This is a genomic window from Streptomyces sp. NPDC036764, from assembly GCF_055609385.1.
Genome location: NZ_JBVJPT010000013.1, coordinates 1 through 230,686, shown reverse-complemented (window position 1 = coordinate 230,686; position 230,686 = coordinate 1). Strand labels below are relative to the sequence as shown.

Below are 230,686 nucleotides of genomic sequence, written 5' to 3'. Positions count from 1 at the left end.
CATCTCCGGATCCTGCTGCAGCCGCACCCACTGGTCGTGGTGTTCCGCGAGTGCGACCAGCCCGCCCGCGACGGTGTAACGGGTCGTCTCGTTGGCCCCGATGAGGATGCCGGCCAGGTTCACCACGAGGTCGACATCGGAGAAGGGGGGCGCGCCGGACCCTTCAGCCTCGGCTGCGGCACTGATGAGGATGCTGATCAGATCCGACCCCGGATGCTGCCGCCGCTCCTCGATGACTTCGGTGAAGTACAGGAACAGCTCGGAATTGGCGTTCAGCCGGACGTCATCGTCCTCGGAGTCGATGCCGTCGGTGGTCAGCCGGCCGATCCACTCCCAGTCGGTTCGCGGCAACCCCATGAAGGCGCATATGACGTGGGTCGGAAGAGGGCGCGCGACGGCTGAGACGAACTCGCGCGGTCCATCGGCGACGACTGAGGCCATCAGCTCCCTCACCACACTCTTGACGTGCGTCTCGAGGGTGCGGATCACAGGTGGAGTGAAGGCTGATCCCACCAGGCGGCGTACACGCATGTGTTCGGGATTGTCGGTGACAATCAGCATCCGGTCGGCCACGGCTTTGACAGCGTCGGGGTTGGCTCCGAGGCGCATCCCGAGTCGTGAACTGAACAGATCGCCGTTCGCGTATACATGGGACACGTCCGCGTGACGCGTGACGACCCAGAATCCCGGGCCGTTCCCCTCCGTGTGAAAGTGAACGGGATCTTCCGCACGCAGGTGTGCCAGCACATCGATGAATCGATCGTCGGTGAATAACGCCGGATCGGTCAGATCGAAATGCCCAACGTGTGTCCTGTCCCCTCCCAGGTACATGACGCTCCCCCCTCCGGCGTGGTCGCGGCAGAATTTTCGGCACGCGTGAGATGCAAAGAGACGTGTGAGGTAGAACACGCAGATAGCGGTCCACGAGCACACACCACGGTTGTGGTAAGTGGTTGACAGTGCCGGGTATTGCTATCAGGTGACCCCCGTCGCCGGTGATCATTCCTATCAGAGATTCGTCGCTTCGGTACAGAGTGATCTGCTCGTGCTGCATCACTCTTGAGCGCCCGAATCGCCCCGCCGCAGTTCCGATCATGCCCAAGAGGGTGGCGTTCGGGGAAGTCTGTGCCGCTACGCCTCGTGTGGCCCGGCCTGCCGCGCCGATGACGCCTCTGTGTCACAACGATGCTGCATAGATTGGCTGTTGACACTTGCCGAGTCCAGGTGTGTATCTTTCAGCAGTCTTCCCTCAAGATCACCTGCGGAGGGAAGCAATGACCAAGGGTGTGACCACGGGGGGCAGGTTTGCACAGCCACGCTCTGCGCCAAACGCATGCAGAGACAACGGCTCCGGCGACTCCGGCTCAGCGCCGGATATGGCTGGAGAGCCGAGTTCGCGAGGACTCCGGAGCCGACGGCGCGGGATTCCACTCGGTTCTCGTACTCCGGCTACCGCCGGAGGTGTGCTTCGATTCGCTGCTACGCGCGTTGACTGCGCTGGTGCAACGGCACGAGGCGTTGCGGACGACTTTTCAGTTCGCTTCGGACGAACTGTTCCAGGTGGTCCGACCGCCCTACTCTCCCGAACTTGTCGTCGAGGAGAACGGCAACGGGGATTCGGCGTCGACATCCGTGAGCGACCGCCACATGGAGTTCTTTCGGAAGCCCTTCGACCTGGAGGCCGGTCCGGTCTTTCGGGCTCGTGTCTTCACCGCCTCATCGGGCGAGCGGACGTTGATGGTGGTGATGCACCACATCAGTACGGACGGCTGGTCCCTCGGTCTTCTCCACAGCGATCTGGCGGAGCTGTACCGGGCAGAGACGGAACATCTGACACCGGATCTGCCGGAGATCTCCCTGCGGCTCACCGACATCGGGGCGCAGGCAGGCAGCGACATGGCTCTCGCTGCCCGCAAGGACAGCCTTGCCCACTGGGAGCAGCGGCTCTCCGGGGCGCCGTCAGTGCTGGAACTTCCACTGTCCCGGCCAAGACCCGGTGTGCGCTCTCATCAGGGCGATCGCATGGAACTGGAGCTGGCGGACTCCCTCTGCCGCAGCGTTCGCCGCCTGGCGGGCGAGCTGGACAGTTCCGACTTCGTCGTCTACCTGAGTGCTCTTCAGATCGCGCTGAGCCGCTGGTGCGATCAGGACGATGTCGTGGTGGGCACGGTGATGGCCGATCGCTTCGAACCGGGCTCCGAAAGCGTCATCGGCCCCCTGGTCAACATGCTGCCGCTGCGGGCCCGTATCGACGAGGCGATGACCTTCCGCCAACTGATCGACGCCAACCGCGAGATGGTGCTGGAGTCGCTGGAGCACATCGGCCTCGGCTTCGACGAGCTGGTCCAGCATCTGGCCCCCGAACGGCTTCGCGGCTGCGCCCCGCTGGTCCAGGCGGTGTTCAACGACGTCCGCGAGGTCGATGCCTCGGGTGACTCCCCGCTGGGACGTCCCGTGCCGTTCGCCTATGGGGAGAGCACCCACTACGACTTCGTCGCCGAGCTGGAAGAGCATGCGGGGACGGTGTATCTGGCGCTGTCGTTCGCCATCGATGTGCTGGACCGCCCTGCTGTGGCTGCATTCGGGGCCCGGTATCTGGACCTGCTCCACGAACTCTGCCGCCAACCCGACCTGCCCTTGCTCACCCATCCGCTGGTCAGCGCCGCAGAGCAGGCCACCCTCCTGTCCATGGGAGCGGGGCCCGCGGCATCGCCTGCCCAGGGGTTCGTGCAACGGGTGCGTGAGACCGCGGCCCGCCACCCCGATCGGCTGGCCGTGATCGCGGGTGACGAGACCCTCACCTACCGGGAACTGCTCGACCGGGCCGCGTCATTGGCGCAGACGTTGCGAGAGGCCGGAGTCGGTCCCGAGACTCCGGTGGGAGTCCATCTCCCACGGTCGGCAGAGCTGGCCGTGGCCTTGACCGCCGTCATGGGGGTCGGCGCCTCGTACGTGCCGCTCGACCCGCACTACCCCGTGGACCGGCTGCGGTTCATGGTGCAGGACTCCGGTGTCACGGTGCTGATCACCTCTGTCCCACAGGAGGCAGCCGCATGGGCCGGGCCGTGCACCGTACTCGCGCCCGACGCCCGTACGACCGACACGGCGCTCTCCGCCCTCGCCGATCCGCTCCCGGACGGCGTGGCGTACACGATCTACACCTCGGGAACCACAGGGCGCCCCAAGGGAGTTCAGGTTCCGCACCGTGGACTGAGCAACCTCGTCGACTGGTACGTCCGCGTGTACGGACTGACGTGTCAGGACCGGATCCCGCAGATGGCCGGGGTCAGTTTCGACGCCGGCATCCTGGAGATGGCCCCGGCCCTCGCCGCCGGTGCCTGTCTGGTCGTCGTACCGGACGACGCCAGGGTCGATCCGGCGGCGCTGTGCCGCTTCCTCGACGCAGCCGGTGTCACCGTGGCCTTCCTGGTGACACCGGTGCTCACCGCCATCGAGGCCGCGGGCATCGAACTGCCCGCCCGGATCCGCAGGGTCCAGGTCGGCGGCGACGAACTGACCGCCGTCCCCGCGGGAAAGCCGTACCGGCTCGCCAACCTCTACGGACCCACCGAGGCGTCCGTGGTCAGCAGTGCCGGGGAACAGTACGACGGGTCAGCGGTCACACTCGGTGGACCGCTGCCCGGCGGACGGCTCTACTTGCTCGACAGCCTGCTGCGCCTGGTGCCGGACGGAACTCCGGGAGAGCTCTACATCGGCGGCATCGGCGTTGCCCGCGGCTACGCGGGCCGGCCGGGGCTGACCGCCTCCCGGTTCCTCGCCGACCCATTCGCTGCCGACGGATCCCGGATGTACCGGACCGGCGATCGCATGCAGTGGGACGGCGGCAGGCTGGTCTTCCGGGGCCGCACCGACGCGCAGGTCAAGATCCGCGGATTCAGGATCGAGCCCGCCGAAGTGGAGCGGGTGCTCCTGGAGGCCGAGGGGGTCGGCGCCGCCTGCGTGGTGGTGCGTGACGTCCCAGCCGCGGGAAAGCAGTTGGCCGCCTACTTCGTCCCTGCCGCGGCAACGGGCGGTGCGCCGGATCCGGAAGAGATCCGTGCCCATCTCACACGTACGCTGCCGCAGCACATGGTGCCGCCGTCCCTGGTCCAGCTTTCCGAACTTCCGCTGACGCCGAACGGAAAGGTCGACCGGACCGCGCTGTCGCAGCGCGAGGTGCCGGTTACCGGTGAAGCCGACTTCACGGCTCCCGAGGGACCGGTCGCCGAAATCCTGGCGGACGTCTGGGGCGTGGTGCTGGGCGTGTCCCGCGTGTCGTCGCGCGACGACTTCTTCGTCCTCGGCGGTCACTCCCTGCTGGCCACCCAGGTGGCCGCACGCCTGGGCGATCGCCTGGGACTGCAGATCCCTCTGAGCGTGTACTTCGAGCACACGGTGCTCCAGGACCTCGCCGACGAGATCGAGCAGCGACTCTTCGCCGCCATCGGCGACACCCCCTGAGACAACCCTCAACGACTCTTTTCACCTTGCCAGGAGAGGACACATGGCGACCTCTGGCGCCCAGTTCCAGGTGCTTGTGAACAACGAACGGCAGTACGCGATCCACCCCGCACGGCTGAGCCCACCGGCCGGCTGGCGGGCGGCGGGATTCACCGGCACGGAGACAGCGTGCATGGAATTCGTCGACGAGGTGTGGACAGACATGCGTCCCCAGAGCCTCATCGACCAGATGTCCGGGAGCAGTCAGTGAACCAGACGGACGAACGCAGAGCAGCGATCGCGAAATGGCTCGCCCAGCGAGCCGAAGCCACCGCGCAGGATCCGACCGTGACGCCTGCGAACACGGGGCGCATATCCATGGGCCAGCGCGGACTGTGGTTCCAGAGCGGCCTCGGCGAGAGCGAGAACACGGGCTCGGCCTTCTGCTACCGGCTGCGTGGGCCGTTGCACCACGAGAGCCTCGCCCGCGCGTTCGAGGCGGTCATCGCCCGTCATGAGCCCCTGCGCACCCGCTATGTCTACGAGCGGGACGAGCCTGTCATGGTGATCGACCCTCCGACGCCCGTCGCGCTCGACGTCGTCGAGGCCGAGGCCCCGGCCGACGAGGACGGTATCGACTGGCTGATCCCCTCGATCCAGAACTACGTCAGCGAACCGTTCGACCTGGGCGCCGACGCGGCCTTGCGCCTGCGGCTCTGGAAGATCGGGGAGGACGATCACGCCCTGGCCTTCGTCGTCCACCACATCGCCTTCGACGGCTGGTCACTGGGGATCTTCCAGAACGAGATCTCGCACTTCTACGACCACTTCCTGAACGGCACTGCGGCCACCCTCCCCGAACTGACGACCGCCTACAGCACGTTCGCGGAGGAACAACGCAGGTCCGTGGACGAGGGGCGGTTCGCCGAGCACGCGGCGTACTGGAAGGAGCATCTGCGCTCCGCTCCGCCACTGCTGGACCTGCCGACCGACCACCCCCGTCCGGTGGTGCAGTCCTTCAAGGGCGATCTGCACTCCTCCGCAGTGTCACCGGAGGTGTGCCGCGGCCTGACCGCGGTCGCCGAGCAGGAGGGGGCCTCGCCGGCCATGGCCCTCGTCGCCGGCTACGCACTGTTCCTCGGCTGTTGGGCACGCAAGGACGAGGTCGTCGTCGGTCTGCCCGTGGCGAACCGCACAAGAGCGGAACTCGAGTCGCTGATCGGCATGTTCGTCAACCTGCTGCCGATCCGTGTGCGGCTCGACCGTGACCTGACCTTCCGCGAGCTGCTCCGGCAGGTCCGCGCGACCATGCTCGCGGCTTTCGACCATCAGGCGCTGCCGTTCGACCAGATGCTCCACGACCACCGTCGGGCGGACGAGGACCAGTGGTCCACACCGATCGTCAACGTGGCCCTCGCACTGCAGACGGCGGATCGCGGCAGGCTGGTGTTCGGCGAGGCCTTCGTCGAACCGCTCATGGTCCACGAACGCACCAGCATCTTCGACCTGACACTGACCATGGCCCCGGCCGACGACGGGTTCGCCGGATACATGGAGTACAACCGGGAACTGTTCGACGCCGAGACGATCCAGCGGATGAACGACGCGCTGAGCGTGGTGTTCGCTCACTGCGGCGGCCGCCCCGACGCGCCCCTCACGGACCTGTCCCTGGCCGGGGACGAGCCTGCCGCACAGGCTGCCGGGGTGCCGGTGTCCGCACCCGCGCCAGGAGAGCAGGACACCCGCAGCCTGTTCGACCGCTTCCTGTCCACCGCGCGCGACGAACCGCAGCGCGCCGCTGTGCTGGACCGGCGCGGGACGGCAACGTACGCCGAGTTGCGGACCTCCGTCGAAGCGCTCGCGGCCCAGCTCAAGGACGCCGGAGTCGTACAGGGTTCGGTGGTGGGCGTGCACCTGCCACGGGGCAGGGACCTCCTCACCGCGTTCCTCGCCGTTCTGTGGGCAGGAGGCGTCTACCTGCCTCTGGATCCGGTCCATCCCGCGCAGCGGCTTCGTGACATCGTCGAAGACAGCGCGGCCGGCCACATCGTGACGGACGCCGTCGGTGACGTCCCCTGGAAGGCCGGGCCGGTCATAGTCGCGCCCCGCCCGGACCTCCAAGGCAGCCTCGCTCCCACTGAGGTCGAGGACTCGGCACCCGCGTACCTCATCTACACCTCCGGGTCGACCGGACGGCCCAAGGGCGTGACGGTCAGCCGGGCGAGCCTGGATCACCTGGTCGTGGCACAGGATGCGCTGCCGGTGGAGGGCATGGAGCGCTTCGCGGCCGTCGCCACGCCATCCTTCGACGCGTCGATCTGGGAAATGGTGCTGCCGCTGGGCCGGCGTGGCCGCCTCGATTTCTGCGCGCCCGAAGAACTCGTCGAAGAGCTCCGGGAGTTCGGAACCCAGGTGCTCACCGCTACCCCCTCGCTGCTGGGGACGGTCGACCGTCTGCCGCCGTCGCTGCGGGTCGTCGTCTCGGCCGGTGAGGCGCTGCCGCAAGCACTGGCGCGGAAACTGGAGCAGTCCGTCTGCCTGGTCAACGCCTATGGTCCGACCGAGGTGACCGTATGCGCCTCGTTCTCGACCACCGCTCGCGGCCAGGACACGCGGAGCATCGGTGTGGCGCTGCCCGGCGTCGACCTCCATGTCCTCGACGAGAACCTCCGCGAGGTGCCTCACGGGGCCGTGGGCGAAATCTGCGTCGGTGGAGCGGGCGTCGCACTCGGGTACCACGGCGACGAGGCCCTGACCAAGGACCGCTTCGTGTCGTCCGTGGTCCGGTCGGGCGACCGTGTCTACCGCACGGGCGACCTCGGCCGATGGGGAGCGGATGGCTGCCTCTATTACCTGGGCCGCGTGGACGACCAGGTCAAGCTCAACGGGCAGCGCGTGCAACTGGCGGACATCGAGGCCGCCGCGTCCCGGGCGGACGGCGTGGTCTCGGCAGCCGCCTACGTGGCCCAGTCGGCAGCGGGAATCCATCTGGGGCTGGCCGTCACCGCGGACCGCGCGATCGACTCCGGCGCTCTCGTCACGGCCGTGGAGCGGACGTGCGCCGAGTGGCTGCCGTCCGGCGTCGTCCCGACCCGCGTCTGGGTGGCCGCGGACCTGCCGCTGACCACGAGCGGCAAGGTCGACCGAACAGCGCTGGCCGCCGCGGAACCGGCAGGGCCGCAGACGCAGACGGACGTGGCTCAGCCGCGCACCGAACTCGAAGCGGCCATCGCGGACATCTGGCAGACCGTGCTCGGCGCGCCGGTGAACGACCTGAACAGCACCCTCTACGCCCTGGGCGGGCAGTCGCTGCAGGCGGTCCGGATCATCTCCGAGATCCGCAAGAAGTACGGCATCAGGATCGCCGTACGCGACTTCCTCTCGGCCCCGACTGTCATGGCCCTGGCCGAGCGGCTCGGCAAGGAGCTGGGCCAGTGACGGCGACATCGCACCCCGCCCCCGTACTCGTCGGTCTCCGCGAGGGTGCCGCCGCCGCACCGATGGTCGTTCTGCTGCCGCACTCCGGCTGCAACAGCGGAGTGTTCCTGCCCGTGGCCGATGCCATGACCGGCCCCTCACCGGTGATGGGCGTCGACTACCCCGGGCACGGCGGACGCTTCACCGAGCCGCTGGCACCGGATGTCTTCGGCCTCGCCGCCGAGATCGCCGACGCCGTGGCGACGCTCGCGCCGCCGGAGGTCGTTCTCTTCGGCCACAGCTTCGGTTCGATCGTCGGCTTCGAAGTGGCACAGGCGCTGGCCGTGCGGGGCGTACGCGTGCGCAGACTCATCGCGTCGAGCTGCGTCAGCCCGCACGCGATGGCCGCGGAGACACGGACGGTCCACCAGGAACCCGATGAGGTCCTGCTCGACCTGCTGGTGGGCCACGGCGGCCTCGACGCGGAACTGCTCGACGAGCCCGAACTGCTGGAGGTGATGCTGCCTGTCATCCGCCACGACACCCGGCTCGGCGAGGTTCACCAGCCCTTGCCGGCAGCGGTGGTCGACGCTCCGGTGACCGCGGTCGGCGGTTCCGAGGACTCCACGGTGAGCAGGGCGGACCTCGCCGGCTGGGGTGAGTGCACGACGGCCGGGTGCACGGTCGAGTTCGTGCCCGGGGGCCACTTCCACGTCATGGAGCATCCGCGGAACATCGCCGCTCTGCTCACCGCCGCAACAGGCTGCGACACCGGACAGCCACTGGAGACCACCGAAGGACGGACCACGTGAGGCCGCTCTCGCCCAGCTTCTGGGAACTGACCCCCAACGCCGCGCCGGAGCTCCCGGCCGCGCTCGTCTTCCCCTTCTCGGGCGGGAGCGCCCACTCCGTCAGGGAGTGGGGCGACCGGCTAAGGGGGTACCGGACGATCGCCGTGCAGTACCCCGGGCGGGGCACCCGCACGGACGAGCCCTTTGCCGCATCCGTTGAGGAGTTGGCCGCCGCGCTGGCCGACGAGTACACCGACCTGTTCACCGAACCGCCGGCGCTGCTCCTCGGACACAGCATGGGCAGCCTGGTCGCCCTCGAGACGGCCTTGGTGTTCGAGAAGCGCGGCACCCCGGCCGGTGCCCTGGTGGTGTCGGCCGCCGGACCGCCCGGCACCCGCTCCGGCGGTGACGGACCGCTCTCGGAGAGCCGGCACGGTGGACCGCTGCACCTCCTCGACGACGAGGAGCTCGCCGCGTCGCTGGTCGCGGCGGGTGGATTGCCCGCGGAGACGCTGCACGAGCCGGAACTGCTCGCTCTGGCACTGCCGGTGGTGCGTCACGACTTCCGGCTGGGATGGAACTACCCCTATCCAGCGGCGGGGCGGACGGTCTCGTGCCCGCTCGTGGCCGTCGGAGGTGCGGACGACCAGGCTGTACCGGACGACGCACTCCGTGCCTGGGAGTCCCTGACGACAGGCCCGTTCACGACTCGGACCTGGCCGGGCGGCCACTTCTACTACCGTTCGGACCTGCCGGGCTTCGAAGACCTGGTTCGCCGGGAACAGTTCCCCGCGGCCGGTGGGGCCGTCGGGCCTTCCGGTTCGCCGCCCGCTCCCGTGCAGGGGGCGTCGAACGAGGTGCTGCAAGCGGTCATCGACGTATGGGGCCAACTGCTTCCCGGCGCCACCGTCGACGGGCAGACACGGTTCTTCGAGGCCGGAGGCACCTCCATCGCGGCGATGCGGGGCTGCGCGAAGCTGAGCTCCAAGCTCGGCGTACGCGTGCCCGTGAAGATCCTCCTCAACCACGGGCGTCTGGAGGACTTCGCCGCCCAGGTCTCCGAGATCCAGCGTGCCGCGCGATGAAGCGGCTACTGGTGCCCTACGACAAGGGGGCTGTGCATCCCGCGGAGATCGCGCGGGCGCTGGGGGATGTCGCGGAGATCATCTTCGCCGTTCCGGACTCCGAACACGCCCAGCGTCTCGAACCGGTGATGGCCGCACTCGGCCGCACCATGCCGCTCACCCGGCACCGCGAGTCGGACCGGCGAGCAGCCGAGGCGCAGAGAGTCGACGGAGTCGTCACCTTCAGCGAACTGATGATCAGGTCGGCGGGGTGGATCGCCGCGGATCTCGGGTTGCCGGGCCCCGGCGCGGAGGCGGCCGAGGCGGTCACCGACAAGAGCCGCCAGCGTGATCTGCTGCGGGCCTGCGGCGTCGACACGACCCGATCGGCCGTGGTCGCCGACGGCTCCGACTGGGACGCCGCAGTGGCGGCCGTCGGCCTTCCCGCGGTGCTCAAGCCGGCCCGGGGCGGCGGCAGCCGGGAGACGCATCCGATCGCAGATGCCGAGGAAGGACGGCGTCTGCTGGGCCGAATCCAGGGCTCCCATGAGGTCTTCGTGCTTGAGGAGCTGCTGCGCGGCGCCGATCGCCGACCCTTCGGGGACTACGTCTCGGTGGAGACCCTGGTACTGGCCGGAACACCCCACCATGTCGCGGTGACGGGGAAGTTCCCGCTCGCGGCACCCTTCCGCGAAGTGGGCCAGTTCTGGCCCGCCCCACTGGAGCCGGCCGATACCGACGCCGTGCTCGATCTGACGACAGCCGCCCTGCACGCGCTCGGTTTCGAAACCGGAGTGACGCACACGGAGTTGAAGTTGACCTCCAGCGGCCCTCGCATCATCGAGGTGAACGGTCGTCTCGGCGGGCACATCAGTGAACTCGCCAGACGGGCGGCGGGGATGGACGCGGTACGGATGGCAGGCCTCGCCGCCCTGGGAGAGGCATCGCCACCTGGGCCGGTCCCGGCCTCCGGCCGCGTGCACTGGCAGTACAACAACCCGGCACCACGCGACGCGTGTGAGCTCGGTGCCAACAACGGGTGGCGTGAGGCACTGCAGGTCAAGGGCGTCAGTGTCTATACGCCGTACCTGCGGCCGGGGGCCCGGCTGCCGGGCGGGGTCATGACGGATCCGCTGGATCTCGTGGGCGGGGACGCCGCCGACTACGACGAGATGTTCGCCCAACTCGCCGAAGTGGGACGTCGTTTGTCGTATTCCTTCAAGTTCGCCGATCGCGAGCGGACCATATCCATGGGGTTCCTGCCTGATGCCTAGTCCAGCGGACGCACCGACGCGCCCTGCCACCGAGCCGGATCTCACCGACCCGGCCCTGCACGCCGAGCAGGACCTCTCCGGCTACTTCCGCGATCTGCGCGCCCATGAGCCGGTGGTCTGGCGCCAGTCGGCAGGTGGGCGGGGATTCTGGCTGGTGAGCAGATATGCCGACGTGCTCACCGTGTACCGGGACTCCGACTCGTTCGTGTCCACCGGCGGCAACGTGATGGACACCTTGCTCAACGGCGGCGACACGGGGGCCGGCCGCATGCTGGCGGTGACGGACGGCCCCAAGCACGCCAGTATGCGCAAGTTGCTGTGGCGGTCGTTCACCCCGGGCGCGCTCAAGACCTACGCGGAGCGGATCAGGGCGGCGACGCTCGAACTCGTCCGGACCGCCGTACAAACGGGCACCTGCGACTTCGCACGTGACGTCGCGGCCCACATCCCCCTGATGGCGATCTGCGACCTTCTGGGCGTACCCGCCGAGGATCGGCAGTTCATCCTGCAACGGACCAGCAACGCGCTCGGTTCCGAAGGGGCCGCCCACGCCCCGGGGGCCTCCCGGCTGGCCAAGGTCGAACTGCTCCTCTATTTCGCCAAGCTGGCCCGGGCCCGACGGGACGAGCCCGCCGACGACCTGATCACCCTGTTGTCCACCGGCCTGGTCGAGGGGGACAGGCTCACGGACGACGAGGTCGTGCTCAACTGCTACAGCCTCATCCTCGGCGGCGACGAGACGACGCGGCTGACCATGATCGGCGGTGTCCAGGCCCTGATCGACCACCCCGAGCAGTGGCAGGCGCTGAAGAACGGCGAAGTCAGCACCGCCTCGGCCACCGAGGAGATCCTCCGGTGGACCTCGCCCGCCCTGCACGTCGGCCGGACCGCGGTACGAGACGTGGAACTGGGTGGACAGAAGATCCTCAGCGGTGACGCGGTGGTGGCGTGGACCGCGTCGGCCAACTTCGACAAGGCCGAATTCGACGAGCCGGAACGATTCGACCTGGCCCGACAGCCCAACCGGCACTTGTCCTTCGCCCATGGGCCGCACTACTGCCTCGGCGTCCATCTCGCACGGATCGAGATCGCGGCGCTGCTCGACGGCCTGCGCGAGACCGTGAGCGTCATCGAGTCGGCGGGCCCGACTGAACGCGTCCATTCCAATTTCCTGAGCGGCCTGAGCAGTCTGCCGCTGCGGCTGCGAGCATAGAGAGTTGACGATGCAGGAACCGGCGACCATTCCCGAGCTCTTCGACGATGTGGCACGGCGGCACGCCGACCGCATTGCCCTGGCGCATCGGGGAACCACGCTGACGTATCAGGAACTGCAGCACCGATCCGATGACCTCGCCGATCTGCTGAACCGCAGCGGCGTCACCACCGAGACTGTCGTCGGCGTGTACGCGGAGCGCTCGATCGAACTCGTCGTGGCACTTCTGGGCGTGCTCAAGGCGGGTGGAACCTACGTCTGCCTCGCCCCCGATCACCCCAGGGAGCGACTGGCTCAGATCCTGGCCGACGCGGGAGCGGTCTCCTTGGTCACCACGAGCCGGCACCGGCAGGCGGCGCAGGAGTTCGGCCTGCCTGTGCTCGACATCTCGCAGACCACCGACCCGAGCCGGCCCTCCGCGGGCACCGCAGTGACCCGTCCGACGACGGCTCCGGACGCACTCGCCTACATCATCTTCACTTCCGGGTCGACCGGGAGGCCGAAGGGTGTCGGCATCACGCACCGCAACCTGCTCGGGCTGGTCCGTGGCCAGACGTATGCCGCTTTCGGCCCCGAGGAGACGTATCTCCAGCTCTCCCCCACATCCTTCGACGCCTCGGCCTTCGAGATCTGGGGTGCGCTGCTCTCGGGCGCACGGCTCGTGGTCCCAGCAGCCTCCTACCACGCCCTGGACGAGCTGCCCGACGTACTGCGCACCGAGCAGGTAACGATGCTGCTGCTGACACCTCCGCTCTTCCACGAGCTGGTCCGACGGCAGATCGACTCCCTCGGCACGGTACGACGTCTCGTCGTCGGGGCCGAGGCGATGTCGTTGACGGCTGCGCGGACCTATCTGGAGCACGCCCGCAGCCGCGGTGCGAGCTTCGCCAACGTCTACGGCCCCACCGAGGCGACCACCCTGGCAAGCTGCTACGAGATCACCGACCTGGAGGGTCCCGAGGCGATCATCCCGATCGGTTCGGCGATCGACGGAGCGGCCGTCCATCTGCTCGACGACGATCTGAACCCTGTCGGCCCGGGCGCCACGGGCCAGATCTACATCGGCGGTCCCGGAGTCGCACGTGGCTACGTCGGACAGCCCGGCCTGACGGCGAAGAGCTTCGTCGCGGACCCGTACTCCGCTGTCCCCGGGGCACGGATGTACGCCACGGGAGACCTCGGGCGACGGCGTGCCGATGGCGAGATCGAGTTCCTCGGGCGCGGGGACGACCAGGTGAAGATCCGCGGGCACCGGGTTGAGCTGGGCGAGGTCGAAGCGGTCCTGGCGCAGTGTCCGGGGGTCCACGCCGTCGCCGTGACGGCCCGCAGCACCAGCGTCGGCAGCCACCAGCTCGTCGCCCACCTGGTGGCCGAGGACACCCGGCACGAGCGACTGGACCACGACCTGGCGGAGTTCGCCGCCACCCGGCTTCCGGCCTATCTGAGGCCCTCCGCGATCCACCTGCTGCCACTCTTTCCTCTCACACCTTCCGGCAAGATCGACCGGAAGGCCCTCGGCGCCCGGCTCGACGAACCGGCCTCCGCGGCGGCACCGATGCCGGCCCCCGGCGACGGGCAGTCCGTTCTCACCGGCATCTGGCAGCAAGTCCTGGGGATCGACCGCATTGAGCCGGACGACGACTTCTTCGCGCTGGGGGGTGACTCGCTGCTGGCCATTCGTGTCATCGCGGATGCGGAAGCTGCGGGGATCGAGATCGCCCTGGCAGACCTGTTCGCCACGCCGACGATTCGCGCGTTGACCGGCGAGGACGTGTCGGGCGCCTCGGGGACGGCTGCGGAGGTCGTAACCGGTGATGACGAGGGTTCGTCGCCTGCTCAGCTTCGGCTTCGGGACGTGTGGGCCGAGGTGTTGGGCGTGGTGCCCGGGCTGGATGACGACTTCTTCGCCTTGGGGGGCGACTCGCTGCTCGCCATTCGCGTCATCGCGGATGCGGAGGCGGCCGGGATCGACATCGCCCTGGCAGACCTGTTCGCCACGCCCACGATCCGCGCGCTCGCCCCTGACGGCACGGGAACCCACCCGCCCGCCGAGCAGAGCGAGAGCCCTGCCGGCCTCTCCGAAGACGATGACCTGGCACGGCACTTCGGCCCGGACGTCGAGGCGGTGTATCCGGCGACCCTGATGCAGCTCGGTCTCCTCTTCGAGGCGGAGGCAGACCCGGACAGCGGGCTGTACATCGACGTCATCAGCCGCCGGATCGCAGGCCGTTTCGACGAGGCGCTGTTCACGGAGGCGCTGCGGCTGACCCTGAAGCGGCACCCGGCCCTGCGCACGGGCTTCGACCTGCACACACTCGACATGCCCGGGCAACTGGTGCACTCCGAGCCGGCCATCAGCCTGGAGATCACCGACGTGCGAGGCGAGAGCCCCGAGACGACCGCCGCGGCCGTGCAGGAGGACCTGCGGGCGGCAGCGCTGCCCTTCGCCCCGGACGACCGCTCGCTCATCCGTTTCCGGGTCACCCGCACAGCCGGCGCGGAATACTCCCTGACCTACGGCTTCCACCATGCCGTGATGGACGGCTGGAGCGAATCGGTCTTCGCCGCGGAGCTGCTGCGCCGCTACGACGCACTGCTGCGCGGGGCAGCCCTCGAGCCCACCCGGCCGTCGCAGGGCTACGCCGACTTCGTGGCCCTTGAACAGCAGTCCCTGCAGTCGGAGGCGACCCGCCAGTACTGGAAGGAACGCTGCGCGGCCCTTAACCCGACGCTCACCAGCTCCCGGGAGGGCAGGCCGGGCTCCGACCGGCGGACCCTGGTGGCAGCGGTGCCGCAGGACGTCGTGCAAGGTCTCAGACACGGCTCGCGACAGTGGCGGCTGCCGTACAAGAGCCTGGTCGTGGCAGGTCACTTGGCGGCTCTCGGCCGACACCTCGGCACGGCTGAGCCGGTGACCGGCCTGATCGTGAACGGCCGCCCGGAAACCGCCGAGAGCGATCAACTGGTCGGCCTCTTCCTGAACGTGGTCCCGGTGTCGGCACCCGTCACCGGCTCCTGGAAGGAAATGGCCGGCAACGTCTTCGAGGAAGAGAAGGCCCTGCTTCCGCACCGCCGATTCCCCTACCCGGCACTGCGCGAGGTCATGGGCACGCAGTTGTTCGACGTGGCGTTCAACTACGTCCAGTTCCACCGCAGCGCCCAGCTCCTCGAACTGGAGGAGACCCGCGTGGTCGACACCCGCATCGAGGACAAGACGAGCTTCCCGCTCGCCTTCGACGTGGTGCAGTCCCCGGACGGCGAGCAGCTCACCATCGAGGCGGCAGCCGCGGCCGATACGTTCTCGGCAGCCGACCTGGACGCCGTCGTGACCGCCCACTTGGACGTCTATCGGGAGATGGCGGCCGACGCGCTGACGGGCGAGGTGGGCCGCAGTGTATGACGTCATCGTCGTGGGGGCCCGCTGCGCGGGTGCCTCCACCGCCCTGCTGCTCGCCCGCCAGGGCCACCGTGTGCTGCTGATCGAGCGCGCCCGGTTCCCGAAGGACACCCTGTCCACCCTGTACATCCACCAACCGGGCGTGGCCAGGCTCGCCGCGTGGGGAGTGCTGGATGACGTCGCCTCCACCGGATGCCCGCCCGTCGACACCGTCACGTACCGGGTCGGCGACGTACGGCTGACGGGGTCGAGCCGCCCCGTGGAGGGGCAGCGAGCCTCCTACGCTCCGCGCCGGCACCTGCTCGACCAGATCCTGGTCGATGCGGCCGTGGCAGCGGGCGTCGAGTTCCGGGACGAGACCACGGCCGGCGACCTGCTGTTCGACGACGGCCGTGTCGTCGGACTCCGGTGTCGGACGGCCGGCTCGGCCTGGATGGATGAACGCGCGAGACTGGTCGTCGGCGCGGACGGAATGCGCTCCCAAGTGGCGGGCCAGGTCGAGGCAAAGGTCCTTCAGAGCGCCGAGCCCAGGACCTGCGCCTACTACACGTACTGGGACCTGCCGGGCCCGAGGATGGCCCTGCACGAGGCTCCCGGCCGGTGGGTGGGCGCCGTATCGACGAACGACGGTGCCACGCTGGTGGGGTGCTACTTCCCGCAGAGCGACTTCCAGCGCATTCGAGGGACCGCTCTCGACGCGTACCTCGGCTGTTTCCGTGAGCACGCGCCGGAGCTGTACGAGCAGGTCGCGGCAGACGGACCCGTCGACAGGCTCTACGGCACCGGTGACCAGCGGAACTTCATCCGCCGGGCGTCCGGCCCCGGATGGGCCCTGGTGGGCGACGCGGCCCACCACAAGGACTCCATCACCGCACGCGGCATCACCGACGCCTTCCTCCAGGCACAACTGCTCGCCGACACCCTGCCGGGCTCCCTGGGGAGTGACGAGGAGCTGGACACGGTACTGAGCCAGTACGCCGCCGCCCACTACACCCTGGTCGTCGAGGGCTATCACAGCACCTTGTTCGTCGCGGAACTGACGGTGGCGGAGGAGCGGCTCGCCATGCTGCGCGCCGTCGCGGAGAGCAAGGAGATGACGGAGCTGTACTTCTCCATGCTGTCCGGCGCATGCGGCTCCGACGAGTTCTTCAGCGACGAGTTCATGGCTTCCCTGTGACGGTTTCGCCCGGCTTCGCCGCCCGGTGACCGCATCCGGCGTCCTGCCCCACGGCAGGACGCCGGATCTGTTTCAGCTCTCGCCCAGCACCAACCGCACCGCGGCCCGGTCGACCTTTCCGTTCGGTGTCAGCGGAAGCACGTCCGCAGAGACCAGGTGTCCGGGAACGGCATAGGGGGGAAGGACCTTGCGGATCTCTTCCAGGACCTGGGCATGGTCCAGGCCGTCGCCGCCGACCACCAAGGCGCTCAGAATTCGGCCCCCGCCGGCGGCTTCGATCATTTCGACGGCGGCCTGCCGAACTCCGGCGACCGACGCCAACACCCCTTCGACCTCCGAGAGTTCCACTCGGAAGCCGTTGACCTTGACCTGCCGGTCGATCCGCCCCAGATAGTCCAGGGCCCCGTCACCGCGCCAGCGTACGAGGTCTCCGGTGCGATACACACGCGTCCCCGGGACCTGCGGCAGCTCGACGAACGCGGCAGCCGTCCGGACGGGGTCGTTGAGGTAACCGGTTGCCAGGGACGGGCCGGCGATGCAGAGCTCCCCGACGGCGCCCCGGGGCCGGAGCATCAGCGCGTCGTCCACGACGAACGCGGTGCAGCCAGGTAGGGGACGACCGATCGGCGGCGAAGCGGTCCACTCGCCGGTGAGTCGCTGCAGCGTGACCGCCACGGTGGTCTCGGTGGGGCCGTATCCGTTCCACAGCTCCCGCTCGGAGGAGGCCCATTCACCCACGAGCGCTCCGGGCACCGCCTCGCCTCCGACCGACACCAGCCGCAGGGACGGCAGCTCGGCCGGATCCAGCAACGGCAGCAGGGCCGGGGGAAGTTCGGCCACGGTGACGCCCTCCGCTTGGAGGAAGTCGGTGAGCAGCATCGGGTCCATCCGGGTGTCCGGATCGGCGATCACCACCCGGGCGCCGGCCGCGAGGGTGGCGAACACCTCGAACACGGAGACGTCGAACACCGGGCGGGCGAAGGCGAGCACCCGGTCTTCGGGAGTGATGGCGTACGCGGCGTTGATCTCCCGGCAGAAGTGGCCGAGGCTGCCTTGGGCTACCTCGATGCCCTTGGGAACGCCAGTACTCCCTGACGAGAACAGGAGGTACGCGGCCGCCGAGGGCTCCGGCAGGGAAGAGGTTGCGGGCTGCGCCGAGAGGTCGCGCAGTATCCGGACGACAGGCATCTCGCCCGGCAGGAAGCCGGCTCCCCGGGCTGTCGGCCCGGCCTCGTCGGCCGCCTCGTCAGCCCACAGGCAGGCAGCGGCCTTGGTGCTGGTGGCAACCTGCCTCAGACGCGCGACGGGTGACTCGACGTCCAGGGGAACGTAGCTCGCGCCCAGCAGATGGCAGGCGAGCATGCCGGCCACGGTCAGGTCGGACTGTGCGCCGTACAGCAGGACGCGTGCGCCGTGGCCGACTCCGGCGGACCGCAGTTCCGCTGCAGTGGCCGCGGCCTGCCGGACCAGGTCCCGGTAGGTGACCGTCCTGCCCGCGAAGCGGACCGCAGGAGCCAGGGGGTGTCGCTCTGCCCAGTCGAGAATCGCCTCGGGGGCGGTGCGGTACCGGACCTCGGACGGTGTTCCTCCGTCCCCCAGGGAGAGCAGATGGTCGACGGCGGCGTGGGAGACCAGCGGAAGGCCTGCCAGGTCTGTTGCGGGATCGGCGAGCCAGCCGGTGACCAGCGCGCGCAGGGAGTCGAGGAACGCCGCCACTGTCCGCTGGTCCAAGGTGCTCTCGTCCCAGGAGACGGTGAGGGCCACCGTGCCGCCCGTCGCGGTGTCCGGGACGGCGTCCAGAGCCATGGAGAGGGATCCCGGGGAGTCCGGAGGTGTCCCACCGGCCTGGGCCAGGACGTCTCGAGCGCTGTCCCCGGCGACTTCCCGGGCTGTCACACCGGGCTCCGGGCACGTGTACCGACCCCAGCGTTCGGCCAGGTACTCCGCCAACCGCTGAATTGCCAGCGTCGCCGGAACCGCGTGCCGACGGCACCAGACGAACAGCGTGCGGGCCTCTTCCCCGGCGAGCAGCACGGTGTACGTTTCACGCGTTCCCCGAGCCTCTCGATCGCTCTCCGAGAGATGGTCCGGAGGAAGGACCAGATGCCATACGGCCTGTGACGGCTCTTCGACGTTGCCCAGGTGTTCCGCGTCCGGGTAGGAGCTCTTCACGCCGCATCCTCTTGCTGCATGGTGGCGCTCCGCAGCGGAGCGGACGCCAGGGCCAGCAGACCCGCGCCGGCCAGTACGACCGCGCACACCACTGCCGTGGTGAAAGCGTCGATGGCGTCGGCCAGTTGCCCGAGCAGGTTCAGGGTGACCACCAGGACCAGGCTCTGCACCAAAGTGATGAGCGACTGGACCCGGGCGAGGTGACTGTCCGGGCTGGCTCCCAGCATCAGCGGGCCGAGATGAGTGACGAACAGACCCAGGCCGAGGCCGAACACGGTGGCCGCTGCAACGGCGATCGCGGCATGCTCCGTCAGGGCGAGCACCCAGATGCCAAGGCCCATGGGGACGACGCTCAGGGCTGCGACGAAGCCCGGCAGACGAAGGGCTCCCCGACGCGCCACGATCAGGGCCACGACGAGGGCGCCGAGTGCCTGCCCGCCCAGCATCACGCCGGCGGCCTGCGCGCCCCAGTGGTTCTCCCGTGCGAGGAGAGGAACGAGGAGCGATCCGACGGGGATGGCGAAGCCGGCGACCGCGCCGGTAAGGATCAGGGCCGGTCGGAGCACCGGGTGGCGCAGAGAGAACGTCACCCCCTGGCCCGCCTCGCGCAGCAGGCTCGCACGTTGCGCAGGCGGGGAAACCTCGAAGCGGGGGCGGATGAGCACGGCCACGATCACGGCGAACGCGAACGTCAGGCCGTCGAAGAGGGCTGCGCCGACCAGACCGCCGGCCGTGACCAAGGCGCCGCCCAGCGAACCGCCGACCAGCGAGATGAGCTGGCTGCCGGTCTGACTGAGACCGACCGCACGGTCGAGACGGTCCGCGTCCACCAGTCGGCGAGGCATCGAACCCGACACCGGGAGGTAGAAGGCGTCGATGGTCCCCATGACCACTCCGCCCCCCAGCAGCAGCCACAGGGAGGATCCTTGCGTGGCCGCGGTGACGCCCACGACGAGGGTCATGGCGAGCATCAGCGAGTCACCGATGATCAGGATGCGCCTAGGGGAGAACCGGTCTGCGACTGCTCCTCCGATGAGAAGGAACAGGGTCCTCGGAAGGGCAACGGCGGTGAGCACGAGCCCCGCGGCGCCGCCCCCGTGGGCCGTGGCCGCCCAGCCCAGGGCGAAATACATGGCGGCATCCCCGAGCTGGGACGTGAACGCTCCACTGAGCCAGAGGAGATACGTTCTCGGCAGCTTTGCGCGCGCCGTTATGTGGTCATCGGCAATGGTCATGAAAGATCACAGTAATGGTGCCTACACCCCTGTGTCTGCGAGATGATCTTCACCCTCCTCGCGGGTGGCACGACCACTGTCCTCGGTCAGGCCGAGGCGTGTGAAAACGCGGCGGCGCAGCAACTCGTACTGCTCACGGCAGTGATTGGGCGGCCCCGACGGCCGCACCGCCGTCACGCCGGGGGCGACCACCTCGCTCGGGTCGAACTGCTCCCTCGTCAGGTCGATGTCGATGCCGTGGAACCGGTTCCACCAGTGGTAATCGGTGAACTCCCCCTTGACGCGCACTTCCGCGTACGCCAGATCGCCGCCGAGGAGATCGTTCACGACCAACGCGGTCACTCCGCACTGACCACGTGCCGGATTGTCCGGGCGCCAACTGCTCCTGTCCTCGGGGGCGCACGTGTCGACGCCCCAACTGGACCGCAGGGCCTTCTCGATGTCGGACAGTGTGAACGTGGTCATGATCAAGAGTGTGCCAGACGTTACATGTGTTCACTGATCTTTCTCTCGTGGGCCGCTCTCGCGGGACATCGCCTCCGCCTTGCGGGGCGCACGGGGAAACCCCACCGAACAGTTGGCTCTACGAGCCGATTTCGCCGACGTCAAGGCCGATGGCCTCTCCACCCTTTTCGACTGAGTCAGCACGAACGGTGGCTTCGACCGAGCCGGAGCGAATCGCGCGGGCTCGGACCGCTGCCACATAGCCGCGGACCTCCTTGACGGACGCCTCGCTGGTGACATCGACGGCGCCTTCTCCCCTCGACTCACCCTTGAAGACGATCGGTTGGCCGTAGACGGCTTGCAGCGTACGGCGCAGGGCGTCGACCTGTTCGATGGTCGGCACGTCCTGCTGGTCGATCTCGTCCACGCCTTGGCCGTACTCGCTGAGTGACCGGCGGAGCTCTCGCAATTCCGTTTCCAGCCCGTCGGCGCGCGTCAGGTCGAGCTGGAGCGTCCCCGATGGGGTCTCGAACAACTCTGCGGGGAGTTCGACGGTTTCCGCCTTGCGTTCCCTGCGCTGCCTCAGCACCTCACCAGCCTGGTCGTAGAGGAACTTCACACCCTCGCTCAGCACGACCGCTCCGATAAGCGTCAACGTGATCGGATCCGGCAAGATTCCGCCCCTTTCATCATTGGATCCATGCATTCTCCCCCGCCCAGGACAAGTCCGGGGGTTTTCCACGCAAATGCGTCATCCGAACCTCGGGGAAACCCTTGGTGCTGCCGTCAGGATTCCTCGCGGTATGCGTTCCAGCGCACGACGAGGCCGATGAACCCACGTGAGGCGACCACGAAGATGTGTCGCCCGGACCAGAAAGCCTGCCGGACCTCGCCGCCGCAGTCGATTCTGAGCCGAACGCCGCTGCTGCTGTCCCACACGACCAGCGTGTGACCGACACCAAGCAAGATCCACGGCCGACCCTCCACGAGCAGCATGTCCAACGCGTCGCCCTCGACACCTGTGTCGATCTCGGCGGCGTCCTCGCCGCCGGTCAGCCGGAGCGCCTGAACGGTGGATCCCTCATGGCGAGACGTCACCCAGACTTCAGCGTCCAGCACATGGAGTCGCACGGAGTGCGGCCGCATTTCGATGAACGTCGACGTCCGCTCCTTGCTGAACGGGTGCTCGACCATGGCCGCCACGATCCGGATCACGTCAAGGCGGCCGTCCGCCGCCGTCACCGCCAGCCATAACCCGCTGTGCTGCAGGAGTTGCAGCTCCATAACGGCAGCCGTCGTGGTCATGACGGTGTCATCGAGGTACGCGTCGGCGCCTTCGCCGATCTCTTCCTCTTCGTAGTCGGAGATCGACCAGACAACAAGGTGCACCTCCCGATCAGCGCCGCCATAGGCCATCAATAGCTGATCGCCCTGCAGCAGGAGGGCGATGGCGTTCTGCTCCGGCCATCGAAGGCCACTGTCCCGCGATGCGACCGTCTCGCCGAGGGTGTCGACGATGGCGAGGTTGCGGCTGCTGTCCGCGATCGCGACGGCGCCAGAACCCCCAAGGTCGGCGGTGGCCGCCCACACGGGACGGTCCCAGGAGATGATCACATGGTCCTCGCCGGTGTCCGTGTCGATCATCAAGACCTCACTGCCAGAGCATCCGAGCAGTCGCGCGCCGCCGACCCAACTTGTGTGCCTTAGATCCGCAGGCGCTTGCGGGCACTCGTCAAGGGCAACCTCGACCTCCGTCTGCGGAACCGACCACAGCCTTACCTGTTCGGTTTCGACCGATGCCAAGAGCAACGCGTTCGGGTACTGATGGATACCGAGGTGAGACACCGACTTCGGCATGCCCTCCAGCGTGGCGACGATCTTGCGATCGGGCAGCGAATAGACGGTGGCACGGCCGTGCCGGAGATGCACGCAGAGGCGCTCATCCCTGTCGAGTACCGTCAGTGCCCCGTCGAGGCTCGAACTGTGCTCCGGGTACTCGAACAGCACTGTGTCGCTGCCGGACAACAGGTCGTGCCAGGCCAGTCGGCGAGCTGATAGGTCGTTCGAGTCGAACTCACTCAGCAAGTGCGGCCGGCCCTCGATGAACGACATGCTGATGTAATCGCGGTTTGGCATGTCGTCGTCGACGGACACGCGCTCCGCATCGGCCGAGAGGCGGGGCCAATAGAGAACTGTCCTCGTGGATTCCAGCCTCATCAGCGCGTTGGGCTCGGACTCGTCGCCCAGGAATGACATGTCGGCCACCGCGACAACCGCAAGGTCGTCGCCCTGGAGAACGCAATAGAGAGCGCCGACGCTCTCCTCATGACCGGGCAGCAGCTCGCGCAGCAGCTCATGCTCAAGGCCGCATGTGGGGTCGACGCGCCATACCTGCAACGTGCCCGCCGAGCCTGTAGGGCGCCTGAGATGAGCGGTCGCCGTGGTCAGGTCCACGTATCCACTGACGCCTTCCGCGCCAACCACCAACAGTGGTAACCCTGCGTCGTTCGAAACGAACCGGACCGCGTTCACTCTCCCGTCGCCGGCCTCCCGGAAACTGGCGATCTTGCTGCGGGTGACGAGGTTCCACACCTGCACCGTCCCCTCGTCCGTGCCGATCGCGATCAGCGTGTCATCGTCGGGCTGGAGCAGGTCGATGGCGGTCACTGCCACGTCCGGCAGTTCGAGGGCCCACTGAACCGCGCCGTTCGAACCGACGTCGACAACGGCGATACAGTGCTGACGCGGCACGACCAGTGCGTCGCTCCCGGCGATTGAGCAGAATCTCGGCATGCCGGTGGCATCGCCGTCCACCGCAGCGACGACTGCGTGCTCAGGCTCCACCTGCCACTTGCTCCAGCGCGGCCACCAACCTGACCGCTGCGCGGCGGCCAGCAGCCTGTCAGCCACGTCGGTGCACCCCGACTGCATCGCGGCCAAACGCAGCAGCGAGGCCCGCGTCGCGAGATCGGTGTCGGACAACTGATGAAACGAGCGGCGCATCACCGTGACGAACGCGGAGGCCAGCGGCGTGAGTGCGAGGTCGGCAGCATGCCTCAGCAGCAGATCCTGAATGTGCTGGCGTGACGCGGAGAGCAGAAGACTGCTGTCGCTGACGAAGTCTGAGAACTCCCTCACCACGCCCCTGCCCAGGCCGGTCTCGGGCCTCAGCGCGTCGATGGACGCCCTGAAATGGGATGCCGTATGCGTTCTCGCGTACCGGTTGACGCAATCGCCCCACGCACCGTGCCATTCCCTGGCGAAAGCGCGCGCGACTCGGGCGTGTGCCTCGCCCGCGAGGATAGGAGCCTCGTCCGAGGTGGTGAGGAATTCGGAGAACGACGGGTGAAAGATCTTCCAGGGCCGATGACGGTCAGTGCTCGTCACGAAGCTTCCAAGGTCCTCGAGGACGTCGAGAACGACCGACTGCTCCAAATCGGTGACCGTGGCCAACTGATCGGTGTCCAGGCCTTCTTCTCGTGCGACCGCCAACGCCGCCAGCACCGGTCGTACCTCACGCCGCCATCGTTCGGTGTCGGACGGAGAACCCGAACGCCGCAGGGTATCCAGCATCCTGCGGTACATTTCGACGAGACCAGCCGGGAGGCTTTCCCCTGAGTGCCCTGCCGCCGACGCATGGCGGGCATACAAGAAGTTGCCGTAGCTGGCCCTGGCGATGCTCCGCACATCCGTGACGGTCGCGCCGTCCACCAACCGCGGCGCTCGCGCGCGCAGATACTGCTCGACGTCGGCCACGCCCTCCGCGAGGTGATCCGACAAGTTGATCAGGGCCTCGTTCGCCCGGAGATCACGGGGCGTGTCCCTACTCGTCACGACGAGCCGAAGTGGACTGCCCCGCAATGGCCCGCGCAGCACGAGATCCTCGATGCTCAGTCCGGGACTCAGGTGGCGTGACTCGTCCAGTGCGTCGACCAGCAAGACCGGCTGCGTCCGCAAAGGCAGGTTCAGCAGTGGCCCGACCACGAGATCCCGAACGAGCTGGCGGCACGCGCCGGCGTCGAAGTCCCGGCCCATCAGCGACAGACGTTCGATGTACACCCCGACCGACAGGCCGGCGTTGTGGCCCGTGTACGCGTTTCCCGACAGGCTCACCCTGCGCTCGCGGAGAGCCGCCTGCGCGAGGTGTTCTGCCTGCCCCTCGGCGAACCCCGGGACGGCGTCGCAGAGTTGGTCGCTCAGCCGGAGAACGAAGGAGGTCGGGTCGAGGGTGGCGTCGTCGGTGGACTCACAGAAATGTGCGGCGCTCAAGCGTGGCGGGCCTGGCTCGCCTTCAGCGCGATCGGGGTTGAAGCGGGCCCAGTGCCGCGCCAACGCGCTCTTGCCGACACCCGGCTGACCACAGATGAACAGCACCGCACTGTCACTGTCGTACCACCGTTGGATCAGCGGCCAGATCCACTGCCGCCCGACGAAGGACGCCGCTTCAGATCCCGCCCCTGGAGGCGTGTCTCCCCGGCCAGCCACCGCGTCGTCAGCCATGCATCATCTTCCACGACACGACAGCGTTCTGGATACACCTGCTGGATTCGCGTTGCTGAACCTATTTGAAAAATTGGCGATCAGTGGCGGTTCTGTACCCGCCTCCTCCATTCATGCAGGGCGATTTCAAGATTCGTTGATCGTGCGCTGGTGGCTCCGTACCCCGCCCATGGCAACCCGGCGCAACCTCGCCATCGGCACCCTTCGCCTCGCCGGGAAAAGCAGCATCGCCGCCCAGGAGAAGCTGATGGGCTACCCGACTCAGAAGCCCTCCCCGAGAACCCGCTCGACCAGCTCGAGCTGACCCTCGGTCAGTCCGGGGTCGGTGAACTCGAGCGGGGGCTGGTCGTCCACGGTCAGCGTGTAGTGGTAGGCGTCGGGCACGCCCGGCCCGGCCGGGGGCCGGTTGTCCGGCTCGGCGAGAACCTCGTGCGCGAGCCGTTCCAGCTCCGCGCGGTCGGGCCGTCCGAAGGTGTCCACGTCGGCCCGACGGGGCATGCCGAGCAGACCACCGCTTCTGACCAGCCTGATACGCATGGCGTGGGGGCTCACCGGACGCCGACGGCCCTCCATGCGTCTTCCACCGCCGTCAGCTCACTCCCCGAGTTGTAGAGCCGCTTCGCTGTGTTCACTGTGACGTCCGCGAACTCCCGGAAGGTGCAGTTCTGGGAGAGCTGCCCTGAGGTCATCGTCTCGTACCAGATGCGTCCCGCCTTCAGCCAGGCGAAGCCGCCGATGGCGCTCGCGGTCAGGTAGAAGGCTTGGTTGGGGATACCGGAGTTGTCGTGGACGCCGCCGTTGTCGCGCGTGGTGCGGATATAGCCGCTCATGTGCTTCGGCTGGTTGTCCTTGCCGCCCAACTGTGGGTCGTCGAACGCCGAACCCGGGTCCTTCATGGACCGCAGGGCCTGGCCGCGCACGGCCGGGGTGAACAGGCCCGCCCCGATCAGCCAGTCGGCCTGATCGGCGTTCTGCTGCCGCGCGTACTGTTTCACGAGCGAGCCGAAGACATCCGAGACCGACTCGTTGAGGGCTCCCGACTCGTCCTGGTAGACCAAGCCGGCGGTGTACTGCGTGACCCCGTGCGCGAGTTCGTGGGCGATGATGTCGTGGGAGAGGGTGAAGTCGTTGAAGACGCGACCGTCACCATCTCCGAAAATCATTTGGCTGCTGTTCCAGAGAGCGTTGTTGAACCGGCGACGATAATGGACCGTCGCGTCCAGCGGCAGGTTGGCATCGTCGATGGAGTGGCGCCCGTAGACGTTCTCAAAGAACGCGAAGGTGAGACCGAGGCTTTCGTAAGCACGGTTGACGGTGCCGTCGAGCGTGGGGGCGTCGCCTTCTCCTCTGACCGCGTCGCCGGGCAGGGCCATGCTGTTCTTGGTGTCGTAGATTGTCCGCGTCAGGACGAACTGCGTAGGCGGGGCGGGCGCCGCCAGGCTAGGCGTGTCGATCCGGCTCTGCCGGAAGTCGGCGGCAACAGCGAGCGTTTCCCGGGCGGCCTCGCGAGCGTGGGGATTTTCTGCCGCTTCGGCCAACTTTTCGAGGATGTTCGGCGGGAGGATGCCGCAGACGGGGCGCATAGGGGGTCCCTCCTTCATAGAGGGCTGTTCGAGGAGAGTCACGAGTCCCCTGCGCCGGGGACTCGGAGCGGTGGCCGGGCGTTCACGCGGGCCGGACAAGTCCCATGCTTCTTATTCTGCGCCGGTGGGCGGAGTTGCGCATGCGGAGCGTGGCTTCGCGGGGTCAGTACCGCACCGACCGCGCCACCTTGATGCTGGGCCGCACGGAGGCGCATCTGCCCGGCATCTGGGGTCGACCGTGCCACCATTGCTGTTCGGCACCTTTGAGCACGAACAGGCGGTTGAGGGGCCCTGCGCCAATGTGCCTCGGGCCACCTTCCCTCTTATTGTTCAGCGACCATCCCCACATCTTGGTGTACGGGCGGTCGCCCGTGACGCGCCCCTCGAAGGCGGCTGCGTTGGCGCCCGCGCGGTCATCGAGGGCTGGGGGCTCACGCGTGCCCGGCCCTCGATGACCGCCGTAGCAGGGCCGGCGGTCCCGTGACGACCCACGATGCACGTGACGCCCTGACGGCAGATCCAATGCTGTGCTCACGATCGGAAGGAGCGATCAGAGCCGATCTCTCTCATTGCGTCAGACGCTGTTTCGTAAGAAGCTTTCGAGCTGCATTCACCTGACGATCCAACTGCTTCTTCGCAGCCGAGAGTTCTTTCTTGTTCTTCTCGACGGCACGCTCTTGGTACTCGTAGTCAACCGCGAACCAGACACCTACGACATTGTGTCGGGCGCGACATTTCTGGTCGGCGATAGCTACGTCTATTTCTGCGGGTGTTGGCTTGCTCGATTTCGTCCAGCGCGGGTCCCCCGAAGCGTCTAGAGGGCTGCCGTAGGCGTAGCTGTATTCGCGCATGCAGCGTGACCAGAGAGAGAATACCTGGAGCGTGCGAGGGTCCTTTTGGGCCTTGACCAGGGTTTCAAACTTGAGGTCCGTCGCAATGCTGGCGTCACCGACTTGCCCATCGCGGGATCCTGTTATCTCCAGGAGCGCGGAGCCCACACATCCGTGGCTGGGCACTGCGCTGCCGTTCTGGAGGAGACCACCAGGGCCAGACATTTCATTAATATCTCGGGAGCCGGTCAATGCAAACCAGTTGCCAGGATCTGGGTCCGGGCTTGCATCCGGTTTCCCGGGTTCAGGCAGGCCACCAGTGGGATGGTATCCCCACTTCTTCGCGTGAGTCATGCTCTGGTACCCAAAGCGACCATCTATGCGAGTCCTCGGGCCGTCCGTTTTTGCGGCGGAAGAGCCGGTTGATTCCGGGACTCCGAAGGTCATCCCGTACGACTGCATACACTTTGCGATGCCCTGAGAGTACGCCGATTTGACACTCTCCAATTGAGGAGAGTTCAGGAGGTACTTATCCAGCGGCATTTCCTTGTCGGCAGCATTGGTCAAGCGAGGCGCCTGCGAGCTGGCGCTTGCATCTGCGCCACGCTCGTCATCTTCGGCGCCACACCCGACGACCGTGACCGCTACGGCAAGGATCACTGAACTTGCCATACATCCCATGCCCAGCCGCCCCGCGGGGAATTTAGACATTCTGACTCCAGGCCACATTCGCTATCGGCACAGCCGATGAGCCACTAGAGCGAGCCAGACGCATTATTGTTCTTCATGGTTGCATTGAGGTTCTTCGCCGTGAGGGACAGGATTTGCTGACAGGCTATCTCACAGTTGTAGCCACTGTTATAGAAAATAGCGGCATGATGACTTGACCGGTTTTCCACGTAGGCGGCGTTATTCTTCACGTGCATGCCTGCACCCAATGAACCCTTATTCGAGGCCACGAAACGATACGGCTGCCCGAGGTTGTTGTCGTAATCGGCGATACTCGCGGTCTGCACGAAGATCGCGTTGAGGTTATTCTCGATCGAGTTGTAGTAAAGGCACAGTTCCCCGGAGGTGCATGACTCCACGGCATGCGCTTGACTTGCGGTCATCAAACCAAAACCGAACGCACTCAGCGTCGCCAGGCCGACGCTCAGCAGCTTCCGCTTCATTCTGTTCTTCCTCCGGATGGAAATGCCGCCAATGAATGGAGCATTTGTTCGAGTCAGGGCGTTTTAACTTATCATGCACGCGACGATGCGCCTAGAGTTCGACTGCATTCCAATACCGCCGCACAATGGAGCGTAAATGATGCTAATTGCCCGTTTAGCGGGAAGGCTGTGAGGCGACGAGGACGCTCTCAGGCAGTCACTCTGCTGCTGTTTGTGTCACCGTGGGCCGCTGCCGCGCCTAACCTCGGGCTTTCGCGAGGGGTGCTGTCCGGTAGCTGGTCGAGAAGGCAGAATGCGCCTTGAGCTGCAACGATAGGACTTGCTGAGGGTCCTGTACGTGGTAGCGAAAGAGACACCTCCCAGGTGAAGAGGACAGGAGCAACTCGATGTCGGGTTCTCAGACCTGGGCGTGCAGATCAACCTGTGGATGCATACCGTGGGAAGCACGGTGGTATCGCCAGTGCTCGCGTCCGCAGCCCACGACTGGGGCACGAATCGCCTGGGACGCAGCGCCCAGCGTGATCGCGCTCGGACGGGTTGGTCGCTTCTAGGCCGCGACCCCCTGGGCGAGGGAGGAGTGCCCGCTGGGACCGAACCGAATGCGGAACCCTCCACAGAGTCCGGCATGCGGTATTGCGGGCGTATAGGGGACCCAGCATGAGGGCACGGATCGTTTTGATGAAGGCGGCCCGCCTCCCAGACTTCGCCACCGCGTCGCGGTGGCGCTCGCATCGAGCGCATTCCTCGTAACCGTTGGCCGCGCCGCTGCGAGGCTCGGCGGACGAGAAGTGTGATGGATGTGGTGGGAGTAGGGCCATGGAGACGTTCGTTATCCCTAACCCCAGACGCGTCGCGGTGATCGAGAGTGATGCCGTCATCGCGAGGTCACCCGAGGATGTCTTCGATTACTGCAGCGACCCCATGAACGAGCCCCAATGGAACGTCAGGAAGAAGGGCGTCGAGAAGGTCACGGATGGACCGTTCGGCATCGGAACTCGGTATCGGATGAAGTTCGTCTCCGGTCCTCCCGTGATGAGCGAGTGCGTGCGCCTCGAGCGCCCGAGCGTCTGGGAGATGTTCGGCGGGTCGCGGGTGATGCGGTCGGGCTGGCGAGGCCGTGTGCTGGCGGGCCCTGCCGGTGCCCACCTCGTTCTCAGGATGGAGATCGAGCTCCGCGCCGGCTGCTCGCGCCTGCGACGCCCCTTGTACGCCGCCGCATGCGCCCAGAACTCGAACGCGACATCGCCACCATCAAGGCGACGCTGGAAGGAGCCGGGAGGCCTCCGGAGCGTTCCCCTTGGAGCGGAGGCCAACTGAGTCGTTCGGCTTCCGCGTTCGAGGTGGACGGCGCCTGATCGCGATGCTTGCGCCGGAGTTCGGGCTGCCAGCCAGCTCAACCTTCAAACCATGGTGGCGGCGCTGTGGTGATGTCCGCCCTCGAAGCCGCCTCCGCTGCAGCGCAGCAGTCCGATGGCGCCACCGAGCCGGATGAGTAACTCTCGAAGTGTGCGCGAACACCGAGCCACGCTCGGGCCGGCCGCCGTCGCTTCCGCCGCGGTCGCCTTGGCGCTGCACGGCCTGGTTTTGCGGCCGAGGATGCTGACCTGGGGCGCGACTCGCGAAGAGGCTGCGCGTTCCTATCCCGGGGATGAGCTCATCCCCGGTGCCGACAGCAGCTCGACGATGGCCACGACCCTGCACGCGCCGTCTTCGGAGGTCTGGCGCTGGCTGGCGCAGATGGGCTGCGACCGCGGCGGCTGGTACAGCTGGGACCGGCTGGACAACGGTGGACGGCCGAGCGCGGATCGCATCGTCCCCCATTGGCAGGGTCTGGAGCCGGGACAGCGGCTTGCCTCGATGCCCAGCGGCCGCGCCTGGTTCACCGTCGCGGCACTCGTACCGGAACGGACCCTGGTGCTGCGGGCCGACACTCGGCTGCCGTCCGGCCGCCCGTTCGACCCGTTCCAGGGACCGGCGCCTGTGGCGTTCGTCAGCTCGGTCTGGGGCTTCCACCTCGAACCGGTCGGTGCGGACACCCGCCTTGTCGTCCGCACGCACGGTCGAAGCCGCCCGCGCGTGCTCACGAGGCCGATGGACCTGGTGTTCTGGGAACCCGCCCACTGCATCATGCAGACCCGCCAGTTCCACAACCTGCGCGTGCGGCTCGCCCGTGCTGCGTGACCACGTGCTCCCGGGAGGTTCCGATGAGTGCCGACTCGACGGTCGATCCTGCCGGTGAACCGCTGCTGCTGGACGGTGCGCTGCCCGAGTTCGGGTTCTCCCGTCTCGAATGCGTGGCGCTCGCCGCGGCACCGCCCGTCGCCTATGAGGCAGCGCGCGGTCTGGACCTGCTCACCATCCACTCCCCGCTCGTCAACGCGGCCGTGTCGGCGCGCGGACTGCCTGAACGGCTCCGCGGGCGGTCCATGCCGACCCCGCCGTCCTTGCGGGTGGCAGACCTGTTCGACACCGTCGGTGAAGCCTGGGAGGGTCAGCCCTGGGTGGCGCTGGGCGAGAATCCAGGGCGTGAGCTTGTCTTCGGGGCGGTCGGGAAGCCGTGGCGGGCGTCCATCGAGTGGCGGCGGGTCGAATCGGAGCACTTCACGTCGTTCGACGAGGCCGGCTGGGCGAAAATGGCTGCCGCCTTCGTGGTCCATCCCTACGGCGCCCAGCGGTCCCTGCTCACCTACGAGGCGCGCACCGCCTGCACCGACCCGGCATCCACGGCCCGCTTCGGCCGCTATTGGACGCTCGTTTCCCCCGGCGTCGGAGTCGTTCTGCGCGGGGCGCTCCGCGCAGTCAAGGCGGCCACGGAACAGGGTTCTCGGCCCGCGGGGGCCCGGGACGGTGACGCGTGACGATAGACCGCTGCCCGGGCTACGGCTCCGGGAGGTGGCGACGGAACCGACTGCAAGGAGCCGTTCGATGCGCAAGCACGGCATGACACCTGACGGCAGCCGCCGGGCGACGTCCCCCGCTGCTGCGGACCGGCCACGCGGGGTCGACGTCGGGCCCTTCCCGCCGAGTCGGCGGCTGGTGATCGCGGCTGTGCGGGCCGGTCGGCATATGGCGACCATGCACAGCCTCGTCGATCTCGACGTCACGAGGGCGCGGAACCTGCTCGCGCGGTCCGCGGAACCGGTGTCGTTCACCGCGTTCGTCGTGGCGTCGGTCGCACGGGCATCTGCGGCGCACCCGCAGGTGCATGCTTACCGGAACTGGCGCGGCCGGCTGGTCCGGCACCGCCATGTCGACGTGAACACGCTCGTGGAGGTCACGACACGGCAAGGCCTCTTCACTCTCCCGCATGTGCTGCATGATGCCGACATCCGCGGTGTACAGGACCTCACGGCAGAACTGCGGGCCGCCAAGCGCGACTACGCCACGACGGGCACGGGGCGCCTCCTTGATCGCTTCGGCACCACCATGACCCGCCTCCCCGGCCTCGTTCCGACGATGTACGCAGTGCTGGCCAGGTCTGTCCGGCTCCGACATCTGACCGGGACGGTCGCGGTCACAGCGGTGGGAATGTTCGGCGCCGGCGGCGGGTTCGGCATTGCCCCGCCGAGTCTGATGCCTCTCCAGGTGGTCATCGGCGGTGCGACCCAGCGGCCTCGTGTCGTGGACGGACGGATCGAGGTCCGTGACGTGCTCGACCTGACGATCACCTTCGACCACAACGTGATCGACGGCGCACCCGCCGCCCGCTTCGTCGCGGAGCTGCGCCACCTCATCGAGGACGCCGAGGCGGTACGCGCACCAGCCGTCGGCACGAGTGATGGACACACGACTGGTACAGCTGAGTAGGGTCAAACGAAGCCACGGAACCACGCGGGGCCCCACCTCCTCTGTGACTGCCGCGATGCCAGCCCGCCCGACGATCCTCGGCGAACACTTGGCCTCGGGCCTTTGCGAGGGTGCTGTCCGGTAGGTGGTCGAGAAAGCATAAAGTGCCCCTGAGCTGCAACGACAGGACTTGCTGAGGGCCCTGTTCCTGGTAGCGAAAGAAGGCACTTCCCAGTGACGAAGAGTGGCGGGTTGTACCGGCGTGTCCGTGTCAAGGGTGGGGGCCGCGGGGTGGTTGCCCAGGCCGGCTCGGTCCTGCTGCTCGAGACGGTCCGCAAGTCCGGCCTGGACACCGCGACATCAGCGGCAATGGCACCGTGGCGCAAGCCGCGTACCGTGCACGATCCGGGCAAGACCCTGCTGGATGTGGCCCTGGCCGTCGCGCTAGGCGGGGACTGTCTGGCCGACGTTGGCATGCTGCGGGCCGAGCCGGGTGTGTTCGGCCCGGTGGCCTCTGATCCGACGGTCTCCCGTCTCCTCGACGCTCTCGCAGCGTCCGGCCCGAAAGCTCTTGCAGCGATCCGGGGCGCACGTTCCGAAGTGCGGACGCGTGTCTGGGAGCTGGCCGGGGCAAGCAGCCCGACCGCCGACGGCCAGGTGATTGTGGACATCGACGGATTGCTGGTGCTCTCACACTCCGAGAAGCAGGACGCCGCCCCGACCTGGAAGAAGACCTTCGGCCATCACCCGCTCGTCGCGTTCTTCGACCACGGCCAAGCCGGGTCCGGGGAGCCGGTGGCCGAGCTGCTGCGGCCCGGCAACGCCAGCTCCAACACCGCCTCCGACCACATCGAAACCACCCGGCTCGCCCTGGCACAACTGCCCAAGCTTCTGCGGCGGGGACGAGAGACGCTGATCCGGACCGACTCCGGCGGCGGCACCCACACCTTCCTCGACTGGCTCTCCAGGCGCGGCCGGTGGCTGTCGTATTCCGTCGGAATGGCCATCACCGACACCATCCACCAGGCCGTGCTGAAGATCCCGAAGAAGGCGTGGACGCCGGCCTACGACACCGGCGGCACCGAACGGCGCTGCGCCTGGGTCGCAGAGATCGCCGACATTTCCGACCTGAGCACCTGGCCGAAGGGCATGCAGCTGATCGTCCGCAAGGAATGACCACACCCCGGCGCCCAGTTGCGCTTCACCGACCTCGACGGCAACCGGCTCACCTGCTTCGCCACCAACACCAAAGGCGGTCAACTCGCCGGCCTGGAACTGCGCCACCGCCGACGGGCCCGCTGCGAAGACCGCATCCGCACCGCCCGCGACACCGGCCTGCGCAACCGGCCCCTGGACGACACCGCACAAAACCAGATCTGGCTGGAGATCGTCTCCCTCCCACTCGACCTCCTCGCCTGGCTGCCGATGCTCGCCCTGACCGGCGACACCCGCCGCTGGGAGCCCAAGAAGCTCCGCTTGCGGCTGTTCTCCGCCGCGGCCCAGCTCGTGCACTCCGGCCGCCGCCGCTGGCTCCGCATGCCTGCCCGATGGCCCTGGACCGGCGTCATCACCCAGGCAATCGACAGGCTCCACTCCCTGTCGAACCCCGGCTGACCTGCCAACAGCCGTCCCGACAACCCGCACCACCACACCGGTGAAGTGGAACCCGGCGCCCACCCGACGCGACAGCCGGGCTCTCAACCTGGTCACAGCACCGAAAAGACCGCACCACACAAACACAGAGCCCCCGTCAGCGAACCAGCGGAGACTCATGAACGATCGAGGCTAAGCTCTGTCCCGTAAGTGATCTTGATGTGCGATGGTCTTGGACTGTGGCTGGTGTAATCACGGCGTCAGAGCCGTCTTGGATGGCCCCGTTCACCGGGCTGAGCCCACGCACCTTCGGCAGGTTGGTGATACTCAACTGCACCGGGAGGGCGCCGGCGCGCCGGGACGTGGCCGGCCTTGGAAGTTCCCGCTTCAGGACCGGGTGCTGCTGGTGGCCGCGTACGGGCGTACCAACCTGACGCTGAGTCAACTGGCGCCCCTGTTCGGGGTGTCGAAGTCGGCGGCGGACCGGGTCATCGACCACCTCGGACCGAAGCTCGCGCTCCCGCCGCGGCGCCGCTTCCGCAAGGACGCCGTGCTGATCGTGGACGGCACCCTGGTGCCGACCCGCGATCACACCTTGGCTGAGCAGTGGAAGAACTATCGGTACTCGACGAACCATCAGGTGGTCGTCGACGCCGACACCCGGCTGGTGGTCGTGCTCGGCCGGCCAATGCCGGGCAACCGCAGTGACTGCCGGGCCTGGGCCGAGTCCGGCGCGAAGGACGCCGTCGGGAAGACCGTAACGATCGCCGACGGCGGCTACCGCGGAACGGGACTGGTCATCCCTCACCGCCGTCGCAGCGCGGACGAAGAACTCCCCGACTGGAAGCAGGCGCACAACAAGAGCCACAGGCAGGTCCGGGCCCGCGTCGAGCACGTCTTTGCCCGCATGAAGACCTGGAAGATCTTGCGCGACTGCCGCCTCCGCGGCGACGGTGTGCACCACGCGATGCGCGGCATAGCCCGCCTGCACAACCTCAACCTCGCCGGATAGGCGCCGGCCACCTGGCGGCCGCTGACATGAGCTGCTGGTGAACGAGCCGACCCACGCCGGTCCCGAGGTCATTTCGTCTGCCGGCGGGCCTGCTTCACCTCGCGGTCGATAGCCCAAGCGTCAGCGACCGGCCCGAGGTGACCGAGCTTGTCGGGGTTGATCACCGAGCGGATGGTCTGGATCTGCCCATCGAGCACCTCGAGGGCCAAGGTGTGGAGGACCTTGCCGTCCCGGTCGCGGAAGATCGCTCCGGGCTGGCCGTTGACCTCGTGCGGCTCGAAGGTCACATCGATCTGGGCCATCCGGGGGAAGACGGAGGCGAGCAGCCGGGCCACGTTCTCGGCGCCGATGACGGCCCTGGCCAGCTGCGGGGCCTTGCCGCCGCCGTCCCCGACCATCGACACGTCGGCGGCGAGTAGATCCCGCAGGCCGACGACATCGCCTTCGCGGAGGGCGTCGAAGAATCGCGTCGCCAGTTCCTGCCGCTCCTGACGGTCCGCTTCGAACCGTGGCCGTCCGGCCTGCATGTGCCGCCGCGCCCGTACCAGCAGCTGCCGGCACGCCGCTTCCGACCGCTCCACCGCCGCGGCGACCTCGTCGAAGCCGAAGCCGAACACCTCCCGCAGCACGAACACCGACCGCTCCAGCGGGCTGAGCCGCTCCAGGAGCAGCAGCGCCGCCATCGACACAGAGTCGGCCAGTTCCGCTGAGCGTGCCGGATCCTGATAGGGATCGGTGAGCAGCGGCTCGGGGAACCAAGGCCCGACGTACTCCTCCCGCCTCACCCGTGCGGAGCGCAGCACGTCGATCGAGATCCGCGTCACCGTGGCGGACAAGAAGGCCTTGGTCGACGTGGGCCGGGTCGCCGAGCCGTCGAAGCGCAGCCAGGTCTCCTGTACCGCGTCCTCGGCCTCTCCCACGCTGCCCAGAATCCGGTAGGCGATCGAGAACAGCAGCGGTCGCAGCTCCTCGAACTCCTCGACCTTGCTCACGCCGACTCCCCCTTGCAGTCCTCCCGCCCGGCCGTATTCGTCGGCGCGGGCATCTTCTGTTGATCATCCGGTCCACCGGCGGCGCAGAGCAAGGCCCCCACCGGCCGGGAGCCCGGAGCCCGCGGCCCGGGCCCGGGCCACCCGCCGACGACCGTTCAGTGGAACTGCCCGACCTCGTAGTCGCCGGCCGGCTGCTGGGTGATGATGTTCAGCCGGTTTACCGTGTTCATGAAGGACACCAACATCACCAGGGCGGTGAGCTGCTCCTCGTCGTAGTGCTCGGCGGCACGCGCCCAGACCTCGTCGCTGACCCCGCCGGCCGCGTCCGCGACCCGGGTCCCCTGCTCCGCCAGCTCCAGCGCGACGCGTTCGGCCTCGGTGAAGACCGTGGCCTCCCGCCACGCCGCCACCAGGTTCAGCCGCACCGGGGCCTCCCCGGCGGCGGCGGCCTCCTTTGTGTGCATGTCGATGCAGACGGCGCATCCGTTGATCTGGCTCACGCGCAGCGCCACCAACTCCTGCGTCGCGGCCGGCAGCGGGGATTCCTTGAGCGCCCGGCCCGCCGACATGAAGTACTTGAGGGCCTTGCCGGCGGCCGGGTTGGCGAAGTAGTTCAGTCGCGCGTCCATCGTGTGCTCCTCCGTGGTCGTCAGTGGCTACACCCCCTGAGACGAGGTAGCCCCACGCCCTGTGACACGGACGCGTGTGACCCACGTCTCTCTGCTGCCGGGGTGTTCGGAGATGCACAGGCGGGGTTGCTGTCTCGTCACAGGGGTGCGGGCAATCCTCGATCAAGGAGCCGATGATGAACCTCACGCTGTGGATCACTGCTGGCCGCTGTCCGACTGGCGAGCGGTGCCAAGATGTTCGTGCCCAAGGAGAGACGGCCGGCATGGGCACCGCCACCCGATGGGTCGAGGACTTCAGCCCCGGCGCTCTCCAGGCCATCGGCGCCCTTGAACTCCTGGCCACGGCGGGCCTGGTCCTCCCCGCCATGCCAGACATCGCACCGGTTCTGGTGCCGCTGGCCGCCACCGGCCTGGTGTTGCTGTTCGTCGGCGCGGTGATCACGCGCCTCCGCCATGGCGAGAAGCTGACGATCGTGGGCGACGCGGCCTGTCTCGCCCTGGCCGCCTTCGTGGCATGGGGCCGCTTCGGCCCCCAGTCCTTCACCGGCTGACCACTCAGCTCAGGGCGAGCCGGTTGCCGAAGGCGCCCGGGCTCAGCCCGGTGTATGGACTCCGGAACGGCTCCGGCGCCGTAATCACGCCAGCCACCATCCATGTTCACCGCACCTCAAGATCACTTGCGGGACAGCCCTCAGCCGGAAGTCGCGATTTGGGCAGGACGTCCGCTTCATACAAGCGGTGCTCGCCGCTGGGATGATGCCTGCGCCAGCCCGGCTCCCACTCTGACTCGACGGACATGGCCCGGCATCGGAACGGTCTGCGCCACCAGCCGGCCCGCGCCGCTTGGCACGACTCCACGGTGCCCGCACCTCCCCCTCCACTCCCCCAGGCAGCGCGTTTGGGTAGCCGCCCTCGGCGTACGCGGTTTCAAAGCCATCAAGACGGTCGCGTACGCAGCCGCAGCCGCAGCGCAGGAGACCGGTGAGAACGAGAGGTCCGCACCGCCCTACTGCCAGCAGATGGCGTGCGGTTGCGGCGCCTCCCTTGTGGTTCGCTTCGACCGCCTTCCGCGATCCGCGCTGCTTGAACGCGTCAACCAGGCCCGAAAGCTGAGGCACGTGTCATGGCTTCGAGGCCAACGGTGCCGTGCCGTCGACGGACGGGATTGGTGACGCCCCCCCACACACACACGAAACGCCCCTCAATTGCCTGGAGGTTGGGCGCGCTCTCTGCCAGGAGGCGGGGTCGCTGGGCCGAAGGCTGCGCTCCAGCCGCGCAGCGTGGCGCGGACCGTTGATCGGAATGCGCTCTCTGCCGTGGAGGCGTCGAATGCCCCGGCGAGTTCGAGTGCCACAACCCCATGCAGGGTCACCCAGAGTGAGACGGCGATGTCCGTCGCGTCGCCGTCAAGGACAGACTCTGCCACGGCACGATCGATCGCTGCGATGAGCGGCCGGACGGGGTCACTGGTGCCGACCGCATCTGACGGCTTGAAGGATTGCACTCCACCGAACAGCACCGAGTACAGGTGGCTGTGTTCGCGTCCCCATCGCCGGTACGCGGCGGCCAGTGCGTAGATGTCGGCGAGGGGATCCTCCGAGGTCGGCACCACCGTCACGGCCTGGAAGAGGCCCGCGACGGCTCTGTCGCGTACCGCTCCGACCAGCCCTTCCTTGTCGCCGAACAGGGAGTACACCGCCGCCGTTGACGTCTCCGCGGCCGCGGCCACGGCGCGGACTGAGACCAACTCCTGCGGACGAGTGGCGAGCAGCTCGGTCGCGCACTCCACGAGGCGCAGCTTGACGGTCGCGTCGTTGGTTCTCGGCCTACCCATGACACGAAGCCTACCTCCTTTGATAACGTCGTTTTGAAACAGTGTTCTGAAACGACGTTGCGCAACCGTCGGAGGTCTGCCATGCCCAAAATCGCCATACGCCTTGCTCGCCTCACCGGCCGCTTACTTCTGGCCCTGGCCGCCGTCGCGACGCTGGTCGTCGTCTTTCTGACTGCCATCGTCCTCACGGACGGGGCCGGTTCGGGACTCGCGGCATGGCTGACGGCCCTTGGAATCGGGACCGTCGCCGCACTGTGGCGGGGCCGGCGTCGCCAAGGTGCGGCGCGGCTCGCGCCGTTCCTGCCGGTGGTCGTCGCGGCAGCGTTGACGGCGTCGGTCTGCATCCCGACCGCGCCCACGGCACGGCAGTACCCACCCGCCCTGCCGTTCGTGACCACGCAGCACTGGAGCCTGACCACAGGCAGCCGCGTCGCGGTGTACCACTACCCGCCCGCGAACACCGGCACCCGACACCCCGTACCGTTCGTGTACCTCAACGGCGGCCCGGTCCGTGGCATTTCGATGCTCGACCACCGGTTCCTGCAGCTCCTGGCGCGACAGGGCTACGACGTCTACGCCTACGAGCAGGCCGGCGGCGGACGTAGCCACCTGCTTCCCATGGACCGGTACACGATCTCCAGGTCGGTGCGTGACCTCGCCGCCTTCATCGACCGCTTGGACAGGGGCAGGGTCGACATCCTCGGATTCTCCGCAGGCGGGGTCGTACTCACCCGGGCCCTGGCGGACCCGCGTGTCGCCGCACGCCTGCACCGGGCGATCATCGCCGAACCGGGCCCGATGGACGGCCCGACCTCGCGGATCACCGGGCACAAGGGTCAACCCTCCGCGCGCGGCCTCGCGCCGGCGATGACCGGACCGCGATCCGCGCACATCCCCCGGTACGCCGCTGCATTCGGCCTCATGCGGCTCGGGCTCCTCAGCCCCGAAACCGGGCTGATCGGACAGGCCGAAGGGGCCAACGCATTCACCGCCGCCGATCTCGGCAGCGACACCGCATCCGCCTACTGCGCCCGCGACGCACACCGCATCCCGACCGAGGACACCGCACAGAACTTCTCCTTCAGCCCCGCCGCCAGCCTCCGCATCCAGCAGACGGTCAAGGACTCCCCCTCCATCTCCCGGGAACTGAGCCGCTCCCGGACCCCCTCGATGCTGATGATCGCCGAGTGTTCCTCCCAGGTACGTCAATGGGCGACCGCAATCCTTGCCCGTGACCCCGCCGTCCAGCGCACGCAGTACATGCCCGGAGTCGGGCACCACATGTGGAACGGCCTGAACGACAACAACGCCCGTGCCGCCGCCGTCATCACCGCGTTCCTCAAGGACAGGCCGGCACCCCTGCCGAACTATCCGGCCCGCGACGACATCCCCACCTTCTTGCGCGCCCGCAAGTGAAGAGCCCTCTGGCCCGACAGCAACTGGCGGTCACCGACATCGTCAGGCACACGTACGAGCTGGCGCGTTCTTGTGATGGGGATTCGCGCGAAGCGTCAGGCGGCAGACACGCTGACCACTGGCAGTGGCCTCAACAATCGCATACATCAACGCCCTTGGCCGGAGCCCGCTCGGTTGAAGCAGCGAAACGAGTGCACGGCCACGCCGCCGCCCGGATCCCGAAGGACCCGAACGGCGGCGCTGTGCCGCCGATGTGTCAGGGGGTCAACGTCCAGCGGTTGATGTATCCGACGTCGATGGATGCCCGGTCCTGCACGCGCAGCGTCCACGTGCCGTTGAGCGGCTGTGCGGAGGCGTCGACCGTGAAGGTCTGGTCGACGTTCTCGGCGGAGCCGCCGCTGCGGTTGAGCAGCGAGTAGACGGTGCCGTTCGGGCCGACGAGGTCGACGGTCAGGTCACCGCGGTAGGTGTGGACGATGTTGACGTAGATCGTGGTGGTCGCGGAGGCGTTGCCGTCGCGGCCGGTGATGGTCACCGGTGATTCGACGGCCGCCCCGTTGTCGGGGATGTCCACGCGGGTGGCGTTGGCGTAGACGTAGGCGATCTGCCAGTTGAAGGTGTCGGACGCGGTCGCCCCGGTGCTGTCGGTGACCTTGATGGTGACGTCGCCGGTGCCGAGGGTGGTCGGGGTGCCGCTGATCAGTCCGCTCGGGCTGATGCTCAGGCCGTCGGGCAGCCCGTCGGCCTCGTAGGTGAGGGACGCTCCGGAGTTGGTGGTGTAGGCGTCCAGTTGGAGGCTGACCTCCTGGTTGACGCCGCTGATCTGGTCGGCGATCGGGGCGAGGTTGACGCCGAGGGCGATGCGGTTGCCGACGTTGATCGCGGCCCAGGCGTCGGCGACGGCGAGGTAGGTCGGGCTGTAGGCGCCGAACAGGTCGGCGGCTGCCGACAGGGTGGCGGTACGGGCACCCGCGTAGTTGGTCGTGGAGGTCATGTACGTCGTCAGCGCGCGGTACCAGATCGCGGCGGCGTTCTGGATGCCGATGCCGGTGACGGGCTGCCCGTCGTACGTCGGGCTGTCGTAGGACACGCCGTTGACGGTCTTTGCGCCGCTGCCCTCGGAGAGCAGGTAGAAGAAGTGGTTCGCGGGGCCCGAGGAGTAGTGGACGTCGATGCCGCCCAAGGAGGAGCTCCAACTGTCCTTGGAGGCACCGTCCTTGGAGGGCTTGTCCATGTAGCGCAGCGGGGTGCCGTTGCCGTTGATGTCGATCTTCTCGCCGACGAGGTAGTCCGCGGGGTCGGCGGGCAGGTCCTCGTGGAACTCGACTGCGGCGGCGAAGATGTCGGAGGTGGCCTCGTTGAGCCCGCCGGACTCGCCGGAGTACACCAGGCCCGCGGTGGCGGCGGTGACGCCGTGGCTCATCTCGTGGGCGGCCACGTCGAGCGCGGTCAGCGGGTGGGTGTTGCCCGAGCCGTCGCCGTACGTCATGCAGAAGCAGGAGTCCTGCCAGAAGGCGTTGACGTAGTTGTTGCCGTAGTGGGCGCGGCTGTAGGCGGCGACGCCGTCGTTGCGGATGCCGTTACGGCCGTGGGTCTCCTTGTAGTAGTCCCAGGTTGCCGCGGCGCCGAAGGCCACGTCGACGCCGGCGGTCTGACGGTTGGAAGGCTGACCGTCGCCCCAGACATCGTTGTCGTCCGTGAACAGGGTCCCGGTGCCCGAGGTGCCCTGGTTGAGGTCGTACGTCTTCTGCCCGGCGCGGTCCGGGTCGACGAGCTGGTACGTCGATCCGGACAGGGTGGTGCCGAGCGGGACCTCGCCGGCGTACTGGCCCGTACCGGAGCCGGTGTGCACCTTCTCGGCGGTCAGGAGCTGCTTGCCCGTTGCGGCGTCGGTGACGACCTGAAGCTCGCTGGGGGTGCCGTCCTTCTGGGTGCCCTCGACGAGGGTCTGCCAGGCCAGGACGGGCTTGCCGGTGCCGGCCCACACCACGAGCCGTGGCGCCTGCTCCGTCTCGGAGCCCTTGACCTTGGCCTTCTTGGACACACCGAGCGCCTTGCCGGCGGCCTCGGCAGCCGTGATCTTCGGACTGAGGGAGGACAGCGAGAGCTTGGCCTTGTTCGCCTTGGTGACCGTCGTACGACCGCTCTTGTCATGGACGACGAGGTCGCCGCCGAGGACGGGTATCCCGGCATAGGTGCGCTCGTAACGGGTGTGCGTGGTGCCGTCGGCGTCCTTGACGACGTCCTTGACGACGAGCATCTCCTTCGCGCCCAGGCCGATCCGCTCTGCGGTACCGGCCGCCGCGGACTGCGCGGACTTGATCAGGGCGGTTCGGCGAGCGGGTGACAGGGACGTCTGGGATGCGCCTGCTCGGGGTGTGGCGGTGATCTTCGCAGGGCCCGGGTCGGCCGGTACCGCAGTAGCCAGGCCGGGGGCGGCCAAGGCCAGCATGGCCCCAACCGCCGTGAGGGCGACGGCGGTGGCGCGTCTGCGCCGGATGAGGGCGCGGTGTCGCAGGGACAACGGGTTCTCCTTCAGTACGACGGCCGGCCCGTGGTGGGGGCCGTGGACGAGATGGAGCGGCGGGGTATGCCGGTCCGTAGCGCTGCACGGCATGCGGGTGGAAGGAGGTGGGGGGTGGAGGTAGATCGGTTGCACCGCGTGGTGAACATGTCAAGGAACGGTGAACTTCCGCAGAAGGGTGGCATCACACAGAGAGGCTTGTCATGCAGATGCCAAGGTGACGGCTTGAATTGACCATTCAAGTCAGGCAAATCGGCCCGGAGACCGCAGATTTTCGGCCTCACCACACTGTTCAACCGAGCGCCGCAGGTTGGGACCGAGCAGGAAGCGGCGGTGCTCCGCCGCCGGGTGGTCGGCTGAGGCGGCTGTGGGGTGGCCAATCAGGGCAAGATCACGCCGCTCGACGCACACGTCGGCATGGCCGCACCGGAGCGTCGCAATTCTCCGCACTCTTGGAGCCAGCCGTCCATTCTCCTTCTGGGCGGCCGTACCCGTCCCGGAGAAATCGGATTGCCTTGGATACGGCGCTCACGTTGGCCTTCGGCTTCGAAACGCTTGAACTCCCCGAGATCTTTGCAGTGACGACTGCTACCAACTTCCGTTCCCAAGCAGTGAGCTTCTTCAGCGGTGCCGCTCCAGGGTGAGGATGGCTTTGGCGATTGACGCCATGCGGTTCGGGCTGCAACGAGCGTGGCGGAAGATCTGCCAGGTCTTCAGGCGGGCGACACCGCGCTCGACCGGAGCACGGGTGCGGGCCAACGCCCGGTTGACGGTCTGCTCGGTGGGCGTGAGGTTTTGGTGGGGCCGGCGTTTGATGCCGGTGGTCACCCAGGGACCCGATGGCCCGCCGCCTCACCGGCGAGATCACCATCTCCTGGCGTGACCCGACATCACATGATGAAGTCCGCTTTCCGGGATTGAACAACGGGAGAAAACGACCTCTGAGGTTCGTCCGTGGAGTCACGTCTGTGGCCGTCCGGCGACTTCGTCTTGTCTCGGGCGGCGGTCACCAGTCGGGGGGTAGGTAGTAGTTCGTTGTTGAGCCCGGGCCTTCAACTGTCTGGCGGGTGCATAGTTCGGCGAGTGGATGGCTGTCCGGCAGCACGGAGAGGAGCCTCGTGAAGGCGGCCTGTGCGGTGTCGGTGTCTCCGGAGAGAGCGGTCCACAGGGCGAGCTGGTAGGCGGCGCAGTGGGTGAGTTCGTGGTTCTGCCCCATGACGCGAGCGCAGTCGTCGTGGGCGGCGGTGGCTGTGTCCAGGGCCTCTTCAATGCGGTCAGCGTGTCCGAGCATGGCGGCGAGCTGGATGGTGCGCGTCAGGGTACGCGGGTGGTCGGCACCGTAGAGGGCCGCGCAGCCCTCGAAGACTTCTCTCTGCAGGCGAAGTCCGGTCTCTCGGTCACCGTTTCGGGTCACCCAGTCGGCCAGGTTCCAGCGGGCGTCGTTGGTGAGGGCGTGATGGTCACCGAGTTGACGGGTGGCATCGTTGTTGAGTTCGCGCCAGGCGCGCTCGGCGGCCTGCGGCCCGTCGGCCTCTGCCCAGCAGGCCACTTCGAATCGCAGACCCAACACTTGAAGGTGCTCCGGTCCCCAGAGGGTCTGTCCGGTATCGAGGAGCTCCATGGCCATCGCGAGGGCATCGGCTGCCGGGCCGATGTGTCCGGTCCAGCGAATCAGGTTCCGTCTGGCTCGGATCGTGGCCGGGTGGATCCTTCCGTGGAGCTCCAGGAAACCTTCGTATGCTTCGGCGGCGAGGGAAACCGCCCGGTTGAGGTTCCCGGACTGCCCCGTCCACCAGGCCAGTTGAAGGGTGAGTTCGAAGAGGTCGTCCGGAGCGGTGTCCGGCGGCGCGGACCGCAGCACCGTTCTGAGGACGTCGACGGCCTCGGGACGCCGGTCGGCGTTGCCGGATATCTCCGCCAGGCCGATCGCGCCCATGAGGGCACCTCCGTCGACTGCCTTGCGGAAGGCGGATGTCGCGGCGTCCCATTGGGTCCGTTGCTGGGCAGCCCAGCCCAGGTCGACACAGGTCGCCGCGTCGGCGTGAACGATGAGCGTGTCCCAGATCGGCTTGGCGATCCCGCTGGTCCCGCGTTCGGAGTCGATCGCTTCGGGCAGGTAGTCGAAAACCCGGTAGCCGGTGCAGTCGTGGTTGGGGAGCAGGAGACTGCTGGTGGCGAAGATCGGTTTCGTCGCCCAGGTCAGAGCGGATTCCCAAGACTCAGGACGGGCACGGGCGCCCCCGAGGTCGAGCAGGTGGTGTTCATGGAGGTCGCGCAGGATCGGAGCCGGGACATAAGTGGTCCAGCCCGCGCAGAAGGCGTCGGCTGCGGCGGCCACCAGCGCCGCCCCACGGGAGTGATTCCCTTCGGGGGAACGGACGTCCCTCCACGTCGCGAGGAGCTGCGGTCCGGCTGCCAGAAACTCGGCGATTCCGTAGGTGCCGGATGACTCGATCGCTCTGGCGATGCGCTCGTCCTCCGTGTGTTCGGACGCCCGGCGCAGCTCTGCGGCGCTCCACCGGCGGTCGAGCCGTATCTCGTGGGCGAGGCCGAACACCGCCGCCTCGGGAACGGGGGAAGCATCGATCCCACGGAAGCGGGCCCGCTCGTGGGTGCGGATCGTGGCCACCAACAGCACCCCCGGCCTCCCGACGATCACGTTCCCGATCAGGTTGGAGAGGGCGCTTCCCGAGTTCAGGTAGCGTTCGAGATCGTCCAGCCAGATCACCGACGGCCGCATGGACTCGGCCGTCTCGAAGGCGGCCGCCAGGCTTTCCCCACTCTCCGGATCTGGGATGAGCAGGCGGTGACTCGGGCATTTCTCACGCAGCGCCTCGAACGCTGCACGTGACTTTCCCGCGGTCGAGTCCCCGACCAGCAGGACGAAACGATGCGAGGCCAGGGCCGACTCGATCTCGCCGCTTTTGTCCCTCGGGATGAACGCGGGGAACGCATCACCACCCGCACCATGGACGCGTACGACTGACAGATCATCGATATCGCGGACGCGGGGAACCCTGCCGCGCCGAGCCACCACCAGCCCGCGCTCACGCGCCGTCGGTGCCTCCACCAGTCGGCTGCCCCGCCAGGACGCCACGCCGGCCCCGGCCCCCACCACAGCGACCAAGACTGCGCCCACCCCGGCGGGAAGCTCCGACTCGGCGAACGCCGCCACCGACGTCGCCACAGCCGCGCCGACGATCAGCCACCAGCCCTTGACGTATCCTCTCCGCCACACCATGACATAAGACCAAACCGCGTCGTCTCCGCGATAGGGCTGTCCCTTGTCATCCAATCGAGTCGTTTGACAGCGAACCCAGTCGTTTCGGCTTCTTTGACAGTGAACTTAGTCGTGTGAGGTGAGCGATCCAGTAGCCGTCAATGAGACGGGGGTTGCTGGTGACGGGCCGGTGTTCCGAGTCTGCGCTATTGGGGGGTGGTGACCAGGATGCGGCCGTGGTCACCGCCGGCGTCGACGTGGTGGTGTGCCTTGGCGATGTCGTCCAGCGGGTAGCGGTCGCGGACGTCGACGGTGAGGGCGCCGACGGCGGCTATGGAAGTCCTCGGGATGATGCACGGCGCCTTCCCCGACGTCCAGTGGACGCTGGAGGAGGCGGTCGCCGAAGGCGGCACCGTGGCCGCGCGGTTCACCATGCGGGGAACCCACGACGGTGAATTCTTCGGGATCCCGGCGAGCGGCAACAAGATCTCGGTGCAGGCCATGAACTTCTACTACCTGGCCGGCGGCCGGATCGTCGGCGAACGCGGCCAGCCCGATCTCCTCGGGGTGATGCAGCAGATCGGTGCCCTACCGGCGCCGTGAACCTCGTAGCGCCGCGTGAGCCTGCTATCGCGCGGAACTACCGCTGCCGGGAGGTACGTCGCCCCGGCAAAGGGGGAAGGCCCACACCGGCCCGCGGGCGGCCGACGCAGGTTCACTGCAAGAGGCTGGCCTTCCACATGACGTTCCTTGCCATCCAACCCAGTCGGCGCAGGCGGCCAGGGGATCCGGGCCGAAGGAAGCGTCACGCGACGGCGTTGACAGCAAAGTTAGTCCGCGCAGGTCAGCGACTTCGGCCCGACTAACTTCGCTGTCGAAGGACATGTCCTTCGACAGCGAAGTTAGTCGTGCGCAGCGCGCTGACCTGCGTCGACTGGATTGGATGTCAACACGGCGGTCGATAGCGTGGATCATTGTGTCGGAGGGGATGCTGGATGCGGATGGTGCACGACATCTGCCGTGTGCTGACTCTGGGCGCTGCTCTCGTGCCGCGTCAGCCGCTGCGCCTGTGAGCACGCAGGGCTGCCCAGTGGAGTAGGCGTTCGGTGATCTGGGCTTCGTAGCCGTTGCGGGTGGGCTGGTAGTACGTCTCGCGGTCCATGTCGTCGGGGAAGTAGTCGGCGCCGGAGAAGCCGTCGCTGGTGTCGGGGTCGTACTGGTAGTCCTTGCCGTACCCGAGGTCCTTCATCAGCCGGGTCGGGGCGTTGAGGATGTGGGCGGGCGGCATGAGTGATCCGGTGCGGCGGGCAGATCGGTGGGCCGTGTTGAAGCCGCGATAGACGGCGATGGACTTGGGGGCCGTGGCGAGGTAGACAACGGCCTGGGCGATCGCCAACTCGCCCTCGGGGGAGCCGAGTCGCTCGTACACGTCCCAGGCGGCGAGGGCCTGCTGGATGGCCTGCGGGTCGGCGATGCCGATGTCTTCGTTCGCGAAGCGGACCAGCCGGCGGGCCACGAACAGGGGGTCCTCGCCGCCGTCGAGCATGCGGGCGAGCCAGTACAGGGCCGCGTCCGGGTCGGAGCCGCGCATCGACTTGTGGAGCGCGGAGATCAGGTTGTAGTGGCCCTCCTGCGCCTTGTCGTACAGCGGGGCCCGCTGCTGGATGTGGTGGGCGAGCGCGGCCGTGTCCAGGGCGGTCTCGGTGCCGGGGAGGGCCTGGAGCTGTTCGGCCATGTTGAGGAGGTAGCGGCCGTCGCCGTCGGCCATGGCGATCAGGGCGCGGCGGGTGTCGTCGTCCAGGGGCAGATGGTGGCCGGTGAGCTGTTCGGCGCGGTCGATGAGTGTGGACAGTGCGGTTTCGTCGAGGCGTTTGAGGACGAGGACCTGGGTGCGGGAGAGGAGGGCGCCGTTGAGTGCGCATGCACCGAGCGGCGCGTGGTCGCCGAATCGGTCGCGTGTGTGCCGGCGGCCAGCAGCTTTTCGAAGAGCCGGTAGAGCGTGCGCTCCGTAGGCAGTTCGATGTCGTCGGCATCCTCGCGGGACGCCAGGATCTGCTTCGTCCGCCAGATGATGAATCGGACCGTCCTTGAGGAGGCATCCGCCGTCTCGGCGATAGCCTGCCGCATTGCATCGACCACCGCTGGCGCGATCCGGCCGAACGTCGGCAGTTGCTTGGCCGACCGGCCGTCGGCCAGCCCGACAAGCCCGTCGCGGTGATATCGCTGGCGCCGCTGCTTGATGCCGCTGGCCATCATCGGATGGCCCGCTGCCGTCAGCTCGGCCGCTTTCGCTCGCTCGCGTTCGGCCAGCGAATGCCGCCTGGGGTCGAACTCCGGTCGTGGCACTGCCCCTTGGGGAGCGTCCGGCGGCAGACCGTGCAGCACCTCCAGGATGTGGTCCTCCCACCAACGAGCCTGTTCAGCGGCCGTCTTGGGGAACTCTGCGATCCGGGCAGTCGGCGGAACCCGTCGCCGCTTCTCCTTCATCCGGCACCCCCACCGGACAGGCACTCGACCGTGCGAGGACCCAGCAGTTCGACCGCCATCCCCTCAGCGGTCAATTCCTGCCTCCACAGCAGGTGGAACAACACGGGCAGCGTCGCGAGCCGGTCGCCAGCCGCATCGGCCCCGGGCATCAGCGGCCCCGGTTGCGAGAAGACGTCCATCAGTCGGGCAGCGACCGGACCCTGCGTGCAGCGGGAGTGACGGTAGCGCGACCACCACCGCACGTTCGCGAGCAGCACTGCCTCCGGCGTCCCCACCCGCTCGAAGCCCCACCCGGCCTCGGCGCAGGCCCGGCGCGTCACTTCGAACGCTTCGGCATCGCTCGGCGCGATCCAATCGTCGGCACGGACATCGACGACCACGGCCGAGCCATCCGCGCGGCGCACAAAGAAGTCCGGGGCATGCCGACGTTCACGCGAACCGTCGTGCCAGTGCAGCCAGAACGGCTGGGAGGCGACCCCCACCACGGCGGGATCGAAGTCCATGAGCACGAGGTGGTCCCGCTCCAGCCACGACTCGAAGCCGACATGCTGCCCGGTCGTCGCCGCCCAGTACCAGCCCGGGAAATGGCGCCCACCCGGCGGCCACCGAAACGGCCGTACTGGAACCGCCTCCTCGAACCTGACCGACACGCAGTCCAACAGCGGACGCCGTCGACGCTCGCGCCGGCCTTCCATGCACGACACCTCGACGTACGGCACGACCCCGTCCGCCCCAGCCGGTACGGCCATCCAACACCCCCAGCGTGCTCACCCCACACGACTAGGTTCACTGTCAAAAAAGCTGAAACGACTGGGGTCGTTGTCAAACGCCTCGATTGGATGACAAAGGACACCGGCGAACTGGTGTCCTTCGACAGCGAAGTTAGTCGTGTGCGGCCCGCTGACCTGGGCCGACTAGGTTGGATGTCAATGGGTCTGCTCGTGCTGACGCTGTTCGGTGGCCAGGGCGTCCCTTTTCGAGGTCTGGCACAAGTCCCGTGAGATGCCTACGGGTTGGAGTTGTTGATCTTGGGTTAGGGGTGTTGGAAGTCGCCGTAATCTCCCTCCTCGTTCGACTGGCAGGCCCAACATTCGATAGCCGTGAACGAGGTGCCGTGTCAGTTGCAAGAGCTGCTGTTCCCGTCGGTCTCCGAAATCGCGGTCGTGTCCCTCGACGCGGGCGGCGGGGCGATACACATCGGGGTCCGGTGTACGACGGACGGTGATACTTGTCCGGTCTACGTCGACATGGGTCGCGCAGTGGGCCAGGAGCTGTTCCTCGTTCTTTCGACGGCCTCTGCGACCGCCGGGGGCGCGGGTCGCCGGTGTGCCGGAGTCTCTCAGCCCAGTCAACGTCCGCTCAGAGTTCGGTGGCTCGTAGTCTTCGCCGGTTCGGGTGTCGAACTGGGGAATCCGTGACTCGGGTGAGGGGCGTCGGTTGTCCCGGTGAGGGCGTTGCGGGTGTGGCGATGGAAGGTGAAGAGGGCGAGGAGCACGGCAGCGGTGAACCAGAGGAGCTGGACCCCAAGCAGAGCGAGGGCAGTGCGGCCGGAGAAGCTGGCGGCGGCTGCGACCTGAAGGGCGCCGTAGGACGGCAGCAGGCGCACGACGAGGCTGTCGGCGGTGGAGCTGGAGATGGGGTTCTGCAGGGCGACGTCCAGGACGCTGGTCATCACCATCGCGAACATGCCCTCGACCTCGCGATGCAGCAGGCTGCCGTAGATCACGCCGAGTGCGCCGTACGTCATGGCTGCGCAGAACAGCGCGGTGGCGAGCAGGAAGGGGTGGCGGGGACTCCAGGCCACGCAGATGACGGCGGTGGCATAGGCCGCGACGAGGGCGGAGGCGAGGGTGAGGGAGGCGGCCTTGGCGAGCACAAGGTGGGTGCGTGGGTAGCCGGCCATCGTGAGACGGCGGTCGAAGCGTCCGCCGGCGAAGGTGGCGGCGAACATCGTGAAGCCGGTGATGAGGGTGACGGCGTTGATGGCGCCCGTGATCTGGGTGAGTTCGTTGCCGGCGGGTGTCAGGAGCTCGCCCGTGGCCCTGAGGTGGAAGGGGGCGGGCTGGGCTGGGACGACGGCGTGGGCGAGGGTGATCCAGGTGGGGACGTAGAGGACGACCAGCAGCATGGCGAAGCGGTTGCGGGCGTGCTCGGTCAGGTCGTACCGGGCGGCGGTTGCGAGGAGCGTGAGGTGCCGCTTCATGCCGCCGCCTTGGCCTGCGAGTGCAGGAGCCCGGCTTCCAGTTGCCAGACTTCGTCGAGGCGTTCGGCGTCGTAGGCGAGGTGGGAGACGACGAGGACCGAGCGCCCGGCGTCACGCAGTCGGGCGGCGAGGTCCCAGAAGCGTTGGTAGGTGTCCCAGTCGAAGCCCTGGTAAGGCTCGTCCAGCAGCAGGACCTGGGGGTCGTGCATGAGAGCGAGGGTGAGGTTGAGTTTCTGGCGGGTGCCGCCGCTCAGTACGCCGGCCCGCTCGTCGGCGTACTCCGAGAAGTGCAGCGTTTCCATGATCTCCTCGGCATGGCGCAGGTCGGGCAGGTCGAAGGCGGTCTTGAAGTAGTGCAGGTGCTGGCGCACGGTGAGGGCGTTGTTGAGGACGACATCCTGTGGGCAATAGCCGAAGCGCCCATGGTGGCGAACGTTGCCACGGTCGGGCCGGAGTTCGCCGGAGAGGATCTTCAGAAGCGTCGACTTGCCCGTGCCGTTCTCGCCGACGACTCCGGCCAGTGTGCCGGGCGTCAGGTCCAGGTCGATGCCGCGCAGGACGGCGCGTCGCCGGTAGGCGTGATGCAGGTTTCTGACCTTCACTGTTCCTCCATTCAGCGCAGTGGCCACCGGCTCCCAACGATCGGTCCCACGCTCAGGACACGGTCGGCGCTATGGCACCGGATGGGGCGGTGGTTCTGCGCGGCGCGCCCTCACCCGCTGTCGGACGCGGATTCACCAGAGCGGTCTCGACCACCGCCGGCAGACGGTGAACAAGAGCAGTGGCGGCCACGACGTCCTGCCGCCGGGCTGGCGGATCGTGCCGCCACGCCCGGGTCGCCTCCGCGATGACGGCTGGCGCTGTGACGATCACTTCGTGACCCTTCAGGGCCTCGCTCGTTGTGGCCGAGTAGATCATCCGAAAACCAGGAAGCGAGAAGCCAGAGTGGTCTTCCACGCGGTCGGCCGTGCCGCCGCCTCAACCGAAGCGGCGTTACCGCGCCTACGGCCCTGGTGCACGGGGGGAGGTCGGCCATGACCGCTCTGCACTCGGAGGGTTCGAACCGTCAAGTCGTGTGTCTGCCACCAGGCCGGTTCGAGCTCGATGCGGAGATGCGCCGCCTGGCCGGGACCCGGGACGGGATGTCGCGGGTCATCGTCGAGGACGCGCTCTTCCCTCCGGGCAAGCTGCTGCGTCCGATGCTCTGCCTGGAGGCCGCCACGGCCGTCGGCGGTGATGCCGAGACCGTGCTCTCTTTCGCCGCCGCGCTGGAGTGCCTGCACGTCGGCTCCCTGGTCCACGACGACATCGTCGACCAGGACCCCGTGCGCCGCAGCCGCGCCTCGACGCACGCTCACTACGGTGTCTGCGAAGCGCTGCTGGCCGGCGACGATCTGTTCATGATGGGCATCTCCGTGCTGCTCGACTCAGCGGCCGGCACGGTGGCGCCCGACGCACGGTTGCGCGCGGTCCGGGTGGTGATCGACGCCCTGGCGAAGATGTGCCAGGCCGCGCAATGGGAGATCATGCTGCGCGGCGACCCCACCGCGGACGTGGCCGAGAGCCTGAAGGTGGTCGAGGGCAAGACCGCAGCCTTGATCGGCGCCTCGTGCGCGGCTGGCGCGATCCTGGCCGGAGCCCGCGATGACCAGGTGACGGCCCTGCACCGCTACGGCCTGGAGCTGGGCATGGCGTTTCAGGTCCGCGACGACCTGCTGCCCTATACCAGCAGCGATGACCTGGTCGGCAAGCAGGCCGTCAGCGACGTGGCCAACCGCCAGCCCACCGTACCGGTGCTCCTCGCCTTCGTCCGAGCGGAACCGTCCGACCAACAGCGGTTGGTGGAGATCTTCGCCGCGCCCGACTCGCGCACCGCCCACAAGGACCTGGCCGCTCTCCTCGCCCGCACCGGAGCCTTCGACGAAGCCGCCGACCTTGCCGACGCCTACGCCGAGCGCGCTCTGGCCGCACTCACCGACCTGCCGGCCACCGCGGCCCGCGACCGGCTGGCCGACCTCGCCCGTGGCGCAGCACACCGCGACCACTAAAAGCGCCCGCCCGGGCCAATGGATACCCGCCCGTTCAAGGGAGTCGATCATGCTGGTACGCCGGTGGCTGGACGAGGCTGGCATCACCGATCCGGTACACCGCGCGGGCTACATCGCCTGCGTCCGCCACGTGCACGACCGCGAGGGATCCGCCAGTCGGCTCCTCGTGATGGCCGGTCCGCCGGCCTTGCGCCCGCACGCTTACGCCCTGGCCGCCGTGCTCGCGATTGCCGATACCCGCTCCGAGAGCGGAGACTCGGAAACCGGCGGCCGCGCACTGGACGCCTGGATGGACTCCGTGCGCCAGGCTGTGGCGGGCACCGCCGAGGAGCCCATGCCCAGCGCCATCGGTCACACCCTCCGCAGCCGGGGTATCAGCACGGCGCCACTGGCCGATTTCGCCGCGGCCCTCCGCCAGGACGTCTCCTCGACGGGCTTCGCAACCCATGACGAACTGATGTCCTGGGCACGCGCGGTCGGGAGCGCGCAGATGCGCATGTTGTGGCCCCTGTTCCGCTCCGCAGACGCACCGGACTGGCTAGCCGACCCCCTGCTCGACGATCTCGGCACGGCCTGGCAGCTCACGGACGTCCTGCGAGACCTGGCCGACGACCTGGACCAGGGCCTGCTGTACCTGCCCGTCGAGGATCTCGACCGGTTCGGCGTCACGGCGGACGACCTGTGGCACCGTCACTGGTCTCCGGGTGTTCAAGCACTGATTGCCTTTGAGGTCGAGAGCACGCGTAGTCTGCTGGAACGCGTGGCCGCCGGCCTTCCGCCGCTGGCCGCGGCCGAGACACGCGACTGGATGCGGGCCGCCATCATGTGCGCCGCGCTGGCGCTGACCGAAGTGCTGGAGCGCGGCGCCACCGTGCTGACCTGCCCGGTGACCTCGCTGAACGGCCGTCGGGCCCAAGCCTGGCTGCCCTACGTCTGGCGCGCGCCGACCCACTCCCGGCAGACCCTCCGGGCGGGATCCGACCGTCCAGCCAGGGGCCCTCGGAGCGAGGGCATCCCACGATGCCGAGAGCCGAACGAGCCGGCCACCTCGCAGCCGTCGGCTCCGCGCCCATCCGGTGACTCGTCAAGCCGACCGTCTCAACCATGATCGTGGAAAGGCCGTCCTCCCCGTGTATGACGTCATCGTCGTCGGCGCGCGTTGCGCCGGATCCCCCACCGCGATGCTGTTCGCGCGATCCGGACTGCGCGTGCTGCTGCTCGACCGGGTGGAGTTCCCACGCGACACACTGTCCACCCACCGCCTGAACCCCCGGGGCGTGGCAGCCCTGGCGGACTGGGGACTGCTGGAAGTGCTGCTGCGCACAGGCTGTCCGCCGATCACCCAGGAGACGGTCGACCTCGCGCCGGACGTAGTACTGCGCTATGTCGGCTCGACGGAGATCGCCCTGGCGCCGCGCCGGACCGTGCTGGACGAGCTACTGGTTCGCAGCGCCGTCGAGGCGGGCGCCGAGTTCCGGGCCCGTGCCGCATTCCTCACCCCGCTGTGGGACCACGGCCGGGTGACCGGAGTCCGGTATGCCTCCGGCGGGCGCGAATACACCGAGCACGCCCGCCTCGTGGTGGGTGCGGACGGGACGAACTCGACGGTCGCGCGGACAGTGGGCGCGCGGTTCTACTGGGATCTGGGTGTGATCAACTGCAGCTTCTACGGCTACTACTCGGGCCTACCGGATCGGGGCGGCCGGCTACTCATGCGGGAAACCAGCGGGGCGCTTGTCACGCCTACGCACGGCGGCCAGCACTGCATCGCCCTCTCCCTGCCGCACCGGCGGTTCCGCAAGATCAGGCCCGATGCCGACCGGCTCTTCACCAGCACGATCGCCGAACTCGCCCCAGACCTGTCCGACGAAATCGCTGCCGGACGCCGCCATGGGCCACTGCGCGGCTGCCCAGGCGTACCGAACCGCTATCGGGAGTCCGCAGGCCCGGGGTGGGCGCTGCTCGGCGACGCCGGGCTGACGAAGGACCCGATCACCGGGCAGGGCATGGACGACGCATTCAGCCAGGCCGCCTCCCTGGCTGGACGCGTGCGTGCGGTCTGGGACGACGGCCCCGACGCGGTGGACACTGCCGTCGCCGATTACGCGGAGGACCGCGACACCGTGTCCGCCGAGTCGTTCGCGACGACCGCGACGCTCGCCCGGTCAGGGCTCTCCGGTCCGATCCTTGACGCGCTTCGCAAGGTGCAGCACGACCCGGAGGCGGGCAGCAGGTTCCACAGCATGCTCGCCGGGCGGGCCAGCCCGGCAGAGTCCATGACGTGGTGTCTGCTGACCGGCCTCAAGCACGACACTGGCCGGCTGTCGGCCATGCCGGCATGACGCTGACCGGCGACGTTGCGATGACATGGGGTGGCTAGGACAGGGCGACTTCCAACACCCCTAACTCAAGATCAACAACTCCAACCCGTAGGCATCTCACGGGACTTGTGCCAGACCCTGAAAAGGGACGCCCTGGCCACCGAACAGCGTCAGCATGGGCAGACCCATTGACATCCAACCTAGTCGGCCCAGGTCAGCGGGCTGCACACGACTAACTTCGCTGTCGAAGGACAAGGGCCGATCCACACCCATGCGACCATCACTGAGCTTCTTCGGGCTGGCCATCGATCGGGTGACCATCCCAGGTGCGTAACAGGCGAGGCCCTCGGGCTGTTGATCGAGATGTCTGACGTCTCAACCGATCAGCCTGGGGGCCTCGTTGGTCGTCTATCCTGCCAGCCTCGGCCTGCCGCAGGCGCTCGTGGAGTGGGTGACCATGCTTATCGTCACCCGTGATCGGGATTGGCGCTGCAAGCTGCGCCCGTCGCAGCGCGCGATGGTGGCATTGGTGTATCTGCGTGAGCACCTGACCCTGGCGAAGATCGCTGCTGGGTTCGGGATCAGCGAGTCCACCGCCCACGCCTACACCACCGCGGTCATCAGCCTGCTCGCCGAGCGCGCGCCGGGCCTGCTGAAGGTCCTACGCGAGGCCGATCCGGACCTCGTCCTGCTGGACGGCACCCTCGCGGAGTGCGACCGCGTCGGCGACGGCCGCGCGGACTACTCGGCCAAGCACCGCCGACACGGCGTGAACGTGCAGTTGGTGACCGACCCGGACGGCCGTGTGGCTCTCGCCCGCCCTGCCGGGCCGCAGCCACGACCTGACCGCGGCCCGAACCCACCGGATCATCCGCATCTGCGCACGTCAGGGCGTCCCGATCCTGGCCGACCAGGGCGGCGGCCCCTGGGTGACCACCGGCATCAAACGCGGCCCCACCAAGACCTCACGCCCACCGAGCAGACCGTCAACCGGGCGTTGGCCCGCACCCGTGCTCCGGTCGAGCGCGGTGTCGCCCGCCTGAGGACCTGGCAGATCTTCCGTCACGCCCGTTGCAGCCCGAACCGCATGACGTCAATCGCCAAAGCCATCCTCACCCTGGAGCGGCACCGCTGAAGAAGCTCAGTGATGCGCCGGATCGGCATGACCCGAGACCCGGCTGACGATTTCGACGACCCCACCGCGCCCGAAGGGCCACTGCGTCCGAACGTGCTGTACCGAGTCGCGCGTGGTGTGAGGGTCTGACGCTCTCGGCTCGGCCGCTTGGTAGGCCGCGGCGGGGAGCGGGCGTCCGGAAGGGTGCATGTTCTGGCAACAGATCTTCACAGCGCTCCAGGGCCCGACGGACGGGAGAGACCGCTGAGTAGGAGGCCCGGTCCGGGATAAGGGGGCGGGGTCAACCTGGCAGGCCCGGTCGGCGACTGCGAGCGGCGCGTGCCCGATCAACGACACTGACTGCACGCATCCGAGCAAGACGAACCCGTATTCGGCCGCATGCCCCAGTCGGCCACTGCTCGATCTGATCGGGGCCAAGTGGACGATCCTTGTCGTGGGTTGCCTGACCCGGGGCGCGCAACGGTTCAGTGAACTGGCCGCCGAGCTCGAGGGAGTTACGCCGAGGGCGCTCACTCAGACGCTGCGGCAGCTCGAACGCAACGGCCTGGTCCTGCGCACGGGGCACCCCGTGATTCCGCCGCATGTCGAGTACGAGCTGACCCCTCTGGGACACACCCTCCGTGAGCCCGTCGAGGCGCTGCTCGGCTGGACCGATGCCCACATCGAGGAGTGTTCTGCGGCACAACGTGTCTATGACACCGACGCCTGAGCTGCACGCTTCACTCGGATACAGCATAGAGAAAGTGCACACTTCAACTACTTTCCGTACGCCCCTAGCGTGACCGAGGTGCCGACAACGACATCCGACTTACAGGGAGTACGTGATGTGCGAAGCGCAGCACGATCATCAGTCACCGTCCCGCCGCGGAACCCTGCGCTGGGGCGCGATGGCCATCCCCGCAACCGCGGGCGTGTCGGCTCTGACCTGGCCGACGCAGGCCAGTGGCTCAACGCCCGCCGCGGCAGGCAGCGATGCGTCTCACCAGGCCGCCCGCGGAGACACCCTGCGCAGCATCGCCGGCCGCTTCCTCGGCTCCGAACAACGCTGGACGGAGCTCTACCACTTGAACCAGAAGGTCCTGGCCAAGAGCGGTGAGCCGCGCCCCGGCCAGCGCCTTGAGCTCCCCGAGTCCCGGGACGGCGCCGCGACCCGGAACTTCGCGCCGCTGCCCGCCACCGCCAAGCCCCTGCCCGTCCCACCTGAGGGCTATCGGCTCGACCGCATCGGCGACGCGTTCTACGCCGTTACCGCCGGTGGCACGCATACTGCGGGCCCATGACGAGCTCGCCCGTATGGACCTGGACACATGCATCGGCGGCCATGTCCACCGGCTCGGGACCAGGGAGGACATCAAGGTCTCCCGCGAGTTCGTGCAAGACCTGTGGAACGCCACCAGTAAGGCCATCGCCGCCACCCACATGGCCCCCTACTTCGGCAAGGCCGAACCGGGCAACAACTGGGCCGGCTTCAACCTCTACCTGCAGGCTGTCGCCGACAAGGTGGGGCCGGTAATTCTCCGGAAATGGCTGGGCCGCCTCGGAGCGGTGGACGTGTTCACCCGCGAGAACGCCCTCACCGTGGCGCTCTCCCAGATCGTCGACGCCCCACGCGACCTCTGACTCCCATACGGGTAACAGCGGGACGCGCCCCAGTCCAGACGCCGTCACGGACGTCGATCCACTGCTGGTCCACGGAGCCGCGAACACGGTCGGCTCCGTCGGCGTACGGCTCGCCATGGCCCGCGGCGTCACTACACCTTGCTGGTCGACCTGACGGTCCGTGGTCTCGCGCGTCGACCAGTAGGGTGCGCCGAATGAAAAATGAACCCCGCCGCGCCAACGCATTCCGCCTCATCGTCACGGGCGGTGGCACCGGCGGTCACACCTACCCAGCGCTCACCGCGATCCGCGCGTTGCAGAACCGCCTGGCGGCCGAGGGCAGGGCCCTCGATGTGCTGTGGATCGGGACCGCCGAGGGCCTGGAGGCACGTGTTGCGCCTTCCGAGGGGATCGCGTTCGCCACGGTGGCCACGGGGAAGATCCGTCGTTCGAGCAATCCGCTGAAGATGATGTCGGCGGCGAACATGCGGGATATGGCACGGGTGCCGCTCGGCGTGGCCCAGGCACGCAAGCTGGTCGCGGACTTCCGGCCGCACGTGGTCCTCGCCACCGGCGGCTACGTCGCCGTCCCCGCGGGGCTGGCCGCGCGTATGTGCCGGGTGCCGCTGGTGCTGCACGAGCAGACGGTGCGTCTGGGCCTGGCCAACCGGAAGCTGGCCGGTTCGGCGACGCGGATCGCCGTGTCTTCCGAGTCGACGGTGCCTCTTCTGCCGCAGGAGGTACGCGGCGCTGCGGTGGTCACCGGCAACCCGATCCGGCCGGAGGTGCTTGCCGGGCACCCGGACAAGGCGGTGCAGGCCCTGGGACTTCACGGCTTCGACCCTCGGCTGCCGACGGTGTACGTCACCGGCGGCGCCCAGGGGTCTCAGCAGATCAACGGCGTCGTACGGGATGCCTTGCCCTGGCTGCTGGAGAGGGCGAACGTGATCCACCAGTGCGGCCCGGACAACGTCGGGGAGCCGCGGCAGTATGCGGAGACCCTGCCGGCCGCGTCGGTCGGCCGGTACTACCTCGCCGGGTTCGTGGGCCCGGAGCTGCCCGACGTCCTCGCACTCGCGGACGTCGTCGTGTCGAGAAGTGGGGCCGGGACCTTGGCCGAGCTCACTGCACTGGGCAAGCCGGCCCTGTTCATCCCGCTTGCTTCCTCGGCGGGGAACGAGCAGGCGCACAACGCCCGCCACTTGGAGGAGGCCGGGGCCGCCGTGGCTCTGCTCGGCGGCGTCACCGCAGACCAGCTCCGAGACGCAGTGGGCCCGCTCCTCGCCGATCCCGCACGGCGGGAGGAGATGGCGCGGCGGGCCCGGGCGCACGGGAGGCCGGATGCTGCGGACCGGCTCGTGGACGTGATCCTGTCCGCCGCATCCGGCTGACCAGCCTGGGGCTATGGGGGGGCGGCGGCCGATGTGCAGCGCCGTGCGCGCCTCGATGACCTTCGGGGTCCGGATCGCACAGGAAGTCGAGCAGTTCGCGCAGGGGCAGGTGAGTGGGACACAGCCGGTCGAGGGCGACAGCGACGACTTCCGGGGGGGCGTGGGCGGCCCTCTCTCGGATCCGATCCACTCACCCTGCCTGAGCAAGGGTGCTGTCGGGCAGGGCTACAACCCTCGGTGTGGTGAAGGGATTTGAGCCCCGTCAGCCGTTGGTCAGGCTGACGGGGTGTTGGCGGTTGCGTCGCCCGGGGTTGCAGTGGGCTGTTGCGGGTGACGCGGCTCAGAGGGTTCCGGAGAGGCGTTCGGCGGTGGGTGTTATGGCGTTGTCGGTCCTGGCTGCTGCCACCAGGCGGCGGAGGCGTCACGCAGGGTGTTTGTGCCGCAGTGCACCTCGCCCATGCCGAGGTGATAGGTATACCAGTCGTCGATGTAGGACACCTTCAGGCCCGCCCGAACGTAGGCGGCGGTGACGGCTTGGGTGAAGATGTCCTTGCCGTTGATGACGGGTCCCCATTGGCGTGGGGCGAGGTAGCGGTCGCGGCTGAGGAGGATTCCGTTGACCGCTCCGGGCACGTACGCGCTCGTCGCGACGGTCGCGCGTGCGGCCGCGGCGGAGTCGTTCGTGTCCCCGGCCAGCCACCGTTGCTGGCCCTGCTCCTTCATTGCGTCCGGCAGGGCCGTGTTGCCGCCCATGCGTGTCAGTCGCGGCACGTGGACGTCCTCCCCGCCCTGCGTGCGGGCCATCGAGCCGCGGGTGTAGAGGGCCGGCACGCGCACGATCTCGTCCTCGGTGACACCGGTCTCGCGTTTGAGGATCTGAAGGTTGGCCGCGATCCGCTTGGCCGCCATGGTGTTGTCGGCAACCAGGTGGGGAGAGGCGAGAGCCTTGTCGATGGTCTCCTGCAACGGCGGGGAGCCCCCGAGGCCCGGGACGGAGAACATCTTGGTATTTCCATGGCCCGCGCGCTGGGCCTCGCGCAGCATGCGCAGCCCCGCTTCGGGGTCGGCGACGCCGATCCGCCAGCCGCGCGGGGTGTCTGCGGGCAGGAACTGCACGAACTCGTCGACGTGGCCGACTTCCAGCCAGGAGGTGTCCAGGAGCAACGGGTCTTGCAGTCCTTGGGACTTCAGCAGCGTGCGCATCGTCGCCGAGGGCCGCTGGCCGCTGTCCTTGCGCCACCCCATGATGATCCGTCCGGCCGGGAACGAGCGGCCACCCTGGGCGTACGGCGGGATGGTCTCCAGGTTCCCCATGGAGTTGAGCGACCAGTCCGCCGGTGCCGACCTGTCGAAGGCCTGGACGACTCCGATGTCCCGTCCTCGCACCTTCTCGAACAGCTCGCGGCCGGCCTCACGGTCCGGTTGCGCAGAGCGCAGCATCACACGGATCACGTGCCGGCGCCCGTTGGCTGCGGTCATGCTGACATAAGCCGGCTCGACGAAGTCCTGCGCCCAGGAGTCCTGGTACTTGGCGAACGTCACCAGCGGCCGGGTGACGCCGGCCTTCTCCGCTTCCCTCTTCAGATCGGTGACGAACTTGCCCTGAAGCCCGCTCCAGTCGGCGTCGGGGCCCAGTTTGGTGACCATCAGTTGCTGGGTCTTCTGAAGATGGTGATGAGTGAGGAGTGGGGCGACGCGCAAGGTGATGGAGTCGGATGTGCTCCGGCCGCCCGCCGTCACGGTCAGGCGGATGACCGTCCTGCCGTCCCACTTGCTCGTGTCCCGGATGACGTCGGTGGCCTCGACGCCGAACTCCACGCCGGAGCGCAACTCGGCGGCCGACAGGCTGGTCTGCGGCGTGATCATGACCCAACCGCCCCCACGCTTGAGGTAGACGCGGGTCTGCTTGGCTCCTGTCGTGACCTTGACGCTGCCCTTGGCGCCCGATGGCAGGCCCTCCATCGGCACCGAGCGGATACGGGCCAGGTCCGCGGCGTCGGCCGAACCGTTGACCCGGGTGTCGGAGGCGTCGTTGCACGCGGCCAGCTTGGCGTCGGACAGCGGTCTGCCGCCGGGTGCGGTGACCGGGCAGCGTTTGGTGTCATCGTCGATGTTGGGCAGGTAGACCGCTCCGCGGGCTATGGACCAGGTGTCCTCACCAGTGGTGTCGGTGGTGCCAGTGACGTCGACCTGTCCGTCGCGGTTCACATCGGCACGGAGATCGGCTTGTGTGGTCGGCTCCGCGGCCGAGGCTGGTGAGAGCGGTACGGCCAGTGCGGTTCCGACCGCGGCCAGCGCGAGGACCACGGGCCCGGCAGGGTTCGTACGTATACGTCTGTGTGAACGCACAGCGCGTTCCTCCTCAGTTGGGGGGGTGCACCGTGCAAGAGGTGAAAGTGGCGTCTGTGCGTTCACTGTGCCGGCAGAAAGGCGAACCGAGGTCGGCGGCAGGATCCCGCCGGTCGGGGGACGGACCGGGCTGCATGGAGCGCTCTGAGCCCAGGACCTCCGCGTGGTGCGCATGTGCGCCCGCATGGATCAGCGGCGCCGGAACCTCAGGCTTCCGGCGCCGCCCTCGTGCACTTCCATGGCGATTCGGATGTCGCGCCCTCCCTGCCCGAACAGCCGGCGAAGGCATTGGCGTCCGTGGGGCGACGCCTCCGGCTTGCCCTGCACCGTCTTCGACTCCCCGCAGTCGAGCAGGGCCGCGAGTACCGCGCCCGGACCATGCGCCAAGGCGAAGTTCATCTCGAAAGCGGCAAGGTCGACGAGGACGGCCGGCGGGCCGACGGCCTCTCCCGTTCGCGCAACCCGGCTCGATGTACCAGCGTCCAACTCCACGACAGACCTCTGTCGATCACCAGGAGAGCACGTGGCGAAGAAGGACCGGACGACGGACGCGGCGAAGGAAAAGGATTACGAGAAGTGGATGGCGCGTTTTCAGGTACGGCTGGCAATGCAGCCGGGCGTGGACCGGGCCGTCGTGCTCCAGGCGGTCAAGGAGGTCACGGCGCACTGCGCGGAGACGGGAGAGCACCCACGGACCGTCTTCGGCGACCCGGACGCCTACGCCGTGCAGGCCGCCGCACGGCTGGTGCCGGAAGAACGGGCGACGCGCGCGAGGCGGCACAACGCCGTCTTGGACGTGCTCGACTCCGTACGGAACGCGGCCGGAAAGATCGGCGGACTCTGAGCAGTCGAAGCGACCTCTACCGCCATGAGACGGCCCACCGTTTACGGCGCGGCTCCTGAGCGGGTCGCCGCTGGGCTGGCCGGCGCTCCGCGCTGAGAAAACCTAACGGAAGTCAGCCGTGGCCTTGGGGTTACTGTCGACCCGGTCCGGCCGCGTATGCCAGCGGTGGTGCGATTGCTTGCGCGTCCGCTCCTTCGCCGACCCAAAGCGCGATGAACAGCGCGGCGGTCGCCTCCAGGAGTCCCGCCCGCTCGAGACCGCCGCCGGCCACGGGTTCACAGCCCACGTCCTGCACCAACTCGCGTACACGCTCAAGGGCCGTCTCGTCGTCCCCGCAGACCGGCACCACCAGTCGCCGTCCGTCGAAGACGGGCGGCGACATGCGCCACACGTCCTCGTGGCAGAGGTTGAAAGCCTTGACCATGTGGGCGCCCGGTGCCGCCGCAGCCAGTTGCTGCGCGGCTGACGGGCCTCCTTCCGTGAGCAGCCGGAAGCCCGGCCCGACCGGGTTGGAGCAGTCGAGCAACACCTTGTCCTCCAGGGCCGTGCGCAGGTCCCGTACCACGTCCGCTCCCGCCCCGAAGGGCAGCGCGGCCAGCACCACCTCCTGACCTGACTCGGCCGCCGCGCGCAGACCGGCAGGCTTCGCGCCGCCTCCGATGCGCCTCGCGAGCCGCTCCGCCTTGGCGGCGTCCCGTCCGCCGATGGTCACCTCGTGCCCGGCCCGCACCCAGTGGGTGGCGAGCGCGTCGGCCATGTTGCCCGTTCCCAGTACGCCGATTCTCATCACGCGTTGACCTCTCCGTGCTGCTTCGAGCCTTCACACCGACGCTAGTGGGCGGTTCGGGCACCATTTGGTACGTGACCGACGCCTTCCTCGCCGACTGCCGCGCCCGCCTCGCCTTCGACCTGCTCTCCAACACGTGGAACGCCGTGGTGCTCTGGGCGCTGCGTGACGGTCCCAAGCGGCCCGTCGAACTGCGGGAGCGGATCGGGGGCATCAGCTCAAAGGTCCTCACTGAGACTCTGCGGCGGCTGCAGTTCAACGGACTGGTCGACCGGCAGCCTCACCCCGAGGCACCATCAGGGGTCGCATACCAACTCACCGCTTTGGGCCGGACCTTGCTCGCACCCATCGACGCCGTGGGGGCATGGGCCTTCGAGTACGGCGATGAGGTTATGGCAGCCCAGGAGGCAGCATGCCCTTCCGCTCCTCAGTCCCCGCCTTCTACTCGGTGAATGCCGACGCCGTGAGCTCGGACGTCGTCACCGGATCGGCGTGGCTGGTTGGGAGTGCGGTCCGGCCCTCTGTCACGATGCCGAGGGCTCGTATTGACAGGTGATCAGGCGGTCAGGTGGTCCCTCCTGGAGTTCGGGCCGGGCCAGGGCGGCGGTCGGTCTTCGGGCCCTCTCAGCCGGTGCGAAGGATCCGGAAACGGTCGAGTTCCGCCGGGTCCCGGTCGACGACTTGAACAGGCGGCCAGGCCCATTGCCAGACGCTGATGCCCGGCGTGCGGGAGAACCGGATCTGCCCGCGGGTGCCTTCGACTGCGACGTCCGGCCAGGATTCGGCGGTGCGCGCCCGGTTGACGCCGTGGGAGCGCAGTATGTCGGCGAGGACGGCGATCGTGTCGTAGCCCTCGAAGGCGACAAAGGAAGGTGCTTGGGCCAGCCGTTCGCGCACGGCCTTCTCGACGCGGGTGCCGAGGGGGGTGAGGTGTTCGGGCAGGTAGCGCAGGAACGGGATCGCGGCGCCGTCGTCGCCCAGCAGCGTCGCCCATTGGGTGAACTCCGGCTGCCCGGCCGGAGCCCCGATCATGACGTCGGCGAGGCGCTTGTCCGAGCGGACGGACCTGACGATCGGCACGGCCGGTTCCGGGTGGCCGACCAGGAGGAGGAGAGCGCTCGCCCGACTGTCGACGAGGGCGTCGCAAACGGCCGTTGGGGTGAGCGTACGCATGTCGAGTTCGATGACGGTGCCGCCGCGTGGCGTGAGGTGGTCGCGCAGGATGCGGGTTCCGGACGCCCAGTAGACGCTCGGCTGGGCTGCTACGGCGATGCGGCTGTGGCCGGCACCGAGGAGGAAGTCCGCGTAGATCCGCCAGCCGTGGGACTGCGCCGGGCACAGCCGCGCGACCCAATGCGTCGGCTCGTCGGTGAGTGCGTCGAGAACCGCCGACGAGCAGAGGAACGGCAGGCCCAGAGCTTCGGCCCTGGCGGCAGCCGCGCGGGCGACGACGCTGTGGTACTCCCCTGCCAGGGCGGCCACACCCAGGTGAGCCAGTTCATCCACGGCCGCCGCTGCCCGATCCGGATCGGCCGCGGTATCCCGGACCACCAACTCCAGGGGCTTTCCGGCGATCCCGCCGGTTTCATTGACGTCGCGAACGGCCAACTCGAGTCCGGCGAGCAGGTGCTGGCCTGCCTCGGTCCAGCCGGGGCGGGTGAGCGGGACGAGAGCGCCGATCCGCACGGATGGTCCGTCGGCCGGGCCCGCTGCGGGTGGCGAGGGCGGCGTGCTCATGCGCGGGCGCCTTCCGTGCGGCGGTTCGCGTGCGGTGTGCCCGGATCGCGGAAGGGCGAGGCCCGGTGGTATGCGTTCGTCTCGTCTCGCCGTCGCGGGCGCGCTGTGGTGATCATGCCAGTCATTGCAACCACAGTCGTCGTCGACGGGCAACCGGTTATGTGTTCGCCGAGGGTTGGAGGTCACGGCGTGGCTGTGGGGCGGGCGGCCCCTCGGCAGTCGTGTCGGCGCGGTGGGCGAGGAGGAGGTGTGTGTGATGACACGGCCAGGGCACGGGCTGTCGACCGGCACCATGCCGGTCCGCCTTTTTGAGCGGCCGGAGCAGTGGTCGGCTTCGGCATGGGGTTCACATCGTCGTGCGAGGTGTCGTGTCCAGTCCCCCGGGGGCCTGCGTGTGGGTTGCAGGCCCGCCCAAGATGGTGTTTCGGGCGGGCCTGTCGACGGCGGTCCGGCCGGGTGCAAGTGGCCGTGGCGGTCCGGCCGGACGGGGCCGGATCTGGCGCTGCCGCACTGCCCGGGTCAGAGGCTGCGGGCGGTGATGTCGCCGTGGGAGGTGGTGGCGCGGATGTCGAGTTCGGCGGCGCCGTCGTTCTTCAGGGCGTTGCTGACACGACCGTAGCCGGTACCGGCGTCCAGAGCGGCCGAGACGCCGGCCGCGGCACCGACGGTGATGTCGCCGGTCTGGGTGCTCAGCTCGAGCTTGCCGCGCACGGCCTCGGTGATCCGGATGTCACCACGCTGGGTACTGATCTGCGCGGGGCCGGTGAGGCGGCCGATCTCGACGTCGCCGTCGGTCGCGGTGAGCCGGACACTCGCGGCCTCGTCGATCTTGATGTGGCGGTAGGCGCCCTCGAAGGCGATGTCGCCGAGCCGGCCCACGCCGCGCAGTTCGGCACCAGCGGTGCGGGCCTCGATACGGGAGCCGGCAGGCACCTGGAGGGTGATCTCCACGGATCCGGAGGGGCCCAGGAGCTGGTTACCAGGGGCAGGGGCGTGGATGCGCAAGACGCCGTCGGTGCAAGTGGCTTCCATCTGCTCGGCAATCTTGACGTCGCGGCTCTTGGAGGGGTCGGCGGGCAGGACCTCGACGACGGTGTCGGCGCGGTCGGCGCCGATGACCTGGATACGTCCGGCGGGGATGTTCAGGACGGCGGAGATCGGGGCGGGGGTGTCGAACTTCTGCATGGTGTTCTCCTGCGCTCAATCGCGGTTTCTGACATCGGAAACGCTACGTTGCTTTCCATTGAGCGGCAACGCGCTCGTTGCATGAAATCAACATCCGCGCAGGTAGATAGCGAGTAAATGTTGCAACGGCCCTGAATGTAACGCAACGACGACGGCTACTGTCATTGCAATGAGAAGAAAGTGAACGCTATAGTGGACGGGTCACCACCACGAGGAACCATCAGGGAGACCGCGATGCCCGGAGGCAGGCTCACCCAGTCCGAACGTCGGCAGATCGCACTGGGGCTGGCCGACAACCTCCCCTACGCCGAGATCGCCCGGCGCCTGGAGCGTCCGACCTCCACCGTCACCCGCGAAGTGATGCGCAACGGCGGCCCCACCAACTACCGCGCCGACCTCGCCCACCGCGCCACCGAACAGCGCGCCCGTCGCCGCAAAGCCACAACCCCCCAAGGACCACCGTCACTCCCCCAGCCGCACGGACGCGACGCCAAGGCAGTGCACGAGTACGAGGAAGCGTTCACCACGGTCATGGTGGCCTCGGGCATGCCCACCATGATGGCCCGGGTGATGGCCTGCCTCACCCTCACCGACACCGGCAGCCTCACCGCGGCCCAACTCGCCCAGCACCTCACCGTCAGCCCGGCATCCGTCTCCAAAGCCATCGCGTTTCTCGAGAGCCAGGGCATGGTCCGCCGGGAACAGGGCGAAAACCGCCGCGAGCGCTACACCGTCGACGACGACGTCTGGTACCAGTCGATGATCACCAGCGCCAAGGCCATCACCCACCTCGTCACCACCGCACGCCAGGGCGTCCACGTCCTCGTCCCAGGCACGCCCGCCGCCAACCGCCTGGAAAACATCGCCCGTTTCCTCGACTACGTATCAGAAAGCACCACCCGCGCCGCCGAACAAGCCCGCCAACTCCTCCACACCACAGCCCAAACGCCCCCCACCAACACCGCCTCCTCCCACCCGGATCACTGACACACACCCCGCCAAGACGAAGCGGCGCAGACAGCCGCGCCACACCCCGCCGCGGGACACCTTCATCCGGGGCGACGGGCTGGCCTGTCGGTCGGCCGCAGGCGGAAGGGCAACGGCGTCCCGCCAGAATTCCCGGCCCCGGGCCGGCCACCACCCCCTCTAGGCGCCGGACGCCTCGGCCTTCTCTTCCGGATCACATCCACAGGCCCGCGATAGGTTGCCAACCATGACCCAACCCGGACTCGCCGCCTGGCCACCCGCCCCGATAAGGACGCAACGGCTCGTGCTCCGCCAGTCCGAGGCCCGCGACCGAGCGGCGTTCATCGACCTGTTCGCATCGCCGGACGTGGGCACTTTCCTCGGTGGCCCCCGACCACTGGACGAGCTCCAACGAACCGTGCCTGCGGTGCCCGGGCGACGCCCCGGCCTCTTCGTGATCGACCTCGACGGAACGATGATCGGCATGATCACGCTCGACCGGCGCGACGCAGAACGCCCCGGTCGCATCCGCCCCGACGCCGGGGAAACCGAACTCGGCTACATGCTCCTGCCGCAGTCCTGGGGACGCGGATACGCCACCGAGGCATGCACAGCAGCACTCACCTGGTTCGCCGACGCCCATCCCAACGAGCCCGTCGTCCTCAGCACCCAGACCGCCAACCACCGCTCCATACGCCTCGCGACAAAGCTGGGGTTCACCGAGGTAGAGCGGTTCGAAGAGTACGGCGCCGAGCAGTGGTTCGGCGTCCGGCCCACCAACACGCCTGCCCCTTGAGCCGACCGCTCCTCAGGGCCTGGGCGAGTGCACTCACGGCGCCCTGCCGCCCTCCAGCATCCGCTCAATGCGATCGAAGCGCTCGTGCACCGTGTGGGCCACCTCCGCGTACGCCTGCTCCACCGCCTGCTCTGCATGCTGCATTCGGCGGTGTCGGCGCTCCTCGTCCCGTCCCACGAACCAAGTCGCCAGCGCCGCGGTGACCAGACCGTAAGCCGTGATCCCCACAACCATCACCACCACGGCGACCAGCCGCCCCCACAACGTCACCGGATAGAAGTCGCCATACCCCACCGTCGTCGCAGTCTCCACCGACCACCACAACGCACGCGGATACGAAGTCAGCCGCGCCCCGGGCGCCCCCCGCTCCGCAGACACCACCAGGCTCGAACCCACCAGGATCACAACCGCGAGGACGAGCGTCGCGACTCCCGCCGCCTTCACATGCAGCGAGCGCCCCTGACGGCCCAACAGCAGCTCGACCAATCGGGCAAGGAAACCGGCAGACATACCCCGCATCCTGCTCCACACCCAAAACGGCCTCACGAAAACGCGCCGCATGGGAAAGAACCCCGACCCGAACAGCCGCTCCCGCACCACGCACAGAGGGCCCCAGCTCGATGCTCCAACTCAAGGGCGAGGCCACCACCCGTTGCAGCGCCTGCCCCCCGGCCGCCGACTCGGCGAACAACAACCCAGGGAGCCCACGCCGGATCGCCCTCTTCCCGCCCACAGCACAGCAGTTGAGCGTGCACAGGGTGCCCAGATCCGTGACGTAGCCACGTTCCTGGCCCGTCCGGCGCAGCCATGTGTCGACGTGACCCCCGACCGGGCGAAGGCCGGCAGGTCGGTCAAGCCTGCCGGCCCGGTGGTCGGGGCGAAAGGGTCGTCTAGGGCCTGTCGGTTCCGAGGGCGTTGCGCAGGAACAGCGTGGCCTGGTCGATGGCTCCACGGGCGGCTTCGGACTGACTGAGCGAGTTGAGCATCATGAAGTCGTGGACCGTGCCGTCGTAGCGCACCGTCGTCACCGGAACTTCGGCGGCTCGCAGCTTGGCGGCGTACGCCTCACCTTCGTCGCGCAGCACGTCGGCCTCGTCGACGATCAACAGGGCGGGCGGCAGGCCGGTGAGCTGCTCGGCGGTGGCCTGGTTGGGAGACGCGGTGATCTCCGCGCGCTGGTTCGGGTCGGTCGTGTAGGCGTCCCAGAACCACTCCATCAGCTTGCGGCTCAGGTAGTAGCCCGTGGCGAACTGGTCGTAGGAGCCGGTGTTCATGGCCGCGTCCGTGACCGGGTAGTACATCGACTGCTGCAGGAAGTTGACGTCACCGCGTTCCTTGGCCATGAGGGAGAGCGCAGCGGTCATGTTCCCGCCGACCGATTCCCCGGCCACCACCAGGCGCTCCGCATCAAGCCCCTTGGACGCCCCCTCGCGGACGATCCATTGCGCGGTCGCGTAACCCTGCTCGATGGCCACGGGATAGTGAGCCTCGGGTGATGGCGTGTACTCAACGAAAACCACTGCCGCACGCGCGCCGACCGCCAGCTCCCGCACCAGACGGTCGTGGGTGCCGGCGTTGCCCAGCACCCAGCCACCGCCGTGCATGTACAACACGACGGGCAGCATTCCGGTGGCACCCTGCGGTTTGACGATGCGTACCCGCACATCACCGACCGTGGCCGGTACGGTGACCCACTCCTCGTCGACCGGCAGCTTGTCGACCGGCGCGGCCTGGAGGTCGTCGAGGACCTTGCGCGCCGCGGGCGGATCCAGCTCGTACAGGAACGGATGGTGCGAGGTGGCTTCGGCGAGCTCCTGTGCCTCGGGCTCAAGAACGATTGAGGCCTTCTGAGCAGCCATGGGAATACTCCCTGGGAGGTCGGAGAAACGCTTGGTGACGAGCGCACCGCGTTCAAGGGCGTGACAGTGCGCTCAGGGGCGGCCGCCGGAACATGCCACCCCGGCTCAAAGCACCTAATGGGCTAATTCCAGAATAATCACGCATCTTCCGTCGCTGCATTCCAAGAAACCGGCGTCCGCCGCCTCGCTCCCTGTGCGCGCGGCTACCCCGCCGGCCTCAATGAATCAGGTCCGGCAGCGGCATGGTGTCGAGGAAGAGCAGCCGCTCGGTGGTGGTGGCCGTGTTGTCGTCGGACAGCGTGACGAGGGGCTGGAACTCCTCGACGGTCAGGCGCCAGGCGTCGGGGTGGAAGCCCTCAGCGGCCGGCAGGGGGACCGAACCGGTCCAGGTGGTGGGGCCGGTGCCGTTCGGAGCCGCGGTGAGGGCGATCGGTGCTGTGCCGTGCGCCGGGGCGCGCCAGCCGGACGCGCCCGGGACCGACGGGTCGTGCGCCTCCGCGGTGACCAGCATCCGTGTGGGGTGCGGGCCCGTGTAGCTCGCGCGCTGGGTGAAACCGGTGACCTCCACCGTGCAGCGGTCATCGGCAGTGCGGCGGGCGCGGACGGTGCGGTCGGGCAGCAGCGGGGTGAAGTCCAGGACGGCGGGTGCGGAGAGCTGCAGTTCCGTCGGGGCGTACGGCTGGTACCGGGCCAGGCCGAGGCGAAGGAGTGGGGCGGTGACGGCTCCCGGGGCGAGGGTGATGTCCGCGTACCAGCGGTCGCGTTCGGCGTCGAAGTGAACCGGGAAGGTGACCGCCCTGATGATCGCGCCCGGCTCACCGGGCAGTTGCAGATTCTGGACCGGGACGCCGCCGACGAAAGCGTCGGGCGTCAAGTGAGACGGCAGGGTCCCGGCGGAGCGGTGGACGGGGTCCTCGCCGAGCCGGCTGAGCACGCGGTCGGCCAGCGTGGTGGGGGTGGACCCGTCGCCCGACTCCAGGAGAACCGCGAGGAGTTCGCCGGCTCCGGACACGTACCAGGGGCGTTCCAGCGCAACGCGCAGGGTGTTGCCCGCGCGGTGGCTGACGGTCCACGGACCGTCCTGCGCACGGCTCCAGGCGAACACAGGCAGCGCCGGGTGCGGGCGCGGCGCCGGAGGCGGAGCGCTCGCGTGAACGTGGCGGACGGCAGGTGCAGGGCTGGTTCGGGTCACCGGGCGGGCGAGCCAGGCGATGCGGACCGGGGCGCCCTCGGCGATGCCGGACGGGTCCGTGCGCACCACGGTCCCGGCCTCCGTGTCGACGGTGAAGTCACGGCCTTCGGCGTACTCGCCGCTCCCGTCCGGCGCGGTGACCCGTACGGAGCCCGGGACCATGCCGTCCGCGGCGAGCACGCGTGGTGTGCCGGCCGCCAGCGGTGCGGTGAGGTGCTGGGTGAAGTGGGCGCTGAAGCGTGTGGTGGCGGTGGCACGGTAGGAGACCTCGTGGTGGCGGGTGTCGCCGAACTCGTGCAGGCCGTCCAGGGGCAGGGTGTCTCCGGGGACGGTGCTGTCGACGGCGGCGGTGAACGCGGTCGCGGCGACCTCGGTGGTGGAGGGGGGTGGCGTGCCCGGGCCGCCGTCGACCGGGTCGGTCCAGGTGGCGGTCACGTCGATCTGGCCGGTGCCCGCCCGGTCGAGGAGCAGGTAGTCCTTGCAGCGTGCCGAGGTGCTGTTGGCTCCGCGTTGGACGTCGAAGTTCCGGAAGGAGGGTTCGATGAGGGGGCGGCGGACGGCGTGGACGAGGGTGATCTCCTGGTAGGGGGTGATCATCCAGTGGCGTCCGCCGGTCACCAGTACCTGGTACTTCTCCTTGTCCACCCCTTCGTGACGTTCGATCAGGGACCAGATGCCCAGACCCGTGAGGTCGGGGTCGTCGATGTAGGCGCTCAACCGCACGGTGGCCACGGCAGCCTTCGGCAGGGCGACGTGGACGACGTGCTGGGCCGGGTCGTAGGAGGAGGCGGGTGTCGGGCCTTCGGTGAGGACCAGGCGGACCGGCCGCAGATCGCACCAGGGTGCGCCGGGTTGCGGTGTGAAGGGCACCTTGAGCGGGGTGGCGCGGCCCGGCAGACCGTCCAGGACGACGCCTCGGCACAGTGGGTCGGGCAGGTACGGAAGAGTGAGCCGGTCGGTGTCGTAGTAGTGGCAGCCCGGCCTGCCGGGGTCGGGTTTCGCCACCGGGTGGTCGGCGAGCCTGAGCCCCTCACGGGCCGTGATGAGGTCCCAGGCGGCGGGGTCGAGGCGGCCGTCGGGCAGGTCGAAGCATCCGTGCTGCTCGGCCAGGAGTTGGGTGCCGGCCGGGGGCACGATGTGCCTCTCGGCAGTCGCGGCGGCCGGCCGGTCGTAGTCGGAGCGGATCACCAGACGCCCGTCGTCCTCGTCGTCGGGCAGCGGGGTACGGGCCGCGAGAAGAGGGTGCCCTACCGGTTCCCAGCGCAGCAGCTTCACCGGTTCGGTGACGGTGGGGCCGTGCGCGGCGGCGGGTTCGGCCACGAACGGTGCCGAGGTGCCGCCGAGGTCGGCGCACCGCATCCGGAACCGGTAGGCGCGCCCGAACCGCAGTGCGGGCAGGGAGCCGCGCGGCACCTTGTAGCGGGTGTCGAGCAGGGTGCCTGGGGTGCCGGCCGGGTCGTTGCTGACCTGGTCGTCCGGGTCGAGGGCGGCACCCGGCCGGGGTAGCGCCAGGCTCCAGCCGTACCACTGGAACAGGGTCTCCTGCAGATACAGGTCGGGGGAGGACTCGTCGGCGGCGGTGGTCGGCGCGGTGATCAGCACGCTCTCCTCGCGCGGGATACGGACGGTGGCGCCGGTCGCGGGGAGGACGGCCTGCCCGGTCCGTTGGTGCAGCGGGTACCAGCGGCCCGCTCGTTCGTCGAGGACGTCGACCCGGTAGCCGCGGACCAGGTCCTCGGCCTCCAGCGTCACCGGCGCCCCGGCCTCGGCGTCCTGGTAGAGCCCTTGGGCGCGGCGCATGGTGGTGACGAGAGAGGCGGCCCGCCCGCGGGCGGCCAGGGCGAAGCCGGCCGAGCGCAGCGAGGGCAGGGCATGCCGGTCCGGTGTGGAAGGTGTGCGGTGTTCGGCGGCGTGCTGGATATTGGCCAGCAGGTCCAGGGTCTTCACGGCGGCACCGTCCTGGTCGACCTGGAGCACGGTGAAGTCCTCACCCCCGACGACCAGTTGACCGTCCCGGTGTATCTGTTCACGGGACCGTGCGACGAGCCCGTACTCGGCGGAGACCTCGCAGATGGTGCCGGGCAGCACGTCCCGGCTGTCGGGCAGGTCCGGTTGCCAGGCAGGCCTCAGGGAAAGTTCCGTCAGCGGCGGCAGCGCGGCCACAGCGTGCCTCGGTACGTCCAGGTCGACGACCAGGCCGGTCATGCGCAGCAGCGTGGGGTGGTCGGCGAGCATCGCCACGAGGGCGTGGAAGTCGTACGAGGGCGGCTCGAGGTCGACGAGTGTCGCGCCGCGCGGCTGGAGGAAGCGGCGGACCTGGTACAGGTTCTCGCCCGGGCCGGTCAGGCCCGGCGGGATGGCCTGATGCTGCTCCAGAAGGCCTTCGACGGCCTCGGCCGCGTGCCGCAGGCCCGCATCCGGGTCGTAGCCGACGGGACCGAAGAGTTCCGGGCCGGTGAGTTCATCGTCGGGCGGGTACGTGGTCGGCCAGTCGACGGCGATCTGCCGGTAGCGGTCCAGGAGGAAGGAGGTCACTTCGGCGGCCGGGTAGGAGCGGACGCGGCGCTCGGGCAGATCGGAGAAGGACTCCGGGCGGACCCGGGTGGCGCCGGTGAACAGGGCGCTCCACACGGCGGGGTCGGGGCGGGAGACCACCCTCGAGGCCAGCGGGGTGCCGTCGGCCAACAGGTCGAAGGAGATTCGACGCAGGGTCGTGGGCCAGTTCAGAAAGTCCCGGTAGAGGTCGAGGTTCGGGGTCTCGGCCGGGTCGTCGCAGCGCAGCCGCGGCGCGATGTGCACGGACAGGCGCAGGGGACGGCGGCTCGCTGCGGCGGGGGCCGGAGGCAGTACGGTCCAGACGATGCGCTGGCTCAGCACGGGAATCACGCTCCGATCGGGGCGAAGGCCGACAGGTATTCGTGCCAGAGCTGCCGCGTGGGCAGTTGGTCCAGGAAGGAGGGATCGGCGGCGTCGCCGCTGATCTTCCGCTCGACGGAGGCCTCCACGGAGACGCTGAAGAACAGCACGGAAACGGTCAGCGCGACCCTGGCCTGACCCACGAGCTTTCCGTTGCCTCCGGACACGGCGCGGTAGCTCAGCCCGAGGTACAGCTCCAGGGAGATGTCGACGATCCGCAGGATGGAGAGCCGGCCGCGGGCCCTGAGGTACGCGGTCAGTTCGATGTGCTGCCGGTTGTCGACGGGGCTGCGCTCCAGCCGGAAGTAGATCCCGGCCATCACCTCGACGCTGCCGGTGGCGACGGCGGCGATGGAGAACTCCGCGTGGTAGCCGAACTCCAGGGCCACTTCGAGGAGTTCGAGTCCGGCCGGGCTCAGGGTGATGCCGAAGAATCCGCCGCCACCCCAGGCGAACACGGCGATGGTGAACGGGCTCTGCCGCTCGCTCAGCGAGAACCCGAACCGCATCGGGCTCAGCCCGCCGCCGCTCAGCGCGCTGTAGGGCAGGCGTGCCCAGGCGTCCAGCCGGAGGTTCTTCAGGAGCAGTGCCCCGAACTCCAGCGGTGGCAACCCGAGGGTGAGGCCCACTTCGAGGAACTGCGTGCCCGGCACGGCACGGAACTTCCACGACGGGGAGGTCTGCTTGCGGGGGTCGGCGAGGAGTGACTGCCCCGCGCCGCCGCCTGTGAAGGTGTCGGCGAGCTTCTGCACGAACCTCAGGGGGCCGTCGAAGCGGACGTCGGCCACCGCCACGTCCACCTCGGGTTTGCGCCGGGATCCGGCCGTGAACGACAGCCGCGAGAAGTCGATCTCGACGAAACGGTACTTCTTGCCGAGCAGCCGCACCGTGAGGGCCGGTGTGTTGTCGAAGTACGGTCCGGAGCCGGGAAACGGGATCGGGGGAGTCTTGCCGGGGGCCGCCCACAGTTTCTGGTTGAGGATCAGCACCCGGCAGAGGAACTCGTCGGGTATCGGGCCGCGTCGCACGTCCGAGTGGGCCAGGCCCAGTTCGATGCGGGCGTAGGTGTTCGGGTGGAACTCGATCAGACCCGCGATGTCGCCGGTGAGCTTCGGCTCGTAGACCATCTTCAGTGCGAACCGCTCGTCCTCCAGCGGGTTGGTGCCGTCGTTCTGCGGCCTTGTCCCCGCGGTGTGCCCGGTGAGAGGCGCGCGTGTGGCCCGTAGGTACAGGGCGCCTACCGGCGGCTCGTCCCCTTCCGGCACCGGTACGGGCAGGACCAGATCGGACAGCGGCACCACCCCGAACAGGCGGGGTGTGGCGGGCGCGTCCTCGAGCACCTTGCGCATGTCGATGAATCCGTCGGCGAGGGTGTCCAGGAGACCGCCGACCGGGCCGAGCCGCCGGGACAGGCCGGTGACGTTCATGCCGGGGTCCATCAGGCCCGCCCGGTCTCCGGGCAGCGCGAACGGCACGGGCTCGTCCATCGCGAGGATCACCTCGCCGGTGTTGCCCGGCCTGAACCCGCCGTCTAGATAGCGCTTGTACCAGGTCGCACCGACTGGTTCGGTGGACTGACCGGACAGTGTCTCCAGATCGGTGAGCCGCACTTCGGCCCGCTCCATCGCCGGGTAGCAGCTCGGCTGCCCGTGGCTTGCTAGGACGCCCGGGCTCACCGTGCCGTCGGGCGCGTCCATCGCGAGGACGAGCGCATGGGTCTCCGCCCCGCTGTCGCCGGGTGCACGGTGCGGCGCGAAAGCCAGGAAGTGCCCAGGAAGGAGTACCCGGCGCAACGTGTCGGTGGTCGCGAGCCGATTGTAGGCGTCCCTGATCAGGGCCATCGGTTTGCCGGGGCCGTCACTGTGCGCGAGGTCGCCGCGGACGAACAGGGCCGGACACTGTAGATCGACTCGCTCACCGGATTGGTCCTCGGCGGTGTAGGAGAACAGGACCCGGGAGCCGTGCGACGTCGGGACGAACGCGCCTGTGTCGAGCATCCGCACGGACGACTGGGAGGGGTCGTCGAGGTCGGCGGCGACCCGGGTGTTGAGCACGATCCGCCGGAACGGGAAGCGGCGGCCCTGGTGCGGCTGCCCCAACGCCGGATACGTCCGCTCCGGCTCGCTCACCGTCAGCAGCATCCGGACGCGGAGAAAGGCGGTGGGTGAGTCGTCGACCGGCCGCACGATCCGTTCCGTGACCTCGGTGAGCGTCACAGGGTGGCCGAACGGCAGAAGATAGCCGCGCTCGGTCACCCGCGCGTACTGGTCGCGCCCCAGCGCGACCCGGTTGTCCCAGCCGGTCATCGTCAGGTGGGACAGGTCGGGCGGTGGCGTCCAGTCACCGTGGGCGGACAGCCAGGCGCCGAGGCTGCTCAGCCGCAGCCGCTCCAGCTTCACGGGTTCCGGGAGAGGCTCCGGAAGCGTGAAGTCCGACGTCAACTGCACCAGTTGGCGCCGTTGCCGGGAATCGAGCGGCGGGCCCGCCGAGGGGTGAGCCTCCGGATCAGGGTCGGTGTTCCACAGGGCACGCGCCGTGTCGGCCTCGCACTCGGTATGCCACAGCTCGGTACGGCCGTCCCGTGTGACGGGTCCCGCCGCATGCCGGAACCGGCTGCCCGCGGGAGGGCTGAGCAGTAGTCGCCAGGGCAGTTCGATCGCGGTCTGGTCGCCGGTCGGCTCGGTTGGTGGCGACGCCGGCGAGGGCCGCTCCCCCGGTGGGCGCGCGCCCGGCGCGACCGACAGTGCCAGCGCGCTCCAGCGCAGCAGCGCCTCTTCGGTGAACGGCACCGGCTCGGCCGCCTCGGGCACCGCGAACGCCAGTCGGCTCGGCCCGGCCACCCATGTGCGGACGGGCACCTCAGGCACCGCGTTGTCGTCCCCGCTCGTCGACTTCTCCGCGAGGTGCTGGGTGGGGAAGTGCACCACCAGGTGAGCGGGTCCCGGCGCGCTGCGCCGCAGCACCGGCGCACCCGCTTCAGAGGTGTCCACCGTCAGATTGCGCAGCTCGAATTCGAGCCTGAGCTGATCCTCTCGCCTGCGCAGCACGAAACGCTGCCACACCGGCCCGTCCGCCGTTCCGGTACCCCGTCGGGTCATCGCACCTCAGCCCTCCTGCCCTGGGCCGCGGCTGCTCACCGACACGGGTGTGCCGGGCCGGCCGCGGCTCGAAGACGCCGAACCTATGTCCGGGGACGGTCGGGCACATCGGGTGGTCCACCGGGAAGAACCCCTGGGCCGTCCCTGGGCCATGCCGCCCCGCGCGGCGTCCGCGCCACGGGATGCGCCCTGGAGCGGCGCCGTCTCGGGCCCCGGGGCTGTCGATCCCAGGGTTGTCCCCGGCTTCGCCACTGGGGCGGCGGGTGCCGGCGCTCTTTAGAGTCCGGTGGCGTACGGCGGCTCGGGCGCCCGTCCACGGGCCATCCGCGCGAAGACACCGGAGGCGGCATGGGACCGAACGACGTGGAAGTGGTGAGGGTGTTCACGCGCGGGCCGAAAGGCACCGTCGCCGATGTGACGTTGCCGGCCGACAGCCCCTTCGAAGTGGTTCTGGACGCCGAGTGCGGCACGGCCCTGTTCGGGACCGGCGGCCGGTACCGGGCGGAGATCGTCGTCCACGACATCTCCGCCAACGACAACATCCCGTCCCGGGCGGTGGCAGCGACGACCGGTTCGTTCCGCGACGCCGCCTGGCCGCGCGAGGACCGGCGGTTCGTGTACCAGGTGGACCCGGCCTCGCTGCGGGGTCGCGGCGGCCATCTCTGCCAGGTGCACGCCTATCTGCTGGTCGGCATGCGGGCCTACGACGTCGCTCACGCCGTCAGCCCGGTCTTCGTGATCGAACCATGAGGCGCTCACGGTCTCAGCTTGCCCTTATGGTCTGACCTGGTCACGCCCGGCGAGGGTCACCGACGAACGAGAGGCGCTGCGAGGTTCAGAGCGCCGCTTCCTCGCCGAGCCGGGCGCGGTGTTCGGTCAGTTCGGCGGAGAAGCCGCGGACCAGCGCGGCCAGTCCGGCCTCGAAGGCCAGTTCACGTTGTTCAGGCCCTGAAGGGAGCAACGGTTCCAGGCCGGAGGGCGGTTCGTTGCCCTCCGCGGTGGCGGCGTCGTGGTCTTTCGGTGGCCCCGGGGCCAGGACCGAACCGATGACGAAGTACTCGACGGCCCACACCAACGGCAGCAGGCGGTCCTCCGGCCATCCGGCGCCCCGCAGCCGGGCGAACGCAGCGGCGTACGCGCCCAGCGCCGCCGGTGACCGAATGGTTCGGGTGGCGAGGAGGGGGAGGGCCCGGGGGTGGGCGGCGAAGGCGTCGCGATAGGAACGGGCCCAGGCTTCCAGCATGGCCGTCCAGGAGCCGATGGCGAAGTCCAGCCGCATCTCGGCCACGATCAGTTCGCGTATGCCTTCGACAAGGTCGTCGCGCCCAGTGATGTAGCTGTAGAGCGAGGGTCCTTTGACTCCGAGTGCGGTGGCGACCCGGTTGACCGAGAGGGCCTCGGCTCCGTGCTCGTCCACCAGGTCGAGGCCGGCGCGGATGATGGTTTCGCGGTCCAGCAGCCGACGCGGCGGCCTGCCCATCGGGCGTCCTCCTCTTTGACTTGTCCTGCGGTCCAGCGACTTGCTCGTCCATGCCGCTTCGGCTGCGGCTCGCGAGCCCTGCCGCGACGTTCTCGCCCTCCTGCCCCTTGGCGGACAGGTGCTCTCAGAGTAGTCTCCCGACCCTTAAAACTACGAACTCTAGTTTTACGGAGGAGGGCGCATGGACTACGCGGAGTACCGGGCCCACGACGCGGTCGGGCTGGCCAACCTGGTCGCGACAGGACAGGCGACGGCGGCCGAACTGCTGGAGAGCGCCATCGCGCGGGCCGAGGCCGTGAACCCGGCTCTGAACGCGATCGTCACCTCGATGCACGAGGCGGCGCGCCGGCAAGCCACGCGGACGCTGTCGGGCCCTTTCGCCGGAGTGCCCTTCCTCATCAAGGACCTGCTGCAGGACTACGCCGGGCTGCCGACCGGCAGCGGAAACCGGGCGCTTCGCTCCCTGCCCGCCGCCGAGCACGCCGAAGTGGTGCGCCGCTGGCTGGACGCCGGACTCGTGATCTTCGGCAAGACCAACACGCCGGAGTTCGGTGCCAAGGGCATCACCGAGCCCGAGGCCGGCGGTCCCACACGTAATCCCTGGGACCGCTCCCGTACCCCGGGCGGTTCCTCGGGAGGCTCGGCGGCCGCGGTCGCCGCCGGCATCGTCCCGGCCGCGGGCGCCAACGACGGCGGCGGCTCCATCCGCATTCCGGCGGCCTGCTGCGGACTGCTCGGCCTCAAGCCGGGCCGCGGCATCGTCCCCGCCGGCCCGCAAGCCGCCGAATACCTGCACGGAGCGGCGGTCGACGGGGTCGTCTCACGCAGCGTGCGGGACACGGCGGCGCTGCTCGACGTGCTCACCGCCGCCCCCGATCCCGGGGGACCGTATCCTGCCCCGGCCAGGCCCGAAGCCGGTTACGCGGAGCTGGCCCGGCAGGCACCGCGGCGCCTGCGGATCGGCTTCGCCACCGACTCCCCTCTTGGCACTCCCGTATCGCCGCACGCCGTGGCCGCCGTCGAAGAGACCGCCAAACTCCTCGAAGAGCTCGGCCATACGGTCGAACCCGCCCGCACCGGTATCGACGAGCGCCAACTCGCCTTCGACTTCCTGGCCATGTGGTCCGCCTCGCTCGCCACCACCATCGACGAGGTCCGAGCCGCGACCGGGGCCAGGCGCTCCGACTTCGAACTCGACACCCACCTGGTCGCCGCCGCCGGCCGCATCCAGCGTGCGAGCGACTACATCACCACGCACAACCGCTGGAACACCTACAACCGCCAACTCGCCTCCTTCCACCAGGACTACGACCTGCTGCTCACCCCCACCCTGGCCCGCCCGCCGATCCGTATCGGAGAGCTCGACACCCCGCCCCTGCTGCGCGTGCTCGGCCGCGTGTCCCTCTCCCTCGGACTGGCCGGGCGACTGAGCACTACCAAGCAGTGGAAGGAGGCCGTCATCGCCAACCTCGAACCGGTGCCCTTCACCCAGCTCGCGAACATCACCGGGCGCCCCGCGATCAGCGTGCCCACCTACCGCACCCCCGAGGGCCTGCCGCTCGGCGTCCAGTTCGTCGGCCCGCTCGGCAGCGAGCCACTGCTGCTGTCACTGGCCGCGCAACTCGAAGACGCACATCCCTGGGCACATCTGGAACCGCCGCTCGACGACGACCGGTAACCCGCCCCGTGTCCGGGGCCGATGGGATGCGACTCGGACCGTAGCTGGGGCCCGTCGCGTTCTCGGCCGCGCTGTCCCTGGCGCCGGGGTCAGCGCGCGATGACGCGGTTCAGCCAGGAAAGAAAAAGCTCAGGAGTGTTCTCCGAGTGCGGTGACGAGGCCGACCCGGGAGGCCAGGCCCAGCTTGGCGTAGACATGTCCCAAGTGGTACTCGATGGTCTTGACGCTCAAGGTCAGTTCCCGGGCGATCTGCCGGTTGCTCAGGCCCTGTGCCGCGAGCTGGGCGACGGTGAGTTCCTGCGGGGTGAGCATGGTGCGGTCCGGTCCGCCGGGGCGGGCCGAGGCGCGTCCGCACGCGGCCAGTTCCAGCCTGCACTGCTCCTGATAGGGCTCGGCACCGAGCCGGGCGAACAGGTCCCAGGCGGCGTCGAGTTGGGTGGCCGCCGCGCTCTTGTGGGCGGCGCGGCGAAGGAACGCTCCGTAGGCGAGGTGCGCCAGCGCCCCTTCCCAGCAGTGCGGTTCAGCCGCGCACAGCCGCAGGCTCAGACGGAAGGCCCGGTCGGCGCGTTCGGGCTCGGACCGGGCGGCCGCCAGCAGGCCGCGGCAGCGGGCGGCGGCGGCCTGGTCGGGGCAGCGGCCGCGCGCCGCGGCCAGCTCCTCGTACGGGCCGAGCACCGCTTCGGCCTCGGCGGTACGGCCGACACGGACGAGCGCTTCGATCAGGAGCTGACGCCAGGGGAAGACGCCGGGCTCGTCGACGGCTGCCCGGCGTCGGACGGGTTTGCCGGCCAGTGGGAGCAGCGCCTCGATCACGCCCGAGTGGTCGCCCTGCGCGGCCTTGAGCTGGGCGAGTGCGGTGCGCGCGTAGCCCGCGTCGCTGGCGTCCGTGAGGCGCTCGGCTTGCCGCAGGGCGGTCCGTACGTGAGCCGCGGCGGTCTCGAAGTCGCCCCGGCCCGCCAGCGGGGCGGCCGCGACGGCATGCGCCATCGCCAGCATGGAGCGGTGGTCGGTGTCCTCGGCCAGCGAGACCGCCCGGGCGCTGTCGGCGACGGCGTCGTTCCAGCGCCCCGCGCGGTACGCGGTGTCGGCCAGGTAGCACAACGCGGGTGCGACCAGGCTCCGTACGCCGTGCGCGCGGTGGGCGACGACGGCGTCCTGAAGGTCACGGCGCGCCGCGTCGTACTCCCCGTTCCACATCCGCAGCGCACCGCGGGCGAACAGTCCGTCCAGTTCCTCGGGCCGGGTGTACGGGCCGTGCGCGGGCAGGCCGGAGACGACGTCGGCGGCCTCCTTCGGGCTGCCGCTGAGGGCGAGTCCGAGGGTGAGTTCGTCGCGCAGCAGGGAGACGCGCCCGCCGGGACCGGCATCAAGGCCGCGACGGGCCCAGGCGACCGCCTCGGCCGCGTCGCTCTGGATGAGGCCGAGCCACGCCATCCGTTCGCAGATGTGGCGTACGGTGTCCGGCTCCGTGCCGGTGCGGTGCCCGCGCCAGGCCTCAACGAGTTCGTCGCGGGCTTCCTCCTGACGCCCTGATTCGAGTGCGAGATGCCCGAGGACGTAGTGCAGCCGGACCGTCTTCCGCATCGCACGGACCGTGTCGGCGAGTTCCTCGGCGCGGCCGACATCCCCGGCAAGCAGCAGGTACTCGACTGCCCGGACCGTGCGCTCCTCCCGACTGACGGGGTCGGCGGCGATCCGCGCTGCGGCCAGCAACTGTGAGGCCGCGGCGGACCAGGCACCCTCCTCGGCGTGCCGCGCGGCGTGCTCGACCAGTTCACCGGCGAGATCCTCGTCCGGCGTGACGGCGGCCTGCACCCGGTGGCGCAGTGCTTCGCCCGGATCGGTGACCATGCGTGCGGCCTGAGCATGCAGGGAAAGTCGGCGGCGGGTGCCCAGTCCCTGGCGTACGGCGGCACGTTGCAGGGGGTGGGCGAAGGCCGCGGTCGGCAGCCCGTCGCCCGTGTCCGGTTCGGTCAGCAGACCCGCACCGACGGCTTCTTCGAGCGCCTCCAGCGCGGCTGTGACACCGCCGACCCGGGCGGCGAGATGGAGCGGGCTGCACATCCCCAGGACCGCGGCGGCGGCGACCAGTTGGCGGGTGTCCGGTCCGCACCCGGCGAGCCGGTCGTTGATGAGCTGGGCGTAGTTGTGCGGCACGGGGAGCGGGTCGCTGCCCCTGACCAGCGAGTCCGGGCACTGCTCCAGCAGTGCCCGGATATGGAGCGGGTTGCCGTGCGTGTGCGCCCACAGCCGGCCGGCCGTCCGCCTCGACATCCGGGGCGCCTCCCCCGCTTGCGAGAGTCCCGTGTCAGCCGGTTCAGCGCCGAGTCCGGCGAGGTCGTCGATGCTGAGGCCGTCAAGCGCGATCCGGAGAGTGGCGCCCTCCTCCAGCACCTTGCGCAGTCCGGCCGGGATCCTCGCCTGACTCGCCGCGCGGGCGGTGAACACCGTCAGCACTTGATCCACCCGCAGCCGCCGCAGGACGAAGGCCAGCGCGTGCAGGGAGGGTGTGTCCGACCAGTCCATGTCGTCGACGATCATGACGATGAAGCTGCGGTCCTGCTCCTGGAGCCGCCCGAGCCCGTCGAGGAGCGCGGACCCGGCACCGATCGGATCGGGCAGCGGTGACGGCGCCTGCCTTCCCGGACAGCCGAGCAGCCGCAACTCGCTCAGCCCGCCGCCCGCTTCCTCCGCGCCACCGCCCGGCCCGGCCGCCAACTGTGCGAGCACTCCGTAGGGAAGATCCGCCTCTGCCTCCGCGCCACTGGCCCACAGCACCTGGCAGGCCGGCTCGGTCTCCTTGGCGAACTGCCGCACCAGTGACGTCTTCCCGATCCCCGCCGGGCCCTCCACCAGGACCACCTGCGGCTCCCCGTGCCCGGTACGTCGTAACCGGGCCTGCATCTGCGACAGTTCGTCCCGCCGCCCGAGAAACTGTTCATGTGACGCCCACTCCGTCATACGGTCCCCCCGAACCAGGCCGACGGCCGCCTACCACCATGGCCCGGCGCCAGGGCTCGTTCAAGTCGGAACACGGGCTGGGAATGCCGACCGCTTACCCCTGTCGATGGGTCCTGCCCCGTCGGCCACCACCTTGCTCAGGACTGTCAGCAGGAGGCCGTCCGGCCCACCGATGGAACAAAGAGCAGCGTGCCGCGAGTTGCGGGCGGACCGGTCGGACGGGAGCAGAGATCTGTTGCTGGAGTGACTTGTGATGCGTGTCATATCGAACATGGGTGCAGAGTGAACGGAGTCGGGGCACGCTGCTTGAGGCAACGACGATCTTGAACGTCCACGGGGGGCAAGTTGAGTGCGTCAGCCGGCGCCGGGCCGATGACTTTTGCCCAGGAACGCCTGTACTTCACGCGTGAGGCGGAGGGGTACGACGCCTACCTGGTGACGGTGGCGATGCTCATCGACGGCGACCTGGACGTCGAGGCGCTGAGGTGGGCCGTCGCCCAGGTGACGGCCCGTCATGACTCGCTGCGGGCCACGTTCGTCTTCGAGGACGGTGCGCTGACACAGCGGATCCCCGACCGTACGACCGAGCCCTCGTGGACGGTCACCGACGCCGATCCGGCGGCCGAGCCGGCGGACGCGGTGCGCGAACTGGTGCAGCACCTCGGCGCGAGGCCGTTCGACCTGGTGGCGGGACCGCCGGTCCGCTGGGGACTGACCCGGATCGGGCCGGGGCGGCACGGCCTCGTTCTGATGGCCCACCACATCGTGTGCGACGGCTGGTCGCTCGGAGTGATCTTCCGCGACCTCGAGGCCGCCTACGCGGCTCGTCTGGCCGACCGAGGCGAGCCCTTCGCCGACGAGGCGCCCAGCCCACTCGTCGGGGCCGCGCGCGAGCGGGAACGCTGGGCGGACGGCGATGCCTCGTCGGCCGAACTGGACTTCTGGCGCGGTTACTTGGGGGGAATGACTCCCTTGGAGCTGCCCACCGACCTTCCCCGCCCGGCGATTCCCAGTGGTGCCGGCGGGTCCCTGCTGGTGCCACTCGACGAGGAGCTGCTCACCCGGCTCCGCGAGACGGCACAGCGGGCCGGGGCCACCGTCTTCATGGCCCTCGCCGCGATCTACGCGACCGTCCTCGGCCGGTACGCCCGCCAGGACGACGTCGTGATCAGCAGCCCGGTCGCCGGCCGCAATTCCGAAGAGGAACAGGCCCTCGTCGGATGCCTGGTCAACATGGTCCCGCTGCGTCTGGACGTCTCCGGCCGTCCAAGCTTCACCCAACTGCTTCGCCGGACGCGAGGCGCCGTGCTCCCGGCCATGGCCCGGCAGGACGTGCCCGTCGACGTACTGGTCAGGGAACTCTCCCTGCGGGGGGCGGCCGGACGGTCGCCGCTGATGCAGTGCTCGCTGGCCGTGCAGAACTTCGATGCGGGACTGCCCCAGCTCGCCGGAGTGACGGTCACCGATGTCGAGTTGCACAGCGACCGGGCGAAGTGGGACCTGGCCCTGACCGTCGATCTCTCGGGTGTGCATCCCTCCCTGAGACTCGAATACGACGCCGACATCCTGACCGCGAGCAGTGCCGAGACCCTGGTCCGCCACCTTCGTTCGGCGCTGCGACACGCGGTGCAGTCGCCCGACGAGCCGTTACGGCTGGTGGACGCCGAGGAGGCCGAGTACCTCACAGCCGGGGTGAACCCGCCGCCGGCTCCGGCCGAGTCCGAGACCGTGCTCACCCGGTTCCTGCGGGCCCGCACAGCCCGCCCCGACCACCCGGCGCTGACCGACGGGGCGACCGCACTGACCTACGCGGAACTCGACCGCCACGCCGACCGCGTGTGCGGGGAGCTGCGCAGCGCCGGAGTGGGACGGGGCTCGCGGGTGGGTGTCTGCGGACAGCGCACCCCGTGGACCGTGGTCGCGATGCTCGCCGCTTGGAAGGCGGGTGCGACCTACGTCCCCCTCGACCCCGTCGGCCCGAGCGAACGCCTGCGCACCATCACGCAGCGAGCGGGGATCGACCTGGTCATGACCGACCGGGCCAGTCGACCGGTGCTCCAGGAGTGGCTGCCCGCCGTGGACTGCCTCGTCGTCGACGCGCAGGAGTCCGCCGCATCCCCCACATCCCCCGCTGCCCCCACGTCCGCTGCATCCCCTGCGGAACTTGACGACGCCTCACCCCTGGCGGAGAGCGACCCGGAACAGACGGCGTACGTCATCTTCACCTCCGGCTCGACCGGGGAGCCCAAGGGCGTGGAGGTGCCGCACTCCTGCCTCGCCCAGCTCTTCGCCGACCGGCCCGCCGGGCTGGAGACGGACCGGACGGACGTGTGGCTGTGTACGCACTCGTTCGCGTTCGACTTCTCGGTCTGGGAGATCTGGGGCCCACTGACCACCGGCGGCACCTGCGTCATCGCGAGCAACGACCAGGTACGCGACCCCGCGGCGCTCGCCGCCCTGGTCGCCGCACGCGGGGTGACGGTCCTCAGCCAGACTCCCGGGGCGCTCTACCGTCTGGCCCCGGCACTGACCGCGACGGCCCGGACCGACGACCTGTCGCTGCGGTACATCGCCCTCGGCGGCGAGGCTCTCGACTGGGACCGGCTGTCCGCGCTGCTCGGTGACGGCGGTCTCGACGCCACCGTCGTGAACATGTACGGGATCACCGAGGGGACCGTCCACATCACCGCACGGCCGGCCCATTCCACCGAACTCGGCTCGGTACGGCCGAACTCGATCGGTGTTCCGCTGCCGCAGGCCCGATGCTATGTGCTGGACGGAGACGGCGAGCTCGCCGGACTCGATGTGCCCGGCGAGCTGTACATCGGCGGCGGACACGTCGCCCGCGGCTACCTCAACGACGCCGCGCAGACCGCGGAACGCTTCACGACCGACCCGTTCCACGTCGGCGGAACGATGTACCGCACGGGCGACGTCGCCCGCTGGCGCACGGGCGGCGAGCTGGAGTATCTGGGACGCATCGACGACCAGGTGAAGGTGCGGGGCTACCGTGTCGAACCGGCAGAGGTCGAACGGGCGGTGCTGCGGCTGCCCGGGCGCCGCGTGACGGCCTGCGCCGTCCTCGCTCACGACGACACCTTGATCGCTTTCGTGGCCCTCAACGGACCGCTTCCGGAGAGCGAACTGCGCGAGCACCTGCGCTCGGCGCTGCCGTCCTACCTCCGCCCCAGCCGCTTCGTCGGGGTCGACGGCATTCCCCTGACACCGAACGGCAAGGTGGACCGCGGCCGGCTGCTCGGCCTGCTGTCCCTTGACGAGCCCGAAGCCGAGGCGTCCACCCTCACCGAACCGCCGGAATCCGAACCCGTACCCGCTGCGGGCGGCTCTGGGGGGCGAGACCTGGCCGACCTCACCAGGACCGTGCTCGACATATGGCAGGCGGTGCTCGACCAGTCAGGCATCGGCCTGGACGACAACTTCTTCGACGTCGGCGGGCACAGCTTCGCGCTGCTGAGAGTGCACGAGGCACTGGGCAGGGCCGGTCTGGAGATCAGCGTCACCGATCTCTTCCACCACACCACCGTCCGGGCCTGCGCCCGGTTCCTGCACGACAAGTACGGCACTTCACCGGCCCACGGGACACAGCCGGTGCCGTCGGACCGCCCCTCCGGTAACCGGCGCCCCGACGACGGACGTATCGCCGTGGTCGGCATGGCGGCCCGACTGCCCGGAACCGGCGAGGACCTCGACGCCTTCTGGCAGTTGGTGCTGGCGGGTGAGCATGCCGCCGCCCGCTTCGGCGAGGAAGAGCTGCTGGCCGCAGGCGTGCCGAGAAGCGCCCTTGACACCGCGGGCTACGTCCCGGTGCGAGCCGTGCTCGACGACATCCCGGGATTCGACCGGAAGCTGTTCGGCTACTCGCCGTTGGAGGCATCGCTGCTCGACCCGCAGCAGCGAATCCTGCTGGAATGCGCCTGGCGCGCGCTGGAGGACGCCGGATACGCCCCGGCAGGGCCCGAGGACAACCGCACCGGTGTCTTCACCGGCACCGGGGGCAACGCCTACCTCCAGGAGGTGCTCGCCGACGCGAAACTCGCGCAGAGCGCGGGCCCGCTTCAGGTGGTCATCGCCACGGACAAGGACTTCGCCTCCACCCGCATCTCCTACAAGCTCAACCTCCAGGGTCCGAGCCTCACGGTCCAGACCGCTTGCTCGACCTCCCTGGTCGCCACGCACATGGCCGTCCAGAGCCTGCTGTCCTTCGAAAGCGACCTCGCCCTCGCGGGCGGCTGCTCGGTGGCCCCGCCCTCCCGGCACGGATATGTCCACGAGCCCGGCGGGATCTACTCCCCGGACGGTCTGTGCCGGCCGTTCGACGAGCACGCGCAGGGCACCATCCCCGGCGACGGGGCGGGTGTGGTCGTACTGAAGCGGCTTGCGGACGCGCTCGCCGACGGGGACGTCATCCACGGCGTGATCCTCGGGTCCGCCGTCAACAACGACGGCTCCCGCAAGGTCGGTTACACCGCGCCCGGTCCGTCCGCGCAGGCCGGCGTCATCCGCGCCGCCCTCGACAGGGCGGGCGTGCCGGCGGAGTCGATCGGACTGGTGGAGGCGCACGGCACCGCGACCAGGCTCGGCGACCCGGTCGAGGCCTCGGCGCTGCGCGACGTCTTCCGCACCGAGGCACGCGACGCCGAACGCTCTCCGCTGTACGTGAGCGCCGTGAAGTCGAACCTCGGTCATCTCGATGCCGCGGCCGGAGTGGTCGGCCTGATCAAGGCCGTCCTCGCCGTACGCCACGGCACGGTGCCCCCGATCGCGAACTTCACCCGCCCCGCCGGACGGCTCGCCGCCGAGGAAAGCGCCCTGTGCTTCCCCGCCGCGGCTCTGCCGTGGCCGCAGGGGCAGACGCTCCGGCGCGCGGGGATCAGCTCTTTCGGCATCGGCGGGACCAACGCCCATGTCATCGTGGAGGAACCGCCCGCCGCGCCCGCCACGGTGCCGGCGACCGCCGAGCCCCAGCTCCTGACCGTCTCGGCCGCCGACGAGGCAGCGCTGAGCAGCGCCGTCCACCGGCTGGCCGACCACCTGGAGGCGAACCCGGGCCTCTCCCTGGCCGACGTGGCGCACACCCTCCGGGTCGGCCGCGCCCGGCTCCCCTGGCGCGCGGCGGTCGTCGCCCCGGACACCGTCCGGGCACCGTCCCTGCTGCGCCGATCCGAGCTCGGCCGGATTCGTGTCCCGGCCGGATCGGGCGCCGTGCTGATGTTCCCCGGACAGGGCACGCAGCGCCCCGGGATGGGGCGCGACCGCTACGACGCCGACCCGGTCTACCGCGCCTGCGTCGACGAGGGCCTGGAGGCCGTCGACCCCGCTCTCCGCCAGGAGGTGGCCGATGCGCTGCTCACCGATTCGGCCTCAGCGCAGCACATCGCTCCGGACGGTTCGTCGAGCACGTTGCTCGCACAGCCGTGCCTCTTCCTGCACCAGGTCGCCACGGCCCGGAGCCTGATCGTTCGGGGACTTGAGCCTCGGGCGCTCATCGGGCACAGCGTGGGCGAGCTGTCCGCCGCCTGCGTCGGCGGGGTCCTCACCCTCGCGGACGGGATGACCGCGGTGACCGGGCGGGCACGGCTGATGCAGGGCGCGCCGCCGGGCGCGATGGCGGCTGTCGTCGCGCCGGCCGAGGAGGTGGCTGCGATGCTCCCGGACGGTCTGGTCATCGCGGCCTACAACGGGCCGCATTCAGTGGTCGTCGCCGGCGACCCGGAGTCCGTGGCCGCCTTCGTGGAGCGCTGCAGGGGCGTCGGGGTGGCCACCGTGCCGCTGCGGACCTCGCACGCGTTCCACTCGCCGAGCATGGACGCGGCAGCGACCGAGTTCGCCGAAGTCATGGCGCAAGTCGGCCTGCGCGCGCCGCGGATACCGCTGTTCTCGGGTGCGACGGGGCGCCGGCTCGGCGACGGTGACGCCGTCGACCCGCGCTCCTGGGCCTCGCAGATCCGGCTGCCCGTGCGCTTCTCCGAGGCAGTGCGCGCCGCATCGGAGGAGTTCTCACCCGCCGTCTGGTTCGAGACGGGGCCGGGCGCCACGCTCCAGGGCCTGGTGAGCGACATCCTGCGGGATCAAAAGCCGCTGCTCGGCGGATTCGACCGGCCACGAAGCGGCGGGTCACTCGCCTCGGGGCTGGAAGCCGTCGGGGAGCTGTGGCGCTGGGGACTCGGCGACCTGTGGCGGGACGAGAGCGAGAGCGTGCGGCGCGTGTCGCTGCCGACGTACGCCTTCACCCGGGAGCGGTGCTGGATCGGGCCGGAGGTTCCCCGGCCCGCCCCGGCCGATACGGCCGCGTCCCGGCAGATCGAGATCGACGAACCGAACGACGTGACGGAAAAGGAAGGGAAGGCGGCCGTGAGCGAGGTGACGACGGACACCGACTCGGTGCTGAGCGCCCTGTGGTGCGAGGTCCTGGGCGTCGATGCGGTGAGCGACGAGGACGACTTCTTCGACCAGGGCGGGCACTCCCTCGCCGCGCTGCGGCTGAGCGCCCGTATCCGCGACGCGCTGGGCCTGGAGGTCAGCCTGGACTCGTTCTTCGACGAGTCCACCTTCGGCGGGCTGTCCCGGGTCGTCCGGGAAGGGCTGGGAGCGACGGCACCGACCGCACCCCCTCGCGCAGCGGCTCCGACCGCACCCCCTCGCGCAGCGGCTCCGACTGCACAGCCCCGCGCGTCGACTCCCACCGCACCGGTCGCGGTCGGGCCGGCGCCGGTCACCGAAGGGCCCCGTACCGCGGCGCCGGCCGGCGAACTCTCCACCAGCGTCTACTTCTTCTCCTCCGCACACGGCGACCTCGGATCCGACTACGACCTGATCGTGGCCGCCGCCCGGGAGGCGGACGCCCTCGGCTACGAGGCGATCTGGACGCCGGAACGGCACTTCCACGAGTTCGGGGCGCAATACCCCAACCCGGTGGTGCTGAGCGCGGCACTGGCGACGGCGACCGAGCGGATCCACATCCGGGCGGGCAGCGTCATCCCGGCGCTGCACAACCCCCTGCGCCTGGTCGAGGACTGGCGGGTCGTCGACCGGCTCTCGGGCGGCCGCATCGGGGTGTCGTTCGCCCCCGGTTTCCATCCCAGCGACTATGTGCTGGCCCCCGACCGGTTCGCGGGCCGCCGCGACACGTTCGAGGCCGACGTCCGCCGGATCCGCGAGCTCTGGGCCGATGGCGTCGTGCCGGACGCCGTCGACGGCACCGGCGGCCGGGTCCAGGTGTCGCTGTATCCGAGGCCCGTCCAGCCGGAACTGCCGACCTGGCTGACCGCGACCTCGAACGACGAGAGCTTCCGCCGGGCCGGAGCGCTGGGCGCCAACCTGCTCACCGCTCTGCTGGAGCTGAAGGTCGACGAGCTCGCCGACAAGGTCCGGATCTATCGCAAGGCCCGTGAGGAGGCCGGGTACGACCCCGACACCGGTCGCGTCACGCTGATGGTCCACTGCTACGTCGGCGAGTCCGAGGAGATGGTGGAGGAGGTCTGCCACGACCCCTTCCTGCGCTACCTGCGCAGTCACACCCAGCTCCTCGGCACCCTCACCGCTGCCCTGCCGGAGGAGCAGATCGACCTGGACCGGGCCGGCCCGAGGGACGTCGACGCCATTCTGCGGCGCGCCTACCGCAAGTTCCGCGGCGAGCGTGCCCTGCTCGGCGATCCGGTAACGGTGCGGCAGCGGTGCGAGCTCCTGCGGGAGGCAGGGGTGAACGAGATCGGTGCCCTGGTCGACTTCGGCCTGACACAGCGCCAGGTGGTCGGCAGCCTGCGGCGGCTGGCCCGACTGCGGGACGAGATGGCGGCCGGCACCGGAACCGCCACCCGATGAGCGGGGTGTTCCGCAGGTTCCTGACCGCCACCGCCGTCTCGGACACCGCCAACGGCGTCTTTGCCGTGGCAGCGACGATCACGGTGGCCGCGGCGGCGCACTCGGCTCTGGCGGTGGCCGCGGTCACGGTCGCGGCGACCCTGCCGTGGCTGATCGCGGCCGTGCCGGCCGGTGTCCTGGTGGACCGGATCGGCGCGGTCCGCGCCGTTACCCTCGCCAACCTCGGACGCAGCGCCGCGATGGTCGCCCTGGCCGGGCTGATCTGGGCCGACGTGGCACTCGCGGTCACCGTGCCGGTGCTGGTCTTCGTGGTGTCCTGCCTGCAGACCGTGGTCGACACCGCGGCGGAGGTCGTGACGGCGAACGCGGTCGACGACTCGCGCCGCACCCGGGCGAACGGACTGCTGGCCGTGTCGACCCGGCTGTTCTACCAGTTCCTGGGCCCTGCCCTGGCGGGTGTGCTGGTGGACGTCGACCATGTGCTGCCCAGCGTGCTGTCGGGTCTGGCATGCCTGGCCGCCGCGCTGGTCGCCGCCCAACTGCCGCGCACCGAGACCAAAGCGCGCCCGGAGGAAGCCTCTACCGGTTTCTGGGACGGGACACGGCTCGTCTTCTCGCAGCCGATCCTCGCGACCATCGTCGCCGTGGGCGGCCTGACGACGATCGCCAACAGCATCTTCTTCACCCTTCTCGTGGTGTACGCGATCGCGCCAGGCCCGCTCGGACTGTCCGCGTCGCAGTACGGCTTCCTCGTCGGGGCCATTGGAGTGGGCGCGGCCGCAGGCGCTCTGATCACCCATCGAGTGGAGGCGTGGCTGGGCCGGAGTATGACCCTCACCCTCACCCGGGTGGGCTGGGCCCTGGTCTTCGCGGGACCCCTGTTCGCCCAGGGCGTCCTGCTGACGGCCGTCATGGCGGTCGGCAGCGCGCTCGGCGGAATGTGGTCGGTGGAGTCGATGTCGGTTCGGCAACTCACCGTGAGCCGGGCGGATCTGGGCCGCGTCAGCGGTGCCTCGCGCATGCTGACCTACGGGATGACGCCGGTCGGTTCGGCGATCGGCGGCACCGTCGCGCTCGCAGTCGATGCCCAGGTCCTGTTCGCCGTGTCCACCGTCCTGACCCTGCTGACCATCATCCCGATCCGGGCCTACCTGTCCGATCGGTCGATCGAGGCGGCGACGCGCCGCGTCGATCCCGAGACCGAGAAGGTACCGGCGTCCGAGAGCGAGGGGGAGAACGCCCAGTGACCAGCGACGCACCGCGTCCCATGCCTGCCGCCGAGACACCACGCCCCATACCCACCGCCGAGGCACCGCGTCCCGCACCGACCGCCGACGCACCGCGCCCCAAGCCCACCGCCGAGGCCCTGGCCCCGCCGACCGAGACCTGGGAGCCGCTGCTCGACGAGGCGCTGCGCCACACGTCCCGGCTGCCCAGCACCTGGGCGGACGCCACCTTCGGTGAGCTGGGCGGCTCCTCGCTCCAGGCGTACCACCTGGTGGCGCTCGGCGAGCGGCGGCTCGGCCGGGCACTGGACCTGAAGCGGCTGCTGGGCCATACCCCGCTGCGCGAGGTCCTCGCCGACACGCGGCCGTCGGCCGACCGCCCGGTGGCGTCACCCCCGCCCGGTGACCGGCCCCTGCTGCCCGGTCAGGCGCCGATGCTGACGGCTCACCTCGCCGGCCGTGACACGGCGTACCGGCTGATGTTCTCCGTCGTCGCCCCGGACCTCGACCGCGATCGGGTCGCCGCGGCCCTGCAGACGCTCGCCGCACGGCACGAGTCCCTGCGGACACGATTCACCACCGACGGCGACGCGTTCGCGCGGCGGGTCCTTCCGCAGTGGCGGGTCCCGCTGCGCCAACTGGAACTCACGCCCGACGCCGAGCGCCCCGCCGAGCGCATGGAGGCACTGGTCGGCCCCACGGCGGGGAGGTTCCTGCGGCCCTTCGAACAGCCGCCCTGGAGTGCCTTCCTCGGCCGCTCCCCCGGCGACGACGTCCTCACCCTGGTGTTCCACCACGCGATCGTCGACGGATGGAGCATCGGCACCGTCTTGCGCGAGTTCGCGGAGCTCTACGGCAAGGGCGGCACCGACCACCCGGGCACCGCCGTACCGGACACCTCACTGTCCCGGTACCGCGCCAGGGCCGACTCGGGCCGACTCTCCGAGGACCTCGGCAGGGTGGCGGAGCGGCTGGCGGGAGCGCCGACCGAGCTACGGCTGCCCGGGGCGCCCGCGGGAGCGGAGGGGCTGTTCCATCCGGATGGCAGCCGGCTGTGCTTCGGTCTGCCTCCCGGCGTGCGGGACGCGGTCGAGAGCGTGGCGCGGCGGGCCGGTGTGCGCCGCCCGGTCGTCCTGCTCGCCGCCTGGGCCCTGGTGCTGGGGCGACGTGCGGGTGTCGACGACCTCGTCCTGGGGATGCCGACGAGCGGGCGTTTTCGCGCGGACCAGTTCGACACCGTAGGTCTGCTGACCCGGGTGGCACCCCTCCGGCTCCGGCTGGAGCCGCAGCTCACGGTGGAGAGCTATCTCCGCCTGACGGCCGCTGACTACGACGCGGCGATAAGGGACTCGGAGGCCCCCTCCGAGGACATCGTGCGCCACCTCGGCGCGCAGCCGGTCCGCGGCTCCAACGCGCTGACCCAGTTCGCCTTCGCAGCGCACGACGAGCTCGTCCCGGCCGGCCTGGATCTGGCCGGAACGCCGGCCGAAGTGGTCGAAGGCCACTGCGGCGGCTCGGTGTTCGACGCGATCCTCTATCTGCGGCGCTGGGGAAGCGAACCGGCCTTCGCCCTGGAGTACTCGTTCTCCCAGGTCGGCCCGCAGACCGCCACCGCGCTGGCCGGTGCGCTGCTCGCGACGCTGCTCGAGTTCGAGCGGACCCCGACCGCACCGCTCCGCGGGCTCGCCGGACTGTCGGCCGTCGAACGAGCCCGGATCCGCGAACTTGCCCAATACACCCACGACGCGACGGACAGCACCGAAGGTCTTTGGGAGCGCTTCGCGGCGACGGCCCACAGGCACCCCGACGCCGTCGCCGTCACCTCCGACGGCCACACACTGACCTACCGTCAACTCGAACAGGCCGCCGAGCGCTACGCGTCCGTCCTGCACCAAGCCGGTGTCCGAGCCGGGGACCGAGTGATCATCCAGGTCGACCGCTCGGCCGCCGAGGTCGTCGCGGTGCTGGCGATCCTGCGGACGGGTGCCTGCTATGTCCCCGTGCCGCAGGACGCGGTCGGCGCCTGGCGCGCCGAGGTGCTCCGCGCCACCGGGGCAGCGGTGGCCGTGGCCTCTGCGGACCTGCGTCCCCACTGGCCCGAAGACGTACGGCTGGTGCCGCCGTGGTCCCCCGACGCGGCGCCCTTCGAGGAAGCCGCGGCGACGGTGGAACCGCACCCGCGCGCAGCACACAGCACGGCCTACGTCTCCTTCACCTCCGGGACCACGGGTACGCCCAAGGGAGTCGAGATACCCGACCGCGCGGTGATCCGCCTGGCAGCGGACCCCGGACTGCTGCGCCCGGCCGACGACGAGGACCCCGGTCGCCGGCGCTCGATGCTCCGGATGGCACCCCTGGCCTTCGACGCCTCGACCCTGGAGCTCTTCCACCCGCTGCTCAACGGGGACCGGATCGCGGTCCTGCCCGCGGGCCCCGCCTCCCCCCAGGCGATCCGCACCTTCCTCCGGGAGGAAGCGGTCACCCACGCCTGGCTGACCTCGGGAATCTTCCGCCTGGTCGCCCAGTACGATCCCGCCTCGCTCGGCTCGCTGCGGCAGTTGCTGACCGGTGGGGACGTGGTCGCACCGGACCATGTCCGCACCGTCCTCGAGGCCTGTCCCGGGCTGTGGGTCACCAACGGGTACGGCCCGAGCGAGAACACCACGTTCACGACCGTCCACCATGTGACCTCGCCGGACGAGGTCGGCGACAGCGTTCCGATCGGACGTCCGATCGCCGGCACCGGGGTTCTCGTGCTCGACCGGGCGGGCCGGCCGGTCCCGCCCGGGACCGACGGCGAGCTGTACGCCACCGGTCTGGGCCTGGCCGACGGTTATGCCCGGGACGCGGAGCGGACCGCCGCGGCCTTCGTCACCGCGCCCTGGCTCGACGGTGAACGTGCCTACGCCACCGGAGACATCGTCTGCTGGAACGACGCCGGAGAGCTGCTGTTCCGCGGCCGCCGGGACCGGCAGATCAAGGTCCGCGGACACCGGGTCGAGCTCGCCGCGATCGAGTCGCACATCAGGTCCTGGCCGGGTGTCGTCGACGCGGATGTCAGCGCCGTCGGCGACGACCACACCGACCGCGCCGTCCTCGCCTCCGTGGTGGGCCCGGAGCTGTCCGCCCTGCGACGGCTCATCCCCTCGCTGGCGGACGCACTCCCCTCGTACGCGCTGCCCGGCCTGTGGTGCCTCTTGCCGTCCCTGCCCGTGAACCGCAACGGCAAGGTGGACACCGACGCGTTGGCGGCCCGGGCACTGCCGACCGAACGCTTCCTGGCCGAGGCCCCCGCGCCGGCCGGCCTGTCGGCACCCCCATCTCCAGCCCCCGCGGCACGCCCCTCCCCCACGGCTGCCGAGGACGACTTCGTCGAGCAGGTCGCCGACGTGTGGCAGGACCTGCTGGGCGGCGACGACTTCCACTACGACGAGGCGTTCTTCGACGCGGGCGGCGACTCCCTGCAACTGACCGAGATGCGTAACGCGCTGCGCAAGCGGTTCCCGGGAGTCCGGATCACCTCGGTCGACATCTACCGGGCCCCGACGGTCAACAAGCTGGCGGCGCACATCAGGAAGGGCATGCACGGTGCGTGAAGCGGAAACCGACCCGATCGCGGTCATCGGCGTCTACGCCCGGACCCCGGGCGTGGGCGACGACCTCGACGCCTTCTGGCGCATGGTCGCCGAGGGCCGCGAGGTGACGACGACCGTGCCCTACGCCCCGTCGGCCACCGGCGGCCGGTCCGACCACGTCGCCCGGCGGGGAGTTCTCGCGGACATCGACCAGTTCGACGCCGAGGCCTTCGGGATACTGCCGCGGGAGGCCGAGCTGACCGACCCTCAGCACCGACTGCTGCTGGAAGCCGCGTGGACGCTGCTGGAGCGGGCCGGGCACGGCAGTGGTGGTGAGCGGGTCGGTGTCTTCGCCGGCGCGGGGATGAACCACTACCTGCTGCGCCACATCCTCGCCGACCCCTCGATCGAGCAGGCGGAGGGACTGCTGCCGCTCGTCCTGTCGAACGACAGGGACCATCTCGCCGCCAAGGTCGCCTACCGGCTCGGCCTGACCGGCCCTGCGATGACCGTACAGACCGCCTGCTCGACCTCCCTGGCCGCCGTGCACCTGGGTGTTCGGGCGTTGCGTGGCCGGGACGCCGACCTGGTGCTGGCCGGTGGGGTGAGCGTCGAGCTGCCGCAGGACGAGAGTTACGCGGTCACCTCCGGCAGCGTGCTCTCGCCCAGCGGCCGCTGCCGCCCGTTCCAGACCGGCCGGGACGGCTCCGTGCCGGGCAACGGCCTCGGCCTGGTCGCCCTGCGGCGGCTCGACGACGCGCTCGCCGACCACGACACCGTCCTGGCCGTGATCCGTGGCTCGGCAGTGAACAACGACGGCGGCGACAAGGCCGGGTACACCGCCCCCGGGTTCGCGGGTCAGGTCGACGTGTTGCACATGGCCTACCGGGACGCCGGGATCGACCCCGCGACGGTGGGCTACCTGGAGGGACACGGCACCGGCACCGAGGTCGGCGACGACATCGAACTCGCCGCGCTGGCCGAGGTGTTCACCCGCGGCCGGGCGGACGAGCCGCTGTCGCTCGGCTCGGTCAAGGCCAACATCGGCAACCCTGGTGCGGCCGCCGGCGTGATCGGTCTGGTCAAGACGGTCCTGGCTCTTCACCACGGTGTCCTGCCGCCGCTGGTGGGTGCCGGGGACGACGGTGCCGCTGACGATCTCCCTGACGGCTTCGTGCTCGACGCCGCGGCCCGGCCGTGGGCCGCCTCGCCCGGGGTGCCGAGGAGGGCGGGGGTCAGTTCGTACGGCATGGGCGGAACCAACAGCCATGTGGTGGTCGAGGAATACGGGCCCTCCCGGCCGGCCCCCGACGAGGACCTGGCGGCTGCCGTGCTCCCGCTGTCGGCGAGGTCTCCGGAGGTGGCCCTGCGTTACCGGGACGCTGTGGCGGAGCACCTGTCGGCCCGCCCCGGATGGCGAGTGGGCGATGTCGCCCGCACCTTCACCTCGGGTCGGCGCGGCTTCCCGGTGCGCCTGGGCGCCGTGATCACCCCGGACGGCCTGGTCCGCGAGTCCTTCCAGGACGCCCCCCGCCGGACACCGCGCAAGGCACCCCCGATCGTGTGGGCCTTCGGCGGACAACAGGCCCCGCGCGGCATGCTGGCGGGCCTGTACACCCGTTATGCCGTGGTACGCGAGCGGGTGGAGGAGATCCTCGCCCCGCTGGAGGCGGACGGTGCGAGGATCCGCGCCGTCCTGCTCGACGAGTCGGACAGTACGGCTCCGCCGGGCGAACTCACCCGGGTCTGCCTGTACGTCGCTCAGGTGGCCGTCGCCGAGCTCCTGACGTTCCTGGGCCTCGCGCCCGTCGCCGTACTGGGCCAGGGCACCGGGGAGTTCGCCGCGGCCTGCCTCGCCGGGGAGTTCTCGCCGCTTCAGGGGGCCGAACTGCTGACGAAGTCCCTCGCGGATGCAGCAGACAGTGCCGCCCTCAAGCCGCCTTCGCTGCCCGTCGTCTCCGCGTGCACCGGTCGGACGGTGGACCCGCGGACCGGTCGTGATGCCCGCTTCTGGGCCGCGCAGCCCGAGCAGCCGACACGCTTCCCCGATGCCGCGCGCACGCTCATCGACCTGGTTCCGGGCGCACTCGTCGTCGAGGTGGGGCCCGGGCGGCCGCTGAGCGATCTGCTACGCCCGTATGTCCGGGACGACGGCCTGTACGAAGCGGTGCCGGTGCTGCCCGGCACCGGCGTGGTGCCATTCCTCACCCAGCTCGGCAAGCTGTGGTCGGCGGGAGCCGGGGTTGATCTGGCACGGGCGAACGGGGCCGACGGCTACCGCCGGGTGCCCCTGCCCACCTACCCGTTCGACCGGCGGCGGTACTGGATCGACGCACCCGGCTCCGATCCCGTCGGTGCGTCCCCTGCGCAGGGTGAGCCCGACGCCCCCGCACCGCCCACGGACGAGGGCGGGACGCTGTCGATGGTGCTGCGCGCCTGGGAGGAGACGCTCGGTTTCACCGACATCGAGCCCGACGCCGACCTGTACATGCTCGGCGGGGACTCCTTCACGCTGGTCCGGCTGGCCGTACGGCTTTCGCGGGCCTGCGGCATGGAGATCAAGGCGACCGATCTGTTCGGCGTCGATCTGACACCCCGCGCCATGGCCGAGCTGATCGACGGGATGACCACCAGCACACAGGGGGAACCGAGTTGACCGTGCCGCGGCAAGAGGTGACCGAGGAACAGCGCGTGGCGGTCAGGGCCCCTGACCGGGCCTCGGCGGCCCTGGCGGCCGCTGTCGTGGCGGCAGGGGTCTGCCACACCGGGCACGTCACCGTCCGGATAGGGCAGGAAACAACTACTCCCCCGGGCGTGAGCGTTGCGCTGGCGGACGGCGAGCGCGAGGCGGTCACCCGGCTCGCCGAGGTGATCGAGGAGGGGTGCGGGCGTGGCCCGGTCCGCCTTCAAGTGGACTGTGACGGCTGCCGGGACGGCCGCGGAGACCACCGGCCTTGCCTGCTCGAACTGCCGGAAGGCGGCGAGGACGGGCTGCAGACGTTGACGCACGCATGCGGTGAGACCTTCACCCGGTGGGCGCCCGAGCGCACCGCGACCGTTCTGGCGCGACTCGAAGCGCTGCCCGACGCCGGTCTCGGCCGTCTGCTGGTCGCCGGCGAGCAGGAGCGCCGGATGCTGCTGTCGCTCGGCGGAGCACGTGTGCCCCGTCCGCCGACACCGTTGCACGAGCTCATCGCCCGGACCGCCGAGCTCCACCCCGCGCGGGTGGCGGTCACCGCCGGGGACGACTCGCTCACCTACGCCGAACTCCTCGCCCGCGCAGGTGCGTTCGCGGACCTGCTGAAGGCGCAGGGCGTCCGCCGAGGCGACGTGGTCGGGGTGAGCGGTCGGCGCTCGGTGGAACTTCCCGGCGTGCTGCTGGGCATCCTGCTGGCCGGCGGGGCGTATCTGCCGCTGAGCCCCGAGGCCCCGCCCGCCCGGCTCCGGACCATGATCGACACCGCCGGTGCGCGGATCGTCGTATGCGCCGAGGACACCGCGGAGACGGTACGGCGGGCCGCACCCGACGTGACCCTGCTGGACCTCTCCGGCATTCGGCGGTCGGGACCGCCCACCGCCGAGCCTGCACCCGTTGCCGTGGCCGGGCTCCCAACCCGGTCCGAGGATCCGGCGTACGTCCTGTTCACGTCCGGCTCGACCGGGCGCCCGAAGGGGGTCGTCGTTCCGCACGGCGCCATCGTCAACCGCCTGTTGTGGATGCAGGACCACTTCCGGCTCGACGGCTCGGACATCGTCCTTCAGAAGACACCGTTCGACTTCGACGTGTCCGTGTGGGAGTTCTTCTGGCCGCTGCTGGCCGGGGCCCGCCTCGCGCTGGCCCCGCCACTGGCGCACCTGGATCCCGAGGAGATGGCGGAGACCGTGATCCGGGAGGAGGCCACGATCGCCCACTTCGTACCCTGCGTACTGGAGCAGTTCCTGCAAGAACCCCGGGCCGCGGAATGCACGCGGCTGCGCCGGGTGGTGTGCAGCGGTGAGGTGCTCCCACCCGCGCTGGCGAACCGGGCGGCTTCGACGCTGGGCGCCACCGTGCACAACCTCTACGGCCCCACCGAGGCGGCGGTGGACGTCACCGTCTGGGACTGCCGCGCACCCGAGCCGGGCCCCGCGGTGCCGATCGGGCGGCCCATCGACAACGTCAGCGCCTATGTGCTCACGCCGAACGCGGAACTCGCGCCCTTCGGAGCCGTCGGCGAACTCCATCTGGCCGGGGTGTGCCTCGCCTCGGGATACGCCAATGCCCCGGACCTCACCAGGGAGCGGTTCGTGCCCGACCCCTTCGACGGGACCGGCGCGAGGATGTACCGCACGGGCGACCTCGTCCGATGGTCCCCCTCATCACCGGCCGGCGACGGCGGCGCGGTCCTCGACTACCGAGGGCGTATGGACCAGCAGATCAAGATCCACGGTGTGCGCATCGAGGCGGCGGAGGTCGAGCACGTTCTGGACCAGCACCCGAAGGTCCGCGCCAGCGCGGTGCTGAAGGTCGAAACGCCAGGCGGGGACAGGCTGGTCGCCTTCCTCGTCGCCGACCCCGAGAACCCGCCCGTCCGGGCGGAACTGCGCCGCCACGCCCTGGCACATCTCACCCCGGCTATGGTCCCGACCCGGTTCACGGTCGTCGACCGGTTCCCGACGACCGGCAGCGGCAAGATCGACCGCGTGAGGTTGCGTGAGATCGGTCAGCAGGACGGTGCCGAGCCACGACAGGAGGCGCTCCCGGCATGAGTTCCGTTCTCTTCCCGCTCGGCCCCGATCGCGGGCCGCAGGAGCCGCCCGCCGGGCTACCGCTCGTGGCGGTGCCGCACGCGGGCGGCACTGCCCACGCATTCCGCCGGTGGACGACACCAGCCCGGACCCGTGGGTTCTCGTTGTTCGGCGTGCGCACGGCGATGCCCTCCGCAGGATCCCCGGCACCGACCGTCAGGGATCGGGCCCGCACGCTGGCCGGCGCCCTGGCCGGTCTCGGTGAGCCCTACGTCCTGGTGGGCCACAGCCTCGGCGGCCTCATCGCCGCCGAAGCGGTCCTGGACCTGGAGCAGCACCATCCGCAGGCAGTCCCGGCGCTGCTCGTCGTCTGCGCGACCCACCCGCCCCACCTGCGCCGGGAGACGCCCGTGCCGAACGGCACCGAGGAAGAAGCCCTGGACTTCCTGCGCACGGCGGGCGGTACCCCGGCGGAAGTGCTCGAAGACCCCGCCGTACGGGAGTTGGCCGTCGCGATGCTCCTGAGCGACCTCGCGTCGCTGCGCGGCTTCGAGTGGGGCGGCCGCCGTATCACCACCCCCACCGCCGTGTACGCGGGCCGGACCGACCGGCTCGCCCCACCCGAGACCCTCGCCCGATGGCCGGATGCGGCCGAGTCGGCGGCAACCCAGGTCTTCGACAGCGGTCACTTCTTCCCGCACGAGCGGACGGCCGAGGTGCTGGACGCGATCCGGCTCGATCTCGACAGCCACACGTCCCAGGTCACCGACCGCGCCCCCCACGCCCTTCGCCCCTGAGTTCTGGAGCTCTGGTATGTCCCGCATAGAGACGCCGCTGTCCTTCGGCCAGCAGCGCATCTGGTTCGTCGAGCAGGTCGCGCCGGGCAACGTCGCCTACATCAACACCGATGTGCGCATTCTGCGCGGCGCGCTCGTGGTCGACGCGCTCGACGCCGCCATGCGCACGGTCGTCGACCGGCACGACGCCCTGCGCACCAGGATCACCCCCGCGACCGGCGGCCAGGAGCCCATGCAGTGGGTCGAGCCGCAGGCCGGGCAGCCGCTGGAAGTCGTGGACATGTCCGCGCGGGACCTGTCCGCCGACAGCCTGCGGCAGGACATCGAGGCCTTTGTACGGGAGGCCGCCGAGCAGCCGTTCGACCTGGGTTCCGCGGCACCGATGCGCACCTACCTGCTGCGCTGGAACCCCACGCTGCACGCGCTGATCATCATCGGACACCACATCGCGCTCGACGGCTGGTCCCTGGCCAACGTCATCGAGGAGGTCGCCCTCTTCTACAACCGCGAGGTCGGCGCGACCGACCAGAAGCCCCGGGAAGTGACGGTCCAGTACCCCGAGTTCGCCGCCTGGCAACGCGATCAGCTCGACGAGGACCGGATCCGGGAGGAGGTCGAGTTCTGGCGGGGCTACCTGGAGGGAGTCCCCGCGCAGACCGAACTGCCCTGGGACCGCCCGCGTCCGGAGCGTCGGGACATGACCGGCGCCATGCTCAACCTCATGCTGCCGGACGAAGTCCACGACGCGGCCCGCCGGCTCGCGTCGACGGGCCGCTGCACCCTGTACATGGTGCTCGCGGCGGCGCTCTCGGTGGTGCTCACCAGGTACTCCGACCAGCGGGACGTCGTGCTGGGCACGCCGGTCGCCGGACGCACGAGGACGGAGTTCGAATCCACCGTCGGACTCTTCCTCAACCTCATCTCGGTGCGGGTCTCGGTCGATGACGACGCCTCCTTCCTGGATCTGCTGAAGTCCACCCGCAGCTCCAGCCTGAAGGCGCTGCAACACCAGGAACTCCCCTTCGACCAGGTCCTCCAGGGCCTGTCGGTACCGCGGCAGGGCAATGTCTCGCCGATCTTCCAGGTCTCGCTGTCCGTCGCCAACCTGCCCGACGTGCCGTTCGAGCTGGCGGGTCTGGAGCCGGCCGAGCACCTCTGGGTCGAGCTGAGCGGCGCCCGGTACGACCTGACGACCACCTTCGTACCCGAGGGCGGCGGTCTGCGGCTGCGGCTCCAGTACGACACGGCCCGCTTCGACGAGAGCACCATGCTCACCCTGATCTCCCATCTCGGCCAGGTGCTGCGACAGGCGGCCGCGACGCCGTCGCTGCGGGTGGCGGACCTCGATCTCGCCTCCGAGGAGGAGGCGAACCGGGTGCGGGGCTTCTCCGGGCTCGGCACCGTCGAGTCCGCCGCACGGCCCGTCCCTGACGTCCTCGCGCGGTTCGGCCAGGCGGTGGAGACCTGGCCCGACCGGATCGCCGCCCGCTCCGGCGGCGATGACCTGACGTTCCGCCAACTGTCACAGGAGGCCGATCAGTTCGCCGACGCGCTGGCCGCCGAGGGCATCTGCCGTGGCGACGTGGTCGCTGTCCGTCTGCCACGCAACCTCGACTTCCTGGCCACCGTCCTCGGCGTGTGGAAACTGGGTGCGGTCTTCCTCCCCCTCGATGCCGCGCACCCGCCTCAGCGGGTCGAGTTCATGCTCGACAACGCCGGTGCCCGGCTCGTGGTGAGCGACGAGGACACGGAGGTGGGTGCGAGTGTCCGTACAGTGAGCCCGGCCGCTCTACGGGGTCGTACCGCCGAGCCGGCCGCCCGCCCGCAGGCCGACGCGGAGATGACCGCGTACATCATGTACACCTCGGGTTCGACGGGTGACCCGAAGGGCGTGGCCGTCGCCCGTTCGGCGCTCTCCACCTTCTGCGCGTCCGCGGTCGACCTCCTCGGGATCACTCACGACGACGTCTCGCTCGCTCTGACCACCACCTCGTTCGACATCTCCCTGCTGGAGTACCTGGTCCCGCTGCTCGCCGGCGCCTCGGTCCACCTGCTCCCCGAGGGTGCGATCAGTCCCGCGGCGGTCGGGCGGGCGCTGGCAGCGACACCGCCGGTGACGTACGTCGGTGGCACGCCCACCGTGTGGAAGTCCCTGCGTGAGGCGGGAGTCGAGGTCGCGGACGGCACCAAGCTGATGCTCGGTGGCGAGCCGCTGCCCGGCGAGTTCGCCGCCTACCTCGACGGGCGGGGACTCGAGTACTGGAACTTCTACGGTCCGACCGAGGCCACCGTCTACTGCACCGTCCAGAAGTTCGGCGGAGCCGGGAAGGTACCTGCCGATCGGGTGGAGACGACATCTTGCGTCGGCGCCCCGTTCGGCCTGAACCGCGCCTACGTCCTGGACGCGTCCTACCGTCCCTGCCCGGTCAACGTACCCGGCGAGATCTTCCTGGCCGGTCCCCAAGTGGCTCAAGGCTATGTCGGACAGCCGGAGCTGACCGCCAGTCGTTTCCCGCTCGACCGGATCGCGGCGGACGGGTACCGCCGGTACCGCACCGGGGACGCCGGGCGCTGGGACGCCCAGGGACGGCTGCGGTTCCTGGGGCGGCTCGACACCCAGGTCAAGGTGCGCGGCTTCCGGGTCGAGCTGGAGGAGATTGAGAAACGGCTGACGGAGTGCCCCGGCGTCACCCACGCCGTCGTCGGCGTCGACCCGGAGACCGCGGACCGGCTGATCGCCGGCATCATCCCCGAGGGCGACACCATGCCCGACGCGGGCGAACTGCGCGAGCAGCTCTCCCGGACACTGCCGGAGTACATGATCCCGTCCCTCTTCGTCAGGCTGGACACCCTGCCGATGTCGGCCGCCGGCAAGCTCGACCGCCGGATCCTCGCCGACACCACCAGGCCGGCGCCCGCGCCGGACCTCGACGGCGGCTCGCCCCACGAGCAGTTCATCCGCGGGGTGTTCCGCGACCTGCTGGGCCGCGACGACATCGGGCGCGACTCCAACTTCTTCGAGCTGGGCGGTCATTCACTGCTCGCGGTGCAGATGGTGCTGCGCATGACGGACATGTTCGGGGTCAGTCTGGAGACCGCCGAGGTCTTCCGCTTCCCGACTCCGCGGACCTTCGCCGAGCGGCTCGGGCGCCCGGACTTCGTTCCGCAGCCCTCCGTTCCGTTGCGGACCGTGGGCGGCGAACCGACGGTGGTCTGCCTCCCTCCGCTCAGCGGTACGGCGTGGAGCTTCGTCCAGTTGCTTCCGTATCTGCCCAAGCACATGCCGGTGCACGGTGTCCTGTCCCCGATCCTCGAGGCGGACGGGCGATCCGCCGATCCGGCCGCCGTACTGGACGAGTTCGTCTCGGCCGTGGAGGACATCGATGTGCTCGGGCCGATCGTGCTGGTCGGCTGGTCCATCGGCGCGGCGCTGGCTCCGAGCGTCGCGGCGGAGCTCCAGGACCGTGGATATGAGGTCGCCCACGTGGTGATGTTCGACGCTGCCGACGTGGACCTCGACGGGCCCGCCGCCCAGGTGCCCTGCGGGCTCACGCACTTCCTGGCCTCGGACCGTGCGTCGGACCTCGACGGGCCGTACTGGGAGGGCCTGTTCGCGGGCGAGACGGAGACCGTCGCGACGACCGCCCCGCACCTTCGCATGCTGGACCCGGACCAACTGGCTGAGACCGGCCCCCTTCTGAGGGACCGGCTCATGGACTTCGGCGGCTAGAACCCCCCTACGTACGGAAGACGTCATGACTGAAGACCTGAACGACAACCCGGACGACTTGACCCTGCGCGAACGGGTCGCCGCCGTCGCAGCCGTGGCCCGCGCCCACGCCACCGACGTCGACGCCGCGGGCCGCTTCCCCTCCGAGGCCGTCGCCGCGCTCAAACGGCACCGGTTGCTCGCCCCCGAACCCCACCCGGGCCAGGGCCTGTGGACCGCCCCGCAGATCGTCGCGGTGACCCACGCGCTCGGCCAGGCATGCGCCTCCACCGCCATGATCTGGGCGATGCACCAGGGACAGATCCAGGCGGTCGCACGCCAGCCGAAGACCAGCACGGCCGTGCAGGAGTTCCTCGACTCCGCGTGGGAGACCCAGCCGCTGGTGGCGAGCCTGATGTCGGAGACCGGGGCGGCGAGCCCTCGGGAGAGCCGAGCCCACTGCCGTGAGCAGCCGGACGGCAACGGCGACGACGCCATCGTCATCGACAAGAACGTCTCCGTCTCCTCCTACCTCCAACAGGCCGACGCCGGTCTGCTGGTGGCCCGGCGCTCGGCCGACGACCCCGTCACCGAGCAGGCCGTGGTACTGGTGCACCGCGACGAACTGGTCATCTCCCAATGGCGCGAATGGCAGGCGCTCGGCATGCGCGGGACGGGCAGCGGCGGCGGCCGGGTCCGGGCCCGCACATATCGTGACCGGATCCTGGAGGAGTCGTTCAGCGAGGCCTCGGCCCGCGTCATCATGCCGCTGTCGAACCTGGGCTGGGCCGCGTGCTGGCTGGGCATCGCCGAATCCGCGTTCGCCGTCGCGCAGGACGCCTTCCGGCGGCAGCAGAGCAGGGCGGCGCCCGACGTTCTCACCGCCAAAACGATGCGGCTCGGACGGGCGTCGGACACCATCGACGAACTCACGGAGCAGATCCGGTCGATCGCCGGCCAGTACGAGGAGCTGCAGGGCATCGCGAGCGACGCCATGGTGCGCCGTTCGAACGCGCTGCGCCTGACGGCCGCCGCCCTGGCGAACGAGAGCGTGCTCGACTCGTTCCAAATCATCGGGGTGGATGCCTACCGGGAGCCCTCGGCGAGCAAATGGAGCCTGAGCCGCCAGATACGCGATGTGCTCTCGGCCCGGGTCATGATCAGTGAGGACCGGATCCGTCTCGGCAGCGGCGGACTCGCCCAACTCCCGCGCAGGAGCAGCCTCCAGGACGCGATCGGCTGATACAGCGGGAGGGGGACGGCTCGATGGGGTGCGCTGCCGGGCAGAACGGCCGGTGGCCCAGTGGACGACAGGTGTACCGATGGGCGGCGGAGGTTTGGCGTGGATGCGGTGACATCGCGGTACGACGGTGAGGTCCTGGAGGAGGCGGAGCGGACCGTCGACCCCTGGGAGGGTGTGGACGAGGCGGCACTCGCGCGGGCCGTGCGGGCCCAGGCGGAGCGGCCGGTGTCCGGCATCGGCGACATGGCGTCGTACCTCGCGCGCCAGGTGTCCGACACCTCCCACCGCGAGGTCATGGGCCCGCTCCTCGACGGGCAGGGGGCCTCGGGGGTCGTCGTGCGGCGCGGCACCGTCCTCGCCTCCTGGGGCGATCCGACCCGGGCCGAGATGGCGTTCAGCGCCACGAAGAGCGTGCTGTCGCTGGTGGCGGGCGTCGCCTTCGACGACGGGGTGTTGCGCCTGGACGAGCCCGTGTCGGAGTCGGTGGACCTGCCCGAGTTCGGCACGGCCCACGGGCGTGCGATCACCTGGCGCCACCTGCTGGACCAGACCAGCCAGTGGGAGGGGGAACTGTGGTCCAAGCCGACGTGGGTGGACGCGCAGAGCACCCGTGAGGGCACGGAGTCGGCCGGCGGACCGCCCGGTGCCGGCTGGGCCTACAACGACGTCCGTGTGAACCTGACCGCGCTGGCGCTCACGGTCCTGTTCGGCCGTGCCCTGCCGGACGTGCTGCGCGAGCGGGTCATGACGCTGATCGGCGCCTCCGCCAACTGGTCCTGGCACGGCTACGAGAACTCGGTGGTCGAGAGCGGCGGCACCAAGACGCAGGTCGTCTCCGGAGGCGCGCACTGGGGCGGCGGCCTGTGGATCAGCGCCCTGGACCTGGCCCGCGTCGGCCGGCTGTGTCTGCGCGGCGGGACATGGGGCGGGCGTCAGGTCCTGTCGCGTCGCTGGATCGAGGAGCTGTGGACGCCCTGCCGGGTCAAGCCCGAGTACGGTCTGTCGTGGTGGCTCAACGACGGGGGCACGGTATGGCCCCGCGCCCCGCGCACGGGCCGCTGCGCCCGCGGCAACGGCGGCAACCACCTGCTGTGGGTGGACCCGGCACGCGACCTGGTGATCGCCTCACGCTGGGGCGCCGACGTGCAGCGGCTCCTGACCGAGGTGTCATCGGCGGTCCCGCCTCATGAATGACAGGCATGAGGCGGTTTCCGAGTCGTCTTGCGCGGCCTGACACGCCGATCGACCGACCCGCACGACAGACCTCACCGCGTGGGCGGCCTTCACTTCCCTGGACGGGCAGGGCGGATGAGCTCTTCGGTGTGCTCGGTCAGGACAGGATCTCGATGTACCCATCGGTTCCGTGTACGCGAATCCGCTGCCCGTCCCGGATCAGCCTGGTGGCCTGCTCCACGCCCACGACGGCGGGCAAGCCGTACTCTCGGGCGATCACCGCGCCATGGGTCATCAGGCCGCCGACCTCCGTCACCAGGCCCGCGATTCCGACGAACAGCGGCGACCAACTGGGGTCCGTGAAGGCCGTGACCAGGATGTCGCCCGCCTCGAGATCGGCCTCCGCCATGTCAAGGATGACGCGGGCCCGCCCCTCGACGGTCCCGGCGGAAACCGGCAGGCCGATCAGGGCACCGGCCGGCACGTCGTCGCGCCGGTACGCCCCGGTGACGGCCTCACCGTCCGACGTGAGCACCCGTGGCGGTGTGAGCGCGTGGTACGACCGGAACGCCTCCTTGCGCTGCTGGATGAGCCCGTCGTGCACCTGGTTCGAGCGCACGACATCACGAAACTCGTCGAACGTGAGATAGAAGACGTCTTCCTTGTCAGCAAGAACGTCGGCCTGCACGAGCCGCTCGGCCTCCTCGAGCAGAGCCTGCTTGTAGACGAAGTAGCGGCTGATGATGCCGTACTTCGGATACTCCCTGTACCCGATGAAGGTGCGGACCCGGTCGATCATCCGCTTGGTCTCGTCGGCTTTCCGGTCCCCGTCCGGCAGGGCACGCAGGCGTGACAGCACGTCCTGTTCCTTCTGCTGCGCCCTGTGTCGCCCTTGCTCGAAGCGCCGCTCGGCTGCGCCCGGTTCGAAGTTCCTGACGTTGTCGAGGATCACGGGCACGAGCGTGGTGGGGCGCTCGCGCCAGCGTGGCCTGGTGATGTCGATCTCGCCGACGCAGCGCATGCCGTACCGGTCGAGATAGGCCTCGATGGCGTCGCGCGCTTCGGTCCCGCCGGAGAGCTTCGCCAACTCGTCCAGAAAGCCATCCCCCTGGGCGCCCTCGGCCTGGACTCCCTGTAGGAACGCCACCACCTCCGGATGTCGGCGGATCACGTCCGCGACGTCGAGGAGCTCAAGTCCCATCTCCGACGTGACGTTGTCGGGGGCGGACAGTGTGAGCGTGTCAGCCGCGTTCTTCTCGCCCAGCCACTCCTGCAGCTTGTCGTTGAGCCACCACGTGGCCTCCATCCCCGCCATGATCGCCTGCATGCTCAGCGGATCGCTGAGGACTCTCTTGTGCTCCTCGAAGGCCTCCAGCAGGAAGTCGAACAGCGCCGGTCCGGTCTTCTTCCGGATGTCGCGCTCCAGGGCGGCGATGGACACCTGGCTGCGCTCGATCAGTTCGGTGACGACGGCCGGATCGGTCTCGATCGGGGCGGGCGGGCCGCCGACCGGCGGCCCGCCAGGGCCCGCGTCCGGGAGAGACGGGACGAAATCGTCTCGTTCGAGGACGGTCTCCAGGGCGTCCTTGGTCAGCGGATCGCCTCTCCCGATGACATCCAGGAGGCCGGCGCGGCTCGTGGGCGAGGCCAGCCGCCGGGTGACATCGACGAACAGCCTCCCGCCGGCTTCGTGCATCGGCACCATGGCGGTCAGTTGCCACATGGAGAGCCCCAGGGGCTTCATGGGGTCGGTCATCATCTGCCCATGGCCGACGGAGACGTAGACGTGATTCTCCTGATCGCCGCCGTCGGGGATGGGGAAGAGCGTCGTGATCGGCCGACTCTGAACGATCCGGAAGCCATCGTCGACCAAGCACCACTCGATGTCCTGCGGGCAGCCGAAGTGCGCTTCGATCCGCCGCCCGAGCTGTACGAGCCGCACGACCTGAGCATCCGTCAGCGCCGGCTGCTCCTGCCGCTGCGAGTCGATCGCCACTTCCTGCGTACCGCCGGCCGGCAAGGCGTGCACGGCACGCTGTTTGGCGGCGATCGTCTTGGCGACGACTTCGCCGTGTCGCACCTTGAAGACGTCCGGATTCACCAGGCCTGAGACCAGGGCCTCGCCGAGCCCGAAGCCGGCATCCACGGTGGCGACCTTCCGGTTGCCCGTGACGGGGTCGGCCGTGAACAGGATGCCGGCCGCCTGCGGGAAGACCATCTGCTGTACGACCACGGCCATGTGGACCGTACGGTGGTCGATGCCATTGCGCTGGCGGTATGTGACGGCCCGCTCGGTGAACAGCGATGCCCAGCACCGGCTGACGTGCTGGAGGATCGCCGTCGGTCCAACGATGTTCAGGTACGTGTCCTGCTGGCCGGCGAAGGATGCCGTCGGCAGGTCCTCCGCCGTCCCGCTCGATCGGACGGCATAGGCGGCTTGCTCGCCGAGTTGGACGAGCGCGCGGGTGATCGCCGCCGCGAGATCGCCCGGGATGGCGATCCCTTCGATGGCCCGGCGAATCTGCGCGCTGAGCGTGCGGATCGCCTCCCGGTCGTCCGGGTCCAAGCGCGACAACTGGTCGAGTTGATCGTCGATCGACGGCGCTTCCGCCATGATCCGCCGGAAGGCGTCCGTCGTCACGCAGAAGCCACCCGGCACGCGGATGCCCTCGATCCGCGACAGCCCGCCCAGGTGCGCGCCCTTGCCGCCGACGATCGCGACCTGCGTCTCGTCGACCTCCTGAAGATCCAGCACGTACCGCTCAATCATTGCGTCCTACCTCCACGGCAGCCGTGCTGCGTTGCACTGCGGTGGCCGATCGAATCACCGGCGCCTCCGACGTTGCCGAACCTCTTGTCGAGCACGTCCTCATCCCTGGTCGTCCTCTTTCTGACGCGCCAGCCGGCCGCGCCCCATTCGTCGACGACAACCCACGCACGTCGCCCCCCATTTCCGCAGGTTGTTGGCATCGGCCGACGATTCTGCACCGTGACCCGGGTCTTGCGGCAAGCCCCCCAGCGCGCTATAACTTGAGAGTGGCAAGGAGAGAGTTCTCCTTGCCTTTCCTGTTTTTCCGTCCTTTGGAACTGCCCAGCTTCTCGGGCAGCTCGTGGACAAGGCGACAAGGCCCTAGCGCTGTGTCTGGTCCTTCAGGGTGCCCCTGGCGCTGTTGCGGATCCGCTTGGTACGGCCGCCTTCGGCGAGAACCTCCAGGGCTCGGGTGTTCGCCTCGACGGCGGCCTTGAGTTGGAGCCAGTTGGACGACGCGAGCAGGTCGTCCCGGTGCCAGGGCAGATTGAGCGTGATGGCACGGAAGAGGGACCATTCCTGGAGCCGTCGGGTCAGAAAGGGATGGCCGGTCACGGTCTGGGCCATCACCTGCGCCCATCCCTGATAAGCGAGATCGAGACAGAGGTCAGCGGCTCGGCGGTCCAAGTGACGCAGCACGGCGGACCGGGCCATCGTCTGGTCCGGATCGTTGAGAACCCGGCTGACCCTGTCGGACTCATCTGCGTCAGTGACATGCCGCAGCTCGTCGAGGTAGGACGCGAAGCGTACGTGCTCGTCCGGCTCCTGCACGATGTCGTGAAAGTTCATGCGGGCTGCTCCTGGCGCCCGACCAGGAGACCTCGGACGGTCTGGTCAATCAGGGAGCCGGACCGGGTCACGCATTTGCCGGTGACTGCGTTGAGCACGCACGCGCCTTCCTGACCCGCGATGCAACGTGGGCCTGCTTGGAGAGGATCAAGTGATCCTTGGGGAAGGTACGCCGTCCGCGTGCCCTCCGGAACCACGAAAGCGTACGACTCGCCGCGGGGCGTGGCCTGGGCTTGTCGTGTGGCTGACAGTGGCTTTTTCGGGTGGTCGGCGGCGTTCGGGATATCGGTTTCCTTCGACCCATTGACGCCGCCTCTGAGCCGCCTTTACTTTTCGTCCGCAGTTCCGCACACCGTTCGTAGTGTCGAACATCGTTCGGCCTGGTCTACCTCGGCGGCGACTACGCCCGCATCGTCAACGCCTCATCGGCAAGGTCGTGGACGTCGCCGACCGCGGCACGCCAACGGTACCGACATACGCCGGTGGAGCTGGCTCAGCACCACCTGCCAGCAGTGGCGGCTCGTCCCCACGGCCGCCTGATCCCGAAGGGCCGCAACAGAAACATGAGACATCTCGCCAGACGGGTTCTGGTGGCCTCGGCGGCCGCGCTCGCCGTGCTCACCACCGTGACCACCCCTGCCCAGGCCGCCGTGCCCGCGTCCCCCGCCGTCACCTTCACCAACCCGATAGCCGAGCAGCGCGCCGACCCGCACATCTTCAAGCACACCGACGGCTTCTACTACTTCACCGCCACGGTCCCCGCGTACGACAGGATCGTCATGCGCCGGGCCACCACCCTCCAGGGCCTCGCCACGGCCCCGGAGACCACGATCTGGACCAAGCACCCCACCGGTGAGATGGGCGCCCACATCTGGGCCCCGGAGATCCACTTCATCGACGGCAAGTGGTACATCTACTTCACGGCCGGCTGGTCCAACGACATCTGGCGGATCCGCCCGTACGTCCTGGAGAGCAGCGCCGCCAACCCGCTCACCGGCACCTGGACCGAGAAGGGCAGGATCAGCCTGCCCCTGGACACCTTCTCGCTGGACGCCACCACCTTCACGCACAACGGCACCCGCTACCTGAGCTGGGCCCAGGAGGACCCGGCGCTCGGCCGCGGCACCAACCTGTATCTGGCGAAGATGGCCAACCCCTGGACCATCGAGGGCAGCCCGGTCATGGTCTCCAAGCCCCAGTACGCCTGGGAGACCGCCGGCCACCGCGTCAACGAAGGCCCGGCCGTCATCCAGAAGAACGGCAAGGTCTTCATGACCTACTCGGCCAGCGCCACCGACGCCAACTACTGCCTCGGGCTGCTGACCGCCGACGCCACCGCCGACCTGATGAACCCGGCCGCCTGGAGCAAGACTCCCACGCCGGTCTTCAAGAGCAACGACAAGACCGGCCAGTACGGCCCCGGCCACAACACCTTTACGGTCTCCGAGGACGGCAAGTCGGACATCCTCGTCTACCACGACCGCAACTACAAGAACATCACCGGCGACCCGCTCAACGACCCCAACCGCCGCACCCGCTACCAGAAGATCTACTGGAACGCCGACGGCACACCCAACTTCGGCATCCCCGTCGCCGACGGTGTCACCCCCGTCCGCTTCTCTTCCTACAACTACCCGGACAACTTCATCCGGCACTGGGAGTTCCGGGCCAAGACCGAGTCCAACGTCACCGAACTCGCCGACTCGCAGTTCCGCGTCGTCCCCGGCCTGGCCGGCAACGGCACCGTCTCCCTCGAATCGGCCAACTTCCCCGGCTACTACCTGCGCCACAAGAACAACGAGGTGTGGGTGGAGAAGGACGACGGCACCACCCTGTTCGACAATGACGCCTCGTTCCACGAGCGGGCCGGTCTCGCCGACCCCGCGGCTGTGTCGTACGAGTCGTACAACTTCCCCGGCCGGTACATCCGGCACTACAACAACCTGCTCTACACCCAGCCGGTGACTACCACCGTCGGCCGGCAGGACGCCACCTTCTACAAGGAGTAGGACCGGCCGGCCGCACCGATCGGGTTTCTGCGAGGGACCGGAACCGGGCCGGGGCGACCGGACTACGCGAAGAGCGATGTGATCAGTGAGCCATCGGCGCGTCACCTCAGAGCGGCACGCGGGTGGCTCACTGTCATGAATCGGCGCCCCTTTCGCAACAGACCCTCATCAGGAGCGTGGGAGGTACCCCCAGGCCGCCCGCTTTCGCTCCGCGTCCGGGCGGCACGCATCTGGTGCGTGGTCCAGGAATGCGGGGGCGGCCCGCGGCCGGAGGCCGCTGATGGGCAGAGCCTCACGCCCCTGGGGTGTCCGGTCGGGCCTGGACAGTCCGATGCCCGTACCCCCCTTCCGAGATTCCGTGACCTCCGCGTGCCCGTAAGAACGGAAAACCACGGTCAGCAGCGGTTCGAGCCAGCCCACACGACCACCCCCAAGGTCCACGTAGCCGTGCCGGTCAGAGCCGTGGAGCCTGTGCAAGCGCCGCCGCTTCCCAAGCTGAGAGCGCGAGTTCGATTCTCGTCACCCGCTCCATGATGAAACCCCAGGTCAGCGACCTGGGGTTGGTTGGCTATCCAGTCCAATTTTAGGGGAGTGCCCGCCGCGTGAACCGGCCGGGCTACTGCCCGTCGGCGACGACGTCCCAATGCTCGATGCTCTTTCCGTCGACCACCCGGAAGAGGTCCACGACGACGTAGTCGGAGCTGAAGACCCACACCAGGTCCCCGTCGGCGAGGGTGTTGCCGAACCGGGTCCCGCCGCCTCCGGTACTGCTGGGCGAGGGGGAGTTCTGCGTGTTCTGCTGGAAGAACCGCTTCAGCGGGGCCGTTCCGTTCGGGGCGATCGGGTTGTGCTGGTAGTACCGGGGATCCCAGCTCTTGTCGATCACGGTCGCGTCACCGTCGGAGAGCTTGCGGTACGCGTCGACGGCGAACTTCCGGTTCTTCTCCTCCTGTTCCTCGGACAGGGTCGGTTCCCCGTTCGGGTACCGGTACACGTCGCTGAACAGCGAGTTCCCGCTGGCTGCCTTCTTCGGCACGGTCTGCGTGATGCCCCAGTGCTCGACCAGCTTGCCGTTGTCGACCCGGAACAGGTCGGCCTTGGCCTGGCCGGTCGCCTCGTTCTTCGGGGTGGCCGACGCGTGCCAGTGCACGGCCACCAGGTCACCCTCGGCGGCCACGTGCTTGACGGTCGCCACCGCACCGGGAATCTTCGCCTTGACGACCTTGAACTCCTTGACCTGCCCGTCGGACCCGCCGGGAACCGACTTGTCGTGCTGCACGTAGTCGGTGCCGACGAGTTCCTTCACCACGTCGGTCTTGTCCTTGTCGAACGCCTCCGAGTACAGGCGCAGAACGAGCGCCTTGTTCCGCTCCTCGGAGGCCGACGCCGAGCGGGCCGCGGCGGACGTCGTCGACGGGGTGGCAGGGGCGTTGCCGGACGTGCTGCTGCAGGCGGTCGAGAAGCAGGCCACGGCAGCGAGCCAGGGCAGGGTCTTGCGGTATCTCACTTGAGTCTCCTGTGTACGGTCAGTCCGGTTCTACTTCGGGGAGTTCCACCAGGGGGTGCCGGCGGCGCGGATCGTGCGGGTGCCGCAGTGCACCTCGCCGCCGAAGGCGTGGTGGGTATGCCAGTCGTCCAGGTCGACTGCCAGGTCGCGGTCAGTGCCGTCGGGGCCGGACGTACGGGTGATCGTGACGTCGTACGTCTTCTTCTGACCGGCCTTCAGGCCGCCCTCGCGGTCGTAGACGCCGGTGCCCAAGCCCGGCGTCTTCAGCGCCTAGTCCAGCACTGTGTCGACCGGGGCCTTCACCGTGTAGTCGTGCGCGGTCGCGCCCGCCTTGATCGCCTTCCAGGCGGCGACGACGTCGATGAGGCCGACACCCTCCTCGTACGCCTGAACTCCCTTGATGTGCCGGGCGGTCGAGGTCAGCGCCGTGCGCAGCTTCACGGACGTCAGCTCGACGCCCTGCTGCTTCGCGGCGCTCAGCAGCAGCACGCTCGCGCCCGCCGCCTGCGGGGACGCCAGCGAGGTGCCGTTGTACATGGCGTAGCCGGCCGGCAGCTTCCAGCCCGACTCGGCGAGGGACGAGCCGGGCATCCAGGCCGGGATCGTGGTGACCGCGGAGCCGGGGGCCACGAGGGTCGGCGCGAAGCCGCCGTCCTCACGGGGGCCGCGCCCGGAGGTGGTGAACATCTGGTACTCGTCGGCCACGGCGGCGCCGTAGTTGGCGGCGAAGGTCTCCTTGGAGACGCCCGCGCCGACCGAGACGACCTTGTCGGCGAGGCCGAGCTCCGCGACCGTGTTGGCGCCGGGACCGGAGTTGCCGGTGGGCATGACGAAGGCCTGGCTCTCGGCGATGCCGGTGGCCGGGTCGTCAGTGCCGAAGCGGCCGACCTGGAAGCCGTCCTTGTACGGCTTCATCGGGGTGTCGTCGGTGAAGTCGCCGTTGTCGTCGACGTCGACGGTGACCGTGCCGGTGGCCGGGTCGTACAGGACACCCCAGTCGTCGGTGGTGTCGCCGTCGCGGTTGACGTCACCGTCGGAGCGGCCTGGCCTGTCCGTGACCTTGCCCTGCACGGTGACGGACTCACGGAAGACGCTGACCCGGTACGCGCCCTCGGGGGCCTTCCAGCTCGTGCCGCTGAAGGTGAAGGCCGGCCCGGAGACCGAGGTGGTCATCGGGCGCCAGGTGCCGTCGCCGTCGGTGACCGGGTCCGTGACGGTCACCCAGTCGACGATCTTGCGCTCACCGGTCGTCGTCTTCTGGAACGCGGGAGTGGCGAGGTCGACACCCGTGTCGAGGGCACCGATGGTGATGCCCCGGCCGTCCGCCTTCGGGTTCTTCCTCACGAAGTCGACGGCACCCGTCTCGAAGGACGGGTTGTAGGGGTTCCTCGCGGGGGTGTCGGCGCCCGGGCCGGGGTAAGTGGCCGCGGAGGCGCTCGACTTGCCCTGTTCGAGACTCGGCTCCTCCATGGGGATTTCGTCGCGCAGGTCGATGGCCTGCACGGAGGACAGCCTCGCGGCGGCGGCGATGGCCGACTCCGCCTTGCCGGTGGGAACCGTGGCCCGTACGTAACCGAGCTTGTCGTACGTACGGCCCACGGAGCCGCCCTTGACCGCGTCGAGCTCCCGGGCGACCTTCTCGGTCTGCCCCGGCGCTGTGGCGATCATCATCGTGATGTTCTTCTCGCGGTGTGCGTTGGCCTGCGCGAGGAGATCAGCGTCGTCCGAACCGAGCTTGTCACGGGCGGACTTGATGCCGGGGTCGGTCGTGACGGCGGGGCCGTCCGTGGCGAAGGCCGCGGGTATGGGGCCGGTCGCGGCGAGCGCGGCGACGAGACCCGCGGCCACGGCGATACGGGCGACGCGTCTCGCGCCCGACATCGGGGCCGGGTGGGGGGTGGGGGGGCATGCCTGATCCCTGGTGCTGAAGGAACGTAGCCATGGGCGGCCGGATCGAGGCATTCCGAGCCACTTCGACCGCCGCGGTCCGGGCATGAACCCGGATGATCGCCAGCCTTGCACAAGAGACCGATTTTGTTGAGAGTTCACGTATCGCGATCGCGACCCTGACACAAACATTCCACACACCATCGGGTTGCCCCAGGCGGCTGCGTCGCCAGAGCGAGTCTCCGAGAGCGGGGCCGCGCAGATGGGGCTGCCACGGTCTGGGGTGGGTCGCTCGTGTACCCGCGGGGCGTGCGGAGAGGAGGGCAGTGTCGGGGGTGTGAGCTTGAGGGCTTCTCGAAACCGAGTGTGGTTTCGAGAAGCCCTCCCAGTCCTGGGCGTTGGTGTCAGCCGAGGCGCCACTGCTGGTTACTGCCGCCGTTGCAGTCCCACAGTCCGACCGCTGCGCCGTTGGCGGTGGAGGCACCGGTCACGTCCAGGCACAGGCCCGACTGGACGCTGGTGATGGTGCCGTTGGCGTTGAGGTTCCACTGCTGGTTGGTGCCGCCGTTGCAGTCCCATATCACGACTTTGGCGCCGGCCGCGTCGAGGCACTTCGCACCGCCGTAGACGGTGAGCTGCTTGGCCGACGTCCTGGTCCAGGTCTGGTTCGTGCCGCCGTTGCAGTCCCAGATCTGCGTCTGGGTGCCGTTGGTCTGCGAAAGGCCGGGCACGTCAAGGCACTTGCCGGAACCGGTGGCGTGGACCGGACCCGTGGTGGTCCCGCCGGAGCCGTCGAGTCCGAAGAAGGCGATGGCCCGGGCCGCCATGCCGCTTTCGGGCAGGGAGTGCCCGACACCCTGGAAGCTGTTCGCCTCGACCGGTGCCTGCGCGCCGGCGGAGCCGTAGCGGGTGCGGGTCCAGTTGGACTGCGGGGAGTCGGTGTAGACCGGGGTCTGGCTCACCCCGAGCACATTGGTCCACTGCTTGATCTCTTCACGGAAGTTCGCGTAGTACAGCGCTTCGTCCTCGGTGCCGTGCCACAGCTGCATCCGCGGCCGGGGGCCGGTGTACCCCGGGTAGGCGTTCCGGACGAGGTCGCCCCACTCCTGCGGGGTCTTGCTGATCTGGCCGGTGGCGCAGGCAGTGTTCCAGCCGGAGCCGTCGGTGGTGGCGAAGCAGCCGAACGGCACGCCCATGAACGCCGCACCGGCCTTGAACAGGTCGGGGTACGCGCCGAGCATGACATTGGTCGTCATCGCGCCGGACGAGGCGCCGGTGACGTAGACCCGGCCGGCGTCGGCGTTCATGTTCTGCACGGTGTACCGGACCATCTGGGCGATGCTCGTGGGGTCACTGCCCCCGTCGTGCTTGAGCGCCTGGGGCGAGGAGACGTCGAAGCACTGCCCGCTGACGTTCGCGTCCGGGTAGACGACGATGAACCCGTGCTGGTCGGCCAGGCGGGCGAACTCCGTGTTGGAGTAGAAGGCGGGCCCCGTGCCGGTGCAGTAGTGCACTGCCACCACCACCGCCGGACGTGCCGGAGCGCTGTCGGGCTTGTAGACGTACATCCGCAGGTTTCCGGGGTTGCTGCCGAAGTTGGTCACCTCGGTCAGTGACGCCGCCGACGCGGTGGTGGCCGAGGCGCCGGTCAGTCCGAGCGCCGCGATCAGCGGCGAGATCGCCATCAGCAGGGCTACCAGTACATCTCTGACGCTTCTCTTCTTGGACTTCCGGGACATTGACGGCGTCCTTTCTGGATCCGGTGCGGCCGGGGGGAAGTGACCGGTTGGTGAAGCGCTTCGACGCTCCCATTGGCCCGGATGTGGTGTCAATGCCCGTGGGAGAAGCAAGGTCACGTTGTCTTCATGCCTTTGTTTCGCCAGAGACTTCTCATTGGCGTGAGCCGACAGGTGAAGCGCTTCGACACCTTCGGCCTGTTCCACGGAGCGCGAGACGCTGACCGCCGCAGGGCGGGCGGGCTTTGTCGCGCGCGGCATCGTGTACGTACTGATCGGGCTGCTGTCCATCCGGATCGCCGTCGGGAGCGGCGGGGGCCAGGCGGACCGGCAGGGCGCACTGCACGAGATCGCGACGCAGCCCTTCGGGAAAGCGATGCTCTGGGCGCTGGTCGTCGGTTTCGCGGCCATGGCGCTCTGGCGGGGAGCCCGCGCCGTGCTCACCACGGTGCCCCGGCGGAAGGCGGGTTCGCGACTCCTCGACGGCGGGCGGGCGGTCTTCTACGCCGCCGTCTGCTGGGCCACAGCGGTGTATGCGGCCGGTGGCGGCCAGGGCTCCAGCGGCAACGAGCAGTCGCAGGATCGGACGGCATCGGCGCTCAAACTGTCGTACGGCCAGGTATTGGTGGGAGCCGCGGGCTGCCTCTTGATCGGTATCGGCGCGGTACTCGCCGTCCGGGCGGCCATGCGGCGCTTCCTGCGGCATCTGGACACCACCGCCATGAGCCGTCGTACGAAGCAGGTCGTCACCGCTCTGGGCGTGGGTGGCGGCGTCGCGCGTGGCGTGGTGTTCGCCACGGCCGGGGTCTTCGTCCTGGTGGCGGCCGTCCGCTTCGATCCGGACGAGGCCAAGGGCGTGGACGCGACGCTCCGGAGCTTCGCGCAGACACCGGCGGGACCGTGGCTCCTGGTCGCCGTCGCGATCGGGCTGATCCTCTTCGGTGTCTTCTCCTTTGCCTCGGCTCGCTGGCGTCGGCTGTGAACGCTGCCCCGAGCCACTGCCAGCGCCGCTTCGGCAGCGTCTGCGGGAGGCGACAGCCCGCGCCAGGGTGGTCAGGCCACCAGCCCGGGGAGGGGTTCGGAGTCGTCGATGAAGGCGCGGGCCACATCGGACAGTCGCCGGTTGTGGGCGCGGGCGTAGCCGCGCAGGGCGGTGAAGGCCCGTTCCATGTCGATGCTCTGGCGTTCGGCGAGTTTGCCCTTGGCCTGTTCGATCAGTACCCGGCTGTTCAGCGCGGTCTGTAGCTGTTCGTTGAGCACGGTGCTGCGGTGGGCGGACCGTTGCTGTAGGAGGCTGATGGTGGCGACGTCGGCCAGGGCCTGGGCGATGAGTGTGGCGGGCGGGTCGAAGGGGCCGGGGGCGGCGCGGAAGAGGTTCAGGGCGCCGACGACCTCGTCCCGCAGACGCATGGGCAGGGCCTGGACGGCGCCGAACCCGCTGCGGTGGGCCGCCGTGACGAAGCGCGGCCAGCGGTCGGCCTCCCGGGTCAGGTCGGGGACGATCACCGGTGCGCCGGTGCTGAAGCACTCAAGGCAGGGGCCCTCGTCGTTCTGGAGCTGGAAGAGCTCCAGCAGGCGCACCTGTTCGTCGGAGGCGGCCATCACGCGCAGTTTGCCGTCCCGGTCGGCGAGCAGCACCCCGGCGGCGCTCGCGTCGAGCATGCTCACGCAGCGGTCGGTCAGCAGGCGCAGGAAGTCGATGAGGTCGAAGTCGGCGACCAGGTTGTCGGCCAACTCGACGAAGGTCTTTGCCAGGAGCTGCTGATTCATCGTGAACACCCTCGATTGAGACTAGTCCCGCCGGGAGGGGGCGGGAAGTGCAGCACGTTCGTCGGCCTGAACCGATGGGGTCAGTTGCCGTTGTCGGTTCATTTCGGTTCGCTGTCCGGGGAGAAGCGGAGCCGGTGGGCCACCACGTCGGCAGCCACGTCGGCGAGCCGGCGCCCTTGCGTATAGGCGTAGGCGCGGAGCCGGACGAAGGCTTCGTCGATGCCGACGCCGAGTTGGACGGTGAGGATGCCGGCGGCCTGGTCGATCTCTGCCCGGTATCCGCCCAGGTCCTCGAAGCCGTGGTTCGGTGACGGTGCGCCGGCCTGCGCGCCCGTCTCGTCGATCCGCCCGTCGAGCAGGAGCAGCGTCGCGAGATCGGCGAACGCCAGCGCGTCGGCCAGCTCCTCCGCGTCCAGCACGGTCGGCACGTCGGCGTACAGGTCGAGGACTCCCGGGCTGATCGCCCCGATCTGCAGGGGGAGTGCGAAGACGGCGCGTGCTCCGGCTTCCAAGGCCGCGTCGGCGAACACGGGCCAGCGGTCCTGCAGGCCGCCGGTCAGCAGATCGGGGGACAGGACGGCCGAGCCGTGGGTGAAGGCGTCCACGCAGGGGCCCTCGCCCAGGGTGAGCTGGAGCTCCTCCAACTGCTCGCTGATGTCGTCGGTGCTGCACAGCGGATGGCTTGCGGTGGTCTTGGACATCGCCGATACCCCGGCTCCGCCGACCGGCAATGCGGCCACGGCCGCGGTGCACACGTCCACCACACCGACCGGGCCGCCCCGTCGGGCCGCCTGCTCGGCGACCGCCACCTGGATGCGGGCCGACCGGCTGTCGGCCCTCATCCGGGCCACCGCGTCCAGGCATCGTGGGCCAGGCCCTCCAGCCGCGCCGTGGTTCGCTCTCCGAGGGGGAATACCAGCGCACGGAACACTGTCGGGCCCGCCGGCCGCCACACCTCTCCCATGTCCAGCCATCCCCAGGAGCGGAGGGACGCGAGGGTCGGGTGATCGTCCTGATCCACCAAGGTGGCGCCGAGGGATGCCTGGTGGCCGCTCAGCAGCCGCTCCTGCAAACGGCGGGCCACGTCCTGGTCCTGTGGGTGTGGCTGGACCAGGATGCTGGTGATCGCGAAGACGCCGCCGGACGCAGTGAGCTGCTCGACGCTCTGCGGCAGTGCTCCGTCGAACCCGAGCCACCAGATGCCGTCACTGGCCACCGGGAATCCGAAGACGCACCCCACCAGGTGGTCCGTCTCTGCGATCACCATGGCGAACCCCGGCCGTCGGATGTCGCCGGTGAGACGGTTCAGGAAGTCCTGGCGGCTGCGGCTGCGGTACGCCCCAGCGACGGACGTCTCTCGGGAGTCGACGTACAGATCCGCCAGCTCTCCGCCCAGGTCCTGCGCCAGCCAGCGGTTCACGCGGCGCAACCGCACCGCGTCCATGGTGGACGACTCGCCTGCATGCGGCTCTTGCGGCTGCCCCTGCCTGGGCTGGGCCTTCACCGCAGATCGCCCGAGAGGACAGCCACCAGCGGAACACTCCGGTCCGGCAGGGCTGGAGCGACCGGGTCAGGGATGTCCCCGAGAGACGGTGGCAGATGCCCGAGCGGAAGGCCGAGAAGCAGGAATCCGCTGCCGGTGAGGTCGAGGATCCGCCCCAGTGACTGTGGCGGGTTGTGCAGTCGCAGGATCCCGTGGGCCTCCTTGGTCCGCTGCGCGGCGTAGAGGAAGGCGTTGAGGCCGCTGCAGTCGCAGAAGGTCACAGGGGTGAGGTCGACATCGACGATGCGGATGCCGTCGCTCAGGCATCGCGCCAGCGCTGCGCACACCAGCGGTGCCGATTCCAGGTCGATCTCACCAGCCAGGGTGATCAGAGCCCGTTTCCGTCGGTCATGACGATAGATGGTGAGCCGTGGGAGGGGCATGACGCCTCGGTTCAGAAGACCATCCGGCAGCGAGATGGGGACGCCGGGAGTCCCGGCTCATCTTGGCGCGCTGCCGGCAGGGGATACGTGCGGCGGAGTCGGAACGACGGCCGGTCCGAGGACCTGCGCAACAGGACATAGGACCCGCCCGGTTCTCTCCAGGGATGCGTCGGGTGACGGACGAGAGGTCCGCTCCACGCAGCCATCTGTGTCGCGAAACGACAAGCCGCCGGGGTCTGGGACGCTTGTACGGCACGATAGTCCTACCCCAGTGCGACGGACGGCCCGAAGCCGCCCCATCTCAGGATGTGGACGATGTCGAAGTATTGGCGCGCTCATACCCGGTGCCCTGCACCGTACTTGGACCCATGACCGAAAGGCCGCTGCTCGTGTCGGATCCGGGTCCGGTCCACAGCACCCGTTGGAGGGCCAAGCTGCTGGATCTGGCGATCCTTGTTCTAGCTGCGGGGGTGCCCTTCGCTGTCGCGGTCAAAAGTCGACAACTGGGTTGTTGCACTTCTAGGGTCCCTCACCTCGCTCCTGACAGGCATGCGCCACGTCTTCGACCCGCAGGGAGATTGGATCTCCTTTCAGCCGGGCGAACATGCAGATCGAAACCGAGGTCGTCCGCTACAAGCAGGCCTTGGATGAGTACGGGGACCCGGCTGCCGCTCCAGGGATTCTTGCCGCACGCGTAGAAGAGATCTGTACAGAGGAGACGGGTACCTGGGCTCAGCGCCTCCCCCGTCCCGCCACCACCCTTGCCGCCTTCTCGTTGCTCGACTCAGCCGGCTGCATAGCGGCACGATCGAGAGGGGCAGCCCGTCTCAGTTTCCGTCGCATTCAGCGCCGTTCACGGCCGTTCAGGCGAGACCCGGAGCCGTCCCCGCAGCGAGGGTCAGCCGCCCATGAACCCCGGTGAACGCCCCTGCACAGACCTCGACAGCGCGCCACCACAGTTGTAAGAAGCCGTTGTCCTATCGATCTTGAGTGCGGTGTGATCGAAAGTGGCTCTCAGGGCGGGTGATTCTGCCGTGGCCGTGCATGAGGACAGGGGCCTCTGGTGCGGTTCGGAGGTGCTGGGGCAACGAGCGTTCCGGGAGGCCCTGTTGTCACTGTTGTACGCGGTCGACGGCGAGGAGTTCAACTCATCCTGCGGGGCGTGGAATTGCCCCGCCCACCGGTTCGGGAACGCGGCCGACCGGCCCGCCTGGGCCCGTTCCTACGACACGGATCTGACTGACGATCAGTGGCAGGAGATCCGGCCGCTGCTGCCGGTGCCGACCTGGCTGGAGGGCAAAGGCGGCAGGTCGGAGGAGTACTGCCACCGCGTGATGCTGGACGCGGTCTTCTACGTGGTCGACGGCGGCATCAAGTGGCGGGCCCCGGCCGACTTCCCGCCCTGGGACCGGGTCTACGCCTTCTGGCGGCGGTGGCGGGACAACGGGCTGATCGCCGAGCTCCGTGACAGGCTGCGCGGGAGGGTCCGCGAACGGGCGGGACGGGAGCCGGAGCCGAGTGCGGCGGTCATCGACTCGCAGTCCGTCAGGGCCGACGCGGTGGTCGGGGCCGCAAGCCGCGACTACGCCGGCGGCAAGAAGATCAACGGCAGGCGCCGGCTCGTCCAGACCAGCGTGAAGAAACTCGTCAATAACAATGCGAAGTGGCGCAATCAGGATCACGAGACACTAGCTCGCGCAATCAACCCAAATCGGGAGTTCGACAAGACCGTTCATGACCGCAGTATCGTGGAAACGCAGCTCTGACGGCTCCACGGTCAGGCCGAAACTCGTTGTTCCCGAGAGAAACGCGCGCAAGGCCTGCGCCGCAATGAGTCGTGTGACTGGAATGCCCAGGCATGAATGCCGCCCGTGACCAAACGTCAGATATTCGAAATCCCGACCGCGAGTGGGGTCAAACCTGTGGGCATCGGGAAGCACTGACGTGTCCCTGTTGCAAACGTCCACCCCGATGACGAGCAAAGTACCTGCGGGAACTGCGTACTTGCCTATCACGGATGGCTCCTTCGTCATCCGATAGATCCCCCGCGCAATCGGGCTCGCGTACCGCTGCACCTCATGGACGAGGCCAGGCAGCAGCGTCTCGTCATCGCGTACGAGACTCTGAGCCCTCGGATCTTGCGCCAGGCAGAGGATTCCATTCGTAATCAGTGCCGCCAACACCTCGACACCCGACAGCGCGAGCAGTCGAGTGTTCGCCGCAACCTGTCGATCGTCGAGAGAAGGTAGTTCCGCCATCAGGTCCGACACGAGGTCATCGGCGGCGTGAGCACGCCTGTCGCGTACCCAGTCGACGAGCGTGGCGTCAAGTTCGCGCACCGGGTACCCCTGGTAAACCGCGGTCCTCAGGGCCGAGACGAGGTTTTCGTCCAGTCCAAGCAATCGCGACATTACGCTGTCGGCGATGGGCACGCCGATAGACGCGACCGCGTCGAGCCTTCCCAGGGTGAGAGCGCTCTCGATCGAGAGTTGGACATCCTGAATCAGTTGGTCCGAGACATCGCGCACGCGAGTATCGATGACCCTCCGAAGTGCGCGCCGTACGCGACGATGCTCTTCCCCATCGGTTTGGTTGACCGCGAAGACCATCTCGGACATCGAATCCGGATGCGACTCGATCGAATCCGGATGCGACTCGGCCGGCTCGTCGAAAACGCTGGCCATGAGTTCGCCCGCACTGCCGTAGGTTTCGACGTCGGACAAGATGCGGGTGGCTTCGCGATGATCGTTGACGAGCAGTCCCACTCCTGCCGTTCCCATGCGCATCGGAACGATGGTGGCGGCTGGATCCGCCGACCCTCGCAACACAGTCCGCTCATCGAGTGTCTTGCGGAAGAGAATGTTGCCTTCAGACACACCAGACTCCTTGCCTTACGGCAATACCCACACAGTGGTCGCCGGAACGAAAGACGAGGTCGTGCAATTCAAGAGCGTGCAGACTGGCCGCCTCTACGGGGGTGATCGTGTGCCCCCAACGGCTTTCGTCAAGAACGGCTGCCGCCGGTTCCGAGCGGTCGATATCGAAGCGGCGTCGCTCCCCGTAGCGTGTGTCCTCAACGGCTAGGAACGTCGGACCGCGTCGAACGACAAGGGATCCTCCCTGCTGCGCCGACCACGCAAAGGTGCCGTCCGACTGCCGTGGCGGGTCGAGGTGGCGAAGGCACCCGACCTCGAGGGCGCCACAGTCGCCGCTCCACGAAACCCGCAAACCAACGCCGCGCGCGTCGCGGAGCAGCGCGATCAAGGAGACGAGTTCGCGATCGCCCATCTCCGACATGGCAAAATGACCGACCAGTCGAACCCCGGCGTATCCCGACCGGGTCAGGGTGACGAGATTCTCCCTGCTCTGCACCGAGTGGAGATTCACTGGCGCGAAGAGCCTTCGTCGGTTCGACCGCCGCTGTGCTGTCTGCTTCGTCACCAACGCAATCCTGTCGCGAGCGCCAAATAGGTGGAATCCTCATGAAAAACGATTCCGAGCTCTGTCCAGTTCTCAACGAGCTCTTCGAGCTGGCCTTCCCGCACTGCAATCCCGAGCGAGCGCATCGCGGAAGCGAGTGCAGGAAGCGTTTTACCCTTGGCCAGTGCACGGTAGGCCTCGGCCTCGAGACCCGGTTGAAGCACCACCTCACGGGAGGGCCAGGCGGGCCGGTCGTCGACGACGACGAGCGAGTCGTCCGGCGCCGGCAGAGCGACCAGCCGAGAAGTCGATGCGGTGGACTTCCAGTTCGCGACCGCTTCGCGCAACATCTCACCCGTCTCAGGTGATATGCCGGCGGGCTCGGACTCGAACACGTAAACGAGGTCATCGAGGGCGTCCACTACCCCCTCGTAAGCGCTCACCAGGTTGCGCGAGGGACCGAGAGCCCGGAGACCGAGTTCTGGATCGTCGAAGTAGGGGCTGAAGCGTTCCAGTTTGATCGGGAACGCCCCGGCGGGCGGCGTCAGATGATGGAGGGATGGGAGCGAGTCGATCAACGCCGTGTAGTCGCGGTCATCCTCACCGGGGAAACCCACCAGGATGTTCCACGACGGATAGATCCTGCAGGTGGCACAGTCTCGTAGGAATCGCACGTTCTGCCACCCGGTCACACCCTTGCGCATGATGCGTAGGATGGGTGTGCAGAGGCTCTCGACACCCGGTTGTAGTTGCGTGAAACCGGCGCGCGCAAGGGACTCGAGTTGACTGAAATTGAGGTTCGACTTCACCTCGGCGAACAACCGGACGTCCCATTCAGCGGGCAGTGCCATATCCGTGGTCAGTTGAATGACATGTTCGGGCGCCAAGATGTTGTCAGCAAACACCAGGTCAAGCACGTTGTGCCGATGGATAGCCCGGCTGGCCTCCGCTTGCACGCGCTCGGCGGGCTTTGCGCGATGGGCCATGGCCGACCCGTTCAAGCCGCAAAATGTGCAATGGTGCTTCGCACCCCACCAGCATCCGCGGCTGGCCTCCAGAGGAATCTTGACATCGACGAATGGACCGGCCGGAGACTTCCGCAAATCGCGGAAATAGTGATCGTAGACAGGCTCCGGCACCGCGTTCATGGAGACGGGTGTCGGTCCGATGGGGTTGCTTACCGAGGCTCCATCGATGTCGGATCGCCAGCACAGGCCAGGCACGGCACGCAGCAGTTCGTCATGCCTTTTCTCGTCACCGCTACGAAATCCTGCGATGTGGGCGATGAGTGGCGCGATCGAGCGCTCCGCCTCGCCCCGGATCACGTAGTCGAACTCCGTGCGAGCGCGGTGGACTGCCGTACCTTGAACGCCGTCGCAGTTCGCCCCGCCGAGAATCGTGACGATGCTTGTCTGCAACTCCTTGACACGGTGCGCGAGCGCGAACGAGGCAATGTTCTGATCGAACGTCGTCGTCAACCCCACGACATCGACACCTGACGTTACGAGATCTCGGGCCAACTCGTCGATGAAGGCAGGCGCCGCGCGGAACATCGCACAATAGGCATCAGCGTGCTCACTGTCGCTCACGAGGTCATAGAAACTCGTGTGGCGTGGGTCGATACCGGGGCGGAAATAGCTGGAGAAGACCCATTCGCCGACCCCGAACACTTCAGCATCGACGATCAGTTCGTAGTGCTCACGTTCGAGGCCCGCCTCCCGGACCAAGAAGTCAAGCCACCGAATATTGGCATAGACGACGTCGAGCTTCTCAACTTCTCCGCGCTGCTCGAACAACGGAGCGATCGTGCTCAGCGCCAGTGAGGGCATGTCAACCACGGCCCAGGGCATGCAGACCAACGCAACCGAAAGGGCATCCTCGTGGACGACCGGCGGGGTTAGATCCAGCACCGGTCGTTTGTGCCCGATCTGCATCAATTCCACTTCGGCTCCTCATCGATTAGGGGCGTTGCTCGAGATGGTCCGTTTCAGGATGCCTCTTGGTCGGCGGGCTTCTCGATCTTGGTGGTCACCCGTGCCCCTCGGAAGAGCACCGGCATCCACAGGAGGCATGCCAGCAGGGGGACCGCCGCGTAGGTGGCCATGCCCACACTGGAGCCCAACCCGTCCATGAGAACGCCGAGGACGAGATAGCCGGTGCCGATGAGCGCCGACTCCACGAATGCGATCATCGACAGCAGGCTCGCCCGATGGCGCGACGGCACCGCCTCGTTGAACACGTTGTCCACGAGCACGGCGGTGATCTCGGGAATTCCGACCAGGACCAGGAACGCGGCGATGGTGACCCAGACAAGGCCGAGGCCGCTCAGGCCGAGCGCCACGGCGAGCGTCAGGAGAGACACCGGGGCGATGACCCGATACCCGATGCGCCGGTTCGCGCGGTCCGAGAGCAAGGGAGTGAGTCCGCCGACGAAGAATCCCGCCGATATGACCACGCTGACCAATGCGGTGCTTGCTCCCTGATCGGAGAGGGTCTTCTGCGTGAAAATGATGTACGGCGTCAAAGTCGCATGCATCAATCCGGACACCACGACAAGCGTCACGAGCGCCGGCGTGGCGACTCGAAGCATCGCCCGCCAAGCCGTGGCGTCGCTGTGCGCCTCCTCGGCTCCGTCCTGTTCGTCCACCGCGTCCACGCCGCGGATCTCGGGCACCCGTGACATCAGCACCACCACGGCCATGACGAGGCACGCCGCCGAACCGACGTAGACGACTCCCCAGGAAATCTGCTGCAGTTGGCCGCCGATGACGATGGCGACTCCCGAGGTGACCGTCCCGAGCATGGTGAACCGGGACTTGATCTTGACGTAGCTGGCCGTTGCACCACGACGCACGAGCAGGTCGTACAGCAGGGCGGTGTCCGAACCGGACACACATGCCATGCCCACGCCCTGCCCGATGAACAGCGCGAGGAACACCCAGTAGTTGGAGAACGTCCCCTGACCGAGCAGACATCCAGCAATCAGCACCTGGCCGATCACGATGCTGGCGCGCCTGCCGATTCGGTCGGCGATGATTCCTGTCGGCATCTCTGCAAGTCCGCTGACCAGGAAGATCAGGGTCTGCAGTAGGGCCACTTGCCCGACGGAGAAGCCTCGCTCATAGAGGAAGAGGACGAATACGCCGCGCTGGAACATCGTGTTGGCGAGCACGGCGTATACGTAGAACGGGCGCGTGACGCTTCGTGCTGCATCGTCGACTGCAGCCGATCCGCCAAGGGCCTCCGTGGTGCCGGTCATGCTGCGGGCTCCCCCTGGTGACTCCGGTGATCATTGGTGTTGGGCCTCCGCCGTCGACTGGAACCTCCAGCCGTAATTCGCGCAGGACATGGGGCCGACCCTCCGGGAACCGTTGCCGGCGCCGCGGCCATCTTCGGTGGAACACGTTCTCAGACACACCAGATCCCCTGGCGTACGGGTAGGCCCACACAGTAGTCACCGGAAGAGAAAGCCAAGCCGTCCAGTGTGAGGCTGTGAAGGCCGGTCCGCTCCATGGTCGTGATCTCGCGTTCCCAGTCGACGGCCTCGAGAACGTTCGCCTCGGGTGTGGAGCGGTCGATGACGATGCGTCGGCGGGAACCCAGACGCGTGTCGTCGACGGAGATGACCGTCGGACCGCGCCGTGCGAAAAGCTGCGCATCAGCTCGTGGCGACCATACGAAAGTGCCGTCAGGCCGACGCGGCGGATCGAGGTGCTGGAGGCATCGGACGTCGAGGTCGCCGCATTCGCCACTCCACAAGACCCGCAGGCCGACGCCGCGCGCGTCGCGCAGCAGTGCGATCAGGGCGACGAGATCGCGATCGGGCATGGAGGGCATCACGTGATGTCCGGACAACCGCAATCCGGCGTAACCCCTTCGCGCCAGGGAGACGAGGTCCGACCGATTGCCGACGGAACGGAATTCCATCGTCGCGAACAGGTGCCGACGGCTCGTCCGCGGGCGTGCTGCCGGCGGGGTCACCAACGCGGTCCCGTCGCGAGTGCCGGGTAGGTCGAACCCTCGCGGAACGTGAGCCCGAGCGTGGTCCACTCCTCGACGAGCGCTTCGAGTCGGCCATCGCGTGCCGCTTCGTCCTGTGGATCGGTCCGACCACTCCGAGACGTCGCGCTGTGCTCGACGAGCGGTCCGATCGAGTGCTCCGCCTCGCCCCGGACGACATAGTCGATCTCGGTGCGGGCCTGGTGGATCGCCGTGCCCTGGACGCCGTCACAGTTCGCCCCGCCGAGAACCGTGACGGTGGTCGGGGACAGTTCCTTCACCCGCCGCGCAAGCGCGAACGAGGCGATGTTCTGATCGAAGGTCGTCGTCAGGCCGACCACGTCCGCACGGGACTCGACGATCTCTGCGAGATGCTCCGCGCCGCCCCCTGCTTTGTCGACGAGCTGGGCCAGGAGCCACCGGATGTTGGCGTAGAGGGCATCCAGCCGTCCGACTTCGCCCCGCCCTGCGAAGAGCGGGGCGATCGTGCTGATGGCCAGGGACGGCATGTCGACCGGAGCCCAGGGCATGCACACCAGCGTGACCGAGAGCGCGCCCTCCTCCACCACCGGCAGACTCGGCTCCGGCCGGTCGTGCCCGATCTGCAACAACTCCACTCCGGCTCCTGTCACCGGCTCAACCTCATTCACCTACCAGCTCACGGGCATCTTCTTGACGCCGTACCCGAGCCCGTCGTCCATGAACGGGAGGTCGCCGAGGTCGGCGGCCAGGGCCAGTGTCGGAATGCGCCGGAACAAGGCGGCGAACACGACCTGGAGCTCCAGGCGGGCCAGCGGTTGGCCGGTGCACTTGTGCACACCGAACCCGAAGGCGAGCTGCTGGCTGGCATCGCGGCGCAGGTCCAGCACCCCGGCATCGGGGAACACGCTTTCGTCGCGGTTGCCGATCTCCTCCGGGAGGATCAGACCCTCGCCGGCGCGGATCACCTCCCCGGCGATCTCGATGTCCTCCACGGCCACGCGGCGACGGCCGGGCTGAACGGTGGTCAGGTACCGCAGCAGCTCGTCGACGGCCGCGGCGACCTCGGGGCCGTCGGAGTCCTTCAGCACAGTGATTTGGTCGGGATGTTGCAACAGGGCCAGCGTGCCCAGCGCAATCATGCTGGCCGTGGTCTCGTGCCCCGAGATCAGCAGGAACAGCACCAGCATCACCATCTGGTGCCGGTTCAACTGGCCGGTGGCCAGCCGTTCGGTGGCCAGTTGGGACAGCAGGTCGTCCTTGGGGTCAGCGAGCTTACGGCCGATCAGCTTGGCCAGGTAGTAATACAGCTCGCGCTGGGACTTGTTCACGGCGTCGTCCGGGACGTCGCTGCCGGTCATTGTCCTGATGGCGTGGTGGAAGAAGTCGTGGTCCTCGTAAGGGACGCCGAGCACGTGGCAGATGGTGATGGACGGAATCGGCAGGGCGAAATCCGCCACGAAATCCGCCGGCTTCGGGCCGGCCAGCAGAGCATCGATGTGGTCGTCGACGACTTGCTGGACTGTGGGCCGCAGTTGCTCGACCTTGCGGGGGGTGAACGGCCGGGCGATCATCCGGCGCAGCCGGAGGTGCTCGGGGCCTTCCATGGCGGTCAGGAACTGGCCTTCTTCATGGTGGTCCTGCAGAAACTGACTGTGGAACGGGTAGCCCGGCTGCATCCAGTCCGCGCTGACCCGGCGGTCCGACAGCAGCGCGCACTGCTCCGCATGCCTCGTCACCAGCCACGGAGTGCTGCCGTCCCAAAGCCGAACTCGGACCAGCGGCGCCCGTTCCTGTAGCTCGGCGAGCTCCGGTGCCGGATCCAGCGGACAACCAGGCGCCCTGGGAATCGGAAAGAACGGGACTGCCGTGGATTCCAGATCAGGAACGTTGGCCTGCGAAGACGTCACAATCCTAGCTCCGTCCCGAATGTCACATAACGGAAGACACATCGAAAGCGGGGGCCGATGGCACCGACACCCTCCAGACAGATGCACGAACCATGGGCCGAGTGTTCGTCGGGAGACGATTCCTCAGCTCAAGACACCTCATGGCCGCCGGCAGGAAGGCCCTGCCGAATGCCCTGAATGACTGGGCTGGTTGAATGGAGTGATCGCCGAATCGGCTTCCGCGACCTGCGGATTCCGGTGCCTTGACCTTTTGCGCCACATGGCGGGAAACCATCCATGTTCAGCCCTTGTCCGCTGAAGGTGAGCAGCATCAAACGGCGACCTCTCCGCTTGGCACTGTTCCGAACCGGCAGCAGCCTACCCAGAATCGATCAAGCCCTACAAGGGGCGGGAATGCCCCGGCATCCGTCAGTCAGCGGACATCGGGGCAAGTACGCGATGCGGAGTTTGCGCACGCGAGCCTCTGCCGGAACCGCACGGGTCGTCAGCAGTTCCTTCCTCACGAAATGCCCCCATCCGAAGTGGTGAAGTACTGCTTCCCCCTCTGGCGCGACGAGGGCCCCGACTCCAATCGTCGCAGGCCACAGGGCACTTCCTCATTCCCGGCGACATCACTGCCGCACATCGGCCGACGGATCCGGGATCAGGTGTGGCACCGGGAAACGCGTGCACACCCCATTGACGAGACGCCAAAGACTGTATGAGATAAGGATGTTGGAGCCAGTCAAGGCAAAGAGGGGTCAAAGATGGCGCAGGCAGTGCAGGAACGCTCGGTGACCGTGACGGACGAGGCGGAGCCGGACATGGTGCTCTTCTCCGACGAGGAAGGTCTTGACCTTGCCGATGACGTCGAGTTGATCACCCTGTCATCGGCTACTTTGGGTGCCATCGTTGCGCGGCGCTGCTGATCGCACCTGATGCCGACTCAGAAGCGACTGGCCCTCTCGTTTGCTGGGGAGGGCCAGGTGTCGGTTCGATCGTCCACGCGGCATGCTCGCGTGACGCTCGGCCGGCCCTTGATCAATTCCGATGTCAATTCTCCGTTCTTCGTTCCTCTCGGACTGCTCTGCATCGCCTCACCACTGATGGCGCATGCTCATCCCACCGTCGTCGTCGACCTGGAGTACGAGCACCGGATCGGTGCCTTCGAGCCCGGTGATGCCGACTGGCTCGACCAGACCTGCGCTCGATTCCTCGCCGCCGATCCCGACATTCTCGGCCTCACCTGTCTCGCGGACACCCTCCCGGCATGCCTTCTCATCGGGCGTGAGGTCAAGCGGCTCCGGCCCGATGTCACGGTGGTTCTCGGTGGACCCGGGACGTTCGGTGTCTTCCCCGATGCCCTCCCGCGCTTCGCCGACTGCGTCGACTTCGTGTGCCGCGGCGAGGGAGAGCTCGCGATCACCGCCCTCGCGGATGCCATTGCCGACGGGGCCGATCCCGCCGGGGTACGCGGCTTCTGGTCGTGCAAGAACGGTCAGGCCGTGTCCAGCGGGCCGCAGCCGACCACGAACCTGAACCTCGTGCCGATGCCCGCGTATGACGCCGTCCCGATGGGCGACTACATCCGGCTGTCGACCCCGCACATCTTCGACGTGCACATCGGCTCCGGGTGTACCTACTCGTGCAAGTTCTGCATGACGTCGACGTTTTGGGACCGCGACTTCCGCATCAAGGATCCTGCGGTCATCCTCGATGAGCTTCGCTTCCTGCACCGCACGTACGGGGTGACCCAGTTCAACTTCCTGCACGACAACTTCGCCAACAAGCGCACGTATCTTGACGAGTTCGTCTCCTACTTCTCCGAGCACAACGACATGTTCGAGTGGGGCTGCGCGGTCCGACCGGACAATGTCAACCCGTCCCTTCTGCGGCGCATGGCCGACGCGGGATGCTTTAACATCTTCTGCGGCACGGACGCGGGGTCGGAGAAGATCCTCAAGGCCATGCTGAAGATGCCATCGACGAAGCGGACCTACGAGTTCTTCCGGTCCGCCCAGGAAGTCGGTATCCAGTTCGAGACGAACACGATCGTGGGATACCCGGACGAGAGCCCTGAAGACCTCGAGAAGGCACTGGAGGTCGTCTTCGACGCGATCGCCTACGGTGCCGTCAACAGTGACCTCAGTGTGCTTCAGCCGCTTCCCGGCGCTGAGATCACGGATGAGTACCGGGCTGAACTCGAACCGCTCGAAAGCGGACTCGACGTCATGGGCACCTTCCTCCCGTCGGACGACCGCGCGCTCATCAAGGACAATCTGGCGACCTTCACCGGATTCAGCTTCATTCGCAGCGGGAATCGGGACTACGAGTACTACCAGGACGTGTTGCGTCTTTCACGGTATTTCACGCGCCGCTATTACCACCTGCTGCGATTCCTCAAGCAGGGTGCGGGACACACGTACGTTGATTTCATCGACGCACTGCTCGAACGGGCTGCTATGCCCATCGAGGATGCGCTCGCTGAGATTCTGGCGCACATGGAGGGCGTGCATGCGCAAGCCGCCGGGGCGCTGTTCGCATACGACTCGATGCTTGCGGAGTTCCGGGGGGACGAGGTCGAGGAAGAGCTCGTCAACGTATACCGGCGGCCCGCCACCGTGGAGGAAAAGCCGCACTTCCTGATCGCTGACTTCGATGTCGACGTCGTCACGATGATCTCCGACCCGCGCGAAATCACCTGGAAGCCGGAGCTGAGCCGCCCGACGGTCGTGGTCGTGTATCGCGCAAGTGAGGCAGAGGTGTCGACTCTCCGCCTGACGCCGGCGCAGGCCAAGGTGTTCAAGGCCCTCATGCCGCGCGGGCGGGAAGAACGCGAAGCTCTCCTCGCGAACATCGCCCCTGGCCGGCCGCGCGAGGTCGCGACGGCGGTGGCAGGGTTGTGTGCGCAGATCGACGCCTCGCCGGACGCCCCCGAACGGACTCCTCCGGTGGTCGACAGCCCCCTCGTGACCACGTGAACGTGACGCGCCCCGTCATTGTCGAGGTGGACGACGACCCGATTCGATGGCACGGGCCCACGGGAGGCGACTACCTGAGCAGTTGGTTCGCCGCGGCGAGCCAACGCAGCCGGCTCGATCTCATGTGGGTCGCGGACGACGGGCTGAGCCAGCACTACCGCGTCCAGCAGGGCGCGTCCTTCTCCGACGGGAGCCCGGTGCGTGCGCGCGATCACGCCCGGGCGATTCGGACCGCGCTCACGGTTCCGTCGCTCCAGCGGTTCCTGCGCGACATCCGCGCGGTCCGCACATCGAAGGATGCGCTCGTCGTCGAGCTCCGCCGCCGGGCGCCGCACCTTCCCAGCCTGCTCCGCAGCGTCGATCTCGCTCCGATCTCGTCCTGCGGGCAACTGTCCTCCGGGACGTACGAGCGTGCCGTGCGCACCGCCGATGACGAGTACTGGCTCGAACCCGTCAAGGCCGGCACGCCACCTGTTCGGGTGCTCGTCCGCCGCGATCCGCACGACGCCCCGGAGAGGTTCCGGCGGGGCGAGGTCGATGTGACGTGCGCGACGGCGTTTCCGCTCGACCGTGTCCCGGACTTCGCGGACAGCCAGGTGTTCCACACGGCACCGACCGCGATCGAGATGCGTCTGGAGATCAACCCCGACAGCCCGTCGGCGGTGGGCGACGCGGAGTTCCGTCGCCGGCTCCTCGGCGCGATTCGCTACGACCGCCTTGTCGCACGGTGCTGGAACGGTGCGGAGTCGGCAGCACCCGACCACCACGTCGAGGCACCGCCCAGCACCGTCGGCTCCGGCGTACGGCTGCGCCTGGGGTACTGGGACTACTACCCCAACCGGGACGTGGCCGAAGAGGTCGCGGCCCAACTGACCGAGAACCTCGGTGTCGAGGTCGAGCTGGCACCCGCCGACTTCGTCTCGGGTTCGGCGCAGTCCTGCGACGTGCTCCTCGCGTTGCGAGGCCCGCTCTTCGAGGATCCGATCTGTGCTCTGGACCTGCTCGACCCGGCGCGCCGTGACCCCGTCCTCGCGCCGCTGCTGCACCGGCTGTCCGAAGTCCCGGACGACGATGCGGCGTACGACGAGCTGCGTCGGGCGGTCCGCGAGCAGTGTCCGGACCTGCCGCTCCTGCGTCTCCGAGGCCACTGGCTGCAGCGCGAGGCGCTGGCCGGTCGGCCCTGGCCACCGATGGGCGCCGTGCGCTTCCCCCGGTTCATCTGGAACGCCGATTCTTCATGACCGTCGCCAAACGGTGATCTCGCTACAAAGGAAGGCCAGGGATGGCTGACGGAATCGACCGCTACGTTCTCTCGCCCGCGGCGACCTGGTCCCGCGACGGCGACGAGCTGCGCGTTTTTTCCGACCAGGTACTGCTGGTCCGACGCTGCCCTGAATCGATGTTCGAATGGCTCAAAGCGATCTCCGACGAGCCGGCCGGCCTCCCAGCGCCGAGCGGAAGCCAAGTGGACGCCATCGTGCGTACGCTTCTTCGGCTTCGCCTCGTAGTCGCACCGTTCGACCGTTCGTGGCACTCGTCCGCTTGGAGGAACCAGGTCGAATACTTCGCGGCCTTGGGTCTGGATGCCGGCGCGGCACAGGATCGGCTGCGCGCGGCGCACGTGACCGTTCTCGGCGTCGGCGGCATCGGCGGCGCGGTGCTGGCTGAGATCGTGGGCGCGGGCGTGGGCGGGCTCACGCTCGTGGACGGCGACCGGGTCGCGCTGGAGAACTTGAACCGCCAATATCTCTACCGGCGTTGTGACGTCGGACGGGCAAAGGTCGATGTGGCCCGCGAGTGGGTGCTTGAACGCTTCCCTGAAGCGGAGCCGACCGCCGTCATGGAAACCATCACGACCAGCGAGGCGTTGGTGCCGTACCTGCGCGAAGGTGGGTTCCTCGTTGTCGCGGCCGACCGTCCTGCATCGCTGCCGGAACTGTGCGCTCGAGCCTGTCTTGAACGCGGGGCGTCGATGATCACGGGAGGTTGCGGCCTGCGAGTAGGGTCGAGTGGCCCGCTGATCCGGCCCGCCGATGTCCCGGCCTTCATCGCGTCACGCCAAGAGGCAAAGGCCACGGCCGGAGCCGCGGTCACACCGATGGCGGCCTCGTTCGGCCCGGTCAATACGCTGGTGGGCGCGACGATGGGCCGTGATCTCATCTTCGGCATACTCGGTGTGAGCGCCCGAACGACTTCGCATCGCGTCGAGCTGCTGGGGACGGCTTTGACCTGAGAGTGCGGAAGGTGAGCTCTGGCCTCGATCTTTCGTGAGGGTCCGTCAGCTTTTCGGCGGACCTTTCGGTTTGCTCGGGTGGGGTTCTTGGTGTGTGCGGATTGAGGGCCCGGCTGTCGCGTCGAGTGGGTGCCGGGTTCCACTGCTCCGGGCTGGGTCATCTTGTCGTAGGGGCAGGTGAACCTGCTGTTCAGCCGGGGTTCGGTAGGAGTGCGAGTTGTTCCAGGGCGCTGGTGATCTCGCAACTCCAGGGCACGTGGTCGGCGAGGCGGAGGATGCGGCGTCGGCCGGCCGTGGTGAAGAGGCGTAGTCACAGGCGGCGGGGTTCCCAGAGGCGGGCCGCCCTGCCCCTCAGGGCGAACATCGGCATCCAGGCCGGCAGGTCGAGAGCGATCTGCACGATCTCCAGCCAGACGCGCTCTGCGTTCGTGTTCTGCTCCCTCGTCGGCTATCACGAGGGATGCGATGGGGAATTGGACCGGGGCCGCCTGTGTCGGTTCCTGCCGCTCGTCGAAGTCCGGGAGAGGACCGGACCGCGCGTGCTCTTCAGCGGCCTGCGTCGTTGGACGGATCATGCAGACCAAATGGGTGACGCGGCCGGCCAACGGCCCCGGTTGCCGTCAGAGCACCACTACAGGACGCAGCTACCGCGTGCCCCCCTTCGTACCCATGGGGGCGCACCCTGCCCGGCTGGTAGGGGTGAATCGGTGACTTCGGGAGTGGTCGACGCGCAAGCGATCGATCTGCGTGCGGTGCAGCGTCAGGTCGAGGCAGTACTTGAGGACTTCCTGGCCGAGAAGGCTCGGGCGGCAGCCGACAGGGGTCATCCGTCGGAGGTGGTGCAGACCGTGCGGGACTTCCTGGCAGCCGGCGGGAAGCGGATCCGGGCGCTGCTATGTGTGGTGGGCTGGCACGCCGCCGGCGGGCAGGGGGATGCGACGTCGGCGGTGCGGGTGGCGGCGTCGCTGGAGCTGTTCGTGGCCTTCGCGCTCATCCACGACGACATCATCGACGACTCGGCAAGCCGCCGCGGCCGACCCGCGGTCCACCGCGTGATGCGTGCGCGGCTGGGAGCGGACGAGCGGGCCGAGCGGCTGGGTGCGGGCGGTGCGCTGCTGGTGGGCAACCTCGCACTGATGTGGGCGCAGGAACTACTGCACACCGCACGGCTGGATCCCGGGCAACAACGGTGGGTTCACCATCTGTACGACGCGATGCTGGAAGAGGTGATGTACGGGCAGTACCAGGATGTGATGGGTACCGGTCGTGGTGCCGACGATGTCGCAGCAGCTTTGCACATCATCCGCTATAAGACTGCCACCGCGACCATCGAGCGGCCTCTTCAGCTAGGGGCTGCCGTCGCCGGGGCTCGTGAGACCGTGATGGATGTCTTCACCGGGGTGGGGTTGCCGCTGGGGGAAGCTTTCCAACTACGGGATGACCTGTTGGACGTCTTCGGCAGCTCGGACGGATCATGCGCGCCGGGTCTGAGCGATCTGCGGGAGGGCAAGCGGACCGTTCTGCTGGCGCTGGGTCTGCAGCGTGCCGACCAGGTCCAGCGTGAACGGCTCCACCGACTGGTGGGCCGGGCCGACCTGGGCGAGCGTGAAGCAGCGGAGATCCGGAGCATCCTGCAGGCAACCGGGGCGCAGGAACAGACCGAGCAGATGATCGCTTCCCGATACCGACAGGTGCTGCGGGTCCTGGACGCGGCCGATCTTCCGCTGGCTGCGGACTGTGCCCTGCGCGGCCTGGCGGTCACCGCAACCCAGTACACCTCATGACCGCGCTGCGGCCGCGTGCCCGGAGCACCGGACACCGCTGTGGCGCGCCATGAGCGGTGTACCCGAGCTCTAGCAGGAGGAACTCACGATGAATGAGCAGATACTGGATCGCATCGCTGCCTACGAGCGCTGGTTCAACACGCTCTTCGAGGAGTACTTCGACACGTTGAGCGCCGGGCTGGATGCACCGCCGTTCAGCCGGTTCACCCCTCAGTGCCTGCGGCTGCTGAGGGAGTTGTCCTTGCGGGGCGGGAAGCGGATGCGGCCCGTCCTGTTGCGTGAGGCGGCACGCCTGGTCACGGATCAGCCGGTCGAAGGACTGGACGCCGCGGCGCTGAGCATCGAGCTGCTGCAGACCCATGGCCTCGTGCACGACGATCTCATCGACGACAGTCCCATCCGCCGTGGCGGCCCGTCCACCTACTACGCCTACCGTGAGCGGTTCCCCGAGCATGCACAGAAAGCCCTGGGTCTGACCGTGATCGCGGGCGACCTCGCCCTCGCCCTGTCCCTGCAGGTGCTGCTCGACGCGAAGGTGCCCGTGGCGCTGCGACAGGCCATGGTCGAGGTGCAGACACGGGCGGCAGCCGACACGCACATGGGCCAGATCATCGACCTGGAACGCGACTTCACGGCCACTCCCGACGAGGAGATCCTGCATTGCGTGGCCGACTACAAGTCCGCCCGCTACTCGATCCTCGCGCCCATGCAGCTCGGGCTCCTGGCCGCGGGCGAGCAGCCGGCGCTGTATGAGCGGGAGTTGCGCGAGTATGCGCGGCTGGTGGGAATGTGCGGGCAGATGCGCGATGACTACCTGGACCTCTTTGGAGACGCGGCCACCATGGGCAAGCCGACCGGTACCGACATCCGCGACGGGAAGCACAGCTACGTTGTTCACGCCCTGCTGGCTTCCGTAGACGAGGCCGAGCGCCGCGTGGTGGAAGCGGCGCTCGGTGACCCGTCCTGCACACCGGAGACCATCACCGCCCTTCGGGAGATCGGCGAACGCCGCGGTGTGGCGGTCAAGATGCGGGCGGAGATGGGCCGTTGTGCGGAGCAGGCGTCCGCGGTGGCCGCCGGCTGGCGGTCACGGTGGAAAGAGGAGGCGGTCATCTTCTTCGAACGCGTGCCCCTGTTGAGCGTCGAGCGAGCCATGTGAACAGAGAACCGAGAACGGATGGGGCCGGCCTGAGGAGTGTGCCCCCGGCGGGCGCGGGATCAACGGCCGCGGCCGACGACGCCTCGGTCGCCAGGTCTGCGAGGGCCTGCCGCCAGCGTTCGGGCAGGCTGTCGGCGCCGGGGAGAGCGGTGTCGATGCGGAAGGACGCACTGGTGGTGTGGCCGTAGGTCACGGCCGCGACGGCCATGGGCACGCCGGGCGGGCAGCACATGATGGGGTCGATGCGGTGGACGGCCGCCATGCCGTAACGCAGACTCTGGCGCACCACGAGATAGGACGCGCAGACGGTGAGTCGGCCTGGGGCTGTGCTCGCGGCAATGAGGCACTGGACCAGCCGCCAGGGCAGGCGGGTGAGGGCGGCGCGGAGCACCGCCCTGTGTCCGGCGGACTTCAGGTCAGGGGTGAGGTCCCGCACGCGTGCCAGCCGCTGGCCCACCGGCATGGTGCCGCCGGGAAGAGTGATCCAGGTCAGGCTCAGGCGATTGCCGGGCGCTGCCACTTCGTCGGGCGTGCGCAGGTTGACCGGAACCATCACGGGGAACGCCGGGCCGGCGGCGCGAGGCCAGGCGCCTTCGGCCCATTGGGTGATCGCGTGGATCAGGGCGGTGAGGTAGACGTCGTTGGTGCTGGCTCCGCTTGCTCGGGCCGCGCTGCGCAGGCAGGCGGAGGGCGCCTGGGCCCACAGCGTGTGACGGCGGCTGGACAGCGGATGGGACGCTGACTGCCACAGGTGGTGGCTGCGCGCGTGGCGCAGCAGCGTCACGGTGCTGCGCGCGGCTTGGCGCAGACTCGGCCGGGCAGTTGGGGGAAGGGCCCGGGCGAGTGCGGAGAACTGTTCTGACAGCAGCCGCGGCCCGAACAGCGCTTCCAAGACGCTGGCGATGTTGGCGCCGTCCTGGACGGCGTGGTGGGTGAGATACAGCAGAGCGAACCCGTCGGGCACGTGACCGTGCAGCAAGACCATGCGCCAGGCCGGAGCCTGCCTCGGCCACGGTTCCCTCAGCAGGCCCCGCACAGCCGCCTCGGCAGATGCCGGCCCGCCGCCGACCTGCTGGGAGCGGATGTGCCCGGTCATGTCCGGGACGGCAGCCACCCAGCGGGCTCCCGGTCCGTCACCGCTCAGGACGTGGGTCAGACAGGGCAGGCCGTCAAGGCGGGCGGCGACGTGGCCTCGCAGGCCGGCGAGGTCCGGTACCGCGCCGGTCAGGTGCAGCAACGCCCCGACCGTCGCATTGGCATCCGGGTGCTGCGCGAGTTGTTCGGCCTTGACCATGACGAGATCGGCAGGGCTCGGATCGGGAAACCGGATCATGTCCATCACCCCAGAAGCATGTAGAGGGGCGCGCCGACTGCCGCACCGATCAGAGCCCCGACGGTGACCTGGCCGGCGGTGTGGCAGCACAGCCGGACACGGGACCAGCCGATCAGCATCACCAAGGAAGCCAGTACGAGCATCCATAGGCCGAAGACCGTTACGAGGATGGCGGTGGCGCCGGAGGCGACGGCGGAGTGCACCGACACCTTCCAGAAGAAGGTGATCACCAGCAGGACGAGCAGGACGGCGAGCATCGCCGTCACCAGGGCCGTCACCTCGGCGGGAGCGCCCAGGCCGTACAACAGTGCGGCGCCGGTGGTCACCGAGGCCATCACCCCCGGGGCGGCCACGATGCGGTCCTGCCGTCGCCGCACATGCCGGTCGCCCCAGTACTGGCGGCGCTCACCGAACCGAAGGATCAGCGTGGGCAGCACCACGGTGAACACCGCCGCGACCAGCCCCCAGCCGATGCCGGCCCATCCGTCGCCGTGCCAGCCCAGCAACGGGGCCAGGACCGCAATCCAGTTCCGCGGCTCGCCGCCGTCGCTGAGCAGCCACGCCCAACGCGCCTCAGCACGCGGCACGACGTCCCCCGCTGCCAGGTGTGTACGGCCAGGCCGAGCGGCTGATACGACCGTTGAAATGGCCGAAGCCGAGGTGCTCTGTTCCGACGCCACTGAAAGCCCGCGCCCTTCACCGGTAGTGCTGCCGCCATACGCGGCCGTCATGATCGAAACGACGTCTTCACCGAGCCGGTCACGGGACCGGCGCGGTGTGTGCGCTGCCCGCTGCCGATCCCTGGACCATGCCCGAGCGGTGGGTGCGAGTCCGGACGGCGAATGCAGCCATGCCCAGCGCCGCCATGCCCACGGCCCACCCCGCGCCCAGCAGCACGCTGCTCCACGGCACCAACCGCAGTCCACCGGCGGCCACCGAGGTCTGCACCGCCCCGTAGGCCGGCAGGAAACCCACCACGGGGCTGTCCGCATTGGGGTTGATCAGGGGGTTCTGCAGCAGCAGATCGATGGAGCTGATCATGATGGCGAGGAACATGCCGGCCAGCTCACTGCGCAGCACGGCCGCCAGCACAATGCCGACGCCGCCGTAGGTCAGTGCGCCGGTGAACATGCCCGCGGCGATCACCAGCGGCTGCTCAGGGCTCCAGAACAGGCACATCCAGACGGTGGTGTAGGCGGCGACCACCGCCGCGACCAGAAGAAGCGCGGTGCACTTGGCGAGCGCGAGGCAGGAGCGGGGGTATCCGGCGCGCACCAGGCGCTGGTCGAAGTGTGCGGAGCGGGCTGTGGCGACGAACATCATGAAAGCGATGACGAGGGACAGCGCCTGCAGCGCGCCGATGATCTGGAGAAGGGTGTTGCCGTCCATGACCACCGTGCGGCCGACCGACCGGATCCTGAACCGCAAGGGGGTACGGGCCACCACCGTGAACGCCAGCGTGGTCCACAGCGGAACGAACAGCAGCACGAGGAGCAGCGCCAGCCTGTTACGGGCCTGCTCGATCAGCGCGAACCGCAAGGCCGTACGGAAACAGGACCTTCGCGTCATACCGGCACCGCCTCCGGTCCGGCCTGGTCCGTCTGCCGGAGCACGCCCGCCTGAAGCCGATACAGGGCGTCCAGGCGGGAGGCGTCGTAGGCGAGGTGGGAGACGACCAGCACGGCGCAGCCCCGGTCCCGCAGAGCCGCGGCCAGGTCCCAGAACCGCAGGTACGTCTCCCAGTCGAAGCCCTGGTACGGCTCATCCAGGAGCAGCACCGTCGGGTCGTGCATCAAAGCGAGGGTCAGGTTGAGTTTCTGGCGTGTGCCACCGCTGAGTGCCTCCACCCGTTCGTGCCGGTAGTCGCTGAAGTTCAACTGCTCCAGCAACTCGAAGGCCCTGGTCAGACTGCTGATCCCGTAGGCGGTGCGGAAGAACTGCAGGTGCTGCTCAACGGAGAGGGCTGGGTGAAGGATGGCTTCCTGGGGGCAACAACCCATCAGCCCTGTCCGCTCCACCACGCCGTTGTCAGCGGCGAGATCCCCGGACAGAATGCGCAGCAAGGTGCTCTTGCCCGCACCGTTCTCGCCGACGATTCCCACCAACTGGTCCGGACAGAGCTCCAACGACACCCCCCGCAGGACCGGACGATGCCGGTAGCCCTTGCGCACATCTTGGACACGAAGCACTGGACCCAGCGCGCTCACCTCACCACCGTCCACACACACCCCGGAAACCCCGCCTGAGCAATCACAGACTCCCCTCCTCCGGGCCGGCACCTCCCTCCTTGACGGAAGTGGTGCAGGTGCCCGGGCCGCAGGGACAGCGGCCCAGTCAGGCAACGACCGCAGCAGGCCACAGGACACGAACGCGTCTGTGGCAACGCCGCCTTGAGGCTCACAGCTCGTCCGTCGCGTTCCCCAGGCAGGATCTGCGTCAGCGCCTCGCCAGTTTCTCCAGCCAGGGATGTCCGGGATGAACACGCGTCAGCCACCCGCCAAGAACGTCGCGCCGCGCCGGGCTCAGTAGGGGCAGAACCCCGTCGAAGTCCGCGTGATCCTTGGGCCGTGCCGCCTTCGCCTTGAACAGCAGCACCAGCTCCGGCACCAGATAAGGGATGCCGACTGCCGTCCGCTCGATGATCGCGTCGTACGGCAGCCGCAAGCTCTCATCCCGCCGACAGATCCAGGTCCCGCCCTCGTGCGGCTCGCGGAAGACATCGAACAGGAACTGACCACTCACCGGATCCCGCAGCCAGGTCTGGTGCGTGGCAGCGAGCACCTCAGCTCCCGCACCGGCCCAGACCCGTCCCGAGCCCACCGCGTCGAACACGTACTCCGGGAAGCGGTCGCGAATCTCCGCGAACCCCGAAGCGGGCACCGCAATCTCCAGATCACCATGGGGTCGCGACTGCCCTCCGCGGAACAAGTCCAGCGCCCACCCTGCCGCGACGCACCAAGGCACACTGACCCCAGCCAACCGGTCCGCAACCTGTTCCGGCCCCCAGGCGCCCTCCCACCGAGCATCCAATTCATCCGCATCAAGGACGACGCCGCCGGGCAGCAGGGAATCGGTCATCGGACCAACGTACTGCCTTCCTGAACTGGTAGTTCAGAGATCAGGAGCAGCTCGCCCAACGGGCTACCGATCAGTTTGAGGCACGTCCGATGCGCGTGCGGCGGCACTTGGGTACGCCGCGGACCTCGCTCCGCCAGGGGACGCCCCGTTCGCGTTCGCCCGGTGGCTTCCGACGCGTGTCACGCCTCGGACGCAGCCTGGACGAGTGCATGCGCCAGAACGTCGAAGTTCTCTCGGTAGAAGCCCAGCCGGATATGGAACGGCTCCTCCGCGAAGACGCCATCGCGCACGAGGAACATGGTGGGCACGGCGGTCAACGCGCTGTGCACCATGTGGAGTTCCGCCGCGGCGAACCGGAAGTCACGTGATGCCGCGTGCGGTCCGGCAAGGCGTTCCAGGAGTGCGTCGACCGCCTTACGGTCCGCGCCGACCAGCAGTGTCAGCTTCAGATCACCGAGGTCCCACTCCCGCAGAAGACTCAACGCTTCATACATCGCAGACGCCTGGGAGGGTGCGAGCCGGGCGATGAACGCGTCGTCGTCTCGGGTCAGCTTCAACTGCGTCCTCAATCGTCTCCCCCACGCAGATCAGTTCTCTGATGAGCCCGCTGCGGCCACCGAGACGCAACTCCCCCATCACATCCTGCCGTCGGGTGGATGCGATCAGGCTGGATCACGGTGATCAAGCCCTCAGTCCTCATCGTAGGCGACTGGCATCTGGTCATGCCGGCAGCCGGTGCATCCGTGATGCCCAACGGGTATCACAGGCGGCATAAGAGGTCTTGGACGGCGCGCCATCGCCGGGCGGAGGCTGTGAGGGCAAGGCAAGCCACCGACAGACAGGACACAGGATCATGAGGGTTTTCCTCACCGGCGGATCCGGATACATCGGCAAGGCGACGATCAGCGCGCTGATCCGGCACGGTCACGCCGTGGAGGCCCTGGCGCGCAGCGACCGGGCCGCCGAGACGGTCAGGGCCCTCGGAGCGACTCCGGTGCCCGGCGGCCTGGCGGACCTCGGCGTCCTCAACGCCGCGGCAGCCCGCGCGGAAGCGGTCGTACACCTGGCGCAGGCCGAGACCGGTGACGAGGACCTGGCCGCCGCCACCGCCATGCAGGACGGCATCGGCACGGGCCCCTACGTGCACACGGGCGGCACCTGGGTCTACGGCGACACCCGGGGCGTGGCCGACGAGACCGCCCCCTGGAATCCGCCGTCCCTGGTCGCCTGGCGCAAGCCCGTCGAGGAAGCGGTTCTCCGGCGGGCGCAGCAGGGCGGCCGGCCCGTCCTGATTCAGGCCGGCCTGCTCTACGGCGGCGAAAACCGCCTGATCGACCTCTTCTACACCGGCCCCGGCAAGGAAGCGGGCGCCATCCCCTACATCGGTGACGGGGAGAACCACTGGCCCCTCGTGCACATCGACGACATCGCGGAGCTGTACGTGGCGTCGTTGAAGGCCGAGCCGGGCGCGGTGTATGTCGGGGTCGGCGGCGTGAACCCCACCGCCAAGGACTGCGCGCTGGCCCTCAGCCGGGCGGCAGGCATCGACGGCAAGGTCGTATCGATCAGCCTGGAGCAGGCCCGTGAGCGGATGGGTCCGATCGCCGACGCCTTCGCCCTGGACCAGCAGTTCACACCAGCCCGCGCCCGGGCCGAACTGGGATGGGTCCCCGCCCACACAGACCCCCTGACCGTCCTCGGCCATGGCTGAGCGGGTCCGGATGTGCACAGACGGTTGAGAGTCCGCGAGGGCCCCTCGCGCTCGCACGGTAAATTGGTGATCGACTGCCGCGGGCGCCCGCCGCCTGAGCGCCGAGGCAGTCGCTATCCACAACGGCCGCCTGACCAGGTATGCCGTGGCGACAGAGTGAGCGGTGAGCCCGGGTGGATCTTGATCTGCGGAAGCTCCGGTACTTCGTAGCGGTGGCCGAGGAACTTCATTTCGGGCGGGCCGCCGAGCGACTGCACATCGCGCAGCCGGTGCTGTCCCGGCAGATCCGCAGCCTGGAGGACGACCTCGGGGCGGAAGTGTTCGACCGCGGCCGCCGCGGAACTCTGCTCACTCCGGCCGGTGAGCAGTTGCTGGAGGACGCCGTCCCCCTGCTCGCCTCGGCCCAGGCCCTGGTCAGGCGAGTGAAGTCCTCAGCTCAAGGCACGCAGTCGTTCACCATCGGTTTCATGCCCGGCATCACCGTCACCCCAGCCATGATCGCCTTCACCGCGCACCATCCCGGCGTCAATGTGCGCCTGCTGCGCACCACTTGGGCCAACCAGGTAGAGGTGCTCCTCGACGGCCGGGCCGATGTCAGCGTGGTGCGGCTGCCCATCAACCGGCAGGGCCTGGAGATGCGCCCCCTCTTCACGGAACCCCGGGTCGTCATGGTCCCCGTGGGGCATCGCTTGGCCGACCGGCGATCGGTGGCGGTCAAGGACCTCGCTGCCGAGCATCTGCTCCAGGACCCGAACGCCGTTCCCGAGTGGCGTGACGTGGCACTGGAGTTGCAGGGCGAGGAACGCCCCGAGGTTCCGGCGATCCACCAGGTGGAGGAGAAGCTTGAGCTGGTGGCCGCCGGAGCCGGCATCTGCGTGCTCCCGCTCTCCACCGCCAACTTCTACACCCGACCGGACGTGCTCCCGCTGCGCGTGGCCGACATCGCCCGCAACGAAGTGGCCCTGGCGTGGGTGGCAGCCCGCCGGTCCCCCCTCATCCGCGACTTCACCGAGGCGGCAGCAGCCACTCTGGCCGCGCCCCACGCCGAAGCACGGCAATCATCGGCCGACTAGGGCGCTCTTCCCTACCAGGTACATCAATCTCATTTGATGTACCTTGGGTATATGGGATCCGACCCCAGGGACGTGACCATCGCCCCGCCGCAGTTCATCCGGCTGGCTGCGCATCCGCTGCGCTGGCGGCTGCTGACAGAACTCGCCGACGGCGACCATCGGGTCCGTGAACTGGTGGAACGCGTCGGGGAGCCACAGAACCTGGTGTCGTACCACCTGCGGCTGCTGCGCGACGGCGGCCTGGTCGCGGCAAGGCGCAGCAATTACGACGGCCGGGACAGCTATTACCGCCTCGACCTTGAGCGTTGCGCGAAGGAGCTGGCAGCGAGCGGTGCCGCCCTGCATCCGGCGTTGCGCCAGGACCCCGTACTCCCCCGTCACCCGGTCGCCGGACCACCATCCCACCGTGCCGCGGTGCTCTTCGTGTGCACCGGCAACAGCGCCCGCTCGCCGATCGCCGAAGCCCTGCTGCGTCACCACACCTCCGGCCGCGTGACGACGGCCAGTGCGGGCACCAACCCCAAACCGCACCTGCACCCGCATGCGGTCCGGGTGCTGCGCGAGTCCTTCGGCATCGACCTCGCCGGTGGGCGCACCCAGCACGTCGACGCCTTGGCCGGCCGCCGCTTCGACCACGTGATCACCTTGTGCGACAAGGCTCGCGAGGTCTGCCCGCGGTTCGGTCCGCGGCAGGTCCACTGGAGCATGGCCGACCCGAGCGCCGTGGATGACACCGGCCAGGTCGGCTACGCGGCCTTTCAGCATGCGGCGACAGACATAGACACCCGTATCAGGTACTTGATGCCGGTCCTGAACATCCCCGAGACCGTTGCGAGGTCCGAGCCATGACCGCCCACGACGAATACGTCAGCGTCCGCTACCTCGTCGATGACGTAGAGGCCGCTGCCGAGTTCTACACCACCCACCTCGGGTTCACGCTGCACTCCAGCGTTCCCCCCGCTTTTGCCGACGTGATCCGTGGCCGGCTGCGGCTGCTGCTGTCGGGCCCGGCGAGTTCGGGTGCCCGGGCCACCCCGGATGAGGCGGCCGGCGCCGGCGGCAACCGCATCCACCTCAGCTACGACGACCTCGACGCCGAGATCGATCGGCTGCGCGGCGCCGGTCTCACCTTCCGCAGTGAGGTCGTCGCCGGTCCCGGAGGACGTCAGATCCTGCTGGCCGACCCGGCGGGCAACCTCATCGAGCTGTTCCAGCCCGCCCGCCAAGCCTGATCGGACGCACGCTCCCCCGTCTCCGCCGCCGCGAGGTCGGCACCGCTACCCGCATGTCAAGGGCTGTTCGGGGCGACCAGGCCGGACTCATAGGCGAGGACGACGAGTTGAGCACGGTCGCGGGCGTGGAGTTTGGCCATCGCCCGGTTGACGTGCGTCTTGGCGGTCATCGGGCTGATCACCATGCGGTCGGCGATCTGGTCGTTGGACAGGCCCTGTGCGACCAGGGCGACGGCCTCTCGTTCGCGGCTGGTCAGCTCCGCAAGTGCGGCGTCGGTGGCGATGGGGAGGGGCTGGGTGACGTACCGGTGGATCAGCTTGCGAGTGATGGACGGGGCGAGCAGGGCGTCCCCGCGGGCGGCGACCCGTACGGCGTGCAGGAGGTCTTCCGGCACGATGTCCTTGACCAGGAACCCGGCAGCGCCGGCGCGCAGGGCTTCGAAGACGTACTCGTCCATGCCGTAGTTGGTCAGGATGACGACGTGCACGCCGGTCAGGGCCGGGTCCGCCGCGATGCGCCGGGTCGCCTCGATGCCGTCCATGACCGGCATCCGGATGTCGATGAGCGCGACGTCGGGCAGGAGCTCCCGGGTGAGCGCCAAACCCTCTTCGCCGTCGGTGGCTTCGGCGACCACCTGGATATCGTCCTCGAGGTCGAGCAGTGCGCGGAAGCCGCTGCGGATGAGTGCCTGGTCGTCGACCAGCAGGACACGGATCATGATGCTCGTTCCACGGGGAGTTCTGCCTGGATGGTGAAGCCGTGCTCGGCGCGTGGTTCGGCGCGCAGTCGGCCGCCGAGGGCGGTGGCGCGTTCGCGCATGCCGAGCAGCCCGAGGCCTGGGGTCGGGGCGTCATCGGGGGTGGCCTTGCCGTCGTCGTCGACCTGGATCGACAGTGCGTCGGGCCGGTGTCGGATCCGGACCGTCGCGGTGGTGGCACAGGCGTGCCGGGCCGTGTTGGTCAGCGCCTCCTGGACGATGCGGTAGGCGGTCCGGCCCACCGCGGCCGGCACGTCGTGCCGTTGCCCCTCGATTGTCAGCGTCGCGTCCAGGCCCATCGAACGGGCACGCTCCACCAGCTCCGGTACATGCTCGAGGCCCCGTGGCGGGGCTGTGTCGTCGTCGCGTAGGGCCTCCAGCGTCGCCCGCAGCTCTCGGGTCGCCTCCCGACCGGCCGCCTGGATCGCCAGCAGCGTCTCGGGTACCTGCTCTCCGCGCCTGCGCGCCACATGGACGGCGACCTCGGACTGCACCTTGATGACCGAGATCTGGTGGGTGAGGGAGTCGTGCAGCTCCCGGGCGATGTGCAGCCGCTCCTCGTCGGCGCGGCGCCGCGCGGTCTCCTCGCGCGTGCGCTCCGCTTCCTCCGCCCGCCGCTCGGCCTGCCGTAGCGCCTCCCCGGCGGCGAACGCGGCGATCAACCAGGCGATCTCGAGTACGTTCCGGGCCTGCGCGAACCCTTCGCGCGCCGGCCCTTCGCGGAAAACCAGAGCCGTGAGTGGGAGGACGACGAGCAGGGACACGGAAACCGCCACCGTGAGGACACGGTGCCCTGCCCGCACGGCGCCGTACACCGCAACCAGGTACGAGACGGCCAGCACTTCAAAGCCGGCCGCCTCGTACCCCACCGCGCACAGGCCGGTGACGGCGAGCACGGCGATCGGGGCCCTGCGGCGCCCGACCAGTGCCAGACCGCCGGCTGCCAGCAGCACGGAACCGAGCAGCCCGGGTACCCCGGCAGGGTGCTGCCCGGACAATCCGGTGCCCAGCAGCAAGGCCGCCACACCGACGGCAAGCGCCCAGTCCATTGCACCGGCCGGGACACGAAAACGCCGTGTGTCCATGCGGGCACCCTAGCCCGACGCGACTGAGGGCGGGTCGCACCCGCGGACGAGCGGCCGGCTACCACAGCCGCGGTACATGCCCGCAGCCTGCCGCATCCGCAGCAGTCGACTGCCGTGTCGACGGCAGTCCGAAGAGACCACGCTCGCCGGACGCCCGGCAATGCGTCCGACAGGCACGCTCAAGGCACAGCGGAACCTCGGAGTTCGCCACGCACGAAGGAGGAGAGTGGCATGAGCGCAGCACATGTCCTGACGGTCGCCGCCGAGGGCGGAGTCATCGGCGACGGGAGGACGGGGGCCAACCTGGCCCTCGGGGTGGGGCTGATCGGCGTGATCGTCGGCTGGCTTGCCCTGGCCCGCGTCGCCGGCCGCATCAGCACCGGCAACGCGCACACCGGGGCCATGTCAGCCATGGCTGTGGGACTGATCGGTACGGCCCTCGCGGCGTTGCATCTGGCCACCTCCAGTGGAGGTCCCGGAACCGGCAACGGAATCGTGGGAGCCGTCGTCGCCATCCCGTTGGGGCTGACTGCGTTGGCCCTCGGCCTGCGCGCTCTCACCCGCTCCCGACGCGCTGAGCCGGCTGCCGACCGCATCGAGCGCGAGCGGGAGCTCGGGTCCACCTGACAAGCGCCACTCGGTGCCCCGCCGGGGGGACCGTCAGTCGGTGTAGACCTCGGCGCGGTCCACGCTCACGAACGCTGCCCCGGAGGAGGAGTTGCGTTCCCCGGTGACGCGGACCTCCAGCGTGTGGGCGCCGTACGGCAGGCGTGGACTGAGATACTGGAGAGTCTCACCGGTGCGGATCGCTCCGTGGAAGTCGACGCGTTGTTCGGCGCCCACGTCGACGCGGATGCCGGCGATGCCGTTCCCTGTGCCCTTCACGGAGAGCAACGCGATCCTGGTGCCGGTGAAGTTGAACGTCGCGGTGTTGCCGGCCCGGTCACTCCAGTGGTCGTCGCTCCAGAAGCACTGCGCCGCGCAGCCGGTGCCCGAATTCCAGGCACCCCGGTACGTCACCGTGCCGCTGCCGCTGGAACGGCCGTCGTCGTTGATCCAGTAGTTGCCCGACCCGGGGTCGCCGGAGGGCAGGTCCGTCAGCCAGCGGCGTACCGTGCCGCGGTTCGCGGCGTACTTGGTGCTGGCAGTCACCCCCTGGCGGCACCGGCTCCCGTCCCGGGGGACCTGCCGCCCAGCCCCGGGATCAGCACCGCCGCCACCGCCAGGTGCATCAGAGCGAGGGAGACCCGGGTGCCGCCGTCCATGCCGTCGCCGATGAACGGCAGAAAGGACACGACCAGTACGGCGCCGGCCATCGCGGTCCAGATGGCGCGGGCGCGCCGCGCCCCGAACCGCTCCAGGGCGGCCAGCAGTCCCCAGCCGAAGAGCGACGCGAGCAGTGCGACGACCGCTACCGGCACGGCGCCGATGTCGAGGGTCTGCTCGCCGTCGGCGATCCGCAGCCGATGCCCCAGCAGTGGGTCCGCGACCAGCCACACCAAAACGGGGGCCAGGACGGCCAGGGCTGTAACCCCCAGGCGCCTTCTCCGCGCGCTCACTTGGCGTCCACCGAGAGCGCCCCGTGCAGGAAGACCTCCACCAGCTCCAGAGGGGTCAGGTCGGGCTCGTCCTCCGTACGCGGCTGGGTGAAGAGCAGCCCGAAGAAGAGGGCCGCGATCTGCTCCGGCGGTCGGCGCAAAGCGGCCTCGTCGGGCTCCAGCAGCTCCGCGAGGGCCGCGCGGATACGGGTCGTCGACTCCTCGCGGCCCGCGCCGCGCACCGTGCCGGGGTGCTTGCCGCCGCGGTGCCCCAGCGAGCCGAGGATCGCGCCCATCCTGGACATGTGCGCCTGCAGCGCCTCGGCCGCCTCCGCGAGCCGGTCGGGCAGCGGCAGCGATACGTCGATCGCGTCGAGCTCGCGGACCGCGTGCTCGGGGGAGAGTGCCTCGGCCACGCAGGCCTGCAGCAGCTCGTCCTTGTCGGCGAAGACCCGGAAGATCGTGCCCTCGCCGATGCCCGCGGCGCGGGCGATCTTCGCGGTCGTCACCGCGGCGCCGTACTCGGCGATCAGCGGGATCGCGGTCTGGATGATCATTTCGCGGCGCTGCTCCGGCGACATGGCGGGGGCGCGGCGGCGGGTGGTCTGGTTCTCCTTAGGTGTTGTCATGACGCGAGAGTACGGAGTGAGGACTCACTCCGTCAATGAGTGAGTCCTCACTCCGCTCTCTTCTCCCGTACTCGGAGGTCGACTTGACCGGGTGATCGGGGCCTACCCGAGCCAGGCCTTCACCTTCTCGGGATGCGCCGCGACCCACTTCTTCGCTGCCGCCTCCGGTGTCATCTTGTCGAGCGCGATATATCGGGCGACGGTGTTCTGGTCGTCATTGGTCCAGGTGAAGTTCTTCACCAACTCGTAGGCCGGGCCGCCGCTCTTCGCGAAACGGGTGCTGACGATCTTGTCGAGGTCGAACTCGGGATAGTCGCAGGCGACCTTCGCGGGATCGGTGTCGCAGCCCGCCGTGTGCTTGGGCAGGTCGATGTGGACCAGCGGTACCTCCGAGAAGAGCCACTGTGGCTCGTAGAAGTAGCCGATCACCCACTTCTTGTTCTTCTCCGCGTCCCGGAAGGCCTGGAGCAGGGCGGTCTCGCTGCCCGCATACACCACCTTGAAGTCCAGTTCCAGGTTCTTCACCAGGGCCTCGTCGTTGGTCTGGTACGACGGGTCGCCGTCGAGGAGTTGGCCCTTGCTGCCCGACTCGGAGGTCTTGAACTTCGCGGCGTACTTGTCGAGGTTCTGCCAGTCGGTGATGTCCGGGTACTTCTTCGCGATCCACGGGGGGATGTACCAGCCGATGATTCCCTTGTTGCCGGTCGGGCCGAGGTTGACGGCGGTCTTCTGCTCGGTGATGTACTTCTTCTTCAGATCGTCGTGGCCCCAGTTCTCCACGATGGCGTCGACCTCGCCCGTCTCGAAGCCCTGCCAGCCGATCTCCGCTTTGAGGTCCTTCTGGACCACCTTGCAGCCGAGTTCCTGCTCCGCGACGTGGGCGATGACCGCCGCGTTGGCCTCGTAGCCCACCCACGGGCTGACGGCGAGGTTGAAGGTGCCGCACTCGCCCGGACCTCCGCCCGACCCGGCGGTGTCCTCGCCGATCTTCGCCCCGCTGCACGCGGTCAGGGTGAGGCCGAGTACGGCCGTCGCCGCGGCGCCGGGGCGCCACCTTCTCGCTCGTTGTGCCATGGTCCTGCTCCTTGTGCGCCGGGCGTCTCACGCCGTGCGGATGGTGGAGTGAAGAGAGGTCAGGTCATGTCCAGGGCACACCGGAAGCCCACGTTGCCGGTCGCGGAGTCCGGGAACAGGCCCTGCCGCGCGGCGACCCTGTAGCGGCGGCAGTAGGAGGCATGGCAGAGGTAGGAGCCGCCCTTGGTGACGCGCCGCTGTCCGCCGCGGGAGGGGAAGAACGGGTCCTCGCACCATTCCCAGACGTTGCCGGTGGCGTTGTACAGGCCGAAGCCGTTGGGTGCGAAGGCGTCGACGGGGCAGGTGCCGTACCAGCCGTCGGCCGTGGGGTGCCGGTCCGGGAACTCGCCCTGCCACACGTTCATCCGAGGGTGCCCACCGGGCTCGAACTCGTCGCCCCAGGGGAACACCTTCGCATGCAGGCCCCCTCGGGCGGCGCGCTCCCACTCCGCCTCTGTGGGCAGGCGTTTGCCGGCCCAGGCGCAGTAGGCCTGGGCATCGCCCCAGTCGACATGGATGACGGGATGATCCGGCCGGGTGTCCCAGGTGGAGTGCGATCCGTCGGGGCAGCGCCAGTCGGCGCCCTCGACCTGACGCCACCAGGGGGCGGCGGCCACCGCCCGGGTGGGCGGGAAGTCGTCCGGGAGCAGCCCGGCGAAGACGAACGACCAGCCGATGCGCTCGGCGGAGGTGCGGTACCCGGTGTCGGCGGCGAACTGCGCGAACTGTGCGTTGGACACCGTACAGGCGTCGATCCAGAAGGCGTCGACGTCCGCCGTGCGCACCGGGCCTTCACCGTCGGCCGGATAGGCGAGTTCGTCCTGGCTGCCCATGAGGAACGGGCCGGCGGGGACGGCCACCATGCCCTCGGGTGTGGCCTGCCGCACGGAGGACGGCCGGGGCTGGGGCCGGTCCGCTGCCCGCCCGCCGGACGGCGTGCAACAGCTCACTGCGCCCCCATCACGCGTCGGTGCAGTCCCCCGTCGAACTCGGACGACGCGGCGCTCAGGTCGTCGAGGTCGATGCGCACCGTGTGAATGGTGCCGGTGAACTCATTGTCGAGGGCGGGATAGTCGTCGGTCACCGGGGTGCTCAGGTCGACTCCGACGTCGAGTGTCTCGTCGAAGGAGAAGTAGTACGGGATGGTCCGCGCGACCCGCCCGATCGCGTGCTTCTCCCCGTTCACCAGGAGTACGCCGGTTCCGCCCTTGCCGAGCCCTCCACCGTCGTAGGCGAATTCGAGCCGGATCTCGTGTCGGCCGGGCGTCAGAGGTTCGGCGCCACGCACGGTGTACAGGGTCATGCCGAAGTAGTTGTACGCGTAGGCCGGCCTGCCGCCGGTGATGTACAGGCTCCAGCCGCCGAATCGGCCGCCCTGGGAGATGATCACGCCGTCGGCGTACGTGTCCGGCAGTTCGACGTCCGCGGTGACGCTGTGCGAGCGGTTCTTCACGTTGAGGGTGGTCTCCTCGGTGAACCGCCGCATCCCCGCGCGGTAGGTGATGGACGTCCGCCCGCCGAGCAGGTCGATACGGCCCGCCACGGCGGGGTTCTCCCGTTCCGTGACCCGGTCGTCGAGGGGGAAGACCTGGTACTTCGCCGCCTCGATCAGGAACAGATCCCGCAACCGCCGCAGTTTCTCGGGATGTTCGACGGCGAGGTCGCGTGCCTGGCTCCAGTCGTGGTCGATGTCGTAGAGCTCCCAGACGTCATCGGTGAACCGCCGGTCCTTGTCCGGCACCATCTCCCAGGGGATGCCGTGCCGGGTGACCGCCATCCAGCCGTTGTGGTAGATGCCCCGGTTGCCGCACATCTCGAAGTACTGGGTGCGGCGGTGCTCGGTCGCGGCGGGGTCGCTGAGCGTGCGCTGCATGCTCGTGCCCTCGATGGGCTGCTGGGGCACTCCGTCCACGCTGAACGGCGCCGGGATTCCCGCGCAGTCGAGGATCGTCGGTAGTACGTCGATCACGTGCGAGAACTGGTGGCGCAGTCCGCCACGCTCAGAGACCCCGCGTGGCCAGTGCAGGATCATGCCGTCACGGGTGCCGCCGAAGTGCGAGGCCACCTGCTTGGTCCACTGGTAGGGGGTGTTCAGGGCGAGTGCCCACCCGGCCGGTGCGATCGGGTAGCTGAGCGGTCCGCCGATCTCGTCCAGGTGGTCGATCATCTCGTCCGGGTCGTCCACCACGCCGTGCCCGAGCCGGTGCTCGACGATCGTCCCCTCGATGCCGCCCTCGCCCGAGGCGCCGTTGTCCCCGAGGATGTAGAGAAAGAGCGTGTTGTCGAGTTCGCCGAGTTCCTCGAGCGCGTCGACGAACCTGCCGACCTGGACGTCGGCGTGTTCGGTGAAGGCGGCGAAGGTCTCCATGAACCTGGCCGACAGCCGGCGCTGGTTGTCGCTGAGCTCGTCCCAGTGGGGCACGCCCTCGGCCCAGGGCGCGAGTTCGGTCTCCGGAGGAACGACGCCGAGTTCCCGCTGCCGCTGGAGGGTCAGTTCGCGCTGCCGGTCCCAGCCGTGGTCGAACCGTCCGCGGTACTTCTCCTGCCATGCGCGGCCGACGTGCAGCGGGGCGTGTGCGGCGCCCAGCGCCAGGTAGGCGAAGAACGGCCGGTCCGGAGTCAGTGTGCGCTGGGTGCGGACCCAGTCGATGGCGTGGTCGACGAGGTCCTCGGAGAGGTGGTAGCCGTCCTCGGGCCGGCGATCGGGCTCGACCGGGGTGGTGCCCTGATACAGCAGCGGGTACCAGTGGTTCATTTCGGCGCCCATGAACCCGTAGAAGGTGTCGAACCCCTCCCCCGTCGGCCAGCGGTCGAACGGGCCGACCGGGCTGATCTCGCGTGGTGGGGTCTGGTGCCACTTGCCGAAGGCGGCCGTGCTGTAGCCGTTGCCCTGGAGGATCTGGGCCATGGTCGCGGCGCTGCGCGGCCGGAACCCGTTGTATCCGGGGGCCGCGGTGGTCATCTCGGTGGTGCCGCCCATGCCGACCGAGTGGTGGTTGCGTCCGGTCAGCAGGGCCTGGCGGGTGGGCGAACAGAGGGCCGTGACATGGAAGCGGGTGTAGCGCAGCCCGTTGTCCGCGAGCCGCTCCGCGGCCGGCATCTCGCACGGTCCGCCGAACGCGCTGGAGGTGCCGAACCCGAGGTCGTCGACGAGCACGATCACCACGTTCGGGGCGCCCTCGGGCGGCGGGACCGGGCCGATGGGGGTGAAGGGGGTCTCCTGGTCGTGTACGTCCATCGCGACCGTCGGCGGCCGGCGGGTATCCGGCCGCGGAAGTACGTGCCGTCCCGCGTCGAACTCAGTCATTCAATTCTCCGATTCGGTGGCCCGGCGGGAAATCACACCCTCTTTTCGCAGCCTGACAACCGGCGATGCACGGGTGTTATCGGGAGCCTCGGAAATGCCCCTACCTGCGATGCAGTCAAGGTGTCAGTCGTCGCAAGGGCCGGTCAACGAGGTCGCTTGAATTCACGTGAACCGGTTTTGAATGAAGGCGGTAGAGATTTTCTATACCTACTGGATATGTGCGTCCCGGGCGGGTGAGGACGTCAGGTCCACGAACGCCTGGGCGGCTGGGGACAGTTGGCCCGACCGCCAGACCAGTCGGCCGTGGCGCAGCAGCCGCGGGCGGTGGGACAGCATCCGGGCTCCGCGCAGTGCGGCGTCCCGGGCCATGGAAGCGGGCAGCACGGCGGCGCCGACACCGGACAGGACCAGCGGCACGATCATCGCGCGGTGCGCGGTCTCCACCGCGATGCGCGGTGCGACACCCAGGGCGGTGCACACGTCGTCGACCGCCGCCCGGGTCTCGGTGCCCGGGGGAGTCACGATCAGGTCGAGCGCCGCCAGTTGACGTGAGGTGATGGTGTCGCCCGCCGGATGCGGGTGGTCGGCGGGCAGCACCACATGCATCTCCTGCTCCGGCAGGTCGATCCCACTGAGGTCCGCCGTGGGCACCGAGGCGTCCACCAGGCCGAGTTCGCACTGCCCGGCCATGACCATGTGCCCCACGGCAGGCCCCTGCTCCGGATCGACCACGCGCACACTGACCTTCGGATGCGCGCGGTGGAAGCGGCCCAGCATGTCGGCCAGGGGGTCGACCGAAAGGGTCGTCTGCGAAACGATGTCGAGCCGACCACCGCTGAGCCCGAGCACTTCCCGTACCAGGGAACTCGCCGTGAACAGGTCGCGCAGGACCTGCCGGGCCGGCCGCACCAGCGCCTCACCCGCCGGGGTGAGACAGACACCCTGCGCCAGCCGATGAAACAGTTTCCCGCCGCATTCGCGTTCCAGGGCTCGGATCGCATGCGACAGCGAGGGCTGCGCGACATGGAGCGCGTTGGCCGCTGCCGTGAAACCGCCGTGCTCGACGACGGCGATGAAGTACTCCAGTTGACGTCGTTCCATCGGGTCTCCGTCGAATTTCCGCGCGCGTCCAAGGACCACCGCACACGCCGGCGGACGGCAGGCAGGCAGCAGGCAGCAGGCAGCAGGCAGCAGGCAGCAGGCACAGTCTGCATCGGACGGCGATCCGATGCAGGGCCTGGTCACCGATCGGACTTTGAACTCGCTGATGACAAAGTCTGGACGCGCTCGGTAAAAGGCCCCTACGGTATCGGCGCAACCGCACGAGTACCACCTCTGCGCGCCCCCGCGCAGCGGGTATCTCGACCGGAGTGCAATCCGGCGGCCTCCGGTCCGTTCTGGAGGACCGATGCTTCAACGGTTGTTCCGCCGTGCCCGAAGACGGCTCACCCCCCTGCTCCTCGGCAGCTTCCTCGTCGGGGGCGTGTGGACAGCGCCCCCGTCCGCCGCCGCCCCCGATGACATCACACCCCAGGAACCGGGAGTAACCCTGCGGGTGTTCGACACCCAGGTCCCGCTCAGCAAGCTGTGCACGCTCAAGCCGGGTCAGACCCCCAACCACGACAAGCTGATGCCGACCGTGGACTGGTCCACGACCGGCGACTTCGGCGGCTTCGCCGACAACTTCTCGGCCCAGGTATCCGGCTACCTCGTCATTCCCGACAACGGGTCCTACACCTTCCGCCTGACCAGCGACGACGGCTCGCGACTGACCATCGACGACCGGACGGTCATCGACCACGACGGACTGCACGGCGCCGAACCGAAGGACGGATCCCTCCAACTCACCGCAGGATCCCACCCGTTCCGCATCGACTACTTCGAACGCGGCGGCGAGCAGCGCCTCGCACTGGCCTGGAAGCCTCCGTCGGCGAACGACTTCACCACCGTGCCGAGCGAGGCACTGAGCACCGACGCCGGGGTAGTGCGGGTCACCGCCCCGGGCCGCAAGGAGTGCGAGTCGGGAGCCGACAGCCCGGGCGACGGTCTGCCCCTGACCGACGTACGCCCCGACCTCGCCCTCACCGACCTCCGCCCCGACGGTTTCGAGCCTCAGGTCACCGGCATGGACTGGCTGCCGGACGGGCGCCTGGCCATCACCACCTGGGGCGGCTCACAGACCACCACGGGCGAGGCGTACCTCCTCGACAACGTCACCGGAACCACGAGTCGCGACAAGGTGACCGTGCAGAAGGTGGCGAGCGGACTGCGCGAGCCCATGGGCATCAAGTACGTCGACGGCTCGCTGTATGTGTCGCAGAAGCACGAGCTGACTCAACTGGTCGACACCAACCGGGACTTCATCGCCGACGAGCACCGCACCGTCGCTACCTGGCCCTACGGCGGCAACTTCCACGAGTTCGCCTTCGGACTGCTCTACCGCGAGGGCTACTTCTACGTGAACCTGTCCGTCGCCATCAACTACGGCGGCGCGACCACGACTCCGCAGCCGGCACCCGGCCGCGGAACCACGTACAAGATCAGTAAGAAGACCGGGAAGATCCAGCCGATCGCGGGCGGCCTGCGCACCCCCAACGGCATCGGCTGGGGCCCCGGCGGCGACATCTTCACCACCGACAACCAAGGCGGCTGGCTGCCCGCGTCCAAGCTCGTCCACATCAAGCAGAACCGCTTCTTCAACCACTACACCGAGCCCTCGGGCCCCTTCGACGACCGCCCGGTGGCCGAACCGGTGCTGTGGCTTCCGCAGAACGAGATCGCCAACTCCCCCAGCACACCGCTGTACTTGACCAAGGGCCGGTTCGCCGGGCAGATGCTCCTCGGTGACGTCACCTACGGCGGGCTCCAGCGCGCCTATCTGGAGAAGGTGAAGGGCCAGTACCAGGGCGCGGTGTTCCGCTACACGCAGGGACTCGAAGCCGGCGTCAACCGCATCACCATGGGCCCGGACGGTGCCATCTACGCGGGCGGGCTCGGCGCCGACGGCAACTGGGGCCAGGAAGGCAAGCTGAAGTTCGGCCTGCAGAAGCTGACGCCCAACGGCGGCAACACCTTCGACATCAAGGAGATGCGCGCCGTCCCCGGCGGCTTCGACCTGGAGTACACCCAGCCGCTGTCCGAGACCACCGCGGAGAAGCTGGCCTCCCGGTACCAGGCCGAACAGTGGCGCTACTCCCCCACCTCGGACTACGGCGGGCCGAAGATCGCCGAGCAGCGGCTCGACGTCCGCTCGGCAACCCTTTCCGACGACGGGCGCACGGTCTCGCTGCGCCTCGACGGTCTCAAGCCGGGCCGCGTCGTGCACGTCCGCTCACCACGCCCCTTCGCGTCCGCGTCCGGTGAGGCGCTGTGGAGCACGGAGGCCTGGTACACGCTCAACGCCCTGCCGGGGAAGCAGCCGCCACCCGCGACGCAGTACGAGGCGGAGGAGGCACGGCTGACGGGCACGGCCGGCATCAACACCGACCACACCGGCTACTCCGGCAGCGGCTTCGTCGATCGCTACGGCACCGAGGGCAAGGCCGCCACCACCTTCGACGTCACCGTCCCGAAGGCCGGCGACTACGACGTGAACCTGCGCTACTCCAACGGACCCAACCCCTTCCAGGGCACCAAGTCCCTCTCCCTGTACGCCAACGGGCAGAAACTGAGACAGACCAAGCTCGCCTCGACCGGCAACTGGGACACCTGGTCGACCCAGACCGAACGGGTCACTCTCCGCGCGGGGCAGAACACCATCGCCTACCGCTTCGACTCCGGCGACACAGGCCACGTCAACCTGGACCTGATCACCGTCCGCCCGCACGGCACCCGCGTATCCCTCTTCGACGGCACCGCCGCGTCACAGGGGCAGTGGCAGCACACGGACGGACGATCCGTGGAATGGCCGCTGACCGACGAACAGTCGATGGAGGTGTGCTGCGGCGACCTCCGCACCAAGGACGCCTACCAGGACTTCAAACTGCATGTGGAGTTCCGCGTCCCGCTCCTGCCGGACGACGTGACCGGCCAGGACCGCGGCAACAGCGGCGTCTACCTCCAGGACCGGTACGAGCTTCAGATCCTCGACTCCTTCGGTGACACGACGCTCGACACGAACGAAGCCGGCGCGATCTATCTGAAGAAGGCTCCGGACGTCAACGCGGCCACAGCGCCGGAGACGTGGCAGACGTACGACATCACCTTCCGAGCAGCCCGGTTCGACGCCGACGGCACTAAGACGGCCGACGCGCGGGTCACGGTCGTCTGGAACGGGACGAAGGTCCACGACGACATCGCGATCGACGGCCCGACCGGCGGTGGCGCGTCGGAGGGGCCCTCGGCCGGGGCCATCCGCCTCCAGGACCACGGCAACAAGGTGCGCTACCGCAACATCTGGGTGGAGCCACTGAACTGAAAAAACCAGAACCGCGAGGAAAGGGGGCGCGCCCACGCAGACCGTGGGCGCGCCTTCCCCTCGAAATCCACGAGCCATCCACCGGGAGTCCGACCAGGATGTGCCCGTGAACCACGTCCTGCGCGGACTCGCCGCCAACCCATCCCTGCCTGCCGAACTGATCGACCCGCTCATCACCATCGCGGACACCGACCTCAGCAGCGAACTCGCCGCACGCACGGACCTCACTCCTGCACAACTGACCACGCTTGCCGCCCGCAGCGAGGAGATCGCCGTCCACCTGGTATACGAGGGCCGGCTGACCGCCGACGACATCGATCCCGCCGGCCAGCCCTACGCCGCGCTCGCCCTCCTCGACGAAGGGGCAGGTCGGCAGGAATGGACACCCCTTCTCGCAACCCACCCGATCACCCGGTGCCGGGAGAAGCTCGCCGCCTGCGCTGACCTGCCACCCGACGTCGTACGGACACTCGCTGCCGACCCCGACATCCAGGTGGTCGCGGAACTCGCACTGTGGACCACCCCCGACGCGGCCGCCAGGCTCGCCCGGCACCCGCACGCCGAGGTCCGCCGCGCGGCTGCGGCCAACGACTCGACGCCACCGGCCGTGCTGGCGATGCTGATCACCGGCGAAGGGCTCCCGCCGGCGCGGCGCTGCCAGGTCTGCGACCGCGAGGAGACGCCGTTCGTGCACGAGTGGTCCTGCCAGCGGCCCCACTGCGATCTGCCCGCGGGCGCCGCCTGCGACGGCTCGCACCAGTCGACCGTGCACGAGATCCAGCGCATGGCGCTGCTCAACCCCGCCACCCCGGTCGACGCCGCCGTCGCCTTCGCCGACCACCCGTCCATGCTGCTGCGCAGCGCCCTCGCAACCCGACCCGACCTGCCCCCGCCCGTGAGCGCACACCTCGCCAAGGACACCGTCCCCGGGGTCCGGGCCGACCTCGCCGAGAACCCCGCGATCGACGCCACCCTCATCCGTACGCTGGCCAACGACCGCGGCCACGACGTGCAGCGCAGACTGGCCCACAACCCGAACGTGCCGCTAGACGTGCTGGCCGACCTGGCCCGCGTGACCAGGATCGGCCCCACCCTGCTGCCGCGGATCGCCGCCGCCTCCCCGGCCGAGACCGCGGAACTGGCCGCATCACCCGAGCCTGCCGTACGGATGCTCCTGGCCCAACGACGCGACCTTCCGCCCGCGATCCGCGACACGCTCGCCGCCGACCCCGACACCAAGGTCGCCAAGTCCGTCGCACCCCACCCGGGTCTCTCCGAGACGCGCCTGCGCGCCATGGTCGCCCGCCATGCGGTCCAGGTGGTCGCCAAAGTGGCGGCCAACCCGGACGCCTCGCCCACCCTGCTGGAGGAACTGACCAGGCACCGGCCACCGGTGCGGAAGGTCTTCCGCGAAGTCGCCCGGCACCCCCACGCCTCAGCCCCCGCGCTGCTGGCCTGCCTGACCGATCCGAAAGCCCGCCCCTTGGCTGCCGCGCACCCGAATCTGCCCCCACCCGTCATCACCGAACTCCTCACCGACAACGACGACGAGGTGGCGGAGGCGGCAGCCGCCAACCCTTCATTGCCGCCCGCCGTGATGACGAAGCTCATGGGCGAGCCGGGGGTGACAGTGGCACCGGTGAGGTTCGAACCATGAGTCCTTCTCTGAGCTCTACCTGCTCGGCCGCAACTTCGGGGTAGGTGGCCACTTCGATTCGCGGCTCGGAGGGACGGTGGGGATCACCGAACGGGTCCTCGCCCAGCACTTCGAGTCGACGGTTCCACCTCTGCCGAAGAGGCTCTCCGCGACTCTGTCGGGAGTCTTGAGAGATCCGGGGTCACTCTCCTTGGCGGCACCACAGCGCAGTCGACCATTTACATAGACTATGAATATAAAAACGCTATGCTTCGAGCATGAGCCGTCAAGACACCGCTCCTGGCGCGTCCGCCGCCATCGGGGCAGCCCTCTACGGCCTGGCCACCAGGGCCGCGAGACGCCTGCCCCGGGACATGAGCCTGACGTCCGCCGCCACCCTGGCCACCCTGGACCGGACCGGCCCGCGGCGCATCACCGATCTGGCCGCGGTCGAGGGCGTCACCCAGCCCGCGATGACCGCCCTGGTCCGGGTGATGGAGGGGTCCGGCCTGGTCGAGCGGCGGGGCGACGCGTCCGACAAGCGGGTCACGCTGGTGTGCCTGACCGAGGCCGGCGCCTCCTATGTCCGGACGCGGCGCCAGGCGGGCGTCCAGGCGTTCGAGCGGTTGATCGGCGAGCTCACCGGCGACGAGGTCGAGGCGCTGGTGGCGGCCCTTCCGGCGCTGAAGCATCTGGCAGAGCTCGAAAGCCAGGACCGCGAAGGGCCGAAGCAGTGACCGGGCAGCCGGTCGGCGGGGTCGCGGTGAAGGCGTTCCCGGTGGCGCGTTCCGAGGCGCGGCTGCTGGTCCCCGCCCTGACGTTCATCGCTCTGGTCGTGGCGGCGGTCGCCAGCCTCGGGGCGCCGCTCATCACCAGCGTGGCGACCTCGTTCCACGTCTCGCTCGGCAGCGCGCAGTGGACGCTGACCGTCGCGCTGCTCAGCGGCGCCGTCGCCACGCCGGTCCTGGGCCGGCTCGGAGCCGGCCCGCAGCGGCGGGCCACGATCCTCGCCACGCTGGCGGTCGTCGTCGCCGGCAGCGCGCTCACCGTGCTGCCGCTGCCGTTCGCGTGGCTGCTGGCCGGCAGGGCGGCCCAGGGCGTCGGGCTCGGGCTGACGGCGCTGATGATGGGCGTGGCCCGGGACCACCTCCCCGAGGAGCGCAGCGCGGCCGTGATCGCCCTGATCTCGGTGGTCTCGATCATCGGGGCCGGCGTCGGCTACCCGCTGGCCGCACTGCTCGCCGAGCTCGGCGGGGTACGGGCCGCCTACGGCCTCGGCCTGGTCGTCACCGCCGCCGCCCTCCTGACCGCGTGGCGCTCCATGCCCGAAGCCCCCGAAGGCCGCTCCGCCCACGTGGACGTGGCAGGCGCGGTCGTCCTGGCCGCTGCGCTGCTCCTGGTGCTGTTCCTCGCCGGCGAACGGAATCTGTGGAGCCGGCACCTCGCCGTGGCGGCGGGCCTCGCCGTCGTCGCGGTGGTGCTGCTCTGCGTCTGGGCCGTCATCGAGCTGCGCAGCACGACGCCCCTGGTCGATGTGCGGGCGGTGCGGCACCCGGCGGTCGCCGGGGCGAACCTCGCCATGTTCGTCGGCGGGATCGGCATGTACCTCCTGCTCACGCTCATCACCCGGTACGCGCAGACGCCGCACGGCGCCGGCTACGGCTTCGGGCTGACGACCTTCGTCGCCGGGCTGGTCCTCATACCGTTCTCGGTGCTGGGGTTCGTCGCCGGCAAGCTCACGCCGCGGGTCCGGACGCGGACCGCCGACCCCCTGCTCCTGGCTGGCAGCGCCGTCGTGGTCGGCGGCGGGTTCGCGGTGTTCGCGGCGGCCCGGTCGGACCTGACCGAACTGTTCGCGGCGATGGGCGTGCTCGGCTTCGGTGTCGGGGGCTTCTCGGCCGCGATGCCCGGCGTCATCCTGGCCGTCACCCCCAAGAGCGAGACGTCGAGCGCCATGAGCTTCAACTACGTCGTCCGCAGCGTCGGGTACTCCCTGGGCAGCGCCATCGGCGGCCTGATCCTCGCCGCGGGCACCGGCCCCGGCCACCTCTTCCCCGACGACAGCGCCTACACCACCGCGGCGCTGGTCGGCATCGGCGCCATGGCGATCACGACGCTGACAAGCCTCGCTCTCGCCCGCCGACGCTCGTCCGAGACCAACCCGTAAGTCAGATGCACTCATCCCAACACTGGAGGTTCCATGCCCAAGGGCTACTGGGTCAGCGTCTACCGCACCATTTCAGACCCTGAGAAGCTGGCTGCTTACAACAAGCTGGCCGCTCCGGCCGTCGAGGCCGGGGGCGGTCGGACCTTCGTCCGTGGCGGTCGGGTCGTGGCGTATGACGCCGGAATCGCCGAGCGCACCGTCCTGGTCGAGTTCGACAGCTTCGAGCAGGCCGTCGCGGCGCGCGAGAGTGCGGCCTACCAGGAGGCGCTGGTCGCCCTCGCCGACGGCGTCGAGCGCGACTTCCGCATCGTCGAAGGCATCGACTGACCGAGGTCCAGTCGGATCTTCACTGAAGTCAGGGTGGTGAGACGCCCTGCTCCAGGATTCGCAGTGAAGGTGGCAGTCTCCGGACCAGTCCCGGCCCGAGCTGGGTCTGAGCAACGCCAAAACGGCGTGCTGCCTCTGCAGGCAGTTGGGGTGGTCGCGCCAGTACGGGGAGGTGAGCAGGCCGGTGAGCACGATGACTTAGGGGTAGGTGGCCACTTCGATTCGGGGCTCGGAGGGACGGTGGGGATCACCGAACGGGTCCTCTCCCAGCACTTCGAGTCGACGGTTCCACCTCTGCCGAAGAGGCTCTCCGCTCTGCTCACCGGTGAACCACCTGGTCAAGCAGTCGCGGGCGTCGATGAAGGCCAGCTCGGTGAAGGGATGGGCGCCCCGGCGGACGATCCGGTGATGCTGGAGGTCGGCCCGCACAACCTCGGGCAGCAGCGTCAGATCGTGTTGCTCTGCTCCGAGGAGCCAGTGGCCGTGCCGGTGGCAGACACCTTCGTGGTGCGGGGTGCTACGGACGACGACCCCGTGGACGTGCCGCCATGCCGAGGCGGCAGGCAGGGCGGCGCCGCGGTTCGATGATCTCGCCGACGAGTCGGAAGTCCCTGCCCACCGCCTCGCACGCAGTCTGCGTACCGGCGAACCTGGCCAGGTCCCGCGGCTTGCTCCGGCGAGCCTCCGGCCTGCTGTCCACCACCACGGATGACCCATCGGCCCGCCGGGCGAAGTAGTCCGGCGCGTGGGATAGCCACATGCCCTCCGGCGATGTCCAGAACAGCGAGAACGGCTGCGACGCGAACCACGTGACTCGAGGATCGAAGTCCATCGCGTGATCCCGCTCCAGCCAGGACTCGAACCCCACATGCCGCAGCATCGTGGTCGCCCAGTACAGACCCGGAAAGTTCCTCTGCCCCCGGTACGACGGAAACTCCCGCACCGGATCGGCCTCCTCGAAGGCCAGGTCCGTCACGTCCGCCAGCGACCCGCGTACCTCGACCCCGCCTTGAACCCAGGCCACCTCGAAATCGACCGCCCTGACCCTGCCGCCCTGCGGCTCCCTCTGATCATCCACACCAGGACGACGTCCACTGGAATGAGACAAGCCATCTGAACGGAGACAAGAGCCACCCCAAAGCGGGCCAGATGTATGACCAGGCGCCGTATCAGGTGCTTGGTTCATGCCCTGTTGTGACACGAATGCCGATCAACCCGGTGCAGCAAAGTCTCACTGTTTCGGGTGGTCTGTCGCATGGCTGCGCCGGGGAGGACGACCGGGACCGATCGCCCAAGCCGACGGCGACCGCACTCGACCACCAGGAAATCCGCGATCCCTTATGCCATTTGGTACGCGCGCCACCGCGCCGCTCCTCGCGGCGGCTGCGGCCCTGGCCTGTTGCCTACTGACCGGTTGCGACGTACCGCGCCCCTCAGATGCGACACCGACACCCTCCGCCGACCAGCCCGACCCGACGGACGAGATCATCAAGGCCGCCACCAAGCACCTCACCGACGCCTGCCTCACCCGCATCGGCCTCACCCCGCCGAACCCCGGCAAAAGCACGGCCCCGAGCGACAAAGGAGAGCAACGGCGCCTCGACGAAGCCCTGTTCGGCGCCGATCCGACCGAACTCTCCGTCGCCCTGCCCACCGGATACGTCGTACGCGCCCACACCGACGGCTGTCTGGCCGAGGCACAGCAGCGCCTCTACGGCGACCAACGCCGCTGGTTCGAGGCCTCGGTGGTCGTCAACAACCTGAAACCCGAGGCCGCGCACACCCACCGCGACCTCGCGGAAGTCCGCGCGCACCACCGCGCCGAGATCGCCGACTGGCAACGACTACGCACACACGCCCTCACCGAAGCCACCACCCTGCTCGACCAACACCACCGCACGTCCGACCCGATGGGAGAACCACCCGCATGAAGCGCCTGACCACCGCTCTGGCCGCCGCCCTGCTCTGCGCCGGCACCGTCCTGGGCGGCTCGGCCACTGCCGAGGCCGCCGACTGCCGAAGCGGCTACTTCTGCGTCTGGACCGACGCGAACTTCGACGGCCTCAAGATCGAGCACAGTGGCGACGATCGCTGGTGGGAGGGCGACATGTCCAACTACGACTCCTCCTGGGCAAACCACGGCGTCTCCGGCCCCGGCGTCCCCGACCACGTGAAGGTCTACGACGGCAGGGAACTGATCGGCGCGGTGACCATCTGCCTGGCACCCGGCCAGGAGGTCGGCTACAACGCGAACGCCAACGACCGGGGCAGCTCACACACCTGGTCCACCTCCTGCTGACACACCACGCCGGGGCGGGACCACGGGGAGGACACAGCAGCCCGACTCCCGGCCTCTATCGCACGCCATAGACCGTCTACGGCGGCCGGCATCCGACAAGGACCCCGGCCGCCGACTCGTTCCCGGAGGACAATGAGCGGCATGGCCATGGTGGAGGGCATCGATGTCCGCGGAATGCAGCACTGCGAGACGACGGCGCTGGGCGTGCTGCTTCGGCATGAGGGACTCGACCTGTCCGAGCCCATGCTGTTCGGGCTCGGCTCGGGGCTGTCCTTCATCTACTGGGACAGCAAAGGCATGGGCTTTCCCTTCCTGGGAGGCCGGGTCAAGCCGTTCGAGCTCACCAGGAACCTGGCCGCCGTACTCGGGCTTGAGCTGCTGCTCTGGGAGACCACCTCCCCGCGCAAGGCATGGCAGAACGTGGCGGCCCCCATCGACGCCGGTCGACCGGTCGGCCTCCAGCTCGACAGCTACCACCTGGACTACTTCAGCACCAAGGTTCACTTCGGTGGGCACGTCGTGGCCATGTACGGCTACGACGAACAGGACGCCTACCTGGTGGACACCGACCCGCAGGGCGGAGCCGTCTCGACCAGCCTCGCCGGCCTGGCCAGGGCCAGAGCCGAGCGCGGCCCCATGACGGCCAGGCACCGGTCCTTCACCATCAAAGCGCCCGGCAGTCCGACGTCCCCGCAGGACCGGATCATCCCCGCGATCAAGACCTGCGCCGACGCCTTCCTTAACCCGCCCATCGCGAACCTGGGCCACCGGGGCATCGAGAAGACCGCCGGGCTAGTGCCCAAGTGGCTGCAGCGCAGCGACAATCCGCAGGACGACCTGCCACGGGCAGCCGTCCTCATGGAGAAGGCCGGCACCGGCGGTGCCCTGTTCCGCAATCTCTACCGGGACTTCCTCGCCGAGTGTGCCGAGCTGATCGACAGCAGCCACCTGCGCACCGGCCACAGCCGGTATGCCGAGGCCGCCGCCCTCTGGTCGGAGGTGGCCGCACTCGTCACGGCAGCAGGCGAATCCGGCGACGCGAAGAACCTCATGCAGGCCGGCACCATCCTTCACGAGCTCTCGCGTATCGAACGCGATGCGATGCAGGCACTCAGCATGCTCTAGAGGCCCTGCCCGCACATCCGCAGACGGGCCGGACCAGGTGATGCCTTGGTCCGGCCCGTCTGTTCGCCGCTAGAGGTCGAGCTGGTGCTGGTGTGTGGTGTGGGTGGGTGTGTAGCCGAGGCCGTCGTTGATGCGTCTCATGTGTGTGTTGCTCTCGGCGGTGTCGGTCAGGAGGCCGCCGAGGTCCGGATAGTGCCCACAGGCCTGGCGGATCGATTCGGCCTTCATCCATCGGCCCAAGTCGTGTCCTCGGTGTTCGGGCAGCACGCCGGTGCCGTAGTGCTGGGCATCGCCTGTGCCGTCGCCTGGGACGACGAGTTCGGTGAATCCGGCGATCGAGCCGGTGGCGGTGTCGATGGCGACAACGGTGTGGAGCCGGTCACCGCGCTGTTCGACGGTCTTGGCCGCGGCTCGGACCCGGTCCACGTCCCAGGTCACGGTGCCGTAGTCGGTGTCGTCCATTGGCATGTCGTCCATGGCGCGGCGTGAGGCGGCGAACGTGTGGGCAAGCCCGTCGGGGACGGTTCCCTGCCAGTGCGCCAGCCTGTAGCCAGGATGCGGTCGCTCGACGATCTCGGTGAGGGCGGTGGTGTCCACGCCAGCCAGGGCCAAGCGGGAGTACCTCAGGGTGAGGACCTTCCGGAAACCGCGCGCCGCCAGGAAGCAGTCGCCCGGCGATCCGGCGTCGGTCTGCGCTATGACGCAGCGTCGGGCGTCGTCGTGAGCGGCGGCCACGGCAGCGTCGAGGAGCCGGGACCCGACGCGCTTGCGTCGCTCCGCGGGATGGACCTGGAGGGCCAGTTCGGCCAGGTGCTGCTGTCCGGGATCGGTGAACAGACGCAGAAAGGCCGTCCCGACTGGAATGGAAGCGGCATCGGACGCCAGCCAGACAAGAGACCGGCTGTGCGGCCCGTGATCGGGATCGGTCAGTGGGGTGATGCGAAGCGACAAGGTGTCTCCGTGGTGAGGAGGTGGCAAGGGTGAATGTGCGGGCTGAACTGCTGGGCACTCCTGCGCATGTGCTCCACACCTCCTCGTCGACAACGCCGGTCCGGAACATCACGGACGGCTGGGAGAATCTAGTTCGGCCATCGTTCCTCGGCAACGGGTTTAACGCGGGGCCGGTGTTCAAGACGCCGCCCCGCTCCGGAAGCCGAACGGCGCACCCCCCCAGCTCATCAGGCGCCCCGTCGGACGTTCCCTAGCTCCCCGCCACACTCCGCCAGAAGTCCCGCATCAGCGGCGTCGGTGTCGGGCTCGTCATCCCCATCTGGGTCAGCAGGATCGCGATCGTTCCCGTCGAAGGGACGATGTGTGCCGTGGTGCCCGTGCCGCCGACCCAGCCGTAACGGCCGGGAACGTTCCAGGGGTCGGCCGGGGTGACGTCGACCTGGCCGCCGTAGCCCCAGCCCTGGCCCTCCAGGAAGAGGGTGACGTCGGCGCGCTGCCCGGCCGTGAGGTGGTTGGAGGTCATGCGGCTGACCGTGGTGGGGGTGAGGAGGCGGTGGCCGTTGCCCTCGCCGCCGTTCAGCAGCATCCGGGCGAAGGCCAGCCAGTCGTCGGCCGTGGAGGCGAGGCCGCCACCGCCCGAATGGAAGCGCGGGACCCGGCTCCACAGCCCGTCGGGTGCGTCCGCCAGTTCCGGAGTGCCGTCCGGGGCCGGGGTGTAGTACGACGTGAAGCGGTGCCGCTTCGACTCAGGTACCTCGAAGGCCGTGTCCTGCATGCCCAGTGGCTCGAAGATCCGTTCCGCGAGGAAGTCGGGGAGCGTGCGGCCCGAGGCCCGCGCGACCAGGATGCCCTGGAGGTCGGACGAGGTGCCGTACAGCCAGGCGTCTCCCGGCTGGTGGAGCATCGGCACCTGCGCGAGGAGGTCCAGCCAGGTGTCCGCGTCGGGCCAGTCCTGAAGGGCGCGGCCGTCCTTCTGCACGGTGAACAGGGATTGCACGGCCGGGAGTGAGAAGTCGGAAGGAAAGCCCCAGCCGGTGCGGGAGCTGAGCAGGTCCTCGACCGTGATCGGACGGACCGCGGGGACGACGTCCTCGACCGGGGCGTCAGGGGTGCGCACCACGCTCGGCTTCGCCAGCTCCGGCAGCCACTCCTCGACCGGCGCGTCCAGAGCGAGCCGCCCCTCCTCCACCAGCATCAGAACCGCAGCCGCCGTGATCGGCTTGGTGATGGACGCGATACGGAAGATCGAGTTCCTCGCCATGGGGGCGGTGCCGTCGACGTCCACCGAGCCGACGGTCACCACCTCCACATCGTCGTCGCGGGCCACGAGGCCCACAGCGCCCGGCACCGTCCCGTCGTCGACGTACCGGTGCAGGGTGTCGTGCAGGGCGTTCATCGGGCGGCCTTCCGGTCGAGGTGGTCGTAACGTGTACGACTGTCCGGGCGCCGGAAACTCATCGGCCCACCCAGCGGTGATAGGCGTCCATGTCGACGTTGCTGCCGCACACGATGGTGACCACGTGCCTGCCGGCGAAGCGGTCGGGGTCTTCGAGGATCGCCGCGATGCCGAGTGCGGCCGACGGTTCGACGACCAGCCCTGCGTGCTCGAGGAGCATCCGCATGCCGGCGATGATCGACGCCTCCTGGACCAGGACGGCGTCGTCGGCGACCACGAGGAGGTCGTTCAGGACGGCCGGGATGGGACATCGGCCGGCGACGCCGTCCGCGATGGTGTCGGTCGAGTCGGTCGTGACGACGTGCCGCCTGTGCCAGGAGTGTGTCATCGCCGGTGCGCCTCGCGGCTGGACGCAGATCACCTCGACCTCGGGCGCCAACGCCTTCATGACATGCCCCACACCGGTGGCCAGCGCCCCGCCGCCGAGAGCGATCAACACGGTGTCGAAGGACGGCGCGGAGTCCACCAGCTCCAGTCCTATGGTCGCTGCGCCCTCGCAGGTCTCTATGTCCAGGCTGTCCTCGACCAGCCGAATGCCGTCGTGGCGAGCGATGACCGCCGCCCGCTCGCGCGCCATCTCATGGTCGCCGTCCACCAGTTCCAGCGTGGCGCCCAGTGCGCGGATGCGATCAAGCTTGGCCGCGGTGGCGAAGCGGGATGCCACGACGGTGACGTCGAGCCCCCGGCCGCGGCCGGACCAGGCGAGGGCCTGGCCGAGGTTGCCCGCACTGGCGCACACCGCGGCCCGCTGCCCATGCTCGGCCAGCAGGCTCACGACCACCTCGGTGCCGCGGGCCTTGAAGCTGCGGACCGGGTTCGCCGTTTCGAGCTTGATGCTCACCGTGCACCCGAGGCCGGGCTCCAGCGCCTCGCAGCGGTACAGCGGAGTGTCGAGAAAGGCCGGGTCGATCACCCGTCGGGCGGCCCGGATCCGGGCCATGTTCAGGCGCGTCTCCTGCACGACACAGCAGCGTAGCGCCGGCGGCACTCGCCAGTGGTCACCTCCGGTCGGCTGTTCGTGATCCAGTTCACATTGCCTGCAGCGATGACTTTGGTGGCCTTCACCGGTCGAATGATCGACAACCATCAACAGACTGGAAGCGAGGACACCAATGGCCGCCGAAGTGAAGGGTCCCGCCGCCTACTTCCCCTCGATCGAGAAGAAGTACGGCCGCCCGATCGCCGAGTGGAAGGAACTCATCCGCGCCTCCCCGCTCACCAAGCACATGGAGCTCGTCAACTGGCTCAAGTCCGAGCACGCCCTGGGCCACGGCCACGCCAACGCCCTCGTGGCACACACGCTCGCCGAAGACGCCGGCAAGTAGTCAGGCGGGAGCGCCGACACACCGCCGCCGTCCGGCCGTCAGGGTTCCCTGACGGCGGCCGTGCGGATGCCGTTGCAGAGCGGGCGCATAGGATCACCGGCATGCCACTGCGACCTGCTCACCTGATCATCAAGGCACTCGATGCCTCGGCGGTCGGCCGGTTCTGGGCGGAGGCACTCGGCTGGAGTGCCTACAGCCCCGGCGTGACCACCTACGTCGGCCCCGCCGGCGGCCTCGTCTGGCCGGACCCGGTCGTCGTCGGCATCGACGTCGTTCCCGTCCCGGAAGCCAAGACGGCGACGAAGAACCGCGTCCACCTCGATCTCGCCACCACCTCGGCGGCCCATCAGACGGAGCTGGTCGCACGCCTGAGGGCTCTCGGTGCGAAGCCCGCCGACGTGGGGCAGGGCGACGTCCCATGGACGGTCCTCGCCGACCCGGAAGGCAACGAGTTCTGTGTTCTGGAGCCTCGGGAGGTCTACCGGGACACGGGGCCGATCGCAGCGATGGTGATCGACTGCGCGGATCCGCGGGCCATGGCCCGGTTCTGGGGCGAGGCGATGGACTGGACCCTGCACGAAGTGACCGACGATCATGCGGTGTTGCGCTCCGCCAAGGGCGTAGGCCCGTATCTGGAGTTCCTCCGCACGCCAGACGTCAAGACCGCGCCGGACCGCGTCCACCTCGACCTGCTGCCGTACCCCGGTGACGACAAGGCAGCGGAGGTGGCCCGGCTGCGGGCCTTGGGCGCCACCGACCTCGATCTCGGCCAGGGCGACGTGCCGTGGACGTGCCTGAACGACCCAGAGGGCCACGAATTCTGCGTCCTCGCCCAGTCCTGAACCGGAGCCTCCCGGGCACCCCGATACCTGAGCCTGGTGTGCTCTCCGATCTCCCAGGTATCTTCACAAGGGTGGCCCGACTCCGGGGTCAACTCGCCTTGAGAGTGACGGCTGTTGTGCCGGTGGTGCGCTCGTGTGCAGCGCGGGCCGTTTCCAGCAGGCGCCGCCAGGAAGTGACGGTCGGCCGCCGCCGGAGCAGGGCCCGCCGTTCCCGCTCGGTCATGCCTCCCCACACGCCGTACTCGATGCGCTCGTCCAAGGCGTGGGCGAGACACTCCGTTCGTACGCCGCAGCCGCCGCACAGTGCCTTGGCTCGGTTTTGTGCTGCCCCTTCGACGAACAGGTCGTCAGGGTCGGCAGTCCGGCACAGTCCACGTTCACTCCAGTCGGTGCCCGCCATCTGTGATGCCGTCCTCTCCCCTGGACTGGTGATGCCGGTTGCCACCATGCTGTAGGCAACCGGCATATGACAGTACGTCGTTCAGCGGCTTTTGCCGAGCCTGCCGTACGTTGTCACACCTTCGGGTGAGCGGTGCTTGCCTGGTGCGGACGGTAGCGCTATGGCTGCCTCCGCTTGCCGGCGCCGGCTGCTCCGAGGGCCCGGCTACGCGCAGCCTCGACAGGCGAGGGCCTCGACCGGGCCCGGGCGAGACGAGGGTCGGCGCCCAGGCTGCGACGCACCTCTCCGACTCCGCGGGCCGCCAGATTGGCTGGACGAACGGAGAGTGCGCCTGCAATCTCTGACGGCCCTTCCGTTCCTGCCCATTCGGGTGGTCAGGGGCGTCTGTCACGGGCGAAGATGGTGGTCATGACGGATGAGGGCATCTCGATCGACGCCAGCACGCCCAGTATCGCGCGTGTCTACGACTATCTGCTGGGCGGCAAGGACAACTACGCCGTAGACCGCGAGATCGGCGATGTGTTCAAACGGGACCTCCCCGGCTCGGTCGGAATCGCCTTCGCCAACCGCGCGGCCCTGACGCGGGCGGTGACGGAGATCGTGACGACGACCGACGTGCGGCAGTTCATCGACCTGGGCAGCGGTCTGCCGACAGCCGACAACGTCCACCAGGTTGCACAGCGACACGCTCCGGAGTCCCGCGTCATCTACGTCGACATCGATCCCCAAGTGCTGGTCTACGGCCGCGCACTGCTGGAGCAGAACGACCGGACCCGAGTCGTCGCCGCCAACGTCCGTAATCCCGAAGACGTCTATCAGCACCCGGACACCCGGGAATTGATCGACTTCGAACGCCCTGTGGCCGTCATGTTCAGCGCCATCCTTCACCACGTCAACGACGACGAGGACCCGGCACGGATCGTCCGCTACTGGCGCGACCGCGTGGCGTCCGGGAGTTGCTTCTTCGTCAGTCACTTCCGTTCCGGCAACAACTCGGAGACGAGGGAAGCCGAGAAGGTCCTTCAGCAAACCTTCGGCCGCGGCCGGTGGCGCAGCGACGAGGAGATCGAGCACCTACTGGACGGCCTGGAAATCCTCGACCCCGGCATCGTGCCCGCGTCCCTATGGCGCCCTGAAGTGGCCGACAGTCCATGGAACGACGCCGGCGAAAGGGAACTCACCGTCTGGGAGCACCTCATCACGGCCGGGCTGGCCCGCAAGCCTTGAGCCCGTCCCGCCTACGGAGTTGCGGCTCCGACACTGAGTCGCCACAGAGGGCCTCCGTACGGAGGGGGGCCGAGGAGAAGCGACCCCGCCCATGGGCTCAACCATGTCAGGGGGTGCTCACGGCCATTCGCCGGCGTCGCAGTCCCCTAAAGGTTGTCCCGTAACCCGTGTGGCTGTTGGTGCGTTGGCTGGGCATGGGTGGGGTGATTTCAGCGGATGATCCGAAGTGGATCGAGCCGTTCTTCGGGCTGACCGAGGTGCAGTTCGCCAGGCTGGTGGCGTTGGTGCGGCGTCGCGGTGGTGACGTTCAGCGCGGTCGTCCCTGGCGGCTGCCGCTGAAGGACCGGGTGTTGCTGGTAACGGAATACTGGCGCACGAACCTGACGTTACGGCAGGTGGTGCCGTTGTTCGGCGTCTCGAAGTCTGCGGCTGACCGCATCCTCGATCACCTGGCGCCCTTGCTGGCCATCTCGCCGGCCCGACGGCCGCGCAAGGACACCGTCTACATCGTCGACGGCACCCTGGTGCCCACCCGTGATCGCAGTGTGGCCGCCTCCAGCAAGAACTATCGGTACTCGACGAACGTGCAGGTCGTGATTGATGCCAACAGCCGCCTGGTGGTGGCGATCGGCCGCCTCTGCCTGGCAGCCGCAACGGCTGCCGGGCGTTCACGGAGTCCGGCGTGGACCGGGCCTGCCGCGGAGCACCGACCATCGCCGACGGCGGATACCAGGGCACTGGTCTCCTCATCCCGCACCGCAAACGACGAGGTCAGACCCATCTCAGTCGACAGCAGGAGGCGGAGAATGCCGTCCACCGCCGGGCGCGGGCCAGGGTGGAACACGCCCTGTCGCGGTTGAAGAACTGGAAGATCCTGCGCGACTGCCGACTCAAGGGCCACGGTGTTCACCAGGCGATGCTCGGCATCGCCCGGCTCCACAACCTGGCCCTCACTGGATAACTCACGCCCCATACGGGACAACCTCTAGAGGGGACAGTACTGACCTGACTGCCGCTGCGGAAAGATCGATCTGCACCGGTCGTTGCGCAGCCGCCATGAGGGGCAGTGGGCCTCGGCCAAGACCGCAATCTGATGACAACGTGCCCTGAGCACTGCACCACAAGCGCACCAGATCGAGCGGGGAACAGCGGGGAATCACGGTGAACTTGAGCGCCGCAGACGAGACCACAGCTCAGCCGTTCGCCCAGGTCAGCGCCTGAACCGGCTGCAAATGATCGCAGCCTCCCAAGCTGAGGTTCCCTCGTGAAGACGGGTCTTGCTGTCAGACCTGCGCTGTACGGTCCGCTCCATGGCTGAGAGACCGACGACGAACTGGCGCAGGGGCATAGCCAAGGAGGCCGCGGAGCTTGCCGTCGGCACCCTGGATCCCGACTGCGCGTGCATGGTCGAGCTGTTCCCCGAAGAGCTCTTGCTGGAGACCGATGCCGTCCTCGACGTGTTCGAGGCCGAGTTGCCCACGCTCGGCGAAGGAGACGACGCACGGATCTTCGCCGCAGTGGAGCGCGTTGTCCTGGCCCTGAACGCCGTGAACGAGGCTCAGGACGAGTGCGCCTTCGAAACCGATGAACGCGAGCAGTTGTGCGCCTACATCGATGAGGCGCTCACCGAGCAGGGAGTCGACGTCGCGGCCTTGACCGCCAGGCACGGGCTCGGTCGGCACGAGCTCACGGACCGATGGCGGGACTGGTGAGCACCCCTCGTCATGAGAGGTCAGGTCGACTGTGGCCAGCGAGAGGAGCGTCTACGATCGCGCGGTGAACTACGACATCTCCTTCTTGAGCCGGCGCGGCGGGCAGTCCTGGGACGAGGTTCTGGCGGCGATGGAGGACGCAGCTGATGACAGCGAGCCGATCCCTGCCCGCCTCCTTGGAGCCTGGGACCGAATAGTCCCGCAGGCCCGGCTGCTGCTGGGCGAAGTGGACATCACGGCTACAAGCAGGAGTCGCGGGACCTGAGCCACTCGGGCACGGGCATCGACCTGTCCGTCTTCGGTGACGAGGTGAGCATCACCGTGCCCTACTGGCATGCAGGGGACGATGCTGCGGTCGTGCTCGGCAAGGTCTTCGCCCTTTCAGCCATCGTCGAGAAGGAGACCGGGCTGACTGCCTACGACCCCCAGGTGGAGCGTCCGGTGGCGGAGATACAACCGCAAGGCCCGATCGGGCTGATTTCGAGGATCACCAAGGATTTGCGCAGCCGCTACGGGGGTTGATCAACCGGCTGGGAGGCGTGGCTGAAGCCGGTGGGGGTGCAGCGAGGCACACGCGCGCCTGATCGGTCGGCGCACCCGCCGTCGTGGCTGACTGTCGTCGGTTGAGGTACAGGAACCAGCGCTTCCCCAGCTCTGTTCAGTGCGAAGGCGTGAAGCCGGTGGACTGGTCGAGGTGGAACGCGGAGCCCGGAACCGTCGGAGTCCAACCCTCGTACAGGGCAAGCCGAACTGCTGCGGCGACACCGGAGGGCAACACAGGTTCGGTCTCGCGGCCGAACCAGTTGCTCGGGTGTGGCTGGTCGGTGGTGACCACGAGCGTCGCCCCTGTGCAGTCCGCATGCTCGACCGCGAACGTGCACGGGGACCAGGCCAGGCCCTGGAAGTACGTCGGCCTACCTCGCAGCCGCCAGCGGTAGACCGTGCCGTCGACGATGATCCGTCGTGATCCCTTGCGGACCAGTGCCATGACACCTCCTCGACACCGAGATGCTAGCGAGCCCGGCCCCGCCGTCCGTCTCAGTTTCCGTCTCATTCAGGGCCGTTCACGACCGTTCAGACGAGACCGAAGGCGGTAGCCCCCACGACCGGCCACCGATGAACGCTGGTGAACGGTACCGTCCGATGCCCCTGAGCCCGCCAACACAGTTGGAAAGCGTGTTGGTGGGGCACCGTAGCGACTGGTCCTGTTTCAGCTGCTCGTCGCCGGGCCCCGACGCTCTGGCCCCACGCCACGCCAATCGATCCACGGCGCTTCCACGACCTGCGCCGGGTCGGCCTCCAGCCCAGCGCGGCCTGAGAAGCACGCGGCCCTGAAGAGGGCGAAGGAGGGACCGGCTGTGTTCGTCTGCGCTGATGGCGGCAGGCCATTGCGCATCTCGGCGCCCGCATCGAAGCACCGGCCGCGTGCCTGAGCGGGTGGGTTCAGAAGATCGGCGTCTGCGCTTCAATATCGGTGAGTCCTTCCTCCATGGTCAGCGACGGCAGCACGCGGACGCGGTTCCATTGGGGGAGGCGAGACTCCGTCAGCAAGCGGTCGACGTTCTCGACCTTGTCGGACTGTACGACCACGACAATCGTGTGTTCACGGTTGACGAAGGGGCCGGCCACGATCTCGACGCCTGCCTTCTGGGCGAGGTTCGGGATGTCAGGGGCGGTCTGCAGCATCAGGTCGCGCGTTGTCGCGTTAGAGGTCGGACAGACTTCCGGGGTGTGGGTCGCGATCAGGACGAAATGCATCTCAAGGTTCCCTTCCACTTGAGGGCCCTTGATCTCAGCCTAAGCCGCCCCGAGGTGCTCCGCGACCGGCGATCCCGGCTCCGGCAGGCGGAGGGAGGGTTCACGCCCAGAGGTTCCGTATCGCGGATCGGTGGCCCGACGAGACGGCAGAAGTCGCTCAGGCGTGCTTCCTCGACAACGCCGTCGCCGCACGCCTCGGTGTCAAGGGCAACCCGTGGATCGATCGCGTCTGGGCTGACGTCATCGAGGCAGCGCCCGACCTCGAGCGCTGAAGTCCGCCGCACCCACAAGCGCACCAGATAAGGCGGAGAACAGCGGGGAATCACGGTGAAAGCGGGCTCGAACGGCGAGACCACTATGTCTTCGTTCGTCCAGGTCAGCACTCGGGCCGCCCTCAAATGATCGCAGCTTCCCAAGCTGAGGGCTTCGATGCGGTTGTTCGGGGGCGAGCTGGGTCGCTCACCGGCAGACGCCACGCGGTCACCATCCCGGCCGTTCGGGGGATACGCGGGCGGTCTCGGGGGCGCACCCCCCCCATCGGTGGCATCCCTTGATGGGACGAAAGGGAGACATGATGCCGCTCTATCTATCGAGGTTCAGCTACGCGCCGGAGACCTGGGCGAGACTCATCGGCCAGCCCGAGGACCGCGCAAAGGCCGCTCAGTCGTACATCGAGTCCGTCGGCGGCAAGCTCCACGGCTTCTGGTACGCGTTCGGTACCCGCGACGGCTACAACCTCCGGGAAGCCCCCGACAATGTCTCCATGGCCGCGGTCGCCGTGGCGATCAGCGGAGGCGGCGCACTCAGCTCGTTCGAGACGACCGTGCTCCTGACCGTCGACGAGACCATGGATGCCCTGCGTAAAGCCGGGCAAGTCCAGTACCAAGCTCCCGGCGCGTAGCGGTCCAGGCGGCTTGCAGCGACCAGGTTCAGGCATCAGTACAGCAACCGCAGCAACGGTCCGCGTCGGGTAGTGGTCGTTGAAGACCTCATAGCGTCCTGCATGCCCGCAATTGACCGACCTCTGTAGGGCTACGGATCAGAAGGCTTCTGACATCCACGACGCCGGAAAGGGGCACACACCGACGGCTCCGTCCGGCCGTCGCACCAGGCAACGGCAGCAGCCGGAGCGAGCTCGGATCGAACTCCTAAGGCGGTGGTCAGGGGCAGCGGAGTACGCAAGCACGCCAGCCGCAGTAGCCGAGGAGCCGAGAGGCCAGCCCAGCAGACCTCAGCGGCTGCCCCGCCGATGTTCGCATTAATGGGGCGCGCACGGCGGTGACTCAGGTCAGGCTGGGTTCTGAAAGCCGCCCTGAGTGCCAGATCGGGTCATCCGGTGCGGGGTGTCCGTCAAGGCGCTGGAGTGGGTCCCCGGTGAGCGAGGGACGGCTACGGGCGACGGGCGACGGCCATGAAGTTCCCCTGTGCAGCAACGACTCTCCCTCGAAGCTCCATCCAGCGCTCCTCGGGAGTTAGACCGCACCGAACGGCAGTGTGAAACCGCCAGACTCCTCGTCAATGGCGTGTGGCTGCTGCAATGTCCTTGCTAGCGACGAGATTGACGATGCCGAGGGCGTCGTTCGAGGGACGCCAGTCGACTGTGGTAGGGACCAGCACACCTTGCGGGATGTCGCCGGGTCGGTCCCGGTCCATGTCGCTGAGGTCTCGAGCACTGAGGCTGATTCGCGCAGCACGCGGACGCACCCCGCCGCCTGCTGTTGCCTGATCCCAGTGGCGGTCTTGAGCTCTTCTGCTGACCATGCTCCCGGCGAACACGCCGATCATCACGCTGCTGCCAGCGACTAACCCTGTTGAGGTTGGCCATTGGTACCGACGCGTTCGCGTCATCGCCCGCGGCTCGGCCAGCGGGGCCAGGCCAGGAAAACTGGTTGCAGTTGAAGATCGTGACATTGATGCTTCCACCGTGAAGATGCACGCCAACCAGCTAACGGTGTCGCCTGAGACAGTGCGCATATTGGTGGAGCAGCAGTTTCCTGAATGGCGGAGCCTGCCGATCAGGAGCATCGCCTCCGTCGGAACGGTCAACGCCATCTTCCGCATTGGCGATCGGTTCACAGCTCGATTCCCTCTTGAGTCCGCGGACGTCGAGTCGATGCGGCGCCAACTGGAATCCGAAGTCGAAGCGGCTCGCGAGTTGGCGGGGCGTACGCGTTTCCCCACACCCGAGCCCGTCGCGCTGGGCAAACCCGGGGCGGACTACCCCCTTCCGTGGTCGGTACAGACGTGGCTGCCCGGGATCGTGGCCGACGACGAGGACCCAGGCAAATCGGTCGCGTTCGCCCACGACTTGGCCGATCTCATCAGCGACCTACGCGCAATCGACACACGTGGTCGCACCTTTGCCGGCACAGGCCGGGGAGGCGACCTGCGATCCCACGACGCGTGGATGGAGACCTGCTTCGAACGCAGCGAGCAGCTCCTGAATGTTCCCCGGCTTCGCCACCTCTGGGCAACGCTGCGCGAACTGCCGCGCGGTGCCGCGGAGGACGTGATGACACACGGTGACCTGATTCCCGGCAACGTGCTCGTGTCCGCCGGCAGGCTTGCGGGGATTCTTGATGTCGGCGGCTTCGGGCCGGCTGATCCTTCTCTGGATCTCGTAAGCGCGTGGCATTTGCTCGATGCCGGGCCGCGGCGGGTTCTCCGTGATCACCTGGGGTGCGACGACCTTGAATGGGAGCGGGGCAAAGCGTGGGCCTTCGCCCAAGCCATGGGGTTGGTCTGGTACTACATCGAGAGCAACCCGCCCATGAGTCGCATGGGCCGACGCTCCTTGGAACGCATCGTGGCGGAGCATCCACCACTCCCGTAGGGGACGCCGGGGCACCTACTGCCTTGCTGCACCCAGCGTTCCGCGAGTTCCTCGGCGAGTACCGCGCGATGGAGCGCCGAGCGCCGCGTTTCGATGCGATGGACTACCCCGAGCGCCAGGCGGTCAAGGGCGGGATCAACCGACTGGAAAGGCGCAAGGCAGTGGCCGCGGGGTACGCCGAGCTCTCCCTCCGCTACGAGGCGACGGTGCTGGTCGCAGCCGTGAACGAGTGGCTGTGACCAGCACTGTCGCAACGGCCTTCAGATGACGTCGAATTCGTTGCCCTCGGGGTCCTGCATGGCGGCGGCGTAGAGCCCCATGTCCGGCTCATCCTTGATCCGCAGCACCGTGGCACCAGCTTTGACCAGCCGCTCCACCGTAGCCTTGACCCGCTGTGCGCGGACCTCCAGCGGGACGTCACGGCCCCCACCGACCTCCAGGTCGAAGTGCCACCGGTTCTTGGCGACCTTCGCCTCCGGAACCTCCTGGAACCACACCCTCGGTCCACGTCCCACGGGATCGGTGATCGACTCCGGAACATCCCCGGCACCGGACGGCAACTCCGCCTCGGGCACCCCCACAGCCGCCCAGTAAGCACGCCACGTGACATGCCCGCCCGACGCAGGCTCAGGCACGTAGCCCAGGTAAACAGCGGTCAACGGCGGCGCAAACCGACCCACACGACCAGCCAAGGAGATGACTGGAACGGCCCTGACCCGCGACGTCACCTTGGCCGAAGCCCCGGGCATCCGCCGCTTGTCAGGGTCGTCGGGGCGTACCCGGAACGCGTCAGGCCACGCCGAGAAAGCGCAGAACGGCAAGCACCCGGCGGTGGTCCGCATCAGCCTTCGGCAGGTCCAGTTTGGCGAGGATGCTGTTGATGTGTTTGGCGACCGCGCTCTCGCTGACCACGAGCTGCGCGGCTATTCCGGAGTTGGACCGCCCGCCCGCCATCAGCTCCAGGACCTCGCGTTCTCGTGGGGTGAGCCGGTCCAGTGGGTCGCCGTGGCGGCGTACCAGCAACTGGGAGACCACCTGCGGGTCCAGCGCGGTGCCGCCTTCGGCCACCCGCCGCAGAGTGTCGGCGAACTCCTCGACGTCCGCGACCCGTTGCTTGAGCAGGTAGCCGATTCCCGCCGTGTGGGCGGACAGCAGATCGGCCGCGTACCGCTCCTCCACGTACTGGGAGAGCAGCAGTACGGCAGTACTGGGCCACTGCTGTCGGATGACCAGCGCGGCTCGCACCCCCTCGTCCGTGAAGCCGGGAGGCATCCGGACGTCCACCACCGCGATGTCCGGCCGGTGTTCCTCCACCGCCGCCAACAACGCCTCGGCGTCGCCGACTTCGGCGACCACCTCGAACCCGGCCATCTCCAGGACCTTGACCACGCCGATCCGGAGCAGGACGGAATCCTCGGCGATCACGGCACGCACGGCAACTCCACGGTCATGACGGTCGGTCCCCCGACGGGACTGTCGACCGACAGCCTGCCATCGACCGACGCGACCCGCTTGGCCAGCCCGGCCAGCCCGGTACCGCCGGCGGGTTCGGCGCCGCCCACGCCGTCGTCGCTGACGACGAGAACCAGGGTCGCGCCGAAGCAGTCCACCGTGACCTCGGCCCGGGACGCCTCGGCGTGCTTCACCACGTTCGTCAGCGCTTCGGAGACGATGAAGTACGCGACGGCCTCGACCGCGGGCGACGGCCTCGACGGCAGGTTCACCGTCACCCCCACCGGAATGGGCGCCCGGGCCGCGATACCCGAGAGCGCGGCGTCGAGGCCGCGATCCTCCAGAACGGCCGGGTGCAGTCCGCGCACCAGATCGTTCAGCTCCTCTATCGCCTCCTTCGCCTCCCGGTGCGCCTCGTCGATCACGCGGCGGGCGTCCTCGGTCAGGTCACCGAGGGTCGCCTTGGCCAGCCCGAGGTTGACCGCCAAGGAGACCAGCCGCTGCTGGGCGCCGTCGTGCAGATCGCGTTCGATCCGCCGCCGTTCGGCGTCGACCGCGTCCACCAGGCCCGCCCGGCTCTCGGCCAGGTCCTCCACCCGGCGCGCCAGCCGTTCCTCGCGGCTGGGCCCGAGCCGGACCGTGGCGGTGCGGGTGTCGAGCCGGGCGAGGGCTCCGGACAGCCAGGATGCCGCGCAGAGCAGGGCGATTCCGGCGGCGGTGGCGTATGCCGCCAAGGTGGTGTAGCCGGCTTGGCCGAGGCGCCACTCCGGCGGAACGAGCCAGATCCATACGTAGATCGAGGCGGCCACGGCGGACGTGGCCCACATCAGAAGGACGAAGACCGCTGCGAGGGCCAGGAGCGGCCCGAACAGCAGGTGGTAACTGAGCTGCCGTCGGCCCGTCGGGGAACGTAGCCACTTGGGCAGCGAGGGACGCGGTCCCCCATAGGGCGAGGGGATGTCCACATCGAGACGGGTACGGAAGCGGGCGTGCTGGGCCTCGGTCAGCAACGGCCCGGCCAGCGTGACGGCGGCGAGCGGGACGAGAACCGCGAGGAGGGTCGCCGCCAACGTCTCCGGGACGAAGAAGATCCATGGCAGAGCCGTGACGACCAGGACAGCGAGCTGGATCAGAACCCCGGTGCCGATGAACGCGACCGGGCGTCCGGCGCCCTGGAACGGCCACTGGATCACGCGCCGCAGGCGGGCGGTTATGTGCATGAGGGAACGGTAAGTGCCGAGGTCAGGGGTGGTCCATGACGTGGGCGTCCGTATTGGGGGTGAAGTTGGTGCCACCCCGGAACGGACATCTGTGTTACTGACTGTGATCGCCGCGCGGTCGAGGCTGAAGGCCATGAAGGAGAACCGCGAACGCGAGGAGTCCGAACCGATGAGTGCGCTGATCACCCGTCAACCACATGGTGTCGAGGACGGGTCGGCCCTGCGGCGGGTGCGCCGCTGGTACCGGATGGAGCACGTCCTGGTCGTCTGCGGGCTGGCCCTGCTGCCCTGGCTGGTCGTGTTGGCCGACAACCTGCCCGCAGCGGCCGTTGCCTCGAACTGGCGCACGGTCTGGATCGGCCTGGACGCCGTGGAGGCGGTGGCCCTGATCGCCACGGGACTGCTGGCCGTACGAGGTCACCGTCTGTACCCGCTCACGGCCACTGCCGCCGCCACTTTGCTGGTGGTCGACGCATGGTTCGACACGATGACAGCGGCACCGGGCGTGGACCAGGTCTCGGCGGCGGCGATGGCACTCGGCGCGGAGCTGCCGCTGGCGGTGGTGTGCGTCGTACTGGCGGCAAGGGGGCACGCCCGCCCCACGGTCTGACCGCATCCCGGGCCTCCCCCGCGTGGCAGCGTGTGCGACCGCGACGGCACTTCGTAGGCAGCGTGCTCCTCCATCTGCGCGGTGCCCCCACCCACGACCCCGACGCAGCCCCTGTCGTCCACATGTGAGGCCCCGCCCGGGCCGCAGCGCCCCGGCGATCAGTTTCCGACCGGATGACTGAATCGGTCAGCACCGTGGAGTGCCGGGCGAACTGACCGGTTCTCCGCCTTCGGTACACACGCCCCAGTCGGTCATATCTCTTCGAGCGTGCCGATGTGGAGTTCGGCCACCCGGCCGTCCGGGGTCTCGTAGGTCCAGAAGGCGTGAACCTTATGGGTGTTGAGGTTCATGGCGTGGGTGACGGTCATGCCGGACTTCTCCGTCCAGGCCGACCAGGAAGACACCTGGTGTCACCTCGGCGGCGTGCATGCGCACGTCTTCGGAGGAGCCCTCCATGGCGCCCGCGACGGCCTCCCAGTGCAGGCCGGTGCCGTCAGCGGCGTACGTGTTGTGGAAGACGACGCCGTTGTCGACGCTGAACCGGTACCTCTTGCCAGCGTAGGTCAGGTCACTCATGATGCCTCAGGCCCGCCTCAGAACAGGCCGTTGGAGTGCGGCAGTTCGGCCGGGACGGGCGCGATGACGTCCCAGTGCTCGACGAGCTTGCCGTCGGCCACTCGGAACAGGTCCCAGTAGACGACCGGCCCCCCGAACTCGCCCTCGGACTGCAGCAGTACGAAGTCGCCCTCGGCGACGACCCTGTGGACAGTCCTGTAGACCAGGTTCTTGCCCTGCTCGGCCCACTTGGCGGCCGCGGCGCCGAAGCCGTCCAGCCCGTCCGCGGCTTGCGGATTGTGCTGGAGGTAGGTCTCGGTAGAGACGTACTCAGTCAGAACCGAGTAGTCGTCGCCGACGAGCACCTTCCCGGCGAACTCCGCGACGTGCTCGCGGTTGGCCTCGGTCTTGACCGGGTCGTTCGGCGTGGTGACGCCGTCGGTCTGGGTACGGCCGGAGGCGGTCTGCGCCAGCGCCAGACCCGTCGGGTCACCGCGCAAGACGCCGCCCTACCCCAGAGAGCCAGCGGGGGAGAACGCCCCCAGCTCGACATCAATCGCTACAGGCTCTCCCGCCGCCAGGAGCACGACGGTCGGATCAGATGAGGTGGCCACCTCACCACCCTGCCCCTCGCCGAAGTTCCTCCGCGACCGCGTATCAGGTGACATCACTTCCCATCGACATTGATCACGCGAACACGTCAAGTGACTCCCGAAGTCACGTCGAAACGACATCCACGAGAAGTGACACAGCCAACCTGCCCGCGTGAGGTGGCAGAGCTAGGCGAGGTCGCAGCCCGACTCGCATTCACCGAGACGGCCACGGTGCCGGCCGACCTCCTCGACCGCGTCCTGAACCAGATCGGCCGCATCCCGCAGAGCCACCCGCCCGCTGCCCGGCCAGAGCCGCGGACGCCCCTCTGCTGGGTGGTGGCCGCGAGCCCGATGCAGAGTGCCGCGGAAGCTTTTGGCTCGCACTGAGTTCGTAAAGCCAGTCACTGTTCGGCACCTCGCCTATACCTCGCGCCGGTTGTTCCCCGCCTCCAGTGGCCTCCCATTGCCGTCTTCGTAGCCCCGCACTCGAATCATCCCGACCGAGCGCCAGTCCCATCGGAACGTTCCTCGCAGTCCGTCTACTGGCCGGGCACCAGCGGAGCCGACCCGCCGACGGTGCCTTCCGGCTCGTCAGGGCTTGCGGCCGATGAAGGCGAGCAAGCGAGTCTGGACGTCGGCGCTTTCCGGCACCTCGACCCGCGGCCCGTACTGCCCGCTCGCACGGAGCACGTCGTCGAGCGGCAGCATCCCGTCGAGCAATTGGGTGCATTTGGCCGGATCGAGGTGTTCGTCCTGGCCGGTGGCCCGTGCCAGGTCCCAGGTATGCATGAAGACATCAGCGGTGTAGAACCGGTCGACCGCCTGGTCCAGTGGGATCTCACCGATGTGCGGGTTCGACAGCAGCTTGTCTGCGGTGGCCGGATCGTCGAGGAGAGCTTGCACGCCATCGCGGTGCGTCGCCCAGGCGGCCACCGGGTCGTCGTCCACCGAGGGCCCTTGCGGCAGTTCGACTCCGGCGCCGGCCTTCAGAAAGGCGGGGAACCACTCGACGAGGTGACGCACGACGTCCCGGGCGGCCCACCCCTCGCACGGCGCCGGGTTGTCCCATGCCTGTGGATCCGTGCCGCGTACTCGATCGGTGAATACGCGTGCCACGGTGCGGTGTTCATCGGCTGCTGTTCTCGCCATGATCAAGATCCCGTCTCGGTAGGTCGGCCGACGCTGTCGCTCTGTTGGCCGCCGAGCAGCTCGTCAAGCCGCTCGTGGCCCTCGCGGACGCCGTAATCCATGCCGCTCTTGAGCATGGAATCGCGGGCATCGATGGAGTCCATGAGTGACTTGCCAGTGACCCGGGTGCGACCACCGAGGTCCTCGAAAACGGCCGTCTCCAGGCTGACGCCATCCGGAAAGCCCTCGTAGGTGAAGGTCTGCACGATGCGCTCATTGGGGCGCACCTCGTGAAACACACCGTGGAAGCCGTACTCGGTGCCGTCCTCGTCGCGATGCACATAGCGATAGGAGCCACCGCTGCGTGCGTCGTAACGGTCGATCCGCATCGTGAGCCGACGCGGGCCGAGCCACTGGACGACCAGATCGGGGTCGGTGTACGCCCGGAACACGCGCTCCGGCGGAGCGTCGAACTCGCGGATGATCAGGATGGTGGGCAGGTCCGGGTCAGCCACGATCCGCGTCTCGTTGCGGTGGGGCGTGTCGGTGGTGTTCATGATGCCGCCTCTTTCGCCTGGGTTGCCGCCACCGGCTGCTCGCCCATCTGTTCAAGGAGGGCATCGAGGCGGCGGAAACGGTCCTCCGCCTCGCGCCGATAACGTTCGATCCACTTCGTCATCAGGTCGAAGACCTCTGCCTCGAGGTGGCAGGGCCGCCTCTGGGCGTCTCTGCTGCGACTGACCAGACCGGCGTCCTGAAGGACCTTGATGTGCTTGGACACGGCCTGCACCGTGACGTCGTACGGCTCGGCCAGTTCGTTGACCGTGGCATCCCCGGCGGCGAGCCGGGCCACGATGTCGCGCCGCGTGGGGTCGGCCAGTGCGGAGAACACCAGCGACAGCCGGTCGTCGGCCACCTCGCACCTCTCATATTCAACCGATTAGTTAAATACACTACGCCCGGGGTGCCAGCTCGTCAACCAATCGGTTGAATAGCGGCGTGCCGTCCGCGCGCGGCGAGAGGCACCCCTTGCCGGGCGCCAGCCGTCGGCGCCGCAGACGGGCACGGCGTCCCGCACAGAGGCGTGACAGTTCGTGACGGTCGGTTTGTCGACAGTGATGGTGCCGACCTTCAGCGAGACGGGGGTTCGGGTCGGAGACGCTGACGCCTACGCTGTCCAACTCCTTGCCCCCTCAGTGTTCGTTCCACTTCGGGCCCCGGCAAAGCCACTCCAACCGGCGCGGACCCAGGTCCAGGGGCGTTCGTTAGGCGTTCGCCGGCTGCATGCGCCACCAGACACCGGCCGCGCCACAGACCGGTTCCCCCAGTCTCATTTCCTCCCGATAAACCGCGTGTGACCTGCCTGAATGCGGCCAACAGCACACCGAAACGCAAACGGATTGGTGGGTCGTCACCGTTTCAGCCCGGACGCCCGTGATCCGGCTCGGACACCAGCCCTGGACTTCAGACCGGGCAGGGGCTCGTGGAGTAGCCCTGGCGCACGCCAATCAAGAACAACCCCTGCGGAAGCACGCCGGCACGGGGAGCGTTTCCGGCCACGCGTTTGGCATGTGGAGCATTCATCCAGACGGCGCAGGGGCGTTCCTCTCCACTCGCTGTCGCCCGCACACATACGTAGCGTCGAATGCGGCCTGTCTTCGAACGCGAACCGGAGGAATACGAAGTGGCAGTGTTGGTGCACAACGAGGGCGCGGACTGGACACGAGACCTCTACCAAGCAACCTTCAATCGGGCGATCCCAGACCCTGCAAATCCGCCGGCCGGGCTTATCGCCCACTTCGCGGCGCCTCGCAAGGCGGGAGGCTGGCAGGTCATCGACGCTTGGGAGTCCGAGGACGCGTTCCGGCGCTTCCTGGAAGAGAAAGTCATCCCTGCCGCAAAGGAACTCGGAGCGCCGCCGTTCGAAACGAAGGTGGTCGAGCTTCACAACTCGCTGATCCCGACCGCCCCGTAGGGCAGCTAGTACTTCAGATGTAGATCGTGATCTTGATGGAGTACTAGGAAAGGAGTTCGCCCAGAAGCGCCAGGGCAAAGAGGCTCACAAGGACCGCTGCACACCCGAACACGAGACCGTCGACTTCGTGGTCGTGGCCCTCCACCAAGATCATCGTTGGGCGGCCGGATCGTGGGTGACCTTGGTGCGATCGCCCTCTTGAAGGCTGCACTTCAGCATTGACCCGGTGGCTGACGCCGCCTTCACCTCCGTGCCGTCAGGCAACGAGAAACTCACTAAGGGGACGTACTTGGGATTGCCATCGCCATCTGATTCCGTCCGGATCCAGACCACCTCGGCGTCTGCTCGGATGCCGTGTTTGCGCAGGCGCCGGATCCGACGCGGCCGACCGGCGAGATACAAGGAGATGCAGCACAGGGACACTGCGAGGAGCCCGACGAGCACGTTCTCGAAGGTCATGGTCGGATCCTAATGCTCCATCTGTAGGTCGTGATCTTCACGTCTGGGATGCGGCTTGTCTGCGGTAATGGCTGGCGCGGGATCGCTCCTGATGGCGGCGTCGCCAGTCGGACCAGCCGAGTCGGTGGGCCGTATCGTGGAGAGGCTGAACGGCGACAGTGATGAACAGGCGTTGGATCTCGTTGCAGGACAGCGGGACCAGGTCGGCAGGCCCGGGACAGCGGGCGTATTCGTCGGCACGGACCACAGCGAGGAAGGCGTGGGCGAGAATCGCCAGGGTGGCCAAGCGGATCCAGGAGGGATAGCGGCGGACTTATGGCTCATCGAGTCCCGCCGGCCCCTTTCCGGCCTGGAAGGTCTCTTCCACACACCACCTGTAGCCGCGACCCTGACCGGCGTGGCCAGCGGCGGTCCGCCTGCCCAGGCATCCAGCAGCTTCTGCGTGGGCTTCAGTCCCGCGAACAGCAACTGCCAGGTGGCCGTCCCCTTCTCTGAAGTCTCCGCGGCCGCCGCCCGCGCGGCCTCTTCCCACCGCTCCCCCACGACCAACAACCCGGCCCGCGCCGGCAGTTCGATCGCTCCGGCTCTCCCACCCGTGATCACAGTCCTCCCAGAACCGCCCGCCCGATCTACGGCAGCACTCGTCCTTGTGATCACGAGTCGTTCGTAAACGCTGGGGCCCACTCCGGGGATGTCGGCATCAGTGGTTGAGCGGCCGCTGGGCGACACCACGGCGCATAGCCCTCGATCATTGTGGGACGGCCTTAGCCTGGGCTCGTTCACGGCCGCTGCCGCGATGGCCGGTCCGGACTTCCGGATCGCGAGGTGAGCGAGGAGTCCCATGGGTTTGCCAGGTATTCAGTCCTCGTCTCTGCAGACGATCGGCGGGACGCCGCTGGTGCGCCTGAGTCAGGTCGTACCCGAGGGGGCGGCTGACGTCCTGGTCAAGGTGGAGGGGGGCAACCCCACCGGCAGCTATAAGGACCGGATGGCTCTGGCCATCATCGAGGGCGCGGAACGTCGCGGTGCCCTGCACCCCGGGCAGCGCGTCGTGGAGTTCACCGGCGGCAGCACGGGGTCCTCCTTGGCTTTCGTCTGCGCTGTGAAGGGGTATCCGCTGTCGATCGTGACCTCGGACGCGTTCGCGCCGGAGAAGCTGCGCACGATGCGGGCGTTCGGTGCGGATGTGACCGTAGTGCCCAGCGACGAAGGCCAGATCACGCCCGGACTCTTCGTGCGTATGCGCGAGGAAGTCGACCGGATCATCGAGCGCGAGGGCGCCTTCTGGACCGATCAGTTCCGTAATCGCGATGCGCTCACCGGCTATGCGGTCCTCGGTCGCGAGATCCTTCAGCAGACCGGTGGCGACGGTGTGACGGTGGACGTCTTCTCTGCGGCCGTCGGCACAGCCGGAATGTTCGCCGGCGTCTCCGCGTCGTTGCGCGACGGTGGTCCGGTACGCACCGTCGCTCTTGAGCCGACCTCTTCGCCGATGCTGACCGCCGGTAGGGCCGGACCGCACCGGGTGGAAGGAATCGCCACCGGGATCGTCCCACCGCTGCTCGCAGCAGGCTCATTCGACGAAGCCCGCGCCATCGACGAAGAGGAGGCCCGTCGGCTGGCCTTGCCGCTCGCTCGGCGGGAAGGCATCTTCACCGGCACCTCCGGCGCGCTCAACGTCGCCGGCGCGCTTCACCTGGCCCGCGAGATCGGAGCAGGACACGTCGTCGTGACGGTCACCCCGGATACCGGGCTCAAGTACCTCACGGGCGATCTGTTCATCGACTGACGTCGAGTGTCTGCGGGGCGTTCGAGGTTCACCTCGGGATGCCGCCGGGCGATCGGCGGCAGCCGGACGGGCGGATCACTCGGTGTCGGACTCGATCAGCCATGCGACGAGGGTGCGCCAGCGATCGCGCTGGTCGGTGTCGCGCGGGCCGACGAGATAGACCTCCTCGACGATGCTCTGGGCACGCAGCCCGTTGCGGGCAGCGAAGGAGCCCACTGCGCCGTAGGTGAGGTCGATGTCGTCATGCGGCCCGATGTGGGTGGCGACGGCGGCGGTCCGGCGCGGCAGTCGCAGCTCCTGCACGGTGGCCGGTGCCCCCGGTGGCAGCGGCACGTCGGCGGGGAGGTAGACCGTGGCGCGGCCGTGGCCTTCGGTGAACAGTTCGTGTTCGTACCGGCCGCCCGCGGGGAGCACCGGGCGGCGGCCGGCTGCCGCGTCCAGGTCGCGCATCGCGGTGTCGTACCAGCTCAGGTCGGCGCCGTCCGAGACGTCGAGGGTCACGGCGAAGACATGCTGCGGCGGTAGGACATCCAGGGTCGCCGTCCGCTCGGCCTCTGGATCGAGGAGCTCCCGGAGTGCCTCGACCGCTCGTTGGGTGCGGCCGAGCCGGTCTTCGAGTCGGCGGAGGTGGGCTGCGACGACCTGTTGCGCCGCGTCATGGCTCGCCCCGCTCGGGCCGGCCGACTCGGCCTGCAGGAAGCGTCGGAGATCCGCCAGCGGAAGGTCGAGGTCGCGGAAGCGTCTGATGGTGAGCGCGGACCGGACCTGCGCGGGCGAGTAGTAGCGGTAGCCCGTGACCGGGTCGATCTCCGCAGGGACGAGCAGGTCCTGCTCGTGGTAGCGGCGGAGTGCGCGGATGCTCACGTGCGTGATGCGTGAGAACTCCCCGATCGTCAGCCGCTCGGCCACGGTGTCCTCCTCGTCGTACGCCTCGAATCGTGGTGTCAGGGTGCGATGTCCAACCGTGTGATCTTCCCCTGCGCGTCGCGCTCGAAAGTGAAGCACAGGGTGACCGGGCTGCCGGGGAAGTCGCCGCCGACCTCCGCGACGGCTCGGCAGGCGGTGGGTGTGCCGGTGAGTTCGCGCAGGTCGTAGTGCACGGACGGGACCTCGTCACGCCAGCGTCGCACCGCGGCGAGTCCTTGGTGGGTGCGGCCGTCGTCGTGTACGACGACGCCGTCGCCGAACAGTGAGAAGTAGCGCTCGCGATCGGCGGCCGTGGCCGCGGCGAAGTACTCCGCGACGAACTCCTGGATCTCTTGCATGGTGTGCTCCGGTGAAGGTGTAGGTGTGGGAGAGGGGTTCACAAGGAGCGGACGGTGCCGCCGTCGATCACGTGCTCGGCGCCGGTGACCGCGCCGGCCCGGTCCGAGACCAGGAAGGCGATCACCTCGGCCACCTCTTCCGGCTCTGCGGGCCGCCCCAGCGGGATGCCGCCCAGGGCTCGCTTCAACTCGTCGAGTGCGGCCTCTCGGGTGATGCCGCCCTCCTGCATACGCCGGGTCAGGAGGCGCTCGGCACCGTCCGTACGGATGAAGCCGGGAGCGACCGAGTTGACCCGGACACCGTGCGGGGCCACCTCGTTCGCCAGTCCTTTGCTGTAGGTGGCCAGTGCGCCCTTGGCGGCGGCGTACGCCAGTGTCGACTCGTGCAGCGGCATCCGACGCTGGATCGAGGTCACGTGCACCACGGCGCCCGCACCGCGGGCCACCATCCCGGGAACCAGGGCCCGGTCCAGACGGACCGCGGGAAGCAGATTGAGCGCCAGCTCCTCCGCCCAGATTTCCTCGGTGAGAGCCGCGTGCCCACCGGCCGGGGCACGGGACCCACCCACGACGTGCACCAGGATGTCCGGTGCGCCGAAGTGGTCGGACACGTGTGTGGCGGCCGACTCGGCACCTTCGGGTGTGCTCAGATCGGCCTGCACGAAGAGCAGGTCGACCGTCTCCGGTGGTGTGCGGGCGATGCTGACGACCCGCGCTCCGCCCTCGCGCAGCCTGCGGGCCGTCGCCAGCCCGGTTCCCTTGCTCCCGCCCGCCACCACGGCGAGACGTCCGTCGAGATCATTGCTGTTCATGAGGCCACCGTGGACCCTCTCCCGGGGAGAGACTCAAGCCCACGCGAAACCGTGTCCTGGCCCAGGCGGCCAGGCCAGGACACGGGGAGCTCAGCCGCGCAGTGTGGTCACCGGGCTGTTGTAGGCCTGCGCGGTCAGCACCGGGTGCCGTGACGAACTGGCCTGCGACGGCCAGGACACAGTGACGCGGCGGGATTCGCCGGGCAGCAGCCACAGATAGTTGTCGCTGTACAGCGTCGGCAGCACCCGGCGGCCGTGGGCTTCCTCCAGCAGGGACAGCCGGACCATGGCGGCCACCGCCGATCCGCGGTTGTGGATCGTCGCCGTCAGCTCGTGACGGTCACCGGAGCGCGACACCTCGGTGATGTCGCCGATCAGCTTCACCTGTCTGGCCTTGTTCAGGGCCCGCAGGGCCGAGGTGTCGCGGTAGCGCCAGTAGGTGTTCCGTGACACCTCCCTGCCCTTGGCGTCCGTCAGCGTGAGCCGCAGCAGGTGCAGGTCCGGCAGATCGTTCGTCCACTCCGCGGTGAAGGCCTTCGCGGTGGCCGCCCGCTGGACGTCCACCCGGGCCTTTCTGGTCGTGCCGAGCTGCCGGCCGGTCAGGTCGAACAGTCGGGCGGCGACGGTGGCTCCGCGCAGGTCGGTCGACGTGTGGTTGACCGCGAGGACCTGCCACTTCACCGGGTCGGCCTGGATGTGCAGGGGCTCGCAGGCCGAACGGGCGCCGTAGTAGGTGCCGTTGACGTCGAAGTCGTAGTCGTACGTCTGCCAGACCGTGCTGTGCCAGGCCGGGTGGGACATCCACAGCATCAGGCCGGAGGCGTTGTCCCACAGGTTGGCGTTCCACGCCTCGAACATGGCGCGGGTGTTCTCGTAGTTGACGAACTGCGCCTTGCGGGCGAAGTCGTCGAGGTCTCCGGACTCGCCCAGGCGTGCTGCGATGGCCGCCTTGTAGTTCTGCGGCGCCTGGTTGCCGCGCTCGCTCCAGTCGTGGTGGTACCAGGCGCCCCCGATGGGCCACTCCGGCTCGTCACCCGTCATGTTGCGCACGCTCGCCGCGGTGGAGACCACGGGCATGCCGATCTCGGTGTGGAAGCCGAAGTCCTTGCTGCCGTACGTCATGGGGTCGAAGTACTTCTCCGGCTCCACCCAGCCGTAGGGGCCGCCGCCGGTGACGATTCCTCCGGCCGAGTTGTTCTGGTAGAGCAGGCCGGGCACCTGGTCCTGCACCGCCTCGCGCATGCCCTTGTCGATGGCGGCCGGGGGGTTGCCCTCGTTGGCGCCGCACCAGACGACCACGCTCGGGTGGATGCGGTAGCGCAGCACGGTGTCGCGGGCGAGCGAGATGAACGCCTCGCGCTCCGGCGGGTCCATGCCCCACGCGTTGGGGAAGTCGTTCCACACCAGGATGCCGTGCCGGTCGCAGGCGGCGAAGAACTCCTCCCGGTCGCTGCTGCCGACCCAGTTGCGGATCATGGTGAAGTTCATGTCGCGGTGCATGCGCACGGCCGCGTCCATGCGCTCCGCCGGCATCCGGCGCAGCAGTTCGTCCCAGCCCCAGTTGCCGCCGCGGGCCAGCACGCGCACACCGTTGACGCTGATTTTCAGCGGGTCGGGGGTGTTGGACACGGACTTGACGTCGGTCCAGTTCTCGCCGTCGTCGGACACCTGGATGACGTACGTCTTCGGGTACGCGCTCTCCCAGACGACGGCGATGCGATCGAACGTCCGCGAGGAGCCGAGGTCGACCTGGATCCACTGGTGGTCCTCGTAGGCGGAGGACCAGCGGGTGCCGGGGTCGCCGTCGGTGGCGTGGGACGCCGGGTGGTCGGACTCCTCGGTGGAGGCGGTGGCCTTCTGACGCAGGGCGAGATCGGTGCCCGGGTCACTCTGGTCTATGACGCTCAAGGTCCACAGAGAGTTACCCCAACTGGTATTGCGTAGGCCGCAGTTGAGGCGAACGTAGCGTGCGGTCCGCCGGTCGAAGTCCTCGACCTGGAGGCTGGCGTTGCCGTTGCTGAACGGCAACGGCACTGCCCCGTTGTCCACGGACTTCACGTCGGTCCAGTCCGAGCCGTTCGCCGAGACCTGGACGACGAAGGTCTTCGCGTACGCCTGCTCCCAGGTGAGGTCGACGCGGTCGAAGGACTGGGTGGCGCCCAGGTCGACGCGTATCCACTGGTCGTCCTCGTAGGAGGAGGACCAGCGGGTGCCGGCGTCGCCGTCGGTGACGTTGGCCGCGCCGTGGTCGTCCTGGTCGGTGCTGGAGGCCTCGGCGCCGGCGTGCAGGGCGAGGTCGACGCCGGGCCTGGCGCTGTCGCCGACGGCGAGGGTCCACAGGGAGCTGCCCCAGGAGGTCGCGCGGGTCATGCAGCGGATGCGGACGTGTTGGGCCTGTTGCCGGTCGAAGGTCACGGTCTGCGTGTAGGCGTCGCCGGACGCGGTGAACGGCAGCGGCGTGTCGTACTCGTAGCCGAACTGGCGGATGCCGAAGCGGGTGGTTCGCCGGTCGCTCTCCTGGCCGTCGACCGACGCCGTCAGCGTGAGGTCGTGCAGGTGGGGTTCGCCCAGCCCGTTGGGCCACCACAGTTTCGGGTTACGCAGCGTCAGCTTCTGGAATGCGTCGGGGGCGAAGACGACGTCGACGCTCTCGCCCGCCTTCACGGTGACGGTCCTGGACACCCGTACGCCGTCGAAGGCCGCGGTGACCGTCGCGCGGCGGTCGGCGTCGTCGGCGTTGCGGACCGGTACGACGACGGTCACCTCGGCGACCGATACGTCGGGCAGCTTCGGCAGAACGGTGTCCACGCGCGGGTCGCCGATGACGACGTGCCCGGTCGATCGGAGCCGGACGTGGTTCCAGATGCCGGCCGCGCGGTCGCGTACGGCGGGCATCCAGTCCCAGCCCGAGGAGGCGAGGTACGTCGGGGAGTTGAGGTTCATCTGCTGTGCGCCGGCGTCGACCCATGCCTCGCCCTCGGGGCCCTTGTCCCCCGGGCTGCCGGGCACCGGCATCGGCGTGATCCGCACGGCGAGCGCGTTCTCGTCGTGTGCGTCGAGGCGGCGGGTGACGTCGAAGGCGGAGCGGGCGAACGGGTAGGTCAGGTCGCCGACCTGCGTGCCGTTGAGCCACACCTCGGCCTTGTGGTTGATGCCGTCGAACTCCAGCCAGACGTGCCGGCCGACGCCGGTCCGCAGCCCCCGGGGCAGCGCGAAGTCCCGCTTGTACCACCACGAGTGGCGTGACAGGGCCTCCGGGATGTGCAGGTTGTTCAGGCCCGCCACCGGGTCGGGCAGCTTGCCCTGGTCCACGAGCGAACCGAGCACCGTACCGGGAACGGTCGCGTGCAGCCAGCCGCTGGTGTCCACGGAGGTCTTCGACAGGCCGGCACCGTCCGCGTCGGCCCAGTCGTCCATGGTCAGCCGCCAGCCCGACTCCACGGGCACGGTCCCGTCGTCCGCGACCGACAGCTTCGGCGCCTTGCCGGGGTGGGAGCCCCAGTCGGTCCAGCCGGTGGCCGATGGGCGCCGGCCCTCGGCGGAGCCGTACACCTCGAAGCCGTTGAGGCCGAGGGGCAGTGGGCTGGATCGCTTCTGGGAGGTCATGCGCACCCAGCGGGCCCGGGCGGGGCGCGGGAGCTGGACGTTCACCACGCCGCCGGTGCCTGCCGTGGTGCGGTACACCGTGGTCCACGATTTGTTGTCGAGGGAGGTCTCCACCGCGAAGACCAGCGAATAGCTCGACTGGATCTCCTTGCCGGTGGTGCCGCTGTGCACATTGCCGGTGGTGGGGGGCGTGTACACCGGGTCGGAGGCATCGGCCTCGAAGGTCAGACGGATGTGGGTGACCTCGCAGGTCTCCTGGAGGTCGACGGCGATCCACTGCGGGTCGCCTCCCTCGGCGCGCCATCCGCTGCCCTTGACGCCCGGGGAGGCGAGGCGGTCGACGACGAACGAGCCGGGTGTGGCGGCGTAGGCGGTGGAGGAGACCGAGACGGGTCGGTAGAGGGCCAACTCGCCTGGTGCGGCGGGTGCGACCGGTGCGCCGGTGGGGGCGGCAGCAGCATGCGGCCCGGGGAGCACGGAACTGAGGCCGAACCCGGCCAGCAGCGTGGTTCCCGAGGTGACAACAGTCCGTCGCGACGGGAGGCGCGACGGACCCGACAGATCTGTCATGTGTGTGACGTCCCATCAGAAAGCGCAAGCCGAACCGGCTCTGCACGCCCCGCGCCGAACCGGATGACAACGTTGCCAAAGGCTGTGTCGCTCAGCGTTTTCTGTCAACCCCTGAGGCGTGGTTGCTTGGTACGCCGATGGATGGGTGTTTGCAGTGCATGGCTGAAGCGAACGGTTGGATCTGACTCCGGTGCTGTACACGTTCGGCAGGACCCGGTGAACCGCCGGACGGCGACACTGATGATCCGCGCGAAGATCCTTTATGGATAGGCCATTTGAGATATGCCGTGATCACGGAATTGTTGAGGCGCCGCCCGCCCGGGCGAAGGACCGCCGACGTCGGCGGATCTCGCCCGCCGTGCGCCGTGGTCCGGCGCTGTGCCGGGCGCCGTTCCGGTTCGGGATATTGCATATGCAACGCTCACATGACCTACCGAGATTGGGCTGGTGCCCGGGAGGGTGTCCGACACCGTCACCGCGGCGCCGGACACCCTCCCGGGCACGAGCGGTCTTCTCGTTGTGCGCCCAACTCCTATGCGGTCATCGGGCGGCTACGGCCTCGGTGGCTTCTGTCTCGTCCGTGACCACGGGGGCCGTGTTCTTGGGGCCGAGGAAGGCGATGTAGACGAACAGGACGCCCATCACGGCGACGCCTGCCCACATCGCCTGCTGCCAGCCGTCGACGAAGGACTGCTGGGCGGCGCGGAGAAGGTCCTGCGTGTGGGGGCCGGTGGTGCCCGCCGCCTCGACGGCGTTGGCGACGCCTTCCCGGGCGGTGTCCGCAGCCTCCTGAGGGATGCCGTTCAGCCGGTCGTCGATGGCGCTGCGGTAGCCGTTGGCCAGCAGCGCCCCGAGCAGGGCAACACCGAGGGCGGTGCCGAACTCGCGGGTGACGTCGTTGAGGGCGGAGGCGACACCCTGCTTCTCGCGCGGCAGGGAGCCGGTGATGACCTCCGTGGACGGGGTCATCGACAGGCCCATGCCGAGACCCATGGCCAGCATGCCGGGCAGGATGCTCAGGTAGCCGCCGTCGACGGAGACGAACACGGCCATGAGCGCCAGGCCGACACCGGCCAGCGCGATGCCCACGGCCATGGTCGAGCGGGAGCCAAGGCGTTCGGCGAGCTTGGGGGCCAGGCCGGAGGCCATCATCATCGTGACGGCCATGGGCATCAGCGCGACCGTGGACAGCAGCCCCGACCAGCCGAGCACGGCCTGGAAGAACGGGAAGAGCACCACGGCGATGCCCGCCTGGACACCGAAGACCACCAAGAGGGTGATCGAGCCGCCGGCCAGGCCGCGCTCCCGGAACAGACGCACGTCCAGCAGCGCCGCGTCGCGGCGGTGCAGCTCCCAGGCCACGAATCCGATGGCGGCGATCAGGCCGACGGCGAGGCTGATCAGAGTCGCGGGGGCGGTCCAGCCGCGTTCGGGACCTTCCTGCAGGACGAAGATGAGGCCGGTGACGGCGACGGTGGACACCAGCGCGCCGGCGGCGTCGAAGCGATGGGCCGATGTCTCGCGGGAGTTGGGAACCGACTTCAGCGTCATGGCCAGGGCCACGAGGATCAGGGCCACCGGCAGGACGAACAGCCACCGCCAGTCGGCGACGTCAACGAGGAGCGCGGAGAGGAACATGCCCAGGATGCCGCCGCCTCCGGCGACGCCGGTCCAGACGCCGATCGCTTTGCCGCGCTGCTCTTCGGGAAAGGTGGAGGTGATGACGGCGAGGGTGATGGGCATGATCATCGCGGCGCCGACACCGCCGGCCACGCGTGCGGCGAGCATGACCTCGGCCGACGGAGCCAGGCCCGCGACAACACTCGCGGCGCCGAAGAGGCCCAGTCCTGCGATCAACATGGGCTTACGGCCCAGGCGGTCGCCGACGGCGCCGAGCGGCAGCAGCAGAGCGGCCAAGGCGAGAGTGTAGATATTGATGATCCACAGGACCGTGTTCTGCGAGGCGCCGAATTCCACGGCCATGTGGGTCTGCGCGACATTCAGCCCGGACACCGAGGCGATGACGGCCATCAGCGCGATGGAGACGGTGATCAGGATCGTGCGCAACTGACGGGCATCGCGTACACCGCCGCCGGCGGCTTCAGCGGCCTGTACGGGCTGGTTCGTACTCATGGATTCCTCTCAGAAGGGCATGCTGGGTCAGCGCCGGAGCAGGGCCGGTCGCTGAGTGGGGGGGCCCGGTTCGGCAGGCATCGCCGGGGTGGTTGAGCGGTAGGCCGGTGCCGAGCGGGGCCGTCAGGGGGTGGTTGTCTCGCCCTGGGCTGCGGCGAGGGCCACATCGGTGTCCGCGACTCCCGGCAGGGCGTTGCTGTCGGAGGGGGCCACGGTGGGGGCACCGACCCGGGTCACCACCGCGTCGACGATCCCGAAAGGCGGTGCGTCGACGATCCCGTCAGGCGGTGCGTCGATCGCGTACGCAGAGGCAGTCACACCATGGCCTCCTGTCCTTTCCTCGTGCGTGGCCCGAACGCTCCGGACCATCTCCACAAGACGCTAAGCACGGTTTGCATTGAGGGCATACAATCTTGCTCATGGCGCAAGAAGACGGTGAGCTGGACAGCCTCGTACGCAAACGCATCCGCGCCCTACGGGTGGCACAGGGCTGGTCTCTTGAGGAACTGGCCACCCGAGCCCACCTCAGCCAGTCCTCACTGAGCCGCATCGAGAACGGCCAGCGCCGCCTCGCACTGGATCAGTTGGTCACTCTCGCCCGCGCCCTGGACACCACGCTGGATCAGCTCGTGGAGACCGCGACGGACGACGTCGTCACCAGCCCGATGATCGACAGCACCCACAGCCTGATGCGCTGGCCCGTGAAGGGTGACCCCGGAATGAGTGTGGTGCGCCAGCGCATGACCGAACCGCCACCCGACAACCCGGCGCGCATGCGTGCCCACCCGGGACGCGAATGGCTCGTCGTCCTCTCCGGCACCGCGGTCCTCATGCTCGGCCACCGCCGCTTCCGCGTCGAGACCAACCAGGCTGCCGAATTCCCCACGATGATGCCGCACGCGATCGGCGCCGAGGGCGGCCCGTGCGAGATCCTGGGCATTTTCGACCGCGACGCGCGACGCGGTCACCAGCGCGAGGCCGGCGACAGCGGCGATCAGGGCATCGGTGGGTGATTGCGAGGTCGGCGCGACGGTGACATCTGGCGCGTCGGGCAACGCATCCGGTCATCGTCTTGCGTAAACCGGGAGCAGTCCTGCCGCAGACGCATGACCGTCCTACCGTGAAGGCATGAATCAAGCGCACCCGCACACCCCCCACGGCACTCAGCACCGCAGCCATCAGGAACACGACGTCGCCGGCCAGGCGGAGATCCTCGACCTGGACGCCGAGGTCCTCGCCGAGCACACAGCCTCCATCACCGCTTGGCTGCCGCTGAAGACCGGCCCGCGTCAGATCGTGGATCTGGGCTGCGGCACGGGCGCGGGCACCTTCGCCCTCCTGGACCGCTTCCCCGATGCGCATGTCACCGCGGTCGACACATCCGCCGGATACCTCCAGCACCTGCACGCCAAGGCATGCGCCCGCGGTTTGGAGGAGCGTGTGCGCACCGTGCACGCCGACCTCGACGACTCCGCCTGGCCCGACCTCGGCTCACCGGACCTGGTGTGGGCGTCGGCCTCAATGCACCACATCGGCCACCCCGATCGCGCACTGCGCAACGTCCACGACGCGCTCGCGCCCGGCGGCCTGTTCGCCGTCGTGGAGCTGGCCGGCTTCCCGCGATTCCTGCCCGAGAGCGCCCCCGAGGACCGGCCCGGCCTGGAAGAGCGCTGCCATGCCGCGACCGACCGCTTCCAGGCCGAGCACATGCCCCACCGTGGCGCCGACTGGGGCCCGATGCTGACCGCCGCCGGCTTCACGGTCGAGGGCGAACGCACCATCGCCGTGAGCATCGAGGGCTCCCGCAGCGAGACGATCGGCCGCTACGCCCTCAGCGGCCTGCAACGCATCCGCAACGCCGCCGCCACCGAGCTCTCACCCGAGGACCTCACCGCGCTCGACCAACTCCTCGACACGGGAAGCCCGCACAGCATCCTTCGCCGCGACGACCTTGCGATACGCACCGAACGTCGCGTGTGGGCCGCACGCCGCACCTGATCCCGAGCACCCCGATTGCCTGCCGGCAAGCCACAGCGTGGCCGCAGGCACGTTCACCCCCGGCAGATAGGAGTCGGTTCCGGTCTCGATGATGGCGTCATGGCTGAGGTCCGCCGTGGAGGGACCGTCCATCCAGACGATCCCTCCAGGTCGAACTCCCGCCCCTCCCCCACCTCCCGCTGAAGCGCCTCCAAGGCTGCGAGTGGTCGGTTCCCTCACGAGCCGTGACGAACTCTGTCCCAAGGGCGATCAGTAGGTGAGTGCGTCCTCAGCGGTGCCGAAGAAGCTGGTGACCTGGCCGTCGTTCACCGTGACGGGGCCGTCGTTGATCGGAACCGTCGAGGGGCTCTCGGAGGGCGTCAGCGCAATCTCCACCTTGTCGGCACTCTTGCCGCCCGCGGTGTCGGCGCGCGAGAACATGATCCCGGCGTAGGCGGTCTCGCCGGACTTCAGGATCCAGTCCTTGCCCTCCGGTCCCGCGTGCTCGGCGGCCCCGTCCAGGCCCGGAATCGTGATCACCAGCTCGTTCGCCGGCAGCAGACAGGAGGCGCTGCCCTTGTTCGTCGCCGTCAGCAAGGCGTGGTTGACGGGCTTGGACGCGACGGTGACGTTGTAGCTCAAGTCGGCCGTCTCGCACATGCCCACGCCTCCGTCCTGGCCGTCGCCTGCCGCGGGCTCCGACGCCTGTGGGGTGCTGCCACCGCTGTCGGCGGAGTCACCGTCGGCCTTGCCGCCATCGCCCGGGCCGGCCGTCGAGGGCGCGCCGGATCCCTTGCCGCCACCCGCAGCGGACGGGGTCGCCGCCACGCTCGGAGCGGCCGTGTCCTTCTCGCCATCTCCGTTGCATGCCGTCAGTGCCATGATGCCGAGCGAGACAGCGGCCAGCACCACGGTGGTACGGCGTGGACGAGTTGCGTAAGCCATGAGAAATCCCCCGAGAGTCGGAACGTTCCGGTGATCGTGCCGCATGAGAACGATGCTTCCGCCTGATCACACCGAGCGGGATCCGTTTCCGAACACGCTTGTGACACTGCGACAGCGCCCGCAGCGCAACGACCCTGGCAGAGGCCGGCGGACCGAGCCGCGACCGCCGCGTCGACGTTCGGCAGCGACGCGGCGTACCCGGCGGCGCGGCCCACGCGCGCCTGCTCATCCCACGCCCATCCCGGGCCGCAACCATGCGGCTCAGGCGACCACACCCACCCAAGCGAACCCCTCCCTGCGCAGGTCAGGGAGCCCCTGTGCGAAGATCCGGGTCCGCGATATCGACAACCAACCCGGGACCGGTTCAGCCGCCCGCGGTGACCAGGCCCCGAAAGAAGAGCGCATGCGTATCACCCCGACCAGGGCCCGACGGCTCGTGACCGCCGTCGCGGGGGCGGCTCTCGTCACCGGTTGCGGCGGCGCCGCGCTCTCCGCCCCGGGTGAGGTCTCCCCGACCACCGCCTCGCCGACTCCCTTCGGCCGGCAGGACGTGCGGGCCGACCTGGAAGCGGCAGCCTCGGCAGCCGGAGCGCCCGCGGGGCTGACGGAGTCGGGCTCCGGCACATCGCCCCGCCCGGGAGGGACGGAGAAGGAGCGGAAGCTGGCCGCCCTCACCGCGCGACTGTCCCCTTGCGTGGTCTCCTGGTCGCACGACGGCGCGGACGCCTCCTCGTCCTCGTCCGGCCCGGACCAGTCGCGACAGCAGTTGGATGTCGTCATCTCGGAGCTGGTGGCACGCGGCTGGAAGAAGTCCGGGGCCGCCAAGGAGGTGCCGGTCGGGGACGGCGGCACGTACTTCATGGCCACCTACAAGAAGCGGGGCTGGACCCTCAACGCGCGGCACAGCACCCTGTCGACCTGGCGCCAGTCCACCGCCATGGCCACAGAGGACGCCTGCTTCGGCCGACTCACCGACGAGGAAGCGGCCCTCCTCGAGGACTAGGGCCTGTTGCGAAAGTAGATCTTGTTCGTTGATGATCACGGGCTGTGGGACGTGGAGATCTGACGAACGGTCAGTGGGCCCGTCTTGAACCGCTGCTGCCACAGGGCATCAAGCCGGGTCGTCCGCAAGTGTGGACGCGCAGGCATCTGATAGACGGCATACGGTGGCGGACCCGCACCGGTGCTCCCTGGCGGGATGTGCCGGAGCGCTACGGGCCTTGGGATCGGGTGTACGACCTGTTCCGGCGCTGGCAGCGGGACGGGACCTGGGCAAGGATCCTCACCCAGCTCCAGGCCGAGGCGGACGCCAAGGGCCTGATCACCTGGGCCGTGAACGTCGACTCCACCGCCTGTCGGGCCCACCAGCACGCCGCCGGGGCGGCGAAAAGGGGGATCTCCAGAAGGAACCGCCCGGCGGGATCTTCGTCGAGCCGGCCGACCACGGTCTCGGACGCTCCCGGGGCGGCCTGACCAGCAAGATCCACCTGGCCGTCGAGCAGGGACAGAAGCCCTTGTCGGTGGTGATCACGGCCGGGCAGCGAGCGACTCACCGCAGTTCGTGCCGGTCCTGGAAGCGATCCGGGTGCCCCGGCTGGGGCTCGGCAGGCCGCGCAAGCGCCCGGACCGGGTGCGGGCCGACAAGGCGTACGACTCCCGCAGCAACCGCTCATACCTGCGCGGACGTGGGATCAAGGCCACGATTCCCATCCCGGCAGACCGGGTCCGCAACCGGCTCAAGCGCGGTTCGCGCGGCGGTCGGCCGCCGAAGTTCGACAAGGACGACTACAAGCAGCGGCACGCTGTCGAGTGCGGGATCAAACGACTCAAGCGCCACCGTGCCGTCGCCACCCGGTACGACAAACTCGCCGTTCGTTACGAAGCGACCGTGCTGGTCGCAGCCATCAACGAATGGCTGTAACCGGCACGTGACCACGTATCAAGCCCACACCGCTTTGACCACTGCGTGGCCTGCCGAAGCCGCCCGCCCGTAGAACCCTTGGAGGTCCCTGTGATGGTCGAGGAACTCCTGCCTGGCCTGCGCCTCGTCCGAGCCGCGGCCACTGAACTTGGCACCGGCAACGTTCCACAAATCGTCGAAAGAAACAGTCGCAAGGAAATTCGCGGCCTGTGACACCCCAGGCGGCTCCAGAATCGTCAGGGGTGGGTTGGAGGGGTCGGCGTCAGCACTGTGTGGCACGGGGCGGCCGCCGTAAATCGGCAGCGTCCAGGGCTTGTCGGTGTCTGCATCGAGGACATCGGCTGCGGCGTAGAGGTCATTGACGGAGCTCCAGACCTTGTCGATCGAGTCGGCGATACCCGCTGCGTACTCGTCGGGGTGGTTGTCCCAAGCCTCGGACATGAACGCCGCAAGCCAGGTGTGGTCGTCCCGGATCTCGGACTCCGCGACGGCGCGAAAGTGTAGGTGGATGCTCACTGCGACGAGTCCCCCAGCTCGGCGGCCCGCCTGTCGGGCCGAACGGACAGAACCTACTCGACGGCACTGACGGCGAAACGCCCCGTCTCTTAACGCGGAATGCCTGGCGCTGCGTCGTCTGTCGTCGAGATCGACCGCTGCGGACAGGCCATCCGACGGAACTTTCGCAACAGGCCCTAAAGGGTGTTGCACAACGGCGTGACCGCTAGATTCCCGCCATGATCCAGCCTGCCAGACTCTTCGCTTTGTCCGGTTTCCTGCCGACTGGCAGCGCACATTGATCTTGCTTGCGAGCTGCTGCCCGATCTTCCCGACCCTTGTGCAACACCCTTTAGCGGCACCAAGCGACCGGCCACCTACAACGACGTCAACGCCCAACTGGGCTTCTACACCTCCGTGTCAGGCCTCGGCCTCAACCCCGACGACATCCAGATCAACGGTGACATCACCGTCGACGCGAGCTGACCAACGGCGTGTGGAACATGACGTTCACCGGTGTCGAGGGCGCGCCCGCGTCCACCTTCGCCACCGGCAAGATGCTCGGCGCACCTTTGGCGCCGCATTGTCATCTGCCGTCCGGGTGGGCCTTCAGGGGTAAACAGCGCCGGAGTCCAACTGTCTGCGGGCCTCCACAGGGCCGGTGGCGATAATTGGCCATGTGAGCGGCAACTTCCCCAGCGAGGCGAGTCAGACGCTGTCCAGCCAGACCCGGGCGCGCTGGCGGACGTTCGTGCAGGCCGAAACGGGCAGCGCTGCTCTGTTGCTGGCAGCCGTGGCCGCGGCCCTGCTGTGGGCCAACGTTGACGCGCATTCATACGAAGCGGTGTGGGGAGCGCACTTCACCATCGGCTTCGACGCCCACCATCTCTCACTGGACCTGCATGAGTGGATCAACGCCGGGCTGATGAGCCTGTTCTTCTTCGTCGTCGGCCTGGAGGCGCGTCGCGAGTTCGACATGGGGGAACTGCGGGACCGGCGCTGGGTGATGCTCAGCGCTGCGGCCGGCCTCGGCAGCATGGTCGTACCCGCGGCGATCTACATCGCGATCAACGCCGGTCGTGATTCAGTGCACGGCTGGGGTACGGCCATGTCGACCGACACCGCCTTTGCCCTGGGCATTCTGGCCGTGCTCGGCTCACGGCTGCCGGCGTCCCTGCGCGCTTTCATGCTGTCGATCTCCGTGGTCGACGATCTGCTCGCGCTGCTGGTCATCGCTGTCTTCTACAGCGAGGGCATTCACGTGCCGGCACTGCTGGTGGCGCTGGGCGGGCTGCTGATCATCGCTGTGCTGCGGTTGGCGGGCATCCGCAAAGGCGCCCCTTGCGCCGTGCTGTCCGTGGCGGTGTGGGTCGCGCTGTACGAGGCCGGGGTCGACCCCGTGGTGACGGGTCTGGCTGTCGGAGCCCTCGTCGTCGCCTACCCTGCCCCGCGAGGCGACCTCGAGCGGGCGAGCCAATTGTTCCGCCTCTTCCGCGAGCAGCCCACCCCGGAGTTGCAACGCTCCGCGGTACAGGGTCTTGCCGCGGCCATCTCCCCCAATGAGCGCCTGGAGCAGAAGTTCCTGCCGTGGGTGAGCTACGGCATCGTGCCACTGTTCGCGCTGGCCAACGCGGGCATCGAGCTGAGTGGCGACAAGCTGGAAGAAGCGTTCACCTCGCCCATCACACTGGGCATTCTGTGCGGCTGCGTGGCGGGCAAGGTGATCGGGATCGTGGGTTCCATGGCGGGCGCGCGGGTGCTGACGGGCGGCCGCCTGCGCCCCAACGTGGGTTGGGGTTCGGTCACCGCGGGTGGCGCCGTCGCCGGTGCGGCTTTCACCGTCTCCTTGTTGATCGCGTCCCACGCCTTCGAGGGCGAGGAACTGGATCAGGCACGCATCGGTGTCCTCACCACCTTGGTCGCTGCGTTCGCGCTGAGCTGGGCCGTCTCGGGCGTCATCGGCCTGCTGCCGGAGGCCCGCAGGGCACGCGCTCTGCTGGGCACGACCGACACGCTGACGGATCTGGCGGTGGCCGTCGACGTCCGCCACGACCGGATCCGCGGCCCTGAGAAGGCGGCCGTCACAGTGGTCGAGTACGGCGACTTCGAGTGCCCTTATTGCGGGCAGGCCGAGCCGGTCGTGCGGGAACTACTGGGTCACGAGCACGACGTCCGCTACGTCTGGCGGCACCTGCCGCTGTCGGATGTGCACCCCGACGCGGAACTGGCGGCGGAGGCGTCGGAAGCGGCCGCGCGGCAGGGGAAGTTCTGGGAGATGCACGATCTGCTCTTCGCACGGCAGGACGCCCTCGGCGTCGAGGACCTGCTGCGGTACGCGCAGGAACTCGGTCTGGACATGGCGCGGTTCCGAGACGACCTGGAGCAGCGCCGGGGCGCGCTGCGCGTCGCGGAGGACGTTGATTCCGCGGACTTGAGCGGGGTGTCGGGCACACCGACGTTCTTCATCAACGGACGCCGCCACCAGGGCGCCTACGACATCGCAGCCCTCACGCAGGCAGTCGAACAAGCCCGGCAACGAGTGTTGGCCGCGCAGGCCGGACTGTCCAAGCCGGCGAGATGAGCGGGCCTGCACCACGGCCCTCCCCACCCGGCCGCCGAACTCGCAACGCGCCGCCTTCAGTTGGGGAACGCGTGCATCCCCCGCACCATTGACGGCCCGTCGTCCCGTCATTACCTTCCGAGAGCGCTCTCTTTCACTCACACCAGGTCCCCGGACTGTCGCTTTCACCGGCGTCTTCAGGCCGCACTCGGCGAAGCAAGGGGGCGTTGCCCTGACTGGGAGGCCCCATGACTCCCGTACGAAGACTTTTCAGACCAATTCCCCGCACCGTCGGACGGTCGGCCGCAGCGACCGCCCTCGCGCTGCTCGCGGGCATCGCCTCGCCGTCGGCGTCCGCCGCCGGCACTGCCACCACCACCGCCACCACCGCCACCACCGCCACCACGGCATCGGCCACCATCTGCAACAAGTACTGCGACGCCCGTGATCCCGCCCTGTCCCCCGGCGGCCGCATCCCGGTGACGACCAGCCTTCACGGTCGATCGATCGTGCTTCACTTCGACGACGCCGACGCGATGGGCTGGGCGTCCATCGCCAACGGCAGCCCGGGCGACGAGGTGTGGCTCGACCGCTCCTTCGACGGCGGGCGCACCTGGAGTTCGGGAAGCAAGCTCGGCAGCACCACCGTTTCCTCAGGTCAGCGGGGCTGGCGCACGCTCATGTACAACGTGGACGACTGGAACAACCACGGCGTCGGCGCCCTGCGCGCCTGCGGCAAAGCGGGCGACCGCGTCGAGATCGCCTGTACATCGTGGGCCCGCACCACCTGGAACTCGGGCGACCGACGCACCGCGGCGGCCACCGGGCTGATGACCTTCTACGACTACTCGACCGGCCTGTTCGACACCACCGGCTGGTGGAACTCCGCCAATGCCCTCACCTCGGTCATCGACAACATCCGGGTGTCGGGAATGGGCAGTTACTCGTACGCGATCTCCCGCACCTACGACCTGAACCTGAACGCGCAGGACGGGCAGTTCCGCAACGACTACATCGACGACACCGGATGGTGGGGGCTCGCCTGGGTCGCCGCGTACGACCTGACCGGTGACAGGCGCTACCTCGACACCGCCCGCACCGACGCCGACCACATGGCGGCGTACTGGGACAGCACCTGCGGCGGCGGAGTGTGGTGGAGCACGGCGAAGACCTACAAGAACGCCATCGCCAACTCCCTCTACATCCAGCTCAACGCGGCCCTGCACAACCGGATTCCGGGCGACACGACGTATCGGGAGCGGGCCCGTGCCGGTTGGTCCTGGTTCCAGGGCACCGCAATGATCAACGGCTCGAATCTGGTCAACGACGGTATCGACCTGGCCACTTGCCGCAACAACGGCCAGCCGGTCTGGTCGTACAACCAAGGGGTCTTGCTCGGCGCCCTCACCGAGCTGCACCGCGCCACGGGGGACGGTGAACTGCTCACCCGCGCACGGCAGATCGCCGACGCCGCGACCACGACGTCCTCCCTTCACACCACCGAGGGCATCCTGCGCGACCCGTGCGAAGGCGGCGACTGCGGCGCCGACGGGGCGTCCTTCAAGGGCGCGCACGTGCGCGGTCTGGGCAAACTCAACGCCGCGCTGCCGGACCATCCCTACACCGCGTATCTGCAACGCCAGGCAAGCCGTGCCCACGCCAGCGACCGCAATGCCCTCGATCAGTACGGACTGCGCTGGTCGGGCCCGATCGACAAGGTGGACGCGGCACGGCAGCACAGTGCCCTCGACCTGCTCAACGCAGCGCCGTGACAGGAGTGTTCACAGCGCCCCACGGAGTGACGGAGAAAGGGCTGGTAAGTCGTCATGCCGGCACGGAGACATCGCACCTGGGCCGGCGTCCTGGTCTTGGCACTCGCCCTGGCCGGACTGGTCGCACTGCCCACCACCGCCCACGCGGCGCCGGTGGCCATCGGCGCCTTCACTCAACTGTGGCGACACACCGGGAACAGCCGCTACCTGGACACCGCCAGGCGCCTGGCCGATGCCGCGATCTCCTCGCCGGCGCTCACCCGCGACGGCATTCTGACCGAGTCGTGCGACATCGCGACGAACTCCTGCGACGACAACCAGAAGCAGTTCAAGGGGATCTTCATGCGTCACCTGGCGGATCTGGCGGATGCCGCCGGATCGGCCGCCTACCGGATGTACGCCGATAGGCAGGCCGATTCGATCTGGGCCAACGACCGGGACTCCCTGAACCGCCTTGGCCAGCGCTGGTCCGGCGCCAGTCCCAACCCTCGGACTGGCGCACCCAGGCCAGCGCTTTGGCGGCCTTGACGGCTGCGGAGCGACCGTAGGCCCACCCGGAACTCAAGTAGGCGGCGTTCAGCAGCCACCGCAGTTGTAGTACAGCACGTCCCAATGGTTGCCCTCATCGGCGTAGATGTTGCCCGAGCCGGAACGCCACTGGGGAGCCCCGTCGCCGCGCAGGCCGATGTAGGTGAAGTTGCTCTTGATGTAGTTCCCGACGCAGGTGTACTTGCTGAAATCGAGCTTGTAGCCGTTCCAGTGCGAGTACGTGCCGGACGCGTGCCCGGTCTCGGTGCCGGCGGTGATGTTCAGGGCGCAGCCGCTGGCGCGCTTGAGGGTCTGTGCGCCTTGGGCGGTGGCCAGGTTGAGCTGGTCGAAGGACGTACACGTGGAGTTGTTGCGGTTGGAGCAGTTCCCGGACGACGACCAGGTGATGCCGACCTGCTGGAACATCGAGGTCGCAGTTGTGTGACTGATCTTGGTGACGGCGAACGCGTCGCCGGCGGTGCCGATGACGACGGCGCTGGGGGCGACGACGAGGGCGAGAGCGGTCAGGACCGAGCGGAGCTTCAAGGCCTTCGTGACCTTCATCTGGGGACCTTCCTGCGGTGGGCCACGGTTCTTGTGGGGCGGCTGTGCAGGTGGTGCAGGAAGCATCGTGCCTGCGATCTACGCGCGTTGGCCAGAGGGCAAAGCGGAACACCTGGGCTCGCTCCGACTCCGAGACACATTCGATTCATATAGGCGAACCGTCCTCTGTGAATGCCGCAGCGAAAGTGGACGGCGACAGGACCCTTGAAGGCCTCGGAAGGCTCTGCTTTCCTCCATTAGGAAAGTTTCCTATCAATCACTCACGTGAACGAGGTTCATATGAGGGCATCTCATTTGTCGTTACGGCAAGGTGCGCTGGGCGCCGCGCTCGGCACCATCCTGTTGCTGCTCCTCTGCCTCATCCCGACCGGCTCCGCCCAAGCGGCCGACGCCGATCAGCATGCCGCGGCCGCCTCGCCGGTCTCCGTCAACGGCCAGCTCAAGGTCTGCGGCACCAAGCTGTGCAACAGCCGCGGGAACCCCATCCAGTTACGCGGCATGAGCACCCACGGCACCCAGTGGTACCCGCACTGCCTGACCGGCGGTTCGCTCGACGCCCTGGCCGGCGACTGGAACGCCGACGTCCTGCGCGTCTCGACCTACGTACAGGAGGGCGGCTACGAGACGAACCCCCAGCACTTCACCAACCTCGCGAATTCCCTCATCCAGCAGGCGACCGACCGCGGCATGTACGTGATCGTCGACTGGCACATGCTCACCCCCGGCGACCCCAACACGAACCTGAGCAAGGCCCGGCAGTTCTTCACCGACATCGCCAACCGCAACAAGGACAAGAACAACGTCCTCTACGAGATCGCGAACGAGCCCAGCGGCGTGAGCTGGTCGCGGATCAGGAGCTACGCGGAGCAGATCATCCCGACGATCCGCAACATCGACTCCGACGCTCCCGTGCTGGTCGGAACCCGGGCGTGGTCCTCGTTCGGTGTTTCCGAGGGCGCCGACGAATCGGAGGTGGTGAACAGCCCGGTCAGGGCGTCCAACATCATGTACACCTTCCACTTCTACGCGTACTCGCACCGCGACGAGTACCTGGCGACCCTGTCCCGTGCCGCCGACAAGCTCCCGGTGTTCGTCACCGAGTTCGGCACCCAGAACTACGCCGGCGAGGGCAGTAACGACTTCGCCATGTCGCAGCGCTACCTGGACCTCATGGCCGCCAAGAAGATCAGTTGGACGAACTGGAACTTCTCCGACGACAACCGTTCCGGAGCTGTCTTCAAGACCGGAACGTGCGACAGGTCCGGCCCCTGGACCAGCACCTCGCCGCTGAAGCCCGCAGGCGTCTGGATTCGCGAGCGCATCAGGTCGCAGGACAACTGGTAATGGACGAGCGTGAATAAGCATGATCGAACCGGTGGCCTGTGTGTCTCACACAGGCCACCTCACCTTGCGGAGCGATGTCGCAGGCCGGGTCACCCCTGGGCCGAGGTGGCGGGTGCCGCCTCCGCCCGGTTTTCCGCAGCGGACGATGTGATCACTTCGGAGCTATCGGAGCGCCGGCCGCCCCGGTCCATGAGGCCGCCTGTGAAGGCCAGGCCGAGGCCTGCCACGGCGAGGGCAGCGCCGACGAGGTTCGGTGAGGCCCAGCCCCAGCCGGCGGAGATGGCCAGGCCGCCGAGCCAGGCGCCGCCCGCGTTGGCCAGGTTGAAGGCGGAGTGATTGGAGGCCGCGGCCATCGTCGGAGCGTTCTTGGCCTTCGCCATCAGCAGCATCTGGACGGGGGTGGTGATGAGGGCACCCATCGCACCGATGAAGGTGATCGTGATCAGGGCGGCGACGGTGCTGTGGACGGTGAAGTAGAACGTCACCAGCCCGGCCGCGAGCAGGGCGAGCCCCGCGTACAGGGTCGGGCGCAGGGCGCGGTCGGTGAGGGGGCCGGCGAGCAGCGTGCCGGCCGTCATGCCTACGCCGTACAGCGCGAGGACCAGGGTGGTCGAGGTGTCGGAGATGCCGGTCAGGTGTGTCAGCATCGGCACGAGGTAGCTGTAGACGGCGAAGAAGCCCCCGAACCCGACCACCGCCGTGGCCAGGCCGATCACGACCTGCCGGTTGCGCATGGCCCGCACCTCGTGCCGGATGCCGGCCTGCTGACCTCGTGGCTGGTGCGGAACGAACGCGGCCAGTGCGGCGAGCGCGACGAGCCCGATGACGGCGACGGCGCCGTAGGCGGACCGCCAGCCGAGCTGCTGGCCGAGCGCGGTGCCGGCCGGGACGCCGATGATGTTCGCGACCGTCAGGCCGAGGAACATCTTCGACACGGCGCGCGCAGCCCGATCAGGGGCGACCAGCCGCGAGGCGACGACGGCGCCGACGCCGAACAGCGCGCCGTGCGGCAGCCCCGCCAGGAAGCGCGCGGCGAACAGCAGGCCGAAGTTCGGGGCGAGCGCCGAGGCGATGTTGCCGACCACGAACAGTCCCGACAGCAGCAACAGCAGCCGCTTGTGCGGTACGCGTGCACCGATGCCGGTCAGCACGGGGGCACCGACGACGACACCGAGCGCGTAGGCCGACACGAGGTTGCCGGCATGGGGCACCGAGACCCCGATCCCGTCGGCGATCTGGGGCAGCAGCCCCATCGTGGCGAACTCGGTCGTGCCGATGCCGAAGGCGACGACAGCCAGGGCCAACAGAGCCAGAGGCATGGTGCGGGAGAACCTTTCGAAGACAGTGGCGCGGGGACGAGGGAGCAGAGAAGGCCGAGATGGGGGCACCCACCTCGGCCGGCCGCGTCGAGCACCGTTGCCCATCGCACCCTCACACAGGGCGAGCCCGTCAACAGTGCAGCAGCGACGGGAAGCCGCGCATTCCAAGATCAGGCCCCGTCCTCGCGTGATCTACGTCATGCCGCCTCGGTGGACTGCGGCTGGTCACGGAGCCGGTGAGGGGGTATGCACGTGCCATGCTCGGGCTCTCCTGATCACGCTGCCACCGATGCTGAGGTTCGTGCCGCTGGGCTGCGTCGGGTCGGGGGTGGGAGTGGTGGGCGGAGTCTTCGGACTGGACCTCGGCGTCTACGCCGAGCAATTGCCGTCGGACACCTGGAGACCGGTGCCCGCGCCCGCCGTCCGTTTCACGACGTCGGGGACACACGCGGCGGCGTCGAGCGCGTACGGATAGGGGATGCTCACCGTGGTGTTGGACTGCGGATTCGGACCCGCAGGGTAGTTGTCGGTTCCGGGGGTGGACCAGGTGACGTTGTCGAAGACGTTGCCGCTGACCTGCCAATAGCCGCGCTGGTCCGTGTAGAAGGTTCCGAGGACGTCCTTGGAGTCCTCGAAGTAGTTGTTGTCCACCTTCGCCTTGGCACCGGCCCGCGAGTTGATGCCGGACTCGTTCAGGCTCACGTAGTGGTTGTTGTAGGCGTGGGCTGTGCCGCCGCGCAGGAGTGGGGCACGGGAGTCGATGTTCTCGTAGCGGTTGTGGTGGAAGGTGACGTACCCGTTGGACAGATCGCTCTCGCTGGAGCCGATCAGGCCGCCCCGGCCGGAGTTGCGGAGAATGCTGTACGACAGCGTCACGTACTGCGTGTTGTCCTTCATGTCGAACAGGCCGTCGTAGCCCTCCGACTCGCCGCCCGACGCCTCGAGCGTGGCGTGGTCGACCCAGACGTTGCGGACGTCGCTCTCCATGCCGATCGCGTCACCGCCGTTGGACGTGGGTGAGCCAGACTTCTTCACGTTCCGGACGGTCACGTTCTGGATGATGATGTTGCTCGACTCGCGTATGTGGATGCCGAGTTGGTCGAAGACGGCACCACTGCCGACGCCGACGAGCGTGACGTTGCTGATCTCCTTCAGTTCGATGACACCGGCGGCAGTGTTGCAGCTCTCTCCGGACACCTTCGAGGTGTTGGCGTGGTTGATGGTCCCCTCGACCTCGATGACGATCGGCGTGCTGCTGGCGGCCCGGCCACAGAGGGCCGCGTGGATCTGCGTACCCGTGGTCGCGCGGACCGTCTGTCCGCCGGCTCCACCCGTGGTCCCGCCGTTCTGGGTCGCGTAGCCGGTGGCACCGCCGGTCGCGGCCGAGGCGTCCGACATCGACAGGGCCACGCCGGCCGCGGACGCCAGGGTCATCGCGGCCGCGGCCGCGGAAATGCGCAGTGCGACAGGTCTTCTCATCTCGTCTCCTGAGTTCACCGAGGTACACCGTGGATGTGGTGACGCGTGGGTGTGCGACAGCCCCTGGCTCATGGCATGCGGGGCTGGTGGCGCATGACGATGGAGAAAGCGCTTTCCGGGTGGAGACCATAGGACTCGTTCAGCCAACCGACAAGACTGTCGGCGAGACTTGGTTCACATTCTCGAATGAACAGAGAGAGGTTCGCGCCCTGGATCGGCTTGACCAGGTGCACCAAGGCTCACAGCCAGACTGAAGCCGGATGGGCTGGCTTGGTTGATGAATGACTATCAAGTACCTGAACACGAACGCAGCATCGCCATTACTGGTCGGGCATTCCTCGTGCACGGCTATGGGAAGTTTTGGGGTGCATCGTTACCCTCCGCCCATGATTCCCACGGTGGTTTGGGGCACAGGCAACGTCGGGCGCGCGGCCATCCGGGCTGTCGCGGCGCATCCGATGCTCAGCCTTTTGGCCGTGCTGGTGTCGAGTCCCGCCAAGGTCGGCAAGGATGCGGGCGAACTCGGCGATCTCGGACGGCGTCTAGGGGTGGCGGCGACGGACAATGTGGAGGCCGTTCTGTCCGCGGGCCCTCGCGCGGTCGTGTACGCGGCTTCCGGTGACGTCCGCCCGGACGGCGCGATCGAGGACATCGGCCGCGCGCTGCGCGCCGGCGCGGTGGTCGTCACACCTTCCGTGTACGGCATGTACGACTGCACGAACGCCCCCGACGAAATCCGCGACGTGCTGGCCGAGGCCGCGCAGGCCGGGGGCGGCTCGCTGTTCGTGTCGGGCGTGGACCCCGGTTGGGCCAACGACGTGCTCCCCCTGCTGGTCAGCGGGCTGGGGTCCGACATCGACGCCGTCCGGTGTCAGGAGATCTTCGACTACTCGACGTACGACCAGGAGGAAGCCGTTCGCGACCTGATCGGCATGGGGCATCCGCTGGACTACCAGCCGCTGATGCTCGCCGAGGGTATTCCGACGATGATCTGGGGCGGACAGCTACGGATGATGGCACGGGCCCTGGGCGTCGAACTGGACGCCATCGAGGAGACCTTGGAGCGCCGTCCCCTGGAGACGTCCGTCGTCACCGACACGATGGGCGAGTTCGCGGCCGGCACCCAGGGAGCGGTGCGGCTCGAGGTGCAGGGCGTGGTGGCCGGCGAACCCCGCATCGTCGTCGAGCACATCACCCGCATTCACGCCACCTGCGCCCCGGACTGGCCTGCGCCGCCGGACGGCGGAGCGGGCGCGCACCGCGTGATCATCGAAGGGCGACCCCGCATAGAGGTAACAGTCGAGGCCACGGACGAAGGAGAGAACAGAGCTGCCGGCGGCAACGCGACGGCGGCCGGCCGTCTGGTGAACGCCATCGACTGGCTCGTCGAGGCCGGACCGGGTCTCTACGACGCACTCGACGTCCCGCTGCGCCCCGCGGTGGGCAGACTGGGAAAGAAGTGATCATGCAGATCGACATCCCTGAGGGCGCCGAGCCCATCCCGTTCGTCTGGGGCGACCTGGTGCCCGAGATCGGCCACGCAGCCAGCGCCTTCTCCCTGGCCGTCTATCAGTACACGACCCTCGGACTGCGCGAGTTCGAGGCGGCCCGCCTGCGCATAGCGCAGATCAACGGATGCCTGTTCTGCCTGGACTGGCGCACCGAACGCGACGGAGAGAAGGTCGACGAGGGGTTCCTGGAGGCGGTCACTCAGTGGCGTACGACGGATTCCTTCGACGTACGGACACGGCTCGCCGCCGAGTACGCGGAGCGCTATGCGCTCGACCATCACAACCTGGACGACGAGTTCTGGAAGCGGATGCAGGCGCATTACAGCCAGGCGGAGATCGTGGAGCTGAGCATGAGCATCGGCTCCTGGCTGGCCTTCGGCCGGCTCAATCATGTGCTGGGGCTCGACAGCGTCTGTGTGCTGCCGACGCCACAGGCTTCCTGAAGAGGCGCGCCTAGAGCTGCGGGCCGGGGCACATCGGCCACGGCCCACAGTTGTCCGCTCGGCGCACCGACGGGCGCGCGGCAGTGGTCAGAAGTCCTCGGTGATGATCTTCTCGATGTTGCGCTCGGCGAGCGCGGTGATGGTGACGAACGGATTGACACTGACGTTGCCGGGAATCAGGGCACCGTCCATCACGTACAGGCCCGGATGGCCGTGCAGGCGACCGTAGTTGTCAGTCGCCTTGTCGAGGACGGCTCCACCGAGCGGGTGGTACGTGAGGTGGTCGCCCCAGATCTTGTAGGTGCCGAACAGGTCCGTGCGGTAGATGGTTCCCTCAGTGGCGTTGATCTTGTCGAAGATCGTTTTCGCCATGTCGATCGACGGTTGTTTCCACGCGGTCTGCCAGTCCAGTTCGACCTTTCCCGTCGTCGCGTTCCAGGTGAACCGGCCGCGGTGCGGATTCTTGGTGATGGACAGGTAGAACGACGCCCAGGTCTCGATGCCGGTGGGCAGCGGCGCCACCTCGGCGAACGCGCCGCCCGCCGCCCAGTTGTCGATGCCCGCCGTCGGGATCGACGACTGGAGCGATCCGGTCGGGTCCCACAGGTGGTTGGCCCGGCCGCACATGACGTTGCCGTTCTCTCCCCATCCGTTGCCGACCTCGTTGTTGAGGCCGGGTAGCGCGCCCGTCGCCTTCAGACGGACCAGAAGCTTGCTGGTGCCGACGCTGCCTGCGGCGAAGAACACCCGTTGCGCGCTTACGGTCTTGGTGGTGGTGACGGCTCCGCTCGTGTCGAGTTGCTCGATGGTCACGGAGTAGCCGCCGCCGGCAGGTGTCACCGAGGTGACCCTGTGCAGTGGTGAGATGGTGACCCGGCCGGTCGCGCGGGCCTGCGCGAGATAGGTCTTCGGCAGGGACTTCTTGCCGTGGTTGTTGCCGTACAGGATCTCGCCGGCCAGGGCCGACTTGGTCACCGCTCCCGTGGCCTCCTGCTTCATGTAGTCCCAGTCGTAGACGTTGGGGACGAACATGAAGCGGAAACCGGAGCGTTGGGCGTGTTTGCGGCCGACGCGTGCGTACTTGTAGGCCTCCGTCGTCTCGAACCAGGCCGGGTCGATGGTGGCGACGCCGAGGGTGCTGTTCGCCCGCGGGTAGTAAACGTCGTACATCTCGTCGGCGTCGACCGACGGAAGCACTCCGGGGAAGCGGCTTCGCTCGGGTGTCACTGCCATGCCGCCGTTGACGAGGGAACCGCCCCCGACTCCCCGCCCCTGGTACACCACGATGCCGCCCATCTCCTCGGCGTCCAGGATGCCCGTGTACCGCGGCACGTCCCGGTCGAGCGGGAAGCCCAGGAAGTTGCTCAGGGGCTGCTTGGTCCGGGTGCGAAGCCAGAAGGACCGGTAGTCGGGGCTCGTGGTGTTGGCGAAGACCTTGCCGTCCGTTCCCGGAGTGTCCCAGGCCATGCCCATTTCCACCATGTGGACGTCGACACCGGCCTGGGCGAGCCGTAGCGCGGTGACGGAACCTCCGTACCCGGTTCCTATGACGAGTGCGGTGACCTGTGCGCCGGGTTCGATCAGCCCTGCCCGTTGCGGGAGCGCCGCCGCGTCCGGAAGGTCGATTGCGCCCAGTGCGGCGGCGCCTAAAATAGAACCAGTTCTACCAATGAAACGGCGACGGGAAAGGCCTTTTCCTTCCTGCCTGCTGGGCTGTCTGGAGTCCACGTAGATCCCCTTCCTTTTACACAATGGAAATGAGTTCTACTAAGAAGCGTGAAACAAGTCACGAGAAACCTGCGGGTAACTTGAGCCCTACCCTCGGACTCCCCGTATCAGGAATGTCTCGATGACTCACCCGCCTCTTTGGCATCAATTCAAACCCGTGAACCATGCGAAGGAATGCGGGATCTTCGGCGTGGAGCGATGCGGCGACCGCTGTGCGCGAGCGCGCACCCTGCCTGGCTTGGCTCTGGGCACTGTGGTTCACGGCCCTCATCATCCGCCTGACGTAAGAAATTGACGGCCGCTAAAGCGTCTTGCAGAAGGCCGTGAGCAGGGCATTTCCCTTGTATGCGTGGGGTGTTGAGGGCTGATCCGTTGTGGGTGGAGACGTTCACGGGGCTGCGGATGAAGCAGTTCGAGCGGTTGCTGAAGGTGGTGCGGGAGCGGGGTGGCGGCGGCCCGCGAATGGGTCGACCGTGGTGTCTGCCGCTGGCCGAGCGGGTGCTGGTGGTGGCTGTCTACAACCGGACGAACCTGACCAGGCGGCAGCTCGCGCCGCTGTTCGGGGTGTCGCCGGCGACGGTATGCCGGGTGATCCAGCGGCTACGGCCTCTCCTCGCGCTCGAGTCGGCCTCCCGTCCCGTCGATGTCGCGGACCGGCTGTGGATCGTGGACGGCACGCTGGTCCCGGTCCGTGACCGCAAGGTCGGTGATTCGAGCCGCAACTACCGGTTCTCCGCGAACGTGCAGGTCGTCATCGACGCCGACACCCGCCTGGTCGTGGCCACCGCCCGCCCGGCCCCAGGCAACAAGGCCGACACCCAGGTATGGCGCAACTCCGGCCTGCCGGAGCAGTGCCAGGGTGTCACGGTGCTCGGCGACGGCGCCTACATCAACACCGGGCTGGTCGTCCCGCACCGCAAGCGACCCGGCCGGCCGCTGCTGGCCGGCGAGGAAGCCGACAACGCAGAGCATCGCCGGGTCCGTGCCCGCGTTGTTGACCAGGATGTCCACCGGCCGTTCGCGCCCGGCAAGGATCGCGCCCAAGGCCCGTACCACCGACGGGTCGGCGAAGTCGGCCCGGATCGCCTCGAACGAGCGGCCCGCTGCGAGGACGTCCTTCTCCACCGCGCTGCCGGACTCCTCCAGCGAGGCGCTCACGCCGATGATGTCCGCGCCCGCCCCGGCCAGCGCTCGGGCCATGGCCCGGCCGATACCGCGCCGGGCCCCGGTGACGACGGCGAGCTTTCCGGTGAGGTCGAAGGCGGTCACAGGGCCACTCCCTGGGCGTCATCGGTGCAGTCCACCAGGATCTTCATCACGTCACCGCCGCCCTCCCGGGCCTCGAACGCAGCCGGCGCCTGCGTGAGCGGAACGACCTTGCTGACGCCGAGCTGCTCGTGCCCGCCGTCGGCCGGATCGTCCAGGTCGTCGCGGATCTGATCGGCCGGGCCCGGAAGGCGGACGCGGCCGTCGTCTACGCGAACGACAACTTCGGACTGTGGCGCTCCCACCACGGCGAGCTGCTCGACAGGGCGCTGGCCACGCCGCACGCCGCGCTGGTGGAGCCGGTGCGACCCGACGACGACTCCCTGTTCGTGGTGAAGGCCCGCCATTCCGTCTTCTACGAGACCCCCATGGCGTATCTGCTGTGGCGGCTCGACGTCGGTCATCTGGTGCTGTGCGGCCAGGTCACCGAGCAGTGCGTCCTTTACTCCGCCCTGGACGCGCATATCCGGCACCTCGATGTCACGGTGCCCAGCGACGCCATGGCCTCCATCCATCCCAGGCTCGGCGCCGCCGCGCTGGAGATGATGGAGCGCAATATGGGCGCCCGGATCGTGGCGGCGCGTTAGGTGGATTTTCTGGGTACCCGGCGGTCCGTACCGAACAGGAATCCTCACCGGACCGGAGGCAGGCCATGAGCCCAGGCGTCCGTGCAGAGCTTCTCGGCGTTCTGGTGGCGGCCCTGCGTGCCGAGAGCGACGCCGAGGTCCGGTTCGATCCTGGCAGTCGGGGCGCCCACTCCACGGACGGCTCCAACTACCGGCAGGTCCCGCTGGGCGTGGTCGTCCCCCGGACCGTCGAGGCCGGGGCGCACCTGGTGGAGGTCTGCGCCCGCTTCGACGTGCCCGTGCTCTCGCGCGGCGGGGGCACCCGCCTGGCCGGGCAGACGACCAACGCGGCCGCCGTCATCGACTGGAGCAAGTACTGCGACGCCCTGGTCTCCGTCGACCCCGAGGCGCGCACCTGTGTGGTGGAGCCGGGCATCGTCCTGGACGAGCTCAACCGGCGGCTGGCCGGCCATCACCTCCAGTTCGGCCCGAAACCGTCGGCGCACAGCCATTGCGCGCTGGACGGCATGATCGGCAACAACTCGTGCGGGGCGTCCGCGCAGGCGTACGGGAAGACGGTGGACAACGTGCGCCGCCTCGAAGTGCTGACGTACGACGAGGTGCGGACCTGGGTGGGGCCGACCTCGCGGGCGGAGCGGGCGCGGATCGCCGCCGTCCGGCCGGCGGGCCGAGCTGTACGACGGGCTGGACCGGATCGTCGCCGAGTACCTGGCGGACATCCGGCGCGGGTTTCCGAAGATCCCGCGCCGGGTCTCCGACTACAACGTCGACTCGCTGCTGCCGGAGAACGGCCTGGACGTGGCCAGGGCCCTGGTGGGCAGCGAGGGCACCCTGGTGACCGTCCTGCACGCCGAGCTCGACCTCGTCCCGGTGCCGGCGTACCAGTCGCTGCTGGAGCTCGGGTACGACGGCATCTGCCGGGTCGCCGACGACGTGCCCCGCCTGCTGGAGCACTGCTCCCCTGGCCAGATAGAGGCGCTGGCCCTCGGCCTGGACGGCCCGCTGCCGGGCGACCGTCCCGAACGCCTGACCCGGCGACCCGCCGCCCCCTCCCGCTCGGCCCCCTGGGCCGCCACCGCGACCGCCGGCTCCCTCACGGTCACGGCCGCCCTGGCAGCCGTACGACAGATGCGCCGCGCATGACGCGTACCCCAGTCCAGGAAAGGTCTTTCACCATGTCGACGAAGGTCTCCGACTACCTCCTCCAGCGGCTGCGCGAGTGGGACGTGGAGCATGTCTTCGCCTACCCGGGCGACGGCATCAACGGGCTGCTCGCGGCCTGGGGGCGGGCCGACAACAAGCCCAGGTTCATCCAGTCCCGCCATGAGGAGATGTCCGCGTTCGAGGCCGTCGGCTACGCCAAGTTCTCCGGCCGGGTCGGGGTCTGTGCGGCCACCTCCGGGCCGGGCGCCATCCATCTCCTGAACGGTCTGTACGACGCCAAGCTGGACCATGTGCCGGTGGTGGCGATCGTCGGTCAGACCAACCGCAGTGCCATGGGCGGCTCGTACCAGCAGGAGGTCGACCTGCTGTCCCTGTACAAGGACGTCGCCTCGGACTTCTGCGAGATGGTCACCGTCCCTGAGCAGCTCCCGAACGTGCTCGACCGGGCGCTGCGCACCGCCATGGCCCGGCGCTCGCCGACCGCCGTGATCATCCCGGCCGACGTGCAGGAACTGGACTACGCGCCGCCCGGGCACGCCTTCAAGATGGTGCCGTCCAGTCTCGGCATGCCGCACTACGCGCCGGTACCGGACGACGACGACCTCCAGCGGGCCGCCGATGTCCTCAACTCCGGCGGCAAGGCCGCGATCCTGATCGGTCAGGGTGCGCGTGGCGCCCGGGCGGAGGTGACGGAGGTCGCCGACCGGCTCGGCGCGGGGGTCGCCAAGGCGCTGCTCGGCAAGGACGCCCTCGACGACGACCTGCCGTACGTCACCGGGGCGATCGGGCTGCTCGGCACCCGGCCGTCGTACGAGCTGATGCGGGAGTGCGAAACGCTGCTGGTGATCGGCTCGTCCTTCCCCTACACGCAGTTCCTGCCGGAGTTCGGCAAGGCGCGGGCCGTGCAGATCGACATCGACCCCCACATGGTCGGGCTGCGCTACCCCTTCGAGGTCAACCTGGTCGGCGACGCCGCGCGGACGCTGCGCCGGCTGCTGCCGCTGCTGGAGCAGATGGAGGACACTTCCTGGCGGACGAAGATCGAGAACAACGTCAGGGACTGGTGGGACGTGATGGAGCGGCGGGCCTCCGTCGAGGCCGAGCCGGTCAACCCGGAGCAGGTCGTGCACGCCCTGAACGGGCTGCTGCCGGACGACGTGATCCTGTCCGCCGACTCGGGCTCGGCCGCCAATTGGTACGCCCGGCACCTGAAGCTGCGCGGGGCGATGCGGGGCTCGCTGTCGGGGACGCTGGCCACCATGGGGCCGGGCGTGCCCTACGCCATCGGCGCCAAGTTCGCGTACGGGAACCGGCCGGCGATCGCCCTGGTCGGCGACGGGGCGATGCAGATGAACGGCATGGCCGAGCTCATCACCATCGCCAAGTACTGGCAGGACTGGGAAGACCCGCGGCTCATCGTGGCCGTCCTCAACAACCGGGACCTCAACCAGGTGACCTGGGAGATGCGCGCGATGGAGGGCGCCCCGCAGTTCCTGCCCTCGCAGTCCCTCCCGGACGTCGCGTACGCCGACTTCGCCCGCTCGCTGGGCCTGACCGGCATGCGGATCGACGAGCCGGGCGGGGTGGCCGGCGCCTGGGAGGCCGCGCTCGCCGCCGACCGGCCGTGCGTGCTCGACTTCGTGACCGACCCCGCCGTGCCGCCGATCCCGCCGCACGCCACCCTCGACCAGATCGCGGCCGCGGCCTCGGCCGTCCTCAAGGGCGACAGCGACCGGGCGGGGATGATCCGGCAGGGCTTCAAGGCCAAGATGCAAGAGTTCCTGCCGCACCGACACGAGGCGGGGCGACGGTGAGTGTTGAACGGCGCTGAAGAGTTCAGTTGCGCACGAAACAGTTCAGTAGCGCGGTGAATTGTTCAGTGCCGAACTGCCGTACTTGCCATCGTGGTGCGGCTGAGACTCCCGGACGTCACGCCACGGGGGCTTGTAGAACACGCTGGGCACGCAGCGGCCATCGGCGCACCGTGAGGGCAGGAGCAGCACCGGCCTTCTCGGCGGCCGGGTCCTCTCCCGTGACGGTGACGGGGCCACGATGAGGGCTCACCGCTGTGCCTGAGCTCAAGGCGGATGGAGGCATTGGCCGGGGACGTCTGTCTGGTCCGTCGGGCGTGAGCAGCGGCAGCAGGACTTGGTCGATGAGGCGCCGGGACCGCTCTTGACGCCTTCCTCCCGTTGTTCACGCCCGATCAGAGAGGCTCTGGCCCGCGACCGGTCCTCAAGTGCAGTGTCCCAAGGATCCGCACTGGGTTTCCTGCTGCACAGTTGCGCTTGGCTGGAGTCACCGTTGGATGCCAGCAACCGAATCGCGGTGTCGAGACTCCCTCTGCATTCGGATAATCTCATCCGTAGGGTCTCAGCTTCTGACGCTCGGGTCATTTTTGCCGACGACTCCGGCCCGATCGCAGCATTGATCAGCGAGCGGGAACTTGCACGGCTCGAAACCGGTCGGCCGACGAAGCTCGCCCTGGGGATGAAGAGTGCCATGGAATTGGCTGATCCCCGAGTAATCGTGTGCGGGGACCGGAGGTGGCTCTGGCCTGGCACCGTCGCCGCAGTGCTGGACCGCCTGGCAACCCGTTACGGGATCGGCTCATCGTGATCGAGGTGGCGGCCGGGCAGGGAACCCGCGGGAGCTGGCCGCGGGCATCGTGGAAGTCGAGCGGGGCCGCGCACCGGGCGCCGGGGACGTCAGGCCGGGATGAGTGCCTGGTCGCCCAGTGCGCGAAGCACGCTCCGGCCGCACTCCCGAGATGGACAAGATCGCGCTCGACAGACGCAGCCACTGGCACGACCTGACGCTCGACGCATCTGTTGCCCTGGTCAGCCACCATCACGGAAGGCCCCCAGTCCCCTGAGGATGAGATCCAACCCGACGGAGAAGACCTCTTCGACAGGCACCGGCAACGCCTCCGCGATCGAGTGGACAGCGGGGAACTGTGCCGGATCCACGCCCCGCAGGGCAGCGACCGACTCCTCATTGCGCGGCCCACCGGCGCCGTTCTCATGGTTGAGCTGTATCGCCAGGCCAAATACGTAGCGAGCCAGCGTCACATACGCGCGCGTGGCGGGCCAGTGAACATGTGGTCCACGACCTGCGCCACGAGCTCTGCCCTGTTGCCGAATGCCGGTACAGCGTCGCCGTACCCGAGCCCAGGCGCTCGGCCAGGGCCCTCATCGACAGCGCCTCCGCTCCCTCCTCGTCGACGATCCGCAGCGCCATGGCGACGATCCGGTCCGGTGGGACCGGCAGCGCGGCGCACCAACTGATCCATCTCCTCGCTCAAGACCACCGTGGCCGTAACACGCGGGGGCTTTCTCTTGACACACCCACCTTATCGGTAACAGTGTAACCATTATGAGTACCTGGTCTGAGCCCCAGCCCGATTCCCGGTTCGTCGAGATGGACGGCCTGCGGATCCACTACAAGCGTGCTGGGCACGGCCCGGCACTCGTGCTGCTGCACGGCAGTGCCTCATCTCTGCAGCACTTCGACCGCGCGACGGATCTACTGTCGGATTCGTTCGATGTCATCCGTCCCGACCTGCCGGCGTTCGGACTGACGGGCCCGCGCAAGGACCGCGACTACCGCATCCCGGCGTACGCCGCGACGGTGGCGGGCTTCGCGCAGGCGCTTGGCGTGCCGTACTACGCGGTGGGCGGCAATTCCCTGGGCGGCAACATCGCCTGGAACGTCGCGCTGGATCATCCGGAGCGGCTGACCGGCCTGGTGCTGGTCAATGCCACCGGCTACCCGGAGAAGACGGTGCCCGCGGGGATGCGCCTGGCCCGCAACCCGCTGGTGCGGCCCCTGCTGAGGCGGGTGATGCCGCGCGGGGCAGTCGAACGCAACCTGCGCGAGGCCGTCGGGCCGCATTCGCAGATCGTGGACGACGCCATGGTGAACCGCGCCTATCAGCTCATGAGCCGCCCCGGTAACCGCTCGGCCTTCGTCGACTTCTGCAACACCGACCAGCCGGACCGCAGCGCGCAGATCCCCCGCATCACGGTGCCCACGCTGGTGCTGCGCAGCGCGAGCACCGACGGCCAGCACTTCACCCGCGACATCCCCGGCGCCCAGGAGCTCGTCCACCCCCACGGCGGACATCTGCTGCCGGAGGAGGAACCGCAGTGGGTCGCGGACGCGATCGCGAAGTTCCTCGGCTCCTGCGCCGACACCCCCGCGAACTGAGGGCAAGGAGGCCCGTTCCATGAAGTACTTCGTCGCCTCGGGCGAGGACCGCAAGCTCACCGCCGACTCGCGCAAGGCGCTGCGCGGCAGTTTCATCGAGCTGTCCGACGGCGTCACCCACTACGAGTTGACGGGGCCCGAGGACGGGGATGTGGTCCTGATGGCGGGCGGTCTGACCATCCCGCTGTTCTACTGGGACGGCCTCGTCAGCGAGCTGCACGCCCGCGGGCTGCGCACTCTGACCTGCAGCGCCTACGGCCGCGGCTACTCCGACCGGGTACAGGCGCGATACGACGAGACACTGTTCACGCGGCAGTTGGCCGAGCTGACGGACCGGCTCGGCCTGACGGCGCGGCCCCTGCACCTGGTCGGCACCTCCATGGGCGCGCTGGTCAGCATGACGTACGCCGCCCAGTACCGCTCGTCGGTGTCCACTCTCACCATCGTTGGACCCGCCGGTCTCGCGAAACCGCGGTTGGCCTCCCCCAACCGGCTGCTGCGCAGCGATCTGCTGGCCGGAGTGGTCGCCCGCCGTCGCGGCCTTCAGCTCCTCCAGGGGCACCTCGGGCACAACGTCCGCGACCCCGAGCTCGGCGCGAAACTGACCGAGACGGTCCTCGACACCCTCCGCTTCGAGGGCTCGCTGTACGCGGTCTTCGACACCCTGCAGCACCTGCCTCTCACCGGCCGTGACGACCTCTTCCGGCGGACGGGGGCACTGGGCATTCCGACGCTGCTGCTGTGGGGCGACGAGGACGACGTCACGCCGCTGGTGCAGTTCGACACAGCACGCGCTCTGCTGAAGCCTCAGAAACATCACGTAATTAACAAATGCGGGCACATGGCCCCATACGAACGGCCTCGCGACGTCGCCGATCAGCTCGTCCCGTTCGTGTCCGCACGCACCGAAAGGCTCGACTCATGAACAGTCCGCAGGCCATCGACGTACTGATCATCGGTGCCGGCCCATCGGGCTCCGCCTTGGCGATCGACCTCGTACGCCGCGGACTCGACGTCCGGATCATCGACAGGTCCCCCCACGCTTTCGACGGCTCGCGCGCCAAGGGCATCCAGCCCCGCAGCCTCGAAGTCCTCGAAGACCTCGGCGCTCTCGACGACGTGCTGGCCGGCGGCGACATCTATCCCAAGCTCGGGATCCATGCAGGACCCATCGGTGTGCCGTGGAAGATGTTCCCCCACAAAGAGGCAACCCCGGACGTCCCGTACCCGAACACCTGGCTGATTCCGCAGTTCCGCACGGATCGCGCCCTGCACGCCCGGCTCAGTGAGCTCGGCCGCGAGGTCGAGTTCAGCAAGGAACTGACCGAGCTGACGCAGGACGAGGACACGGTGGTCGCCAAGGTGGTGGGCGCGGACGGGGTCGAGGAGATCGTCGCCCGCTATGCCGTGGGGGCCGACGGCGGCTCCAGCGTGGTGCGCAAGCAGCTCGACATCGGTTTCGCCGGGACGACGGACGAGTCCGACCGCGTGCTGATCGTGGATGCCTCCGTAAGTGGCCTGGCCCGCAACCGGTGGCACATGTGGCCCGGCCTCGGCGGCAAGCTCATCGGCGCCTGCCCGCTCCCCGACAGCGACATGTTCCAGTGGATGATCCGGCTCACGCCCGACGAGAGGCCGCCCCAGGAGATCGGCACCATCATCGACCGGATCCACTCCCACACCCGCAACCGGCACATCCAGCTCCACGAGATCCACTGGAAGTCCGTGTTCCGGCCCAACATCCGTCTTGCGAAGCACTACGGCCGCGGACGTGTCTTCCTCGTCGGCGACGCCGCGCACGTCCACACCCCGGCCGGTGCCCAGGGCTTGAACACCGGTATGCAGGACGGCTACAACCTCGGCTGGAAGCTCGGCCAGGTCCTCGCCGGAGCCGACCCGGCCCTTCTGGACACCTACGAGGCCGAGCGGCAGCCGATCGCCGCCGGGGTCCTGGGACTGTCCACGGAGAAGTGGGGCGGCCTCGCCAAGCTCGACCCGTCGAGCATGAAGCGGGGCAAGGACGAGCAGCAGCTCGCCCTGACCTACTACGGCGGCCCGCTCGCCCCCGCCGACGGCGACATTAGCGGCACCAGCACGCTGCATGTGGGCGACCGTGCCCCGGACGCCCGACTGCTCGGCGCCGACGGCGCCGAGACCCGCCTGTTCAACCTCTTCCAGGGACCGCACTTCACCGCCATCGCCTACGGGCCCGGCGCCGCCCAGGACCTCGAACTCCTCGACTGGCCGACGACGGGCGCCCGGCTGAAGCAGCTCACTGTCGGATCGGCCGCGGGCGACGGCCGCGCCTTCTCCGACCCCAAGAACACGCTGCAGAGTGCCTACGGCCTGACCGGCGACACTCTGCTGCTGATCCGTCCCGACGGCTACATCGGGCACATCGCCACTCGGGATTTCCTCACCACCACACAAGCCGCCGTGCGGGCAATGACGCCGCAGGCAAGGAGCCGCACCATGTCACAGCAGAGCCACACCTCCCCCGGTTCGGGGGCCACTGAATGAGCCGCATACTGCTGCGCGGGGCGCAAGTCATCACGATGACGCCGGACCGGCCGGACGCCGAGCATGTCGACATCCTCGTCGACGGCGAGACCATCGCCGCCGTTGGCGAAACCATCGAGGCGCCCGACGCCGAGGTCGTCGACTTCTCCGGCCGCGTCCTCATCCCCGGCCTGGTCAACGCCCATCTGCACACCTGGCAGACCGCGCTGCGCTCCGTGGGCGCCGACTGGACGCTGATGGAGTACCTCACCCACCTGCACGGCGAGTGCGTCGGGCACTACACCCCGGCCGACATGCGCATCAGCAATCTCGCCGGCGCCCTGAACCAGATCAACTGCGGTACCACCACCCTCGGCGACTGGTGTCACAACGTCCTGTCGCCCGAGCACGCCGACGCGGCCGTCGAGGGACTGGTCCAGGCCGGGATCCGCGCCGTCTTCCTGCACGGCACGCCCTACCGCTCGCCGGAGATCCCCCACCCGCTCGCCGAGATCGACCGGCTGCTCGACGGCCCCGTCCGCGACCACGCCCTCCTCACCCTGGGCATGGCCCTCCAGGGGCCGCAATACTCCTCCGCCGAGACCGCGGTGGCCGACTTCCGAGCCGGCGCGGAACGCGGCCTCGTCGTCTCGATGCACCAGAGCGGCGGCGAACCCTCACCCGGTTGGGAAGCCGTGCGCAACGCCGGGCTGTTCAGTCCCCTGACCAACGTCGTGCACGGAGCCGACCTGCCCGAGGACTGGCTGAAGACGCTGGTCGAGGCGGGCGTCACCTTCACCACCACCCCGGAGAACGAACTGGGCCAGGGTCACGGCACACCCATCATCGGATCCCTGCTGAGCCTGGACGCGGCGCCCTCCCTGGGCACCGACATCGACACCGCCGTACCCGGCACGGTCCTCACCGCCGCCCGGATCGCTCTGGCCCACCAGCGCAGCCTGGACCACGCCCACCACCGGCAGACGACCGGCATGTACGCCAACACACCGTCTGTCACCAGCAAACAGGCGCTTGCCTGGGCCACGGTCGAAGGAGCGAAGGCACTGGGCCTGGCAGACAAGGTGGGCCGGATCGAGGCGGGCATGCAGGCCGACCTGGTCGCCGTCGACGCCCGGGCGCTCAACCTGTGGCCGGCGCACGACCCGGTCGCCACGGTCCTGCACGCCGACATCGCCAACATCGAAGCCGTGATGGTCGCCGGCACCTGGCGCAAACGCGATCACGTCCTGCTCGCATCCGGCCTCGACGAGGTCAAGGACCAGCTACGCGAGTCCGGAGAGCGGCTGCTGCGCGGCATCGGGCCCGCGGGCTCTCCCGGCTGACATACCGCAACGGCCCCCACGCATGAACCGCGCGCCGACGCGCACGACACCCCGTCCTCGTCGGCGCGATGGCCCCGCGCCCTCAGAGCCGCACACCGCGGCCTCGTTCCCACAGCAAGAAGGTCCCGTGAGCAGCCCCATGCCGCCTACCGCGGGGATGCCCCGCGACGCCCTGCACCAGGAGCAGATCATCCAGGCGGCCATCGCCCTTCTGGACGAGGGCGGCATCGAGAGTCTGAGCATGCGAAAACTCGGCAGCCGTCTCGGCATCACCGCGGCGGCACTCTACTGGCACGTCAGGAGCAGACAGGATCTGCTCCTGCTGGCCGCTGACACCGTCTGGGGGCAGACACCTCTCCCCGCTCTCGACGGCGTCGGATGGCGTCCGGTCCTCCTGGCCATGGCCGACAACCTGCGTTCGATGCTTCTCAGGCGCCCCTGGCTGCTGGCCGCCATGACCATCCAGCCTCTTGACGGCCCGGCCAGGGACCGCCATGACGAGCACCTGCTCGCGGTCTGCGAGGCGTCCGGCCTCACCAGGCGGGATGCCGAGCAAGCCGCCCAGAGCGTCGTCACGTTCGCGATCGGCGCCGCCCTCGCAGCCACCCCTCGCCCGTATGTGTCCTTCGGACTGCAGTCGCTTCTCGACGGCGTCGAAGCCAGGCTTGCCGCCCGTACCTGACCCGACACAGCAGAAGAGGCAGACGCTCAGCTCGAGCGCCTGCCCCTGAACGGACAGGGCGACGGGCAGGAGACCTGACCTCTCCTCAACCTCACGCCTCCGCAGGCTGTGTCGTACCAGGAGTTCGGAAACAACTGCTGGTCGGTGTGCAACACCGCTCTCGCCCACCGAGTCGCTATCCACGGCAGCAAGGCCGGCTACACGGTCACCGCGGAACTCTTCACCGGCACCCGACCGGGAGACCGCCTGTGCTGAAGGATGAGGCCCGCCGCGGTTACTGGTGCGAGTGCTGGACCGAAGACCTCAACGGCGAGGGCGGGGTGGAACTACGGAGGTCGTTCGACGCCTACTCGGCGCCCCAGGCCGACAGATGGGTAGCCGTCGCGCTCCGCACCATCTCACCGGCATTCGACCGGACGCATCCTCCCAGGCATGGGACTGGCTGTACGACGGCCGCATAGAGACCCGCCGAGCCCTCCTGCGCTGCGAGCCCTGCACGGTGTCCATCACCCACACCACGACCCGCATCACCTGGACCATCCGACCGGTGATCTTCCTACCGCTCGCGCACCGCGAAGGCAGGCAACTGCCCTCCTGCGCCTACGACTTCAAGCCCCGACCGGCCCAGCAGACCGTGTCGAGTCTCAGTTGATGGTTGACGGGTTGGCGTCGGGTGATGCTTGACGTCTGCCCTAGACGATCTTTCGGCGATTGTGTTCGCCGGAGTTGCGGACCACCACCTCCTTCCTGGTGACGCGGGGGACGGTGGTGATCAGCTCGGTTCCCTGGAAGATGCGGATGCTGGTCTCGTCCAGGTGGGCGGTGACAATCTGGCGGGCATGGCCGCGGCCGAGCTGGATGCGTTGTCCGGCGACCACGAAGCCGCCGGTGCTGCTGACGGTGCGCTCGGCGATCTGCTCGCCGGGCGGTGGCAGCAGTGGTGGAGGGCCGGCCGGACGGCCGCCCTGCAGACGACTGCAGGCCGACGGCGGCAGCGGGCTGGGCAGGGTGGCCTTGAGGACCCGCTGTTCGTCGAGGACCTGAAGGATCCGTCCGTCGAGCCGCAGGGTGACTCGTTGTCCGGCGAACGGCCAGCCGATGAGGGCCTTGTCGCCGCCCAGGCCGACGTAGCCGACCGCGTTGACGGTGCGATCGACCTCCACCGCCTTCGCGGAGTCGTCGGCCGGGCCGGGATCATCGGGCCAGGGTCCGGCTGGACGGGCATCGCCGCTGGCCAGCAGGGCTTTGAGGTCCCGGCCGGACAGTTTCGAGGGCAGCGTCTTGTGCCGTGCCCCGCCGATCAGCACATGCAGCCGGTTCACGTTGATGCGCAACGTCACCCGAGTGCCGGCCAGGGCCGGACCGAACCAGATCTGCTGCCCGCGCAGGCTCAGATTCCCCGAAGCAGGAACCTGCCGCTCCACCTCGATCGCACCGATCTCGCCCTCGGCCAACGGCCAGGCCACCGACGCCGGTTCAGGCGGCGGATCCGGCGGAGCCGCAGGAGTGACCAGGTCGAGGCGGGCGGGCAGGACCACCGGCAACACATCGGCCCTGCCTTCCTGACCTTCGATGCTCCTGAAGCCCTGTTGATCGAACTCCTGAAGCGGGTGTCAGCCACATCCCGAGCCAGGCGACGCGAGCGCCGCATCAGGCATCGGAGTGGTAGCGGGCATCAGGAGTGGGCCAGGCTCGGGCCATGAAAGGCGGCCGGTCGATGCGGTCGAAGCAGCGCACGAGGAAGTCGCAGAAGGTGCCCGCGCTCTCGAACCAACTGTTGCACTCGCTGCTGACGACGATGCGCCACTCATCAGGGTCCGGCTCGATCGTGAGGAAGTAGGGTCCGTCTTCAAAGATCGTCGGTGGTGGATCATGGTGGGGGTGATACGTCGTCATGAACTCACCGATCAGGAGTGGGAGTTACTCGCTCCGCTGATACCGCGGGCTGCGACGGGCCGGCCGCGGGTGTCGGA

General features: G+C 68.7%; 180 protein-coding genes and 18 pseudogenes (1 of these 198 cut by a window edge). 97 read left to right on the top strand and 101 right to left on the bottom strand.

Translation table 11 applies throughout. From position 1 onward, the window contains the following. A protein-coding gene (locus tag ACZ69Q_RS35355) for a cytochrome P450 (protein WP_471050116.1) crosses the window boundary here: on the bottom strand, positions 1-831 show its 5' portion. 450 nt of this gene lie to the left of the window's left edge; 831 of the gene's 1,281 nt are visible here — the first part of the coding sequence; the start codon lies at positions 829-831; the stop codon falls past the left edge of the window. A gap of 474 nt (positions 832-1,305) precedes the next feature. On the opposite strand from ACZ69Q_RS35355, the gene ACZ69Q_RS35350 reads away from it, so the two are divergent. Genes ACZ69Q_RS35350 through ACZ69Q_RS35310 form a run of 9 tightly spaced genes read left to right on the top strand, consistent with a single transcriptional unit; the run spans position 1,306 to position 16,773 of the window. Further along, positions 1,306-4,461 carry a non-ribosomal peptide synthetase gene (locus tag ACZ69Q_RS35350; RefSeq protein ID WP_471050113.1) on the top strand — a complete coding sequence of 1,052 codons (3,156 nt, stop codon included), beginning with the start codon at positions 1,306-1,308 and terminating at the stop codon, positions 4,459-4,461. A gap of 43 nt (positions 4,462-4,504) precedes the next feature. Continuing rightward, positions 4,505-4,711, top strand: coding sequence for an MbtH family protein (locus ACZ69Q_RS35345; RefSeq protein ID WP_471050110.1), 207 nt, complete (start codon positions 4,505-4,507; stop codon positions 4,709-4,711). Beyond that, positions 4,708-7,878 carry a non-ribosomal peptide synthetase gene (locus ACZ69Q_RS35340; RefSeq protein ID WP_471050108.1) on the top strand — a complete coding sequence of 1,057 codons (3,171 nt, stop codon included), beginning with the start codon at positions 4,708-4,710 and terminating at the stop codon, positions 7,876-7,878. Before ACZ69Q_RS35345 ends, ACZ69Q_RS35340 begins: the two co-directional genes overlap by 4 nt. Next, complete coding sequence (locus tag ACZ69Q_RS35335) at positions 7,875-8,669, top strand: thioesterase II family protein (protein WP_471050105.1); 795 nt, start codon at positions 7,875-7,877, stop codon at positions 8,667-8,669. The genes ACZ69Q_RS35340 and ACZ69Q_RS35335 overlap by 4 nt, the downstream gene beginning before the upstream one ends. Further along, the gene (locus ACZ69Q_RS35330; protein WP_471050103.1) at positions 8,666-9,733 is read left to right on the top strand and encodes an alpha/beta fold hydrolase; all 1,068 of its coding nucleotides are present in this window, start codon (positions 8,666-8,668) and stop codon (positions 9,731-9,733) included. The genes ACZ69Q_RS35335 and ACZ69Q_RS35330 overlap by 4 nt, the downstream gene beginning before the upstream one ends. Continuing rightward, on the top strand, positions 9,730-10,986 hold the full coding sequence (locus tag ACZ69Q_RS35325; protein WP_471050100.1) for an ATP-grasp domain-containing protein: 1,257 nt from the start codon (positions 9,730-9,732) through the stop codon (positions 10,984-10,986). The genes ACZ69Q_RS35330 and ACZ69Q_RS35325 overlap by 4 nt, the downstream gene beginning before the upstream one ends. Next, positions 10,979-12,199 (top strand): cytochrome P450, encoded by a 1,221-nt coding sequence (locus tag ACZ69Q_RS35320; protein ID WP_471050096.1) that lies wholly within the window; start codon positions 10,979-10,981, stop codon positions 12,197-12,199. Before ACZ69Q_RS35325 ends, ACZ69Q_RS35320 begins: the two co-directional genes overlap by 8 nt. Positions 12,200-12,209: 10 nt before the next feature. Continuing rightward, positions 12,210-15,599, top strand: a complete 3,390-nt coding sequence (locus ACZ69Q_RS35315) for an amino acid adenylation domain-containing protein (protein WP_471050295.1) — start codon at positions 12,210-12,212, stop codon at positions 15,597-15,599. Beyond that, entirely contained in the window at positions 15,592-16,773 is a 1,182-nt protein-coding gene (locus tag ACZ69Q_RS35310; protein ID WP_471050094.1) for an NAD(P)/FAD-dependent oxidoreductase, read from the top strand. Before ACZ69Q_RS35315 ends, ACZ69Q_RS35310 begins: the two co-directional genes overlap by 8 nt. Positions 16,774-16,845: 72 nt before the next feature. On the opposite strand, the gene ACZ69Q_RS35305 is transcribed toward ACZ69Q_RS35310, so the two are convergent. From ACZ69Q_RS35305 to ACZ69Q_RS35265, 9 genes are all read right to left on the bottom strand, one after another. Continuing rightward, positions 16,846-18,945, bottom strand: coding sequence for an amino acid adenylation domain-containing protein (locus tag ACZ69Q_RS35305; RefSeq protein WP_471050092.1), 2,100 nt, complete (start codon positions 18,943-18,945; stop codon positions 16,846-16,848). Further along, positions 18,942-20,180 (bottom strand): MFS transporter, encoded by a 1,239-nt coding sequence (locus ACZ69Q_RS35300; protein ID WP_471050089.1) that lies wholly within the window; start codon positions 20,178-20,180, stop codon positions 18,942-18,944. The genes ACZ69Q_RS35305 and ACZ69Q_RS35300 overlap by 4 nt, the downstream gene beginning before the upstream one ends. Before the next feature lie 21 nt (positions 20,181-20,201). Further along, positions 20,202-20,645 carry a YunG family protein gene (locus tag ACZ69Q_RS35295; protein WP_471050086.1) on the bottom strand — a complete coding sequence of 148 codons (444 nt, stop codon included), beginning with the start codon at positions 20,643-20,645 and terminating at the stop codon, positions 20,202-20,204. A gap of 118 nt (positions 20,646-20,763) precedes the next feature. Continuing rightward, on the bottom strand, positions 20,764-21,297 hold the full coding sequence (locus ACZ69Q_RS35290) for a hypothetical protein (protein ID WP_471050083.1): 534 nt from the start codon (positions 21,295-21,297) through the stop codon (positions 20,764-20,766). A 113-nt stretch (positions 21,298-21,410) separates the two neighbouring features. Beyond that, positions 21,411-25,124 carry a P-loop domain-containing protein gene (locus ACZ69Q_RS35285; RefSeq protein ID WP_471050081.1) on the bottom strand — a complete coding sequence of 1,238 codons (3,714 nt, stop codon included), beginning with the start codon at positions 25,122-25,124 and terminating at the stop codon, positions 21,411-21,413. 261 nt (positions 25,125-25,385) lie between these two features. Further along, the gene (locus ACZ69Q_RS35280) at positions 25,386-25,661 is read right to left on the bottom strand and encodes a protealysin inhibitor emfourin (protein WP_471050079.1); all 276 of its coding nucleotides are present in this window, start codon (positions 25,659-25,661) and stop codon (positions 25,386-25,388) included. 11 nt (positions 25,662-25,672) lie between these two features. Continuing rightward, positions 25,673-26,707 (bottom strand): M4 family metallopeptidase, encoded by a 1,035-nt coding sequence (locus tag ACZ69Q_RS35275; RefSeq protein ID WP_471050076.1) that lies wholly within the window; start codon positions 26,705-26,707, stop codon positions 25,673-25,675. 566 nt (positions 26,708-27,273) lie between these two features. After that, a complete protein-coding gene (locus ACZ69Q_RS35270) occupies positions 27,274-28,248 on the bottom strand; it encodes a hypothetical protein (RefSeq protein ID WP_471050074.1) in 975 nt (324 codons plus the stop codon). Between the two features lie 44 nt (positions 28,249-28,292). After that, the gene (locus ACZ69Q_RS35265) at positions 28,293-28,709 is read right to left on the bottom strand and encodes a peptidase inhibitor family I36 protein (RefSeq protein ID WP_471050071.1); all 417 of its coding nucleotides are present in this window, start codon (positions 28,707-28,709) and stop codon (positions 28,293-28,295) included. 816 nt (positions 28,710-29,525) lie between these two features. Here ACZ69Q_RS35265 and ACZ69Q_RS35260 point away from each other — a divergent pair. The 6 genes and pseudogenes from ACZ69Q_RS35260 (at position 29,526) to ACZ69Q_RS35235 (ending at position 35,100) form a co-directional block, all read left to right on the top strand. Beyond that, positions 29,526-30,026, top strand: coding sequence for an SRPBCC family protein (locus ACZ69Q_RS35260; RefSeq protein ID WP_471050068.1), 501 nt, complete (start codon positions 29,526-29,528; stop codon positions 30,024-30,026). Between the two features lie 189 nt (positions 30,027-30,215). After that, positions 30,216-30,890 (top strand): hypothetical protein, encoded by a 675-nt coding sequence (locus tag ACZ69Q_RS35255; protein ID WP_471050065.1) that lies wholly within the window; start codon positions 30,216-30,218, stop codon positions 30,888-30,890. 23 nt (positions 30,891-30,913) lie between these two features. After that, positions 30,914-31,567: a hypothetical protein gene (locus ACZ69Q_RS35250; protein ID WP_471050062.1), complete on the top strand. Its 654-nt coding sequence runs from the start codon at positions 30,914-30,916 to the stop codon at positions 31,565-31,567. A 67-nt stretch (positions 31,568-31,634) separates the two neighbouring features. Further along, positions 31,635-32,516: a 2-oxo acid dehydrogenase subunit E2 gene (locus tag ACZ69Q_RS35245; RefSeq protein WP_471050060.1), complete on the top strand. Its 882-nt coding sequence runs from the start codon at positions 31,635-31,637 to the stop codon at positions 32,514-32,516. Positions 32,517-32,729: 213 nt separating this feature from the next. Continuing rightward, positions 32,730-34,109: pseudogene (locus ACZ69Q_RS35240) on the top strand (IS1380 family transposase). Between the two features lie 218 nt (positions 34,110-34,327). Further along, positions 34,328-35,100, top strand: a pseudogene (locus ACZ69Q_RS35235) (transposase). 68 nt (positions 35,101-35,168) lie between these two features. Here the strand turns inward: ACZ69Q_RS35235 and ACZ69Q_RS35230 are convergent. Next, positions 35,169-36,092 carry an RNA polymerase sigma-70 factor gene (locus tag ACZ69Q_RS35230; protein ID WP_471050057.1) on the bottom strand — a complete coding sequence of 308 codons (924 nt, stop codon included), beginning with the start codon at positions 36,090-36,092 and terminating at the stop codon, positions 35,169-35,171. A gap of 155 nt (positions 36,093-36,247) precedes the next feature. Then, positions 36,248-36,721: a carboxymuconolactone decarboxylase family protein gene (locus tag ACZ69Q_RS35225; RefSeq protein WP_471050054.1), complete on the bottom strand. Its 474-nt coding sequence runs from the start codon at positions 36,719-36,721 to the stop codon at positions 36,248-36,250. A 263-nt stretch (positions 36,722-36,984) separates the two neighbouring features. On the opposite strand from ACZ69Q_RS35225, the gene ACZ69Q_RS35220 reads away from it, so the two are divergent. Beyond that, positions 36,985-37,272, top strand: coding sequence for a DoxX family protein (locus tag ACZ69Q_RS35220; protein ID WP_471050051.1), 288 nt, complete (start codon positions 36,985-36,987; stop codon positions 37,270-37,272). Between the two features lie 650 nt (positions 37,273-37,922). Here the strand turns inward: ACZ69Q_RS35220 and ACZ69Q_RS35215 are convergent. Further along, positions 37,923-38,555 (bottom strand): TetR-like C-terminal domain-containing protein, encoded by a 633-nt coding sequence (locus ACZ69Q_RS35215; RefSeq protein WP_471050048.1) that lies wholly within the window; start codon positions 38,553-38,555, stop codon positions 37,923-37,925. Between the two features lie 81 nt (positions 38,556-38,636). Here ACZ69Q_RS35215 and ACZ69Q_RS35210 point away from each other — a divergent pair, with 81 nt between their 5' ends. Continuing rightward, a complete protein-coding gene (locus tag ACZ69Q_RS35210) occupies positions 38,637-39,971 on the top strand; it encodes an alpha/beta hydrolase (RefSeq protein ID WP_471050045.1) in 1,335 nt (444 codons plus the stop codon). A 256-nt stretch (positions 39,972-40,227) separates the two neighbouring features. On the opposite strand, the gene ACZ69Q_RS35205 is transcribed toward ACZ69Q_RS35210, so the two are convergent. The 4 genes and pseudogenes from ACZ69Q_RS35205 to ACZ69Q_RS35190 form a co-directional block, all read right to left on the bottom strand. Then, the gene (locus ACZ69Q_RS35205) at positions 40,228-42,495 is read right to left on the bottom strand and encodes a M4 family metallopeptidase (protein ID WP_471050042.1); all 2,268 of its coding nucleotides are present in this window, start codon (positions 42,493-42,495) and stop codon (positions 40,228-40,230) included. A gap of 621 nt (positions 42,496-43,116) precedes the next feature. After that, positions 43,117-43,335 (bottom strand): annotated as a pseudogene (locus tag ACZ69Q_RS35200) (transposase family protein); the annotation flags it as partial. A 166-nt stretch (positions 43,336-43,501) separates the two neighbouring features. Next, positions 43,502-45,736, bottom strand: a complete 2,235-nt coding sequence (locus tag ACZ69Q_RS35195) for a tetratricopeptide repeat protein (protein ID WP_471050041.1) — start codon at positions 45,734-45,736, stop codon at positions 43,502-43,504. A 185-nt stretch (positions 45,737-45,921) separates the two neighbouring features. Further along, positions 45,922-46,149, bottom strand: coding sequence for a hypothetical protein (locus tag ACZ69Q_RS35190; RefSeq protein WP_471050303.1), 228 nt, complete (start codon positions 46,147-46,149; stop codon positions 45,922-45,924). On the opposite strand from ACZ69Q_RS35190, the gene ACZ69Q_RS35185 reads away from it, so the two are divergent. Further along, positions 46,049-46,318, top strand: a complete 270-nt coding sequence (locus tag ACZ69Q_RS35185) for an ester cyclase (RefSeq protein WP_471050293.1) — start codon at positions 46,049-46,051, stop codon at positions 46,316-46,318. The genes ACZ69Q_RS35190 and ACZ69Q_RS35185 overlap by 101 nt on opposite strands. A 451-nt stretch (positions 46,319-46,769) precedes the next feature. Here ACZ69Q_RS35185 and ACZ69Q_RS35180 read toward each other — a convergent pair whose 3' ends face one another. From ACZ69Q_RS35180 to ACZ69Q_RS35160, 5 genes are all read right to left on the bottom strand, one after another. Beyond that, on the bottom strand, positions 46,770-47,483 hold the full coding sequence (locus tag ACZ69Q_RS35180; RefSeq protein ID WP_471050038.1) for an AAA family ATPase: 714 nt from the start codon (positions 47,481-47,483) through the stop codon (positions 46,770-46,772). A gap of 5 nt (positions 47,484-47,488) precedes the next feature. Next, positions 47,489-48,202 carry a hypothetical protein gene (locus ACZ69Q_RS35175; protein WP_471050036.1) on the bottom strand — a complete coding sequence of 238 codons (714 nt, stop codon included), beginning with the start codon at positions 48,200-48,202 and terminating at the stop codon, positions 47,489-47,491. Further along, complete coding sequence (locus ACZ69Q_RS35170; RefSeq protein WP_471050033.1) at positions 48,199-48,951, bottom strand: TnsA-like heteromeric transposase endonuclease subunit; 753 nt, start codon at positions 48,949-48,951, stop codon at positions 48,199-48,201. Before ACZ69Q_RS35170 ends, ACZ69Q_RS35175 begins: the two co-directional genes overlap by 4 nt. A 599-nt stretch (positions 48,952-49,550) precedes the next feature. Next, positions 49,551-50,405 carry an ABC transporter permease gene (locus ACZ69Q_RS35165; protein WP_471050030.1) on the bottom strand — a complete coding sequence of 285 codons (855 nt, stop codon included), beginning with the start codon at positions 50,403-50,405 and terminating at the stop codon, positions 49,551-49,553. Beyond that, entirely contained in the window at positions 50,402-51,007 is a 606-nt protein-coding gene (locus tag ACZ69Q_RS35160; RefSeq protein WP_471050028.1) for an ABC transporter ATP-binding protein, read from the bottom strand. The genes ACZ69Q_RS35165 and ACZ69Q_RS35160 overlap by 4 nt, the downstream gene beginning before the upstream one ends. Positions 51,008-51,439: 432 nt before the next feature. Here ACZ69Q_RS35160 and ACZ69Q_RS35155 point away from each other — a divergent pair, with 432 nt between their 5' ends. From ACZ69Q_RS35155 to ACZ69Q_RS35115, 9 genes and pseudogenes are all read left to right on the top strand, one after another. Beyond that, positions 51,440-52,453 (top strand): polyprenyl synthetase family protein, encoded by a 1,014-nt coding sequence (locus ACZ69Q_RS35155; protein WP_471050026.1) that lies wholly within the window; start codon positions 51,440-51,442, stop codon positions 52,451-52,453. A 49-nt stretch (positions 52,454-52,502) separates the two neighbouring features. Continuing rightward, positions 52,503-53,561: a phytoene/squalene synthase family protein gene (locus tag ACZ69Q_RS35150; protein ID WP_471050024.1), complete on the top strand. Its 1,059-nt coding sequence runs from the start codon at positions 52,503-52,505 to the stop codon at positions 53,559-53,561. Between the two features lie 22 nt (positions 53,562-53,583). Further along, on the top strand, positions 53,584-54,795 hold the full coding sequence (locus ACZ69Q_RS35145; RefSeq protein ID WP_471050021.1) for an NAD(P)/FAD-dependent oxidoreductase: 1,212 nt from the start codon (positions 53,584-53,586) through the stop codon (positions 54,793-54,795). Positions 54,796-55,174: 379 nt separating this feature from the next. Further along, positions 55,175-55,909 (top strand): annotated as a pseudogene (locus ACZ69Q_RS35140) (transposase). 6 nt (positions 55,910-55,915) lie between these two features. Continuing rightward, a pseudogene (locus ACZ69Q_RS35135) lies at positions 55,916-56,038 on the top strand (GNAT family N-acetyltransferase); the annotation flags it as partial. A gap of 196 nt (positions 56,039-56,234) precedes the next feature. Continuing rightward, on the top strand, positions 56,235-56,618 hold the full coding sequence (locus ACZ69Q_RS35130) for a winged helix-turn-helix transcriptional regulator (protein WP_471050290.1): 384 nt from the start codon (positions 56,235-56,237) through the stop codon (positions 56,616-56,618). Positions 56,619-56,733: 115 nt separating this feature from the next. Then, a complete protein-coding gene (locus ACZ69Q_RS35125) occupies positions 56,734-57,189 on the top strand; it encodes a LysM peptidoglycan-binding domain-containing protein (protein ID WP_471050019.1) in 456 nt (151 codons plus the stop codon). Then, positions 57,164-57,529: a hypothetical protein gene (locus tag ACZ69Q_RS35120; RefSeq protein ID WP_471050016.1), complete on the top strand. Its 366-nt coding sequence runs from the start codon at positions 57,164-57,166 to the stop codon at positions 57,527-57,529. Before ACZ69Q_RS35125 ends, ACZ69Q_RS35120 begins: the two co-directional genes overlap by 26 nt. A gap of 194 nt (positions 57,530-57,723) precedes the next feature. Beyond that, on the top strand, positions 57,724-58,899 hold the full coding sequence (locus ACZ69Q_RS35115) for a UDP-N-acetylglucosamine--N-acetylmuramyl-(pentapeptide) pyrophosphoryl-undecaprenol N-acetylglucosamine transferase (protein ID WP_471050014.1): 1,176 nt from the start codon (positions 57,724-57,726) through the stop codon (positions 58,897-58,899). A gap of 375 nt (positions 58,900-59,274) precedes the next feature. On the opposite strand, the gene ACZ69Q_RS35110 is transcribed toward ACZ69Q_RS35115, so the two are convergent. Both ACZ69Q_RS35110 and ACZ69Q_RS35105 read right to left on the bottom strand, forming a co-directional pair. Then, complete coding sequence (locus ACZ69Q_RS35110; RefSeq protein ID WP_471050011.1) at positions 59,275-61,248, bottom strand: protein-arginine deiminase domain-containing protein; 1,974 nt, start codon at positions 61,246-61,248, stop codon at positions 59,275-59,277. 189 nt (positions 61,249-61,437) lie between these two features. Further along, positions 61,438-61,647, bottom strand: a complete 210-nt coding sequence (locus tag ACZ69Q_RS35105) for a hypothetical protein (RefSeq protein WP_471050008.1) — start codon at positions 61,645-61,647, stop codon at positions 61,438-61,440. Between the two features lie 124 nt (positions 61,648-61,771). On the opposite strand from ACZ69Q_RS35105, the gene ACZ69Q_RS35100 reads away from it, so the two are divergent. Further along, positions 61,772-62,092, top strand: coding sequence for a hypothetical protein (locus ACZ69Q_RS35100; protein WP_471050006.1), 321 nt, complete (start codon positions 61,772-61,774; stop codon positions 62,090-62,092). 130 nt (positions 62,093-62,222) lie between these two features. Here ACZ69Q_RS35100 and ACZ69Q_RS35095 read toward each other — a convergent pair whose 3' ends face one another. Further along, positions 62,223-62,879: an NADPH-dependent F420 reductase gene (locus ACZ69Q_RS35095; RefSeq protein ID WP_471050005.1), complete on the bottom strand. Its 657-nt coding sequence runs from the start codon at positions 62,877-62,879 to the stop codon at positions 62,223-62,225. 74 nt (positions 62,880-62,953) lie between these two features. On the opposite strand from ACZ69Q_RS35095, the gene ACZ69Q_RS35090 reads away from it, so the two are divergent. After that, entirely contained in the window at positions 62,954-63,331 is a 378-nt protein-coding gene (locus ACZ69Q_RS35090) for a winged helix-turn-helix transcriptional regulator (RefSeq protein WP_471050003.1), read from the top strand. A 172-nt stretch (positions 63,332-63,503) separates the two neighbouring features. On the opposite strand, the gene ACZ69Q_RS35085 is transcribed toward ACZ69Q_RS35090, so the two are convergent. Beyond that, the gene (locus ACZ69Q_RS35085) at positions 63,504-64,616 is read right to left on the bottom strand and encodes an ABC transporter substrate-binding protein (protein WP_471050001.1); all 1,113 of its coding nucleotides are present in this window, start codon (positions 64,614-64,616) and stop codon (positions 63,504-63,506) included. Between the two features lie 519 nt (positions 64,617-65,135). Next, a complete protein-coding gene (locus ACZ69Q_RS35080; RefSeq protein ID WP_471049999.1) occupies positions 65,136-65,801 on the bottom strand; it encodes a DUF4097 family beta strand repeat-containing protein in 666 nt (221 codons plus the stop codon). Positions 65,802-66,035: 234 nt separating this feature from the next. Between ACZ69Q_RS35080 and ACZ69Q_RS35075 the strand changes: the two genes are divergently transcribed. Further along, positions 66,036-66,788, top strand: coding sequence for a GbsR/MarR family transcriptional regulator (locus tag ACZ69Q_RS35075; RefSeq protein WP_471049997.1), 753 nt, complete (start codon positions 66,036-66,038; stop codon positions 66,786-66,788). A gap of 226 nt (positions 66,789-67,014) precedes the next feature. Beyond that, complete coding sequence (locus ACZ69Q_RS35070) at positions 67,015-67,563, top strand: GNAT family N-acetyltransferase (RefSeq protein WP_471049995.1); 549 nt, start codon at positions 67,015-67,017, stop codon at positions 67,561-67,563. A gap of 33 nt (positions 67,564-67,596) precedes the next feature. On the opposite strand, the gene ACZ69Q_RS35065 is transcribed toward ACZ69Q_RS35070, so the two are convergent. The 4 genes from ACZ69Q_RS35065 to ACZ69Q_RS35050 form a co-directional block, all read right to left on the bottom strand. Then, positions 67,597-68,073 (bottom strand): potassium channel family protein, encoded by a 477-nt coding sequence (locus ACZ69Q_RS35065; RefSeq protein WP_471049992.1) that lies wholly within the window; start codon positions 68,071-68,073, stop codon positions 67,597-67,599. 380 nt (positions 68,074-68,453) lie between these two features. Further along, complete coding sequence (locus tag ACZ69Q_RS35060; RefSeq protein WP_471049990.1) at positions 68,454-69,422, bottom strand: alpha/beta hydrolase; 969 nt, start codon at positions 69,420-69,422, stop codon at positions 68,454-68,456. Between the two features lie 217 nt (positions 69,423-69,639). Continuing rightward, on the bottom strand, positions 69,640-73,491 hold the full coding sequence (locus ACZ69Q_RS35055; protein WP_471049987.1) for a hypothetical protein: 3,852 nt from the start codon (positions 73,489-73,491) through the stop codon (positions 69,640-69,642). A gap of 5 nt (positions 73,492-73,496) precedes the next feature. Next, positions 73,497-76,628: a hypothetical protein gene (locus ACZ69Q_RS35050; protein ID WP_471049985.1), complete on the bottom strand. Its 3,132-nt coding sequence runs from the start codon at positions 76,626-76,628 to the stop codon at positions 73,497-73,499. A 348-nt stretch (positions 76,629-76,976) separates the two neighbouring features. Here ACZ69Q_RS35050 and ACZ69Q_RS35045 point away from each other — a divergent pair, with 348 nt between their 5' ends. Beyond that, on the top strand, positions 76,977-77,378 hold the full coding sequence (locus tag ACZ69Q_RS35045; RefSeq protein WP_471049982.1) for a hypothetical protein: 402 nt from the start codon (positions 76,977-76,979) through the stop codon (positions 77,376-77,378). Between the two features lie 85 nt (positions 77,379-77,463). Here the strand turns inward: ACZ69Q_RS35045 and ACZ69Q_RS35040 are convergent, their stop codons facing one another. Beyond that, entirely contained in the window at positions 77,464-78,108 is a 645-nt protein-coding gene (locus tag ACZ69Q_RS35040) for a TetR/AcrR family transcriptional regulator C-terminal domain-containing protein (protein WP_471049980.1), read from the bottom strand. A gap of 181 nt (positions 78,109-78,289) precedes the next feature. Here ACZ69Q_RS35040 and ACZ69Q_RS35035 point away from each other — a divergent pair, with 181 nt between their 5' ends. Next, a complete protein-coding gene (locus tag ACZ69Q_RS35035; RefSeq protein ID WP_471049978.1) occupies positions 78,290-79,786 on the top strand; it encodes an amidase in 1,497 nt (498 codons plus the stop codon). Between the two features lie 129 nt (positions 79,787-79,915). Here ACZ69Q_RS35035 and ACZ69Q_RS35030 read toward each other — a convergent pair whose 3' ends face one another. Then, a complete protein-coding gene (locus tag ACZ69Q_RS35030) occupies positions 79,916-82,747 on the bottom strand; it encodes an ATP-binding protein (RefSeq protein WP_471049975.1) in 2,832 nt (943 codons plus the stop codon). A 372-nt stretch (positions 82,748-83,119) separates the two neighbouring features. On the opposite strand from ACZ69Q_RS35030, the gene ACZ69Q_RS35025 reads away from it, so the two are divergent. The 9 genes from ACZ69Q_RS35025 to ACZ69Q_RS34985 all read left to right on the top strand — a co-directional run bounded on the left by ACZ69Q_RS35025 (position 83,120) and on the right by ACZ69Q_RS34985 (position 107,061). Next, positions 83,120-90,589, top strand: a complete 7,470-nt coding sequence (locus ACZ69Q_RS35025; RefSeq protein ID WP_471049973.1) for a hybrid non-ribosomal peptide synthetase/type I polyketide synthase — start codon at positions 83,120-83,122, stop codon at positions 90,587-90,589. After that, a complete protein-coding gene (locus tag ACZ69Q_RS35020) occupies positions 90,586-91,836 on the top strand; it encodes an MFS transporter (protein WP_471049970.1) in 1,251 nt (416 codons plus the stop codon). Before ACZ69Q_RS35025 ends, ACZ69Q_RS35020 begins: the two co-directional genes overlap by 4 nt. Beyond that, positions 91,833-95,411, top strand: a complete 3,579-nt coding sequence (locus tag ACZ69Q_RS35015) for a non-ribosomal peptide synthetase (RefSeq protein WP_471049968.1) — start codon at positions 91,833-91,835, stop codon at positions 95,409-95,411. The genes ACZ69Q_RS35020 and ACZ69Q_RS35015 overlap by 4 nt, the downstream gene beginning before the upstream one ends. After that, positions 95,404-98,046, top strand: coding sequence for a beta-ketoacyl synthase N-terminal-like domain-containing protein (locus tag ACZ69Q_RS35010; protein ID WP_471049967.1), 2,643 nt, complete (start codon positions 95,404-95,406; stop codon positions 98,044-98,046). Before ACZ69Q_RS35015 ends, ACZ69Q_RS35010 begins: the two co-directional genes overlap by 8 nt. A 158-nt stretch (positions 98,047-98,204) precedes the next feature. Beyond that, on the top strand, positions 98,205-100,139 hold the full coding sequence (locus ACZ69Q_RS35005; protein ID WP_471049964.1) for an amino acid adenylation domain-containing protein: 1,935 nt from the start codon (positions 98,205-98,207) through the stop codon (positions 100,137-100,139). Further along, positions 100,136-100,915 carry a thioesterase II family protein gene (locus tag ACZ69Q_RS35000; RefSeq protein ID WP_471049961.1) on the top strand — a complete coding sequence of 260 codons (780 nt, stop codon included), beginning with the start codon at positions 100,136-100,138 and terminating at the stop codon, positions 100,913-100,915. The genes ACZ69Q_RS35005 and ACZ69Q_RS35000 overlap by 4 nt, the downstream gene beginning before the upstream one ends. Positions 100,916-100,931: 16 nt before the next feature. Beyond that, a complete protein-coding gene (locus ACZ69Q_RS34995; protein ID WP_471049958.1) occupies positions 100,932-104,645 on the top strand; it encodes a non-ribosomal peptide synthetase in 3,714 nt (1,237 codons plus the stop codon). A 25-nt stretch (positions 104,646-104,670) separates the two neighbouring features. Beyond that, complete coding sequence (locus tag ACZ69Q_RS34990; RefSeq protein ID WP_471049955.1) at positions 104,671-105,867, top strand: hypothetical protein; 1,197 nt, start codon at positions 104,671-104,673, stop codon at positions 105,865-105,867. Positions 105,868-105,966: 99 nt separating this feature from the next. Beyond that, on the top strand, positions 105,967-107,061 hold the full coding sequence (locus tag ACZ69Q_RS34985) for a serine hydrolase domain-containing protein (RefSeq protein ID WP_471049953.1): 1,095 nt from the start codon (positions 105,967-105,969) through the stop codon (positions 107,059-107,061). A gap of 136 nt (positions 107,062-107,197) precedes the next feature. Here ACZ69Q_RS34985 and rph read toward each other — a convergent pair whose 3' ends face one another. Continuing rightward, positions 107,198-109,810, bottom strand: coding sequence for a rifamycin-inactivating phosphotransferase (rph, locus tag ACZ69Q_RS34980; RefSeq protein WP_471049951.1), 2,613 nt, complete (start codon positions 109,808-109,810; stop codon positions 107,198-107,200). A gap of 360 nt (positions 109,811-110,170) precedes the next feature. Then, complete coding sequence (locus tag ACZ69Q_RS34975; RefSeq protein ID WP_471049948.1) at positions 110,171-110,638, bottom strand: hypothetical protein; 468 nt, start codon at positions 110,636-110,638, stop codon at positions 110,171-110,173. A 563-nt stretch (positions 110,639-111,201) separates the two neighbouring features. Here ACZ69Q_RS34975 and ACZ69Q_RS34970 point away from each other — a divergent pair. Further along, complete coding sequence (locus tag ACZ69Q_RS34970; RefSeq protein ID WP_471049945.1) at positions 111,202-112,647, top strand: family 43 glycosylhydrolase; 1,446 nt, start codon at positions 111,202-111,204, stop codon at positions 112,645-112,647. A gap of 616 nt (positions 112,648-113,263) precedes the next feature. Here ACZ69Q_RS34970 and ACZ69Q_RS34965 read toward each other — a convergent pair. The 3 genes and pseudogenes from ACZ69Q_RS34965 to ACZ69Q_RS34955 all read right to left on the bottom strand — a co-directional run bounded on the left by ACZ69Q_RS34965 (position 113,264) and on the right by ACZ69Q_RS34955 (position 117,780). Beyond that, positions 113,264-114,154: a nuclear transport factor 2 family protein gene (locus ACZ69Q_RS34965; protein WP_471049943.1), complete on the bottom strand. Its 891-nt coding sequence runs from the start codon at positions 114,152-114,154 to the stop codon at positions 113,264-113,266. A gap of 51 nt (positions 114,155-114,205) precedes the next feature. Continuing rightward, a pseudogene (locus ACZ69Q_RS34960) lies at positions 114,206-116,035 on the bottom strand (S8 family serine peptidase); the annotation flags it as partial. A 410-nt stretch (positions 116,036-116,445) separates the two neighbouring features. Further along, positions 116,446-117,780 carry an extracellular catalytic domain type 1 short-chain-length polyhydroxyalkanoate depolymerase gene (locus tag ACZ69Q_RS34955; RefSeq protein ID WP_471049941.1) on the bottom strand — a complete coding sequence of 445 codons (1,335 nt, stop codon included), beginning with the start codon at positions 117,778-117,780 and terminating at the stop codon, positions 116,446-116,448. Positions 117,781-117,997: 217 nt separating this feature from the next. On the opposite strand from ACZ69Q_RS34955, the gene ACZ69Q_RS34950 reads away from it, so the two are divergent. Then, positions 117,998-118,759 carry a DUF1206 domain-containing protein gene (locus tag ACZ69Q_RS34950; RefSeq protein WP_471050288.1) on the top strand — a complete coding sequence of 254 codons (762 nt, stop codon included), beginning with the start codon at positions 117,998-118,000 and terminating at the stop codon, positions 118,757-118,759. Between the two features lie 71 nt (positions 118,760-118,830). Here the strand turns inward: ACZ69Q_RS34950 and ACZ69Q_RS34945 are convergent, their stop codons facing one another. The 4 genes from ACZ69Q_RS34945 to ACZ69Q_RS34930 form a co-directional block, all read right to left on the bottom strand. Then, positions 118,831-119,547 carry a GAF and ANTAR domain-containing protein gene (locus ACZ69Q_RS34945; protein ID WP_471049938.1) on the bottom strand — a complete coding sequence of 239 codons (717 nt, stop codon included), beginning with the start codon at positions 119,545-119,547 and terminating at the stop codon, positions 118,831-118,833. A 98-nt stretch (positions 119,548-119,645) separates the two neighbouring features. Further along, entirely contained in the window at positions 119,646-120,389 is a 744-nt protein-coding gene (locus ACZ69Q_RS34940) for an ANTAR domain-containing protein (protein WP_471049935.1), read from the bottom strand. Next, complete coding sequence (locus ACZ69Q_RS34935; RefSeq protein WP_471049932.1) at positions 120,386-120,991, bottom strand: hypothetical protein; 606 nt, start codon at positions 120,989-120,991, stop codon at positions 120,386-120,388. The genes ACZ69Q_RS34940 and ACZ69Q_RS34935 overlap by 4 nt, the downstream gene beginning before the upstream one ends. A gap of 56 nt (positions 120,992-121,047) precedes the next feature. Then, positions 121,048-121,473: an STAS domain-containing protein gene (locus tag ACZ69Q_RS34930; RefSeq protein WP_471049930.1), complete on the bottom strand. Its 426-nt coding sequence runs from the start codon at positions 121,471-121,473 to the stop codon at positions 121,048-121,050. Between the two features lie 1,118 nt (positions 121,474-122,591). Between ACZ69Q_RS34930 and ACZ69Q_RS34925 the strand changes: the two genes are divergently transcribed. Beyond that, complete coding sequence (locus ACZ69Q_RS34925; protein ID WP_471049927.1) at positions 122,592-123,239, top strand: transposase; 648 nt, start codon at positions 122,592-122,594, stop codon at positions 123,237-123,239. Here the strand turns inward: ACZ69Q_RS34925 and ACZ69Q_RS34920 are convergent. From ACZ69Q_RS34920 to ACZ69Q_RS34890, 7 genes are all read right to left on the bottom strand, one after another. Next, positions 123,162-124,349, bottom strand: a complete 1,188-nt coding sequence (locus tag ACZ69Q_RS34920) for a cytochrome P450 (RefSeq protein WP_471049925.1) — start codon at positions 124,347-124,349, stop codon at positions 123,162-123,164. The two genes, ACZ69Q_RS34925 and ACZ69Q_RS34920, sit on opposite strands and share 78 nt — an antisense overlap. Next, positions 124,342-124,914: a DUF5825 family protein gene (locus ACZ69Q_RS34915; protein ID WP_471049922.1), complete on the bottom strand. Its 573-nt coding sequence runs from the start codon at positions 124,912-124,914 to the stop codon at positions 124,342-124,344. The genes ACZ69Q_RS34920 and ACZ69Q_RS34915 overlap by 8 nt, the downstream gene beginning before the upstream one ends. Beyond that, on the bottom strand, positions 124,911-126,827 hold the full coding sequence (locus ACZ69Q_RS34910; protein ID WP_471050285.1) for a RiPP maturation radical SAM C-methyltransferase: 1,917 nt from the start codon (positions 126,825-126,827) through the stop codon (positions 124,911-124,913). Before ACZ69Q_RS34910 ends, ACZ69Q_RS34915 begins: the two co-directional genes overlap by 4 nt. Positions 126,828-126,880: 53 nt before the next feature. Beyond that, complete coding sequence (locus tag ACZ69Q_RS34905) at positions 126,881-128,152, bottom strand: MFS transporter (RefSeq protein WP_471049919.1); 1,272 nt, start codon at positions 128,150-128,152, stop codon at positions 126,881-126,883. A 149-nt stretch (positions 128,153-128,301) separates the two neighbouring features. Continuing rightward, positions 128,302-128,721: a DUF5825 family protein gene (locus tag ACZ69Q_RS34900; protein WP_471049916.1), complete on the bottom strand. Its 420-nt coding sequence runs from the start codon at positions 128,719-128,721 to the stop codon at positions 128,302-128,304. Between the two features lie 149 nt (positions 128,722-128,870). Continuing rightward, positions 128,871-129,524 (bottom strand): cobalamin-dependent protein, encoded by a 654-nt coding sequence (locus ACZ69Q_RS34895; protein ID WP_471049914.1) that lies wholly within the window; start codon positions 129,522-129,524, stop codon positions 128,871-128,873. 18 nt (positions 129,525-129,542) lie between these two features. After that, entirely contained in the window at positions 129,543-130,781 is a 1,239-nt protein-coding gene (locus ACZ69Q_RS34890; RefSeq protein WP_471049912.1) for a cytochrome P450, read from the bottom strand. Between the two features lie 746 nt (positions 130,782-131,527). Here ACZ69Q_RS34890 and ACZ69Q_RS34885 point away from each other — a divergent pair. The 4 genes from ACZ69Q_RS34885 (at position 131,528) to ACZ69Q_RS34870 (ending at position 135,974) form a co-directional block, all read left to right on the top strand. Beyond that, the gene (locus tag ACZ69Q_RS34885; RefSeq protein ID WP_471049910.1) at positions 131,528-131,689 is read left to right on the top strand and encodes a hypothetical protein; all 162 of its coding nucleotides are present in this window, start codon (positions 131,528-131,530) and stop codon (positions 131,687-131,689) included. Positions 131,690-131,779: 90 nt separating this feature from the next. Further along, positions 131,780-133,741, top strand: a complete 1,962-nt coding sequence (locus ACZ69Q_RS34880; protein ID WP_471049908.1) for a B12-binding domain-containing radical SAM protein — start codon at positions 131,780-131,782, stop codon at positions 133,739-133,741. A gap of 2 nt (positions 133,742-133,743) precedes the next feature. After that, positions 133,744-134,982: a hypothetical protein gene (locus tag ACZ69Q_RS34875; RefSeq protein WP_471049905.1), complete on the top strand. Its 1,239-nt coding sequence runs from the start codon at positions 133,744-133,746 to the stop codon at positions 134,980-134,982. Positions 134,983-135,023: 41 nt separating this feature from the next. Further along, positions 135,024-135,974, top strand: coding sequence for a ThiF family adenylyltransferase (locus ACZ69Q_RS34870; protein WP_471049902.1), 951 nt, complete (start codon positions 135,024-135,026; stop codon positions 135,972-135,974). 190 nt (positions 135,975-136,164) lie between these two features. On the opposite strand, the pseudogene ACZ69Q_RS34865 reads toward ACZ69Q_RS34870, so the two are convergent. After that, positions 136,165-136,404, bottom strand: a pseudogene (locus tag ACZ69Q_RS34865) (IS1380 family transposase); the annotation flags it as partial. A 277-nt stretch (positions 136,405-136,681) separates the two neighbouring features. Between ACZ69Q_RS34865 and ACZ69Q_RS34860 the strand changes: the two are divergent. Then, complete coding sequence (locus ACZ69Q_RS34860; protein ID WP_471049900.1) at positions 136,682-137,758, top strand: polyprenyl synthetase family protein; 1,077 nt, start codon at positions 136,682-136,684, stop codon at positions 137,756-137,758. Between the two features lie 88 nt (positions 137,759-137,846). After that, positions 137,847-138,917, top strand: coding sequence for a polyprenyl synthetase family protein (locus ACZ69Q_RS34855; RefSeq protein ID WP_471049897.1), 1,071 nt, complete (start codon positions 137,847-137,849; stop codon positions 138,915-138,917). Here the strand turns inward: ACZ69Q_RS34855 and ACZ69Q_RS34850 are convergent. From ACZ69Q_RS34850 to ACZ69Q_RS34825, 6 genes are all read right to left on the bottom strand, one after another. Continuing rightward, positions 138,868-140,250: a wax ester/triacylglycerol synthase domain-containing protein gene (locus tag ACZ69Q_RS34850; RefSeq protein ID WP_471049895.1), complete on the bottom strand. Its 1,383-nt coding sequence runs from the start codon at positions 140,248-140,250 to the stop codon at positions 138,868-138,870. The genes ACZ69Q_RS34855 and ACZ69Q_RS34850 overlap by 50 nt on opposite strands. Positions 140,251-140,255: 5 nt before the next feature. Next, complete coding sequence (locus tag ACZ69Q_RS34845; RefSeq protein WP_471049893.1) at positions 140,256-140,837, bottom strand: phosphatase PAP2 family protein; 582 nt, start codon at positions 140,835-140,837, stop codon at positions 140,256-140,258. Between the two features lie 172 nt (positions 140,838-141,009). Then, positions 141,010-141,819, bottom strand: a complete 810-nt coding sequence (locus ACZ69Q_RS34840) for an ABC transporter permease (protein WP_471049891.1) — start codon at positions 141,817-141,819, stop codon at positions 141,010-141,012. Then, entirely contained in the window at positions 141,816-142,439 is a 624-nt protein-coding gene (locus tag ACZ69Q_RS34835; protein ID WP_471049888.1) for an ATP-binding cassette domain-containing protein, read from the bottom strand. Before ACZ69Q_RS34835 ends, ACZ69Q_RS34840 begins: the two co-directional genes overlap by 4 nt. 247 nt (positions 142,440-142,686) lie before the next feature. Then, positions 142,687-143,328 carry a nucleotidyltransferase domain-containing protein gene (locus ACZ69Q_RS34830; RefSeq protein WP_471049885.1) on the bottom strand — a complete coding sequence of 214 codons (642 nt, stop codon included), beginning with the start codon at positions 143,326-143,328 and terminating at the stop codon, positions 142,687-142,689. A gap of 179 nt (positions 143,329-143,507) precedes the next feature. Continuing rightward, the gene (locus tag ACZ69Q_RS34825; protein WP_471049883.1) at positions 143,508-143,885 is read right to left on the bottom strand and encodes a hypothetical protein; all 378 of its coding nucleotides are present in this window, start codon (positions 143,883-143,885) and stop codon (positions 143,508-143,510) included. A gap of 296 nt (positions 143,886-144,181) precedes the next feature. Between ACZ69Q_RS34825 and ACZ69Q_RS34820 the strand changes: the two genes are divergently transcribed. The 4 genes from ACZ69Q_RS34820 (at position 144,182) to ACZ69Q_RS34805 (ending at position 147,344) form a co-directional block, all read left to right on the top strand. Continuing rightward, the gene (locus tag ACZ69Q_RS34820) at positions 144,182-145,039 is read left to right on the top strand and encodes an NAD-dependent epimerase/dehydratase family protein (RefSeq protein ID WP_471049880.1); all 858 of its coding nucleotides are present in this window, start codon (positions 144,182-144,184) and stop codon (positions 145,037-145,039) included. A gap of 173 nt (positions 145,040-145,212) precedes the next feature. Then, positions 145,213-146,112 (top strand): LysR family transcriptional regulator, encoded by a 900-nt coding sequence (locus ACZ69Q_RS34815; RefSeq protein WP_471049877.1) that lies wholly within the window; start codon positions 145,213-145,215, stop codon positions 146,110-146,112. A 51-nt stretch (positions 146,113-146,163) separates the two neighbouring features. Further along, positions 146,164-146,961, top strand: coding sequence for a metalloregulator ArsR/SmtB family transcription factor (locus tag ACZ69Q_RS34810; RefSeq protein WP_471049874.1), 798 nt, complete (start codon positions 146,164-146,166; stop codon positions 146,959-146,961). Beyond that, positions 146,958-147,344, top strand: coding sequence for a VOC family protein (locus tag ACZ69Q_RS34805; protein WP_471049871.1), 387 nt, complete (start codon positions 146,958-146,960; stop codon positions 147,342-147,344). Before ACZ69Q_RS34810 ends, ACZ69Q_RS34805 begins: the two co-directional genes overlap by 4 nt. A 56-nt stretch (positions 147,345-147,400) precedes the next feature. On the opposite strand, the gene ACZ69Q_RS34800 is transcribed toward ACZ69Q_RS34805, so the two are convergent. Together ACZ69Q_RS34800 and ACZ69Q_RS34795 are read right to left on the bottom strand one after the other, a co-directional pair. Continuing rightward, a complete protein-coding gene (locus tag ACZ69Q_RS34800; protein ID WP_471049868.1) occupies positions 147,401-148,063 on the bottom strand; it encodes a response regulator in 663 nt (220 codons plus the stop codon). After that, complete coding sequence (locus ACZ69Q_RS34795) at positions 148,060-149,187, bottom strand: sensor histidine kinase (protein ID WP_471049865.1); 1,128 nt, start codon at positions 149,185-149,187, stop codon at positions 148,060-148,062. The genes ACZ69Q_RS34800 and ACZ69Q_RS34795 overlap by 4 nt, the downstream gene beginning before the upstream one ends. Positions 149,188-149,418: 231 nt before the next feature. On the opposite strand from ACZ69Q_RS34795, the gene ACZ69Q_RS34790 reads away from it, so the two are divergent. Continuing rightward, on the top strand, positions 149,419-149,814 hold the full coding sequence (locus ACZ69Q_RS34790) for a DUF6223 family protein (protein WP_471049862.1): 396 nt from the start codon (positions 149,419-149,421) through the stop codon (positions 149,812-149,814). Positions 149,815-149,847: 33 nt separating this feature from the next. Here the strand turns inward: ACZ69Q_RS34790 and ACZ69Q_RS34785 are convergent. The 7 genes and pseudogenes from ACZ69Q_RS34785 to ACZ69Q_RS34755 form a co-directional block, all read right to left on the bottom strand. Next, a pseudogene (locus ACZ69Q_RS34785) lies at positions 149,848-150,282 on the bottom strand (hydrolase); the annotation flags it as partial. A 53-nt stretch (positions 150,283-150,335) separates the two neighbouring features. Further along, the gene (locus ACZ69Q_RS34780) at positions 150,336-150,746 is read right to left on the bottom strand and encodes a DUF6069 family protein (RefSeq protein ID WP_471049859.1); all 411 of its coding nucleotides are present in this window, start codon (positions 150,744-150,746) and stop codon (positions 150,336-150,338) included. After that, the gene (locus ACZ69Q_RS34775; RefSeq protein ID WP_471049857.1) at positions 150,743-151,354 is read right to left on the bottom strand and encodes a TetR/AcrR family transcriptional regulator; all 612 of its coding nucleotides are present in this window, start codon (positions 151,352-151,354) and stop codon (positions 150,743-150,745) included. Before ACZ69Q_RS34775 ends, ACZ69Q_RS34780 begins: the two co-directional genes overlap by 4 nt. A 102-nt stretch (positions 151,355-151,456) precedes the next feature. Further along, positions 151,457-152,428 (bottom strand): ABC transporter substrate-binding protein, encoded by a 972-nt coding sequence (locus tag ACZ69Q_RS34770; protein ID WP_471049854.1) that lies wholly within the window; start codon positions 152,426-152,428, stop codon positions 151,457-151,459. A gap of 59 nt (positions 152,429-152,487) precedes the next feature. Next, positions 152,488-153,291 carry a formylglycine-generating enzyme family protein gene (locus tag ACZ69Q_RS34765; RefSeq protein ID WP_471049851.1) on the bottom strand — a complete coding sequence of 268 codons (804 nt, stop codon included), beginning with the start codon at positions 153,289-153,291 and terminating at the stop codon, positions 152,488-152,490. Positions 153,292-153,374: 83 nt separating this feature from the next. Then, complete coding sequence (locus tag ACZ69Q_RS34760; RefSeq protein ID WP_471049849.1) at positions 153,375-155,735, bottom strand: arylsulfatase; 2,361 nt, start codon at positions 155,733-155,735, stop codon at positions 153,375-153,377. Between the two features lie 207 nt (positions 155,736-155,942). Continuing rightward, positions 155,943-156,836 (bottom strand): LysR family transcriptional regulator, encoded by an 894-nt coding sequence (locus ACZ69Q_RS34755; protein WP_471049847.1) that lies wholly within the window; start codon positions 156,834-156,836, stop codon positions 155,943-155,945. 307 nt (positions 156,837-157,143) lie between these two features. On the opposite strand from ACZ69Q_RS34755, the gene ACZ69Q_RS34750 reads away from it, so the two are divergent. From ACZ69Q_RS34750 to ACZ69Q_RS34730, 5 genes are all read left to right on the top strand, one after another. After that, positions 157,144-160,152 carry a 3-keto-alpha-glucoside-1,2-lyase-like domain-containing protein gene (locus ACZ69Q_RS34750; RefSeq protein WP_471049844.1) on the top strand — a complete coding sequence of 1,003 codons (3,009 nt, stop codon included), beginning with the start codon at positions 157,144-157,146 and terminating at the stop codon, positions 160,150-160,152. Between the two features lie 106 nt (positions 160,153-160,258). Continuing rightward, complete coding sequence (locus ACZ69Q_RS34745; protein ID WP_471049842.1) at positions 160,259-161,809, top strand: hypothetical protein; 1,551 nt, start codon at positions 160,259-160,261, stop codon at positions 161,807-161,809. 353 nt (positions 161,810-162,162) lie between these two features. Next, positions 162,163-162,525, top strand: coding sequence for a MarR family winged helix-turn-helix transcriptional regulator (locus ACZ69Q_RS34740; protein WP_471050282.1), 363 nt, complete (start codon positions 162,163-162,165; stop codon positions 162,523-162,525). Continuing rightward, the gene (locus ACZ69Q_RS34735; protein WP_471049840.1) at positions 162,522-163,955 is read left to right on the top strand and encodes an MFS transporter; all 1,434 of its coding nucleotides are present in this window, start codon (positions 162,522-162,524) and stop codon (positions 163,953-163,955) included. The genes ACZ69Q_RS34740 and ACZ69Q_RS34735 overlap by 4 nt, the downstream gene beginning before the upstream one ends. Positions 163,956-163,988: 33 nt before the next feature. After that, the gene (locus tag ACZ69Q_RS34730; protein ID WP_471049838.1) at positions 163,989-164,282 is read left to right on the top strand and encodes a DUF1330 domain-containing protein; all 294 of its coding nucleotides are present in this window, start codon (positions 163,989-163,991) and stop codon (positions 164,280-164,282) included. Positions 164,283-164,799: 517 nt separating this feature from the next. Here the strand turns inward: ACZ69Q_RS34730 and ACZ69Q_RS34725 are convergent. Then, positions 164,800-165,360, bottom strand: a complete 561-nt coding sequence (locus ACZ69Q_RS34725; RefSeq protein ID WP_471049836.1) for a TnsA-like heteromeric transposase endonuclease subunit — start codon at positions 165,358-165,360, stop codon at positions 164,800-164,802. A gap of 262 nt (positions 165,361-165,622) precedes the next feature. Between ACZ69Q_RS34725 and ACZ69Q_RS34720 the strand changes: the two genes are divergently transcribed. The 3 genes from ACZ69Q_RS34720 to ACZ69Q_RS34710 all read left to right on the top strand — a co-directional run bounded on the left by ACZ69Q_RS34720 (position 165,623) and on the right by ACZ69Q_RS34710 (position 167,706). After that, a complete protein-coding gene (locus ACZ69Q_RS34720; RefSeq protein WP_471049834.1) occupies positions 165,623-166,213 on the top strand; it encodes a hypothetical protein in 591 nt (196 codons plus the stop codon). Continuing rightward, a complete protein-coding gene (locus ACZ69Q_RS34715) occupies positions 166,210-166,581 on the top strand; it encodes a peptidase inhibitor family I36 protein (RefSeq protein WP_471049831.1) in 372 nt (123 codons plus the stop codon). Before ACZ69Q_RS34720 ends, ACZ69Q_RS34715 begins: the two co-directional genes overlap by 4 nt. A gap of 141 nt (positions 166,582-166,722) precedes the next feature. Beyond that, complete coding sequence (locus ACZ69Q_RS34710; RefSeq protein WP_471049829.1) at positions 166,723-167,706, top strand: BtrH N-terminal domain-containing protein; 984 nt, start codon at positions 166,723-166,725, stop codon at positions 167,704-167,706. Between the two features lie 69 nt (positions 167,707-167,775). Here ACZ69Q_RS34710 and ACZ69Q_RS34705 read toward each other — a convergent pair whose 3' ends face one another. From ACZ69Q_RS34705 to ACZ69Q_RS34695, 3 genes are all read right to left on the bottom strand, one after another. After that, a complete protein-coding gene (locus tag ACZ69Q_RS34705; RefSeq protein ID WP_471049827.1) occupies positions 167,776-168,657 on the bottom strand; it encodes a GNAT family N-acetyltransferase in 882 nt (293 codons plus the stop codon). 250 nt (positions 168,658-168,907) lie between these two features. Beyond that, positions 168,908-170,053, bottom strand: a complete 1,146-nt coding sequence (locus ACZ69Q_RS34700; RefSeq protein ID WP_471049824.1) for a serine hydrolase domain-containing protein — start codon at positions 170,051-170,053, stop codon at positions 168,908-168,910. A gap of 58 nt (positions 170,054-170,111) precedes the next feature. After that, positions 170,112-171,074, bottom strand: coding sequence for a threonine ammonia-lyase (locus tag ACZ69Q_RS34695; RefSeq protein WP_471049821.1), 963 nt, complete (start codon positions 171,072-171,074; stop codon positions 170,112-170,114). 151 nt (positions 171,075-171,225) lie between these two features. Here ACZ69Q_RS34695 and ACZ69Q_RS34690 point away from each other — a divergent pair, with 151 nt between their 5' ends. After that, positions 171,226-171,438: a DUF4287 domain-containing protein gene (locus ACZ69Q_RS34690; RefSeq protein ID WP_471049818.1), complete on the top strand. Its 213-nt coding sequence runs from the start codon at positions 171,226-171,228 to the stop codon at positions 171,436-171,438. A gap of 101 nt (positions 171,439-171,539) precedes the next feature. Then, the gene (locus ACZ69Q_RS34685; protein ID WP_471049815.1) at positions 171,540-172,280 is read left to right on the top strand and encodes a VOC family protein; all 741 of its coding nucleotides are present in this window, start codon (positions 171,540-171,542) and stop codon (positions 172,278-172,280) included. 88 nt (positions 172,281-172,368) lie between these two features. Here the strand turns inward: ACZ69Q_RS34685 and ACZ69Q_RS34680 are convergent, their stop codons facing one another. Next, positions 172,369-172,680, bottom strand: coding sequence for a WhiB family transcriptional regulator (locus tag ACZ69Q_RS34680; RefSeq protein ID WP_471049813.1), 312 nt, complete (start codon positions 172,678-172,680; stop codon positions 172,369-172,371). A 408-nt stretch (positions 172,681-173,088) separates the two neighbouring features. Between ACZ69Q_RS34680 and ACZ69Q_RS34675 the strand changes: the two genes are divergently transcribed. From ACZ69Q_RS34675 to ACZ69Q_RS34655, 5 genes and pseudogenes are all read left to right on the top strand, one after another. After that, a complete protein-coding gene (locus tag ACZ69Q_RS34675; RefSeq protein ID WP_471049810.1) occupies positions 173,089-173,907 on the top strand; it encodes an SAM-dependent methyltransferase in 819 nt (272 codons plus the stop codon). A gap of 194 nt (positions 173,908-174,101) precedes the next feature. After that, positions 174,102-174,868 (top strand): annotated as a pseudogene (locus ACZ69Q_RS34670) (transposase). Between the two features lie 349 nt (positions 174,869-175,217). Further along, positions 175,218-175,619, top strand: a complete 402-nt coding sequence (locus ACZ69Q_RS34665; protein WP_471049807.1) for a hypothetical protein — start codon at positions 175,218-175,220, stop codon at positions 175,617-175,619. A gap of 64 nt (positions 175,620-175,683) precedes the next feature. Continuing rightward, positions 175,684-175,884, top strand: a complete 201-nt coding sequence (locus ACZ69Q_RS34660) for a hypothetical protein (RefSeq protein WP_471049804.1) — start codon at positions 175,684-175,686, stop codon at positions 175,882-175,884. A gap of 44 nt (positions 175,885-175,928) precedes the next feature. Continuing rightward, on the top strand, positions 175,929-176,141 hold the full coding sequence (locus ACZ69Q_RS34655) for a hypothetical protein (protein WP_471049802.1): 213 nt from the start codon (positions 175,929-175,931) through the stop codon (positions 176,139-176,141). Between the two features lie 136 nt (positions 176,142-176,277). Here the strand turns inward: ACZ69Q_RS34655 and ACZ69Q_RS34650 are convergent, their stop codons facing one another. Then, complete coding sequence (locus ACZ69Q_RS34650) at positions 176,278-176,607, bottom strand: hypothetical protein (RefSeq protein ID WP_471049799.1); 330 nt, start codon at positions 176,605-176,607, stop codon at positions 176,278-176,280. Positions 176,608-177,062: 455 nt separating this feature from the next. After that, positions 177,063-177,377 carry a hypothetical protein gene (locus ACZ69Q_RS34645; protein ID WP_184561047.1) on the bottom strand — a complete coding sequence of 105 codons (315 nt, stop codon included), beginning with the start codon at positions 177,375-177,377 and terminating at the stop codon, positions 177,063-177,065. A 574-nt stretch (positions 177,378-177,951) separates the two neighbouring features. On the opposite strand from ACZ69Q_RS34645, the gene ACZ69Q_RS34640 reads away from it, so the two are divergent. The 3 genes from ACZ69Q_RS34640 to ACZ69Q_RS34630 all read left to right on the top strand — a co-directional run bounded on the left by ACZ69Q_RS34640 (position 177,952) and on the right by ACZ69Q_RS34630 (position 180,449). Further along, a complete protein-coding gene (locus ACZ69Q_RS34640; protein ID WP_471050279.1) occupies positions 177,952-178,278 on the top strand; it encodes a GYD domain-containing protein in 327 nt (108 codons plus the stop codon). A gap of 1,023 nt (positions 178,279-179,301) precedes the next feature. Then, on the top strand, positions 179,302-180,210 hold the full coding sequence (locus ACZ69Q_RS34635) for an aminoglycoside phosphotransferase family protein (RefSeq protein WP_471050276.1): 909 nt from the start codon (positions 179,302-179,304) through the stop codon (positions 180,208-180,210). A gap of 23 nt (positions 180,211-180,233) precedes the next feature. Next, positions 180,234-180,449 carry a hypothetical protein gene (locus tag ACZ69Q_RS34630; RefSeq protein ID WP_471049797.1) on the top strand — a complete coding sequence of 72 codons (216 nt, stop codon included), beginning with the start codon at positions 180,234-180,236 and terminating at the stop codon, positions 180,447-180,449. 21 nt (positions 180,450-180,470) lie between these two features. Here the strand turns inward: ACZ69Q_RS34630 and ACZ69Q_RS34625 are convergent, their stop codons facing one another. From ACZ69Q_RS34625 to ACZ69Q_RS34615, 3 genes are all read right to left on the bottom strand, one after another. Further along, a complete protein-coding gene (locus tag ACZ69Q_RS34625; protein WP_471050274.1) occupies positions 180,471-180,908 on the bottom strand; it encodes a VOC family protein in 438 nt (145 codons plus the stop codon). 91 nt (positions 180,909-180,999) lie between these two features. Continuing rightward, the gene (locus tag ACZ69Q_RS34620) at positions 181,000-181,644 is read right to left on the bottom strand and encodes a response regulator (protein ID WP_471049795.1); all 645 of its coding nucleotides are present in this window, start codon (positions 181,642-181,644) and stop codon (positions 181,000-181,002) included. Further along, positions 181,632-182,882: a sensor histidine kinase gene (locus ACZ69Q_RS34615; RefSeq protein WP_471049792.1), complete on the bottom strand. Its 1,251-nt coding sequence runs from the start codon at positions 182,880-182,882 to the stop codon at positions 181,632-181,634. Before ACZ69Q_RS34615 ends, ACZ69Q_RS34620 begins: the two co-directional genes overlap by 13 nt. 133 nt (positions 182,883-183,015) lie before the next feature. Here ACZ69Q_RS34615 and ACZ69Q_RS34610 point away from each other — a divergent pair, with 133 nt between their 5' ends. Further along, positions 183,016-183,492: a hypothetical protein gene (locus ACZ69Q_RS34610; RefSeq protein ID WP_471049790.1), complete on the top strand. Its 477-nt coding sequence runs from the start codon at positions 183,016-183,018 to the stop codon at positions 183,490-183,492. Positions 183,493-183,743: 251 nt separating this feature from the next. Here ACZ69Q_RS34610 and ACZ69Q_RS34605 read toward each other — a convergent pair whose 3' ends face one another. From ACZ69Q_RS34605 to ACZ69Q_RS34580, 6 genes are all read right to left on the bottom strand, one after another. Then, positions 183,744-183,896 (bottom strand): MoaF-related domain-containing protein, encoded by a 153-nt coding sequence (locus ACZ69Q_RS34605; protein WP_471049788.1) that lies wholly within the window; start codon positions 183,894-183,896, stop codon positions 183,744-183,746. After that, the gene (locus tag ACZ69Q_RS34600; RefSeq protein ID WP_471049786.1) at positions 183,823-184,068 is read right to left on the bottom strand and encodes a MoaF-related domain-containing protein; all 246 of its coding nucleotides are present in this window, start codon (positions 184,066-184,068) and stop codon (positions 183,823-183,825) included. Before ACZ69Q_RS34600 ends, ACZ69Q_RS34605 begins: the two co-directional genes overlap by 74 nt. Positions 184,069-184,085: 17 nt before the next feature. After that, positions 184,086-184,547, bottom strand: a complete 462-nt coding sequence (locus ACZ69Q_RS34595) for a nuclear transport factor 2 family protein (RefSeq protein ID WP_471049784.1) — start codon at positions 184,545-184,547, stop codon at positions 184,086-184,088. Positions 184,548-185,231: 684 nt separating this feature from the next. Then, positions 185,232-185,789, bottom strand: coding sequence for a TIGR03086 family metal-binding protein (locus ACZ69Q_RS34590; protein ID WP_471049782.1), 558 nt, complete (start codon positions 185,787-185,789; stop codon positions 185,232-185,234). Positions 185,790-185,791: 2 nt separating this feature from the next. Beyond that, positions 185,792-186,325, bottom strand: coding sequence for an SRPBCC family protein (locus ACZ69Q_RS34585; RefSeq protein ID WP_471049781.1), 534 nt, complete (start codon positions 186,323-186,325; stop codon positions 185,792-185,794). Then, positions 186,322-186,684 (bottom strand): ArsR/SmtB family transcription factor, encoded by a 363-nt coding sequence (locus ACZ69Q_RS34580; protein WP_471049780.1) that lies wholly within the window; start codon positions 186,682-186,684, stop codon positions 186,322-186,324. Before ACZ69Q_RS34580 ends, ACZ69Q_RS34585 begins: the two co-directional genes overlap by 4 nt. Positions 186,685-187,413: 729 nt before the next feature. Here ACZ69Q_RS34580 and ACZ69Q_RS34575 point away from each other — a divergent pair. After that, complete coding sequence (locus ACZ69Q_RS34575; protein WP_471049778.1) at positions 187,414-187,743, top strand: hypothetical protein; 330 nt, start codon at positions 187,414-187,416, stop codon at positions 187,741-187,743. A 150-nt stretch (positions 187,744-187,893) separates the two neighbouring features. On the opposite strand, the gene ACZ69Q_RS34570 is transcribed toward ACZ69Q_RS34575, so the two are convergent. Together ACZ69Q_RS34570 and ACZ69Q_RS34565 are read right to left on the bottom strand one after the other, a co-directional pair. Next, positions 187,894-188,202: a DUF3592 domain-containing protein gene (locus ACZ69Q_RS34570; protein ID WP_471049776.1), complete on the bottom strand. Its 309-nt coding sequence runs from the start codon at positions 188,200-188,202 to the stop codon at positions 187,894-187,896. 37 nt (positions 188,203-188,239) lie between these two features. Next, positions 188,240-188,610, bottom strand: a pseudogene (locus ACZ69Q_RS34565) (IS701 family transposase); the annotation flags it as partial. Between the two features lie 433 nt (positions 188,611-189,043). On the opposite strand from ACZ69Q_RS34565, the gene ACZ69Q_RS34560 reads away from it, so the two are divergent. Then, positions 189,044-189,991 (top strand): PLP-dependent cysteine synthase family protein, encoded by a 948-nt coding sequence (locus tag ACZ69Q_RS34560; RefSeq protein ID WP_471049775.1) that lies wholly within the window; start codon positions 189,044-189,046, stop codon positions 189,989-189,991. Between the two features lie 75 nt (positions 189,992-190,066). On the opposite strand, the gene ACZ69Q_RS34555 is transcribed toward ACZ69Q_RS34560, so the two are convergent. The 6 genes from ACZ69Q_RS34555 to ACZ69Q_RS34530 form a co-directional block, all read right to left on the bottom strand. Beyond that, on the bottom strand, positions 190,067-190,900 hold the full coding sequence (locus ACZ69Q_RS34555) for a MerR family transcriptional regulator (protein WP_471049773.1): 834 nt from the start codon (positions 190,898-190,900) through the stop codon (positions 190,067-190,069). A 35-nt stretch (positions 190,901-190,935) separates the two neighbouring features. After that, positions 190,936-191,256, bottom strand: a complete 321-nt coding sequence (locus tag ACZ69Q_RS34550) for a nuclear transport factor 2 family protein (RefSeq protein ID WP_471049771.1) — start codon at positions 191,254-191,256, stop codon at positions 190,936-190,938. Positions 191,257-191,294: 38 nt separating this feature from the next. Beyond that, the gene (locus ACZ69Q_RS34545; RefSeq protein ID WP_471049768.1) at positions 191,295-192,068 is read right to left on the bottom strand and encodes an SDR family oxidoreductase; all 774 of its coding nucleotides are present in this window, start codon (positions 192,066-192,068) and stop codon (positions 191,295-191,297) included. Positions 192,069-192,158: 90 nt separating this feature from the next. Continuing rightward, positions 192,159-196,244: a discoidin domain-containing protein gene (locus ACZ69Q_RS34540; protein WP_471049765.1), complete on the bottom strand. Its 4,086-nt coding sequence runs from the start codon at positions 196,242-196,244 to the stop codon at positions 192,159-192,161. 540 nt (positions 196,245-196,784) lie between these two features. After that, the gene (locus ACZ69Q_RS34535; protein WP_471049763.1) at positions 196,785-198,377 is read right to left on the bottom strand and encodes an MFS transporter; all 1,593 of its coding nucleotides are present in this window, start codon (positions 198,375-198,377) and stop codon (positions 196,785-196,787) included. A 123-nt stretch (positions 198,378-198,500) separates the two neighbouring features. Next, positions 198,501-198,695 (bottom strand): hypothetical protein, encoded by a 195-nt coding sequence (locus ACZ69Q_RS34530; RefSeq protein ID WP_471049761.1) that lies wholly within the window; start codon positions 198,693-198,695, stop codon positions 198,501-198,503. Positions 198,696-198,796: 101 nt separating this feature from the next. Here ACZ69Q_RS34530 and ACZ69Q_RS34525 point away from each other — a divergent pair, with 101 nt between their 5' ends. Together ACZ69Q_RS34525 and ACZ69Q_RS34520 are read left to right on the top strand one after the other, a co-directional pair. Further along, the gene (locus tag ACZ69Q_RS34525; RefSeq protein ID WP_471049758.1) at positions 198,797-199,390 is read left to right on the top strand and encodes a helix-turn-helix domain-containing protein; all 594 of its coding nucleotides are present in this window, start codon (positions 198,797-198,799) and stop codon (positions 199,388-199,390) included. Positions 199,391-199,505: 115 nt separating this feature from the next. After that, positions 199,506-200,375, top strand: a complete 870-nt coding sequence (locus ACZ69Q_RS34520; RefSeq protein WP_471049755.1) for a class I SAM-dependent methyltransferase — start codon at positions 199,506-199,508, stop codon at positions 200,373-200,375. 249 nt (positions 200,376-200,624) lie between these two features. Here ACZ69Q_RS34520 and ACZ69Q_RS34515 read toward each other — a convergent pair whose 3' ends face one another. Continuing rightward, entirely contained in the window at positions 200,625-201,299 is a 675-nt protein-coding gene (locus ACZ69Q_RS34515; RefSeq protein WP_471049754.1) for a DUF4232 domain-containing protein, read from the bottom strand. A 403-nt stretch (positions 201,300-201,702) separates the two neighbouring features. Between ACZ69Q_RS34515 and ACZ69Q_RS34510 the strand changes: the two genes are divergently transcribed. Further along, the gene (locus tag ACZ69Q_RS34510; RefSeq protein ID WP_471049752.1) at positions 201,703-202,302 is read left to right on the top strand and encodes a hypothetical protein; all 600 of its coding nucleotides are present in this window, start codon (positions 201,703-201,705) and stop codon (positions 202,300-202,302) included. A gap of 44 nt (positions 202,303-202,346) precedes the next feature. Next, positions 202,347-203,220: pseudogene (locus ACZ69Q_RS34505) on the top strand (IS5 family transposase). Between the two features lie 18 nt (positions 203,221-203,238). Here ACZ69Q_RS34505 and ACZ69Q_RS34500 read toward each other — a convergent pair. Beyond that, on the bottom strand, positions 203,239-203,736 hold the full coding sequence (locus tag ACZ69Q_RS34500; protein ID WP_471049749.1) for a DUF1877 family protein: 498 nt from the start codon (positions 203,734-203,736) through the stop codon (positions 203,239-203,241). Positions 203,737-204,394: 658 nt separating this feature from the next. On the opposite strand from ACZ69Q_RS34500, the gene ACZ69Q_RS34495 reads away from it, so the two are divergent. The 3 genes from ACZ69Q_RS34495 to ACZ69Q_RS34485 all read left to right on the top strand — a co-directional run bounded on the left by ACZ69Q_RS34495 (position 204,395) and on the right by ACZ69Q_RS34485 (position 208,575). Continuing rightward, a complete protein-coding gene (locus ACZ69Q_RS34495) occupies positions 204,395-206,296 on the top strand; it encodes a Na+/H+ antiporter NhaA (protein ID WP_471049747.1) in 1,902 nt (633 codons plus the stop codon). Between the two features lie 227 nt (positions 206,297-206,523). Then, a complete protein-coding gene (locus ACZ69Q_RS34490) occupies positions 206,524-208,047 on the top strand; it encodes a glycoside hydrolase family 76 protein (protein ID WP_471049745.1) in 1,524 nt (507 codons plus the stop codon). A 96-nt stretch (positions 208,048-208,143) separates the two neighbouring features. After that, complete coding sequence (locus ACZ69Q_RS34485) at positions 208,144-208,575, top strand: glycoside hydrolase family 76 protein (RefSeq protein ID WP_471049742.1); 432 nt, start codon at positions 208,144-208,146, stop codon at positions 208,573-208,575. Between the two features lie 48 nt (positions 208,576-208,623). On the opposite strand, the gene ACZ69Q_RS34480 is transcribed toward ACZ69Q_RS34485, so the two are convergent. Next, on the bottom strand, positions 208,624-209,139 hold the full coding sequence (locus tag ACZ69Q_RS34480; RefSeq protein ID WP_471049740.1) for a hypothetical protein: 516 nt from the start codon (positions 209,137-209,139) through the stop codon (positions 208,624-208,626). 360 nt (positions 209,140-209,499) lie between these two features. Here ACZ69Q_RS34480 and ACZ69Q_RS34475 point away from each other — a divergent pair, with 360 nt between their 5' ends. Then, positions 209,500-210,483, top strand: coding sequence for a glycoside hydrolase family 5 protein (locus tag ACZ69Q_RS34475; protein ID WP_471050271.1), 984 nt, complete (start codon positions 209,500-209,502; stop codon positions 210,481-210,483). Positions 210,484-210,572: 89 nt separating this feature from the next. Here the strand turns inward: ACZ69Q_RS34475 and ACZ69Q_RS34470 are convergent, their stop codons facing one another. Beyond that, the gene (locus ACZ69Q_RS34470) at positions 210,573-211,802 is read right to left on the bottom strand and encodes an MFS transporter (RefSeq protein WP_471049738.1); all 1,230 of its coding nucleotides are present in this window, start codon (positions 211,800-211,802) and stop codon (positions 210,573-210,575) included. 285 nt (positions 211,803-212,087) lie between these two features. Next, positions 212,088-213,281 (bottom strand): annotated as a pseudogene (locus ACZ69Q_RS34465) (pectate lyase family protein); the annotation flags it as partial. A 386-nt stretch (positions 213,282-213,667) separates the two neighbouring features. On the opposite strand from ACZ69Q_RS34465, the gene ACZ69Q_RS34460 reads away from it, so the two are divergent. Both ACZ69Q_RS34460 and ACZ69Q_RS34455 read left to right on the top strand, forming a co-directional pair. Continuing rightward, positions 213,668-214,744 (top strand): NAD(P)H-dependent amine dehydrogenase family protein, encoded by a 1,077-nt coding sequence (locus tag ACZ69Q_RS34460; RefSeq protein WP_471049735.1) that lies wholly within the window; start codon positions 213,668-213,670, stop codon positions 214,742-214,744. Between the two features lie 2 nt (positions 214,745-214,746). After that, entirely contained in the window at positions 214,747-215,235 is a 489-nt protein-coding gene (locus ACZ69Q_RS34455) for a carboxymuconolactone decarboxylase family protein (protein WP_471049733.1), read from the top strand. Between the two features lie 87 nt (positions 215,236-215,322). Here ACZ69Q_RS34455 and ACZ69Q_RS34450 read toward each other — a convergent pair whose 3' ends face one another. Next, on the bottom strand, positions 215,323-216,963 hold the full coding sequence (locus tag ACZ69Q_RS34450) for a GMC oxidoreductase (protein WP_471049730.1): 1,641 nt from the start codon (positions 216,961-216,963) through the stop codon (positions 215,323-215,325). Between the two features lie 345 nt (positions 216,964-217,308). Here ACZ69Q_RS34450 and ACZ69Q_RS34445 point away from each other — a divergent pair. Next, positions 217,309-217,956: pseudogene (locus tag ACZ69Q_RS34445) on the top strand (transposase family protein); the annotation flags it as partial. On the opposite strand, the pseudogene ACZ69Q_RS34440 reads toward ACZ69Q_RS34445, so the two are convergent. Both ACZ69Q_RS34440 and ACZ69Q_RS34435 read right to left on the bottom strand, forming a co-directional pair. After that, positions 217,945-218,232 (bottom strand): annotated as a pseudogene (locus ACZ69Q_RS34440) (SDR family NAD(P)-dependent oxidoreductase); the annotation flags it as partial. The pseudogenes ACZ69Q_RS34445 and ACZ69Q_RS34440 overlap by 12 nt on opposite strands. Then, positions 218,229-218,348 (bottom strand): annotated as a pseudogene (locus ACZ69Q_RS34435) (Zn-dependent alcohol dehydrogenase); the annotation flags it as partial. The pseudogenes ACZ69Q_RS34435 and ACZ69Q_RS34440, both read right to left, overlap by 4 nt. On the opposite strand from ACZ69Q_RS34435, the gene ACZ69Q_RS34430 reads away from it, so the two are divergent. The 3 genes and pseudogenes from ACZ69Q_RS34430 to ACZ69Q_RS34420 all read left to right on the top strand — a co-directional run bounded on the left by ACZ69Q_RS34430 (position 218,322) and on the right by ACZ69Q_RS34420 (position 221,794). After that, positions 218,322-218,816 carry a cysteine hydrolase family protein gene (locus ACZ69Q_RS34430; protein WP_471050268.1) on the top strand — a complete coding sequence of 165 codons (495 nt, stop codon included), beginning with the start codon at positions 218,322-218,324 and terminating at the stop codon, positions 218,814-218,816. The pseudogene ACZ69Q_RS34435 and the gene ACZ69Q_RS34430 sit on opposite strands and share 27 nt — an antisense overlap. 65 nt (positions 218,817-218,881) lie before the next feature. Further along, positions 218,882-219,797: pseudogene (locus tag ACZ69Q_RS34425) on the top strand (FAD-binding oxidoreductase); the annotation flags it as partial. Between the two features lie 194 nt (positions 219,798-219,991). Further along, positions 219,992-221,794: a thiamine pyrophosphate-requiring protein gene (locus ACZ69Q_RS34420; protein ID WP_471049728.1), complete on the top strand. Its 1,803-nt coding sequence runs from the start codon at positions 219,992-219,994 to the stop codon at positions 221,792-221,794. Positions 221,795-222,820: 1,026 nt separating this feature from the next. Here ACZ69Q_RS34420 and ACZ69Q_RS34415 read toward each other — a convergent pair. Both ACZ69Q_RS34415 and ACZ69Q_RS34410 read right to left on the bottom strand, forming a co-directional pair. Beyond that, entirely contained in the window at positions 222,821-223,051 is a 231-nt protein-coding gene (locus ACZ69Q_RS34415; RefSeq protein WP_471049726.1) for a TetR/AcrR family transcriptional regulator C-terminal domain-containing protein, read from the bottom strand. Next, a complete protein-coding gene (locus tag ACZ69Q_RS34410) occupies positions 223,002-223,220 on the bottom strand; it encodes a TetR family transcriptional regulator (RefSeq protein WP_471049723.1) in 219 nt (72 codons plus the stop codon). Before ACZ69Q_RS34410 ends, ACZ69Q_RS34415 begins: the two co-directional genes overlap by 50 nt. Positions 223,221-223,355: 135 nt before the next feature. Here ACZ69Q_RS34410 and ACZ69Q_RS34405 point away from each other — a divergent pair, with 135 nt between their 5' ends. The 6 genes and pseudogenes from ACZ69Q_RS34405 (at position 223,356) to ACZ69Q_RS34380 (ending at position 229,365) form a co-directional block, all read left to right on the top strand. Continuing rightward, positions 223,356-224,189 carry an alpha/beta fold hydrolase gene (locus tag ACZ69Q_RS34405; protein WP_471049720.1) on the top strand — a complete coding sequence of 278 codons (834 nt, stop codon included), beginning with the start codon at positions 223,356-223,358 and terminating at the stop codon, positions 224,187-224,189. A 19-nt stretch (positions 224,190-224,208) separates the two neighbouring features. Then, positions 224,209-225,114 carry an alpha/beta fold hydrolase gene (locus tag ACZ69Q_RS34400; RefSeq protein WP_471049717.1) on the top strand — a complete coding sequence of 302 codons (906 nt, stop codon included), beginning with the start codon at positions 224,209-224,211 and terminating at the stop codon, positions 225,112-225,114. Beyond that, complete coding sequence (locus ACZ69Q_RS34395; RefSeq protein WP_471049714.1) at positions 225,111-226,709, top strand: FAD-dependent oxidoreductase; 1,599 nt, start codon at positions 225,111-225,113, stop codon at positions 226,707-226,709. The genes ACZ69Q_RS34400 and ACZ69Q_RS34395 overlap by 4 nt, the downstream gene beginning before the upstream one ends. Beyond that, positions 226,706-228,031, top strand: coding sequence for an amidohydrolase family protein (locus ACZ69Q_RS34390; protein WP_471049712.1), 1,326 nt, complete (start codon positions 226,706-226,708; stop codon positions 228,029-228,031). Before ACZ69Q_RS34395 ends, ACZ69Q_RS34390 begins: the two co-directional genes overlap by 4 nt. 127 nt (positions 228,032-228,158) lie before the next feature. After that, entirely contained in the window at positions 228,159-228,713 is a 555-nt protein-coding gene (locus ACZ69Q_RS34385; protein WP_471049709.1) for a TetR family transcriptional regulator, read from the top strand. 248 nt (positions 228,714-228,961) lie between these two features. Continuing rightward, positions 228,962-229,365, top strand: a pseudogene (locus tag ACZ69Q_RS34380) (hypothetical protein). Positions 229,366-229,405: 40 nt separating this feature from the next. Here the strand turns inward: ACZ69Q_RS34380 and ACZ69Q_RS34375 are convergent. Both ACZ69Q_RS34375 and ACZ69Q_RS34370 read right to left on the bottom strand, forming a co-directional pair. After that, positions 229,406-230,263 (bottom strand): annotated as a pseudogene (locus tag ACZ69Q_RS34375) (IS481 family transposase); the annotation flags it as partial. A gap of 100 nt (positions 230,264-230,363) precedes the next feature. Next, entirely contained in the window at positions 230,364-230,609 is a 246-nt protein-coding gene (locus tag ACZ69Q_RS34370; protein ID WP_471049707.1) for a hypothetical protein, read from the bottom strand. Between the last annotated feature and the right edge of the window lie 77 nt (positions 230,610-230,686).

Bases quoted from the DNA above. Each gene is read 5' to 3' on its own strand.
- ACZ69Q_RS35345 (WP_471050110.1), top strand. From the start codon at position 4,505: ATGGCGACCTCTGGCGCCCAGTTCCAGGTGCTTGTGAACAACGAACGG.
- ACZ69Q_RS35325 (WP_471050100.1), top strand. From the start codon at position 9,730: ATGAAGCGGCTACTGGTGCCCTACGACAAGGGGGCTGTGCATCCCGCG.
- ACZ69Q_RS35320 (WP_471050096.1), top strand. From the start codon at position 10,979: ATGCCTAGTCCAGCGGACGCACCGACGCGCCCTGCCACCGAGCCGGAT.
- ACZ69Q_RS35315 (WP_471050295.1), top strand. From the start codon at position 12,210: ATGCAGGAACCGGCGACCATTCCCGAGCTCTTCGACGATGTGGCACGG.
- ACZ69Q_RS35300 (WP_471050089.1), bottom strand. From the start codon at position 20,180: ATGACCATTGCCGATGACCACATAACGGCGCGCGCAAAGCTGCCGAGA.
- ACZ69Q_RS35295 (WP_471050086.1), bottom strand. From the start codon at position 20,645: ATGACCACGTTCACACTGTCCGACATCGAGAAGGCCCTGCGGTCCAGT.
- ACZ69Q_RS35285 (WP_471050081.1), bottom strand. From the start codon at position 25,124: ATGGCTGACGACGCGGTGGCTGGCCGGGGAGACACGCCTCCAGGGGCG.
- ACZ69Q_RS35280 (WP_471050079.1), bottom strand. From the start codon at position 25,661: ATGCGTATCAGGCTGGTCAGAAGCGGTGGTCTGCTCGGCATGCCCCGT.
- ACZ69Q_RS35275 (WP_471050076.1), bottom strand. From the start codon at position 26,707: ATGCGCCCCGTCTGCGGCATCCTCCCGCCGAACATCCTCGAAAAGTTG.
- ACZ69Q_RS35270 (WP_471050074.1), bottom strand. From the start codon at position 28,248: ATGTCTAAATTCCCCGCGGGGCGGCTGGGCATGGGATGTATGGCAAGT.
- ACZ69Q_RS35265 (WP_471050071.1), bottom strand. From the start codon at position 28,709: ATGAAGCGGAAGCTGCTGAGCGTCGGCCTGGCGACGCTGAGTGCGTTC.
- ACZ69Q_RS35260 (WP_471050068.1), top strand. From the start codon at position 29,526: ATGGAGACGTTCGTTATCCCTAACCCCAGACGCGTCGCGGTGATCGAG.
- ACZ69Q_RS35250 (WP_471050062.1), top strand. From the start codon at position 30,914: ATGAGTGCCGACTCGACGGTCGATCCTGCCGGTGAACCGCTGCTGCTG.
- ACZ69Q_RS35245 (WP_471050060.1), top strand. From the start codon at position 31,635: ATGCGCAAGCACGGCATGACACCTGACGGCAGCCGCCGGGCGACGTCC.
- ACZ69Q_RS35225 (WP_471050054.1), bottom strand. From the start codon at position 36,721: ATGGACGCGCGACTGAACTACTTCGCCAACCCGGCCGCCGGCAAGGCC.
- ACZ69Q_RS35220 (WP_471050051.1), top strand. From the start codon at position 36,985: ATGGGCACCGCCACCCGATGGGTCGAGGACTTCAGCCCCGGCGCTCTC.
- ACZ69Q_RS35215 (WP_471050048.1), bottom strand. From the start codon at position 38,555: ATGGGTAGGCCGAGAACCAACGACGCGACCGTCAAGCTGCGCCTCGTG.
- ACZ69Q_RS35210 (WP_471050045.1), top strand. From the start codon at position 38,637: ATGCCCAAAATCGCCATACGCCTTGCTCGCCTCACCGGCCGCTTACTT.
- ACZ69Q_RS35195 (WP_471050041.1), bottom strand. From the start codon at position 45,736: ATGGTGTGGCGGAGAGGATACGTCAAGGGCTGGTGGCTGATCGTCGGC.
- ACZ69Q_RS35185 (WP_471050293.1), top strand. From the start codon at position 46,049: ATGGAAGTCCTCGGGATGATGCACGGCGCCTTCCCCGACGTCCAGTGG.
- ACZ69Q_RS35190 (WP_471050303.1), bottom strand. From the start codon at position 46,149: ATGGTGAACCGCGCGGCCACGGTGCCGCCTTCGGCGACCGCCTCCTCC.
- ACZ69Q_RS35180 (WP_471050038.1), bottom strand. From the start codon at position 47,483: ATGGCCGACGGCGACGGCCGCTACCTCCTCAACATGGCCGAACAGCTC.
- ACZ69Q_RS35175 (WP_471050036.1), bottom strand. From the start codon at position 48,202: ATGAAGGAGAAGCGGCGACGGGTTCCGCCGACTGCCCGGATCGCAGAG.
- ACZ69Q_RS35170 (WP_471050033.1), bottom strand. From the start codon at position 48,951: ATGGCCGTACCGGCTGGGGCGGACGGGGTCGTGCCGTACGTCGAGGTG.
- ACZ69Q_RS35165 (WP_471050030.1), bottom strand. From the start codon at position 50,405: ATGAAGCGGCACCTCACGCTCCTCGCAACCGCCGCCCGGTACGACCTG.
- ACZ69Q_RS35155 (WP_471050026.1), top strand. From the start codon at position 51,440: ATGACCGCTCTGCACTCGGAGGGTTCGAACCGTCAAGTCGTGTGTCTG.
- ACZ69Q_RS35150 (WP_471050024.1), top strand. From the start codon at position 52,503: ATGCTGGTACGCCGGTGGCTGGACGAGGCTGGCATCACCGATCCGGTA.
- ACZ69Q_RS35125 (WP_471050019.1), top strand. From the start codon at position 56,734: ATGTGCGAAGCGCAGCACGATCATCAGTCACCGTCCCGCCGCGGAACC.
- ACZ69Q_RS35115 (WP_471050014.1), top strand. From the start codon at position 57,724: ATGAAAAATGAACCCCGCCGCGCCAACGCATTCCGCCTCATCGTCACG.
- ACZ69Q_RS35105 (WP_471050008.1), bottom strand. From the start codon at position 61,647: ATGAACTTCGCCTTGGCGCATGGTCCGGGCGCGGTACTCGCGGCCCTG.
- ACZ69Q_RS35095 (WP_471050005.1), bottom strand. From the start codon at position 62,879: ATGAGAATCGGCGTACTGGGAACGGGCAACATGGCCGACGCGCTCGCC.
- ACZ69Q_RS35085 (WP_471050001.1), bottom strand. From the start codon at position 64,616: ATGAGCACGCCGCCCTCGCCACCCGCAGCGGGCCCGGCCGACGGACCA.
- ACZ69Q_RS35080 (WP_471049999.1), bottom strand. From the start codon at position 65,801: ATGCAGAAGTTCGACACCCCCGCCCCGATCTCCGCCGTCCTGAACATC.
- ACZ69Q_RS35075 (WP_471049997.1), top strand. From the start codon at position 66,036: ATGCCCGGAGGCAGGCTCACCCAGTCCGAACGTCGGCAGATCGCACTG.
- ACZ69Q_RS35070 (WP_471049995.1), top strand. From the start codon at position 67,015: ATGACCCAACCCGGACTCGCCGCCTGGCCACCCGCCCCGATAAGGACG.
- ACZ69Q_RS35065 (WP_471049992.1), bottom strand. From the start codon at position 68,073: ATGTCTGCCGGTTTCCTTGCCCGATTGGTCGAGCTGCTGTTGGGCCGT.
- ACZ69Q_RS35060 (WP_471049990.1), bottom strand. From the start codon at position 69,422: ATGGCTGCTCAGAAGGCCTCAATCGTTCTTGAGCCCGAGGCACAGGAG.
- ACZ69Q_RS35050 (WP_471049985.1), bottom strand. From the start codon at position 76,628: ATGACCCGACGGGGTACCGGAACGGCGGACGGGCCGGTGTGGCAGCGT.
- ACZ69Q_RS35045 (WP_471049982.1), top strand. From the start codon at position 76,977: ATGGGACCGAACGACGTGGAAGTGGTGAGGGTGTTCACGCGCGGGCCG.
- ACZ69Q_RS35040 (WP_471049980.1), bottom strand. From the start codon at position 78,108: ATGGGCAGGCCGCCGCGTCGGCTGCTGGACCGCGAAACCATCATCCGC.
- ACZ69Q_RS35035 (WP_471049978.1), top strand. From the start codon at position 78,290: ATGGACTACGCGGAGTACCGGGCCCACGACGCGGTCGGGCTGGCCAAC.
- ACZ69Q_RS35030 (WP_471049975.1), bottom strand. From the start codon at position 82,747: ATGACGGAGTGGGCGTCACATGAACAGTTTCTCGGGCGGCGGGACGAA.
- ACZ69Q_RS35025 (WP_471049973.1), top strand. From the start codon at position 83,120: ATGACTTTTGCCCAGGAACGCCTGTACTTCACGCGTGAGGCGGAGGGG.
- ACZ69Q_RS35020 (WP_471049970.1), top strand. From the start codon at position 90,586: ATGAGCGGGGTGTTCCGCAGGTTCCTGACCGCCACCGCCGTCTCGGAC.
- ACZ69Q_RS35000 (WP_471049961.1), top strand. From the start codon at position 100,136: ATGAGTTCCGTTCTCTTCCCGCTCGGCCCCGATCGCGGGCCGCAGGAG.
- ACZ69Q_RS34995 (WP_471049958.1), top strand. From the start codon at position 100,932: ATGTCCCGCATAGAGACGCCGCTGTCCTTCGGCCAGCAGCGCATCTGG.
- ACZ69Q_RS34990 (WP_471049955.1), top strand. From the start codon at position 104,671: ATGACTGAAGACCTGAACGACAACCCGGACGACTTGACCCTGCGCGAA.
- rph (WP_471049951.1), bottom strand. From the start codon at position 109,810: ATGATTGAGCGGTACGTGCTGGATCTTCAGGAGGTCGACGAGACGCAG.
- ACZ69Q_RS34975 (WP_471049948.1), bottom strand. From the start codon at position 110,638: ATGAACTTTCACGACATCGTGCAGGAGCCGGACGAGCACGTACGCTTC.
- ACZ69Q_RS34970 (WP_471049945.1), top strand. From the start codon at position 111,202: ATGAGACATCTCGCCAGACGGGTTCTGGTGGCCTCGGCGGCCGCGCTC.
- ACZ69Q_RS34955 (WP_471049941.1), bottom strand. From the start codon at position 117,780: ATGTCCCGGAAGTCCAAGAAGAGAAGCGTCAGAGATGTACTGGTAGCC.
- ACZ69Q_RS34945 (WP_471049938.1), bottom strand. From the start codon at position 119,547: ATGAATCAGCAGCTCCTGGCAAAGACCTTCGTCGAGTTGGCCGACAAC.
- ACZ69Q_RS34940 (WP_471049935.1), bottom strand. From the start codon at position 120,389: ATGAGGGCCGACAGCCGGTCGGCCCGCATCCAGGTGGCGGTCGCCGAG.
- ACZ69Q_RS34935 (WP_471049932.1), bottom strand. From the start codon at position 120,991: ATGGACGCGGTGCGGTTGCGCCGCGTGAACCGCTGGCTGGCGCAGGAC.
- ACZ69Q_RS34930 (WP_471049930.1), bottom strand. From the start codon at position 121,473: ATGCCCCTCCCACGGCTCACCATCTATCGTCATGACCGACGGAAACGG.
- ACZ69Q_RS34910 (WP_471050285.1), bottom strand. From the start codon at position 126,827: ATGCAGATCGGGCACAAACGACCGGTGCTGGATCTAACCCCGCCGGTC.
- ACZ69Q_RS34905 (WP_471049919.1), bottom strand. From the start codon at position 128,152: ATGACCGGCACCACGGAGGCCCTTGGCGGATCGGCTGCAGTCGACGAT.
- ACZ69Q_RS34900 (WP_471049916.1), bottom strand. From the start codon at position 128,721: ATGCCCGATCGCGATCTCGTCGCCCTGATCGCACTGCTGCGCGACGCG.
- ACZ69Q_RS34885 (WP_471049910.1), top strand. From the start codon at position 131,528: ATGGCGCAGGCAGTGCAGGAACGCTCGGTGACCGTGACGGACGAGGCG.
- ACZ69Q_RS34870 (WP_471049902.1), top strand. From the start codon at position 135,024: ATGGCTGACGGAATCGACCGCTACGTTCTCTCGCCCGCGGCGACCTGG.
- ACZ69Q_RS34855 (WP_471049897.1), top strand. From the start codon at position 137,847: ATGAATGAGCAGATACTGGATCGCATCGCTGCCTACGAGCGCTGGTTC.
- ACZ69Q_RS34850 (WP_471049895.1), bottom strand. From the start codon at position 140,250: ATGATCCGGTTTCCCGATCCGAGCCCTGCCGATCTCGTCATGGTCAAG.
- ACZ69Q_RS34840 (WP_471049891.1), bottom strand. From the start codon at position 141,819: ATGACGCGAAGGTCCTGTTTCCGTACGGCCTTGCGGTTCGCGCTGATC.
- ACZ69Q_RS34830 (WP_471049885.1), bottom strand. From the start codon at position 143,328: ATGACCGATTCCCTGCTGCCCGGCGGCGTCGTCCTTGATGCGGATGAA.
- ACZ69Q_RS34820 (WP_471049880.1), top strand. From the start codon at position 144,182: ATGAGGGTTTTCCTCACCGGCGGATCCGGATACATCGGCAAGGCGACG.
- ACZ69Q_RS34810 (WP_471049874.1), top strand. From the start codon at position 146,164: ATGGGATCCGACCCCAGGGACGTGACCATCGCCCCGCCGCAGTTCATC.
- ACZ69Q_RS34805 (WP_471049871.1), top strand. From the start codon at position 146,958: ATGACCGCCCACGACGAATACGTCAGCGTCCGCTACCTCGTCGATGAC.
- ACZ69Q_RS34800 (WP_471049868.1), bottom strand. From the start codon at position 148,063: ATGATCCGTGTCCTGCTGGTCGACGACCAGGCACTCATCCGCAGCGGC.
- ACZ69Q_RS34795 (WP_471049865.1), bottom strand. From the start codon at position 149,187: ATGGACACACGGCGTTTTCGTGTCCCGGCCGGTGCAATGGACTGGGCG.
- ACZ69Q_RS34790 (WP_471049862.1), top strand. From the start codon at position 149,419: ATGAGCGCAGCACATGTCCTGACGGTCGCCGCCGAGGGCGGAGTCATC.
- ACZ69Q_RS34775 (WP_471049857.1), bottom strand. From the start codon at position 151,354: ATGACAACACCTAAGGAGAACCAGACCACCCGCCGCCGCGCCCCCGCC.
- ACZ69Q_RS34770 (WP_471049854.1), bottom strand. From the start codon at position 152,428: ATGGCACAACGAGCGAGAAGGTGGCGCCCCGGCGCCGCGGCGACGGCC.
- ACZ69Q_RS34765 (WP_471049851.1), bottom strand. From the start codon at position 153,291: ATGGTGGCCGTCCCCGCCGGCCCGTTCCTCATGGGCAGCCAGGACGAA.
- ACZ69Q_RS34760 (WP_471049849.1), bottom strand. From the start codon at position 155,735: ATGACTGAGTTCGACGCGGGACGGCACGTACTTCCGCGGCCGGATACC.
- ACZ69Q_RS34755 (WP_471049847.1), bottom strand. From the start codon at position 156,836: ATGGAACGACGTCAACTGGAGTACTTCATCGCCGTCGTCGAGCACGGC.
- ACZ69Q_RS34750 (WP_471049844.1), top strand. From the start codon at position 157,144: ATGCTTCAACGGTTGTTCCGCCGTGCCCGAAGACGGCTCACCCCCCTG.
- ACZ69Q_RS34740 (WP_471050282.1), top strand. From the start codon at position 162,163: ATGAGCCTGACGTCCGCCGCCACCCTGGCCACCCTGGACCGGACCGGC.
- ACZ69Q_RS34730 (WP_471049838.1), top strand. From the start codon at position 163,989: ATGCCCAAGGGCTACTGGGTCAGCGTCTACCGCACCATTTCAGACCCT.
- ACZ69Q_RS34720 (WP_471049834.1), top strand. From the start codon at position 165,623: ATGCCATTTGGTACGCGCGCCACCGCGCCGCTCCTCGCGGCGGCTGCG.
- ACZ69Q_RS34715 (WP_471049831.1), top strand. From the start codon at position 166,210: ATGAAGCGCCTGACCACCGCTCTGGCCGCCGCCCTGCTCTGCGCCGGC.
- ACZ69Q_RS34710 (WP_471049829.1), top strand. From the start codon at position 166,723: ATGGCCATGGTGGAGGGCATCGATGTCCGCGGAATGCAGCACTGCGAG.
- ACZ69Q_RS34700 (WP_471049824.1), bottom strand. From the start codon at position 170,053: ATGAACGCCCTGCACGACACCCTGCACCGGTACGTCGACGACGGGACG.
- ACZ69Q_RS34690 (WP_471049818.1), top strand. From the start codon at position 171,226: ATGGCCGCCGAAGTGAAGGGTCCCGCCGCCTACTTCCCCTCGATCGAG.
- ACZ69Q_RS34685 (WP_471049815.1), top strand. From the start codon at position 171,540: ATGCCACTGCGACCTGCTCACCTGATCATCAAGGCACTCGATGCCTCG.
- ACZ69Q_RS34680 (WP_471049813.1), bottom strand. From the start codon at position 172,680: ATGGCGGGCACCGACTGGAGTGAACGTGGACTGTGCCGGACTGCCGAC.
- ACZ69Q_RS34675 (WP_471049810.1), top strand. From the start codon at position 173,089: ATGACGGATGAGGGCATCTCGATCGACGCCAGCACGCCCAGTATCGCG.
- ACZ69Q_RS34665 (WP_471049807.1), top strand. From the start codon at position 175,218: ATGGCTGAGAGACCGACGACGAACTGGCGCAGGGGCATAGCCAAGGAG.
- ACZ69Q_RS34650 (WP_471049799.1), bottom strand. From the start codon at position 176,607: ATGGCACTGGTCCGCAAGGGATCACGACGGATCATCGTCGACGGCACG.
- ACZ69Q_RS34645 (WP_184561047.1), bottom strand. From the start codon at position 177,377: ATGCATTTCGTCCTGATCGCGACCCACACCCCGGAAGTCTGTCCGACC.
- ACZ69Q_RS34640 (WP_471050279.1), top strand. From the start codon at position 177,952: ATGCCGCTCTATCTATCGAGGTTCAGCTACGCGCCGGAGACCTGGGCG.
- ACZ69Q_RS34615 (WP_471049792.1), bottom strand. From the start codon at position 182,882: ATGCACATAACCGCCCGCCTGCGGCGCGTGATCCAGTGGCCGTTCCAG.
- ACZ69Q_RS34610 (WP_471049790.1), top strand. From the start codon at position 183,016: ATGAAGGAGAACCGCGAACGCGAGGAGTCCGAACCGATGAGTGCGCTG.
- ACZ69Q_RS34600 (WP_471049786.1), bottom strand. From the start codon at position 184,068: ATGAGTGACCTGACCTACGCTGGCAAGAGGTACCGGTTCAGCGTCGAC.
- ACZ69Q_RS34590 (WP_471049782.1), bottom strand. From the start codon at position 185,789: ATGGCGAGAACAGCAGCCGATGAACACCGCACCGTGGCACGCGTATTC.
- ACZ69Q_RS34585 (WP_471049781.1), bottom strand. From the start codon at position 186,325: ATGAACACCACCGACACGCCCCACCGCAACGAGACGCGGATCGTGGCT.
- ACZ69Q_RS34575 (WP_471049778.1), top strand. From the start codon at position 187,414: ATGCGGCCTGTCTTCGAACGCGAACCGGAGGAATACGAAGTGGCAGTG.
- ACZ69Q_RS34570 (WP_471049776.1), bottom strand. From the start codon at position 188,202: ATGACCTTCGAGAACGTGCTCGTCGGGCTCCTCGCAGTGTCCCTGTGC.
- ACZ69Q_RS34560 (WP_471049775.1), top strand. From the start codon at position 189,044: ATGGGTTTGCCAGGTATTCAGTCCTCGTCTCTGCAGACGATCGGCGGG.
- ACZ69Q_RS34550 (WP_471049771.1), bottom strand. From the start codon at position 191,256: ATGCAAGAGATCCAGGAGTTCGTCGCGGAGTACTTCGCCGCGGCCACG.
- ACZ69Q_RS34545 (WP_471049768.1), bottom strand. From the start codon at position 192,068: ATGAACAGCAATGATCTCGACGGACGTCTCGCCGTGGTGGCGGGCGGG.
- ACZ69Q_RS34540 (WP_471049765.1), bottom strand. From the start codon at position 196,244: ATGACAGATCTGTCGGGTCCGTCGCGCCTCCCGTCGCGACGGACTGTT.
- ACZ69Q_RS34535 (WP_471049763.1), bottom strand. From the start codon at position 198,377: ATGAGTACGAACCAGCCCGTACAGGCCGCTGAAGCCGCCGGCGGCGGT.
- ACZ69Q_RS34525 (WP_471049758.1), top strand. From the start codon at position 198,797: ATGGCGCAAGAAGACGGTGAGCTGGACAGCCTCGTACGCAAACGCATC.
- ACZ69Q_RS34520 (WP_471049755.1), top strand. From the start codon at position 199,506: ATGAATCAAGCGCACCCGCACACCCCCCACGGCACTCAGCACCGCAGC.
- ACZ69Q_RS34515 (WP_471049754.1), bottom strand. From the start codon at position 201,299: ATGGCTTACGCAACTCGTCCACGCCGTACCACCGTGGTGCTGGCCGCT.
- ACZ69Q_RS34510 (WP_471049752.1), top strand. From the start codon at position 201,703: ATGCGTATCACCCCGACCAGGGCCCGACGGCTCGTGACCGCCGTCGCG.
- ACZ69Q_RS34490 (WP_471049745.1), top strand. From the start codon at position 206,524: ATGACTCCCGTACGAAGACTTTTCAGACCAATTCCCCGCACCGTCGGA.
- ACZ69Q_RS34480 (WP_471049740.1), bottom strand. From the start codon at position 209,139: ATGAAGGTCACGAAGGCCTTGAAGCTCCGCTCGGTCCTGACCGCTCTC.
- ACZ69Q_RS34470 (WP_471049738.1), bottom strand. From the start codon at position 211,802: ATGCCTCTGGCTCTGTTGGCCCTGGCTGTCGTCGCCTTCGGCATCGGC.
- ACZ69Q_RS34460 (WP_471049735.1), top strand. From the start codon at position 213,668: ATGATTCCCACGGTGGTTTGGGGCACAGGCAACGTCGGGCGCGCGGCC.
- ACZ69Q_RS34455 (WP_471049733.1), top strand. From the start codon at position 214,747: ATGCAGATCGACATCCCTGAGGGCGCCGAGCCCATCCCGTTCGTCTGG.
- ACZ69Q_RS34420 (WP_471049728.1), top strand. From the start codon at position 219,992: ATGTCGACGAAGGTCTCCGACTACCTCCTCCAGCGGCTGCGCGAGTGG.
- ACZ69Q_RS34410 (WP_471049723.1), bottom strand. From the start codon at position 223,220: ATGGCGCTGCGGATCGTCGACGAGGAGGGAGCGGAGGCGCTGTCGATG.
- ACZ69Q_RS34405 (WP_471049720.1), top strand. From the start codon at position 223,356: ATGAGTACCTGGTCTGAGCCCCAGCCCGATTCCCGGTTCGTCGAGATG.
- ACZ69Q_RS34400 (WP_471049717.1), top strand. From the start codon at position 224,209: ATGAAGTACTTCGTCGCCTCGGGCGAGGACCGCAAGCTCACCGCCGAC.
- ACZ69Q_RS34395 (WP_471049714.1), top strand. From the start codon at position 225,111: ATGAACAGTCCGCAGGCCATCGACGTACTGATCATCGGTGCCGGCCCA.
- ACZ69Q_RS34390 (WP_471049712.1), top strand. From the start codon at position 226,706: ATGAGCCGCATACTGCTGCGCGGGGCGCAAGTCATCACGATGACGCCG.
- ACZ69Q_RS34370 (WP_471049707.1), bottom strand. From the start codon at position 230,609: ATGACGACGTATCACCCCCACCATGATCCACCACCGACGATCTTTGAA.